Consider the following 230686-nt stretch of genomic DNA (forward strand, 5'->3'; position numbering starts at 1 on the left):
CTTTTGCCTTGATTATGCTCATCATTGTGGTTATCCACGTGGGCGTTTCGCTAGCATTTGGAAACAAATGGATATTCTGATGGAAGTATTGATAGAACAAATAGCCATATATGGGGTGGTTTTTTTATTGTGTGCCATCACTATATACCTCTATTTAAGAGCACAAAAAAAGAGTTCTTTGAAGATAGAACACAAGGTAGCGATTGCCAAAGAAGAAGGTTTGTTTGAGCCCATTTCGCTGCATCCTTTCATTGACCTCAATACCTGCATCGGCAGTGCTGCGTGTGTAACAGCTTGTCCCGAAAAAGACATATTGGGCATCATTGACGGAAAAGCAACGGTTATTCAAACTTCACATTGTGTAGGACATGGAGCCTGTTTTCATGCTTGTCCTGTGGAAGCGATTTCACTTCGTATAGGCACGGAAACGAGGGGCGTGGATTTGCCGCACCTCAACAAAAATTTCGAGACCAATATCCGAGGTATTTACATTGCAGGAGAGTTGGGAGGTATGGGATTGATTAGAAACAGCGTGGAGCAAGGAGAACAGGCGATTGGCTATATGGTCAAAAGCAACAAACCTTCAAAGCAAGGCATACTAGATGTGGTTATTATTGGCGCAGGCCCAGCAGGCATTTCCGCCACGCTTGCTGCAAAAAAACACGGATTGTCTGCCATTACTTTGGAGCAAGATTCTTTAGGGGGAACGGTTTACACTTTTCCAAGGGCAAAAATAGTCATGACTTCGCCTATGAATTTGCCGATGTATGGCAAGGTCAAATTATTCAATACTTCAAAGGATGAATTGCTGCAATTGTGGCACAAGGTGATTGCTGAATATGACTTGAAAATTCATGAAAAGACAAAGGTCGAGTCGGTTGTTCCTCAATCAGACGACACCTTCAAGGTCGTCACTGCAAATGGAGATATCTACTTAACTAACAATGTATTGCTTGCCATTGGACGTAGAGGTAGTCCTCGAAAGTTGAATGTCTCTGGCGAAGGACTGCAAAAAGTTGCCTATCGTTTGTTGGAGCCTGAAAGGATTGAAGGTAAAAAAGTGATAGTGGTTGGTGGAGGTGATTCTGCCATTGAATCGGCTCTTTTATTGAAGGATACAAATGAGGTGACACTTTCTTATAGAAAGGAGAAATTTTCGAGATTGAAGCCCAAGAACAGGGAGAATATATTGAAGGCGATTGAAGATGGTTCACTTGCTGTGATTTACAACTCCAATCTTATTTCTATTAGCGAACAGTCTGTGTTGATGGGCATTGGAGCGAATGGAGAGAGCCGACAATTGGCGAATGACTTGGTATATATTTTTGCAGGAGGAGAGTTGCCTACGGGTTTTCTGCAAAAAGCAGGTGTCGAAATCACCAAGCGGTTTGGATATATTGTAAAAAAATACAAATAAAATCATTTGACAAGGCATTTCTTACATATCACCCTCTTGTTGCTTTCCGCAAACTTAGCTTTTGCCCAGCTATCGCCAGGCGATTTGGCGCAAGGTCATGCCGAATTGGAGGGAATTACGAACTGTACGAAATGCCATGATTTGGGCAAATCCGTTTCGAGTGCAAAGTGTTTGGATTGCCATTCAGAGATTCAAAGTTTGATAGACCAACGAAAAGGCTATCATGCGAGCAGAGAGGTGAAATCCAAAGAATGTTTTGACTGTCATAGCGATCACCACGGTAGAAAGTTTGACATGGTTCGCTTCGATGAGGATAACTTCAATCACGACCTAACGGGCTACGAATTGGAGGGGCAACACGGAGTGATAGATTGTCGGGCTTGCCATACGCCAGATTACATTAAAGATAGAGAGATTAGACAGCGAAAAGATACTTTTCTCGGATTGAGTCAGGAATGTTTGGCTTGTCACGACGATTATCATCAAGGCACTTTGCCAAACGATTGTCGGTCTTGCCATGACATTGAAGCCTTTAGACCTGCGCCAAAGTTTGACCACAACGATGCGGATTATAAATTGAAGGGCAAACATATTGAAGTAGAGTGTAAAGAATGTCATCCGATTGCGACCAGAAACGGGGTGGAATTTCAAAAATTCACAGACATTCCCTTCAATGATTGCATTGCTTGTCACGATGACCCGCACGATGATAGAATTGAAGGAAAATGCAGTCAGTGCCATACCGAAAAGTCTTTTTCCATTTTCACAGGCACAAAGACCTTCAATCACAATACGACTGATTTTAGGCTGAAAGGTAGCCATCAATCGGTGGATTGCTTCAGTTGCCACGAAAATAAAAACGACCCAAAACTGATTTTTGCAGATAGAGAAGGAGTCACCGAAAATCAATGTGCAGTCTGTCACGAGGATGTGCATGAGGGAAAATTCGGAAACGACTGTGCCAAATGCCACGATGAATCCAGTTTTTTGTCGCTCAATATGAATTCTTTTGACCACAACCAAACCGACTATCCTCTTGAAGGAAAACACATTGGAGTGGATTGTAAGCAGTGTCATACGGGGCGGTATTCGGTAGCCATTGATTTTTCAGCCTGTAAAAACTGCCACGATGACTATCATAGAGGCGAATTTGCAGCAGAAAACCATGTGTCGCCTGATTGTGTGGACTGTCATTCATTGGAGCGGGGATTTGATTATAGTTTATACACCATCGAACGACACCAAGAAAGCTCGTTTCCGCTTGAAGGAGCGCACCTTGCAACGCCTTGTTTTGCGTGTCATGTCAGCGAGGAGGACAATAGGTGGAGATTTAGAGAGATTGGTTCGACCTGTGTGGATTGCCACCAAGACATTCACGAAGGCTATATCGGTGAAGAATATTATCCCGAAAACGATTGTGCGGTTTGCCACATCAACGATACTTGGGCAAGCGTTGATTTTGACCATAGCCTCACAGACTGGGCATTGGAGGGCAAACACATTGAAGTAGATTGTCGGGATTGTCATTTCAAAATGGCAGAAATAGAAGGTGAATTTGTCCAATCCTTCAATGACTTGAACAACGACTGTATCCAATGCCATGAGAATGTACACGATACGCAGTTTGAAATTGAAGGAGTGACGGACTGCAAAAGGTGCCATGATTCAGAGAGTTGGTTTCCTACGCTCTTCAATCACGATGAAACGGCGTTTGCCCTTGAAGGAAAACATGCCGAAATAGACTGCAAAGAATGTCACAAACCCATAGTAGTCAGTGGTGAAACCATCATTGAATACAAAATAGAAAAATTTGAGTGTATAGACTGTCATCAATAATAGGATTTGTACTGGTTTTCGTCCAAGTATTGGCTCAATCTCCTCACGGAGATTCGTTTCAGGTGAACTGTGCAACTTGTCATACACCTTCAACTTGGGCCATCAACATCGACACCTTCCAATTTGACCACGACACCACCAGTTTTGCATTGGAGGGCGTTCACCTTGTTATTGACTGCAAAACTTGCCATACTTCCTTGGTTTTTGACGAAGCTCCTTCCCAATGTATTGATTGCCATCAGGACATACACAGCATGTCTGTTGGAAACGATTGTGCCAGATGTCATACCGCTCAAAATTGGTTGGTTGACAACATTCCCGAAATACACGAAGAAAATGGATTCCCACTGATGGGCGCACACGGCAATCTAAGCTGTGTCGACTGTCATTTATCCGAGACCAATTTGAGGTTTGACCGAGTCGGCAATGACTGTATCAGTTGCCATCAGGAGGATTATGCCAATACAATAAGTCCCAACCATATCACTTCAAATTTTTCTACCAATTGCAGCGACTGTCACAATCCGCTTTACAACGGCTGGGAAACTGACAATATAGGCAGCCACGACTTTTTCCCACTTACCAAAGGACATGATATTCAAGATTGTACGCAATGCCACAACCCCAATGATTATTCAGACATTACATCGGATTGTGTGAGTTGTCATACAACGGATTATGAAAACACTGCAAACCCCAATCACCAAGCAGCCAATCTATCAACAGACTGTGTCAGTTGTCATACCACTGATTTGAATTGGCAACCTGCTTCCTATTTGGCGCATGACGAACAGCACTTTCCGATTTATTCGGGTACTCACAAAGGAGAATGGATGGACTGTATAGACTGCCACCTCAATCCAAGTGATTACAGTGAATTTACCTGTACGACTTGTCACGCCAATCCCGAAACAGACAATGTTCACAATGGAATAGGAGGATATTTGTATGTCGACAATGCTTGTTTGGCTTGTCACCCCAACGGAGATGCAGACATTGCAGTAGATCACGATGCCAACTTTTTCCCTATTTATTCGGGTACACATGAAGGGGAATGGAGCGCATGTATCGACTGCCATACCAATCCCAACAACTTTGCAGAATTCACCTGCGTCACTTGCCACGCCAATCCCGAAACAAACAATCAACATACAGGAATAACAGGCTATTCGTATGAAAGCAATGCCTGCCTTGCTTGCCATCCTACAGGAGATTCAGACGATACATTTGACCATGATTTGACCAATTTCCCCTTGACGGGCGAACACATTGGAGTCGACTGTTTGAAATGTCATGCAGACGGTTTTGCAGGTACTTCAACGGCTTGTGTGGATTGTCACCAAACCGATTTCAATGCTTCTGTCAATCCAAACCATATGGCATTAAACATTCCTACTGATTGCATCGCTTGCCACACCACTGAAGCCGATTGGAAACCCGCAAGTTTTGACATTCACAACAACTATCACCCTTTGAATGGTGCTCATGCTGCAATCGCCAATGACTGCGCTGTTTGCCACAATGGAGATTACAACAATACACCAAATACCTGTTTTGGTTGCCATCAATCAGATTACAACACTGCAACACCGAACCACAGTGCTTCGGGGTTTCCAACGGACTGCTTGCAGTGTCACAATGAATCAGCATGGGAACCCGCTACTTTCGACCACGATGATCAATATTTTCCGATTTATTCGGGCGAACATAAAAATGAATGGGATGCGTGTATAGACTGCCATACCAATCCAAATGACTATTCTGCGTTCAGTTGTATTAACTGCCACAAACACAGTAACAAAAACGAAGTAGATAAAGACCACGATGAGGAGAATAACTATCAATACATCAGCACAGAATGTTATAGGTGTCACCCTGATGGAAGAGAATAAGAATAAGCATATTTTTTCAAAAAAATAGACAGATATAGTATATTTTAATACCAAATCGGCAAAAATAGAGTGCATAGACTTGTGTTCATAATATGTATTGTATTTGGATTTGTCCAAATATATGCTCAATCTCCTCACGGTGAATCGTTTAAGGTGGACTGTGCGACTTGTCATAATCCCTCTACCTGGGCTATCAACATCGATACCTTCCGATTTGACCATGATACTACCCGTTTTGTCTTACAAGGCGTTCACCTCACTGTCGACTGCAAAACCTGCCATACCACACTTATTTTTGACGAAGCTCCCACCCAATGTATTGATTGCCATACGGATGTTCACAATATGTCAGGCGGCAATGATTGTGCAAGGTGTCACACCTCTCAAAATTGGCTGGTCGACAACATTCCCGAAATACATGAAGAAAATGGATTTCCTTTGATGGGAGCGCATGGCGGTCTAAGCTGCGTTGACTGCCATTCATCCGAAACCAATTTGAGATTTGGCAGAATCGGCAATGACTGTATCAGTTGCCATTTGGAAGACTATCTCAATACTACTGAACCCAACCATAAGGAAGTAGATTTTTCTACCAACTGCATTGATTGCCACAATCCTTTACAAAACGGCTGGGAAACAGACATTATCAGCAACCACAACTTTTTCCCGCTTACTCTCGCCCATGACATTCAAGACTGTAAACAATGCCATTTAACTGATAATTTTTCGGACACATCCCCTGATTGTGTGAGTTGCCACCAATTAGACTTCAATAAAACCGCTAATCCCAACCATACTGAACTGAATATCCCTACAGACTGTGCGAGTTGTCACACCACCGATTTGGAGTGGAAACCTGCAAGTTTTGACATCCATAACGAATACTACCCCTTGAATGGTGCTCATGCCGCCATCGCCAATGAATGTGCCACTTGCCATAACGGAGACTACAACAACACCCCCAATACCTGTGTCGGTTGTCACCAAACGGATTTTGACAATACCACCAATCCCAACCACAGTCAAGCAGGTTTTTCAACCGATTGTGCTTCTTGCCACAATGAAGAAAATTGGACATCTGCCACTTTCGACCATGACAGCCAATCGTTTCCGATTTATTCTGGGGCGCACGAAGGCGAATGGAGTGCGTGTATAGACTGTCACACCGACCCGAACAACTACTCAGAATTTACCTGTGTTACCTGTCATGCTAATCCCGAAACAGATAACCAGCATATAAATGTAGGAGGCTATACTTATGAAAGCACGGCTTGTTTGGCGTGTCACCCAGCAGGAGATGCAGATACAGCTTTTGACCACGACAATACTGATTTCCCACTAACAGGAGAACACATTGGAGTAGCTTGTTTAGACTGTCATACCAATGGTTTTGAAGGTACTTCAATGGTTTGTGCGAATTGCCATAAGATAGATTATTCCAATGCAGCCAACCCAAACCATATAAATTTAGACATTCCTGTTGATTGCAATGCTTGTCACACAACGGAAGCAGACTGGATGCCTGCAACTTTTGATATACATTACAAATACCATCCTTTACTCGGTGCACATGCTGCAATCGCCAACGAGTGTGCGACTTGCCACAACGGCGATTACAACAACACCCCCAATACATGTGTCGGTTGCCACCAAACCGACTTCGACAACACCACCAATCCCAACCACAACCAAGCAGGTTTCTCGACAGACTGCGCTTCTTGTCACAGCGAAAACACTTGGCAGCCAGCCACTTTCGACCATGACAGCCAATACTTCCCGATTTATTCAGGCGCACACGATGGCGAATGGAGTGAATGTATAGAATGTCATACAAATCCAAATGACTATGCAGATTTTACCTGTACCACTTGTCATACCAACGTTGAAACAGCCAACCAACACGTAGCGGTAGGAGGTTATATTTACAAAAGTACCGCTTGTTTGGCTTGCCATCCGACAGGGGATGCAAATGAATCATTTAACCACGACAACACCAATTTCCCATTGACGGGTGAACACATTGGAGTGGCTTGTTTGGACTGTCATGCAGATGGATTTGCAGGAACTTCCACGGCTTGTGTGGATTGTCACCAAATGGATTTTGATGGGGCAACGAATCCGAACCACACCGAGTTGAACCTTCCAACCGATTGTGTTTCATGTCATACGACAGATGCCGATTGGAAACCAGCAAGCTTTGACATCCACAACGAATACTATCCATTAAATGGCGCACATGCTGCAATTGCCAATGACTGTGCGACTTGTCACAATGGAGATTACAACAACACCCCCAATACCTGTGTGGGTTGTCATCAAACGGATTTTGACAACACGACCAATCCGAACCACAGTCAAGTAGGGTTTTCAACCGATTGCGCTTCGTGTCACAATGAACAGAACTGGTCAGAGGCAAACTTCGACCACGACAATCAATACTTCCCGATTTATTCTGGGGAACATGATGGGGAATGGTCGGATTGTGTGGATTGCCACACCAACCCCAATAATTTTGCAGAATTTACCTGCACAACTTGCCACACGAACCCCGAAACGGACAACGAACACACAGGCGTGGGAGGTTACACTTACGAAAGTACAGCCTGTTTGGCGTGTCACCCGACAGGGGATTCCGACACGGCATTTGACCACGACAACACGAATTTTCCATTGACGGGTGAACACATTGGAGTGGCTTGTTTGGATTGTCATGCAGATGGATTTGCAGGAACTTCCACGGCATGTGTGGATTGTCACCAAATGGACTTCAATGGTTCGGTAAATCCCAACCACACCGAGTTGAACCTTCCAACCGATTGTGTTTCATGTCATACGACAGATGCCGATTGGAAACCCGCAAGCTTTGACATCCACAACGAATACTATCCATTAAATGGCGCACATGCTGCAATCGCCAACGAGTGTACGACTTGCCACAACGGCGATTACAACAACACCCCCAATACCTGTGTAGGTTGCCATCAAACAGATTTTGACAACACGACCAATCCGAACCACAGTCAAGTAGGGTTTTCAACAGATTGTGCAACATGTCACAATGAAAACAGCTGGGGAACAGGTAATTTTGACCACGACAACACGAATTTCCCATTGGCGGGTGAACACATTGGCGTGGCGTGTTTGGACTGTCATGCAGATGGATTTGCAGGAACTTCCACGGCATGTGTGGATTGTCACCAAATGGACTTCAATGGTTCGGTAAATCCCAACCACACCGAGTTGAACCTTCCAACCGATTGTGTTTCATGTCATACGACAGATGCCGATTGGAAACCCGCAAGTTTTGACATTCACAACGAATACTATCCATTAAATGGCGCACATGCTGCAATTGCCAATGACTGTGCGACTTGTCACAATGTAGATTACAACAACACCCCCAATACCTGTGTGGGTTGTCATCAAACGGATTTTGACAACACGACCAATCCGAACCACAGTCAAGTAGGGTTTTCAACCGATTGCGCTTCGTGTCACAATGAACAGAACTGGTCAGAGGCAAACTTCGACCACGACAATCAATACTTCCCGATTTATTCTGGGGAACATGATGGGGAATGGTCGGATTGTGTGGACTGCCACACCAACCCCAATAATTTTGCAGAATTTACCTGCACAACTTGCCACACGAACCCCGAAACGGACAACGAACACACAGGCGTGGGAGGTTACACTTACGAAAGTACAGCCTGTTTGGCGTGTCACCCGACAGGGGATTCCGATACGGCATTTGACCACGACAACACGAATTTCCCATTGACGGGTGAACACATTGGAGTGGCTTGTTTGGATTGTCATGCGGATGGATTTGCAGGGACTTCAACGGCATGTGTGGATTGTCACCAAATGGACTTCAATGGTTCGGTGAATCCAAACCACACCGAGTTGAACCTTCCAACCGATTGTGTTTCATGTCATACGACAGATGCCAATTGGAAACCCGCAAGTTTTGACATTCACAACGAATACTATCCATTAAATGGCGCACATGCTGCAATTGCCAATGACTGTGCGACTTGTCACAATGGAGATTACAACAACACCCCCAATACCTGTGTGGGTTGTCATCAAACAGATTTTGACAACACGACCAATCCGAACCACAGTCAGGTAGGATTTTCAACAGATTGTGCAACATGTCACAATGAAAATAGTTGGGGAACAGGTAATTTTGACCACTACAACACGAATTTTCCATTGACGGGTGAACATATTGGAGTGGCTTGTTTGGACTGTCATGCAGATGGATTTGCAGGAACTTCCACGGCATGTGTGGATTGTCACCAAATGGACTTCAATGGTTCGGTGAATCCAAACCACACCGAGTTGAACCTTCCAACCGATTGTGCGACTTGCCACACCACCGAAGCAGACTGGAAGCCAGCAAGCTTTGACATCCACAACGAATACTATCCATTAAATGGCGTACATGCTGCAATTGCCAATGACTGTGCGACTTGTCACAATGGAGATTACAACAACACCCCCAATACCTGTGTAGGTTGCCATCAAACGGATTTTGACAACACGACCAATCCGAACCACAGTCAAGTAGGGTTTTCAACCGATTGCGCTTCGTGTCACAATGAACAGAACTGGTCAGAGGCAAACTTCGACCACGACAATCAATACTTCCCGATTTATTCTGGGGAACATGATGGGGAATGGTCGGATTGTGTGGACTGCCACACGAACCCGAACAACTTTGCAGAGTTTACCTGCACGACCTGTCACGCCAATCCCGAAACGAACAACGAACACAATGGAGTGAATGGGTATGTGTATGAAAGCACGGCTTGTTTGGCTTGCCATCCAACGGATTCCGATACGGCATTTGACCACGACAACACGAATTTTCCATTGACGGGTGAACATATTGGAGTGGCTTGTTTGGACTGTCATGCAGATGGATTTGCAGGAACTTCCACGGCATGTGTGGATTGTCACCAAATGGACTTCAATGGTTCGGTGAATCCAAACCACACCGAGTTGAACCTTCCAACCGATTGTGCGACTTGCCACACCACCGAAGCAGACTGGAAGCCAGCAAGCTTTGACATCCACAACGAATACTATCCATTAAATGGCGCACATGCTGCAATTGCCAATGACTGTGCGACTTGTCACAATGGAGATTACAACAACACCCCCAATACCTGTGTAGGTTGCCATCAAACGGATTTTGACAACACGACCAATCCGAACCACAGTCAGGTAGGATTTTCAACCGATTGCGCTTCGTGTCACAATGAAAAGAACTGGTCAGAGGCAAACTTCGACCACGACAATCAATACTTCCCGATTTATTCGGGCGAACATGATGGGGAATGGTCGGATTGTGTGGACTGCCACACGAACCCCAATAATTTTGCAGAGTTTACCTGCACGACCTGTCAACACAAACGAACAACGAACACAATGGAGTGAATGGGTAATGAAAGCACGGCTTGTTTGGCTTGCCATCCGACAGGGGATGCAAATGAATCATTTAACCACGACAACACGAATTTCCCATTGACGGGTGAACACATTGGAGTGGCTTGTTTGGACTGTCAATGTGTGGATTGTCACCAAATGGACTTTGATGGTTCGGCAACGAATCCGAACCACACCGAAACCTTGGCGGGTGAACACATTGTGGCCAACCGATTGTGTTTCATGTCATACACAGATGCCGATTGGAAACCCGCAAGTTTTGACATTCACAACGAATACTATCCATTAAATGGCGCGCATGCTGCAATCGCCAACGAGTGTAACTTGCCACAACGGCGATTACAACAACACCCCCAATACCTGTGTGGGTTGTGTCAAACAGATTTTGACAACACGACCAATCCGAACCACAGTCAAGTAGGGTTTTCAACAGATTGTGCAACATGTCACAATGAAAACAGCTGGGGAACAGGTAATTTTGACCACGACAACACGAATTTCCCATTGACGGGTGAACACATTGGAGTGGCTTGTTTGGATTGTCATGCAGATGGATTTGCAGGAACTTCCACGGCATGTGTGGATTGTCACCAAATGGATTTTGATGGTTCAACGAATCCGAACCACACCGAGTTGAACCTTCCAACCGATTGTGTTTCATGTCATACGACAGATGCCGATTGGAAACCCGCAAGTTTTGACATTCACAACGAATACTATCCATTAAATGGCGCACATGCTGCAATTGCCAACGACTGTGCGACTTGTCACAACGGAGATTACAACAACACCCCCAATACCTGTGTAGGTTGCCATCAAACAGATTTTGACAACACGACCAATCCGAACCACAGTCAAGTAGGGTTTTCAACAGATTGTGCTTCGTGTCACAATGAACAGAACTGGTCAGAGCGCAAACTGAACGACAATCAATACTTCCCGATTTATTCTGGGGAACATGATGGGGAATGGTCGGATTGTGTGGATTGCCACACGAACCCCAATAATTTTGCAGATTCCCGAAACGAACAACGAACACAATGGAGTGAATGGGTATGTGTATGAAAGCACGGCTTGTTTGGCTTGCCATCCAACGGGTGATTCCGATACGGCATTTGACCACGACAACACGAATTTCCCATTGACGGGTGAACACATTGGCGTGGCGTGTTTGGATTGTCATGCAGATGGATTTGCAGGAACTTCCACGGCATGTGTGGATTGTCACCAAATGGACTTCAATGGTTCGGTAAATCCCAACCACACCGAGTTGAACCTTCCAACCGATTGTGTTTCATGTCATACGACAGATGCCGATTGGAAACCCGCAAGTTTTGACATTCACAACGAATACTATCCATTAAATGGCGCACATGCTGCAATTGCCAATGACTGTGCAACGTGCCACAATGGAGATTACAACAACACCCCCAATACCTGTGTAGGTTGTCATCAAACAGATTTTGACAACACGACCAATCCGAACCACAGTCAAGTAGGATTTTCAACCGATTGCGCTTCGTGTCACAATGAACAGAACTGGTCAGAGGCAAACTTCGACCACGACAATCAATACTTCCCGATTTATTCGGGCGAACATGATGGGGAATGGTCGGATTGTGTGGACTGCCACACGAACCCCAATAATTTTGCAGAGTTTACCTGTACGACCTGTCACGCCAATCCCGAAACGAACAACGAACACAATGGAGTGAATGGGTATGTGTATGAAAGCACGGCTTGTTTGGCTTGCCATCCGACAGGGGATTCAAATACGGCATTTGACCACGACAACACCAATTTCCCATTGACGGGTGAACACATTGGCGTGGCTTGTTTGGACTGTCATGCAGATGGATTTGCAGGAACTTCCACGGCATTGTGGATTGTCACCAAATGGATTTTGATGGAACAGAATCCGAACCACACATTGGGACTTTCAACGGATTGTGCGACTTGTCACACCACAGATGCAGATTGGATGCCAGCAAGTTTTGCAGTGCATGATGATTTTTATCCATGAATGGAGCGCATGCTGCAATTGCCAATGATTGTGCCACAACGGCGATTACAACAATACACCAAATACTTGTGTGGGTTGTCACCAAACAGATTTTGACAGCACCACCGATCCTGACCACTCGGCAGCAGGATTCTCAACGGATTGTGCGACATGTCACAATGAAACGGCCCTTCAGGTATTTGACCACGATAATTTGAATTTCCCGATTTATTCAGGCGAACACGATGGCGAGTGGTCGGACATGGATGGATTGCCACACCACCCCAATAATTTTGCAGAGTTTCACTTGACTTCTTGCCACACGAACCCAAACGGACAACAACATACAGGCGTGGGAACACTTCCAAATTGTGTTTGGCATGTCATACGACAGATGCCAATTGGAAACCGACGCAAGTTTTGACATTCACAACGAATACTAATCCATTAAATGGTGAACACATTGGCGTGGCTGTGCGACTGTCACAATGGAGATTACAACAACTTCCCCATACCTGTGGGTTGTCATCAAACAGATTTTGACAACACGACCAATCCGAACCACAGTCATTAGGATTTTCAACCGATTGCGCTTCGTGTCACAATGAAAAGATGCAGATTGGTCAGAGCAAACTTTTGCACCACGACAATCAATTTTATGTTTATTCAGGGGCGCATGCTGCTAATGGTCGGATTGTGTGGACTGCCACACGAACCCCAATAATTTTGCAAGTTTACCTGTGACCTTGTCACGCCAATCCCGAAACGACCAATCCGAACACAATGGAGTGAATGGGTATTTTCAAAGCACGGCTTGTTTGGCATGTCACAATGAAAATAGTTGATTCCGATACGGCATTTGACCACGACAACACGAATTTTCCATTGACGGGTGAACACATTGGCGTGGCTTGTTTGGACTGTCATGCAGATGGATTTGCAGGAACTTCCACGGCATGTGTGGATTGTCACCAAATGGATTTTGATGGAACAGTCAATCCGAACCACACGACATTGGGACTTTCAACGGATTGTGCGACTTGTCACACCACAGATGCAGATTGGATGCCAGCGAGTTTTGCAGTGCATGATGATTTTTATGCCTTGAATGGAGCGCATGCTGCAATTGCGAATGATTGTGCAACATGTCACAACGGCGATTACAACAATACACCAAATACTTGTGTGGGTTGTCACCAAACAGACTTTGACAGCACCACCGACCCTGACCACTCGGCAGCAGGATTCTCAACGGATTGTGCGACATGCCACAGTGAAACGGCTTAACCTTCCACATTTGACCACGATAATTTGTACTTCCCGATTTATTCAGGCGAACACGATGGCGAGTGGTCGGACTGTGTGGATTGCCACACCAACCCCAATAATTTTGCAGAGTTTACTTGTACTTCTTGCCACACGAACCCCGAAACGGACAACGAACATACAGGCGTGGGAGGTTACACTTACGAAAGTACAGCCTGTTTGGCGTGTCACCCGACAGGGGATTCCGACACGGCATTTGACCACGACAACACCAATTTCCCATTGACGGGTGAACACATTGGCGTGGCTTGTTTGGACTGTCATGCAGATGGATTTGCAGGAACTTCCACGGCATGTGTGGATTGTCACCAAATGGATTTTGATGGGGCAATGAATCCGAACCACACGACATTGGGACTTTCAACGGATTGTGCGACTTGTCATACCACAGATGCAGATTGGATGCCAGCGACTTTTGCAATACACGATGATTTTTATGTTTTGGCAGGGCGCATGCTGCTATCGCCAATGATTGTGTGGATTGCCACAATGGAGATGCCCAATACCTGTGTCGGTTGTCATCAAACAGATTTTGACAACACGACCAATCCGAACCACAGTCAGGTAGGATTTTCAACAGATTGTGCAACATGTCACAATGAAAATAGTTGGGGAACAGGTAATTTTGACCACGACAACACGAATTTTCCATTGACGGGTGAACACATTGGAGTGGCTTGTTTGGACTTGTCATGCAGATGGATTTGCAGGAACTTCCACGGCATGTGTGGATTGTCACCAAATGGATTTTGATGGAACAGTCAATCCGAACCACACGACATTGGGACTTTCAACGGATTGTGCGACTTGTCACACCACAGATGCAGATTGGATGCCAGCGAGTTTTGCAGTGCATGATGATTTTTATGCCTTGAATGGAGCGCATGCTGCAATTGCGAATGATTGTGCAACATGCCACAATGGGACTACAACAATACGCCCAATGTGTGGGTTGTCATCAAACGGATTATGATGGTGCCAATGATCCTGACCACTCGGCAGCAGGATTCTCAACGGATTGTGCGACATGCCACAGTGAAACGGCTTGGGACACATTTGACCACGATAATTTGTACTTCCCGATTTATTCAGGCGAACACGATGGCGAGTGGTCGGACTGTGTGGATTGCCACACCAACCCCAATAATTTTGCAGAGTTTACTTGTACTTCTTGCCACACGAACCCCGAAACGGACAACGAACATACAGGCGTGGGAGGTTACACTTACGAAAGTACAGCCTGTTTGGCGTGTCACCCGACAGGGGATTCCGACACGGCATTTGACCACGACAACACCAATTTCCCATTGACGAACACATTGGCGTGGCGTGTTTGGACTGTCATGCAGATGGATTTGCAGGAACTTCCACGGCATGTGTGGATTGTCACCAAATGGATTTTGATGGGGCAATGAATCCGAACCACACGACATTGGGACTTTCAACGGATTGTGCGACTTGTCATACCACAGATGCAGATTGGATGCCAGCGACTTTTGCAATACACGATGATTTTTATGCCTTGAATGGAGCGCATGCTGCAATTGCGAATGATTGTGCAACATGTCACAACGGCGATTACAACAATACACCAAATACTTGTGTGGGTTGTCACCAAACAGACTTTGACAGCACCACCGACCCTGACCACTCGGCAGCAGGATTCTCAACGGATTGTGCGACATGCCACAGTGAAACGGCTTCAAGCACATTTGACCACGATAATTTGTACTTCCCGATTTATTCAGGCGAACACGATGGCGAGTGGTCGGACTGTGTGGATTGCCACACCAACCCCAATAATTTTGCAGAGTTTACTTGTACTTCTTGCCACACGAACCCCGAAACGGACATTGCCACACGAACCCCGAAACGACAACGAACATACAGGCGTGGGATTACCACGAAAGTACAGCCTGTTTGGCGTGTCACCCGACAAGTTCCGACATTTGACCACGACAACACCAATTTCCCATTGGCGGGTGAACACATTGGCGTGGCGTGTTTGGACTGTCATGCAGATGGATTTGCAGGAACTTCCACGGCATGTGTGGATTGTCACCAAATGGATTTTGATGGGGCAATGAATCCGAACCACACGACATTGGGACTTTCAACGGATTGTGCGACTTGTCATACCACAGATGCAGATTGGATGCCAGCGACTTTTGCAATTGATTTTTATGCCTTGAATGGGCGACAATTGCGAATGATTGTGCAACATGTCACAACGATATTACAACAATACACCAAATTTGTGACCAAACAGACTTTGACAGCACCACACCCTGACCACTCGGCAGCAGGATTCTCAACGGATTGTGCGACATGCCAGTGAAACGGCAGGAGCCTTCCACATTTGACCACGATAATTTGTACTTCCCGATTTATTCAGGCGAACACGATGGCGAGTGGTCGGACTGTGCATTGCCACACCAACCCCAATAATTTTGCAGAGTTTACTTGTACTTCTTGCCACACGAACCCCGAAACGGACAACGAACATACAGGCGTGGGAGGTTACAATTACAGCCTGTTTGGCGTGTCACCCGACAGGGGATTCCGACACGGCATTTGACCACGACAACACCAATTTTCCCATTAACACATTGGCGTGGCGTGTTTGGACTGTCATGCAGATGGATTTGCAGGAACTTCCACGGCATGTGTGGATTGTCACCAAATGGATTTTGATGGGGCAATGAATCCGAACCACACGACATTGGGACTTTCAACGGATTGTGCGACTTGTCATACCACAGATGCAGATTGGATGCCAGCGAGTTTTGCAGTACACGATGATTTTTATGCCTTGAATGGAGCGCATGCGGTGATTGCCAACGATTGTGTGGATTGCCACAATGGAGACTACAACAATACGCCCAATACTTGTGTGGGTTGTCATCAGGCGGATTATGATGGTGCGAATGATCCTGACCACTCGGCAGCAGGATTTCCTACCAATTGTACGGATTGTCATAGTCAAACGGCATGGGAACCAGCAACTTTTAACCATGATGCACAATATTTCCCTATCTATTCAGGTGAGCATGAAGATGAGTGGGATGCCTGTGTGGATTGTCACACGAACCCTAGCAATTATGCGATATTCAGTTGTTTGGGTTGTCATTTGCCGAACCAAACGAACAATGATCATGATGAGGTCAATGGATATCAGTATCAAAGCAATGCTTGTTTGGCTTGCCATCCTGATGGAGATGATTAGGAAAATGGGCTGTCTTTAGCAGTCAAATTTAAAACACAACACAATGAAATTCAAGATATTTGTTACATTATTGGTTTCGTTCTTATCTTTGGGATTAATGGCTCAGGATAAGGCGGAACAATTATCGGGTAAAGTTTCTTTTGTTACCTCCAACAGTATTTATGTCAAATTTAAAGATACACAACAAATTGCAGTGGGGGATACGCTGCAATTATTGAAGAATGGAGCGAATATGCCGTGTTTACTTGTCAAACAAAAGTCTTCTACTTCATGTGTTTGTGAGCCTGTGAATGAATGTGAGGTGAGCAAAGAAGATGCGGTTGTGTTTAATTATTTTTTGAAGGTAGAGACGGTGAAAGAAGTGGAGGAAGAAGTTGCTATTGCAGATATTGAAGAACAGGAAGCTCCTATTGAAGAAGTGCCGAGTGACAAAAAAACACTTTTTGAAGAAAAAATTAGGGGGCGGATTTCGGCGGCAAGTTATAGCAATATTTCTCCAACGAGTGAAAATAGGCATCGAATGATGTACCGTTTTTCTTTGAACGCAGCTAATATCAACAATTCAAAGTTTTCATTGGAGTCTTATATAAATTACCGCCAAAATTTTCTGCCGCAAGGAGATGTGAGTGGTCGTCAGACAAAGTTTTTTAGGGTGTATAATTTGGCTGTTCGATATGATATGAATCCTACCACGTCTTTGACGATTGGAAGGAAAATCAACAGCAATGCTTCTTCGATTGGTGCGATAGATGGATTGCAGGTGGAAAAACATTTTGGAAATTATTATGCGGGAATTCTTGCAGGTTTTCGCCCTGACATATTTGATTATGGCTTGAATACAAACCTTTTGCAGTATGGAGCGTATTTTGGGAATCAAATAAACAACCAAAATATCAGGGCAAAGACGACCTTGGGTTTTTTTGAACAAAGAAATGGAGGAGGAATAGATAGGCGATATGCTTACCTTCAACATTCGAGTACGATTCATCAGAAACTCAATTTGTTTGGTTCTTTTGAAGCGGATTTGTATCAAAGTATCAATGGTCAGGCAGTTCAAAATATTCGATTGAGTAATTTGTATGTATCTGCTCGGTATAGATTTAGTCGAAAATTTGATGTGAATCTTTCTTATGATGCCCGAAAGCGGATATTGTACTACGAAACCTTCAAAACCGAAATTGAGCAAATGCTTGAAGATGATATTTCACGCCAAGGGATTCGATTGAGGGCAAATGTGAAGCCATTGAAGTACATCAATTTAGGAGCTAGTTACAGCATGAGGTTTCAAAGCGATCAACAAAATAAGTCCAATAATATCAATGGTTTTATGAGTTTGTCTAGAGTTCCTTCTATTGGAGGTAGGTTGTCTGTCAACTTCAATAACAACCAGTCTAATTATCTGAATAGCAATATTTTGTCATTCAGGTACTCTTGCGCTTTGATAAAGAAAAAATTAGATGGAGATTTTTATGTTAGAACTGCTCAATACAATTATTTGAACAGCGAGCTTACGAGTACTCAGCAATATTATGGCGCAAATTTGTCTTATCGGTTGAGCAAGAAATTAACTTTCAGTATTTTGGGCGAGTTGGCTTCCTCTACTTCAAGAGATAATTATAGGGTGAATGCCAAGATTGTAAAAAGATTTGATAGCAAAAAAAAGAAACAATAAACAGATGAAATACAATAGTTTGAGATTAATATTAATGGTTACAGTGATTGTAGGAACTGCAATAGGCTGCCAGAACCAACCAAAAGTAATCGCTCCAGCCAATAATGCCACAGAGATGAGCGGACAACAAAGCACAGGTATTTTTTCGGAAGAAGAAAATGAAGCGAACACAGAAACACTCACTACTTCTGCCGATAATACCACACCTTCATCTTCTATTGGTAATGACATGCACACGGTATTTGTGGAAGAAGTGTTGCCAACCTCCAAATATGTGTATCTAAATGTGAGAGAGGGAGAAGAAAAATTTTGGATTGCAACGCTAAAACAAGAGGTGCAAGTGGGCGAAACCTATTTTTACCGAGGTGGTTTGCTGAAAACCAATTTTGAAAGTAAAGAATACAACCGAATCTTTGACAAGGTGTATTTGGTATCGAAGATTGTGCCTGCAAATCATGGAGGTGGTCAAAGCAATATGGAAAAAGGAACGATTGAAACACATAGCGTTGAAGAGTCTTTACCAAATGAAAATCCAAGTACCAAAAACGCTGCAATTGAAAACTCCAATCGGAACATCACCAAAGAAGGTTCAACCAAAATTGCGGAAATCGTGGCGAACCCTGCAAAATACGACGGGAAAATGGTGCAAATCAGTGGTGAATGTGTGAAGGTTAACCCCAACATTATGGGCCGCAATTGGATTCACCTCAAGGATGGCAGCAAGGATGAGTACGATTTTGTGGTGACTTCGATTCTGCAAGTACAAGAGGGACAAGTGGTAACGATGAAGGGCACGCTGAACTTGAATAGGGATTTTGGAGCAGGGTATCGGTATGACTTGATAGTGGAGGATGGAACGGTAGTGGAGTAAGGGAGAGGGGAAATGGTTATGACAAGTCCTCAACCAGATTTGCAGTCATTTTTGTTGATGCTAAGAATCCTCTTTGTCAATCCACAACCTCAAATCCAAATAACTAAAAACCCTTTTTTCGGTAGGATTCTGAAAGAGTTCATCCAATTCGTTTTTAAAATTGGAGATGAGTTGTTGCTTTTCTGCCTTATCGCTGTGGTTCAATAACTTTGTGAGGAATCGAACCACAGCCTTTTCGGATGTCATATTGCAAGACTTCGGGTTAGACCTTCCTCTGCAATGCTCCCAAAGATGACCACTGGAGAGTTCCATTATTTATGGATTATAATAGCTGCTTTGTATGGCGAAATCACCTTCAAAGAAAGGGAAGTAGAGCAGTATAATTTCCCACAATATGAAATGATTCGAATGAATCTATATTTAAATATCAATAAATTATGAATTAAAATATTTTGTTGAGTGTTATGGGAGAACCTAGCACCACTCTGCTACACCTGTCCTTACCAATGCGATTTTTGCCACAACATGTCAGCAGATTCGTGCATTGCCTTTGCAAAAGCAGGCTTATGCTTTTGTGTGATTATTTGTTGTGAATAGACAGCAAAAATTCTCTACGGATAGCGGGATCGTTAAATTTTCCATAATATTTAGAACTTACAGTGCTACTGTTCACATCTCCAATCCCTCTTGTGATAACGCAGGCGTGGTCTGCTTCTAACATTACTGCTACATCGTCAGTTTCCAAGGCTGTGCGTAGTTCATTGGCGATTTGTATGGTCAATCGTTCTTGAACCTGAGGGCGTTTGGCGAAATACTGGACAATTCGGTTGATTTTGGACAAGCCTATTACTTTATTACCAGGGATGTAGGCAACGTGGGCTTTTCCGATAATGGGTACAAAATGATGTTCACAGTTGGAGTGAAAAGTAATGTTTCTTTCTACCAACATTTCATCGTATTCGTACTTGTTTTCAAAAAGTGTATAAGCAGGTTTATTCGCAGGATTCAAACCACTAAATATTTCCTTGACATACATTTTGGCTACTCTTCTTGGTGTCCCCTTCAAGCTGTCATCTGTCAAATCTAAGCCGAGGATATTCATGATACTTTCAAAGTGCTCCGCTATTTGAGCAATTTTATTGGTATCGTCTAATTCAAAGGCATCGATGCGTAATGGAGTGTTTAAAGAAGTGAAAAAATGGCTATCTCCTATCAAATCAGATTCGTCGTCTTCATTGGAGGAATGAGCACATTCGCATTTATGTTGCCCATTTAAAGCCTTCATTCCTTCGATATTCTTTCCATTTAGAGGTAGGTGCTTCCCATTTTCACTAATAATTGAATTGCTTGATTTCATCTGTTGTAGGTATTTTTTTAGAATGAAAAAAATATAAAAAGGTGGTTCAATTACCTTCAATATTAATTAAACGTACTTGTGTTAATTGCAGCAGTGTGTAGTTTTGTAAATACTGGTTTGAAGAAAATTACACAATATTCTATGTGTGAATGACAACTTCTCTTTTTTTATACCTACCAAAAATATCCAAGACCAGAAATATAAAACCTATGATAGTCAATGTATGTGCAATCCAAGGAACATAGATAGACGATTTAAAATAAAGATTCTGGGGAGGAATTATCGCAAAATAAGCTACGGTGAACAATAGAAAATAAATTCTATTTTGGATAAATAATTTGGGGTGAAAAAAAGACACAATTAGCGGTAGTCCCAAGTGTAGAAAAGCTGTAGGAAGTGCCACTCCTCCATCAAAATTATAGACAAAAGAGCAATTCCAAAAACAATATGCCAACATCCATGCAAAAGATATATCATACTCAAGGTCTCTATACTTGGAATCTTCATTGATAATAAAAGCACTGGGTCTTTTTAAGCTCAACATTACGCCCGCTCCTAATATCGCATTGAAGTAATCGGCATCAATAAAATCGAAAAATACGGCTTCAAAAATATTGACGAACAAAATGATATACGCAAGTTTTTGGACCAAAGGATACCACTTGGGTGTGGTTAGCTTAAACCATTGGAGGCAAAGTAAACCAATACATACGGATACGAGTTTGAGCGCAACAAATGTACTCATTGACTGGAAAGAATAACAAAGACCATAAATAATTATGCTTGACAAAGCAACAAAAAAGAACAAAAGCCCTATTTTGGGAGGAAGCACTCGCAATAAATGTGCTAATCCAACAAATAGTGCAGTTAAAACCAATAGCCACATTAAAATTGTCATAAGTGATTATTTATTTTTTTTCAAAAAAGCAATATAATCATTAATGCCTCAGAATCGATCTTTGTAAACAAAGGTTGTATTATTGTTTACAAAAACCTTGCAAAAGATATTAACTGGTGTATTTATTGTGATGTATTTTCTATTCACCTCACAGCATTCTACCATTTAGCTATTATTTTCATAAAATATGAATACTTTAGAAGTACTTAGAAACATTCCTTATTTCAAAAATTTATCTTTGGAAGCCTTTGAGGAATTACATCAAAAAGCAGACATTATCAACCTTCAATGTGGGAAATCCCTGCTCAGTCAAGGAGATACAGGAGACGACATCTATGTATTATTAGATGGAAGACTTAGAGCCATTAGGGAAAGCAAAGGAAGTAAGGTCATATTGGGAGAAATTAGCAGGGGTGAAATTGTAGGAGAAATGGCGACATTGTTGGGAGAAAAACGAAACGCTACGATTATTGCTATTCGAAATTCGGTATTACTAAAACTGAAGGGGGCGGATTTTACTGCCTTACTCCAACAACAACAAACATCTATTAATCAGCTGATTCGCACAGTGGTAGATCGTACCAAAAAAACATTTGTTCCCAAACAAAAAATCATTTCTGTTGCAGTCGTACCTCTAGCAGATAATCTAAATTTGGAGCATTTTCTACCTCAACTGACCCAAGAACTACAAAAATATGCCTCAACCAAACTTGTATCAGATGCCAGTTTGCAGAAGACGCATCCTGATATTTTCAAAGATGAAAATAGGGTTTCCTCTTTGCTGGCGAAATATGAAGATGAATATGATTTTTTGCTTTATCAAACAGATAGCACTTGGAATGATTGGACGAAACACTGCGTTTCTCGGGCAGATAAGATACTCATTGTCGCAAATAGCAAACAATCTCCAGAAATAGGTGAATTCGAAGCAGAACTCTTGCAAACACTCCAAAAAACGAATCAAGCCAGTTGGGAATTGATTTTATTGCACGACTCTAAAGCACAAAAACCCAAGGATACACGGTTTTGGTTAGAAAAACGAAATATAGCACGGCATTACCACATTGTACCCAATGACTTAAAAGACATTCAAAGATTGTCTAGGTTTTTAACAGGAAACACCATTGGAGTTGCCCTGAGCGGAGGGGGTTTTCGGGCAGTTTCACAAGCAGGCATTCTCCATGCAATCATGGAATCGGGCATACCCATCGACATTATTGGAGGAAGTTCGGGCGGTGCTTTTATTGGAGGAGGATATGCTTGTGTGGATAAGCCTGAAGATATTCCCCAAATAATCCAAAAAGGAGATGCCCTATTTAAGGATTCAAAAGTGCTTACTTTCCCAATTGTTTCCTTGTTTTCGGGCAAGCATTTTACGAATGGTATGAAGGGTTTTTTCAAGGATTTTAGGATAGAAGATCTTTGGATTGATTATTTCTGCATCTCATTGAGTCTCGTTTCAGGGAAACTAATAATTCATGAAGAAGGGCCCTTATGGAAAACCGTTAGAGCAAGCACCTCAGTTATGGGTATTCTCCCTCCTGTGATTGAAAATGGCGAGTGTTTGGTAGATGGAGGCTTAATTAACTCTTGTCCTACCAATATCTTGGTACAAAAAGGAGCAGGCAAGGTCATTGTTATCAATGCTTCTACCCAGAGTGGCATCAAGGTAGATAATGAATTCCCTCCCACTATATCGGGATGGAGTTTGTTAGCAAGAAAACTAAATCCTTTCAATAAAAAGAAAATCGGACCGACTATCCTCACCAATATCACACAGTCTATGTATATGGCTTCTAATCACTTGCAAGACAGGGTGTATGCAGACTCCAATATAGATTTGTTTATTGTTCCTCCAATAAGCGAGGCGGATTCTATGACACTGGATGCTAGCGTCCAATTATACGAGGAAGGCTATCAATATGGTTTGTCACAAGTAGATAATTGGAAGCAACAATTGAATCTTTCTTAAAAGTCAACTCTAAAATCAATAATATGGAACAATTTCCCTTTAGTGAAATCAGCACTTGGCTATCAGAACCTAAAGATTTATGTCCTTCCCTTCAATCGGATATCAGAACCGATGTGGTCATTGTGGGAGGAGGCTATACTGGACTTTACACAGCTATCGGGCTTCGTGAAGCAGGCATTAATGTTGTCGTATTGGAGCAAGATTTTGTGGGCGCAGGAGGCAGTGGCCGCAATTCGGGCTATGTAGATGGTTTGATAGGAAAAGATTACCCTTCCTTGTTGAAAATCTACAAAAAGGAAAGAGCGAGAGAACTCTGCAATTTTGCAAAAGAAGGGGTATTGAAGGTAGAGGATTTTATCAAAAAACACAAGATTCCCTGTGATTATGAACCCAATGGAAACATCATGGCTGCCGTACATCCCAAGCAAATCAAAAAGCTAAAAACTGTTGTGGCAGCAGGAGAAGGTTTGGGATTGGATTTTACCTTTCTGAGTCAGGAAGAAATGGAGGAAAGAGGAATGCCTCAAGCCTTTATAGCAGGTTTGTTCGATCCTGTGGGCGGTTTTTTGAATCCTGGATTGTTGGTCAGCCATTTGCGGAGAATTGCCTTGGAAAAGGGAGTACAATTGTATGAAAAAACAGCAGTATTGGAATTGAGAGACTCCAGCCCTGTGGTGGCTCGCTGCAAAGGAGGAACCGTCACGGCAGACCAAGCAGTATTGGCAACCAACGTCTATACCCATGCTTTGGGTTGGAAAAAACGATTGATGTCCCCTGTTTGTGCAGGTATGTTTGAAACAGAACCGCTCTCTGATGAACAAATGGCAGCCATTGGAGGATGGGAAGGTCGTGAAGGCATTTACACAGCACACGAACAATTGGAGAATTACCGATTGACTGCTAATAACTCGCTTATTGTAGGAGGTAAACACATTAAAATTCCCTTTGGCAATCATTTGACCAATACCTACATTCCAGAAGTATTTACAGCGATTGAAGGGATGTTCAGAGAGCGTTTTCCAGAATTGGTGGGTTTGAAAGTCAAAACTTTTTGGGGAGGTTGGATTGGTATTGCCATGGATTTTATGCCTGATTTGGGGAAAGTCGGCAAGCATCAAAACATTCACTATGGTCTCGGTTTTTCAGGACATGGCATTCCGCATACCTGCTTGATGGGAGAGTTGCTCACCGAACAAATTCAAGGAAAAGAACACCCCTTGGCGAAAGTTTTGAAAAGGCGTGTGCTTCCCGTTCCTCCAGAACCTTTCAAATGGCTGGGGACCAAAGCTATATCTGGAATATTGAGTGGCATAGATGGAGTGACAGACAAGCAAGTAAGAAAAATGAATCGCACGTCCATTCATTGATTTGAAAAATATCATCTTATTCCTTTTATGGCGATATTTCGCTAAAAATTATCCCCATTCGTAGCCCATGAATTAATTCATGGGCTACGAATGGGGTTTATAATCAAGCAGTTATTCTGCTTTTAAAAATAGTGTTTTATCACCCAAAAGGGAATATCACTATAAAATCGACAACAATGAAAGTTAAGGAGGTTTTAAGGCAATTCTGGAAAGAAAATGGATTTGAAGAAGATGGAGGTACGAACAATAAATTTGACAAATTTACCGCACTTGGGATTGACTTCAAGTTTCCCAACCTTAGTTCATAAGGCTATTTATTGCACAATGTGAATCACCTTATTCATGGATATGGCACGACTTGGAAAGAGGGGTTTAGAGCATCCGCTTGGGAGTTGGGCGCAGAAGAGGTCAATGATTGAGATATTGGAATTCGGCTTCAAAAATCACCCAATCCCCCCAACCTTCCTCTTCCTCCAAAAAGCCAATCCACTCACTATCATCACCCCAACAACCACCCAATACACCCATTGCGGAATCGGAACAGGGTCGCCTGCCGCATAAGAGTGCAAACCAGAAAGGTAATAATTCACCCCGTAGTAGGTCATAATCACCGAAGCCCAACCAAAAATCGTTGCCAAATTGTAGGCATACAAGCCCGTCATTTTCGGGATGATACGCATGTGCAGAATAAAGGCATAAACCAAAATCACCACCAAAGCCCAAGTTTCTTTTGCATCCCAACCCCAATATCTACCCCAAGATTCATTCGCCCAAACACCCCCCAAATACGTACCAATACTGACCATAAACAATCCGCCAATCAAGGTCATTTCGCTGATATAAGACATTTCCCTCACGATGCGGAGAATGTTCTTTTTGTTGGTTTCGGTCAAGAAAATCATCAGAATCAAGTTGATTAGTCCAATAATCGCCCCCAACATCAAAAAGCCATAACTCCCAGCCTCCAAAGACACGTGAATCGTCAGCCAATACGACTTCAATACAGGCACTAGTGGGGTGATTTCGGGATCGAGGTAACTCAACATCGCCACCAACAAAATCACCGAGGCCAAAATCATCGTAGCCGCCAAAGCCCCAAAAGACTTTCGGGCGAATATCAAACCCGCCAAAGTAGAAGTCCAAGCTATGTAAATCATCGACTCATAACCATTGCTCCACGGCGCACGCTCCGACACATACCAACGAATCGCCAAACCCAATGTGTGGAATGCAAAACCCACAACTACCAACCCAAACAAGACCTTATAGACCTTGTCCATGTCGATTTCGGGCTTGAAAACAGACAAAAATAAGAAGAACAAAAACGCCAAACCCAACAGCAAATCATACACTGCCAAGCGGTCAAAAGGATTCATTTGGTTCAGTAAGATTTCAGATTTGATTTGAAGCGCAGAAGGCATCACCTCCGCCCCTTTCGACTTTTGGTAGCTATCCAGTTCTGTTATCAGTTGATTCACAAAACCGTAGTCATTATTTGCAGCCGCTTCTTGAAGACCGGGAATATAGGCAGCAAAAAATTTCTTTGCCACAGGAGAGTCCATTGTTTGTTGCCCATGATCCACCATTGCAGAAACCCATGTATTGTTTGGGTCATTTGGCACAGGAATAATTTTCAGCAAACGACCCGAAAAAACCATCCCTGCAATGTTTACCCTTTCGTCCAATTTCATCAACTCCTTTTCATACACCCCCCTATCTATGGGCTGCAAATTATAGGCCCTTCGAATCTCGTCCTTGAATTTGTAGCCTCCTGTTTCTTCAAAAAAATCACTGTATGCAGCCGTTTTGCCCATCACGCCGAGTTGTTCTTGGATTTTTTCGTGTTTCCCCAACTTTATCATCGGCACTTTGTACCAATCCTTATTATTCGACAACATTCCCAATACAATCTGATCGGCCGACAATCCATACAAACTCTCTTTCCCCGTCAATTTTCGCATCACCTCCCTCGACAAGGTATGCACAGGTTTCATCCTTCCCTTGTGGTCTTGTACCACCAATTTGCTGAATTGTTGGGCATGGGCCGCAGCCACTGTTTGCTGAATTGCAGCAGGGTCAATATTTTTTTGAGCCGATAAACCATTGGAAACAAACAACAAAGAGAGCAATACCATTGCAGCAGCAGCATTTTGTGGGTGCATTTTTTGCAGCTTCTGACGCACTTGATACAGCCTCGTTTTCTTGCTAAAAAAAGACATTACCATGCCCAAGGTCAATAAAAAATAGCCCAAATAGGAAATCCAAGTTCCCCAAAAATCGTGGTTTACACTCAAATAAGTGCCTTGTTCGTCCTTGTCAAAAGAAGACTGAAAAAATCGGTAGCCATCATGGTCTAAAATGTGGTTCATATAAATGCGGTGATTTTCCTTCAAATTAGTTCGGTCATCTATCAACTGCACCTCGCTTGCATAGGACGCGGCACTCTCTGTTCCTGGGTATTTCTCTAAAATAAAGTCGTATAGTTTGATTGCAAAAGGCAGTTTTACCTCTTTCGCTCCATACGAAACCGCCATGCTTACCCCATTGATGCTCGTCACCGTAGGATTTCCAGGCAGCCCTTTTTTGCCATACACATAGATTTCATCTGGCTTTCCATTCACCTTCACTTCCATCAACAAGGCGGTCATGCTTTCCCCTTTCACCTTCGGGCTTTCCGAAATAAGTTCTACCGTAGCTTGTGGGTGAAAATCTCCAAATACAAAATTGTTTACACCATCTGAATACAAAGAACGCAACATCAATATATTGTAATTTCCAGAAGGGTAAATTGTGTCCTTTTTTTGCGTTGCCATCACCGTTTGCTGCAATACACGATCCGCCTGAATCAGCAAGGAGTCATTTCGATAAGCCAAATTGATAGCATCGGTTATAGGAGGCTCATTGAAGTTGTACAGCACATTTCGTATTTTTTTAACTTCACCTTGACGCACAAAATACTCCTCTCTACCCGATAGTCCCGCTATAACAATCTTCAAAGTAGGCTTTCCTTCCGTATTTTCCTTCAATACCTGTTTGGGATTTGGAAGAAAGTCCTTTACCTCCGCTTCAATCAAATCACTGCCTATCAAATAGGATTCCTTCCAATTGTTGTTGCCCAAAGTCGCAAACAACACAGGTTCGTCAAACTCGTATTTGTTGCCTTTTTGCAGCACTTCAAATTTGAGGTAGGTATCCGCCGAAAGAAAGGTATTAGAAGCATCGTTTTCTCGAATGTGCATAATTCCTTCAAAACCAAAATACCTTGTCACTCCTGCTCCCAACAATATGACAATCATCGAAAGGTGAAACATCAGGATTGTCCACTTTTTTTGCTGTATCATCCTAAAGCGGAAAATATTGACGACTATCGAAATCCCAAACAAGACCAATAGCAACTCAAACCATCGAGATTTGAAGATGACTTTTTGGGCTGAGCTTGTTCCAAAATCGTTTTCCACAAAAGTCGCAATGCCTATTGCAGCCGCAAATAGCAGCATGTACAAGCCTGCTGCTCGGGTATTGAAAAGCGGAGAAAGTATCTTTTTTAGTTTAGCGGGGAAATTGTTCATTGGGAATACGGGGGTTAGTTTATACGCAAATTCGCCGACATCTGAAAGATTCGGCGATATTTAAAGACTACAATCGTTGACATTAATTTTCACGCTGCAAGAAAATTTCCTTAGCAGCGATTATCGGAATACTGATATATTTTTTTTCCAAATAGTTCACAATCAAGTCTAAAGTAGTGCGAGAAGCTTCATCCATTTGCTCAATTTCTTTCTGAAATACAGACTCCATTGCTCGCTTTTTAATGGCTTTGACCTTATGCGGAATGATGGAAGCCATTGCTTTTTCAATCTTTCGATTTTGAAGCATTGCAGTAAATTCCTCTGCTCGTTTAGATACAATCATTTCAGCCTTAGCGACTTCATTTTTTCTCAATTCAAGGTTTTGACCAGCCAAAAAACGCAGTTTTTCTACTTCAATATACTGCAAAGGAAACTGTCGAACAACATCAGGATGAATGTCATTAGGCACTGCCAAATCAATTACTATTTTAGGCTGCCCATCTCCTGCAAGTAAAGATTGGTACAGATTGGGTGTAATGATTGCATCTGTTGAGCCAGTACAACTAATCAGCACATCAAAACCCTCTCGGTACTCCTTCAATTGCTCCAAAGAATAGGCTTGTCCTCCTACTTTATGCGCCAATGCTTGGGCATTTTTGAAGGTGCGGTTGAAGATATGGAAGTTGTGATAGCCGTATTTGCGAAGGATTTTCAGGGCAGTGCTATTTGTTGTTCCTGCTCCAACAATCAAAAAGCGAGTATTTTTGGGGAGGTGATTTTTCAATAAGGCTTTCATTGCCAAAGCCACTACCGACACAGAATTTTCGCCAATTTTCGTATTTGTATATATCTCTTTGGCCACAGGAATAGCCATTTTTATCGCTAAGCGAATATGGTCGTCTGTGAGTTGGTGTTTTTTGCAAAAATCGTAGGCTTCTCTCAATTGTCGGGTGATTTCTCGTTCTCCCACCACAAGTGAATCCAAAGAAGCTGCAATCGAAAACAAATGCTGAATACCTGCAATGCCCTCATAGCGAGCAATGACATCCAATAAGCCTCCCAAACATACTTCGGGTATATCGGGGTGTAAGCGGGAGAAAAAATCTATGATAAAAAGGTCGTCCACCTCTTGTTCGGTGACAAAAAGGAAGGTCAGGCGATTGCAGGTAGCCAAATACAACAATTCGTCTATATTCAAAGCAGTTTTGACCTCCTTCAATATCTTCGCCAAAGCATCCTTATCATGGTTTGCAGTAGGAATGTATTGACCAATATGGTTGATATTGGCAGTCTTGTGTGTGATAGTTATCAGCTTGAATGTATTCACTCGGTATCGTCTTTGTTTGTGACAAAGGTATCAGAAATAACATTCAGTTGCCAACCAAAGTAGGTGAAAATCTTACGGCTTCAAAATGTATTTTTTACATTAAAAATAGATTGTTTATTCCTTGATTCCAACTCCGAAAGACATTCAGCATTTTCTATCCTGTTTTTATAAACAGAGCATAGTTTAAATTTTTTAATGCGACAAGATTTGGTATGTTTTTTGACATGACATTACTATTATACAAAAATACGTTTCATGGAAAATTCAAATGCACACACATTGGAAATAAATCCTATATCTAAAACGCTTAAAAGGACACAGAAAGAGTTCAAAGCTATTTTTGACCAATCCAATGATGGAATTATCATTGTTAGAGAAGGTGTATTTACAGACTGCAATCTTCGGATTTGTGAAATGTTCGGTTATCCAAAAGAACAATTCCTGCAAAACACTCCTCTTGATTTATCGCCAGAATATCAGCCATCTGGTAAAAAATCCTTAGATGGCATTGGTGCAAAAATTCAAGCTGCAATGGCAGGTGAAGTGCAAGAATTTTATTGGAAACATAAGAATAACAAAGGCGAACTTTTTGATACTGATGTAACCGTATGTCGTTTTAATATTGATGAAGATATTTATTTGCAAATCATTGTCAGAGATACTACTGAACTTAGACGTACCAAAGAAACGCTGGATAAACAAGTAAAAGAATTGGAGCGGTACATGGCTTCTAACAACGAACTCAAGCAGTTCGCCCTCGCTGCTGCACATGATCTAAAAGAACCTCTACGCAGCATTGGAAGTTTCACCAGTTTGTTGGAGAGACAATACCGTGATAAAATGGATGATGCTTCAAAAGAATACATGGATTTTATCACAAAAGGAGTTGCTACGATGACCCAACTCATTCAGGATTTATTGGATTATAGTAAATCCACTGCTTCTCAAGAAGGAAATTTTAAGTCTATTGACGTTAAAAACGCATTGGAGCTGATTGTCTTCCACAATCTTAAATCACAAGTTGAAGAAAGTCAAGCTAAAATCCATTTTGAAGATTTACCTGCAACGGTTACAGGCATTCCTGCAAAAATCACCCAGTTGTTTCAAAATCTCATAACCAATGCGATGAAATTTCGGGCAAAGGACACACCTTGTGACATTACCATAAAGGCCAAAGAGGTAGGAGATGTTTATCTCTTTGATATTTCGGACAATGGTATTGGCATTGCACAAGATGATTTGAACCGCATTTTTGAAGTATTTACCCGATTGCACTCCAAACAAGAATATGAAGGTTCTGGTATTGGTTTGGCTACTTGCAAGAAAATCGTACAACAACACGGTGGCAAAATATAGGCTACTTCTCAATTTGGAGAAGGCTCTACCTTTTCATTTACCTTGCCGAAGTAGCGCAAACTAAAGGCAACTTATAATCAAAACTGGTTTATAGTAAACAACGGATGCTTTTTTGAATAAAAAGCATCCGTTGTTTTTTTTTGAAAAAATGCTACAGGTATTTGAATAAAAATAAACATATAAAATAAATAAACATTTGGTTGCGAAAACATTGTATGTTCGATACTGTTTTGGTTAAATCATTAACACTTAATAATCTAAAATCTTTCGTCTTTAATCTTTTGTCTAAAGTCTAATAATACTACTTCACACAATAAATCATCTTCACCCTCTGCTCACCATTTCCCTGCAATCTGCAATAGTACGTACCATTATGCAAACCCTTTGAAGACAAAGTTAGCTCATGGTCGCCTGCTGCAAAAAACTCACTGGTAAGCACTTTTTCCAGTTGCCCCATTGCATTGAAGAGGCTGACAGTCACAACGCCTGCCTTTGCAGTGCTGAACACAATCGTTGTATTTGAAGTAAAAGGATTGGGATAGTTGTTATGGAATTGAATCGTAGAAGTGCCACTGACATAATCAGGGTTGTCAATCGCTGTTGCAGTAGATTTGAGGATGGGAATGTATTGAAAATCTTCAAACAAAATACTTTTCACCTCATCTTCGGTAATGCCAAACCAATCCATGAGAATCGAACCATAGACCGAGCGAAAATCAAACTGCATCGGCACACTGTCTTTCACATCTATTTCAGCAGGAATTTCGGGATTGTCACCAAAAACCTGCGAGTTGACCTGCGTACCAAACACCATCATGGGAGCTGCCGCCCCGTGATCTGTTCCAAAACTGCCATTGGATTGAATACGGCGACCAAATTCCGAAAAAGTCATCCCGACAACCCTATCCTCCAAGTCCATGCGCTTCAAATCATCTTGAAAAGCTGCAATGGCATCCGACAATAACCACAGCAAATCTGCATGAACGCCAACAGTTGTATCTTCTTCTTCAACTTGCGAAGCGTGTGTATCAAAACCTCCCAAATTGACCACATACACTTTGGTCTGCAAACCGCCCGAAATCAACTGAGCCACAATCTTCAATTGCTGTGCCAGTCGGTTTTCGTCTAAATACAAAGGCGAAAGGTTGGAGCCATTTTCGGCAGCTTGTTGGATGGTTTCGAGGTATTGATTGGTTTGAAGCATGGTCAATCGAAGGAATTCCAATTCGTGGCCATAAGGTGTGTCAGGTATTTCGCCTCCACCTTCTGTCAATAGTTGATTGAATTCTTCTAAAGTTTTGATTGCCATACTGAAATTGGCAACTGGACCTTGGCACGTATTCGATACAATCGAACCAATGCTAATCGCCAATGGATCAGGTGTGGTTTCGTTGGGATAATCGCTAGGATAGTTGGGATGGTTTAGATTGAAGTAGCGACCCAACCAACCTGTCGCCAAAAATTGATCGGCAGCAGACCCAGTTGTCCAGATATCGGTTGCCCGAAAGTGCGAAAAGTTGGGGTTGGGGTAGCCTACACTTTGCACAACTGCCAACTTTTCTTCTTCATAGAGTTGATGGAAACCTTCCATAATGGGATGCAAACCAGTTTCGTTGGTGAGTTTATAGACTTCGTTTTCGGGTAGCGCAATGTTTCCACGAGCTGCCATGAGATTGCTGTATTGGTCGAGGGGAATGACCATGTTCAATCCGTCATTTCCGCCATTGAGTTGTATGAGAATGAGAATTTTATCGTTATCTGCATTTTTTAGAATGGCCTCTAAAATAGGACTGCTCAATGCACTTACTGCCTGTCCGTTGAGGAATAGAGGCGTAGCAACAGCAGTAGTTATGGTATTTTTAAGGAATTGTCTGCGTTTCATTGTATAGATAGAATTGAGATTTTGAAATTTAAGAAAGCTGATACTCAGCCAAGGACAGCATGGTTTGCAATAGATTGCGTAGTTTGGTCAAAACCCCCAAACGCAATGCTTCATCGTCAGGATTCGCCAAATATTCATTGTATTCAACCGTCCATTCATAATCAGGAAGCCCTGGAATCAATACTTCTTTCAGGTAATCATATTGGTCATTGGTCAATTCTTTGGGGAATAAAATACGGGCGGCATCCTTTATTAATTCGTTGGGGTCTCCTGCCGATTCAAACTGAGCGATAAAATTGAAGGGATTGATGATGATTCTATTGTCACCTGCTCCAAGTCCTGTTTGTACCAACAAATCGGTATAGCTGATTCTGTCAGGAAGCGTAACGGAAGTAATCCAAGATTGGTAGTATTGTGGTGTTTGGTAGTAAGCAATCCAACCTGCCACACTTGGAGGATTTAGGATGGTCATTTGGAGGTTTTCGGAAGCGGCTGCGAGAGTTGTCCAGATACGATAGTTGGCAATCAAACCGCCCGCTTCCAAAGGAGGAAGCCCAATGTTGAAGTTTTTAAAGATGCCAATCAAAAAATCAAGGGGATTTTTGATGACGACTCCATAGTTGATGCTGTCAAAAAAGTGTTCGCTTGACAGCAATGCTTCCAATACGGGAGCTACTTCAAAACTATTTTCAATCAACATATCTGCCATTGGATCAATGATATTGGCATACGCTGCTTCGTCAATGACATAATACACAAACCAACGATACAATTTTTCGCTGAGATAGCGTGCCGTTTGTCGTTTGTTGAAAATCATAGTAATTAAATCCTTGTATTCTTCTGCGCCATTTTCTTCAATGATGTAGCTCTCAAAACGGTGTGAAAATTGTTTGTTGCCTTGGGTATGGCGATTTGGAATGAAGTTAACACCAGGGATTCCGTTGTCGGTAACGGCTCTATCTCTCCAGCCAGTCAGCACTTTAGCTGCTGCAATGACATCTTCTTCGGTATAGTAGGTATAATCTCCATTACCGACTAATGGGCCTTTGCCGATGGTAAACAATTCGAATAATTCTCTGGCATAGTTTTCATTGGGTGCGGCTTTTACATTCTCCCTGCCATTGAGGTACTGCAACATGGCTGGAGTAACGGTGATTTCTTCGGCAAGGGTTTTGAAGTTGCCGAGTGCATGGGTTCGCAACAAATCGAGGTAATAGTACCCATATTTAGCATCCAAAACTACCGATAGTTCTGTGACCAAATGGTTGTGCCAAAAAAGGGTCATTTTCTCACGTAGACTGACACCTTGATTCATCATCAGCCCAAACCACCAGTTTTGCAGCGAGCGGCGGCGGTAGTTGTTGACATTTGCAGTGATGGGAGCTGTCACCCAAGTTTCTCCGATAGGCACATTGGGATCGTCAGGGAATTGGTAATTGATAGGAGGAGGAGGTTTTTCTTGTTCTGCAAACAACATTTCGATGGTTTTCTGCAAACCTCTATTTACAGCGGCTTCAATCTCTGTCTTGTTGGTACCAAAAAGACATCTTCGCAGTAAATGTGCTGCTTGCTCATTCCCAAATTCCCCGCTATACGCCTCCAAACCTGCCATAGATCGAGCAGTATTGGGAAGTTGGCTATTGAAGTATTTGTTGTCAGGAGGTGCTACAACTTCTGTACTTTGGGAAGTGGGTATTTTTTCGGAGTGAAAACGCTCCTTTATTGTAGCAAAAGGTTTTGTGAGTAAGTTTCGTCTGTCCATAATGAAATGCTCTTTGTAGGTAATGTAAATTCAATTTGATTGAAGGCAAAGTTATGTTATGAATAAAATTAAACCGAAGAAACTGCTTTCTAATCAGGTGACTTGAAGTTTCAAATCGGGAGTGTACTTGTTGACTATTGGGTAGGTAGCGTAACTTTTCCTTTTTTTTATAGTCAAAATACAAAAAAAACTTTCTAAGTTTTATAGGGTTATTATATATGTTTACCCTAACATAGTTTTTAGACAAATTAATTTTATATTTTATTCCCTAAAAAAATGTTTTTTTTTACAAATTCCCCTACTTTGCTACACTTCAAATCAGCAACCATGAAAAATAAATTGTTATTTACCGCTGCATTGTTCGTTTGTTCATTTGGGTTGTATGCCCAAGATGCTACAACTCCTTCGGTATGGGTTTTTGAAGGTGTGATAAATAAGGACATCCCTATTACCATGATTTTGGAAAGGAGTGGAGAGGAGATTTTTGGCAATTATTACTACAATAAATATAAAAAACTTGTTGGACTTCAAGGAACTGTACGGAAAGATGGTAGTTTTGAGTTGCTGGAATCTATCAATGAAGACATGTCGGGAGAGGCAGGGTATGTATTTGACGAATGGAAGCAGTCGGGCATTTTTTCAGGAAGATATGTTGGAAGTACGAGACTGGTAGGTACTTGGCGAAACCGAATCAAGGTTGGAAATCAATTTAAGGATGGCTCAAAATCTTATCCTTTCTCTTTACAGCGCCGCAGTAAAATCCAATACAGTCCGATAGATTTGAAAAAAAAGCTTTTGTCTTTTGATTCCAATATCGAACTTCAGTTTTTTCTATTTGAACACCTTGATTTTTTGGATTGGGAGAATCTGTATTATGGTGATGATGTGATGACTTCTGCAAGTGAATTGAGCAGAGAAGCTATTAATGTGGATGTCTATTACAAAAATTTGTTTGGTAGTACCACAGAGGAAGCCGTTGTTCAGATTCGCTTTGATGATTGGGTGTATTACCTCACCACCTATTTTTTGAAGGACAAACGTTGGCAAAAACTGCCTGGGTATGTGCATTTTGCGAAATCTGCTACTGCCGAAGAGCCCTGTGCATGGGACAAACCTGGTAATGATTATTTTCACTTCTTTTTTGAAGAAGCACTCGCCCCCAACGAATTTGTAGTCGTCGGGCGAACTTATGGTGGTTATTGTGCGGGAGTTACTCGTGGAAATGACATCAATTTTTATATTTGGCAAATTACACCATCAGGGATAGAAGAATTGTATCAAGACACTGAAAATAGCTACTGGTACGAATCCCCTAGTCCTTATCCGAGTGAAATGCCTATTTACAACAACTTTGTTTTTGTAGAAGGAGAAGTCAAAACCTTTCCAAAACGTTTGCGAAAAATTGCCAGTGTATATGAAACAGGAAGAGAAGGTAGTGGCGAAGGGTATGAAACTTATGAAGTAGTAGATGAAAAAGTAGAGTATGTAGATTTGACTCATATAAAATAAAAAAAAAGACCATTTTCCTCAAAACAGAAAATGATCTTTTATACACAATTTGGCACTCTCTCGGGTTTCTCTCGAAACCAGAAATTTTTTCATGGCTTGTTAATTTCACAATTTCATTTTTCTCAGATAGTTTTTAGTGTTTTGTTGTAATGCTTGAAAATATTAATAGATTTTTATTGGATAAAAAAAAATATTTATTTCAAACTCTTTCATGAAAATAAATTTCCTTCAAATGGCTCAAAGTTTCTATGGGAAATAAATATTGTCTGTTTCACAATTCATTTTTTGTATTCTTAAGACAATAATGTAATTTCAAATATGATGCCAAGAAAAAGTAAAAACACTTTTGGGGAATCAAAAATGAAACCTACCACAAAAATTATCGTACAGAATTGGTTTAATACAAAAATGTCCATAGCTTATTGATAAGAAATAAATTAGATTCCTATTGCTTATTCAAAACAAGAGCGAAGGGTTATTGGTAAGTGCCTGAAAATCAGGATTAGCAAAAAAAATCTTGAATAAAATTTTAAATTTTTTAAAAAAAAAATAGCTTTCAAAGGAATAAAAGTGATTAATAAAGAGTCTAAAGGTCGTATATTGTAAAGGCATGAAGTTTCTACTTTATCCTATACCAAACATTTTAATCTTATTTTATACATTTAAACAATTAAATCGATGAAAATCAATCTTTTGAAATTAATGATGCTGTTTGCAGCAACTCTTCTATTCTCTGCAACTACGGTATCTGCTCAAAATGCTGTATCACAAAAACCAAAAGCAGCAAAAGTTTCTCAGGAACAATTGACTCCAGAACAAAAGGCGGCTAAAAAAACAAAGATGCTGACTGAAAAATTGGGGTTGAATGAAGAACAATCTACAGCCATCTCTGCCATCAGTTTAAAGTACATCAATGAAATGGATGCACTTCGTGCAGAACAATCTGAAGATCGTACGAAAAAAATGGAAGCGGTGAAGGCTCTTAAAAAACAAGAAAAAGAAGAAATCACCGCACAACTGACCGAAGAGCAAGCTGCAAAATTAGCTGAAATGGAAGCAAAACGTCAAGAACGTATGCAATCACGCAAAGGAGGTGCACAAAAAGGTGTAAAACGTGCTCCTGCAAAGAAAAACTAGTCCTTATCTAATATAACTAAATTTTGAAGAGCCTTCAAGAATCATACAAATTCTTGAAGGCTTTTTTTATCCCCCAAAAGGTCATCTAATTGGTATTTGTCAAAGATATTTTTCTTCGTCTTTTCACAGTAAATCATATTTTTGTAAATTGGCAATAAATTAAACATCAACCTTCAATTACTTCCTATGAAATCAAAATATACACTTCTCAGTATTTCATTCCTTTCCCTAACTGCAATCATTTATTACGCCCTCACAAACCCCATTCTTCAAAAAGAAAAACCTACACAAAGCATTGAAGAATTGTTTGCAGCAGGTTTGGCAAACAGCCTACCCGACCGCCCAAATGCACGGGCAGAATGGGAATTGAATCGTTTGAAAAGCCCTATTTCTGGTACAATTCCCTCAGATATGCGGGGGAGAGAACAAGGTTTTTTGAAGCAATTGAAGGCGAAACAAGCTGCAAAAACACAAAAAAGCTCCGTAGAAGATTTGGAGTGGGTGGCGAGAGGGCCCTTCAATATCAGTGGACGCACAAGGGCCTTTGCGATGGATGTGACTGATGAAAACATTCTTTTTGCAGGAAGCGTATCGGGAGGACTTTGGCGCAGTACCGACCAAGGTTTGACATGGACACAGATAGACATTGGCAACGCACCGCCCAATGTAAGCTGCATTATTCAGGACCCACGAGAAGGACAAGAACATGTATGGTATTTTGGCACTGGAGAAGGAGCAGGACAATCCCCTTCTGATGGAGGTGCATTTTATACAGGCAATGGTTTGTATAAATCTCAAGATAACGGAATGACTTGGCAATCAGTGGAATCAACAGCGAGCGAATCTCCCCAGGTTTTTGAAGACTACTGGGACATTACTTGGCGAATTGTCGTCAATCCCATGAATGGAGACATATTGGTCGCCACTTTTGGTGGTATCTATCGCAGTACAGATGGTGGCGCAACTTGGCGCAGTGAAATCGGACACAATGTAGGCAATGCGCCTGATGCAGAAATTGCCATGACCACAACAGGTGTTGCCTATGCTACGTTGCATCAAAACGACGGCGACCGTGGGATTTGGCGGTCAGAAGATGGCGACAATTGGACGAGAATCACTCCAGCTAATTTCCCCACCAACTATTCACGAATCGCCATTGGTATCAACCCCTCCAATGAAAACGAAGTGTATTTTTTGGCAGCCGATACCGATGGATTTGGGCATCAAGGCTTCAACTTTCGCAACGATGCAGAGTGGAGTAGTTTGTGGAAATATACCTATATCAGCGGCAATGGAACAGGAATCGGTGCACAATGGGAAGACCGTTCTGCCAATTTGCCGATTGGCCCGCATCCTTTCGATGATTTCATTTCTCAAAATGGCTATGACTTATATGTGCGGGTGAAACCAGACGATCCAAATGTTGTGTTCATTGGAGGAACCAACATTTACCGCTCCAATGATGCCTTCACTTCGCCCGACAATACAACTTTCGTGGCAGGCTACAAAGAAGATACCGAACTGCCTCTCTTTGAACTCTACAAAGGACACCATCCAGACCAACACGAAATGTTTTTCTTGCCCTCTAATCCCAACATTGCTTTCACGGGTTCAGATGGAGGCCTTCACCGCACTGATGATGTGATGGCAGAAACCGTGGTGTGGAATTCATTGAACAATGGTTATTTAGCAACCCAATTTTATACGGTAGCTTTTCCTCGACACAACACTAGCCCGATTTTGATTGGAGGTTTGCAGGATAATGGAACACACTTTACACCCAGCGCAGACCCCGAATATCCTTGGAAGATTTCCTTCAATTATGACGGTAGTTTTTGTGCCATTCCAGACAATGAGGATGTCTATTATATGGCAACGAATGGTGGTATGATTGTCAAATTGACGGTCGACGAAGTGGGGAATATGACAAGCTATTCACGCATTGACCCCATAGGCGCAGATAGAGATAATTATTTGTTCATCAACCCCTTCACAATGGACTTGGCCAACAATGATATTTTGTATATGCCAGAAGGCTCGTTTTTGTGGCGAAACGATGCCCTTTCAAGCCTTCCGCTTTTCGACCCTTCCTTGAACGTGTTTTTTCCGACAAACGTAGGGTGGACAAAATTTTCGGATGATTTGGTAGATGAAAATTTAATCATTACAGCACTTGCCACCAGTACAGAAAACCCTGCTCACCGATTGTATATTGGTACAAACCAGCGAAATGTCTATCGTTTGGATGATGCAAATACGGGTAATCCTGCAATGGTAAACATCACAGGTGCTAATTTTCCGAATGCAGCGGGTTATGCGAGTTGCATTGCAGTCGACCCAAGAGATGCAGACAAAGTATTTGTGGTTTTTTCCAACTATGAGATTTACAGTCTGTATTATTCCATCAATGGCGGCACAAGTTGGACAACCGTAGCGGGCAATTTGGAGGAAAACAACAATGGTTCGGGCAGTGGGCCATCGCTTCGATGGTTGAGTATTTTGCCTGTTGACGGACAAGCAGATAGCACAGCCTACTTTTTAGGAACAAGTGTTGGCTTGTTTCATACTTCCGAAATCAATGGTGTGGCGACTCAATGGGATTTTGTGGAAGGGGTTGGCAATGTGGTGATTGAAATGGTGGAAAGCCGAGAATTGGACAACATGGTGGCAGTTGCTACGCACGGCAATGGAATGTTTACCGCCAATACGCCCAAAGGTGGGGTGAACATTGAAGAAACGCCTTTTGAAGCCTTGGCCAACCTTCAAACCTATCCAAATCCTACCAGTGATTTCCTAACTATCCAGTTTGAACTGCAACAATCGGCTCTGACCAAATTGGCGATTTACGACCTTGCGGGTAAAAAACTGCAAACGGTTGTGAATGAGACGCTACAATTGGGCAAGCATCAGCAAAGAGTTGAAGTGGGTGACTTGCCTGCGGGAATGTATGTTTGTCGATTGAAGGTTGGAGGAGAGATGGTTTCAAAGACTTTTGTGGTCAAGTAGAACAAGTGAAAATAAAAAAGCCCCCAAATCAGATTATTTGGGGGCTTTTCTCAATAATTTTGACACTCAAAAGCGTTGAAATCATCAAATAATCATCCCCGCAGCTACGGTTTCATTCGTACCTTCATCAATTAAAATCAAACTACCTGTCATGCGATTTCGGCGATACGTATCGTAGAAAAGTGGTTTGGTGGTGCGAATTTGGATGCGGGCAATATCGTTCATGCCAATGTCTTTGATTTCTTCCATTCGGTGCAAGTTATTGATATTTAATTTGTAGCGAATATCTTTTACAATACATCGGACATCTCTTGTGGTGTGTTTGACGGCATATTTACCGTTTAGCGTCAATTTTTGTCGGCCCAACCAACAAATCATCAGTTCTATATCCTGCCCCACTTTCGGAATATTGTTGGGGCGAATAATCATATCGCCACGGCTAATATCTATATCGTCTGCAATCTGAATAGCCACAGACATGGGCGCATAGGCTTCCTCTATCGAGCCGTCAAGTGTATCAATCGAGGTAATGGTAGAGGTGAAACCCGAAGGCAAAACCATCACCTCATCACCTGGCTTCAATACGCCTCCTGCAACTCGTCCTGCATATCCTCGGTAATCGTGAAAATCGTCAGTATTGGGGCGAATCACATACTGCACTGGGAAACGAACATCTATCCGATTCCAGTCACTCGAAATATGCACATTCTCCAGCAAATACATCAAGGTAGGACCCTCGTACCACGGCATATTTTTGGAGCGTGTTACCACATTGTCTCCCAATAAAGCACTAATGGGTAAGTAGCTTACATCAGAAGTTTGCAACTTAGAGGTAAAGTCTTCAAACTGTTCTTTGATTTCTTCAAATTTCCCTTGCTCAAAATCCACTAAATCCATTTTGTTGATACACACTACAATGTGTGGGATTCGCAACAAAGAAGCAATAAACAGATGGCGGCGGCTTTGCTCAATCATGCCTTTTCGAGCATCCACCAACACGATTGCCAAATGAGAGGTAGAAGCACCTGTCACCATATTTCGGGTATATTGAATGTGACCAGGCGTATCGGCAATGATGAATTTTCGCTTTGGTGTAGAAAAATAGCGATAGGCGACATCAATGGTAATCCCTTGTTCCCGTTCTGCCTTCAATCCGTCAGTTAACAATGCCAAATTTACCCCTTCTTCTCCACGTCTTTGACTTGCTTGGGCAACGGCTTCCATTTGGTCTTCAAAGATGGATTTGCTATCATAGAGCAATCGCCCAATCAGTGTACTTTTTCCGTCATCTACGCTGCCTGCTGTGCTGAACCGCAGCAAGTCCATATCTAAGTATCCTTTGGAATTCATTTTCTATTGATTCTTTGGTTATTATTTTTTTGATGCTATTGATACGCTCAATTTTGTCGGTACATCAGATGAAAAGGTTCTCATTACCGCCTGATTATCTTCAAAGTGTCACTAAAAATACCCTTCTTTCTTCCTATCCTCCATTGAAGTTTCCGAGCGTTTATCGTCTGCACGTCCACCACGTTCAGTCATACGGGTAGCAGCTACTTCGTCAATGATTTTCTCCAATGTATCTGCATCCGAAAGACTTGCACCTGTACTCGTCATATCGCCAATTGTTCTAAAACGCACCCTCATATCCTTCACTTCTTCTCCTTCAATTTCAGGCAAAACATCTGATTTGTAGAGGATAATGCCATTTCTGACCACACAAGAACGGGTATGCGAAAAGTACAAAGAAGGAATGTCAATGTTTTCGTGGAGAATGTACTGCCAAATATCCATTTCTGTCCAGTTGCTTAACGGAAACACACGGAAATGTTCGCCCATACGTTTTCTGCCATTGAAAATATTCCAGAGTTCAGGGCGTTGATTTTTGGGGTCCCATTGTCCAAAATCATCTCGGTGAGAGAAAAAACGCTCTTTTGCTCTTGCTTTTTCCTCGTCACGTCTTGCACCGCCCAAAGCTGCATCAAACTGGTGTTTTTCGAGTGCTTCCAGTAAAGTTGTGGTTTGCAGGCGAATACGGCTGGCATTCACCCCTTTTTCCTCTACTGCTGTTCCTTCATTAATCGAGTCTTGTACGTGACCAACGATTAACCTCAGTCCCAATTTTTCGATTAATTCATCTCGAAAAGCAATGGTTTCAGGAAAATTGTGTCCTGTATCAACGTGTAATAAAGGGAAAGGTAATTTTGCAGGATAGAAGGCTTTGCGAGCGAGGTGTAGCATCGTAATCGAATCTTTACCGCCTGAAAACATCAATACAGGATTCTCAAACTGTGCTGCTACTTCTCGAATGACATAAATCCCTTCTGCTTCTAATTCTTTTAAGTGACTTAAATTATAGGAAATCATTGATTTATTGTTGGATTGTTAAATTGTTGAATAGCTATATTGTTGAACTGTTGGCATGTTTATTACAGCACAATCATGTAACCACGCATCAATTCAACCATTAATAGATATTTTATCTTGAATGTAATCAAAAACTTGCGTAACCGCTTCTTCAATGGTTGTTTGGTCTGTTCTTATTTCGAGCCCGTTTTCGGGGGCTTCAAATGGGGCATCAATTCCTGTGAAGTTTTTAATTTGCCCTGCTCTTGCTTTTTTGTAAAGCCCTTTGACATCTCTTTCCTCACAGACTGCCAAAGGAGCATTGATGTAAACCTCCAAAAAATCGGTTGATCCAACAATGTCTTTTGCCTGTTGACGAATCGCTTTGGTAGGGCTTACAAAACTGCAAATCGTAATGACCCCACACTCCAAAAACAACTTCGCAACCTCCCCAATTCGGCGAATATTTTCGGTTCTGTCTTCCTCCGAAAACCCCAAATTGTTGTTGATACCCATGCGAATATTGTCGCCATCCAGTACTTTGGTCAAATAGCCTTTTTGGTGCAAAAGCTGCTCTAAACCTTGAGCAATCGTACTTTTACCAGAACCCGAAAGTCCTGTCATCCACAGCACTATTGCTTTTTGCTTCAATAGATTTTCTTTATCACTGCGTTGAAGCAGTTGATCGAATATTGGGTGAATGTTCTCGTTTTTTTTCATGTAGGTTAAAATTGAAGCCGCAAAGATACACTGAATTCAATAAAACGGAAATTTGGTATATGGGTCATACTGCATCTTCAATAAAGGAATTGAGAAATGTTAGGTATCGTTTTACAGCCAACGATTTAAAATTTGAAAAGGTGGTAGGTTATTGAAGTGAATGGTATTGAGGATTTTAATCAGCTTTTATACCAAACTCACCAAAAGTTGCATGATATTTTGCATCCAAAATAATGCCTTAGTTGACCATTTCAATAGGGGAGAGGTATCTTGCTGCAAAGTTAGACTATTGTTGAGGTAGTTCGCATCCATTGCAGTCTTGTATTTGGGGTCAATATGTGCGGATATGATTTGCTTTGGACTGGTGTAAGTGAGTTGGTGAAAACGGGCTTCTCCATCCCACTGCTCCAAAATTTCGCTGCCATCGTCAAAGCGCACCAAAATTTCGGTAGGAAGGCGAATCTCTCCCAAACGGTACAAATTGACTGTGCTATAATATTGAAGAGGTTCATTTTGTAGCATTTGTTGTTGGTCGGCTTCATCGAAGTAGTTTTTCTGGCCATTTTCGCTATCAAACAAACCAATTGGAGGTTTGACCAAATTATTATGGATTGCAGCTACTTTGTAATCACACATATCGGAACCGTACAATACCTGCTCGAAAAACCAATCCATGCCATTCGGAAAATCGTTGGGATGGTTTTCACACACAATTTCATTGACTACTGCAATAAAATCTTTTCCGGATGGATGTCTAAATTTCCAACGGTTGAAGTAGGTTTTCATGATTTCAGTCATCGTCTGTTCTCCCACCATTCCCTCTAATGTTTGCAGCCAAGTGACGGGTTTGGAGTAGCTCAATTCTTTCACTTCATCCACAGGCGGAAACTGCCACGGTTTGACTGCTGTTTTCGAGATTTTTGGATTGTCCATGTTTAGATACCTCGCTCGGCTCATTTCCAAGTCGCCACTTCGATAGCCAAATAGGTTTACCACAGAGGTTTTGTCACCGTAAGTTGCATCCATGATTCGGCTTTCGTAGTACGATACCAAACCTTCATCCAACCATGCTTCTTCTGCTTCGTGTGATGCCACCATCTGCATAAAATATTGATGAACATATTCATGTACGGTCAAAATTTCGGGGGTGCGGATGCCTTCGGGTAAACCGTAAACCGAAGGAACGGTAATCAAGGTGGGGTATTCCATTGCAGAAGAACGCAAACCTTCAACAGGTGGGCAAACGATGGTGAGATTGGGATAGGGGTACAATCCTACGTTGTCATTCATGTAGGTAATTGCCGCTTTTGCAGCTTTCAAAAAGCGGTCTTTGTTGATAAGGTGTTCGGGTTGAAGCATTAAGCGAATGTCGACACCTTCCCATGTTTCGCTCGTTTCGGTGAAACAGGGGGAGGCTGTCCATGCAAAATCTATCACATCTTCGGCTCGGTAATAGACAGTTCGAGTGCCATCATCATTCATTTTTTCTTCCTGCAAAACACCTGATGCCCCTACCACCAGATCTTGTGGTGTGGTAATCTTGACATCATAGACTCCAAAATCGGCGTAAAATTCAGACCGTGCGTGAAATTGATGACAATTCCATTTTCCTTCTGTGGCATAGCGCATCCCTGTGGGTTCATACACGCCAAATTTTGGAAACCACTGAACTGCCAACAAATAGCCGTCTTTGCAATAACCCACTCGTGCCATGATTTTTGGCAGCTTGGCTTCAAACTTCAAGGTCGCTTCAATGGTGCTGTCGGGCAAAATGGGATAGGGTAGGGGAATCCGCAAAACGGTTTGGTCGTTTTTGTTCCCATCATCGAGTTGTATGTAGTCCATTTTGGGAGCAAGTTCGAGGCTGTCACCCATCAAAAAAGAGGGTACGTCCACCCATCCCCAGTATTCTTCTTTCACATCTTTGATGTTGTTTCCCAGTACATTGCCGCCTGCTTCAACCATAAAAGTGGAAGCTGTATTTTTGAAGGCATTGAGATAGGTGTGCATTTGCAGTTCTCTAATTGTATCCTTAGAGGTATTTTTCCAAGTGAGTTTTTCGATACCGTGTAGCATTTTGGTTTCGGTATCGAGTGTAACGTCTATGTCGTAGTTGGCAATGCGTGGACTCAATGGAGGGTCAAAAGTTGGTGTTTGGGCATTGAGCCAAATGGCAGAAAATAGGAGTAGGGTTATATATTGGAGGTGTTTCATTGAATACTGTTGATTAGGTCAAAAATACAACAATTCAAACAAAAGTTTAGTTGCCCACATCCAAGCCTCTAATTTGCCTTAGTAAAACTTGAACATTGTAATTCCACCGAGGCATAAAAATGCCATTACAGCCAAAATTCGCTGTTTTTGAGTCATGGTTACACAAGTTTAGTAAAAGGAAATATGTATGGTAGGTAAAATTATTTCTATATTTTTTAAACACAAATCGCTTATTTTTATTGTAGCAATGATACAATCAATGTGCTATTAATGCTATTACTGACTTTCCCTAACTTCAATATATACAGCACCTCTCTGCTTTTTTTGGTATTGCAGGGATTCCTATTTGCTTTTTTGCTACTCAGACGGTACGTTCAAAAACGACATTTGGCAGATTTATTCTTGGCTTTGTTGTTGATAATCACAGGTTATAGGCGAACTTCTTACATCATTGGATTCATGGAGTGGTACGATACTTTTCGCAACACCAAAATCAATTACCTGCTTTTTGATGTCACCTTTATCCTTGGGCCACTGATTTTTTTCTATGTCAAAAGTCTCACCAAAGTCCGTTTTAGTTTTCGGCGTGTAGATTGGATTCATTTTGTACCTGTCATCTTGTATGTTTGTTATGAAATTTGTATGTGGATATATGATGCCATGCAGCCCGATTTTCATCTCTCTCAAAACGGTTATTGGGTGGAAAATATAGATTCGGTATATGTTGCCCCTTTTGCAGTTTTGTTGGGTTTTGCTTCTCAATTGCTCTACTATGCCTTTGCAGTGCAAGCCTATTGGCACTATCGAGAGCGCATTAAGCAGCATTTTTCCAATACCTATCAAGTAGAACTCAATTGGATTCGGAATTTTTTAACCGCCTATATTGTATTATTTGCTTTCCAGTTTATCATTAATGTCATTGACCATCAGATTGTCGCTTTGCATTGGAAACAAAATTGGTGGGGACATTTGGCAGGAGCTTTGGTGATGTTGTATGTTGGTACCAAAGGATATTTCACGGACCTATCCAAACTTTACCAACTCACTTTTGGCATTAAAAAGGAGGAAATCATCGAAACAGACGCAGACTTTCAGAAATTGGAACAGCAAAAAACTGAACTGTTGGAATATCTCGAAACCGAAAAACCATACCTCAATCCTGAATTGACGTTGGCAGAATTGGCACGTAAAATGAAAACAACTACCTCCAATTTATCGAAAGTCATCAATACAGGTTTCGACAAAAACTTCAAAGATTTTATCAATGAATACCGAGTCGAAGCGGTCAAAGAAAGATTGAAAAATGGAGATACCGAACAGTTCACTCTTTTGGCAATTGCGTTTGATTCTGGCTTCAACAGCAAGGCGACTTTCAATCGGACATTTAAGAAATTTACGGATGTTACTCCAAGTCAGTATTTGGAAAACACGAGCAGTTAAATATTGTCAGGTGAACGAAAAAAAACATTTTGACTCCATATTACCCCAAAAATACCAGAATCATCTCCTATAATGAGGCTCAAAACATCGTTTTGATACGTATTACCTCGTTTTGCAGCGATTGAAGGACAGATTTGCAGCAGATTTGCAGCATGAATGGAAACAAGCCTATTTCCATTTTTGAATGCAAATTATATTTTTCAAATCAATAAAATCCTTTATCAAATGAAAATTTCTATTCTTTTGTCTTTCGTTTTTTTACTTCTATTTTCTCCTTTTTCGCTGCAAAGCCAAACAAAAATTGCAGCCAATGACCTTCAAAAAGATTTCCAAATTCTTGAGCAAGCCTTGAAGGAATTGCACCCTGGATTGTACCGCTACAATGACAAATCGACCATTGAAGGCTACTTCAATGATCTCCAAAAAGAACTGCAAACGGATAAAACATTGCAGGAATCGTACTTGATTTTCTCACAATTTTTGGCCAAAATTCAATGTGGACATACTTTTTGCAATTTTTGGAACCAACCGAAAGAGGTCAATGAGGCAATTTTTATGAAAGCTGACAAAGTGCCGTTTACTTTCCGATTGATTGATAGGAGAATGATAGTGGTGAAAGATGCAACAAAAACCGAACAACTGCCGATGGGTACAGAAATTTTGAAAATCAATAATATTGAAGTAGCTACAATCGTGGATAGTCTTTTGACAGTCGTGAAAACGGATGGCGACAATGTGGGCAGTCAATTGGAAAATATGCAATTGTCGGGTACTGGCGAATTTGAAGACTTTGATGTGTTTTTTTCGCTATTTTTCCCACCCCAAAACGGCAAATTTGAAGTAAAAGCAATGGATTTGCAGGCAAACAAGGCATTTGAATTAAGCTTAAATGCGGTGAGTCGAGGGCAGCGTTTTGAAGTTTTGGAGAAACGATATGGCAAACAGGCAAGTAGCTATGATGATATGTGGAGTTTTGAAATATGGAATAAACAAACTGCTTATTTACAGTTGGGTACGTTTGTGACGTGGAAAATGGAAATGAACTGGAAGCAGTTTTTGAAGGATGCTTTTGTAGAGATTCATGCCAAAAATATACCGAATTTGGTAATTGACATTCGTGGAAATGCGGGAGGAATGGACGATGTGACCCGTATGGTAGCAGATTTTTTGCTGACCAAAGACATTACCCTATCAGCGAGTCGTTCTCTACTGACATACGAAAAAGTGCCTGAAAACCTTAATGGTTATCTTTCTACTTGGGATGATAAATTTCGAGATAGAACGGGTAAGTTGAAGTCAGTAGAAGGAGGTTTTTATACTTTCAAAAAGGCAACAGGTGAACCTGAAACCATAAAAGCCAATAAAAATGCTTATGGTGGAAAAACCTACCTCATCGTCAATGCTGCCAATAGCTCTGCGACTTTTTTTATGGCTAAATACTTCAAACAGCACGGTTTGGCAACCTTGGTTGGTCAAGAAACGGGCGGTAATCGAAAAGGAACAACGGGCGGAAATATGTTCTTTTTGCAGTTGCCACACTCCAAAATTGAGATAGACATTCCTTTGATTGGTGATTATCCCTTAGGTGAGCAACCCAATGAAGGAATACAACCTGATGTATTGGTGCGGCCAAATGTGGAGGATGTGGTAAACGGTGTGGATACGGAATTGGAGGTAGTGAAAAAACTCATTGTAACAAATGGTTCTGAAACGGAGCTTAAGTCTAAAACTACTACTCAATACAAATTAAATGGAGATGAATTGGATGTTTTAGAGGGAAAATGGACTGGTAAACTGACCTACCTCAACTTCGGTGATGATAAAACTGTGGTGGATGTTCCCGGTACTTTTGAGGTAGAAAAGGTGAATGGCAAATTCAATACCCTTATTACTTATGATGAATTGGATAAGGAAGGTAAACCGATGATAGCAGAGAATGTTTTTGGCATCAAAAAAGGTGGTAAGGTATTGCAATTGAATGGTGAATGGAATATTGTAAAAATCGAAAAAACGGAAGGTGAATTGTTGATTGTAGGCGAAAGAAAAGGAAAAGACAACCTTAAAAAAGCAGACCTCCGATTGACGGTTCGACTTCAAAATGGGCAAAAGGCAAGTTGGAAAAAGGAGGCACGATATGTGGGAATGAAGGATTATTTTATGCGTAATATTTTTAGTTTTGAGCGGGTTGAATAAAAAAGAAGAATGATTTGGAATTTGGATGTATTAGGCTTTTGAAGCGATTCTTAGAAAATCAATTATCTGATAATTAATGTTTTATTAAAAAAGACCTTCAAAAGCCTTCAGCCTTTTCCTTCAAATGAATTTCTCCTACATTATCAATCCAGTAATTCCTCAAACTTTTGTGTTCAGTATCAACTATTTCAACCTCTAAATATTTGATCAATTTACCTCCAAAAAATTCGCTATCTCGGTTGCTCCACTTGGCAAATGTTACCTTTGAAATCAACTCTCCATTCAGTTTATGTGTTCTCCACTCAAATATATAATGCCTGTTCCAATTGCCATACTCCCTGATATTCAGTTCGAGTAGTACAAAATTTTCGGTTACAATTCGACCATAAGTGAAATATTCCTTCTGACAAATCAAATTATCCAAACCTGGTTCACAATAGTTATGGAGTAAATCTTTGAATTCTTCTTTTGGGAGTATTTTTTGAAGGCTTTCCCTTTCTATTGAAATGACATTGGTACTTTCAGTGAGGTGAAGGATTGAATTGTAGTTTCTTACATCGCTGCTTACATTTGTTTCTATTGGGAGTGTTTCGTGATTATCAAATAGTGAAATTTTAGGCGATGTAATATGATACAGGTCGGAAAAGTTTGAGGCAGCTGAATTTTGAATGGAAATAGGGCTTCCATTGCAACCTATGAGGATAATCATTACCAAAAATAGGAAATAGGTTTTCATGGATTACAGCATTTTATTCTAATGATTTAAAGGTTCTTTGACAAAATCTGTGATTTGAGACTTCGGAAGTTTGCTGATTTTTTAAGCAGCAAACTATTTCGCTAAAAATGAAACTTCTGAAGTCTTTAGTGCTCCCACAAAAATTGTCAAAGAACCGATTTAAAGTGTTCAAAATATCTAAAATTTAATAACTTGCCAAATTTTATGTACCCATTAAGTGTATATTGAAGCAATTACGTTTGATTTTCAGATTTCAATTGCTTATATTTGAAGGCAACCTACAAGGTTAAAAAACGCTTCATTTTCTGAAATAAACATATTGAGTAATGAAACTACGACCCTTAAAATACCTCCCTGTTTATACAGGTTTAGCAGCAACAGTTATTTCGTTTTCCTCCGAAGGTTGGTGGACTTATACGGCATTGATTTACACCTTTTTTCTGATTCCTATTTTAGATATGTTGATGCCTGCACCCGAAAAAAATATGACGGCAATGGAAGAAGAATTGGCACTCAAAGATCCTTTGTATGATTGGATGGTCTATCTCATGTTGCCAATTCAATACGGATTTTTAGTTTGGTTCTTGGTTATTATTGACGATCCAACGCTGACAACCTTTGAGATGTGGGGGCGCATCACTGCAATGGGAATTTTGTGTGGTAGTTTGGGCATCAATGTGGCGCATGAGTTGGGGCATCGCACCAAAAAATACGAGCAATGGATGTCAAAATCCCTACTGCTCACTTCCCTGTACATGCACTTTTTCATCGAGCACAACCGAGGGCATCACAAGCGAGTAGCTACGCCTGATGACCCTGCTTCGGCTCGATATGGTGAAAATATTTACTTTTTTTATGTACGTTCGGTGGTATTCAGTTATGTCTCTGCTTGGAAATTGGAGGCCAAAAAATTGCAGCAAAAACAGCTTGCTTTTTGGTCTATTCACAACGAAATGCTTCGTTTTCAATTTATCCAACTTGCTTTGTTGGTGGGCATTTACTTTGCCTTTGGATTATTGCCGATGTTGGCATTCATTGCAGCAGCAGCGATGGGTTTTCTGCAATTGGAAACTGTCAATTATATTGAACACTATGGATTGCAACGCCGACAAAGGGATAATGGGAATTATGAAAAAGTGCTTCCCATTCATTCTTGGAACTCTAATCATATTCTTGGACGATTGTTGTTATTTGAACTCACTAGACACAGCGACCATCACTTCAAGGCAAGCCGTAAGTATCAGATTCTCCGACACTTTGATGATGCTCCTCAAATGCCTACGGGTTATCCAGGAATGATGTTGTTGGCAACAATTCCACCTTTGTGGTTTGCAGTGATGCACCGACACATTGCGAAATGCAAGAAAGAATATGGAGGAGCTTGGGCGTAAGGAAATTCCAATTTAAAACTCAATCTCAAATTTGGGTTTCAACCTCAGGGCAGATTTGTATTTGAAATTTCTCAAGGAACTTCATGTCCCATAGATGCTTCCCAAAGTTCAAACCATTCTTCCTGTGTCAATTCTATTTGAAGTGCATCAACAGCTCTTTGAATTCGGTGTGCTTTTGAAGTGCCTAAAACAGGGATTATTTTAGCGGGATGTTTTAATAAAAATGCCAATAAAATTTGGTCTAAGCCATCTGCTTCATACTTCAATGCCAAATCATTGGCAACTTTTCTCACCCTACTTGCTTGACCTTGTTGGACATCTGTAAATACTTTTCCGCTACCCAATGGCGACCATGCCATTGGAGTAATTTTGTGCTGTAAACACTGATGAAGTGTGCCGTCTAAAAAGGGTTGTAAATGTAATACTGATGCTTCTATTTGATTGCTTTCTAATGGAAAACATTGATTCAGTATTTCAAACTGTTCTGTATTGAAGTTAGACACTCCAAAATGCAGTACCTTACCCGATTGCTGCAATTGATGAAAAGCTTCTGCAATTTCGTAGGGGTTCATTAGAGGGGAAGGGCGGTGTATGAGGAATAAATCAATAAAATCGGTTTGCAGTTCCTTCAAAGAGTTTTCTGCCGACCACAAAATATGCTGCTTACTTGTATCGTAGGATTTGATTTTGTGTTGCGGGCGATTTTCATTGACGAGTTTGATGCCACATTTTGTTACGATTTGCATACTTTTCCTAAGAGAAGGTTGCAATTTCAGGGCTTTGCCAAATGCCCCTTCTGTGGTATTGTGTCCATAAATGTCGGCATGGTCAAAGGTCGTAACTCCTGCTTCTATGGATTCGTTTATCAATGATAAAAAGCCTTGTGTAGAAAGATTTGCGCCCCAAACGCCCCACTTCATGCAGCCTGCTACGATTCTGGAAAGACTTAATTTGGTATGCTTCATGTAGTTTATTGTTTGTTTTGTTAATAATTAGCAATTACCTTAACCTAAAAAAGCCAGCATTTTTTCAATGCTGGCTTAAATCGTAGATTACTATGAAAACCTATAAATGATTACATCACAGTAGAAAAGTATCCGTTTTTATTTTACGGAATCCACTATTGCTTTGAAAGCAGTAGGATGGTTCATCGCTAAGTCAGCGAGGACTTTTCTATTGAGGTCAATACCTTTTTCTTGAGCAGCGTGTATAAAAGTGGAATAGCTCATTCCTTCTTGACGCACACCTGCATTGATACGTGTAATCCAAAGTCTTCTAAAAGCGCGTTTTTTGGCTCTCCTATCTCTATAAGCATATACTAAGCCTTTCTCAACAGCATTTTTGGCGACAGTAAATACGTTTTTCCTTCTGCCAAAATAGCCTTTCGCCATTTTGAGTATCTTCTTCCTTCTTGCTTTTGAAGCAACCGAGTTCACTGACCGTGGCATAATTCGATACTATTTAAATAATAAGAAAATAAAAATTAAATATTAGCTTACTAACATCTTATATGTTGAGTAGCAATTTGATGCGAGGGGTATCACTTTTGTGTACCAAACCAGATTTACCAAGATGTCTTTTACGCTTAGGCGATTTCTTGGTCAAAATGTGAGCTTTGTAAGCTTTTGCCCTCTTTATCTTGCCCGAACCAGTGACTTTGAAAGTTTTCTTAGCCCTGGAATGTGTCTTCATTTTTGGCATAATATGTTCCTTTTTTTTAAAGTTCCGCAAAGGTAGGTATTTGCTTTTGCTTATCCAAAGATTTGTCTAATTCTATACAACAAAAAACAAGGTATTGAGTGATTAATTATCAAACTCAATACCTTGCGTTGGTTTCTGTATGAAGTAATTTTGTGTATTTAGTTGCAAACAATTATATACACAAAATTTAGCTGTCATAAGATTGTTAATGTCTTATAGTTTATCAAAAATTACACGTATTCATAAACTGTGAGATTAGTTGCTCTTTCTCCCTTTTCTCCTTCTCGTAGTTCAAATTCTACAAAATCGCCTTTTTCGACGGTATCATAGCCTGAATTGTGAATGTCTCTGATATGTACAAAAATGTCTTTTTGTCTAGGTGTGTTTGACAATTTAATAAATCCAAATCCTCGGTCCTCATCGAACCATTTTACTGTTCCTTCTTGCATAAAAAATGAAGTTTTTTAAAAAAAATAAGTTAAAAAATAGGTAAGCATACTCACGGAGAGATAAAAAAATGATACACACTGCAATTAGGTAAGAATCTCACAAAACCTGTCCCTTTTAATTGAGGGAAATGAAGTTGAAAATACAAAACGTGGGATAAAACTTGTTACTCGATAATTTCTGTGCCTTATCAACTACTTACATACCTATAACGCCCTAAACCCTGAAAATGTTTTGCAATTTATCGATTTTTTTAGTTTACCCATATTTTGGTTTCGTGTAGGATATCTGTTCTATTCAACTTCATATTTTTTAGAAATACTGATAATTTATTTTAAATCAAAAAGTTATTATCGTTTCACCAATGTTTTTGGTGAGGTATTTCTGTATGATTTTATCAATGTATGGATTTGGAGGATAATAAACCAATCCATCTTTGACCACGTCAATTGTGGGCTCTACTTCTGGTTCAAAATAACCAAAACCTATAAATTGGTTATTTTCAATACACACAACTGATTTTTCTTGAATTGTCCGCCCTTCTCCTATAATCATAAAATTAGCGTGTTGGTATTCAAATAAGGATAAAGCCCTGTGAACACGATAGTTGTAACTCTTTGCATCTTCTTTGCCAACACATGCTCCTTTACACAATCGCTGCTTAACATACACACAAGGATGGTCTTTTTTGAGTTTAAGGGGTTCTAGCCCACACAGTTTTGCACACAATCTATACTGCTTTGCCACCTTTTCCAAAGCACTCTGTGCATGTATTTGTTTGCTAAATGCAATGGTTACTTTTTCCTCTTTTTGGATTTTTCGAATGCTTAGATTCAAATATCCTTGTTTATCATAGGCTTTAAAAACGCCATATTGATACACAGATGCACGCATATAACGGTTGTATCTGGGTTTTAGTCGCACAATTTCATAGGACTCTAAAATTTCTGCAATTAACTCACTACCCGTCACTTCTGAACTAATATCAAAAGTGTTTTGTATCATTGACCAGAGTTTACTATTAGGCGTTTTGTTCACAAAATGCTGGATAACCCTTCTGCGAATATCGTTGGTTCTGCCTATATAAATGACGTTTCCTTTGTCATCGTGAAAATAGTACACTCCAGTTTCCTCAGGTAAATCCTCCAAAAAATCCAAGGTCATCCCATTGGGCAGTAGGTCTTCAATGGTTTTCCGACTCAGTGAATGTTGGATATGTTCCTCTGAATCATTTTGGCGCAAGAGATTAAAAAGTTTGACCGTTGCAAAAGCGTCCCCTGAAGCTCTGTGCCGATTAGAGAGAGGAATCTCAAGTTGAGCACACAATTTTCCCAAACTATAGGAAGGGAGATCGGGAAAAATCTTTCGACTCAACTTTACCGTACAAAGTTTCTCTCGCCTAAATTCATAGCCCAATCGTTTGAATTCTGCCTTAACATAGGCATAATCAAACTGTACATTGTGGGCAACAAAAACGGCATCTTCTGTAATCGTTTGAATACGTGGGGCTACATCTTCAAAAGTTGGCGCATCAGATACCATATCATTAGAGATTCCTGTTAGCTTACGGATAAAGGGCGGAATTTCTGTTTCGGGGTTGATAAGCGAAATAAAAGAATCTACAACCTCCTGCCCATCGTATAAATAGATAGCTATCTCGGTGATTTTATCTCTCTTAGGACTTCCCCCAGTAGCTTCAATGTCTATAATCGCATACTTCATTTAATCGCTGCTTGCTATTGTCTTTCAAAAAAATCAATTCATTAAATTTATTAAGCTTGTGATGGTGGTCCTCCGAAATTTATGGGTGGCAAATCGTTGTTTGTTTTCGGTTCAACAATCCCTCCATGTGTTGCTTCATATTTCATAATGTTATCGTTCAATGCACGCAATAATTTTTTAGCGTGTTGTGGAGTCAATACAATCCTCGCTTTTACCTTTGCCTTTGGAACTCCCGGCATTACTTTTACAAAATCTATAACGAACTCTGAATTAGAATGTGTGATAATGGCAAGATTTGAGTACAATCCATCCGCAATATCTTCTGTTAGTTCTATATTTATTTGATTTTTTTTATTTTTTGGAGGAGGATTCATTAAGATATATGTTTAATAAAGAGAATAATTTGCAAGATACGATTTTATTTTCTTTCACTTTAATATCAAAAACAAATTGATTTGTTGTTCTGTTTAACAGCAAACATTTTATCTACTGATTGTAAATATTTTAAACTACGTTGCTCAATGAAAGGAGCTTTAAGAATAGGCAAACTATCGGGAATTGGGGTATTTATTCATTGGACATTTATATTTATCTTGCTTTACATTGCCTATAATGTGACGAAAGCAGGTGGAGATATATGGGCAATTTTGAGAGGGGAAATATTTTTGTTGCTTTTGTACGTTTGTGTTGTCCTTCACGAAATGGGGCATGCTCTTGCTGCTCGAAAATATGGTGTCCGTACTTTGCATATTGTATTGTATCCTATTGGTGGAATAGCTTCTTTGGAGCGAATTCCTGAGAAACCTTTTGAAGAATTTGTGGTAGCCATCGCAGGCCCAATGGTCAATGTAGGTATTGCAATGGGACTTGGACTTTACCTCTATTTATTTGCAGGGCCTACTTCTTTCGAAGAAAGTGGCTCTGCTACATTGGTTACTCTATTAGATACTTTCGACAAATTTATATTTACTCTTATGTGGATCAATATAGGCTTGGTTGGCTTCAATGCTATTCCCGCCTTTCCGATGGATGGAGGAAGGGTGTTACGTGCGTTGTTGGCAATGAAAATTGGAAGGGTCAAAGCCACTCAAATTGCCAGTGTTATTGGACAAGTATTTGCTATTTTGTTTGTAGCCTATGGGTTTTTAACAACGCCTTTTCAACCCTTCATAGTCCTGATTGGCATATTTGTATATATTGCAGCAATGGGTGAAAACCGCATGGTTTACACCGAATCAAAACTTTCAGGTTTCAAAGTCCGAGATGCAATGCGAACAAAATTTATCACCCTCAATGGCACTGATTCCTTGAACGAAGCAGTAAGAGTATTGTTGGCAAGTGCTGAAGATAGTTTCATTGTTTTGCAGGAGAACAAACCCATTGGCGTTTTATACCGTAAAAATTTGATGGAGGCTATCAAAAACGAAGAAACGACAACTATTGCAGATATTACCGTTCGTAAAATTCCTTTTTTGCAAGCAGAACAAGATATTCAGGAAGTTTTTCAATTCATGCAAAGGAGCAGAATACATATATTACCTGTTGTAGATCAATCTTCGCAGTTAGTGGGTGTACTGGATCGCCGCAATTTGGATGACTTTATTGCAGTTCAGGATGTGACAAAAACTCGTTAACATTTGTTAATATCTCAATTATATCTCATTTTTGATGTATCATTACCTATTACTTTGTCGTTTAACCATTGACCACCGCCCTTGAAGTTTGTCTCTTTTCTAAAATTCTTAAGATTATGCGTAATTCTATTCTATCTTTTTTGATATTCACCCTGTTTTTGCTCTCGGGTATTATTTACCTACAATTGAAGCCTGAAACAGATTCAACGCCTCTTGTTGATAAAAAACTTACCGCTACCAATTGGGACTCTTCGGTTGGCAATCAATTTGTTTCTACTCCATTAGTGGCTGAAACAACGACCAATAGTTCTATTACTACTTATCCAAATACGACTACAACAGTTGCTGGGCCAATGGTGGATTTCACTGCCGTTGCAGCTCATACAACCCCTTGCGTTGTCCACATCAAAACTACTTCCAATAACAACAATTCTTCGCTGGGTGAAATGTGGGGAGGTAGCAATGGCAGTGGCGGTTCGTCAGGTTCAGGTGTAATCATTTCAAAAGATGGTTATATCGTCACCAATTACCATGTCATTGAAGGAGCAGGTGCAATTGAAGTGATTCTAAACAACAGGCGAAATTTAGATGCTCAAGTAATTGGAACAGATCCTTCTACTGATTTGGCAGTCATTAGGGTAAGCGATTCCAATTTACAGAGTATTGACTTTGGCGATTCGGACAAATTGCAGGTAGGTGAATGGGTGATGGCTGTGGGAAATCCCTTCAATTTGGCTTCAACCGTGACCACAGGTATTGTAAGTGCTAAAGCACGGAATATCAATATTTTGGAGGACAACCTTGCGATTGAATCGTTTATTCAAACAGATGCTGCGGTCAATCCTGGCAATAGCGGTGGCGCATTGGTCAATCTAAGCGGACAATTGATTGGAGTAAATACTGCAATTGCTACTCCCACAGGCTATTATGCAGGTTATGCATTTGCCGTTCCTGTCAATATTGTTAGAAAAGTGGTGACGGATATCATTGAATTTGGCGAAGTAAAGCGTGGATTTTTAGGCGTTTCTATTCGAGGTATTGACGGTAAATTGGCGAAGAGGTACAAATTGGATGAAGTCGAGGGTGTATATGTGGCGAATGTGAACATCAACAGTGCAGCAGCCAATGCAGATATCAAAGAAGGAGATATTATTTTGGAAGTAGAAGGAGTGAAGGTAAACAGTGCGCCTGAACTGCAAGAACGGATCAGTTTGCACCGACCAGGGGCACATGTCTCACTTTTGATAAAAAGAGATAACAAGAATATACTCAAAGACGTTTTGTTGAAAGGAAGTTATTAATCAAAAACTACTTTTTAGTCAAGTAGTTCAGGTTGGACTTTTGAAGTTTGTACTGAAAATCAATATTCTTCAATAGAGTAAACTTCAAAAGTCTTCACCTCAAATGTGGCAAATTATTTTTTAGGCAATGCTATCAGACACTCCTAAGAAATAATCCCTGCAATGTTTTTCCACTTCAACAATCCAATTCCTAATGCGGCCACCAAACAGCTAAATATACCTATCACCATATTGATGCGCCAATCCAAACCTAAATTTGAAGCAATGTAAGCGATGGACCAACAGATGAGAAAGTAACATATAACTTTCAAAACCGCCTGCCACTTCACCTTCAATTCCACAATTCGGATGGCAAAAACGAGGCACAGAAATCCAACCAAGCCCTGCGTAACTAAAGTAGCAATGGTTGCACCAAAGGCTTGTTGTGTAGGAATCAGCCAACTATTTAAGCCAATATTCAACAACATTCCCGACAATGCAATTCCATTGAATACCTTCATACTACCATTGGCGGTTAGCAATGTACCGAAAGTGTAGGTTATTGAAATCGGGATGAAGGAAAGTATTAGGTAAGCAAAAATTTGTCCGTAATAGGGTGTGTATTCCACATACAACCACTGCATAACCCAATCACTAAACACAAAACAATGTATTGCACCTGCTGATCCAAAAGTATACAACACGGCACTGCTCAAACCTACTAAACTGTTCACATCTTCTTTTTGTGCCAACATTCGTGCAAACATCGGCAGCAAAACATTGGCAAACATGAGTGCAAACATATTGACGACATCCAACAACCGAAAAGCTGCCGCATAAATCCCCGTTTCTTTTGCCCCATTTTCTTTCAACATGAATTCCAACATCACCCCATCAACTCGGTAATAAATACTCATCAACAATACAGCAAGTGCATAGGGATAACTTTCTTTGAAAATGCTGCGAATCAATGAAATATCTAACTTAAATTGCAGATTAGTCGCTACGCCAAATACCATCCAAAAACTCCCCAAAGCAGCCAGAAAATAGGCAAGGGTTTGGGCATAAACAAACCATTCGATGCGAAAAGGACTCGGCGAAAAACTCGCCCAAAGTAAGATTCCACAAATTACAATCATCAGCCCTTTGTCCATGACCGACACAATGCTGTCTTTTTTGAAGAAATGAAGACCCGACAAGTTGGAGCGAAAATACAAGACAAAAGAAGCCATTATTTGATTGAAGCACAGCCAAAACAACAAGTGTATTTGAAAGGAATCGTATTGCAGCCAATAAGCTCCCGACACGCAAAGTATCAAGTAAATTGCTGACAATCCAATTTTTATAAGGAGAATGTTGGGGAGATATCTATTGAGTCTCTCGTGGTTTTGAGCTACCGCCCGATTGTTGAATTGGTTGATACCAAAGTCGAGCAAAATTTGAAACAGCAAGGTGAAGTTGAGCAAGGCAAAGTAAGTACCGTAATCCTCTGCTCCCACCGTATTTTGCACCGTTCGGTCAATGCCAAATACCCAAAATGGCTTGACAATGACATTCAAAAAAATGAGAAACGCTACATTGCTAATAAAATTTTTCGTTTTCATTTTAATTTCTTCCTTATCTTAACCACATGAAGCGGAAAGACAGCTTGTTTCGATTGATTAAAAGCCTCAGCAAGTCGGAGAAAAGATTCTTCAAAATCTATTCTTCCAGACATGTTATTGGCAATCAAAACAACTATGTCCAGCTATTCGATGCCATTGACGGGCAGCGAAGTTACCAAGAAGAAGCCATATTGAAAAAGTTTGAAGGAGAGAAATTTGTGAAACGATTGGCGGTTGCCAAAGCTTACCTCTACGACCTCATCCTCAAAAGCATGAATATCTATCATGCCCAAAATTCTATTGAAGCGCAACTTAGAGAGCTTTTGGGAAATATTGCCTTTTTGTACGATAAACGATTGCTCTATCAAGCACAAGGTCAAGTACTGAAAGCTCAAAAATTGGCGGAGGACTACGAAAAAAGAGCTTTGCTACCTGAAATCATTCGCTGGCAGAAAAAAATAGCGGAAGCCCAACTTTTTGAGGAGGTAAGCATTGAAGATATTCACCAACTATTTGAAAATGAACGAACCACGCTTCAACAGCTTCAAAACATCAACGACTATTGGCTGCTGCAAGCACGCCTTTATTTTCATCAAAACCGCAAAGGTGCGATTACGAATCCCAACGATTTAGCCAAAATTTCGGAAGTGCTGCAATCGCCTTTGATGCAAAAAGAGGAAGCAGATACTCCTCTCGAATCCAAACTGTTGCGCTACAAAGCCTATTCGACCTATTACTTTATGATCCGAGATTTTGCCAACTGCTACGATTACAGCAAAAAACTGATTGAACTCCTAGAGTCCCGCCCCGAACTGCTGCAATTGGATTCGATGCAATATGTGACTTCTATAAACAATCTACTGAACATGAGCAGTATATTGGGTAAAGAAGCCGAACGAAGCAGCTACTTATTGAAGCTCGAAGAAATGATTCACCATAAAAAATGGAAAAAACCCGAAAGCCTACAAATCAAACTTTTTGAAGCCTATTACTACCAAAGCATCCTCCATTGCATTGCCCAAGAAACCTATCAAGAGGGGCTGCCATTGCTGCAAAAAGTGGAGGAAGGATTGCAGCAATTCAAAGGGAAGGTGAATAAAATTGGAGAAGAAATGTTGTGTTTTTACAGTTTTCACATCGCTTTTGGCGCAAAATCGTATAAAAATGCCCGAAAATGGCTCGAAAAAATTACTCTCAATCCCGCCGAAAACCTTCGAGAAGACATCTATACTTTCTCCAAAATCTTGTCTTTGTTGGTGGCTTATGAACTGCAAAATCCACTCTATCTCAAAAAAACGATTCGCAGGGTCTATGCTTTTCTCTATCGCAAAACCCGCACCTATCAATTTGAAAACCATGTTCTTCAATTTTTGCGTGGACTGACGACTATCCAAACAGAAGCGGAATTGAAGGCTCATTTTCAAGAACTTCAAATCAAACTCACTGAATTATCGGCAGATAATTTTGAGCGAAAGGCATTTACTTATTTTGATTTTAGGGCGTGGTTAGCAAAAATGGATAGTGTATAGCCCCCAATTTTCATTACTTCATTTCCAATTTAATACCGCTCACTCATCGTCCTCGCCAAATCTCGCTTCGCATCCTTCTCACGAATCGTATCTTTTTTGTCATACGATTTTTTACCCTTCGCTAAAGCTACTTCCACTTTTATCAACTGGCGGTCATTGAAGAAAATCATGGTAGGAATGACCGTTAGTCCTTTTTCCTTCAATTTTGCCAACAATTTCTTCAACTCACGTTTTTTCAGCAACAACTTTCGATCACGTTTGGGGAAGTGATTGAAGTTACCCGCATTGCCATATTCTGCAATGTGGACATTTTTCAGCCAAAGTTCACCATCTTTGAAGTAGCAGTAGGCATCGCTCATACTGACTTTCCCTAAGCGAATAGACTTTACCTCCGTACCTGTTAGCACAACGCCAGCTTTGTATTTGTTAAGAAAAAAATATTCATAACTCGCTTTTTTATTGTTCACCACAATTTTAATTTCGCCTTCTTTCATGATATTGTTTGGTTAAATGGTTTAACATTTCAATATGAAAACTACAAAAACACGATACAAGTTCAATGGCATCCTGAATTTGTTTGGAAATAACTCTCTCTTTTGGTTAGCTACTTGTGTCTTTCGTTCAAAGTTATTGTAGCTTTGAGATTTCAATTAGCAAGTGAATTTTCATTTTTTATTGAAAATTCTGAAAACAAAGAAACTTTAATGCTTTCTTATTGGTTAAATCTCTATCAAACCAACACAATAAGATCATGCTACTTGAAGCTAATCTAAAAAAAGCAACTATGTCCCTTACCATCAAGGATATAAGGCAACCCATTGCAGCAGAATTAGATGCTTTTGAAAAAAAGTTTAGAGCATCCATGCAGACCAAAGTACCGCTATTGGACAAGATTATGTATTACATCGTCCAACGTAAAGGTAAGCAAATACGTCCGATGTTCGTATTTTTTGCAGCAAAATTGATGGGAGGAATCACCGAAGCAACCCATCGTGGAGCAGCTTTGGTCGAACTGTTGCACACTGCTACGCTGATTCACGATGATGTAGTAGATGACGCTTATGAGCGACGTGGGTTTTTTTCGGTCAATGCGCTTTGGAAAAACAAAATTGCCGTTTTGGTGGGTGATTATTTGTTTTCGAGAGGAATGTTGCTTTCTGTAGAAAATAATGATTTTGAATTACTTAGAATTGTTTCGAGGGCTGTCAAGGAAATGAGCGAGGGGGAGTTACTGCAAATCGAAAGAAGCCGAAGATTGAACTTGGACGAAGAAGTATATTACGAAATTATCCGCCAAAAAACAGCTTCTTTGATTGCCTCTTCTTGTTCGATTGGTTGTGCATCTGTCACAGAAGACAAGGAGACTCAAAAATTGGTGTGGGATATTGGTGAAAAAATTGGTATCGCTTTTCAGATTCGAGATGATTTGTTTGATTTTGGAGCAGACACAAAAATTGGGAAACCGACAGGCATTGACATCAAAGAAAAAAAGCTGACCCTTCCGCTTATTTATGCCATTCACCATGCCTCTAAAAAAGACAAAAAATACCTTATCAATACCATCAAAAAACACCATGACAACAAAAAGAAAGTCAAGGAAGTAATAGACTATGTTTGGGAAAGTGGTGGAATAGAATATGCTACCGAAGCCATGCAACAATACCGTGCGGAAGCAATGGAACTCCTTAAAAAATTTCCTGATAATGAAGGGCGTAGAGGCTTAGAACAGTTACTTTGGTTCACCACCGATCGCACGAAATAACACCTATATTCCCATTTATGCTTAAAAAATTCCCTTTCATCCCATTTCATTTTTCAGAGTTCATAACCTTCTCTATATTTGTATCATAAGAAAACCTAATAACCCCTAAAAACAACTAATTTTTTGGAAGCAATGAAATCGCCAAAACCCTTGTTTTTATCCTAAACCTGATAATACCCTAATAACTCTCATTACCCCTAATACCCTTTTATTGTACCCTATAAAAAATGCCTCACAATTTGTGGGGCATTTTTATTGGTCATCACTCAATCCTCACCATTCACTCCCAAATAATTCCCTTTCATCCCGTCTCATTTTTCAGTACCCATTTCTTAGTCTATCTTTGTGTCATAAGAAAACCTAATAACCCCTAAAAACAACTAATTTTTTGAAAGCAATGAAATCGCCAAAACCCTTGTTTTTATCCTAAACCTAATAATACCCTAATAACTCTCATTACCCCTAATACCCTTTTATTGTACCCTATAAAAAATGCCTCACAATTTGTGGGGCTTTTTTATTTTCCTTTATTGAACTATACCAAAGATTCATTCACTCCCCAAAAACTCCCTTTCATCCCATTTCATTTTTCAAAGTCCATGCCCCCCCTTATATTTGTAGCATAAGAAAACCTAAATAACCCCTAAAAACAACTAATTTTTGAAATAAAGAAATTCGCCAAAACCCTTGTTTTTATCCTAAACCTAATAATACCCTATCGCTTATTGAACCCTAATAACAGTTTCAGTTCAGTTTAATAAAAAAATGCCTCACAATTTGTGGGGCATTTTTTTGTTGGTTATCCCTCTACTCTGAATAGATACTGTCTTAACCAATTAAACAATAACCTCAAAGCCAAGCACAAGGGGATTTGGATTAAAATCCTTATAGTCCAAAAATTCAGTAATGACATCATTTTCCCTACAACTCAAAAGGCTTTTGGGGAGTTGATTTCGTTTTTAGAGCAGTGATTTTTATTATTTTGGTTCGGAATCTTTGTATATTTACCACATTCCGAACCAAAATAATTCAATACCATATAAAATGGCAACAAAATTAATTGGGCGAACCAAAGAAATTGCACGTTTACAGGAAGCATTGGCATCTGATGAAGCCGAGATGATTTCTGTTATTGGTCGGCGAAGAGTAGGTAAGACTTTTTTGATACAAGAGGTTTACAAAGAACACATTGTATTTGAAATATCGGGCATCCAAAATGCAGACAAAAACCAACAACTCCGAAACTTTATAGAACGACTGATTGAGTTTTTTCCAGATACCGAGGTTCAACAACCCAAAGACTGGTTAGATGCTTTTTTTGTATTGGTACGTTTGCTACGAGCGCAAAAGGCAAATAAAAAAAGGGTCGTATTTTTTGATGAAGTACCGTGGATAGCCACTCAAAAATCGGACTTTCTGAAAGGACTAAGCTACTTTTGGAATTCTTGGGCGGTTCGTCAAAATATCGTTGTCGTACTCTGTGGGTCAGCAGCTTCTTGGATGATTAAGAAGATTTTGAGAGACAAAGGAGGCTTACACAATCGAGTCACCCACCGCATTCGACTACAACCTTTTACGCTTTCCGAAACCGAAGCCTACCTCGAAAGTCGTGCTGTCTATTTCGACCATTACCAATTGCTCCAACTCTATATGGTGATGGGTGGGATTCCTCACTATTTGAAGGAACTCAAAAGCGGTAAAAGTGCCATTCAAAACATCAATCAAATTTGCTTTAGTGAGGATGGTTTATTAAGTGATGAGTTTCTAAGCCTTTACCCAGCTCTTTTTCACCGTTCTGATTACCATGTAGCCATCATTCGGGCATTGGCTACCAAACAAAGTGGTATGAACAGAGGTGAAATACTGGGGGCAGCAAAGTTACCTGATGGCGGTCGAGTCAGTCAAGTTCTGGATGAATTGTATCAATCAGGTTTTATTACCATGTACCCTCCTTTTGGAAAGAAGAAAAAAGGGCAAGTCTATCGTTTGATTGATGAGTATTCGCTGTTCTATTTGCGGTTTATCGAAAAAAACCTCCACAATCCTCCAAATTGGACAAGCCTTAGTCAAACACAGCCCTACAAAATTTGGTGTGGCTATGCCTATGAAAATGTTTGCCTGAAACACATTGCTTACATTAAGAAAGCATTGGAGGTCAATGGCATTTATTCCACTACTTCCTCTTTTTTAAAACAAGGTGATGAAAACACACAAGGTACTCAAATTGATTTGGTGATTGACCGCAACGACCACATTATCAATCTTTGTGAGGTCAAATTCTACAATGTTGAATTCACCGTCACGAAAGAGTATGCCCAAAAATTAAGAGAGAAAATTCGTGTTTTTCAAGAAACTACCAAAACCAAAAAACAAATACAATTGGTGCTGATTACCACCTTTGGCTTGAAGCACAACAAACATAGTTTGGGTTTGGTGAATGCTGATTTTGGGATGGAGGTGTTTTTTGGTTGAGTGTCAGAATTAAACAGCAAATTTATTGAGGTTGCTACTCTTCCTTTGTGCAATCAACCACCTCTAAATCACTATTCCACTTCTCTTTCACTTCCTCAAATACCTCTCTCAACTCCACTGCAATTTCAGCAGGAGGATAACCCGACAAACCAAAAGCAATCATGCGTTCTGCTTCTCTGTAGTCACTCGGATTAGGAGTAGGGAGATTCAACAACAAACAAGCAGCACTGCGAAACAAGACAGAACGACTTGGTTCTGTTTCATAGCTGTTTATCAACAACATAGCTGCCGCTTTTTCGTACTCAAAAGCAGCTTTGTATTTTGATTGAGCCGCTTCAAAATCTTCCTTTCTTTTGGCATGAAAGGCTTCATCGGCTAAGTGCATTGCCTTGTTGTGCAATTCATCAATAGGGTTTATTGTGCTTGTTTTTTGAGGTTCTGCTGCAATCATCGTTTTTTGATTTTTAAAGTTGGTCTGCTAAATTCTACAAAAAAATAAAGGTCTTTTTATTCCAACTCTATTATCCCTCTAATAAAATGAATCAGTTTTTGCACATTCTCGTCAGCATTTATTTTTGTATTCGTAATATATTTACAGTCTGTAATCATCACACTATTACTCTTTCCTGGTTTTTGAAGTTGTCCAGTTATACCAATCAGTGCCTTTTGACGGCTAAATTTCTTAGGTCTATTTCCTTCAAATTTATCCATGTATTCTTCTGCTGCTGAAAAAACTGCTTCATTATCCTTCCGCATAAGCGGAATCAAATGGTCTTCTAAAGCTCCAGAACCTTCTTCATTTGCAAATACAAAGACACCAATACTTGTGCATTCATCCACATTTTTGTACGTTTGAATTGCTTGGTCAATTTGAAGTTTGGTACAAAAATCAGGAAGTAATTCTTTGTAATGTTTTTGGATGGCTTCAATTCGATTGGAAATTGCCTCGTCTGCATCATAGAAAAACACAATCTGCAAGCTAAATTCTTCAGTTTCTTCAAATTCTGAATCAATAGCAACTAAAAAAGATTCGATACAGGGACGGGCTAAATCATAACGGCTTTCGCCTCCTAATTGCCATATCACGATGAAATGTTTATTCGGATTCGTTGGAGGTAATTTTTTTTGCAGGATATACCAAGGCAAAACGCCTATTCCCCTGTTCCAAGGGTCTGTATCGGATAAAGCAGAAGTCTTTGCCAATTCTGACACAATATATTTTCGTAAAACATCGGGGTAGTTATCTAAGGTTTGGTCTGTTTTATTGCTCCAACCATCTGCTTTCAACAACCTATAAATGTAAGGCGGTTCATCTTTGCCCTCACAAAAGAGTAAACTCAATGTCTTTGCCATAATTGATTAGCCTCTTAAATCCAGTGAAAAATTCTCAATTTGCAACTGCAGCTTTCTGCCTACTGCTTTTTTGTAGGTAACCTCTCCATTTTTTCGCTCTAATCTAAAGCCAGTTATTTGCTCATTTTTATAATCGTTCTCAAAAAATGCTTTTATGCACTCATTACTATGTGTAGAGACAAACAATTGAACATTAAAGCGTTCTGCCAATATTTGTAGGAATTTAGTGAATTTAACGAGCAAAGTATGGTGGATAGCATTTTCAATTTCATCTATACAAAGAACACCATTTTCCGCTGCGGCTACCATCATTGAAATATAAAAAATACGCTGTACCCCATCTCCAAATTCCGTTAAATCCATTGTTCTATCTGCCCGACTGCTATTTGAGTGTGTCACCAAAAATCTAAATTGTGAGCCTTCTCCTACTTTATCAATATCTTGTATATTATCATCAATATTGTTTCTAATAAATGCTATAATTTCGTTAAAAACACCTTTTTCGACTGCAATTTCATGGTAATGTTGAATTATTTGACGGTCCATTAATGAAAAAGGGTTTGACATTACTATTCTACAAATGCTTTTAGTTTTTTCATAATATAAAACAGCTTCTTTTCTATCATATAGATGTGTAGTCGTAGTTAAAACTTCCTCATTGAAGGTAGCAGATAATTTCACAGAACTTAAATAATCCGTTCTATCAAGAGTAGCATCATTATCTATGAATTTCTTTATTTCTATCGCACAATTTTTGTTGTCAAATACACCTGATAAGTTTAATTTTGAAGGAAGAATTTTACTAAACCATTCGGTAGGAATGCCTTGTAAGAATTTACCTCTTCGTTGATAAACATCATATAATCCATTCACATCATTCAAATGACACAATAAATTGATTGCTTCCAAAAAAGAAGTTTTACCTGTATTATTTTCTCCTGCAATGATGTTCACTTTATTAAAAGAACCGACTTCTAAATTGGGAGCAAAGTGTTTGTATTGTTTTAGTGATATAGATTCTAATTGACTAGAAGGGAAATCATAAATAACATCAATGGGCATTGAAGTTTCTGTAAGTAAACGGTTACTGTAATTAACAATTTGCGTTTTATTTAAATCTTTTATTACATCTGTAATTTTTTTCAAAAACACATTATAATTAGAGTTCACCCCTCTATCTTCAAACTCCAATTTTATATCTTTCGCCTTTTGCTTCACTAATGTAACTGGAACGTTTTCAAATATTTTTGGATTTAATTCTCCTATATCATAATCTTCATCTTTAAATTTTCTTTCCATGAATTTCAGTGCTGCAACATTCCTATTTCCTTTCAAGGTAAAATAATATCCATTATGCGTTTCCTTAACTTGAATTTGGTGAAATTCAACGTAGCCATTAACTTTGAAACTTTGCAATAAATTCTCAATATACTGATTTTTATCTCCACAAAGATAGCGAAATATACTATTTTGAATAACGTCTCCTTCAATCAGTTCATAGTTTACCTTCATGGATTGAGAGGTATCAGTAGATGGAGAATCATGAGAATGTAACAATAATTTATTAAGAGGAACTTTTATGCGTTCTTGATTTTTATTTTTAACAGACATATTGTTATTGAGTATTTTCAAATGTATATATCTAAAATTTCTTTTAAAGTTCTACAAATATAGCCTTTTTAGTGAACTTTCATTTAACCATCTATTTTCCGTAAATTTGAAATCCATCATCAAAAAATCAAAATGGAAAATCCTAAAATAGAAGACGGCAGAATTGCAAGAGTCTCTGATATACCCGAACAAATCGAGGAACTCAATAAAATGATAGCATTACACAAAGGAAAATTGGGCAGTTCTTCCATGTTGTCTCAATACGAATACATGAAAAGCGAGTTTACCCAAGAACTCCATATCATTCTTCAATCTTTTCAAATTACACTACAAGCGGCTTAGGCACAGAGCATAAATATGGGGCATTTTCTATGAACAAAAGAAAAGCCCTGCAACCAAAAGGTTACAAAGCTTCATTATACTGCGTATTATTGTTCTTCCGTCAATGAACAGGCACTGTCTCCTTGCGATTTACAGAAAAAGGAATTTTCTCCGTTGCGATTTCAATTCCTTCAATATTCATATTCGCTTTCATCTACTTCTGTTGCATTATTTTTTTTTTATTTAAAATAAAGTTTATTTTTTTCTCTCCTACTGTTAATGTTTTCCAAAAAAACGCAACTGTATATATAGAAGTACTTCCCAAACCTTTGTTAAGGGAAATACGAGTTCTTGATTAATCCAAATTTCATAATTTTTTAAAACATTTTCAATGAACAATTTCAACAAAATGGCGATTTTCAGCCCAACAACCCAACAACCCAACAACCCAACAACCCAACAGCCCAATCCTTAGTCTATTTTTCAAAACTTGTCTTATAGTATTGGCTTTGTGTCTTGGCAATGCTCCTATTATTGCCCAGCCAGATTCTTTTACAATCACAGGATGTACAAATTCTGGTGCTAACATGGATGGAACTTATACTCGGTCTGCTACAGATCTTGAGGGATGCCCTTGTTATGAAAGAATCACGGATAATAGAGCTATCGGTTATTACTCGATTGCGAATGAATGGGCTTATAGTATAAATCCTTGTGCCACCTTTGCTGCCGTATTGGCAGTATATGGATATACCGATTGTGATATTACAACGGCTACAACTAGTGCATGTGACCCTGCTACAACACTTACCGTAGCTGGTGGTGCAGATGTTCCCACCCTTTCCCAATGGGGTTTGATTGTTCTTGCCTTATTGCTGATGACCGCAGGGACATTGTATTTATTGCAGCCGAAGTTTAGAGGAGGTTTTGAACAAAAACGCTAGATGAAAAGGAACTAAAACCACAAATGAGTTCTTTTCCATCTATAAGTTTCCCGATTCTCGGGACAGGCTATGTTCAAAAAATAAGGGTGCATCCCAAATTGTCATGCTTTGAAAAATTATTTGGCAACTGGTGACGGTGCTACGCACCTTAAAAACTTTTTATCTTCCATGCTCTACAAACAGAGTCGGAGCTATGCTCCTAAGGAATTGCTTATCAGGAGCGTAGCTCTGACCATGTTTGTAGGACATTATTGGAGAAGTAAATAGAAAGTACAGCGTACCGATACCGTTCAGTTCCACCTTGCGACAATTTGAGATGCACCCAAAAATAATGCAAGCCCGACCTGTATTAGAATATACAGGTCGGGCTTTTTTTGTTCTATTGAAATCTAATGAAGTAGAATTTAAGAAACAGAAACCAGCCCCTCTTTCCTCTTATTTACAGAAATAACTCTTTTGGGTTCTACTTCTTCAATATTCGCCTTCTCCCTCTGCTCCTCCAATGCCCGCTTATAATCACCAGGCATCACCTTCACAAAACTCTTCACAGCCTCACTCCAATCCTCCAAAAGCTCTTTCGCCACCTCACTATCCGTATATTCCAAGTGACTACTCACCATTCCCTTCAAAACTTGAAAGTCATCCTCACCCATTTCATCAAAATCCGCATCATCATTGCAGTGAGCCTTAAAGGTATTGTTTGGATTGTAAACATAAGCAATACCACCACTCATTCCAGCAGCAAAATTGCGCCCAGTTTCACCCAAAATCACTACTCGTCCGCCAGTCATATACTCACAGCCATGATCGCCAATACCTTCAACAACAGCAGTTACACCCGAATTTCGCACACAAAAACGCTCACCAGCCTTGCCGCTAATATACGCCTCACCAGAAGTCGCTCCATAAAAAGCCACATTGCCGATAATCATGTTTTCAGAAGCCTTCAAAACCGCTTTTTTATCTGGATAAATCCTCAATTTTGCGCCCGACAAACCCTTACCAAAATAATCATTCGCTTCTCCCTCCAATTCAAACGTAATACCTTTGGCACTAAAAGCTGCAAAACTTTGTCCAGCCGAACCCTTGAATTTTAGATGAATCGTATCGTCAGGCAAATATTCACCGCCGTATTTTTTGGCAATTTCATTGGAGAGCATTGTCCCAACCGTTCTATCCGTGTTGATTACCTTCAATTCCGCATACACCTTTTCGCCTTTCTCCAAAGCAGGTTTTGCGAGTTCCAACAACTTCCAATCTATCACCTCCTCAATACCGTGGTCTTGTTCGATTTGTTTGTAAAGACCCGCTTCTTCTCCTTCTTTTTGATGGTGTAAAATGGGGGAAAGGTCAAGATATTCCGCTTTCCAATTCGGTAAATTTTCACGCACCTTCAATGTGTCCACCTGACCCACCATTTCATTGATGGTTCTAAAACCCAATTCTGCCATAATCTCACGAAGGTCTTGCGCCAAGAAAGTGAAGAAATTGATAAGATATTCCACTTTGCCATTGAAGCGAGCCCTCAGGTTTTCATCTTGAGTAGCTACGCCCACAGGACAGGTATTCAAATGGCATTTTCGCATCATAATGCAGCCTTCTACCACCAAAGCAGCCGTTGCAACACCCCATTCTTCTGCACCCAAAAGAGTTGCCACCGCCAAATCTCGACCTGTGCGAATTTGACCATCCGTTTGAAGCGTCACCCGATTCCGCAATTTGTTTTTCACCAAAGTTTGGTGTGCTTCCGACAAACCCAATTCCCACGGCAAACCTGCATGGCGAATAGAACTCAAAGGAGATGCCCCCGTTCCGCCATCGTGTCCTGCAATCAAAATCACATCTGCATGAGCCTTTGCTACTCCTGCTGCAACGACTCCAACACCTGCTTCAGACACCAGTTTTACATTGATTCTTGCGGCACGATTCGCATTTTTGAGGTCGTAAATCAACTGCGCCAAATCTTCAATGGAGTAAATATCGTGGTGAGGCGGTGGAGAAATCAAGCCAACACCTGGCGTAGAGTGTCGCACCTCACCAATCCACTCATTGACCTTATGACCAGGCAATTGTCCACCTTCTCCAGGTTTCGCACCCTGAGCCATTTTGATTTGCAGTTCATCGGCATTGGTCAAATATTCAGTCGTCACACCAAAACGCCCCGAAGCCACTTGTTTGATGGCAGAACGCATCGAATCTCCATTCTCCAAAGGTTGATAACGGCTCGCATCTTCACCCCCTTCTCCACTATTGCTTTTGCCTCCAATGCGGTTCATTGCAATCGCCAGCGTTGTATGCGCTTCATAAGAAATGGAACCAAAAGACATTGCACCTGTTGCAAAACGTTTGAAGATGTTTTCAATAGGCTCTACTTCTTCAATTGGAATAGATGGGCGATTTTTATTGAAGTCCATCAAGCCCCGAAGTGTACAGGCTTTCTTCAATTGGTCATTGATGATTTTGGCGTATTTTTGATAGGCGGTATAGTCGTTGAGGCGAGTCGAATATTGCAGTAAATGAATGGATTGCGGATTGAAAAGGTGAAATTCTCCACGTCTTTTCCATTGATACAGACCACCTACTTCGAGTCGAGGAGCAGGAATCGGAAACTCAGGGAAAGCCAGCTTGTGGCGAATCAATACTTCTTTAGCAATGCCATCAAAGTCCAAACCGCCAATGCGTGAAATCGTGCCTTTGAAGCATTTTTCTATCACTTTTTTGGAAAGCCCCAAGGCTTCAAAAATTTGTGCACCGCAATAAGAATGTAAAGTAGAAATGCCAATTTTGGAGAAAATCTTCAACAGTTCCTTGTTGACCGCTTTGATGTAGTTTTTCATCATTTTTTCTTGCGGAAAATCTTCTGGTACAAATTTGTATTCCTTCAATGTTGTCAGTGTTTCCAAGGCAAGGTAAGGATTCACCGCACTTGCTCCAAAACCAATCAAAGTCGCAAAATGATGGGTTTCACGTACATCACCTGCTTCTACTACAATTGAAGCCTTAGCACGCAAGCCTTTTTTGATGAGGTGGTGGTGAATCGCACCCGTAGCTAAGAGCGAAGGAATGGGTGCATAAAGTTCGGTAACAACCCTATCTGAGAGAATCAAAATATTGGCACCCAGCTTGATAGCTTCCTCCGCTTCAATACAAATTCGGTCTATTGCATACTCCAATCTATCTTTGCGTCCATCGGCTCTAAAGAAAATGTTGATTTTTCGTGCTTTGAAGTACGTATGTTGTACATAGAGTAGTTGTGCCAATTCTTCGTTGGTTAACACAGGCTGAGGAATGTGAATTTGGCGGCAATGGGCAGGTGTTTCCTCTAAAACATTGAGGTGTGTGCCGACTTGTGTGAAAAGCGACATCACCGAACGTTCTCTAATTGAATCAATTGGAGGGTTGGTCACTTGGGCAAACAACTGTTTGAAGTAGTGACTCAAATGTTGACTTTGGTCTGACAAAATCGCCAAAGGTGTATCAGAACCCATTGAGCCAAGCGGTGCATCTCCCTGTTTTACCATCGGTGCCAAAATAAACGTCAAGTCTTCTTTGGTATAACCAAATGCTTGCTGACGAAGAAACAACTCTTTGGAATCGTAGGCTTTATAGAGTTTGTGCGAAGCATCAATAGACTGCGGTAAATCTGCAATGGTGTGTTTTTCTTTCTTCAACCACTCTCGGTAGGGCTGACGGGTGCAGATGTCTTTCTTCAATTCTTCATCGCTGATAATGCGCCCTTGTTCGAGGTCTGCCACCAACATTTTGCCTGGCTGCAAACGCCCTTTATATACAATGTCTTCAGGCGGAATTGGCAATACGCCTACTTCGGAAGCCAATACCAAGTGTCCGTTTTTGGTGACGCAGTAGCGGGAAGGGCGGAGACCATTGCGGTCAAGCGTTGCGCCCACGATTTTACCGTCTGTAAAACAGATAGAAGCAGGACCGTCCCACGGTTCCATCAGCGATTTGTGGTATTCGTAGAAAGCTCGTTTGTCGTCGTCCATCAAGGTGTTTTCTTGCCATGCTTCTGGAATCATCATCATCATGACATGCGGCAAGGAGCGACCACAAAGTGTCAACAATTCCACCACATCGTCGAAAATGGCGGAATCGGATTGGGTTGGGTCACAAATCGGAAACAACATGGCGAACTCTTCTTGGGTGAACAAGTCCGATTTGAGCATAATTTCTTTGGTCTGCCACCAATTATAATTTCCTTTGATGGTGTTGATTTCGCCATTGTGGGCAATGTATCGAAACGGTTGTGCCAATCGCCATTTTGGGAAAGTGTTGGTCGAAAAACGGGAGTGAACCACTGCAATGGCTGATACTACTCTCGTATCTCGCAAGTCTGCAAAGTAGGGACGCAGTTGGTAAGTGGTCAATTGTCCTTTGTAAACCATGGTTTTGTAGGACAAAGAAGGCATGTAAAAATCTTTGGCTTCGAGTAATATATTGCGTACTTCACGGGTGATGTAGTTGCGGAAAATGAACAGCCGTCGCTCCAAATCCAAAAAAGTATATTTGTCGGAAGTAATGAAAATGTGTTCGCTATGTGGTTCTACTGCCAAAGCAGAATCTCCTACTCCTTCATTAGAAGTTGGTAGCTCACGGTAGCCCAAGACCTGCAAATGGAGTTGTTTGGCATACATCGCAATCAACTCTTTGGAGCGGTTTCTCAAATGTTCTTCTCTTGGGAAAAATACGATTCCTGCACCATAGTGTCCAAATTCGGGCAGTTCAAAACCCCATTGACCACATTCTTCTTTCAAAAAATCGTGTGGCATTTGAATCATAATACCCGATCCATCTCCTGTATTGGGTTCACAACCACACGCTCCACGATGCTCCATGTTTTCGAGCATCGTAATCGCCTGCTCAATCAATAGATGTGATTTTTGGTTTTTGAGGTTGGCTATCATGCCTATTCCACAGGCATCTTTCTCCATTTCGGGGATATACAGCCCTTCTACTTCTGAGGTTCTATCGTAGGCTTGTTGCACACAGCCACGCTGATAAGGTGGGTCGTCGTGAATGGAGTTTTGCATTGTATGATTGATTTTGATATGAAAATATTGTTTCTTTATTCAAAGAAAGTGTATTTTTTGATAAAAACAGAATTTTTGGAGATTATTTTGTGAATTTTGTATTGAAATAGTGTTTTTGTTGAGTTTTTTATAAAATCTTGTCTTCAAAATGATGGTTTTTGTTTTCAGTTTTTTCAAAAAATAACGCTTCAATACTTCATTTTTTGTGTATATTAGCAATTATCAATACTTCTATCATGCCGAAAAATACCTCCTGCCAATACTTAGTTCATTCTGGAGACATTGGAAGTTTTGAAAACTTTCGATGTCTTTATAAAACAACCTTTTTATGATGTACCAATTCTATTCATTGTTTGTATGGATGCTCATTCCCTTCCACATTTTTTCCCAAACCACCTTTTCTGTCACTATTGATAATAATCAGAACAGCGAAGAGGCTTGGTCTATTATTCAATTAGCCGATGGTAGTTTTGTCATTGCGAGTTTGTGTTTAATCAATCCAAGTTGGCAAGACTGTATGCAGTTACTCAAAACCGATTCTTTGGGCAATGTGATTTGGAACAAACAATACGACCATCGAAAACCAGGCTATCGAGGCACCTTGAATCCCACACAAGATGGTGGATTTACTTTGGGAACATGGTGGTATGCCGACAATGGCGTTCCCGATGTTTTTTTATTGAAGTTTGACAGCGAAGGCGATACCCTTTGGACCCGACAATTTGGAGGAGAGGGAAGGGATATTGGTTGGGACACTGCAGAATTGCCCGATGGTAGTTTGGTAGTTGTTGGTTCTACAGAAAGTTTTGGAAATGGAGGGGAGGATATTTATGTGGTCAAAACAGATGCTCAGGGCAATTTTCAATGGCAAAGGACTTTCGGGGGACCTGGTCGAGATGTTTCTGCAAATATAAGAATAGAAGGTTCTGGACAGATCTTAATAAGTGGACTCACTTCTGATACACCAACGGGACATTTTGCTACCATTTTTTTGAAGTTAGATGATATGGGAAATGAATTATTAAAAAAAATAATATTATACAGCCCTAATCAAGACAATTGTGGAGCATATATCATACCCTCTATCAAAAAAGGGTATATTATAAATGGCTGCATGGATACAATCATCAACGAAGGAAATGCTGAATACCCCTACTATGTAGGTAGGTTAGACGAGGAAGCCAATGTAGAATGGATGACCTACTTCAATGAAGACCGTGAGAAATATGTGGCGAGCATTTACGAATTAGAAGACGGGCATATCATGGTGCAAGGCATCAATAAAAACCATCCCGAATCAGAGATTTACAATACAGCTTGGTTGGCAAAAGTCTCTCCACAAGGGGAAATTCTTTGGGAACGAAATTATCAAGGAGAAGAAGGAGATTATTCTTGGCGTATTCAAGATATGTGTTTGACTTTAGATGGAGGCTTTGCTTTGGCAGGTGCTTATCGAAATATTCATAATATGGAAAACAATCCCGATGTATGGATATTAAAAGTAGATAACATGGGCTGTTTGGAGCCAGGTTGTGGAAGTGAGTTGATTCGAGTTACGCCGAATTATGTGTACACCGACATTGAAGAAGTTTCACTCCTCCCTCCTCAAAATAGGATCATTTATCCCAATCCTATTTCAGCCGACAGCAAACTATATTTGGGGAATCACCTTGCCGATTTGCTCCAAATCCACGATGTAACAGGCAGGTTGTTGGCGACTTATCCCATTGCAGCCAACACAAAAGAGGTGTCTTTGGGAGGTTTGGATTTGAAATTGAAGGAGGGGATGTATTTGGCTACTTTGTCTTTGAAGGGCAGAATCATTTTGCAAAACAAATTGGCGGTGGTTCGCTAAATGTTTGTACATAGAAAACGGAAGTTTTGAAAACTTCCGTTTTCTTGTTTTTGCAAAGGTCGTTTTGTTTGCTTCGATGGCAGCGAATTGAAGGCAATTGATTAAATTTGTAGCATGAGCAAATTTCAAAAATTACCAACTACGGAGTCGGGATTTGAAGCAATTCGAGAGCAGGGATTACTGTATGTCGACAAAACCAAACAAATGTTGCGGTTGCTGGATGAAGGCAGTTATTTGTTTTTGTCTCGTCCTCGGCGTTTTGGCAAGTCTATGTTGGTGAATACTTTAGAAGCGTTGTATCAAGGCAAAAAACACTTGTTTGAGGGGCTGTATGTGTATGATAAATGGGAGTGGAAGGAATATCCTGTGATTCGGTTGGATTTTTCGGGGATGCACTATAGCGATAATCAAGAGAATTTTGAAAGGAGTATCTATACCCGTTTAGAATGGATTGCTAAAAAATACAAGCTACAACTCAATAAGAAGAATTACAAAGACGCTTTAAGTGAATTACTTTATCTATTACATGAGAAAATAGGGGAAAAAGTAATAGTCCTGATTGACGAATACGATAAGCCTATAACCGACTTTATCAACAATCCCACCAAAGCAGGTGAAAATCGGAGAGTATTGAAGGAGTTTTACACCGACCTGAAAGCAGAACACCGTTTGTTGGAAAAAGTATTTATTACGGGGGTTTCTAAATTGGCGAAAGTTTCGGTTTTTTCGGGGATGAACAATGTGGATGATGTGAGTTTGATATCTGATTTGAATGATGTTGTAGGCTTGACACAAGAAGACGTAGAATCCAATTTTGCGGATTATTTGACGGCATTGGAGAAAAAATTCGATTTTGCATCTCACGAAGACTTGATGAAAGCGGTAAAACATTGGTACAATGGGTATTCTTGGGATGGCGTTGGTAAGATTTACAATCCCTATTCGATTGTTCACCTCTGCAATCGGCTGCAATTCAATAATTTTTGGTTCAAATCGGGAACGCCTACTTTACTGATTGACCTGATCATTCAAAAAGCAAGGATTTCTGACGAAGCACTCAAAAAAGAGCCGACAGAATATGAAAATGTGCAGGTGACAGAAAATGTATTTGATGCTGCGGAGTTGCAAAATTTAAGTGTAGAGGGTTTGTTGTTTCAAACAGGCTATTTGACCATTACGGGTATTCAGTATAAAAACCTCACCCCTTACTATACCCTCAACTATCCGAATCACGAAGTTCGTTGGTCGTTTGCCGCAAATATTTTGGAGAAATATGCAAAAATGCCGAGACATCAAATTCAAACAGGCGCATTGCAGATGTGGGATGCCTTACAAATGTTTGACAAAGCGATGTTTTTGAAGCTATTGCGGTCTTATTTTGCAGTGATTCCTTATCAACTAAGAGAAAGTGCAAATGAGGCGTATTATCATTCCCTTTTTCAGATGGTTTTTACCTTGATTGGCATCGAAATGTTGTCGGAGCGTTCTACAATTGACGGTCGAATTGATGGAGTAATAGAGTTTGATGATAAATTGTATATAGTTGAATTTAAGTTTGCTCGAAAGGGAACGATGGAAAAATTGGTGAAACGAGCTATGCAGCAAATTAAGGAAAAAGGATACGCTGATGGGTATGCAGCAAAAAACAAAACGGTTTATTTGTTGGGCGTTGGTTTTTTGGAGAAAAAAGAGAAGGGAATGGCGCATACTAAGTTGGAGATAGATTGTGTGATAGAAGAATGTATAAGTATGATTTAATTGACGATAATTTTAGCCGTTTTTATAATGCTTTGAAAGCTTGACACGTTTGATTAAATTTGTAGCATGAGCAAATTTCAAAAATTACCAACTACTGAATCTGGTTTTGAAGCAATTCGAGAAGATGGATTGTTGTATGTAGATAAAACGAAACAAATGCTGACTTTACTGAATACGGGTAGGTATTTGTTTTTATCTCGCCCTCGAAGATTTGGTAAGTCAATGTTGGTGAACACCTTGGAGGCTTTGTATCAAGGCAAAAAGCACTTATTTGAAGGTTTGTATGTGTATGACAAATGGGAGTGGAAAGAATATCCTGTGATTCGGTTGGATTTTTCGGGGATGCACTATAGCAATGACCAACAAACTTTTGAAGATAGTATTAATACACGATTAGAATGGAGTGCTAAAAAATACGACATAGAACTTAGTAAGAAGAATTATAAAGACGCTTTAAGTGAATTGCTACAACTATTGTATGGGAAAATAGGGCAAAAAGTAGTTGTATTGGTAGATGAATACGACAAGCCCATAACCGATTTTATCAACAACCCCATCAAAGCAGAAGAAAATCGGAGAGTATTGAAGGAGTTTTATACTTCTTTGAAGGCTGAACACAATTTTTTGGAGAAAGTATTCATCACAGGTGTTTCTAAACTGGCAAAGGTTTCGGTTTTTTCTGGTATGAACAATGTGGATGATTTGAGTTTGATGCCTGAGTTGAACGATGTGGTGGGTTTGACACAAGAAGATGTGGAAAACAGTTTTGCAGATTATTTGGGAGCATTGCAACAAAAATTCAATTTTTCTTCTCACGAAGACTTGATGAAAGCGGTCAAACATTGGTACAATGGTTATTCTTGGGATGGAATCAATAAGGTCTATAATCCTTATTCGATTGTGCATCTCTGCAATCGTTTGGAATTCAAGAATTATTGGTACAAATCTGGAACACCTACTTTGTTGATTGATTTGATTATTCAAAGGGCAAGAATGGAGGACAATGCACTCAAAAAAGAACCTACTGCTTATGAGAATGTAAAGGTAACGGAGGAAATATTTGATGCGGCTGAATTGGAGAATTTAAGTGTTGAGGGTTTGTTGTTTCAAACGGGTTATCTGACTATTACCGATATAGGTTACGAAGATTTGACATCCTATTATAGGCTTAATTATCCCAATCACGAGGTGCGTTGGTCTTTTGCAGCCCACATCATACAGGAGTATGCAAAGATGCCTCGTCACCAAATTCAAACAGGTGCTTTGATGATGCACAGGGCATTGCGAATGTTTGACAAAGCGATGTTTTTGAAGCTATTGCGGTCTTATTTTGCAGTGATTCCTTATCAACTACGAGAAAGTGCGAATGAGGCATACTATCATTCTCTTTTTCAGATGGTTTTCACCTTGATTGGCATAGAAATGTTGTCGGAGCGTTCTACAATTGACGGTCGAATTGATGGAGTGATAGAGTTTGATGATAAATTGTATATCGTTGAATTTAAGTTTGCTCGAAAGGGAACGATGGAAAAATTGATGAAACGAGCGATGCTGCAAATCAAGGAGAAAGGATATGCGGATGGGTATGCAGCAAAAAACAAAACGGTTTATTTGTTGGGCGTTGGTTTTTTGGAGAAAAAGGAGAAGGGAATGGCGCATACTAAGTTGGAGATAGATTGTGTGATAGAAGAGTGGAGGGAAATGGATAGCGTTAATGTTGTGTAAAAAAAAAGGAATTTTTCCCTAATTTCGCTGCCAAACAAAAAATAAATACCCTTATGAAATTCAACGATTTTGAGTACAGCCGTCCAGATATGCCTACTTTCAAGGCGAGTTTTGAAGCGGCGATACAAACTTTTAGTGCAGCGAGCGAATTGGATGCCCAAAGTGAGGCAATGATACAAATCAACAAATTGCGTTCGTCTTTTGACAGCATGAATCAAATTGCTGCAATTCGTTATACGCAAGATACAGCCAATGAGCAGTATGTTGCGGAGCAGCAGTTCTTTGACGAACAATCACCTGTTTTTCAAGAACTGGAATCCAAGTTTTACCAAGCATTGATTGATTCTCAATTCAGAGAAGCATTGCAAGAAAAATGGGGTAAGCAGTTGTTTGACATTGCAGCAGCTAAAATCAAAACGATTTCACCCGAAGTGGTAGAAGATTTGAAGCGAGAGAATCATTTGGCGAGTTCCTATACCAAATTGCTAGCTTCTGCAAAGATTTTGTTTGAAGGAAAAGAGCGCAATTTGCAGGAGTTAACTCCTTTTGAGCAAGACTTGGATAGGGATGTTCGCAAGCGTGCGAGTGAGGCTAAATGGGGCTTCTTTGAAAAAAACGGGGCGGAAATTGACCGCATTTTTGATGAGTTGGTGAAGGTTCGCCACCAAATTGCGACTAAATTGGGTTATGAAAACTATGTGCCGCTTGCCTACAATCGTTTGATGCGAACCGATTACGATGCCAAAATGGTGGCAAATTACCGTCAGCAGGTATTGGAGGAGGTGGTGCCTGTGGCTGCCGAACTGCGTGAAAGACAGGCCAAACGTTTGGGCTTGGATAAATTGAAGTATTACGATACTTCATTGACTTTCAACACTGGAAATCCTACTCCTAAGGGCAATCCCGATTGGATTGTAGAAAATGGAAAAAAAATGTATGCGGATCTTTCGCCTGAAACAAATGAGTTTTTCAACTTCATGTTGGACAACGATTTGATGGATTTGGTGAGCAGAAAAGGCAAGGCTACGGGCGGTTACTGCAATTATATCAGCAACCAAAAATCTCCTTTTATTTTCTCCAATTTCAATGGTACTTCGCACGACATCAATGTATTGACACATGAAGCGGGACATGCTTTTCAGGTGTATATGAGCCGCAATTATCAAGTGCCTGAATACAATTGGCCAACGTATGAGGCATGTGAGATTCATTCGATGAGCATGGAATTTTTTGCATGGCCCTGGATGGAGAGTTTCTTCAAAAACGATACCGAAAAGTTTAAATTTGAGCATTTGAATGACTCGGTGCTTTTTTTGCCTTATGGTGTATCAATTGACGAGTTTCAGCACTTCGTGTATGAAAATCCTGAAGCGAGTCCTAAAGAGCGAAAAGCGGCTTGGCGTAGCGTCGAAAAGAAATATTTGCCGTGGATGGATTATTCAGACAATGATTTTTTGGAGGAAGGGAGCTTTTGGCAGAAACAAGCGCACCTTTTCTTTACGCCTTTCTACTACATTGACTATACGCTTGCTCAAGTTTGTGCTTTTCAGTTTTGGAAGCGAGCGAATGAAAACCGTGAGGATGCTTTTGCGGATTATGTGAAACTCTGTAAAGCGGGTGGCAGTCAATCGTTTTTGAAATTGGTCGACTATGCCAACCTCAATTCTCCTTTTGAAGATGGCTGTATCAAAGATGCAATGGTGCCAATCAAGGAATATTTGGAAATGGTGGATGATATGGTGTTGTAATTGATAATGACTAAAGGAATGACTTTTAAGAACTTCGGAAGTTTTATCTCAAAAGATTTGACTATTGATAAAATAGCGGATGATTTTTTTGAAAAATAAAACTTCCGAAGTTTCCTTTCACCGCATTTCATTCTTGTATTTTTTGACTTTCTACCATTGTCTTCAAATTGGTCAATCCTTGCTCTAAATCGCTGGCAATCATGTTGTCCATCAACAGCCCGAAATACCTAAAAATGGGATTGTTCCCCAATTGTCCGCTTACCGTCCACAACACTTTGGTCTGGGTAGGTTCGGCAGCACGAAATACGATACTCCCTTTCATTTCTATATTTCCTTCGTTCATTTTCATCACATAATACACGCCATCTCCTATATTGCTTTCGGTTAGCATCAATTCGCCATCGCCCATTTTGTCGCCCTTCCATATTTGTTTTGCCCCTTGACCAGTTTCACTGCCCTCATAGCGCATCTGCAAACTTGGATCTTCTTTTTTGCTCCAAGCTGTCCAATCCTCCCATTTCTTCAAGTCGGACAAGTAAGGGTAAATATTTTCAAAGGAAGCGTCTATTATTATATCTCTTTGTACCTCATAGTGATTGGGCAGCAAAAAACCACTTACCAAAAAAAGAGAAAACGCAATGGAAAGGGCAATCAGAAATTTTACGGTTCGGGACATAAGTGAAAGTTCGAGTTCAAATTTCAAAAATAATAAAACCCCCAAGATTTATACAAATTTTGGAGGTTTTAGAGGCATATAGCCTGAGGTGTCTGTTCTTTTTTAAAAACTCTTATTATGCTAGTTAGCACTTACACTTGCTCCTGTAATTGGATCAACGGTGAAAGCCATTTTGTAGCTACACTTCAATTCAAAACGATTGTCTCGCAAATTGAGTTGGCGTGCTGCACTATAAGTGATTTTGATGGCAACGCCCATATCTTCTGCCAAATCAGGTAGTTTTCCAAGAACTTTTAACGTCAGTTGCTTTCCGTTCATTGGATTAGTTACTGTTATTTGTGTACCGACAGGTGCTGTTTTGTGCAGACAAAACATGTTTTGGCTGGAAGTAGAACCATCCATAAAGAAGTTACCCAATACCTTTTCGGTGATGGTTTTGTAAACCACTTGTGGTTTTGGAGGAGCAACTGGCTTGGGAGTTGGTTTTGGCGTAGGTTTTTTAGCCGTGTTTGCAGCTGTTTTGGTATCTTTTTTTGCAGGATTTGAAGGTGTTTTAGGTGTTTCTACCGTTTTGTTATCTTTATCTTTTGATTTGTTGGTATTTGCAGCCGTTTCGGTATCTTTTTTTGCAGGGCTTGAAGGTGTTTTCGTTGCAGATTTCTCTTCTTTTGCAGCAGCGATTTCCTCTTTTGTTTTAGGTTTTGCTACAAATTTTTTCTGCCCATTTTTAGGAGCATCTGTTGTTGCTGTTGCAGCTACTTCTTCCTCTACCTTTTCGATTTCTTTGTTTATGGCAGCTGCTTCTTTTTGAGCAGCTTTTTTGCTTTTGCTAGATTCACCTGCTTTGATGGCTTCTAATTGTGCTTCCAATATCGCCATACGTGCTTTCAAGCTATCCAAGCGCATGGTTTCAGAGCCAGATTCTTCATTTGTTTGACCTGCTACAAATTTTTTGTGTCCAGTATTGGCCGTAGGATAGACAGAACTGCTTGAAGTTGCCACCTTCTGACTGCTACAAGAGCTGAGAAGAAAAGCAAATAGAAATATATAGGCTGCGAGCGATTTTTTCATCGTACTACTGTTTTGGAGTTTTAAGGTAAAGTATTCCCAATTGTTATAGGCTTTAATCTATGGACATTTGGACTATACATTTATGGTGTGGTTTAAAAGTGAACTATTTCAAAAATGGCGAAATCTGTGCCAGTTTTTGCATTTTGATAGTCAAGGTGAAGAAATGAAAAAAGTGTGACAAAACTACATCAGTTGCATCCCAATCCTTATTTTGTCGTAGTTGTATTTTCCCTCCAATGCTTCAAAAACAGGCTTCAAACGCCCTTCTTCATTTTGTTTTTCGATGCTTTTTGCCATGTTTATAATTTCCTCCAATTCCTCCTCACCAATTAAGCGACTGAGATCCACTTTATAATCGTGTTTATAGAGTTTAATCAAGTGATTCAAAACAGTTGCTTGGCTTATATCTCGTTCTTTGGCAATCTCCTCAGGTGTTTTGCCCGCTTCAAAAAGTTCAAAGGTGGTGAGATAGGTCTCGCTGAGATTTTGCTTTTCGGATGCCACGAACTCTGTGATTTCCTTCATAAAATCCTCTCCATAAAACGCCATTTTTCGCAAACCCACACCCGAGATTTCTAGCATCGCCTCCCGATTCGTAGGTTTTTTTGCAGCCATCTGTTTGAGTGTTTCGTCATTGAAGACCACATAAGGTGGCACTTGTTGTTCGTCTGCCAAAATTTTGCGAAGTTTTCTAAGGCGTTGAAACAAAGCATCCGAGGCCTGTTCTGTTTTCGTTTTGGTAGGAATCGGTGTAGCTGCTACTTTGCTATCTGCCTGTACCAAATAGACTTTTTCTTTTTTATACAACACCTCGTTGGCTTTAGGAGTCAGTTTGAGTGCATTGTGTTGGTCATACGCAATCGTGAGGTAATTCTGATTGATGAGTTGGTGAAAATATTCTTGCCAATCAAAATAAGAAATATCTCTACCCACGCCAAACGTTTTGATGGTATGGTAGCCCTTTGAAGTAATGTGTTGAGCATGAGAACCTCTTAATACATCCACTGCGGTTTTAATGCCCACCTTTTGCTGCAAACGGTAAACTGCAGAAAAAGCCTTCTGGGCAATGATTGTAGCATCAAAGGTTTCACGAGGATTGCTGCATACATCACAATTCCCACAATCCTTATTCGATGACTCCGAAAAATAAGACAACAATACTTTTCTACGGCAGGTATTCGACTCTGCAAATTGCTGCAATCGCTCCAATTTCGCAACCTTCAATGCCTGCTTTTTGGATGCCTCTCCTTCAATGATTTTGCGGTGCATCATCACATCGGCATAGGTATAAAACAAAATTGTCTCGCTGTCCACACCGTCCCGACCTGCTCGACCAATCTCTTGGTAGTAACTTTCGATGTTTTTGGGCAAATTGTAGTGAATCACAAAACGCACATTTGATTTGTCAATGCCCATTCCAAACGCAATCGTAGCGCAGACAATCCGCACATCATCTCGCAAAAAATCCCGCAAAACTTGAGCTCGCTGGTTGTCTGGAAGTTTGGCGTGATAAGGAGCGGTATTAAAACCTTTCTTCCGCAATTTTTCGGCAAGTGACTCCGTACTCTTTCGGCTCAAACAATAAATGATGCCCGATTCTTCTTTGTGGTCTTCCAAAAACGATAGAATTTGTTTGATTCTATCTTGCCCCGGTCTTACCTCCAATCGAAGATTTGGGCGGTCAAATGAACTTACAAAAGATTGTGGGTTTTGTAGCTTGAGTTGTTCCAAAATGTCTTTGCGGGTCAATTCGTCTGCCGTTGCAGTAAGTGCAATCATCGGAATATCGGGAAATCGCAAACGCAATTCTCCTAACTGCCCATATTCAGGGCGAAAATCGTGTCCCCATGAAGAAATACAGTGTGCTTCGTCAATCGCTATCAAGTTGATATGCAGACTTCTCAAAAAATTCTGAAAACGTTCAGTGGTTACTTTTTCGGGGGAAATATACAGTAGTTTCACTGCCTGCCGCAAACATTGTTCGGCAATATACCGCTGTTCTGCTACTGTTTGCGTGCTATTGATAAAAGCGGCCGAAATCCCATTTTGCTTCAATGCCTCGACTTGATCTTGCATCAGTGAAATCAAAGGCGACACGACCAAACACAAACCTTCTTTGACCATTGCAGGAATTTGGTAACAAATGGACTTTCCCCCTCCCGTTGGCATCAGTACCAGAGTATCTTTTCCTTCTAATACGGTTTGTATAATCTCCTCTTGTTGATTGCGAAAGGCAGGATAGCCGAAGTATTCTTTGAGTATATTTAGTGGTTTTTTCATACGTACTGCAAGGTAAGGGTTTGAGAGGGGGAAATCAAAAATGCGGAACGAGCCTCTATTCGTTTTTTTACTTCAAAAATATCTCATTTTTTACATAACTGGCATTTAGCCAAAAACTATGTTTTGTATAGGTATCCCAACCAGTTAACTTATCTTTTACTGGCAGCGGATAAGTATCCATTACATTTCTTGCATGAGGTCTTACATGACAAATTCGATGTTCTGTTTTTTTAGGAAAATAGGTTCGTCTAATTCCTTTATCTGTAACTTCCCTAACAATCATTCCTCGTTTGATTTTCTCAATCATACTTTGCCAAACTGCTTTTGTTTCTTGAATATCGGCATAAGACATATTCCAAAACTTTACTTTTTTAAGAAAAAGCTCACTTCCTTTATACTCGTAAAAAACAAAGAAAAATTTTTGCTCCAATTTTTTTTTCAAAGCCGAATTATCCCAATTAGTTTTTATCAAACTTTTATATTTGAACGGGGGAAAAGAAATATTCTCTATAGGTAAACCACCTTCTTTGATTCTTATGGTTCGTACTATTATTTCTGCCTTTTCAAATTCTTCAATTTTATTTTCCAACTCAATTCCTAACATGACTTTTGTTAAATCAGCTAAAGAATTTTTTGCTCTTTTATTCAATTTTGGCTTGAAATCAGCTATAATTTCACTTAAGGACTTTCCATAATAAGGTCGAAACTTACTGATTACAATATCTTCTAAAGAGGGAATCTCGTCTAAAATTTTGGGTTGAATAATAATCTTTCCATAAGACCCATCTGTTTTTCCTGAAAGTATTGCAATTATATGATTTACATACCCTTGTTTGAGCGAATAAGCTCTTTGTTTGGCCTTGAGTGCACTAAAAGGTTGACTTCTCAAATTTCCCCCTTTACCACCTTTGGTACAAGCACCTAAATAGAATGTATCTCCTTCAGATAGTTCATGGGCTTTTCCTTCTTTTATTTTGTTGGTAATGGTTTCCCAATCTTTTTTGATAATCTTTAAATCTTCTTCTGGGTATGTCCAGTCATCTACTAATTTGATTAAATAATCCAATAAGTCTTTTTCCTGCTCATATAGATAAAAAACTAACAATAGGTGAGCATTTTTTTTCAAAAAAGAACTTTCCTCAAATCGTTCTTTATGTACTTCTAAATAGTTAATAATATTCAATACAAGACGTTCCTTGGAACGAAAAGCACCTTTATTTAATGTTTTTAATGGAGTAGTTTTCAGTTCTAAGCCCGCTTCCTTAAAATCAGGTTCAGAATTTGAATTAGGCTCATAACCAAAGTAAAATTTTTCAAGTATCTGACCAAAATTCCCTTTTCCTTTATAGTCATGTGTCTCAATTTCTTCCCCACAGATTTTTCTTAAAGTTTCTCCCTTCAATTTTTTCGCAAAATTAACGATAGCATTAGGCGAATTAATATCAAACTTCATTTTATCGGTTTATTTGATTGTAAAGTTCCTTCCCTATTCTTTCTACAACTCCTACTACCAAAGCATTACCCATAAAAAAAGCCCTTTTGGAGTCAGTGATCCCTTCAAGTTCAGTATGATTATCTGGAAACATATTGAGTCGCTCTAATTCTATGGGTGTTAAACGTCTTAATCCTCTATCTGACTGGACAACGTGTTTAAATCTTGAAGGGGATTTTCCTCCTTCACCAGTAATGATTGTCCTTGAAGCATTGTCCAAAGAATCGGGAAATACCATACCTCCTTCGCTGTAATTGTATTCAAATCCTTCTTTGGTTTTACGAACTTCCTTTTTTGATCCTTTTAAATATTCCCATCTAGGTAAGTCTTTTTCGTCAATAAAAAAGTCTTCTGTTACTTCGCCATTCTGAAGTACCTCGCCCAAAATTGTTTTTTTTCCATCGCATAAAGGATTTGTTTTTTTTGTATAAACCTTTCCCTCTATAGCTAAGCCTGTATTCAGAAAAGGTGATGCCCCGCCATTTTTATTGAAATTTTTGGTAATTTCTACTAAATTTTTTTGCAGTTCAAGTTCGCTTAAAAACATTTCATTCTGACTTTCAATAGGAAAAGCATTTGCAAGCGTTCCCTCTCTCATAATCCATTCTTCTTTTTTTGAATCTTTTATTCTTTGGTAAATAGCAGTCGATTGATGATAGCCCAAAAAGAAAACCCTCCTTCTTCTTTGTGGCATTCCGTATTCTGCTGCATTGATTACTCGCCATTCAACAGCATAGCCTAACTGATTAAGACTTTGAAGCATCACCGCAAAATCACGCCCTCTTTGTTTGGCAGGAGATTTCAGAAGACGATCTACATTCTCTAAAAAAAGGTAAGACGGTTTATTTTCTTTCTCTTGGAGGATTCGGTGAATCGACCACCAAAGAACCCCTTTTTTGCCTATCAAGCCTTTGGAATTTTGGAGGGTAGTAGCTACAGAATAATCTTGACAGGGGAAGCCGCCAACCAATAAATCGTGGTCGGGAATTTCTGATGTATCCACCTTTGCAATGTCTTGGTTTGAGTGGTTTTCTTTTCCAAATCGAGCCTCATACACCATTGAAGCGTGTTGTTTTTTAGTAGAAGGTTCCCATTGATTACTCCAAATAACTTTGTAATTACTTCTTTCAAGTCCAAGTCGAAATCCTCCAACCCCTGCAAAAAGCTCTACCACTCTAATGCTTTTTTTGTGATTTTCCATAATTCTGTAAAATCCTTTTATGCTTTTAACAAATTGTATTTACACGCATCTAATTATTTTAGCAAACTTAACCATTTTTTATCAAAAAAAAATCAACATCGTTTTATTTTTATCCACACTTATCCACTGTTTAAAGGCTTATTGTTAATAACATTGTGGATAAGTGGGTTGTTTTGAAGGTTTATTCACATTCTAATGTGAAAAGCATGTGGATTTAGTGTGGATAGATGATGTACCGAAAATCAAAAATACGCCAACAATTCCTTTGCGTTCGCCAATGCCATTTCCCCCGGATCATCTCCACTCAGCATTTTTGCAATTTCCGTCACACGCTCGCTATCACTCAGTTTTTTGATTTTCGACAAAGTGCGTTCAGGCGTATTGTATTTATACACAAAAAGATGAGCATCACCTTTGCTGGCGATTTGAGGAAGGTGGGTAATTGAAATCAATTGATGGTGCGTAGCCAAGTCCTGCAAAACTTTCCCTACCTTCAATGCCACCTCACCCGAAATTCCCGTGTCAATCTCATCAAAAATAAGGGTTGGCAGCGCAGTATTGGCTGCAATAAGTGATTGAATACAAAGCATCAAACGAGACAATTCTCCACCTGAAGCCACTTTTCGGAGTTCAGCATGACTGCTGCCTCGGTTGGCAGAAAATAGAATTTCGATTTCATCTCGACCATGAGCCGTTAATTGGTGTTCGGGTAAAATTTCGTGAACCGCTTTGACCGTTGCGTCCTTCATTCCTACGGAGGTCAACATATCGTTGATGCGTTGTTCAAAAACAGGAATTTGTTTCTTTCGGTCTTTTGTAATGTTTGCAGCAAAAGCAAGAAGTTGTTTGTGTTGTGCCGCAATTGTTTTTTCGAGATGGGCAATTTCACCCTCCAAATCGTCTGCCGATTGATTTTGAGAAGCCAAATCATCTCGAATTGCCATCAAATCGGATAATTCAGATACCTGATGCTTTTTTTGAAGACGGTAAATGATGTTTAAGCGGTCTGACACAAATTGCAGCCTTTCGGGATCCATGCTATCATCTTCCCCCATTCTGGTCAATTCATTATGAATATCTCTCAATTCGATATTCACACTCTCCAATCGGTCATTCAATTCTTCAAAAAGTGGGTGAAATCGGGCAATGCTGGAAAGATGCGATTTTACTGCAGCAAGTTGCTCTAAAATAGCCATTTCTCCATCATCTAATACATTGATACTTTCGGCAAGTGATTGTTGGATATGTTCTGTATTGTTGAGTTGATCCAATTCCTGCTCCAAATCTTCCTGTTCGCCTACATTAAACAAATTTGCCTCCTGCAATTCAGTCAGTTGAAACTGTATGTAGTCCAAATCTCGCTGCAATTGGGCAAACTCTGCCTTTCGTTTTTTGAGTCGGTTCTGATTGCGTTGGTAGTCTTTAAAAATTCCTTGATAGTTTTCCAACACGCCATTGTGGCTTGCCAAAGTATCTATGATAGACAATTGGTAATGCGCATCAAAAAGATGGAGAGTTTGGTGCTGGGCATGGAGATTCACCAGTTTTTCGCCAATCAACTTCAACACTTGCAGGTTGACAGGCGTATCGTTGATAAAAGCCCTGGATTTCCCAGACGGCATTACTTCTCGTCGGACGATGGTAACATCTTCATAATCCAACTCATTCTTTTCAAAAAAAGACTGTAATTGGTATGCACGTATATTGAATGTACCTTCAACCACACACTTTTTTTGTGTATTGGATAAAGCAGCCGTATTGACTCGATGTCCCAAAATGAGCGATAATGCGCCCAATAAAATGGACTTACCTGCGCCCGTTTCTCCAGTGATGATGGTGAGTTTGTCCGAGAAAGCCAACTCCACTTCTTCAATGAGGGCGTAGTTTTTGATGAATAGTTTCTGCAACATAAAATAATAAGTTGTTGTTACTGCAACTCAATAAAACCCTACAAAGTTAGCTTTTTTTCTACGATACAAAGATAGTTTTTTAGAATATTGCTATTTTTTATAGAAAGATTCTAAAAATAACATTTATCAGAATCAGATTTTGAAGTTTTATTTAGCAATGGTCAAAAATGGAATCTCAATTTAAAATTCCGAATCGCTTGATTAAGAAGTAGTATTTTCATTTGTTCCTTAGTATTGTCCTACCGACAACATCACCAATGTACAACCTTCAACGACTTCAATTTGATGTGCTCCTGCCATTTCCATCAGTTCTGGATTTTCACTACCAGGATTGAAAACAATGCGTTCGGGTTGTAGATTTTCTAAGATATATTCGTAGTATTCTACCTGATTTTTAGGATTCAAATACATGGTTACGGTATGCACGTTCTCCATTGCAGGTTGTCCGATAAGGATTTCTTTTCCTGCCACTATTCCATTTTCGATGCCGATAGGTACTATTTCATGTCCATAAGTTGCCAGTTTATACGCAGCTAGATAGGCATATCTCCATTCGTGTGTACTTGCGCCTAAAATTACTGTCTTTTTTGGTGTCATAATTTTTGCCTTTACATTGATTTTAACACACAACGATTTTGATTGTTTTGTCCAATCGAAAACAGTCCAAGAGTATTTACTATCAAATACTTTATGATAAAATAGAATTAACAGTTCATTAACACAAAAAAGTAGCACATTAAGCTTTTTTAAGAAACTTTTTTATTCAAGTTCTCGTTAAACAACACAGATTCCACATCACAATCGAAAGATTCAATTTTCCTACTTTTTGAGTAAAGGCGGTATAGTTCTTGTGTATAAAAAACAATAGACTATATTTCCCACCTTTATCTTATACTTCACATTTTTTCAATACGTCTTTATTTTTGGTTTTCTAAACTTTATCGGGGTTATTATGCAACCTTTTTGCATGGTGATGCGTCTTTAAATAGAGTGGATAATATTTTTTAATTCATTATATAAAATATTAATATTCTCCTTATGTCTTAAACAAACTCAAAAAGAAAGCATCTACTATTCATACACAAAGCCAAATTATTTTATCAACCTTTTTAAGCCACAAGAGCCATGGAAATATTATTACTATCAGCCATCTTGTTTATACTTCATCTTTTGAACATCAAAACCAGCAAAGGCGCAGACTCTGATGATACACGTATTTGGGAATGACTGAAATGTGGATAGACCAACCATTATTACAATCGTAGTATTCAGATTTTGTCGGTTGCCTTACTCTATTTTTGTTTCTTTTACTTCGGGTGCGCTCCATTGATGGTATCCATTTTTCGCAATCGAAACAATGCGGCAGCTCGGAGTTATGTCATTTCGATTTTTGAGACGCACATCATCCTGTTGAGTAGTTCCCACCCTCACCATTTCTGAGTTTGTTCTTGATTTATATACTTTTAGGAAGTCACAACTAAAAAAGCACTCACCCGTTCGGAAAGAAATGTACTCGCCATAAGTAAGCGGCTGAGAATCTTGCCATTGAATCAGCAATTTATTGTCAAGATAGGCTTCAATCAAACCAGATTTAGGATCATATACAATTTTGAAATCATAGTCCGTATCGGCATCCATATTGCAGGGCTGCACTGCTTTTCGGCTAAAGCGGTTGTTCGTTACTTTGTAGATTTCTATTTGTTTAGAATCCACTCGATAATACACAAAATAAGAATTACCTCGATTAACTGCGCTCGGGTCATCTGCAAAAAAATGCAAGCCGACCCGCCTATTATTGCCATCTCCTCCAATTTTCCCCCACCAATGGTACAAGTAACTGTGGTAATCTCGCTGCATCAAAGAAGCGTACAGGTTTGTATTGTTATGGTCTTGTAGCCCTTGGTACAAACGATTTCCATTTGCCGACCAAAGCCCTTCTGCGGGAGTCCAATGTGAGGCTAATTTAGCTCCTTCAAATTCATCATTGAAGAAGCCGTTGTAAAAATTTCCCTCCCAACTGTCTCCATTTTTCTCCAATACTTGATAGTACATACCCGACCAACCTGCCTCACATTTGTCATTGTCTTCAAATCGAATGGTAAAATCACCTTCATACGTATTTTCTACATCAAAAATATGCGTTGTAGGTTGGCAATCTTGATTCATCGTTTTTGAAGTGCTGCTGTAGTAGTCAAACAATGCTGGATTGTGGTCTTGACAATCCATGAATTTTTTTTCGAGCAAGTTCCATAATTCCTTGTACCCATTGTCATAACCTAATGCCCAGATTCCTACACCGCCCAATTGCTGTGCGTTGACAAAGTCGTATTTCTTTTCCAAACTCTCTTCATCATCGTACCAAAGTTGTCGGGTCGTCTTGCCTTTGGTGAAGGTAAAATATGGTGTTTTGCTCTGGTAATGCCAAGTGCGTTTCACCTTTTTTTCCAGCATCTTTTTGATCTGAGTATAAACCCTTGCAGTACCTTTGGTATTCGTTTGACGTTTGGATGGGATTTCACTACTATACGTTTTCCATTCATAACCATAATAAGGAATAGCCAAAATTAATTTGGAGGCAGCAATGTTTTTTCGCAAATAATTCGCAACACTCCGATTGATAGAAGTCGTGTACCATCGGGCATCATGATCTAAAGGAGCAACAGGCCCTGCAATCGCTGCCGATTTGTAGTGGTAATCGTAGCCCATAATGATAAAGGCATCAATGTAAGGGTCTAACTCTGCCAATAAAAACGCACCATTCCAATCCACTGCTGGAATCGCCATTGAAATGCTTGCTCCTTTGATGGAGCTTTTTAATCGACTGGAGAGATAGCTGCAAAATTTGACCAAATTCTTTGATTGGTTTTTCGGAACAGCTTCAAAATCAATGTTCACCCCATCTGCATTTCTCCATTGAAGGAGTTCAATCAAGTTGTTAGCGAGTTTTTCCCATGCCCTTGGATTGGAGAGAAAAAGACTGTGGTTGCTAAAGTTTTTTACACAAAGTTCTACTCTCGCCCCCGCTTTTTGCGCCAAAGTGATGGAAGGGTTTGTTTTCCATTGGTGAATACTTGTATAATCACCTGTTTTTGGATTCAAATCATAACAGAAATAAATAAACGTAGAGAGCAAAGAGTAGTCATAAGATTTGTAGTATTTGTCCATCCAATAAGGATGATAGCCGTAAACCTGTTTTTTCAATTGACAGCCTTCTGTGCGTACACCTTTGGCAATGTTTACTTCAGGTTCACCAAACAATACTTGATTTACGCTATCGAGGTCTTCAAACTGTTCAAAATAAGCAGTTTGATCAGCCGAAATGGAAGGTGAGGACTCCTCGGTATTTTGAGCAAAAACAAGGGAGAGGGTTGTAATAAAAAATAAAATAGAAACAAAAAGCGTTTTCATCATGGTTTTATAAGTAATCAAGAACAAAAGTTCGGTATTTTTTCAATTCCATCCACCTCAATTTCCATTGAATCCAAGCCTAAATGGTTTTTTTACAAAACTATGATACTTCTTCTGCAACAGAAGTTGTATTTTTCTGAACTCAGCACAATTATTGAAGCTCGAATACATCCATCTGGTTCAAAATTTATGAAACAACTCCTAACTGTCTGTTATTGTATATTACTCATGAGTAGTTCACTTTCTGCACAGCGATTTGCAGAAGAACAGTGGTCTGCAACGTTTAGCAATTATGTGCATAGCGATATAAAAAGTATGCTCAAAACGGCAGATAACAATTTTGTAGTTGTAGGTACTACGCAGTCACTGGCCATGAAAGGCCCTGATATTTGGATGGGTAAAATATCCGATAAGCCTCGATTGCAGTGGCACAAAACTTTTAGGGATGATAACGACTTTGTGGTGAATAAAATTGTTCAAACCACGGATGGCAATTATGCCATTTTGGTGTCTGTTTATGGGCAAGAAAAGGAGAGTTGTCAGTCTTATATCTTCAAGGTGGATCAATCAGGACGCTTATTGTGGGACAAAAACCATGCGACTCATCCGTGGGTAGAAGCAATGGATATGATTGTGACCACAGATGGCGGTTTCTTGATGGTCGGTTATGTCAAATCCAATCCCAATTCCCCTTTTTATTATGCTTGGATAGCCAAATTGGACGAAAAAGGCATCATGCAATGGAACACGCCCTTTGACCTATTTGATATGGCGAGTTTTGAATCGGTGATTGAAGTGAAAGACGGTTTTGTATTGCAGGGAAACATTGCAGTCCAAAACAAAATGAACAATACGGATGCTTGGTTGGTGAAAGTAACCCATGGAGGTGAGCCTATTTGGGAGAAAACTTTTGGTGATTTTGGCAAGGATGAAGCACATCAGGTCATTGCAACTAGAGATGGAGGGTATGCTTTTTGTGGTTATACAACTTCAACGGGGCAAGGCCAAAAAGATGCTTGGTTGGTGAAAACAGATGATAAAGGTGAACTTCAATGGGAAAAAACCTATGGTAGTTATGCGAATGAATTTGCTCAACGAATGGTACAATTGAGTAATCAAAACTTTGTGTTTATCGGTTCTGCTCAAGGTTCTTTCAACAACAATTTCGATGCATGGATGGTGTGGGTAGATGAAGAAGGAGAGAAGATGGGGGAACAAATGTATGGCGGTAGTGGCAATGATGGCGCATATGACCTTTTGACGATGGGAAAAGATGAATTGGTAATGGTGGGCTATTCTACTTCAAAAACTACCTATTACCATGAACCGTTTATTGCCAGCTACAAAATGAAATTTGGCATAAATGGAGTACAAGAGAACCTCAGCACACAAGAACCTTTGGCGGCTATGTATGCGCCTACTAGCACTGACTTCAAAAAAATAGCTGACCCTTCTCCTCCCTTGACCAAAACTGTGACCCCCAGTTTTCCGACTGCTGCTTCGGTTTATAATGCGACGGTTTCATCGCCACTTCCCGTTCCATCGAGTCCTGCTCTTACCTTTAGAGTTCCCGATTTACACATTCTTTCTATCGGTACCAATCCGCCTGACTTGGAATACACCGAAAAAGATGCGATGGATTTTGCAAATGCGTTTAAAAATCAAGGCAATCAATTGGGGGCTGGCAACAAGCTCTTCAACATGGTGCAAGCCGAAAAATTAACGGGTCAGCGAGCGGGCATCAAAAATATTGAAGCGGCCATTGAAGCCCTGCATCGCAAAGCATTGGAGGGATATATCAAACCAAATGATGTGTTGATTGTATTCATTTCGGCACATGGTTTTTTGTACCAAAATAGGTTGCGGATTCAGGCAAGCGACTATGATTACCGAAGTCCTCGCACCACATCTATTGACTACGACGAATTGTTAAAAGATTTGGATCTGATTGACTGCAAAAAAATCTTATTGATAGATGCTTGTCATAGTGCAAGTTCCAATGCTGGTTATGCTGCAAAAGCAAGCGTGAGTGTGGTGAACGATGCCATCCAAAAAATCTCTATGTCCAAGCGTGGCTTGGCAGTCATTACCTCAAGTGATGTTGAAGAACAATCGTATGAGGACCGCATTGCGAAAAATGGATTTTTCACCAAAGCCTTGTTGGAAGGATTGAAAGGTCATGCAGACTACAACAAAAACGACCTTGTGAGCTTAACCGAACTGTTCACTTTTGTTCAGCAGCGAGTACCTGCAATGGTGGGCATACACACCAAACAACGCCAAAACCCCAAAATGGTGCGAAATGATTTGGGAGATTTACCGATTTATGTGGTAAAATGAAGTCATTTGACCCTGCCATCATTTTAAAGTTCACAACTTTCGCACCAAATCCCCTTTCCGAATCATTCCACCTTGGATTACCTTCGCATTGATTCCCCTCAAATGAAGCTGTTTTCCCACTGGTGAATTGACAAACTTCACCGCATCTACTCCAAAACGTTCAGCAAATTTTTTGCAGCCATTGTGGGGAAGGGCAGTTACTTCAATGATGGCATCACCGATAGAGAGTTGTGTTCCTGCGGGCAAATTTTTGTCGCTTAGGTCGATGTCTATCAGCAATTGATCACCAGCCCACTGCCATCTGTCTTTATCGTCTGCCATCAGTGCAATGGCTCGTACATTCATGATATTTAGTTGCTTGTCGGGATGTGGTGAACCGTCAACTGTTCGGGAACTTGGGCGTACATGCCAATTGTCGCCAACTAATGCGTTTTCTATATCAAGTGTAGCTTCTTCCAATACTTTTCGTTTGTCGACATCGGGTCGAGCTACAATCATTTCCAAAATGCCTTTGTCTTTGGGAGATTGACGGATATGGTCCAATCCTGCTTGCAGTTCGGTCATCGTAAGGTGCCTTGCTTGAGTTGTAGGTGTTTGCATGGGAGCGGATGTTTTTGGTAAATAATTGGGAAACGTGGATTTGGGAGGGATTGTTTTTTTATTAAAAAACATTTTTATATTCATTTTTAATATAAATTATATCTGAATGGCAAATGATTTTTTATTTGAATGCTATTTTTGAATATTCAGAAAAAAATTATTTGTCTGATAAAAAGATTGGAGAAAGTATATTCTTTTTCTAAGAAAAAAGTATTTTTACTTGAACAATAAGAATCTATGCTGTGTTAGCTTTTTATTACTAGAAATAACTTTATTTTTTTTCACCATTAAATATTTAGTATTATGAAATCTAAAATTTTATCTTCTTCAAACCTTCAAACCTTCAAACCTTCAAACCTTCAAACCTTCAAACCTTCAAATTCGTAACTAAGGTTCTTTTTATCTTCTTTTCATTTTTATGTTTCTCTTTCTTATCCATATATGCACAGGAAGGTTGTAACGATGATTGCGACAATACTCCATGGAGTCCTGATGTACAAATCACTATATCTGCTCCTAATTTTCCCGGCTGTGATTTATTAATAATATATCGAACTAGAAATTGTGCAGGTAGCGAATTAATTGACATTGTACAATGGGGACCTATTGCAGGCAATTGTGATGCTTTTGTTGCTAATATTGTACCCTCTTGGCCTAATCCACCTTTTATTGTTGACCAAGGGGTTTTAGCCAATGTTTTTCGTGATGTTATCAGGGCAACAGGGCAACAAGCATTTTTAAATTTTTATAACAGTCTACCTAATGACCCAATGATTCGAGCGCAATTTGAGTGCCCAAGATTTGACCAAGTAGCTCAAAGAGATTTTGAGGTTAGAAGTTGTCTTTCTCTTTGTGTTGGTTTAGATAGGTTCAATCAAACGACAAGTGGACTTGTATTTGTTCATACTGAATGTATAACAGAAAATTGCTGTGTTATTGAATATTCATACTGCTTCAACGTACAAACTGGTCAGGTAGAAATCCAAGAAACTGCTACTGTTACTGGGAATCCTCCTTGTCAAAGTCCACGCCCAGTTTGCAATTTACCTGTTAATCATGACTTGATTGCACAGTCTGAGTGTGTTTTTATATGTGGAGAATAATTATTTTATAAAATATGTATTTAGTTTTCAACATTAAAAGCATCTATGTAATTACTCATTTTTTAAAAAAATAACAAAAATGAAAAAAATAACATTGTTTATATTATTTTATATATTTTCTACTTCATCTTATGCACAATCCTTTTTAGGAACTCCCATCAAATGGACAACCCTCATACAGAATGAAGCGGAGTCTTCTGAACCCAATGAATTGACTGCTACGGTATATGCCAATAATATTATTTCTGCTTTTACTTTAAACTTAGGAGAACAAGTTATTGTAGCACATATTCAGAATCTTAATGATGGGTGGGTATTAACAAGTATCAAAACTTCAACGGGTGAAATCAATTGGAAAAGTGTAGTTACTAAAACCACAGATGGTATTCGTTCTTTGCCTACCTACTTATACCAAAGTAGTTCGACTACAATAGACTTAATAGGTTATGAAATGACCTTGGACACCCCCAACTCTTTTGGAGAAATAGGCTATCTTTTTCGCAGTAAAATTTCTCTAATAGATGGGAGTATTTTGGAAACCGACCGCCCCAAAGAAGAAGATGGCGGAACGTTTTTATTGAATGCAAATGGAGTGCCTGCAAAAATGGTTCACCGCCCAGAGAATGATTCTTTTTTCTTAGCAGAACATTCAGCAAATTATTCCATCACGCCTACAGGTATGTGGAAACTAGTAGAAGCAGATTCAAATTGTTTGCAACTTAGCCCACCAGAATATTTAACTGCCACAAACACCTCAAATGATGCGTATCAATATCAAGCACTAGGGTTGTCTCGCACCGAAGATGATGGATATATGCTATTACTGAGAGAACTGAACGATTCTGGAGAAGATACGAACTACGTAGAACTGGTAAAGTTAAATGAAGAAAAGGAAGTGCAATGGAAAAAAAATATTGTAGAAGATATAGGAACAGAAGGGTTTTTAGTACCTTCTAATAGCTCAGGTTATATGATTTATGGTAACTTAAATGCAGGAACAAATCCTTCCGATTCTTATATCAGTAAATTTGATGAGAATGGCAATATCTTGTGGATAAAAACAATAGGTACTGAAAATAGGCTGCGCTATGGAACTGCATTAATCACTGAAGAAGGGTATTTATTGGGAGGAATCAGAGATAAACAAGAAGCCTTCTTATTGAAATGTGATGAGGAAGGCAATATTAACGAAGTAGCTAATTGGAAAGTAAGTGGAGAGGGTGACGAACAAAAAATGCGGTTTGAACGTGCCATAGAACTTCAAAATGGAGACCTTATGGCATTTATGTATGTTTATAGAGATACCATTATTAACATTGCATCGCCCTTTGGGGGAACTATAACAAGTGACATTGGCAAAAACTACATTGCCTTAATCGAAAAAGACGACTTAACTACCGACATTGAAGGAGTACAGGAATACGACACAGTATTACAGCTTTCCCCAAATCCGAGTAGTGACTTTGTGCAGTTATCCTTTCCTCAAACGGTAGAGGGAGTAGTGCGGTTTTACAATACACAAGGGCAGTTGTTGAAATCAGTAGCGATTCGCAAGGAACAAACAAAATCGGTGTCAATTGGTGATTTGACTGACGGCTTGTATTTTGTGCAATGGGAAGATGCAGATAAGACAATGACAACACAGTCTTTGTTGATACAAAGATGATTTGGATTTTCATTTTGAAGCACACAAAAAGCTCATTCCTTCATTGGAATGAGCTTTTTTATTACTTCAAGTTAGCATTTGTAACTTGGTTTTGTATTTCCATTCACTGCCCCGCCGCACTCTGACAAACCGCATACATTTCTTGTGTCATATTTTTGCCCCAATTTGGAGAAATAGGAGTAGCAGGTTGATAGGTTTCGTATTTTTGAATCGCTTCTTGAATGACAGGACAGGCAGTATTCAATCCGCCTAATGCTGATGACGAAAAATAAAGGTTTTGAGCCTTGAGGAAATAGATGCGAGGATTGTTGGCATCCATTTTTTGGGCTTCTGCAAGACTTGCCTTCACCAAAGAGGCAGCATTTGCAGCCGACATATTGATATTTGCATTGGCTCGACATTGATACAAGTAAGCCTGAAGGATGTGCAACTCGGCATTGTTGGTCAATTGTTTGGCTGCTTCAATATACGATTGTGCTTGGTCGAGGTAAATGGCTTTTTGAGCAGGGACACGTTCTTGGGCGCACATCGAAATGTAGCAATAAGCAGTGTAGTACATTGCTTCCCAATTGCTTTTGTGTGTGGTGGTCAATTGGGCAAATTCCTGAGCAGCATTTTGCAGTTCTTCAATATTGCTCGCATCTTCAATTGAAGCCATCAAGTTTTGGATAGAAGCCACATAATCAGGGCTGAGAGGCTGTTGTTTGTCAGAATGGGTAAAAGAGCATAAAGTCCAGCTAACCAAGCAAAAAACAATCATCAATAGTGTATTCGTTTTCATAATAACAATAATTTGTGTGTAAAAGCAATCTTTAACAAAATCTTTGGATGGACTGTATAGCTTGGATGATTCAAAAAAAAAGTGGTAAATTCAAGAATAAATAATCTAATTGAATTTACTTCAACAAGAATTGGGGATAGATTAGATTTGGTTGGATAGCTGCCTACAGAATTACTTTTCGGCATAATTCCTTAGACCACTAAGATAGCACTTAGTTTATTTTTTTTCATCAATATATCAAAAAAAGTGCCTAAAAAATGAAACATAAAATAACTGAAATCGTAGTCCGAAGTTTTCATCTTGATTTGTACCAACACGTCAATAATGCCCGCTACCTCGAATTTTTGGAGGAAGCGCGTTGGAACTATTATGCTAAGGTATATGAGGATGAATGGCTTCGGAAGGAAAATATCGCTTTTATTATCCACAATATCAACATCACTTACCGTTCTCCAGCAATCGTTGGCGATACCATTGTGATACACACAAGCCTCAAAGAACTGGGCAATGTAAAATTGACAGTTTTCCAAAAATTGGTACAAAAAAGCAATGGGAAGGTGATTGCAGAGGCAGATGTAAGTTTTGTGGCAGTGGATATGAACAAGAATCGTCCGATAGGATTGAAGGGGAAAATCCGAGAATTATTGATGATGCCTGAGCTGAATTAGCTTTGCAACCAAATTTGATTATCTCTGTTAACCAAAGACCAAACACAAAAAATCCAATAAAAAATGGAAAGACGTAAATTTATCAAAAAAAGTTCTGCAATTGTAGGACTTACGGCAGTTGGCGGTTCATTGGTCATCGGGTCAGGTATGTACGATGTCAAATCCAAGAGAAAAGTGTATAGAATTTTAAGTTCACATCGGGTCAATGTCGGCACATTACCCGTTATGAGAGCTTTTGCAGGAGATCAAAACGATTTTGTTTCTCCCTATGTATTGTTCGACGAATTTGGTCCTGTTAGCATCAATCCAGGAGCAGATGCCTTGAAAGTAGAAGCCCATCCTCATGCAGGTGTGACACCGACTTCCTATTTTTTGGAGGGAAGCGGACACCACAAAGACAGCCTCAACTATGATTTTCAGATTGGAAAGGGGGATTTTATGATGTTTAATTCTGGTCGGGGAGCGATACACATGGAAGAATCGGGGAAACAAGTAGTGGAAAATGGCGGTTTGGTTCATGGTTTTCAAGTATGGCTCAATACGCCCTCCAAATACAAGTTTATGGATCCATCTACAACAGTCAATAACCTGAATGACATGGGTTTAATTGAACACAAAGACTATACCATACGTGTGGTTTTGGGAGAATTGTTCGATACTAAATCACAGGTAGAAACCTTGACCCCCGCTTTTTATTACCACATCAAAATGAACGAAAACGCCCGCTTAGACATTCCGACTAATCCAACCGATAATGCCTTTGTGTATATGATCAAAGGAGAATTGGAATTGGAGGATGCAAAGTCATTGAAGAAAAATCAAGTGGCTCTCTACGAAAGAGGAGAAAGTTATATCAATCTTTATGCAAAAGAAGGGGCAGAATTTATGCTTTTAGGCGGTCAGCCTTTGGATGAAGTGGTGTATTCTTATGGGCCTTTTGTGATGAATACCGAACAACAAATCCGTCAGTGTATGCGAAACTACCAGATGGGGTTGATGGGTAATCCTGAATTGGTGAATAATTAGGAAGAAACAAAAGGCATACTAAAAAGAAAAAGCAAGGTGTAACATCTTATGAAGGTGTTCACCTTGCCATTTAATAGCCATTTATAGGCTATTTTTGCTTAATTTTTATTCTGCGTTATATTCTAAGCTTTGCTCAATAAGCTGCTAATCAAGGAAAATGCAAACAGTATCAAGAAAATGTAAAACACAATCTTAGCTATTCCTGCGGCTCCTGCTGCAATACCTCCAAAACCGAGGACTGCCGCTATCAATGCGATAATAAAAAATGAAATTGCTAAACGTAACATAATGATTTATTTAGAGTTAAAAAAATGGTTTTAGGTTGTTAGGATTAAATGGTTTTGTTATAAGAAAATTCTCTACAAATTACTATTGATGAAGTCCTTTACCTCTTGCTTCGTTTTTCCTACTTTTTGCTGGATTTTACCCAACATTTCATCTTCTTGCCCTTCTACATATAGTAGATCATCATCAGTCAAATCAGCATATTCTTGCTTTAATTTACCTTTGATTTCGTTCCAGTTACCTTTTATTTTATCAGAAAATGCACTCATGATTTTATTGTTTTTAGTTAAAAAATAATTATATTTTCAGCATACATAAATACTGAATTTGATTTATTAAAGACACGACATTGCGTATGGTTTTACACCAATTCACATAAGACTGATTGTGAAATTTATAGTAATCTCACATCCATTTTTAATAAACAATAACCAAGTAATTTATTTAGTCATTGTTTACATTTGCTATTAAGTAATGTATTTGATATTAAAACGAGCAAATAAAATAAATGTTCACTTCGCCCCCAAAAAAAATATATTTTTCCAAATCTCTCATTGAAGTTTATCAAGAGCTTCAACATAAGCAGCAAGTACGACAAAAGTACTTGTTGTAATCTTAATCCTTCAAAATAGTAATCTTGAAAATCTTAAAGGTAATTAAAATTGCCAGTGTTTTTAATTTTAAAGCATTGATTGTGAATTATTTTTATGCTAAATGTAAATTCAGACTACTATTTTTAACAAAAACATGGCTTTCAGACCATTGCTATCACCCTTATCTTTGTGGTGTAATCAATCAGAAATGGTTGCGATAAACATTAAAACCCAAAAAATAATAACAATGAGAACTTTAAGTAACATCATCACAACAATCCTTTTCACCCTTGTATTCACTTTTGCAGCACAAGCGCAAAACTTTACAAGCGTTAGCCAATTTGGAGGCACTTATTATGGAAAATTGGACGGACGCAATGCTGAATTAAAATTTGAATATTTGGCTTACAACCAAGCTTTTGCAGAATGGACAGTGACATTGAAGGACTTAGATAGAAATGTGGTCATGACAGGTTATGCGACTGAACTCCGCATTTCACAAGGCGGTGATCACATCATTCACAATGTTTCGCTTCAAACTGCAGACAAAAAAATTAAAAAGAAATTCGCCAAAATGTTGCTCCACACTTGGAATACTACTTATATGACCACTTTTACCGAGGATGGATACGGCTCAGTATTTGCCAAAGGAAACGCCAATAACCTACCTACGCCCAGTCCAGCAGCGGTTCACGGATTCAACAATGTCAGTCAGTTTTTCGGTAACTATGAAGGACGGATTGATGGACGAAATGCACGCTTAAACATTGCACGTACACCCGAAGGAAAGGTAGCCTATACTTTAGTGGATGTAGATAGAAATGTGACTTTCAAAGCTTTGACCAACTCCATTTCGGTAGATGATGCACGTCCTCACGTGATGAGAAGCCTTACGCTTCGCAGTGAAGATGGTCGTCATACCAAAACCATTGGCGGCTTGTACTTGCACACTTGGAACACCAATTACATCAGTGGATACGATGTTTGGAATGGCAAAGAATACGGAAATTTCTTTGTACGTCAAGCAGTTACCTTTGCTCCCAACATGATCAAAACTCCCATGAAAACACCTTTGAAGGTGAAAGATTTTTCTAACATTCGCAAAATCAAATAAACACATTGAAGTAAAAAATCAATTCTGGTTATTTAATCTTCAAAACCTGTAATCACTGCACTCAATTTATTTAAAAAACATTAAACCTCAAACTTTTAAACCTTTAATTAACATGAAAACTTCCATTTTTTCAACAGTAAAAGCAATCATCACTTTAAGCATTTTTTCCCTATTTGCGTTCGCAATCCCTGCAAACGCAGCCATCAATGGAACTTGGGAAAATGAAGACCCCAACACTCGAAGCATTACGAAAATAATCGTGACAGGCGGCAATACCATTCAGCTTTTTGGCTCTTGTAGTCCAACAGATTGTGATTGGGGAACAACTGCCCTTCAATACAGAAGCAATACCCGCATAGGCAAACAATACACCGCATCGTATGACCAAGGTTTCGCAAAACGAACATTGACCGTCTATGAGCAACCTTCAGGAAAATTGTACTTGCAAATGGCTTCAACTTATACAGATGGCCGACCTGCCCAAAAAAGTAGCGAATATTTTGTGAGAAAAACCTGTGGTGGATTTCAAGGAATGGTGGCAGAAAAAGACAATTACAGCAATAAAATTGCAGGGGTAGCCATCCAATTTACCAGCGAAGATGGCAGTCTTTCTCAAACGGTTACTTCAACAAATTCAGGAACTTACAAAATTGAATTGCCACAAGGTCGCTATAAAGTAACCACCACACATAGAAACTACGAAACATATACAACTGGTCAAGGATTCTTTGTAGTCACTTGTCAAGGAATACAAACTGGGAATATTTTCATGGAAAAGAAACCTGCCCCTCAACCCACTCTCAAAGAAGATTGTGTGAGCTTCAATCCTAAAAACTTGAGCGTAAAACCTTCTGGAAACCAATTTCTTTTGGTAGATGGTAGCCATTCTTTGAAGGCTTTCCCGACTAAAGCAGAGGCTTACCAAGCCATGAAAATCATTCAATACTACGGCATCAATCAATCTTGTTTTGTAGGTCGCCCCAATCCTTCTTTCACTTATCTACTCGTAAACGGAAAAGCACCGAGTGGTAATGTAAGCGGTGACGATTGTACCTCTTTCAATCCCAACACGATTGAATTGAAGGAAATCAACGGAAGTTGGAAAATTGTAGATGGAAGCCATTGGATGTTTGATTTTGGAGGCAATTATGCCGAAGCAAAACAAGCTTTTTTAATCATCAAAAAATACGGCTTCACCCAATCTTGTTTTGTGGGTCGCCCGAATCCCTCTCTTCAATACTTGATAAAATAAAATGATTGTTAGTTGATGTATTTAAGTTTTTTAGAAGGCTTCTGGGCGGTTTGCTTGGGAGCCTTTTTTGATTTTCTGAAAACTGAACGAAATTCCTTATATTGTTATTATTGAAGTCTAAGATATTTTGAAGAAAGTAATTTAAACATATTGGATTCAACCCATAAATGCGATAATTTGGGATGCACCCAAAGTTTTTGACTTGATAAACTCCAACAAAAAAAGCGTCCAACATACTTTGCAGCCGTTGAACGCTTTTGTAAAAAAAATAAGACCAAACTAAAATGATAAGACTGATTACGACTATTATTTTACTACCTGCAACCTCCTTGTTCCTACACCATCAGGTGTCTGGAAATGCACAAAATACACCCCTGTACTCCAATTGCTAACCTCCAAAGTGGTTTTGAGCGTATTCACTTCAAAAGACTGGTCGTACATCAATTGCCCCATCGCATTGAAAATCTGCAAAGATTGGACATTCAGACCACCAAAATTAAAATGAACTTGGTCGCTGCTTGGGTTGGGATAAAAATTCACCACCGACAAGTCAATTTCTTCAATAGCCGTCACCACACTTTCGGCAGGTTCTGTATTCAAGGCTTGAACAAATCCCTCATTGCTGACCATCAGCGCATTACTTGCCGAAATATTGAAGGGGATATCAGCAGACGATTTTTTGCCCGCCACATTGTCAATCACAAAAATGCTGAACGTAGCGATTTTACCATGGCCCGAAATACTCTGACCATTTGTTCGGCTATATCCAATATCTATTTTACCCTCTTCACCAAAATCTTTAAACAATCCAATATTGTCGCCTCCATCAAACCATCCATTTTCTTCAAAATCAATGCTAACCGAACCCAATTCCACCACGTCAGAATCATAGTTGATGGTGAATGCCAAACCATATACATCTTCAGCAGGCTGCTCATCACTCCCCAACAATACATCTACCGCAATCCAAGTATTGGCGGGAATTTGCTGTGGCAAAGAGAAGGTAATGGCAGGAGCATCTTCTGCCGCTTGAGTTTCTGCATTTTTGGCGTGCGTCAATCCATAATTTTGGCTAATAGCTTCAATATCTGAACCTTCTATGACTCCATTGCCATTGCAGTCAGCGTATTTTGAATTGACCGTAATCGAATCGAAAGTAATACTGCCATCGTTGGTAGTGAAGGTGCTAATGTCTTGCAGCCAATTAGCAGCAGGTTGTGGATACCAATTGTTGGACGCATTGAAGCGAGAAAGCCCTGTATTTCCAAAGCCCAAACCAACTGCCAAAATATCGAAATTGTTGGCTGTGCCGTCATTATTGGCATCACCTGGCCATACACAGCCCATGCTGCAATCTACACCTATGGTTAAATAAACCGTTGCCGTATCACACACACTCGCAAAGTTGTCGCAGATGATGTAGTCAAAACTGTCTGTTCCGATGAAGCCAGGATTGGCCTGATACAATGCAAAGCAAGGGATTGCAGCAGGATCACAGCCAACTGTTCCATGTTCGGGTTCGCTAAATTGGATAATTATGGATTGCTCTGCATGTAGGTCATTTTCCTGTAAAACAAGAAACTGTGGGCCGTAGTCTTCGACTGCAATGTAGTCATCTACAGCTTGTAGGCTACTCCCTACTTCAATATAGACCGTTGCCAAATCACAATCACCTGTCACAATATCACATAAAGTATAGGTGAATTGGTCTTGCCCTTCAAAACCCTCATTAGGCATATATGATATTTGCTCAGGCAAACTTTCTGCAATAGCAACTGTGCCATGAGTAGGCTCGCTTACATTGGCAAGTGTGTAGGTGTTGATATTAAAAAAATCATTGCTAAATATTTGAATGGTAATGTTCGTATTAACGGCTGTTGAAACATGGTCGTCCACCGCATTAATGGTAGGATTGCCGCCTACATTGATGTAAATCATAGCAGCATCACAGTCATCAATCGTATTGTCACAGATGATGTAAAAGAAGCTATCTTGTCCTACAAAATTTGGGTCATTGGGTGTGTAGAAAGGCGGCTCTTCGGGATTGAAGCCCCAAAAAATCTGTCCATGTTTCGGTTGCCCAAAATAAAACGCCTCTGTATTTTCGGTAATAATGTCATTCGCCAAAACCGTCAAAGGCAATCCAGCAATCGTACTGTCGTCTGTCACAAAAAAGTCATCCACTGCCTGTAAAGGCCCTTCGTTATTGTCTATCACATAGACCACTACATCTGCTTCGTCACAAGCCTCTGGTACACCGCTGTCGCAAATCATATAGCTGAATACAAACTCCCCAGTAAAGGTGGGATTGGGTGCAAAAACAATTGTATTGTTGGACAGCACATTCACCATTCCTTCAGGATATTCGCTTATCATAGGTTGAATCATCAATTCTGAATTAGACCCATCAGGGTCATGGTCATTTGCCAAAACGTCAATGGCTACAGGAATACCTTGCTTTGTATAAGTCAAGTCCACTTCTGCAACAGGAGGTGTATTTTGGGCAACAAATAGGTTTACAAATACTGTTGCTGTATCACAAACAGGAGCTTCTGGATTCGGTCCGCCACAGATGATGTAATTGAAGTAATCTTCGGGAGGGGCATTGGTCGTTAGTAAATTATAAGTAATTGTATTGTCCAAATTGAGTACTACGCTGCCATGAACAGCATTGCTGATTTCTACTACATCCAATTGTTGGCCAAAGTCGTTTGCCAAAACGTCAATGGTTATGGAAGCATTGAAGGGATAATCTACCAAATCATCTACGGCAAATATATCATTAGGAGGTGGCAAATCTAAAATCGAAATGGTAACAGTTGCTTGACTGCAATTACCTGTCGTAGCATCGCAGAGTTGATAGACAAAGTTGTCTTCTCCCATCACAAAATCTTCATGGGGTGTATAAATAATCAAACTAGATGAAACAGCTAATTTTGCTGTTCCTTGGCTGGGGGCTTCTACAATATTGACATACAGGGCTGAATTGGTAATCGAGAAATCATTTTGGGTGACATTCATAACAATGGGTGCAGGAACAGGCGTATAATAGTAGTCATCAATGGCAAGCGGTAGAACAGGGTCAAGGGGATTGATGGTGGTATTGATGGTGATAAAAGCTTGGTCGCAAGTTCCCACCAATTCGTCACAGATTTCATAGCACAAATTTTCAGTTCCTGGTGTAGTCGCAACATATTCTGCAAAAAAGGCAGATTGAGGAATATCATCTGTGCCGCCTATTTGGATGTCTCCAAACTGAGGTTCAGAGCAGAAGCTGATGGTTGTTGTTGGATTAAAGGTATCATTTTGCATAATTCCACTATTGCTGAGTACAAAATCTCCAATGCTGTAGAGTGAAAGACTTGGATGTGGGTTGCTATTACTGATTTCGAGATCATATACATCATTGACCGCATTGATAGGATTAGCACTTCCTTCCGCCACAACGACTGTCACCCAAGTAGTTGAAGCCAATTCAAATTCATTTTCAATCGTATAGGAGAATTGTTCTGTTCCTACATAATCATCAGCAGGGATATACAGAATTTTGTTGTTTTGAATACTCACTGTGCCATTTGCAGGTTGGTCAACACTCACCAAGGTTAACATAGAAGGCGGTACATTCATGTCCAAATCATTGATCAATGCGGCAATTTCAACAGGTACACCCATCATCGTGACGGCTGCATCTGGCATCGCATCAGGCCCTACAGGATCTACTCCAACAAGCACGAGGTCAATCATTACCGTAGCAGTATCACATTCAAACATCATCTGGTCGCATACCATATAGGTGAAACTCTCGGGAAATTCTCCAAGATTGACATCCAACTCATATGTGAATATTAAGTGGGGATCATTGGGAATCCAAACAGGAGTGGTGGGTAAAAATGGAGGCAGAGCAGGAGGAATAATCATCGATTCGCTTGGAGTCACTGTTCCAAAACTTGGCTCCGTTACCAAAGCCCAGATAATGGTATCATTTGTCCATAAAGTATCGTTCACCAACAGCTCCATTTCAAGGGATTGGTCGCTAGTGAACATTTGATAGTAGTCGTGACTGGTTGTAATATAGGGTTGCGCTTGGGCAATATGAAAAGTTGCCACGAGTAGTAAAGTCTTGAGAAGTACGGAAGAAAAGTGTTTTAAAGACATGGCATGTATATTTTTCATTTTTAAAAATTTATTGTTTTCGATTTGATATTTTTATATGATACAAATGTGCCACAATAAAAATGAAAAAAAAAGTACATTGAAAGTGATTTGTACGAAAATTTATTCTAATAATTGGTTTTTATTAAATGATAGTCAGTAAGTAATATTTTTTTTTGTGAAAAAATAAAAATGACTGTTTTGATAAATAATGACCATAAAAGTGAATGATTGCATCAATCAAGTATTGGTGCAATCATTCGATAAATTTTTATTCCTGTTCCTAAACTCGTCGAGCGAGTACCATAATATAAATCGCAAATCAAATATCGTTTATCATAAATCCACTTTTGGGGTGTATGAAATTTGAAGTTTGTTATTGGATTTTTTGAGAAAACATAAGAATTCAATAGATAATACATTAAGAAATTACGGGGTGAGGGTATTCCTCTGATCTATCCTGAAAAGACAAAATTTTGACATTTTGGATAACCCCCTCTTTAATTTCAATAGCCCTTCTAATGGTTTCGCTCGTTTCCCAACTTTCTTCTCCTCCCATAATGAGTGGCAAGTATGGCAAGAGACTATTGGAGATTTCCCATGAAGCCCCATTCCAAAGGTATGAAGGCGTATGATCTACGGCATAATAATCCACTTTACCAGCCTTAAACATCGGGTTGTCGAAGTTGGTTGGTTTGGCAAATGAAAAGCCCATACCCTCATCACAACTCACATCCACAATCAAACAACCTGGCTTGAGTGTTTCATTTTTGTCTTTTGGCACAAACATCAAAGGATTGTCGGTATCCTGTAAAATGCCGTTCACAATAATATCCGCATCTGCCAATTCTTCATAAAATGGGTGCGATTGTTGGTCAGGGCGTATAGATACCAAATCACCCGTTTCATCCTCTTCAAATTGGTAATAATTGACTCCCGCCATTTGGTCGGCCACCAAAAAATAATGTCTTTGGGTAAACACCGTAATGTCTTGTACTCCTCTTGCCTGCAATGCACGTATAGCACCACGACTAACTGAGCCAAAACTGATAACCACCGCCTTGAGGTTGGGCCCATAATTTCCATCAATTCCCACCAAATTCATGGCATGGTAAACCCCTGCATACCCTGCAATCTCATTGTTCTTATGAAAAATGTGCATTTGCCAATCTCCATTTCGGGACCAACGGTGCATGGCCTCCCATGCAATGAGGGTTAGTTTTTTATCAATAGCAGTTTGGGTAATCTCTTTTTGCTGAACACAATGAGGCCAGCCCCAGTGAATCGTTCCTTCCCTCATTTCATCAAAGTCTGCTTGTATTGGTTTTGCCAATAAAACAATATCCGATTCTTCAAAAAGTGCGGAACGACTTGCCACTCCTCCACTTAATGATGCCAACTCCTCATCGTCCATTCCAAACCTTAGGCCATATCCTTCTTCAAAAATGAGGTGTTTTCTGACTTCTTCGTCTATCCATTCCAATTGTTGGGGGTGAATAGGTACTCTTCTTTCTTGTTTTTTTCTTGAAGTTCCAAAAACGCCAACTGTAAGTAATGTCATTGATAATTATTTTGATTTATGAATTTGCTAATGATAACACTATCATTGCAGTAAAAAAAATATTACGCTACTTTATTTCTTCCTCCATCCAATTTGAAGATTAAAATTTGGTCAAAGAGACTTTTTGGCTTCCGCTCACTACTTCCTCTCCGTATTATTGTTAATTTGCGGACGATTTCAAACAACAAATACAAATCATACAACAATGAACGATTCAACATACAAAATCAATGACTTATTCTCCGTTGAAGGAAAAGTAGCCTTGGTGACAGGCGGTTCTCGCGGCATCGGATTGATGATTGCCCATGCTTATGTCAGCAATGGAATGAAGGTCTATATCTCTTCTCGCAAAGCCGAAGTATGTGATTCTGTTGCAGCAGAATTGTCCAAAATCGGTATCTGTATTTCCATTCCTGCCGACCTAACTACCGAAGAAGGGCGTACAACCTTGGTGAATGGAATCAAGGAAAGAGAAGAATCATTGGATGTATTGGTAAACAATGCTGGGGCATTGTGGGCGGCTCCGTTTGGAGAATTTCCCGAAGATGGTTATGATAGGACGATGGATATCAATGTGAAAGCAATTTTTCTATTGACCCGTGATTTGCTTCCTCTACTCGAAAAAAACGCTTCAACGACCGAACCTGCAAGGGTTATCAACATTGGCTCGATTGACGGAATCCGTGTTCCAGAAGTGGATAACTTCGCCTATGGTCCGAGCAAAGCGGCAGTGCATCACCTCACCAAAGTTTTGGCAGTTCGTTTGGCAGAAAAAGGCATTACCGTCAATGCGATTGCCCCAGGCCCTTTTGAAAGCAAAATGACAGAATGGATGCTCAACAATATGCGCCCTATGATTGAAGCAAAATGCCCTCTCAAGCGCATTGGCAATCCGACAGACATGGCAGGTTTGGCGATTTATTTGGCTTCAAAGGCCAGTAGTTATTTGAATGGGGTCATTATTCCTTTGGATGGAGGGATTTCGATAAAATAGTGAACTATTCGTACAACTTCTTGTCTGCAATTTTTTTCTGCAACAAATCAGAGCCTCCACCCAAGGCTTTGGCCTTTTCCCAATTAGTCACTGCGGCATCAATATTGCCGAGTTGATAAAGTGTATCGCCTAAATGCTCAAAGGTTGTAGCACTTTGACCACCAGAAGCTGAAAGTGATTTCTCCAACCATTTTTTAGCCTCCTCATAATTCCCTTTTTGATACATTATCCAGCCATAGGTATCCAGAAAAGAGGAGTTATTGGGTTCTAGTTCGTTTGATTTTTTGGACATCACCTCTGCCTCATCCAATTTTTCGTTTCGCACGGACAAAAAGTAAGCGTAATTATTCATCAATGTAGCATTGCTTGGACTCATTTCCAGCCCTTTTTCATAGTATTTGTCTGAATTTTCGTAGTCTTTCAGCGTATTGTAATTTTCTCCCAGAATTGCGTACATCTGGGCACGCATTTGCGGGTTTCCGACACTGATCATCGCACCTTTCTTCAATACCTTGATAGCTTGCTCATAATCCTTCAATTCGGTATGTGCCAAGCCATTAAAATAATAAGGCATCGGTTGATTGGGAAACAATTCCATGACGAATTTGCTGTCTTCGGTGAGATCTTTGTATTTGTGCATTTCAAATTGAAGTAACATCACCTGCTGCCAAACTTCTAAGCGTTTTTTATCCAATTCTGCCGATTGACGAAATGCTTCTAACGCTTTCTCCATTTGCTTGTCCGCATAATACAAATCTCCATACAAGGCATACGTCATGGGTTCTTTTGCATGAGCTTCCTTGATGATTTCCATAAGCCTAAACGCCTCCGCTTTCGATTCGTTTTTGGCATCCCCTTTTATTTCTTCAATGTAGGGATAGAAGATTTTGGCTTTCAAGTCAATCGGTAATTCAGGATTTCCAAACGCCAATTCTAAAGTTTCGAGATAGCGTTTTTCATCTCCTTCTTTCTTGTAATAATCTGCCATTGCCAACTGTGACAAAGGATTGTCAGGCGAGACTTCTCCCAATTTTTTATAAACTTCAATCGCTTTATCTCCATTTCCAGTTTGTTCATACAGTTCTGCCAATAGCTGATAATAGCGAGCCTCTTTCGGAAATTCAGTAATCAGTTTATTAAGTTCACCAATAGCTCCTTCTATATTCGCTGTTTGAATATACAGTCGTTGTTTCTGCAAACTCACATTTTCAGTCACACCAATCTTGGCTTCAATCTGGTCATACACCTTAATCGCTTCCTCCATTTTATTGGCCTTAATCAGCATATATCCCCAATCAAAATAATACTCATAGTTGCTATTGTCCTTCTTCACCATTTCTTCATACACCTTTGCAGCCTCATCAAACTGTTGATTCATTGCCAAGGTTTCGGCATGCAAAAACTGGTACCATTTGTTGCTTGCATCCAAATTTGCAGCCTGTTTTGCATAATTCAAGGCCTGGTCTTTGTCCTGAGCATCAAAATAAATTTTGGCAAGTTCATAAATCGCCGCATCATTTTTAGGATCTACCTTCAATACCTCCGAAAAAGCTGCTTTAGCTGCCTTGACATCATCCTTCAAAATTGCAGTCATGCCTTCAAAAAACAACTGCTGTGCCTGTACATTTTGTGTATCACTTATTTTGGATGCAGTCTGCGAATCTTTTTTTCCCTTGTTCTTTTTTGATTGAGCAAAGACGGGGTTAGCCATCGTGCAAAAAATGAATGTTGCCAAGAAGCAAAAAGTGAGAAGATTTATATGCTTATTTTTCATTACGATTGTGTTGAAAAGTCACCTACATTGAGTATTCTGGGGTGTCCATCAAGGCGCACCGAATTGCCAATCATAGAATCACTCAAAACCTGATGGCGAATGTAGGAAAGAGATTGAATAATGCTGTTCCGTACTATGGAATCTTCAATTGTCGTTTCTGCTTCAATGGATACAAATGGCCCAATCACCGAATTTTTGAGGGATACACCAAGTCCAATGTAGCAGGGTTCAATAATAGTCGTATTTTCTATAACAGTTGAAGGCGCAATCAGTTCTTCTACCTCTTTGTTTAACTCCAAAATACGCTCATTCGTATGTAGAAGTGCTGCTTTATTTCCACAGTCCAACCATTCTTCTGCAATTGCTACGCCAAATTGTGCGCCTTTTTGGTTCATCATCTCCAGCGCATCAGTTAGAAAGTACTGTCCACTGTCAGACAATTCATTGTCCAAAAGGTATTGCAGTTCATTTTTCAAAAACATCCCATCTTTGAAGTAATAAACGCCAATCATTGCCATATCCGATACATACTCATCGGGTTTTTCGGCAAATTGTGTAATGACATTGTCTCCATCCAATTTCACGACACCATATTCACTAGGATTTTCTACTTTACAAGTCCAGATAATGCCGTCCCATTCTCCTTCTATGTTCAGCTTTCCTTTGAAGAGGGTATCGGCAAAGGCAATCAGCACAGGCTGGTTCATCAAACCTTGAGCGCAAAGAATGGCATGGGCCGTCCCCATTTTTTCCTCTTGGTAAAAAATATGCCCTTCTGCTTCAACACTTCGAGCGATATTCTGCAATTGTGTTTCTACTTCTTTGCCGAAATTATCTATCACAAAACCAATTCTTTCGATAGGTTCTTCACACATTTCCACAATATTCTCTACCAAACGTTGAATAATGGGCTTGCCTGCAATGTGTATAAAAGGCTTCGGAGTTGTCAATGTATGTGGACGAAGCATTGCACCTCGTTCAGCCATGGGTATAATTAAATTCATTCACTTTCTATTTTTTGTAGTTGAGTTGTTTTTTTACGGCTGATGATAAACGGAGTATGTATTTTATATTGAAGGTTATATTCGTTTGCCGTCTATCGAGATCCGTCTGTTTTTCCTAAACGCCTGTACTGCCAAATCCTCCTTCTCCTCTTTCCGTTTCATCCAAAATTTCTACTTCTTTCCAAGTAACCTGTTCGTATTTGGCAAACACCAATTGTGCAATACGGTCGCCATTTTGAATCGTGTGCGTTTCTGTTGAAATATTTGCCAAAATAACATGAACATGACCTCGATAATCAGAATCTACCGTACCTGGCGCATTAGGCAAAATCAAGCCTTTTTTGTAGGCCAATCCACTTCTCGCACGAATCTGCATTTCGTAACCTACTGGCAGCGATACATACAAACCCGTAGGAATCAGCTTTCGTTCATGTGGAGCAATTGTCATATCTTCCTCCAAAAATGCCCGAACATCCATACCTGCCGAACCCGACGTTTCGTATTTCGGCAATGGATTATTGGATTTATTGACTATTTTTACTATCATAATTACAAAGATACACCATTGAAAATAAATCAAACTGAAAATGCGATTGAAAACCAATTAATTTTTTGATTATCAATGAACTATATTTTTAAAATCAATTATCAATTTTATACATGAGTGAATTATCCAAAATGAAAATCTTGCACCGAATCCAAGCTGCATTGAAACAATCTACCTCCAAACCGTATCCTGATTTTCAACGTCCTGCGTCTTTTTACCAAACACCCGAAGGGGATATACCCTTAGCTGTCATGTTTGCAGAAGAATTCACCAAAGTATCAGGGAAGTTTGTTTATTGCGAAAGTGAAGGCATTTTTTTGAACACCATCACCGAATTGGCTCATACAGAAGGGTGGACGTATTTGTATTGTTGGGAAGAAAACCTTCAGGAAATTTTTGAAGAAATGGACTTTCGCAATTGCAGAATCGGGCGAAATCTCGAAAAATCCCATGCAGGACTAACGCTTTGTGAATGTTTGATTGCCCGCACAGGCACGATTATTCTTTCATCCGCTCAAGCAAGCGGCCGTCAATTGAGCATTTTTCCGCCCATTCATTTAGTGGTAGCCTACACTTCACAATTGTGGTATGACATTGGCGAAGGTTTGACCTTGATTCAGCAAAAATATGGTCTCAATATGCCTTCTATGATTAGCTTGGCAACAGGGCCGAGTAGAACGGCAGATATCGAAAAAACGTTGGTCTTAGGAGCGCATGGACCAAAAGAAGTGTATCTGTTTTTGATTGAAGATGAAATCTAAAGTTTCACTACTTTCAAAACCTTCCTTTTGCCCTCCACTTCAATCCCCAAAAAATACACCCCGTTTTTCCAATCCTTTCCATCTATCTCCAACTGGTAAAAACCTCGATTGAAGGGGGTTTTTTGCTGCAAAACTTGAACCCGTTTGCCTTGAAGGTCAAAAACGTCAATACTCACTGTTGTATTTTTCTTCAACTGCAATTGCAGTAAAGTCTTGTTTCTGAGAATATTGGGGAACAATTTTGTATCAAAAATTGAAGATAGATGTTCTTCAATTGAAGTCGTCATATCCTCTCCCGTTGTTGTCAAAAAAATGGGTGTAGCTGTCAATTCCACCTTTTGACTCGATACCACTGAATAAGCCTCTGTCAAACCAAAATCCCATTCCATCTGCTTCAAATTGAGCAATTTCCATGATTCAGGAAAAGTGTAAGTGGCGCTTGCCGCCTCGCTTTGGTCGGTTTCTGTTGCAGCCCAAAGCGCATAGATATAGTCGCCATTTGCAGCCTCGAAAGCTCCACCTTTCACGTTTTCGGGCAGTTTCATATCAGTAGTTTTTGCAGCATCGTATTGACTGCCAAACAACAATTCAGAAGTCGTTTTGTAACCAATCGCAGAAGGGTACATTTTGGCTTGCGATACTGGCAGATTCGACAAAGGTTCGTAGAGACCCATGGCATTGAAGCCTGCATCGGTAGCCATCCATGGACCGCCTTCACTGAGGGCGTAAATATGGTATTGCAGAATGTTGTTTTGTTGGCAGAGGATGGGGGTTTTCATCAAAAAATTTCGCTGTGCCTCCATCGAACCAAGTGAGCCATTGAAGGACTCACGAGGGATGTTGGATTCGGTGATGATCCACAGTTTTTCGGGAAAAGTCGTGCCATTGTAGCCGTGTTGCAGCAGCGTTTCTTCAAAGCGTTTTTTGCGGTCTATCACCGATTTTGCAGCAGCGTCAGAATGTCGGGTGTAGCGAAAATTCATAATGGAATTGTCCCAATAATCCAAACTTCCATCGTGATGTGGATAGCTGTGGTAGCTCAACACATCAAAATACGCTCCCCCTTTGTTCGGAAAATCGGAATGCACATTGCCCTCATCAGGATTGTCGGTATTCCGCAAAATAACATCTAAAAAACTATATGTTCCTATTCCTCCAATCGCCACATAAGCCGTTGGGTCAATAGATTTGATGACTTCATAGCTGATTCTCAGCATCCGAATGTAATTATACACAGGTGCATGAAGCACAAAATCGCAAGGAGGCGGATCGTTCACCCACCAACTCCCTTCTTCGTTTGCAGGCTTAATGGCATCGTAGCCCCAATTGACATCTGGCTCGTTCCATATCTCCCAAAACTTCACCTGATTTTTGTAGCGAGGCACCATTTTGTAGAGATAGAGTGCGTAATAATTGTCCTCATTTATAGGCGTTCCATGCTCGCCATTGTCCCAAATTGGCTCATACAGATTGGCGAACAAATCGGTGGGTGCATCGGGGCAGTAAAGCGTTGTGTCTCGGTGTTCTTCGGTCGGAAAACCTACGAAAACAGTGTTGTCGTCAATACCGATGGATTGGTAATATTCAAAAACATCTTCTCGAATGTGGTAGCCCCAATATTCGAGAAAATGTTCAGGAAGCGTTGGGCGAAAGGCATTTACACCTATTCCTTCAATATCTAAGTCTGGATTGCCACTCGAAATATCGGCTAATTGCGTGTCAAGCCATCCTGGGTAAGCTCCTGTATTTACGCCATAACGAAATGCGCCATTGTAGGGGGTGATGAAATCATTGGCGGTGTAATTAGGGGTTTGGGAATGTATGAAATGAGGTAGCAAAAGGCATAGAAATAGCCTCGACCATTTTGTAAAAAGTTTTCGCACGGTGGAAAATTCTTTTTTGGTGAATTAAAAAATGACGGGCTTGGTGGACTTTGGATTGTGGTGGTAAAAAGGTAGGCTTCTAAGAAATGACAAATTGATGACTGCAAAGTTAGTTAAAAATTGAGGCCAATACAAACGAGATTTCTTTGACAAGGAATATTCCAAAAATATCTACTAATTTTGCCATCGTTACACTGTTCCAAAATCCCAAAACAATTTTGCAGGATGCTCAAACCTAAAAAAGAAGACAAATACCTCAAAAATTACATAGACGGTGATTTTCATGCTCCAATTTCTCAAAATTACTTAGACAATTATAGTCCTGCAATTGGACAAGTCTATTCCTATATTCCCGATTCCGATGAAAGGGATGTGGATTTGGCAGTGGAGGCAGCACAAAAGGCGTTTCCGATGTGGTCCAATACAACCTTGGAAACACGCTCACGGATATTGTTGCGGGTAGCGGATTTGATTGAACAAAATATTGAAGGTCTGGCTTTGGCTGAAACAGAGGACAATGGCAAACCTTTGTCGCTTTCTTCAACGGTGGATATACCGAGAGCAGCGTCTAATTTTCGGTTTTTTGCGACTGCCATTTTGCATTTTGCATCTGAATCTCATGCTATGGGTTCGGAAGCCATCAACTATACTTTGCGGAAGCCTCTGGGAGTTGTGGGTTGTATTTCGCCGTGGAATTTGCCATTGTATTTGTTCACTTGGAAAATTGCGCCTGCGTTGGCTGCTGGGAATACAGTAGTCGCTAAACCCTCGGAAGTGACTCCTCGCACTGCTTTTTTGTTTTCTGAGATTTGTCAAGAAGCAGGCCTACCAGAAGGGGTTTTGAATATTGTACATGGGGCAGGACAAAAGGCAGGTCGGGCGATTGTGATGCACCCAGACATTAAAGCGATTTCGTTTACGGGCAGCACAAGGGCAGGTAAGGAAATTGCTCAAACTGCAGCACCGATGTTCAAAAAGTTGTCTTTGGAGCTGGGGGGGAAAAACCCAAATATCATCTTTGCAGATTGTGATTTTCAGCAGATGCTCACAACTACTATTCGTTCTTCTTTCAGCAATCAAGGACAGATTTGTTTGTGCGGTTCTCGCATTTTTGTGCAAAGACCTATATACGAACGCTTCAAAACTGAGTTTACTGCCAAGACCTACTTATTGAAGGTAGGTGATCCGATGGAAGAAAACACGCATATTGGCGCATTGGTATCGAAGGGTCATATGGATAAGATACTGTATTATATAGATTTAGCAGAAAAAGAAGGTGGTACGATTTTGGTGGGAGGTAAGCAGGCTCACCCTAAAGGCCGTTGTAGTGAGGGCTGGTTTGTAGAACCAACGGTGATTGAAGGTTTGGCGCATGATTGCCGCACGAATCAAGAAGAAATTTTTGGCCCTGTGGTGACTATTATGCCTTTTGATACAGAAGATGAAGTGATTCGATATGCAAATAGTACGGAATATGGTTTGGCGGCAACGGTTTGGACTTCCAATTTGCAGAAGGCGCATCGGGTGGCAGATCGTTTGCAGAGTGGTATTGTGTGGGTAAATTGTTGGATGATACGAGATTTACGAACTCCTTTTGGGGGAGTGAAAAATTCGGGAGTCGGACGAGAAGGAGGATGGGAAGCCCTTCGGTTTTTTACCGAACCCAAGAATATTTGCGTCAAACTTTAAATTTTATGTTGCAACTACTTTTTTTAAATGTTACATAGTATAGTGCTTACACAGTGAAAGTTGATTTTTGATCCATATCTTAGGGTTTGATTATCAGGGAATATACCTTGTTATTTATATTGTCATAGTAAAGTCAAATAATAATAGTATGAAAATTTTAAATACAAGAATGTCAGTATATTATGAAAGTGTTTTTAACCTTAATAAAGTCAAGCAAATAGTCAAGATTTTAATTAGAGTGTTTGTTTTTCTGATTGAATAATTATTATATTTGCGCACCCTCCTAAAAACAAATAACCAACTTCTTTTACTACACCCATTTTCAGCACAATCCACTGTGTTTATTTTGTGATTGAAAAAGCAAAGAGTTTTTATTTCATTTTTTATAATCACTGAATTAAATAGTAGAAAATAATGTTCAATATATATCGTGCTTATCTTATTTATGCTTTATTAACGGTAAGTTTCTGTTTTGGAAACTCATTGTATGCAGAAAAAGAGGATAAGGATAAAAATAAAAAGACAGAACAATCAACCGAATCGAATACAAACAATAATGATAAAAACGAACAACCTTCTAAAGATAATACTCCAACTTCAACAACTGATACGAAAGACATTAGGATAGTAGATGGTAAATTGTGGATTGATGGGCAAGAAGTAAAAGATCCACAGGTGATTGCAAAGTATATGGGTACAAATAAAAGCATTTCTTTGCAGTCTTCCAACAATGGTGATGCGTCAGGGGATTTGGACGGTTTGATAGGTTTAAATTTGCTTGATTTTAAGATACAAGGAGATTGTGAAAAAGACCTGTCTGCCAATTCGCAAGGTTGTGATATCAAAATGATAGATGGAATTCTTTACAAAGACGGAGTTGTTGTTCCTGAATCACAATGGGATGAGGTTTTGCGAATCAATACAACCATGGGAGATTTGCTCGACCTGACCCCTAAATCTTTTGAAGAAAAAGATGGTGGTTTTTTGTCCGAACAGGAAGTCGGTAAATTAATTGAAGATCAATGGCGTGTGAGGGCAGTAAAAAATAATTTTAATGCACAAGCAGGGCTTAGTTTAGATGATGCTGTTTGGAACATGATGGACGGAGAACTGACCGAAAATCAATTGAACAACTTAGCTCGACAATATGAAGTAAGCCTTAGTGATGTGGAAAATCATGTTAGAGCATTGGAGGCTGCTAACCATATCAATACAACTGCTGATGCAGTAGGTGCTACCCAAATTGCAGACCCTCATGCTTGGGTAAACCACACTTTAGAATCGGTGAGAGAGGCAGAGACAGCAAAAGAAGTAGCTGTCGGAATTTCTGCCAATACGTATAGCAAGACAACGGATATTGTGCCGGTCAATCCTGCTATTTTAGCCGAAGGAAAAAAGATTCTGTTGAGTGATGTCTATGGAGAAGACATTCCTGCCTTCAATCATTACCACGGTGCTTGGGATACCCAAAAAATCCATAACTACAAGTACGACCTTTCGCAAATGAAAGACACAGTGGAGTTTTTTCTGTCACACGGATTAGGGGACGATTTCATCATGCCAACTATGGGCTATGTTACCTCTAATTTTGGCCCAAGACGCAGAAGATACCACAATGGAATAGACCTCAAATTGGAGAATGGCGACCCTGTTCAAAGTATGTTTGAAGGAAAAGTTCGGATTGCACAGTATTCTCGTTCTTATGGTTATGTGGTCGTTGTTCGACACTTCAATGGTTTGGAAACCTTGTATGCTCACCTCTCCAAATTGAAGGTGAAATCGGGCGACAATGTAGCGGCTGGCGGAATAGTAGGGTTGGGAGGAAGTACAGGACGTTCGACAGGAAATCACCTACATTTTGAAGTCCGCTACAAAGGGCATCCGATTGACCCCAACGAATTGATTGACTTCAATGCCAAAACCTTGAAACACCACACCTTTACTGTTGATAGAAGTTATTTTACTTCAACAGATCCTTATGAAAGCGCACATGCGGATAAAGATGTGGACGATGATGGCGTGGTCAGTGCAAGCAGTGCTAAATATTACAAGATTCGCAAGGGCGACACTTTGGGAAAAATTGCTCAGAGATATGGTACTTCCATCAGTAGGATTTGCAAATTAAATGGTATTTCTACTCGTACTACGTTGAATGTAGGTCGTTCACTTCGACTGAATTAACGGATTCTGATTTGATTGAGGTTTGTTTTCCCTATTCGTAGCCCATGAATTAATTCATGGGCTACGAATAGGATGGCATCAAGTAGTTGTGTTTTTGTTAAGAAAATGTTTGATCATCCAAAAGGTAATAAAACATTTCGGCTACCTTCTAAGATTGGACAATGCTGCTAAACAACAGTTTGCAATCTATAGCGTTTCATGCGATTTCAAAACCGTCTGCCGTTTACCGTCCAGCGTTAGCCGTGTAGCCAACATTTCTTTTGAAGTAAAACTTCAAAAATCAGCTAAATCTGCGCCATCTGCGCAATCCCCAAAATCTGCGATTTATTTTTTAGGAATCTTAATATCATAGGTCTTACCCGATTTGGCTCGCAAAAAAGTCTTTTGCAGCCATGGATTCAACATCTTGATACCTTTGTAATTCGTGCCAAAGTTCTTGGCGAAAGTCGCTATGTCTGGAATACTCTCGATGTTGACCGTTGTGTATTCATAAGGCGGATACATATCTTCTGGAGTTAAATTGAAGCCATATACACTTGGATTGGTCATCAGTTGTTTGTAGGCAACGATTCGGTAAATATAGCGCGCCGTTTCTTCATTGAGATACAAATCGTAGTAATCACTCGTTTGCTGATCTTCAATGTGTCCGTTCATACCCGCCATACCCCGATTGTAAGAGGCAGCGGCTGTTGTCCAACCATTGAATTTGCGGCGAGCTTCCTGCAAATATTTACACGCTGCTTCGGTAGATTTTTCGATGTTGTAGCGTTCTTCTACATCGTCGCTTACCTCCATGTTGTAGGATTTGGCGGTAGCCGACATGAACTGCCAAAAACCCTTTGCACCCGCAGGTGAAACCACATTTTCCAAGCTACTTTCTGCCACTGCCAAATATTTGAAGTCGTCGGGAATCCCATTTCTTTGCAAGATGGGTTCTAAGATTGGAAACCAACGATTGGCGAGTTTGAGAATGCGAACCGTACTCGAATGGCGAAAGGTGATGTTGGTCAATTCTCTATCCAATCGCTCACGGGCATCTTCTTCCTCCAATGGAACAGCCTCTCCTGCAAAGGTAATCGCTTCGGGAATGTGCACTTGCTGAATATTTTGTGAAGCCGTGGTGTTGATACCCAACTTAGAATGTACGCTGGTAATCGAATCGCTGCTGCTGCTAAATGCCAAATAAATGCAGCCTAAAACAGCTAGTAAGCCCACCGATGCGAGGATGTTTTTCATCATGAAAATGTGATTGTTGAAAGTTTGGTGAAGGTTGATTTGGGGAAATGTAGGATTCTTTTGGGTAAAACGCAAAACTTAGACCATATATTTTTTTAGACCCAAACGGCAAAAATATTTTTGCCGTTGTGGACAACAGCTTTTTTCTGCCAAGTTTTTTTCTTTCTTTCATCGAAAATCAACAAATATCCTTTCTCCAAACCTTCCTTGTCCAAATAATCTGCCAATTGATTTAAGCCCTCTTTGTGCGCCTTTGCCCCTCGCCAAATCTTCAATTCCAACACATATTTGTACTCAAAAAAGGTGACGACAATATCCAAACGGCGTTCTTCTGATATTTGAGGCTCTTTAAAATCATAGCCTTTGCCGTTGATGATGGGCTTCAAAAATGCCATGAACAATACCCGCCATTCTTTCTCCAAATAGTGTTCGAGTTTTTGGCTGTATTGCTCCTTCATAAACTGCTGAAACTTCACCAAAACCCCTTCAAGATTCAAAGATTTGTCCTCATTCACAAAAGCCGTTCCCAAGTAAAAATTTCGCTTCGTCAGATATTCTGTTTCTGTTTTGGAAATCAAATAGTTGTAAATGCGCTGTTCATAAATTCTATTGTGGATTTGCAGTTTATGGGTATTTTGTTTGAATATTCCATACAAAAATCCCTTGTGAATCAAAGGGTTACTGATATTATAACTTACTTCAATGCTGTTAACCAACAATTGATAAACCAAATCGTATAAGTCTGGATGTTGCTCCAAATTTTTAATCAGACTCTCAAAATTGGTATTGTTCTCCTGCAAAAGCATCTTAACAGACTCTTCCATATCTCTTACGAGCCAAGTTCGTTCCTCTTTTTGCGGAACGATTTTTTCTGCAATGGTTTTACACAGTTTGCTCACCAAAAAAGGATAGCCCGAAGTGTGGTAATACAAGCGCTTGGCAATCACAGAAACATCCATTTTTACCTTTTCAGCCTTGCTGTATGCCTCCAACATGGGAGCAATTTCTTTGGGGTTGAAACTCAACTCTACTTCAAAATCTGCTGCAATGTTCCACGGACTTTCATATTTGACATCTTCTGGATTTCGGATTTTGTACTTCAATGTTTTGATGTCGTGTACTCCTGCCAAGACGATGCTGTGAAAAGTAGCATGTTGGGGTGAGAAACGAGCCAAATATTTGGTTCGCAACATTCCCAAAAAACTCAAAAACGGTTCAAAATTGCTGCAAGCATCTACTTCGTCAATCAATAAAACCAGTTTCTTTTTGGATTGGTGCACAAGGCGTGTAATGAATCGTGACAAGCTATCCATATCCTCTACCTCTTCCTTTTTGGCTTCAATAAATTGATGCAAATCAGAATTTTGAAACTCAAAAAAACGGCTAATTTGGTGAACAAACATTTGTGAAAAAGCCGCATCCGATTCATGCCATTTGCTATCTACTCCTTGAAAATTCATGGAGATTTGGAGATACTCCTCCAATAAAATGCAACATCGTCGATTTGCCGTATTGCCTCGGACGATTGATGACAAAATAATCCCCCTTTTCCACTATTTCCATGATTTGACGCAGCTTTTCGCTTGTATCCATCAAGTAGTGAATGTGTGGGTAACATACGCCTGTGATGTTGAAGGATTTTTTCATTTGTGTTGCTTTTCCTACAAATATACTCATATTTGGATTTTCTTTGGAGCGTTTCTACAAATATTGTACCCCTACGGAGTGATCTCAACCAACAATCCACGGACTAAAAATAAAAAATCGAGCCTCGCTTCGCTCGGCGAGAAATGTGCACTTGACGTAAACCATTTCTGATGCTTTTGCTTGCTCGCTGTTGGCTGCTACCGCTTGCCAACGCTCACAAATGGACAACTCAAAATTGGAAGAAGCCAGAGGGACTGCCTTTAGAACTGTGGCAACGCAAGACGCAAGCCGATCCCTTCATCATCGCCCAGATCGTAGCCGCGATCAGCGACACGGCAATAGTAGGGATCGTCGTACCACGAACCGCCACGAACCACATGATGACTACCTCTCGGCTGGTTTATCCATGCACTTCCATCTTCAGGTGCCTTTTCGTAAGTGTCATGCCAATCGTCTTCACACCATTCAAAAACATTGCCACTCATATCGTACAAACCCAATTCATTTGCCTTCTTTTCTCCAACGGGATGTGTCCTCCCATTATTTTTTCGGATTGTATCCCAATCCCAATCTCCCGACAAAATGGTATCTCCACTGTTTTTCCAGTACCAAGCTAATTCCTCTATATTTTTGCTCCCCGAAAATTCAAAGCCTTTGCTTTTCTTCCCTCCTCTCGCCGCAAATTCCCATTCCGCTTCACTCGGCAGTCGAAATTTTTTCCCTGTCAGTTGGTTCAGCGTTTCGATAAACTTTTTTATATCGTTCCAACTCACCTGTTCTACAGGACATTCATCGCATCCTTTGAAGTAACTTGGATTCTTTCCCATCACGGCCTGCCATTGTGCTTGTGTGACGGGGTATTTTCCTATTTGAAAAGTGGGAACGCTTACTTTGTGGATAGGCTGTTCTCGTTTTTCCTTATCTGAACCCATCATAAAATTCCCTCCTTCTACCAATACCATGTCTTTGAGGAGTTTTTGAAGGGGCAAAGGAAGTTTGGCAAAACGCTCTTGTTCCTCTTTAGTTTTCGCCGTCCTCACCGAAATCACCACCCGATGCAATTCTTCCACCACATTGGTATAAGCCTCCGCATCATCACTCCAATGACTCAAAGGCACACCATCTTTGGGAAGGGCTTGCAGTTCACTCAATTCGTCAAACAAACGCCAAGTACAATGCCGCAAAATCACAGGAATTACTTTTGCCTCTCCCTTTTCGTGGCGGTGCAGGGCTTTTTGCATTTCTTCATTGTAGAAGTAGTCGGAACTGAGCAAATTGGCGGTAATCAGCAGTAAGATGATATCGGCAGCATGGAGACGTTGGTTGATTTCGGCAGCCCATTTGGTGCCAGGTTGGATTTCACCATCGTACCATATTTCGATGGTTCTCTTGCGATTGAGTGGACGGAGATATTTTTGCAGTTCCTTCAGGTAGTCTGCATCGAGCCGTGAATAGGCGATGAATATTTTGATGGGAGTAGTTTGTATTGTCATAACATGACAAATATAAAAAGATTTGGCAGATTCTTCTATCCTTCCATCGCTTGCTCCCGCTCCGCCTGACGGTTGTTCCACCACCAATAACCGCCCAAAATCATCGCAATGGTATAAGGAGTCAGAAAAAGGTACATAATGCCCGTATTCAGTCCAATACCCGCATCGCCACCACCTTCCAAGTTGCTTTCTCCCACGCCCTTGCACATCGCACACTGAGCCGTAGCGTCGTCTAAACCTACAAACAGAAATACACCAATGAAAAGCAGCAAAAGCAAATATTTAATTGACTTGTTCATGTTTCAACTATTTAAGAACCAAACAAAAAAAGGCGTGTTTGGTTCGTTTTGATTCTGCTGCAAAGGTACGGATTATTGGAGTGAAAGCCAGTAAAAATATCTTCCCTTGTGTTCAAACTATTGTCAAGGCTTGCCGCCGTTAACAAGGTTTCCACTTTTTGTTACTGTTTGCTCATTTTCTTTCGCCACTCCAAATAGCCCAATACTGCAATGACCGTATAAATCCCAAACAACAAACCCGATAAGTACCAACCTTTGTAGTACAACAAACCCACATAAATCGGGTCTGCAATTATCCATACCAGCCAGTTTTCCAGTTTTTTGCGGGCGGTCATCCACGTAGCGGTGAGGCTGAGGGCGGTAGTCAGCGCATCCCAAAAAGCAACATCGGTATCCGTCCATTTGTCCAAAACAAAGTACAATAAAATCGTGGCGAAAAGGGTAAAGGGAATGAGCGCAAGCCAAAGTTTTGGAGAGGTTGTGGTGATGGTCAAGGTGTTTTGTTGCTTGTTGTTTTTGCTGCCATAGACCCACTGCCACCAACCGTAAAGGGTCAAACCGAAATAAACAACCTGCAAACCCACATCAGAATACATCTGTGCATTGAAGGCAATCACAAAAAACAAGACCACATTCACCAGCCCCGCCAACCAACACCATACGTTTTCTTTTGCCGCCAAGGTGACGTAAAAAATGCCGCTGATGAGTGCGCCCAAGTCAATCCATGAAGAATTGAGCAAGGTATTCCATGCTTGTTGAAGAAAATCCATTTTCTAATTTTTCGTTAGTAACCATTGTCCACCACACGTTTTACGCCCAATATTGCCCCAAACTCCCAATGTCTGTGGTGTTGAGCATACGGTTTCATTATCAATGCCCAGCCATCTGCAAACGTTAATTCTGCTCCAAAACTCGCCATGCCTTTTATGTCTAACCATTTCATGTCGTTGCGCCGTTTGTTCTCCCCAAAAGGGCCTTCAATAACCGATTTAGTCTGAGGGTCGTTTTGCCAATATGCACCTTCCCATTTCTTGTTAACAAATACGTTGTAAATAAAACCCAGTTCTGCAAAAAATTGGATAGAACTGTATTTGTGGGTCGCAAAATAATACTTTATACCCGAAGCAATACCAACTTCATTTTGTACTTGATTGTACGAATAGTAGGATTTGGTTGGTAACTTGGTTGCGATTTCGCCCTCAATTAAATTGTAAACCCCACACTGCTGACATATATGTTTGCCCGAACTATGGGTATATCGAAAACCCATATACCAAACAAAACTATTTTCCAGACATTTATCTATGCCAATGTCGAGATTGAAGGCATCTATATAACTGGGTTGATTGAAATAAGGGATATTGCGATTTTCTGCCGATAGACTTAGAGACGCTCCACTTGTTTGGGCAAAAATCCCATTGAAGGAAAAAAGTGCTAAAAGGAAGAAGAAGTAGGTAATGATTCTCATAAACAATGATTTTTGTATGTTATAAACAACGTTTGTTTTCGTTGTTTTGGTTGCCTTTATGAAAATTTAAAAACCATTGAAAGTTGTATGTATAAATGCTCTCTATTACTTTTGTCTTTTACCCTTTGTCATTTGAAGGCATCTTGATTTTGCCTACTTTTGCAGCCATCAAATAACAAGTTCAATGACTAACTATTTAACAATAAATCCCAAAGAAATCCCAACGGCACAGCTTTTTGGCTACCTAACAGGAACCGTTGCGCCTCGTCCGATTGCCTTTGCGAGTACGGTGGATAAGGAGGGAAAAGTGAACCTCAGCCCGTTTAGTTTCTTCAATGTTTTTGGAGCGAATCCGCCTACAATGGTTTTTTCTCCTTCAAGGCGTGTGCGGGGAAATACGACCAAGGATACGCTCGACAATGTATTGGCAGTGCCAGAAGTGGTGATTAACATTGTGAATTACAGCATGGTACAGCAGATGTCCTTGAGTAGCACGGAATATCCAAAAGGGGTGAACGAGTTTGTGAAAGCTGGTTTTACGGAAGTCGTTTCCGAGAAAGTGAAACCGCCGAGAGTGGGCGAATCTCCTGCTGCTTTTGAGTGTATTGTGAAAGAGGTCATTGCTACGGGCGATGGGGGAGGAGCTGGAAATTTGGTGATTTGTGAGGTCGTTTTGGCACACTTCAAACCCGAAATTTTTGACGAAACAGGACAGGTAGATCCCTTCAAATTGGATGCTGTGGCTCGAATGGGCAGTAATTGGTATTGCAGAGCGAATGGTGAGATGGTTTTTGAAGTAGCTAAACCTCTGATGACCACGGGGATGGGTATTGACCAACTCCCCGATGTTATCCGCAACAGCCACATCTTGACGGGCAATGATTTGGGGCAATTGGGAAATGTAGAAAATCTTCCTTCAAAGGAATCCATTGCAGCTTTTGCAGTACAAAACCATGAGCTTCAATTATTGAGAGGAAAAAGTTTGAAAAAATCGGAATTTTTCCTTCAATTGCATCATTTGGCTCATACCTATTTGGAGCAAGGTAAGGTGGAGGAAGCATGGAAAATTTTGTTGCAGCCGATTCACTTTGAATAGTTTTTTATGCCAACAAGAGAAAACGGAAATTTTAGAAATTTCCGTTTTCAGTATTTTATACAGTTACCTCCTCCAAATTCTTCAATACAGCTTCTACGATTTGTGATGCGTACATTTTGGGCAAATCATGTCCCATACCTTCAATCCAAAGTGTTTTGGCATTGGGCATCATAGAAGCGGATTTTTCGCCATGTGGAAAAATTACCAAAGGATCGGATTTTCCGTGAACCACCAAAATCGGTATTTTTAGGTATTTTAATTCTTGAAGGCGAGAACCTGATGCTGCAATAGCTGCGCCATGTTGGTCTCTTACTTTGGCGTTAGAACCCCGTCTTTTGTGTCTTTCATAGAATGCTTTTTGGACGGCATTTTTGAGATCAATCTCATACGGCCCATCACCTCTCAATGCCAATCGTATCCCAACGCTGAATTTGGCTGCTTTTCGACTGTTGGGGCGGATAAGGTATTTGAGGGTCAATCTCACTAAATTGTGTCGAAAAGATTTGGGTACAGGCGGCAATTCAGGGTCGTTCATATAACCCGATGACATGATGGAAGTAAGTGTCAAAACCCTTTCGGAATGACTAATCGCCATTCTCTGGGCAATCATTCCGCCCATTGAAGCCCCAATGATGTGTGCTTTTTCGATTCCCAAAGTGTCCAAAATGGCAATGCCATCTTTTGCCATATCCTCTAAGGTGTAGGGGTTTTTCTTATCCCAATTTTTCATCCAATCCGACATTCCCAAACCTCGGTTGTCGTATCGAATGACATGATAACCAGCATCTACCAAGGGCTGGTAAAAGTGAGCAGGCCATCCCAACGCCGTTGTGCCATATCCCATCACCAGCAAAACCGCACCTTTGGGAGTGCCTTCAGGCACCATGGATTCGTACCAAATGTTGATGTCTCCAGATTTTGCAATCCCCGTTTTACCCGCCACAAACTTGGGTAATCCCTTTTCTTTCAACACTTCATCTATGATTTGGTCAGTTTCGGGTGGAATTTTGATGCCCGCATTGACATAGAACCATGTGCCAACAGTGGCCAATGCAGCAGGAACGAGAATAGGAAGCATAAATATATCGTTTAGTTTGGTGATGAATGTTGAATTTCGCTGCGGTATTTCACCGTAGAAGGAGCAATACCGAAATGTAAAGGTAATTGAATGTCTGGAGTTACCAATTGTAGTCCAATTTTGATGATGGCAAGGTGGTGAATGGTATGTTCGATGTTGTACAAAAGTTCTCTGTCAAAACAAGTCCTTACGGTCAATACATCATCCGTGTTGGGGTTGTAGGCTACATGAAGCTGCAAATTAGGATTCGGTTGACAAGTTGGTAGGGCTTCAATGATAGCATCAATGGCCTGAATTGCAGATGGAGGCTCTTGTTCTATTTCTTTGTTTCTCTGTCTTTTGTCATAATCAATAATTCCTTGCTCGCTTTGTGCTTGCTGTAACAAACACTGAAAAAATTCAATTAAATGGCGGCTATGTTGACCAATATTTGAATTGAACAATAAGGGAATTGTTTGACAATAGGCGGCAGCTGAAATTTGATTCAAATATATTTTTGCATCTTCGAGTAGTGCTATTGCAACCTTAGTTGGTGTCATTTGATATAAAAATTTGGTTTTCATAGTGCATAAACGGAACAAAATGCAGAATAAATGTTGTTTCAATTGTCAAATATAAAACAAAACTTCCATCTTATGCCTAATAAAATAAGCAGCACAATAGATTTTTTACACCACCAGTGGCTTCAATTATTTGACGAAAACACAGTAAACGAACCTGTTGTGAAAGAACAATGGCAAAATATACTGAAACATTACCAAGAATCCTCCCGATACTACCACAATTTAACACACCTTCAAGAATTGTTTGAATTACTACTTCCCTTCAAACAAAAATTGGAGCATCCCAAAGCGGTCTATTTTGCTATTTTTTACCACGACATCATTTACAGTTCACTCCGAAAAGACAACGAACTAAAAAGCGCCGAATATGCGGACAAAGTACTGCCTCTATTGAAGGTCGATACCACAACGATTCAATTGGCTTACAGCCTCATTTTAGCCACCAAAGACCATCATGCCCTCTTGCCCTCCAATGATTTTCACTATTTTTTGGATGCGGATTTGGCGATTTTGGGAGCAGATTGGGAAAAATATGAAGCCTATTCCAAGGCGATTCGCCAAGAATACCGACACGTTCCTTCAATCCTTTATAAACGTGGTCGCCGAAAAGTGCTGCAACACCTACTTCAAAAAGCGCCTTTGTACTATACGCCTGAATTTTTTGAACGCTTTGAAGCACAGGCGAGGGCGAATGTGCGGATGGAATTGAAGTTGTAGTAGGTGTTTAAACTTCGGTAGTTTCTGATTAAAACATGGGTGGGTTATGATAAAAGTACAATATTTTGAGTGCTGTAACTACCGAAGTTTTCTTCTTTATTTTTGCACATAAGACTTATCGCTGGCTAAAAGTGTTGATTTTACATAGATTTAGCCACTGATACGATTTTTATTAAAATATAACCGTCTTATTCCCATGGATAAACACCCTATCCTGAAAGACCAACTTCAATGCCCTTGACAAAACGATTTTCTCTATATCCCTACCCACCTTTACCATGTCTTGCCACGTTAAGCGGTGATTTACTTCAATGGAGATTTTTGTAGATTGGAAAAATCTATTCAACCCTCCAAAATCATCAAAGTAATTCCCGTTTTAGTAACGACTATCAATCTCGCTTCCTCCAATTTAGCTGTAATATCTTCCCAATAGTTTCTAAAAAACTGGTTGAGCAGCAAATCCCAAACATGCTAATATATCTGCCTCCTCCAAAAAAGGATAGGCTTCCAAAATATCCTGATGGCTATCTCCTGCCGCCAAATACTCCAAAATGGTTCGTACCGTAATTCGCATCTCTCTGATAATGGGTTTACCATTACAAATTGACTGATTCACTGTAATTCGATTCGCTACTAAGTTTTGCATGCATCTTGATTTTACAATAAAAGTAAACACTTAATGCCTATTCTACAAATAGGAGAGGGAAATGGTTTCCAAACAAATTCTAAAAAACACTTTACAATCTGATTCCCTTAGAAGGTTTGTTTCAGACGAATTAAAATATAACCGTCTTATTCCCATGGATAAACACCCTATCCTGAAAGACCAACTTCAATGCCCTTGACAAAACGATTTTCTCTACATCTCTCCCTGCTTTCGCCATGTCTTGCCACGTCAAGCGGTGATTCACTTCAATGACATTCTGCTCAATAATCGGTCCCTCGTCCAAATCGTCGTTCACAAAATGCGCCGTTGCACCAATGATTTTCACGCCTCGATTGAAGGCTTGTTTGTAGGGATTTGCGCCAATGAAAGCAGGAAGGAAAGAGTGGTGAATGTTGATGATGCGGTTGGAATAATGTTGGACAAAACTCCCATTGAGGATTCGCATATACTTCGCCAAAACCAAATATTCGGGGTTGTAAATCTTCAATGCCTTCAAAATCATCTCCTCGTGTTCTTCTCGTGTTTTGTGGAGGTGGTCAATGTAGTGAAACGGAATCCCAAACTTAGCGACCAAAGGCTGTAAAATGTTGTGGTTGCTAATAACCGCTAAAATATTGGCATCCAATTCGTCATAAGCATATCGAATCAACAAATCTCCCAAGCAATGGTGTTCTTTGGTGACTAAAAGCACGATGTCCTTTTTCTTTTGGGGATTGAGGCGAATGTTTGCCGTATCGGGCAATTCCTTTTGCAGTTTCTCCAAAACCTCATGGGAGTTGCCTTCTCCTGCAAACTCTGTTCGCATAAAGAAGTGATTACTGGAATTGTCGACATATTCATCGTTCTTCAATACATTGAAGTCGCTTTCGTAGAGTGTTTTGGTGATGCGATACACCAATCCTTTTTCGTCGGGGCAGTCGATTAGAAGTATGTGAGCTGTCATTTGTTTATTTGTTTTAAAAGAGTCTTACATTCAAGTCACAAATGCAAGCTTTAAAAGAAACCATCTGTTTCTGCACTAAAACACAAAAGTAGGAAAACTCTAAGCTTAAAAGCAGTGCTTCATCAAAAAATCGCTCAAATTGAAGATGCAGGTTGATGATGTTTTTGATGCACCATTGAAGGGCTTTAAAGAATATAGGTAGCAATCTCATTATTTCCTAAAACGAAAAAGAAAAAGCCGCTAAACGGGTAGGTGTTTAGCGGCTTTGGTTAGGGTTTAGTGTTTTTATTTAGGAAATGTCTACTCAGTTGTCGAGGCGGACTCCTGTTAGGTCGGCTCCTCTTAGGTTGACATCACTTGGGGCGACTCCTCTTAGGCTGGCGAAACTTAGGTTGGCGAAACTTAGGTCGGCTCTAAATAGGTCGGCTCCAATTAGGTTGGCGAAACTTAGGTTGGCTTTACTTAGGTTGGCTTCAATTAGCATGGCTTTCATTAGGTTGGCTTCTCTTAGGTTGGCTTCTCTTAGGTCGGCATCACTTAGGTTGGCACCACTTAGGTCGGTTTTCATTAGGTTGGCTTCTCTTAGGTTGGTTTCTCTTAGGTCTGCCCACATTAGGTTGGCTTCTCTTAGGTCTGCCCACATTAGGTTGGCTTTACTTAGGTTGGCACCACTTAGGTCAACTTCTTTAAAATCTCTTTGTCCTGCGGCATAGGCTGCCAATAATTCTTGTGCGGTCATGTTGTTTTGATTTTGTTGATGAATGAATTTGGTTTAGGAAAATAGAGTGTTGAATAATCGCCGCTCAACGGGTAGGTGTTTAGCGGCTTTGGTTAGGGTTTATTGTTTTTATTGAGGGGTGTAGCCTATTACGTTAGTTAGGATGGCATCCGTTAGGTCGGCTTTTAGGAAGGCTCCCGTTAGGTCGGCTCCACTTAGGTCGGCGTAACTTAGGTTGGCATCACTTAGGTAGGCTTCTCTTAGGTTGGCAGAACTTAGGTTAGCTCCACTTAGGTCGGCATGATTTAGGCTGGCATCACGTAGGTTGGCATCACGTAGGTCGGCTCCTCTTAGGTTGACATCACGTAGGATGGCATCTGTAAGATTGACTCTACCTAGTCCGGCTTCACTTAGGTCGGCATAACTTAGGTAGGCATCACTTAGGTCGGCTTCTCTTAGGTTGGCAGAACTTAGATTGGCTTCTCTTAGGTCGGCTCCTTTTAGGTTGGCTCGAAATAGGAGCGCTCCACTTAGGTTGACCCTAATTAGGATGGCTCCACTTAGGTCGGCTCCTCTTAGGTCGGCTCCTTGAAAACCTATTTGTCCTGCGGCATAGGCAGCCAATAATTCTTCTGCGGTCATTAAGAAAAATTTGGCATCACTTAGTTCGACTTCATATAGGTCGGCATTACTTAGATCGGCATTACTTAGGTCGGCACCACTTAAGTCGGCTTCTAGTAGGTTGGTACCATATAGGTAGGTATAAGCCAGGTTAGTCTGACTTAGCCCAGCTTTAGTTAGATTGGCATCTTTTAGGTGGGCATCAGTTAGGTTAGCTCCACTTAGATTAGCTCCACTTAGGTTGGCTTCATTGAAGAAAGTACAATGTAGATTAGCTCCACTTAGATTAGCTCCACTTAGGTTGGCTTTATCCAATTGGGTTTGCTTTAGGTCAGCCCCACTTAGGTCAGCCCCACTTAGGTCAACTCCAATTAGTTCGGCTCGAAATAGCTTGGCTCCTCTTAGGTCAGCTCCTTTAAAATCTCTTTGTCCTGCGGCATAAGCTGCCAATAATTCTTGTGCGGTCATGTTGTTTTGATTTTGTTGATGAATGAATTTGGTTTAGGAAAATAGAGTGTTGAATAATCGCCGCTAAACGGGTAGGTCTTTAGCGGCTTTGGTTAGGGTTTAGTGTTTTTATTGAGGGGTGTAGCCTATTACGTTAGTTAGGTTGGCTTCGCTTAGGAAGGCATTTCTTAGGTCGGCTCGAAATAGGTTGGCTCCACTTAGGTCGGCTCCACTTAGGTCGGCTTCCGTTAGGTTGGCTCTACTTAGGTCAGCTTCCGTTAGGTTGGCTCCACTTAGGTCGGCTCCACTTAGGTTGACTCCACTTAGGTTGATGCCTCTTAGGTCGGTTCTACTTAGGTTGGCTCTACTTAGGTTGGCTTCACGTAGGTCGGCATTACTTAGGTGGGCATCACGTAGGTCGGTTTGACTTAGGTCGGCTTCTCTTAGGTCAGCATCTGTAAGATTGACTCTACCTAGTCCGGCTCTTCTTAGGTTGGCTCCTCTTAGGTCGGTTTGACTTAGGTCGGCTCTTCTTAGGTTGGCAGAACTTAGATTGGCTTCTCTTAGGTTGGCTCCTTTTAGGTTGGCTCGAAATAGGAGCGCTCCACTTAGGTCGGCTTCTCTTAGCTTGGCTCCTCTTAGGTCGGCTCCTCTTAGGTCGGCTCCTTGAAAACCTATTTGTCTCGCGGCATAGGCAGCCAATAATTCTTCTGCGGTCATTAAGAAAAATTTGGCATCACTTAGTTCGACTTCATATAGGTCGGCATTACTTAGATCGGCATTACTTAGGTCGGCACCACTTAAGTCGGCTTCTAGTAGGTTGGTACCATATAGGTAGGTATTAGCCAGGTTAGCGTGACTTAGCCCAGCTTTAGTTAGATTGGCATCTTTTAGGTGGGCTAATGTTAGGTTAGCTCCACTTAGATTAGCTCCACTTAGGTTGGCTTCATTGAAGAAAGTATAATGTAGATTAGCTCCACTTAGATTAGCTCCACTTAGGTTGGCTTTATTCAAACCGGTTTGCTTTAGGTCAGCCCCACTTAGGTCAGCCCCACTTAGGTTGGCTTTATTCAACTCGGTTTGCTTTAGGTCAGCCCCACTTAGGTCAGCCCCCGTTAGGTCAACTCCAATTAGTTCGGCTCGAAATAGCTTGACTCCATGTAGGTCGGCTCCTTTAAAATCTCTTTGTCCTGCGGCATAGGCTGCCAATAATTCTTGTGCGGTCATGTTGTTTTGTTTTTTGTTTGATGAATGAATTTGGTTTAGGAAAATAGGGTGTTGAATAATCGCCGCTAAACGGGTAGGTGTTTAGCGGCTTTGGTTAGGGTTTAGTGTTTTTATTAAGGGGTGTAGCCTATTACGTCAGTTAGGATGGCATCCGTTAGGTTGGCTTTAGTTAGGTTGGCACCAGTTAAGTCGGCTCCACTTAGGTTGGCAAAAGTTAGGTTGGCTCCTCTTAGGTTGGCGTTTCTTAGGTTGGCGTTTCTTAGGCTGGCGTGACTTAGGTCGGCGTCGCTTAGGTTTGATTTGCTTAGATTGGCACCACTTAGGTCGGCATTTCTTAGTTTAGCCCCCTTTAAGTCGACTTTTGTAAAATCTCGTACTCCTGCGGCATAGGCTACCAATAATTGTTCTGTTGTCATCTTACGATAAAAGCCGATTACACCATTTAGGTTAACGGCAATTAGGTTGATTCCACTTAGGTTGGCTTCACTTAGGTCAGCACCACTTAGGTCAGCTCCACTTAGGTTGGCATCACTTAGGTTGGCTCTACTTAGGTCAGCGCCACTTAGGTTGGCTCTACTTAGGTCGGCTCCAATTAAGTCGGCTCCACTTAAGTCGGCTCCACTTAGATTGGCTTCACTTAGGTTGCTCCCATTTAGGTCGGCTCCACGTAGGTTAGCTCCACTTAGGTCGATGCCACTTAGGTCGGCTTCACTCAGGTTTACATAGTCATCTTCTTCGCTACTAACTACTTCGGCTTTAGTAAAACATCGTTTATATCCTCTGTAAGCATTCAATAATTCTTCTACTGTGATACTAATACTATATCCTATTATACTACTTAGATCGGTATCTTCTACGAAGGTATCCACTAGGTTGGCGTTAGCTAAGTTAGTGTTAGTTAGATTGGTTCTGTTTAGGTTAGCACCACTTAGGTTGGCGTTAGCTAAGTTAGCGTTAGTTAGGTTAGTGCTAGTTAAGTTAGCATAACTTAAGTTAGCGTTAGTTAACTTAGCGTTAGTTAGGTTAACACCATTTAAGAAAGCATCACTTAGGTCAACATCACTTAAGTCAGCATCACTTAGGTCGACACCATTTAGCTCTACGCCTATAAAATCTCTTTGTCCTGTGGCATAGGCTGCCAATAATTCTTGTACGGTCATGTTGTTTTGATTTTGTTGATGAATGAATTTGGTTTAGGAAAATAAGGTGTTGAATAATCGCCGCTAAACGGGTAGGTGTTTAGCGGCTTTGGTTAGGGTTTAGTGTTTTTATTGAGGGGTGTAGCCTATTACATCAGTTAGGTTGGCTTCCATTAGGTAGGCACCACTTAGTTCGGCTCCTCTTAGGTTAGCTCCTCTTAGGTCGGCACCACTTAGATTGGCTCTACTTAGGTTGGCTCCTCTTAGGTCGGCTCTACTTAGGTTGACACCACTTAGGTTGGCTCCCTTTAGGTAGGCTCCCGTTAGGTAGGCTTCACTTAGGTTGGCTTCACTTAGGTCGGCTCCACTTAGGGAGGCTTCACTTAGGTCAGATCCTCTTAGGTCGGCTCCTCTTAGGTAGGCACCACTTAGGTCGGCTTCTCTAAAATCTCTTTGTCCTGCGGCATAAGCTGCCAATAATTTTTGTACGGTCATGTTGTTTTGATTTTGTTGATGAATGAATTTGGTTTAGGAAAATAGAGTGTTGAATAATCGCCGCTCAACGGGTAGGTGTTTAGCGGCTTTGGTTAGGGTTTAGTGTTTTTATTAAGGGGTGTAGCCTATTACGTTAGTTAGGATGGCATCGCTTAGGTCAACTTTAGTTAAGTTGGCACCCGTTAGGTTAGCTCCACTTAAGTTGGCATTACCTATACAAGCATCCGTTAGATTGGCATCGGTTAGATTGGCACCACTTAGATTGGCTTCTTTTAGGTTAACATTAGTTAGGTTGGCACCACTTAGGTTGGTGCCACTTAGATTGGCATTAGTTAGCCAGATATCAGTTAGGTTGATACCACTTAGGTCAACACCCTCTAGCTCGACTGTCTCAAATAATGTTTGCCCTGCGGCACATGCGCTCACTAATTCGTCTCGAGACATTCTCCAAGTAAATTTTAATCCTATCGCTTTAGTAAAGTTAGTGCAAGTTAGGTCGGCACCAGTTAGGTCCACATTAGTTAAATCGGCATTATACAGGTCGGCGTAACTTAGGTTGGCACCACTTAGGTTAGCATCCTCTAGGTTAGCATTATATAGGGATGCCTTACTTAGGTTGGCACCACTTAGGTTGGCACTCTCTAGCTCGGCACTCTCTAGGTTGGCACCACTTAGGTCTGCGCCACTTAGGTTGGTATCAGATAGATTGGAATCCTTTAGATTGGCGTTACTTAGATTGGCGTTACTAAAGTTACTCTCATTTAGGTCACCTTCAGCTAGGGAAGCCCCACTTAGGTTGATACCACTTAGGCTAACTCCTTTTAGCTCGGCATACATCAGATAGAGTTTCGAAAAATCTCTTCGTCCTTGGACATAAGCTACAAATAATTCTTGTTCGGTCATGTTGTTTTGATTTTGTTGATGAATGAATTTGGTTTAGGAAAATAAGGTGTTGATAAATCGCCGCTAAACGGGTAGGTGTTTAGCGGCTTTGGTTAGGGTTTATTGTTTTTATTCAGGGGTGTAGCCTATTACGTTAGTTAGGTTGGCTTTAGTTAGGTTGGCACCAGTTAGGTTGGCTCCAGTTAAGTTGGCACCACTTAGGTAGGCTCTAGTTAGGTTCGCATTAGTTAGGTCGGCTCCACTTAAGTTGGCTCCACCTAGGTCGGCTCCACATAGGATTGTTCCACTTAGGTCGGCATTACTTAGGTCGGCTTTTCTTAGGTCTGCTCCACTTAAGTCGGCTCCACTTAGGTTGGCAAAAGTTAGGTCGGCTTCTATTAGGTAGGCTCGAAATAGGTAGGCTTTACTTAGGTCGGCTTCTCTTAGGTCGGCTTTTATTAGTTCGGCTTCTACTAGCTTGATGCCTCTTAGGTTGATGCCTCTTAGGTCGGTTCTACTTAGGTTGGCTCCAATTAGGTTGGCTCCACTTAGGTCGGCTCCACTTAGGTTGGCTCCAATTAGGTAGGCTCCTCTTAGGTCGGCTTCTCTTAGGTCAGCATCTGTAAGATTGACTCTACCTAGTCCGGCTCTTCTTAGGTAGGCATCACTTAGGTCGGCTCCACTTAGGTCGGCTCCACTTAGGTCGGCTCCACATAGGTTGACTCCACTTAGGTTGATGCCTCTTAGGTCGGCTCCACTTAGGTTGACTTGAAGTAGCTTGGCTTCTCTTAGGTCAGCTCCTTTAAAATCTCTTTGTCCTGTGGCATAAGCTGCCAATAATTCTTGTGCGGTCATGTTGTTTTGATTTTGTTGATGAATGAATTTGGTTTTAAAAAAAATGCTTGTACTGAAAATTGACTTGTTTTCAGTTGCTTTATTCCAATAGACGAATTGAGTGTATCGTTTTGAAGATTTTGTTTTATTTTTTTAAAAAAAAAATTTAACATGAAATGTCCTTGGGGACAAATGAAAATTAAAAATACACGTTGTAATCAATTATTTATGAAATGAACTTTGTAAAGTTATTTTTGAAGCGTTTCTTGGTTAATCCCTATACTGTTAAGGAGGTGAAAGGAAGTAGATAGAACACCTTTTTTCCTAAAACGGAAAAGAAAAAGCCGCTAAACGGGGAGTTGTTTAGCGGCTTTGGATTGAAGTTTGGTGAAAACTCGTTATCTTTATCTAATTATCCAATCTCTAATATCCAACTATGCCCGACCCTAAAAAAGACAAAAACGAACAAGAAGAACAAATTAGCTCCTTTCTCGGCAAATTTGCGGCGTATTTTGAGTCGGATAATACGGCTGAATACGATGAGTATGAAGGAGAACAAAGTGAGTTTGAACGCTTGACCATTGAAGACTATGTAGAGCCGTATATGCCCGAAAATGTGGCGGAGAGGATTCAGCGATTGCAGCAAATAGCGGCTTCAATTGAAGGAAAGGTAATTACGGATGTTGAAAACCACCAACTTCCAACGGATAAAGAATTTTCGATTGACTACAAAAACAGTTTGAATCCGAGTCAATTTTTGGCGGCAACGACATTGAAAGGCAGCATTTTGGTCATTGCAGGGGCAGGCAGTGGCAAGACCCGCACGATTACCTACCGATTGAGTTATATGATAGAAAGTGGAATTCCGCCCGAAAGCATTTTGCTGCTGACTTTCACCCGAAAAGCGGCACACGAAATGGTCAAACGGAGTTCGCAGCTTTTGCAGAACAAGGCGGTTGATAGGGTAATGCGGGGAACTTACCATGCTTTTTCGAATCACATCCTCCGCAAATACGCCAAAATCATCGGACTTTCTGCCAATTTCACCATCATTGATACTGTGGATTCGCAGGATATTATAGACTTGATTCGCAATGAGTTGAACTTCACCAAAAAGAGCCGAGCCTTCCCCCGCAAGAATCGGGTGCAAAACATCATCTCGAAATCCCGCAACTGCAATATCCCTATCAAAAGTGTTTTGGAGCGAGAATACACCGCTTTGTTGGAGTTTGAAGAAGAATTGGTATCTATTGCGAATGTGTATAAAAAGTACAAACGGGGAAACCAGATTTTGGACTACGATGATTTGATGGAGATTTTGCGGGATGCTTTGAGGGACAACCTTCAATTTAGGCGCAAGGTTCAGGCGGATTTTCAGTACATTATGGTCGACGAGTTTCAAGATACCAATGTGGTACAGAAAGAAATTGTGGATTTGATTGCGAAAAAGAACCGAAATTTGATGATTGTAGGCGATGATTCTCAAAGTATTTACGCTTTTCGTGGGGCGAATTTTGAAAATATTTTGACCTTCCCTGCTACCTATCCCGAATGTAAGGTCATCAAATTGGAGCAAAATTATCGAAGTACGCAAGATATTCTGAACTTTACGAATAACATCGTCAAAAATGCCAAAATTGGCTATCCCAAAAAGCTGTTTTCGACCAATGCCAATCAATGGAAGCCCATTATCTGCAAATTTTATGATCAAGAAGAAGAGGCGGATTTCATTGCAGATAAAATCATGGAACTGCGTGAAAAAGACATTTCACTCGACCAAGTAGCCGTTTTGTACCGCAATACTTTTCATGGAAATTTTATACAAGCGGCTTTGCTTCAACGTAATATCCCCTATGTGGTAGTGGGTGGAATCAAGTTTGTGGAGCGGCGACATGTCAAAGACATCATTGCTTACCTTCGGTTGATACTCAATCCATTGGATGCGGTGTCGTGGAATCGAATATTGAAGATGATTTCAGGCATTGGCAAGGTGACAGCGAGTAAAATCGTTGACGAAATCGCCAAAAACAAGGGCAAAATTGACTTTACCAATTTTGAAAAACGCAAATACGGTTCTGCGCTTACCGACCTGCAAGATGCCCTCAACAAGGCTGCAAATCCGAATATTCCGATTGCGTCGAAAATAGATATTTTGCGAAAATACTACACGCCTTTGTTGAAGCTAAAAGAGGACGATTACGAAACCCGACTGAAGGATGTGGAAGTGCTTTATACGCTTGCTTGCCGCTACGAAAACCTCGAAAAGTTTTTGTCCGATTTTGCGCTTGACCCGCCTTCTGCCAAGTTTCAAGACCAAGTGCGTCCACTGATTGACGAAAGTGAGGACAAACCTGTGACGCTTTCCACGATTCACTCTGCAAAAGGTTTGGAGTGGTACGCTGTTTTTGTGCCACATTTGATTGATGGCGTATTCCCGTCTTCTCGTTCATTGAGCAATATTGACGATATGGAGGAAGAACGGCGCTTGTTTTATGTGGCTTGCAGTCGGGCGAAGGAACAGTTGTATTTGACTTTGCCTTCTTATGTTTTTTCTTGGGATCAGACTTATACGATGCCTTCTCGGTTTTTGATTGAAGTGGAGAAGGAGTTGTATCGGGTGGAGGATGAGAGTTGAGTTTTTGAACAAGAACTGGCAGATGCAAAGGAACTTTGCTAAGTGAAACTTTGGCAACAGTTTCCAACTTTGCCAACAGTTGAACGACCCATTTTTGAATAAGAACGCTAGATGGAAATGAACTACTTGTATGATGAGTTCTATATTTAATTTCCCTTCAAATTCCCCTTACACCTTCTCCTTCATTGACATACCGACACAGCGGCGGATAATGAAAAATGATTGCTCGCCATAAGTAGCTCAAAAAACATACTTATGGCGAATAATAAAAAACTATTGGTCGCCGTAAGTGTTTAAGGAGAAAACATTTTCAGTGTATGGAGAATAGAATCATCGGTCGAAAAAAGGAAAGCGAAATCTTAAAACAGGCTTTAGATTCTCACGAAGCAGAGATGGTTTCGGTGATTGGTAGAAGGCGTATCGGCAAAACGTTCTTGGTGACTTCTACTTATCAAGATAAAATTGTGTTTGAACTAACTGGAATTCAAAATGCGTCCTTAAAAACACAGCTTACCAATTTTCGGGATGTACTGGAGGAATCTATGGATATACCCTTTCCTATGGAAGTTCCTAGTGATTGGACAACTGCTTTTCGATTGCTAAAAACTTATTTGAAGCCAAAGTTGGGCGACTACAAAAAAGTGATTTTTTTTGATGAATTGCCTTGGCTCGCAAGTCACAAGTCGGGCTTTTTACAGGCATTTGGGTACTTTTGGAATAGTTGGGCTTCGCGTCAAAACTTGGTAGTGGTCATTTGCGGTTCGGCAGCTTCTTGGATGATTCAAAAGGTGGTCAACAATAAAGGAGGGCTTCACAATAGAATCACGCAAAGGATTGAATTGAAGCCTTTTAATTTAAGCGAAACCAAACAATATCTGCAATCTCGAAACATATTTTTTGATCATTATCAGATTCTACAAATCTATATGGTTTTGGGAGGAGTTCCCCATTATTTGAAGGAAATCAGGCCTGGCAAAAGTGCTATTCAAAACATTGACGAAATTTGTTTTTCGGATACAGGATTGCTGAAAAATGAGTTTGTGAATCTGTATGCGGCTCTTTTTAAAAATGCAGACAAGCATACAGAAGTGATCAGAGCATTGGCAGGCATCAGGAGCGGAATGACCAGATTGGAAATTGGCGAACAACTCAAACTTCAAAGTGGAGGGGGCTTGACAACTATCTTGAATGAACTCGAACAATCTGGTTTCATAGCAAGTTACTTTCCGTTTGGGAAAAAGAAAAGAGCGAAATTGTACCGTTTGACAGACGAATATTCCTTATTTTATCTAAAATTTATGGAAACAAGGGTGCAAGGTGGACAAGGAACCTGGAAACACCTTAGTCAGACACAGACCTACAAATCGTGGAGTGGATATGCTTTTGAAAGCATCTGCCTCAAACATTTGGCACAAATCAAGAAGGCTTTGGGCATTTCGGGGGTATATGCTTTGTCTTCGACCTTTTACAAAAAGGGAAATTCTGCGGAAAAAGGGGCACAAATTGACTTGTTGTTGGATCGAAATGACCACGTAATCAACTTATTTGAAATTAAGTTTTACAACGATGAATGGAGTCTGACTAAAATGATGGCAGATGAATTGAAAACGAAAAAAAGTGTCTTTAAAAGATATACAAACACCAAAAAGCAAATTTTTTGGACACTCATCACTACTTTTGATTTGCAACACAATCAGCACAGTTTAGGCTTGATAGACAATATTTTGACAATGGATGTTTTGTTTGAAGCCTAAAACACGTATTTTCTACTCTGTGTAAAAACTTCTCACACACTCCAAGACCCTCATCTGCTCTGATTCCTTCAATTCAAAAAACAGTGGCAATCGCACCAAACAATCTGCAAAGCGCTCACAATTGGGCAATTCTCGACCATCGTGTTTGGAGGCATAAAAGGGACTTAGGTGGAGAGAGAGGTAGTGGAAAACAGCGTGAATGTCGTTTTTGCGGAGATGTTGAATCAAGGCAGTGCGCTCTGATAAGCTGTTGCAGGTGAGGTAAAAAAGGTGTCCATTGTTGGTGGCGAAATTGGGAATATAGGGTAATTGAAGTTTTCCTTCTTGTTGAAGGGGCTGCAATTCGTCAAAATACCTTTTCCAAATAGATTTTCTTTTCGCTTGAATTTGAGGCAGTTCTTCAATTTGAGCATACAAAAAAGCAGCGACAATTTCGGAGGGCAAAAAAGAAGACCCGACATCCATCCATCCGTATTTATCGACTTCTCCCCTAAAAAATGCCGAACGATTCGTACCTTTTTCCCAAATAACTTCTGCTCGCTTCGCAAATCGAGCATCGTTCACCGCCAACATTCCGCCCTCTCCTGCAATGATGTTTTTGGTCTCATGAAACGAAAAAGCTGCCAAATCTCCAATGCCTCCCAATGGTTTTCCTTTGTAAAAAGCATCTATGGCTTGCGCTGCATCTTCAATAATAGCCAAACCATGCTTGTCTGCAATCGCTTGTATGGCATTCATATCACAGGCAATTCCTGCATAATGCACTACGACAATGGCTTTGGTTTTGGAGGTAATCAAGGCTTCAATTTTAGAGGGGTCTATATTGGGATGATTCGGCAAACTATCTGTAAACACGATTTTTGCGCCCCGCAATACGAAGGCATTGGCGGTCGAAACGAAGGTGTAGGCAGGTATGATGACCTCATCTTCTGGCTGTATGTCCAATAAGATTGCAAACAATACCTTGTTCCAATCTTCGAAGAACTCCTTTTGAGTTTCTTACGAGCCATACTAAAAGTACTTTGCCACCAGTTCGTCTAATGCTCCGATTTGTGAAAAGAAATCTATTAGTTCCACAGACAAACTTCTCTTTAAACAATTTAGTATCAATAGTGTAACTTCTGAAAGTCAGCTTGCATTTACGAGTAAATGCACTATTGTGAACACAGTATTTTGATTTTTCATGTTCTGCTCTTCCATAAACTTTTTAACTCAGAGATAATCTGTAAATTTACTGCTCGCATTAGAGGATTTTTAGTGATTTTCAAGTAATTGTATGAATCTGTAAAATTACTATATTATCTCCTCTTGCTTTTTTTACCTTAATTGAATGACATTGGATCGAAATGACCACGTAATCAATTTATTTGAAATTAAGTTTTACAACGATGAATGGAGTTCCGACTAAAATGATGGCAGATGAATTGAAAACGAAAAAAGTGTCTTTAAAAGATATACAAACACCAAAAGCAAATTTTTTGGACACTCATCACTACTTTTGATTTGCAACACAATCAGCACAGTTTAGGCTTGATAGACAATATTTTGACAATGGATGTTTTGTTTGAAGCCTAAAACACGTATTTTCTACTCTGTGTAAAAACTTCTCACACACTCCAAGACCCTCATCTGCTCTGATTCCTTCAATTCAAAAACAGTGGCAATCGCACCAAACAATCTGCAAGCGCCACAATTGGGCAATTCTCGACCATCGTGTTTGGAGGCATAAAAGGGACTTAGGTGGAGAGAGAGGTAGGAAAACAGCGAATGTCGTTTTTGCGGAGATGTTGAATCAAGGCAGGGCGCTTCCGATAAGCTGTTGCAGGTGAGGTAAAAAAGGTGTCCATTGTTGGTGGCGAAATTGGGAATATAGTAATTGAAGTTTTCCTTCTTGTTGAAGGGGCTGCACTCCGTCAAAATACCTTTTCCAAATAGATTTTCTTTCGCTTGAATTTGAGGCAGTTCTTCAATTTGAGCATACAAAAAAGCAGCGACAATTTCGGAGGGCAAAAAAGAAGACCTCGACATCCATCCATCCGTATTTATCGACTTCTCCCCAAAAATGCCGAACGATTCGTACCTTTTTCCCGCAATAACTTCTGCTCGCTTCGCAAATCGAGCATCGTTCACCGCCAACATTCCGCCCTCTCCTGCAATGATGTTTTTGGTCTCATGAAACGAAAAAGCTGCCAAATCTCCAATGCCGCCCAATGGTTTTCCTTTGTAAAAAGCATCTATGGCTTGCGCTGCATCTTCAATAACATACAAACCATGCTTGTCTGCAATGGCTTGTATGGCATTCATATCACAGGCAATTCCTGCATAATGTACTACGACAATGGCTTTGGTTTTGGAGGTAATCAAGGCTTCAATTTTAGAGGGGTCTATGTTGGGATGGTTCGGCAAACTGTCTGCAAACACGATTTTTGCGCCCCGCAATACGAAGGCATTGGCGGTGGAAACAAAGGTGTAGGCAGGTATGATGACCTCATCTTCTGGCTGTATGTCCAATAAGATTGCAGACATTTCGAGGGCATCGGTGCAGGAGGTGGTGAGGAGTGTTTTTTTGAAGTGGTATTGGTTTTCAAAGAATTGCTGACATTTTTTGGTAAAATGCCCATTTCCTGAGATTTTTCCTGTTTGGATGGCTTCTTGAATGTATTGGAGTTCGTTGCCGATGATGAAGGGGCGGTTGAAGGGGATGTGGTTGGTCATTTGAGATTGGTTTTGGAGTAAAATTACGGAATAACTGGTAAATAGTGGTTCTGTTAGGAACTCTAACGGCTTATGCTTAATTTTGGCTGCTCTTTTCACCAAAAAGTAACCAAGTGAATTCTCAAGAAAATACGCAACAAAAACCCCTTCGTAAAAAGCGAAAGAAACAGGTGACTACACCTTTTGATAAATTGGTGGGGCAATACAGTATTTGGCTGTTATTGGGGCTGACAATGGTTTTGGGGTTTGTTATTTTTTGGGACTACCTGTCATTGCATAAAATCTTTTATTTCAAGGATATCGGTAGTGATTCGGTGAATCAGAACTTGGCGGATATTCTCAACAAGGCACTGTATGGTATTGGACATTTTGACTTATCCAATTGGAGCTTTTACCATGCCATGGGTATGCCTCATTCCGGTGGTAGCAATAATTTTCGGATTCCAAATTCTGTAAATATTCTTAGTGACATTTCTCAGTTTTTTCAGGGAAATTCAGCGGTATATGCTGTGTCTTACAAATTGTGGCTGAACTGGGGTATCTGTGCTATTTTGGGTTTTCTGTATTTGAGGGTATTGGGATTGAATCGTTTTACGGCTGTTGTAGGTGGACTTTTGGTAGCTTTTTGTGGTCAAAATGTGGCATCGAGTACTTGGCATTCCGAAATCTTCCATATCCATCGGTGTCTAATTATCCTTTTGTCCTTCGAACTGCTGTTGTCTCGCCGTATATGGTGGTTGTTACCGATTGCCTTATTTACTTTGTCTATTCCAGACTTGTATTTCTATACCGAATTTTTGGCGGTTTATGGACTTGTGCGAATTGTAGCAAAATTTGGCTGGAATTGGAAAAAGATTGGAATTGTTGGTCTGCAAACCGCAGGGTTGGGCTTGCTATCCATTGTTTTTCGTGCGCCCAACTTTTTAAGGAGTGTTCAGAAAGTGTTGGATTCACCTCGGGTAAGTGGCCCATCTTCTTATGCAGGACAACTGATGGATACACCCATTTTCGGTTTTGACAAGGCGATCAACTATGCAACAGCTATTTTGCGGACGTTTCACAATGATATCATGGGCATTGGAAGTAATTTTCAGGGATGGCACAACTACCTCGAAGCACCTACTTTTTATATTGGTATGCTTACCTTGTTGTTGGTTCCTCTGGCTTTTCCCTACTTCAATCGCCGACAAAAAATAGTCTATGGGAGTTTGTTGTTATTTTGGACTTTGATTATTACTTTTCCTTTTTTCCGATATGGGTTCTATAAATTTGCAGGGACGTACTACAAAAAAGCACTTTCTACCTTCATTCCCATTAGTTTGTGGCTTGTCGGAATGCAAGCACTTCATGTCATTACAAAAGGAAGGCAATTGAAATGGTGGTGGGTAGGAGGTTCTCTCTTAGCTTTGTTGGGAGTGTTGTATTTTCCTTATCCCATTGCTCAAAATGCCATTACACAATCTATTCGTCTAACGGTAACGGGGTTTATGATGGTTTATGCTCTGTTATTGCTGCTGTTATCGCACAAAAAGTACCGCCGTTTTGCATTTGCAGGCATATTGCTTGCCGTTATTGGTGAGGTCATTGTTTTCAACTATTCCACTCTCAACAAACGACCTGTCATCACGCAAGAGGAGATGAACAACAAAATGGGCTACAACGATTTCACTATTGACGCAGCCGACTATTTGAGAGAAACAGACACTACATTCTACCGAGTCACCAAAGATTATTCCTCTGGTTTGGCGCAACACAGTAGTATCAACGATGCACTGGCACAAGGCTATTACAGCACTCCTTCTTATCAGTCACACAATCCTAAACACTATATTGATTTTTTGACTGCAACAGGTACAATCGGTACCCATGACTTTGATACAAGGTGGTCCATGGGGGTTCGTGACCATCCGATTTTGTTGAGTTTGGTGGGAACCAAATATGCTTTTACCAAAAGTGGCGGGAAGAATTTTGTGGATCGAGGTTATACGAAACTTCATAAGGTGGGGGATGTAAATATTTTACACAATAGTTTTTACCTGCCACTTGGAGTGGGGTACAATCACTATTTGCTCTACGAAGATTTCCAAAAACTCAAACCACTCGAGAGGGAAATTAGTTTGCTAAAAGCGGTCGTTTTGACGAAAGAACAAGCTGCAAAATATCCACAACTGCAACAGCTTTCGCCCGATGGGATTAATGAAAACTACAGCAACCTGCAATATGAGGCTGATATTAATTTACTGAAGTCTGATTATATGCAAATCATTGCAGTAGATAAAAAAGCAAGTGAAATAAAAGGAACGATTTCACTCAGCCAACCAAAAATGTTGTTTTTTTCGATTCCCTATGATAGCGGTTGGGAGCTATCAGTAGATGGTCAGAAGGGAGACTTAGAAATTGTGGATGTTGGTTTGATGGGGGTGATGCTTCCTGCTGGTACGCATGAAGTTGTGCTACAATACAACTTACCCAACCGCACTTTGGGAATAGTGGTGATGTTGTTGGCTTTCGCTTTGTTTTTGTTTGCAATTGGGTGGCAGTATCGCCATAAGGTTATCCGTCCTTCATGGCTATATGCAGGTTTGGGAGTCATTTTTGGGTTGGTTCTTCTGCCGATTCCTTTGTCAAACCTTCTGATTGGGATTGTTTTTGTAGGAATGTTGATGTTGCTACCTAAAGCGAAGATTTCATCTTTGTTGTAATTGGATTATTTGGGTGTTTCGCATATTTCGTAATAAAAGGCCCTTGCAGGTTTCATCAATGTTTGATTTAGGTAGTCTCCTTGTATCATTTCTTTTTCTAAGGCGGGTTCCATTTTAGCAGTAAGACGGTATTCGTGCATCAATAAAAGAACATTCCAGCCAGGATAAGCAGCCAATGTACGGCAGAAATCTTTTTTCGTGCCAATCAAGGGAAGCCCCAGTGGGCCTACTATTGTGCCATCTGCCTGTTTTTGGTAAATCTGTTCTCCTCCATGCCTTGTTCTTTCTCCTAACGATACTGTACTATTAACGGGCATGGTATTGAGTGTATCGGGGTATTGTGAGAGTAAAAAAATGAGGTTGTTGTCCAATAAACTCAAAGAAAACAAAGCATGATTGCTGATGACCAAGGTGTTTTCTCGTTTAGCAATATCATGCACTTGCTCTTGATAGTTAGTGGTTAATCTGGGTACTATACTGAAATTGTAGTGCATGTCAGGTAAGTCGGTTAATGGCAATATGGAAAACACAAAAGGACTTGCTATCATGCTAAAAATCAGTACACGCTTTCCTGAAAATTGCTTTCTCACATTTTTGACCAAAAAACGATAGATTGCTGTAAGACACAAGGCTAAAAAGAGTAAATACTGAACATGAACGACGAAAAAGTAGCGGTTGTAACCTGAATAACCTGCATAATTGCTATCCAATAAAAACAGCAGCAGTACGAAACTAAATAGGGTTGAAGCCAAAGTGATTTTCCAAAAAAATATGCCTGATTTTTTTAAAATCGGCAGTTGCCAAGTTGCAAAACCTACAATGAATACGGTCGTTATTATTCCGAATATAGAAGTATTGAAGTTGAGTACGCCAAAGGCTTCAATTGCAGTAAAGGAGAAATCCACTTTTTGAATTCTACTTAAAAATGCTTGAATAGGGTTTCTGTTTCCAAAAGGCAGTACACTGTTTATAATCCCTGATGCCAACAATACTCCAATGATAAACAAACCTGCCAATACGATTAGGCTTCTTATTTTGTTTTTTTGACTGACATTTGGGGCGAGGAAGATGCGCTGCAAAATGACTGCGACGCTGAACATCGTCCAAAAGGCAGGCAATACATAGTTGGCGGTGTGAATCAATCCTCCTGGTATCCATGCGATGAGTAAAACAAGGGGAATTTTTTTCCACAAAGGTTGTTGCCACCTGAAGTAGCAATAACTGGCCAGTATATGGCAAACCAATACGAAAATCAGCGTGAAGCTGTAGTATCTAACATAGTGAAATGCACTGCTTGCCCAAACTGACGCACCAATAAGAATAAACAAGAAGGCAAAAGTAGGGAGCGGCAATAGGGTTCGTTTGAAGAAAACGTATAAAAAAAGCGGTAGAGAGGCAAATAGAAAAAAGTAAAATAAATTGGATAGATATTTCCATTCGACTCCCAATGTTTTAGCCACTTTATAGACAAAAGCTCGAAGGTAATACTCTACTGCATACTGCCTTACCTTGGTATATCCTTCTTCTGGGTAATTGGCATTGTAGGCGACTTGATGATTGGAGGGTTTTAACTGAGGCTCTCCTGTTTCGGCAGTTGCAATAGTTGCATTGACTACCCAAAGTTCATCAGAAACAGGGATTAGGTGTGACAATGAGCTTACTCTTTGTTGCAATAAAATACCCGCAGTAAACAATGCCATTGTAAAAATGACGATGTTTTGTAGGTAAATCTTTTTTTTAGTGGTCATGAATACTGTATGGTTTATTTTACTATCTTCAATACTGTCTTTTGAAAAGGAGACAAGATGCTTTTCCACTTATCATCATTTTTTTGCATCTTGAATCCATTTCTAAATTGGGTTGTCACTCCTGTATTCCCAGTGGTCACATGATAAGTTCTTTTTTTCAATTGTTCTACATAGTTGTCATAACTCACTCCCAAAAAATCTCCTATTTGATTCATGGTAGAAGAAGTGTTTTGGCTTAGTTCTGCATAATCAACCACTAAATAATCCATGTTGGAATGGTAGGATAAAAACCTTTTTACCAAAAAATGCTGCAATTTATAGATAAGCAATCCTTCCCAAAAACCTCGGTAGTTTCTTTTGGCAAATGATGCAACATTGGATTCTATATTCATATCAATATAAATTACCTTTAAATTTATGTTTTTGCAATTCATCAAATAAGCCAACCTCCATAGACTTTTGGAGGCATCCAACATATACATACCTTCTTCTTGTTTTTGGTCTTTCTGCATGTGGTGGAGTATTTTATGGTCTTGTGTATCAGACAATTGATTGGCTATCAAATCTCTTTTCAACAATATTTTCAATGCTATTTTGATTTTTCTCAGCAGACTTTCTTCAATGTAAGGAGTATATACATTTTCATATTTAGACCAAAAGGAACAATTGGGTATTTCCTGTCCACAAGTACACAAACGATTGGGATTTTTTTCTCTCTTTTCTTTTATCTGTTTCAATTCACCGAGATTGCATACTTGTTTGGAGGAGCCTATTAGATAGCTTAAGAGAGTAGAACCACTGTAACTCACGCCAAGTATGTATATTAAGTCTATCTTTTTCATTCAGTCTAAATATTTTGTGCAATATTAGTAGTTTCAGTTAATAAAAACAAAAAGGTGATGACTTTATAAAAAGTCATCACCTCAATATTTTCTAAATCAGCGAATTAGTATTTTATTTTACCTTTTTAGAAATTTGTTTTTTTAGCTGAGTATTTTCTTCTTTCAAGGCTTTTATTTGTTCGTTCATTTGGATCAAATACAGTTTGTTTTCTTCAATTTGACGCAATAAAATGGGGAACATCTTAGAAACATCAATACCTTGATTCGCTACTTGTTCAGCAGAAGGCACATTGGGAAGGTGTCCATATTGAGCAATGTGTGTTCTCACTTCCTCTAAACTCATTAGTTGATAACCGTTTTTGAAAACGTAATCCGCCCAATCTCCCGATCCTTCAATCGCTACTTTCAATCGTTCGGTCATGATGCCTTTTTCGACAAAAAGATTGTAATCGGTACTTGCAACATCTAAACTCACATCTCCAATCCAAACTTTGCCATCGCTGTAATGAATATCATTGCCTGATTGTGTCCAAACAGTAGAACCGCCACTGCCACCACAAGCATTCGGGCAGGAACCGCCACAGTCTATGCCTGTTTCGTCACCATTTTGGATGCCATCACTACAGGTTGCACAAGCATTCGGACAAGAACCTCCACAGTCTATACCTGTTTCATCACCATTTTGAATACCATCACTACAAGTAGCACAAGCATTCGGGCAAGAACCGCCACAGTCTATGCCTGTTTCGTCACCGTTTTGGATGCCATCGGTACAGGTAGGGCCTGTACTTGGAACATTAAAAGATGCTTTTGCACTTCCAATAGTTGCACCCACTTGATTCATTGATGCTACTCCATAAAGAATAGTATTGGCATTAATTCCTGTTGTAGAAAACAATTCATTTCCATTTTTTTGATAAGAGATAGTTGTTCCACTTCTTTGCACCCTTATTACGTCACCTACATTATAGGAAGAAAGATTAGAACCACTTTTCAACGACCCATTTTCATACACACGCAAAACACCGCTTCCTGTAAAAAACATCGCAAAATCAATAGTATTATAATTGGTATGACTACTTGAAATATCCAATCCAAAACCCTTGCCTTTGGTATTCTCTTGTACTGTCATTTCAATCCAACCATCGGTATTTGCAGCCAATTCGTTTTCTGATCCTGCGCCACCATTCCAACCATTACTACCTGTTTTAGTTAGGGTATTACCACTTGCATTACACCCAACAGTATTTGTCCAAATAAAATCAAAATTTTGAGAGGATAGCAACTGCGAAATACTTAACAATAATAGAAATGAGAAAAGATGTTTCATGATACTTTTATTTTGAGCTTTTAAATTTCTACAAATTTAGTATAATTAATCTAAATACACTACGCATGGTATGTCACCTACACGATTATTTTATAATTTTTACTTACAACTGAAAAATAGGGTTTCATTGTGATGTTACCAGACTAAAAATCATGAAAAAAGTGTTTTATAGACCTCCTCTATGCCTTCCTTTAAAAAAAAATCTTCTATAATTTGTCTATTTTTAATTTGATCTTCTTTGGTTATCTTCAAATCGAGGTTTATACTATTACCTTCAATAGAAAAAACCTTAACTCCAATTTTTTCTAAAAAACGGAAAGTAGTTATTTCAGGGTACATGAACACCGTTTTTCCCAAATACAAAAATATAATAATGTTTCCCATGCCTTGTGACCGCAAATGCCCCATCACACAAACATCTATTTGTTCTAAAAATGTGAAATAATCAGGGTAGTTATAATATTTTGTTATTCCATGAAAATTTTCTTTGTACAATGATGTTCCATTTTCTATGACAAGGTCTATATATTTTGAGTTCCCATAAGAAAGAGGAACCCATACCTCCAAATCATCCCTATTAGGTATCTTTTTAAACAGATCTAAGTGATTATTAGTTGGATCTCCAGAATTACCAATAAGAATATGGGTGTTATTGGGGTTTATCGAAAAGGGACTTTTACCAACTGTAGTGTTGTGTTTTAAATTCCAGTAAAATCTTGAGTAAAAGAATTTTTTAAATTTAGCTCCAGTCTGAAAATACGATTTCAGCAACTCGTAATCATATATATTATAATGATATATAAAATCTACTTTCCTCAGAGATTCTTGCCTTAGCCGTTTATCCCTCTTTATTAGAAAAGGTTTTGCTATTTCTAGCAAGTTTCTAAATGGAAATTTATTCAATAATTTTTTCTTATAGCCAGGATGTAGTAAAACAATTCTCTCTGACTCGGAATCATATAATGGGAAAACAATTCCTGAGTCGGTATAAAAATCTATTCCCCAAAAAATCCATGCAACTTTACAATGTGTTTTAGTCTTAATGAGCCATTTGGTAACGTCTCTTCGCATATTGTGGATAATAAGGGTGTCTTCTGCTGATAAACTTTCAATATTTTCCTTTAAAGTCTTACTCCATAACTTTGCTTCCACTACCATAGGTTCTTTTACATACTTAAATGGTTTAGAGCTTCTACATAAAAATATATTATTATTAATATCTCCAAATAAGTCAATAGTTTTTATAAAATCATCTGTAAACTTTTCATCTAAAACTAAGTGAACATTCATTTAATTATATTTATTTTTTTCATACAATGAATCAGCAATGAAATTAAAACATTGGAAAAAAGATTGAATGTCATATTAATTACCAATCAAATCTTGTTTGTATTAGCTCGTATAAATCCTCATTGTAAGGTGCATAAAAAGTTTTCAATTGTTTTTTAGTAGTTTCACTGATTTTTTCTCCATAGCTTCTCTGGTGAGAAGGTTTAAGAATTTTTGTATCCCATCCCCTAAATCCTTTCACATCTAAAAATACCTCTATTTTTTTAAATACTTCCACCATATTGTTTTTTAGTTCATTCATCTCTATTATAAGCAATTGAGACGAATGAAAAAACTTCAAATATTCTCTTATCTGTTTTGCATACAATCCCCTTCTCAAAAAATTATGCCCTTCAGAAAAATCATCAAATTTAGAATAGTTTAACTCTGTTTCAACAAAATATTCAAAAGATGGGAATGGGTGATGCTCGACAATATTTAAAATCATTTCTCGCTGCTTATCATTCGCAAAAACAGCATTTACCTCCAATAATCTTTTCCGTGAAGCATCATTTTCTACTTTCTGTTTAAACATATTCCAAGCAGAATAAGCCCTACTTACAGGATCTCGCAATACGATGATTAATTTAATAGAGGGAGAGTACTCGTAAATCCTTTTTGCTACATTTGGAAAGAACAAATATTCAGGAGTAGCTTCATAGCTTAGGCTTTGTTTGCTAAAACTTGGTATGAATTGCTTATTATACCAATTCCTTCCTTTTGCATACATTTTATCTCTATGGAAAAACCCAATTTCCTTTTCAAAAGATCTTGTTAATTGGGGGTGACAGCATAGGCTATCAAAAAGCGTGGAAGTTCCTGCTTTTTGCGCTCCAATAATAAGAAATGCTGCATTTTGATTTTGAATCAAATTTAATCGAGAAATCCCTTTGTATATTAAATTTTCTGTTTTTCGTACTATCATACTTAAATAGGATTTATGTGGCTTTGTAAGACAAAACAGTAACTTAATTTAAGTTAAAGAGATTTTGATTTCCATTTTGGAACTCCCGACAATTTCTCAGTAGAATTTTTCAGCCACCTTGCAGGTGTACCAACATAAACGCCTGATTTCTCCAATGTCCCAATAACAGTACTTCCTGCACCAATGATAATATCAGTTCCTTTTATTTTAGCACCAGGAGATAGAATAACGCCACAGCCTAAAAAAGTATAGTCTGCTATATAAACAGACCCACCTAGCTTAATACCATTAGCAAAATGGCAATGCTTACCAATATAACAACCATGTCCAATAAGCGTTCCATGTGCAATACAAGTTCCTTTATCAATAACAGTGGACTCGTTTGCAGAACCTCTAACAATTTCTATCAGCGATCCTATCCTACAATCTTCTGCAATGACTACATTACCCAATTGTTCAAGATAAACCTTTTCCCCTTTATTCCATACCCACATTACACCAGTTGAACCAATAACAGTTCCCGATTCAATAATCGTATTCTTGCCTATAATCGTTTCAGAATGTATCGTAATGTTCGCATGTATTTCTACATTATCTGCAATAGTACAATTGCCAATTACACATCCAGGCCCAATTTCTACATTTTGTCCTATCTTACATTCAACATGGATATATGACTTATACCTCTCGACATAAACCATTTTATCCGTTTCTAAATAATCCTTTTTGAACTGCTTAGATAGTTGATAAAATTCCAACTGCGGATTTTCAACGTGTATAAATTCAATGGTATCAGAGTGAGGAAGAGATGGTGTAAAACCAATTTGGCATATCAACGTACAATTTTTCAAGTGTGATATGTGAGAAGGGTCGTTACCCGAATAATAGGTAATCGCTCCTTCTTTTGCATTTTTTAATACAGAAAGATAATTACCCTTCATTCTTTTTGTAGAATTTTGCAGGTGATCCAAACCAAATTTCATTATCGCCAACATTGCTTCTTACCTGAGAGCACGCACCAATAATAGAATTATTACCTATACTAAAACCAGGCATCAAAGTTACATTTGCACCTATAAGGACATTGTCGCCTATACCTTTGACTACCTTAACATTATCCTCCTCTAAGTTAGGAGTATCTGTTAATACAAAACTATATTTTATTATTGTATTAGAACCTACAATAGCATTGGCAGATATTGTGCATCTACTTCCAAACTTAGTATTGTCCCCAATAACTACATTTTCTCTAATTTCGCAGTATGCTGTAAATTTGCAGTTTTTACCTATTACTGCTCCTGTTCTTACTATACAAAAAGGGCCTATTTTAGTATTGTCCCCTATAGTCACTCCATCTTCTATATAAGCTAAAGGATGAATACTTACATTTTTTCCAATCATTTGAATATAAATTTTAGATTTAATAAATTTTATTCTTTACAATTCATATATTGAATGAAATTCTTTAATAATTTGACAAATTCTTTCAGCATCCTTCATTTCCAAGTCAGGATACAAAGGAAGGCACAATATACGTGGTGCAATAGATTCAGATACAGGACATGCCACTTGCTTCGACAAATAGGATAAGGTATTTAAAGAAGGATAAAAATAACGTCTGGGATTGATATTATTTCTAAGCAATTCCTTCATTATAGATACTAACTCCTCCTCAGACCCGAACAATATAGGATAGTAAGAATAATTGTAAATAGTTTTTTGGGGAATCTTAGGGCGTTCTAAGTGCGTATTTACAACCAATTGCTCATCATAATAATCACAAATTATTTTTCTCTTTTGAATTAGTTCGGGAACTTTTGGTAGATTACACAAACCCATTGCCGCATGAAATTCAGAATTTTTACCATTTACACCTATCGTATAATAATCATCTCGAATGTGTCCAAAGCTGCGGTACAAACTCATCTGCTTTGCAATTTCCTCATTATTGGTAACAACAGCACCTCCTTCTACAGTATGAAAAAGTTTGGTAGCATGGAAACTCAAGGTACTTATATCTCCATAATTCAACAAAGATTGATTTTTATACTCAACTCCAAAAGCGTGTGCTCCATCATATATAACTTTTAAATTGTATTTTTTGGCAATTACTTCAATCGCCTCGACATCACAAGGCAAACCATATACATGGGTAGCCAATATTGCAGAAGTATCCGAAGTAATGGCAGCTTCGATTTTTGAAGCATCAATACAATAGGTATCAGGGTCAATATCCACAAAAACAGGTTTGCAATTTTCCCATAGTATAGCAGTCGTAGTAGCAACATAAGAAAAGGGCGTTGTGATAACTTCCCCCTTCAACTGCAATGCTTTAATCGCAATTTGCAGAGCAATTGTACCATTGTTTAAAAACAATAAATGCTCAACTCCAAGAAAATTAGATAAGTTCTCCTCAAGCTCTATAACAAGTGGTCCATTATTGGTTAGCCAACAGTTATCCCAAATTTTTTCTAAATATTGGACATATTCTGATAATGGAGGCAAATATGATTGAGTAACATTAATCATTTCTGAGAAAATTTACGGATACAATTGATGTTGCAAGTTACTAATTTCATTTTTGAAAAGCTTTAGCATACGGGGCTATAAGTTCTAAAAAGTTATAGAAAGCCTTCAATTTAAAAATATATGCTAATAGACCATAGGAAAATACTCCAGCAAAAACATCAATAGCTAAAATAACTATTTTTTTTAGTTCATTAAATTGTGATAGTTGTAAATTTACGCACCAAACCAATGCTCCCATTATCAGAGCGGTAAATAGTATTGGAAATAAGTTGGTTAGTTGTTTTACTACACTAAGATTAATTATCCCCCCCCCATAATACATAACAACAGGTAGATTGACCAATGCTGCTGCCAATAAACCTAAAGCAACTCCTTCTATGCCCCAGTTTAGGCCAATGACAACGCCTCCAATCAAGGTAAAACGCTCAAACAAACCAACCTTGAATAATAGATTACTATAACCCAATCCTAAGAAAATACTTTTAAATAATTCATTGATGGATGACACCAAACCAATACAGGAAAATATTTTGAGTATCGGAATAATCGAAATCCATTTGGGACCCAATAATGACCTTACAAAAGTATCTGAGCACACAAACATACCAACCATTAAAGGAAAAGTTACAAGAGCTGTTATTCTGTTAAGTTTCAAAAAAATATTTCTGACTAAATTTCTATCCTCCTGAATTTTTGCAAAGGTTGGAAACAATACTTGCATAATAACCTGACCAATTCTATTAATTGGGTTCAACACTACAACATACGCTTGCCTATATAAACCTAAAGCACTTCCAGATAAATATTTGCCTATCAAAACTTTGTCAATATTTCCCGTCCAATATTTTAATGATTGACTACCAAATAAGTTGATACTAAAGCCCCAAATATCTCGAATAGACTGCCAATCAAATATCATTTTAGGTTTCCACTCACTTAGATACCACAATAAAACACATGAAATAATAGCCATTGTCAAGGTCTGAAACACCAAACTCCAAACACCATACCCCCAATAAGCTAACAAAACAGAACTGAAACCTGAAACAATTGTAGCCATTATTTCAACCTTTGCAATAGACTTAAAATCAATTGCCTTAATGAAAATAATTCGTTGTACAACATTCAGTGAATAGATAAGAAAATTAAATGAAAGTACAATTGTAATAAACTGTAATTCAGGCTCATTATAAAACGATGCCACATAAGAAGCCGAAAACGCCACGATGAAGGTAGTAATAAGTCCCAAGCCTGCGTTAAACCAAAAAACCGTAGATAGATCTTTTTCAGTAATCCCCTGTTTCTGAATAAGTGCTTGTCCAAAACCAAAACTCACTATTATCCGAGCAAATTCTATGATAATGTTTACCATTGCAATTAAACCAAAATCTTCTGGCTCAAGCAATCGTGCCAAGATTATACTAGTGATTATAGCAGAAGTAAACATCCCAAACTGATTTGCCCCACTCCAAAAGACACCTGAGATAGTCCTATTTCTCAATGTTTTACCATTCAATAGATTGTGATTTTAAGGGAAAAATGATAATTCAAGATGGAATATTTTAAGGTAAGGCAATCTCAATTTGGCTTTTACCAATTTAAGCATAGTTTTCACCTCTATTTTGCCTTCAATTTGGAAGAAGATTCAATAAATCCCAGTATATTCTCAGCTCTTTTTTCCCAACTATACAATTGTGCTTGAGAATAATTATTATTTATTAGTTGCTGTCTCAAAGTTTCATCCTCCAAAAGTTGATCTATCTTCTTAGCGAGATCTTTTTCATTTTCAGGCTCAAAAAACAGACAATTTTCTCCGTTTTTTAACAATTGACGCATTGAATACAAATTTGAGGCAATGATTGGCAAGCCCATCGCCATGTATTCATAAGTCTTCAACGGAGAAGTATATTTTTTACCTTCACCCATTTCGTTATTTGGAATAGTAGCTATAGTCACATTATTCAAGACACCAATCAATTCTTTTTGTGGTAAAAAACCTTCAATCAAAATTTCGTTCTTAAGCCCTTCTTTTTGTATCAGTTCTTCAATCACTTTTCTATCTTCTCCTATTCCTCCTACTAATAAAAACTTAACATTGGAGGACTTCAAAAACTTATAGGATTTCACAAGCGTATCTACTCCTTTCCAATCTCCAAAAGTACCCGTATAGGCAACAATTTTATAGCCTCGAAGACTTGGATATTTTTCCAAAAACCCTTCTGCTTCAGTGTCTTTCTGTAAACTAAAATTATGGATATTCACAGCATTGGGCTGCACAAACATTTTACTTTCATCTATATTGAAAACATGAATTAAGTCTTCTTTTGAGCCATTGGTAGTTGGAATGAAAATATCCGCCATCGCAATTCCAGCCTTTTCTTGTTGAATATTGATTTTAGGCGAGACAACATGAAGTATATTATGAGGTTCATAGACCACTTTTTGCTTGGGTCTCATAAATTTCGGAATCATAGATAAAAAATACACAAAAGAAAAATCTCTCGTATAGATGATATCATACCTATGTAGTCGGATGTATAGAAGGGCAAAAAGGCAGTAAAACCCTCTGGCTAATTTTTCTAAAAAAAGCGTGCTGGTAACCAATTGTACAGGAATCCGAACCAAATGAAAATTGGGCTGTAAGAAATAGAATTCAAATATCTCCTGAAATTTCTTTTTAGAACCCCAATGCGAAAAATAGGTAATCTCTGCATGTTGGGCAAAAGCATTCACCATATTTAGTGTTTGATTGGCATCAGCAGGAACCCTACTACCTATTAATTTTGTTAAATATAAATATGCAATTTTCATTCATTTATTTTTACTCCAAAAAAACTGAATATAGTTAGTTGTTCTTTTGCAAAAGGTTTTTTAGTGCTTGATTGTATAAAGCAACAATATTATCCCACTTATACTCTTTCCGAAAGCCATTCACCTTCTCTTGATTCGGCAAATGCCCCTTCAAAAACTTATTTTTGTAATAGTCTTCGAGTCGTTCTGCCAGCCCCTCTACGTCACCATAATCAAAAAATCCTCCATTCTCTCCTTCCACCACCACATCAGGATTTCCACTTACAGGAGTTGTCAGCACATACAATCCAGCAGACAAAGACTCCAGAGCTGCAATACTCATCCCTTCAAACAAAGAAGAAATCACCTGTAAATTTGCAGATTGATACTCTTCCAATATTTCCGTTTTACTGACCCATCCTTTCATTTTCACCCATTTGTCAAGGTCGTTTTGCTGAATAAAAGCCTCCATTTTTTTCCTAAGCGGCCCATCTCCCAATATGTGTACGGTAAATTCAATTCCCTTAGCACTAAATATTTTTATGGCCTTCAAAAAAGTAAATGGATCTTTTTGGTCCACCAATCTACCTACCCAAACTATTTTAAACTTTTTGGACTTAATGGCATAATTGGGTTGAAAATAGTCGCTATTGCAGCCATTGGGTACTCTATAATTTTTAGAAGCTAATTTTTCGCCAATAAACTTATCCGACCGATCTTTCATTTCTTGGGATTGAACAAAAAATGTAGTGGCATTTTTGAGGATTTGCTTCAACCAAAAATAGGTCAATGCGTGAAACTTTAGCATTTGCTTAGGGAAGGCAAAAGGAACATCATGTCCATGAGAAACAACGGTATAGGGGATGTTAAATTTTCGCTTTAAGTACCAACTCACATTCCCCGCAGGTAGCAGATAATGGGCTATAGAAACATCAAAAGAATGTTCTTGGCAATATTGTTTCAAAAAAGACATCGCCTTAAACATCCACGACAACATTTCTACAGGATTCGATTCATATACTACTTTTCGTTTTGACTTCAATTTAATCACCGTCAAATTCTCTGTTTCCAATCTTTCTGCTTCTCCTTCAATCCATGCTGTCACTACGGTCACTTTATGCCCAAGTTTTGCCAAACCTTCTGCTTGATAGCGGCTAATCACTCCCGCACCTCCTCCCAATGGAGGATATTCATTATTCAATATGAGAATATTCATCAATATTTACCTTTTCATGAACAATATAAAGCGGACGATTTCGCACTTCATCATAAATCCTGCCGACATATTCCCCTAATATCCAGAGTAATATAAAAAAAGCACCCATAAACATAAACAAAATAACTACCAAAAATTTGTACAAGTGATAATAGACATCATTGATAAGAGCATCAAATATCATATAAGTCAAAAACCCGCACCCCATCAAAATAGTGATGATTCCCAACACAAAACCTATCTTCAAAGGCAAAAAAGAAAACCCCATCAAGCCACTCATTCCCAATTGAACCAGTTTGGTAAGGGTATAACCCGATTCTCCTTCCTCTCGGTCAGGGCGGTAATAGTCGACATAGGCATGTTTGAAGCCCGTCCAAGCTACCATGCCTCTAAAATAGGGAGATTTACCCCGCATTTTGTTGAGTTCTCGTTGTACTTTCATGTCCACCAATCGGAAATCTCCCACATTTCGGGGAATACTCACTTCCGAGAATTTGTCCAACAGACTGTAGTAAAACTTTGAAGCATATCGTTTTATAAAGTTATCCTTTCGATAGTTCAACCGTCTTGCATACACAATCGCAAAACCTTGTTTCCATTTGTCAATCATTTCTGCCACCACTTCAGGAGGGTCTTGTAGGTCGCAATCCATCGAAATAATCGCTTCTCCACCGGCATAACTTAGTCCAGCACCCAAAGCTGCCTGATGTCCAAAATTTCGACTGAGATTGATACATTTCACTCGTGCATCCAACTTTGAATGATTCAGCAATACATCCCATGTTCCATCTCGACTACCATCATTGACGAAAATGAGTTCCCAATTTTGATCATTGAGGGAATCCATCAATGACAGCACTTTCTGATAAAGCATCGGAATGTTTTTTTCCTCATTATAGGCAGGTACCACAAAAGAATACTTTATCATTGTAAATAAACTTATTTAATAGTTATATTTTTTATACTATAATAGCTATTCTTATTATCCTTGTAATAGTTCTTTACCATAATATCCGCCAAAATTCCTCCAACAAACATGTTCAAACCACTCAAAAATAATAAAATGGTCAGAATAGGCCAAGAAGTATCAGATATGTCCTGTCCTTTGAAAAACAAGACTGTAGTAACTCCCATACAGACAATACTCATTAACAAAAGAATGAGGCCAATCCCTCCCAGTAAGTGAAGTGGCCGCATAGCATATTTATTCCAAAACCAAACGGCAATCATGTCAATAAACCCTTTGACAGTGCGCCGCCAATTGTATTTGGTCACACCTGCTGTTCTTGCACGATGGTTTACCACTACTTCTCCTATTTTGAAGCCTTTTATCTTCAACAATGCTGGGATGAAACGGTGCATTTCTCCATACAATGAAACCCCTTCAAAACATTCTCTCTTATAAATTTTTAAAGAACAACCGCTATCGTGAATTCCATCATTGATCAACACTTTCCGCAAAAAATTGGCTCCTCTCGACACAAATCGCTTCATGAATGTATCTTTTCGGTTTTTTCGCCAACCAGAAACCACATCTAACTCATTCATTATGATATAGTCAATCAATTTTGGAATATCCGTAGGATCGTTTTGTCTATCCCCATCCATGGTAATGACATAATCATATTGAGCTGCCTTAATTCCGGCATCCATTGCAGCTGTTTGTCCGAAATTCTTTCGGAATTCAATGATTTTTAGAGGAGCGAGTGTTTTAGCAATTTTTACTGTGTCGTCATTAGAGCCATCATCTACTAAAATAATTTCATAAGTATAGTTATTATTTTCGCATACTGCTACAATTTCTTCATGCAATGCTGCAACATTGCCTTCTTCATTGTAAAGTGGTATGACTATCGATAGTTGGTGCATAGATTAAATAAGTTTTTTTGTACATTGAGGTGTTGCCCTTTCCCATGAGTTTTTTAAATTCTGATTCTGTAGTAATAGTCAGATCCATTAACTTATGAGGAGCTTCGTTTGGTTTTGAAGTACCGAATTGTAGATTTTTTATTGAATCTAAGTATATCTTGATTTTTGCAATAGCATAGATAAGGTGAGGGAGGATAAAAAGTCGTTTTTTCGGTTTGAAGAACTTCTTGTACCAAATCAATGCTTTTTCACCATCAAACCTATTTACTACTATTTATCTATTTCATAAGCATTAGACAAATTCAGCCAACTTATAATATTCTTTATACCAATCAATAAATTTCCCAATCCCATAATCTACAGATGTTTTAGGTAGATAGTCTAAATCTCTGATTAAATCATTTACATCTGCCCAGTTCATGGGAACATCTCCTGGCTGCATTTCCATAAAATTCTTTTTTGCGTCCATTCCCAAAGCTTTTTCAATAGCCTTGATAAAATCCATTAATAACACAGGATCACTATTTCCAATATTGTAAATTTTATAAGGAGATTTAGCCGTACTTGGGTCAGGATTCATTGCAGACCAATCGGGATTTCCTTTTGGAGGATTGTCTATCACCCGCATGACTCCTTCTACAATATCGTCAATATAGGTGAAATCACGCTGCATATTGCCATGGTTGAAAATATTGATAGGTTTGTCTTCCAAAATAGCTTTTGTAAACAAGAACAAAGCCATGTCGGGTCTTCCCCAAGGACCATACACCGTAAAGAATCGGAGTCCAGTCGTTGGAAGGTTGAACAAATGGCTATAAGAATGAGCCATCAATTCATTGGATTTTTTGGTTGCAGCATACAGGCTGATGGGATGGTCAATATTGTCGGAAGTAGAAAAAGGCATTTTTTCATTCAGTCCATAAACACTTGAACTACTTGCATATACAAAGTGTTTTATTTTTTGATGACGACAGCCTTCCAATACATTCACAAAGCCAACAATGTTGCTATCTATATAGGCATGGGGATTCTCCAAACTGTATCTAACCCCTGCTTGGGCAGCCAAATGGCAAACTTTATCAAACTGTTGTTCTTCAAAAAGTTGTGCAACATTTTCTTTGTCTTCCAGTTGGAGTTGGATGAACTGATAATTGGGGTGTATTTCACTTTGCACTAAGCGGTTATACGCAATAGCTTCACGGGTTATTCCCGTTTCTGCCAACCGATTATATTTCAAATTAACATCGTAATAATCGTTAATGCTGTCTAAACCAATCACTTCGTCTCCACGGTCAATCAATTGTTTTGCCAAATGAAAACCGATGAAGCCTGCTGTGCCTGTTACCAAAATTCGCATGAGAGTCACTTTAGTTAAAATAGAACTGCAAGGCAGATGCAAAGCTAACAGATTGCAGCCTAATTTGAAGGATAAATAGTGATTTTTTGAAGTCTTGCAACTAAAAAACTTGCTGCAAGCTAAAATATAGGCTATTTTTGTGACAGTTTTTTATCATTTTTTCAATTTATTTTTCCTTATGAACATTTATGTCGGTAATCTTGATTACCAAATTACTGAGGATGATTTGCGCGATATATTTGAAGAGTACGGCGCAGTTACATCCGTAAAACTCGTGATAGATAGAGAAACGAATCGGTCAAAAGGTTTTGGCTTTGTTGAAATGCAAAATCAAGAAGAAGGACAAAAAGCAATTGACGAGCTCGAAGGCGCAGAGTTGGAAGGTCGAACCATGCGTGTGAACATTGCCCGTGAACGAACGGAAAAAAGAGGCGGCGGCGGACGTGGCGGCAATAGAAGGGGGGGTAATAGAGGTGGCTACCGTTCTGAAAACAAATCTGACAACAGCGACAACAACAATCGTTGGTAACTTTCCTTAGTAATGGCTCAAAATTAATTCTCCGATTTAAAATTCCAAACCATCTGATTAAGAAGTGGTTTTCATTTTAATTCTTATTTTAATTTTCATTCATTGCTTACCTTTCTTTCAGAACCTTTCGGCGATGCTGTGCTTTCTGTATAGCATCGCTTTTTGTTTTTTCTCCATTACTAAAATGATTACACAAACATCTTTCATGAAAAAATACAACTTTAGTTCTGGCCCTGCGGTATTGCCTCAATCTCTGTTTGAACAAGCTGCAAAGGCAACATTAGACTATCAAGATTCTGGTTTATCCATTCTTGAGATTTCTCATCGCAGTGATGCTTTTGTTGAAATCCTTGAAGGATCGCAACGTTTGGTTATAGAGCTTTTGGATTTAGACGACGATTTTGAAGTATTGTTTCTATCAGGTGGAGCTAGTATGCAGTTTTGCCAAGTTCCTTTCAATTTGTTGCCTTCAAATGGCTTGGCGGCTTACTTAGATACAGGCACTTGGTCGGAAAATGCAATCAAAGAAGCGAAATTGTTCGGAAATATCGAAGTTGTAGCCTCTTCTAAGTCAAGCACCTTCAACCATATTCCCAAAAGCTATACTATCCCTAATCAAGCGGATTATTTTCACATTACCACCAACAATACCATTTACGGCACCCAAATTCACGAGATTCCTAAGAGTGAAGTACCCATTGTAGCGGATATGTCGTCCGATATTTTCTCCAAACAAATAGACATGAATCAATTTGGGTTGGTGTATGCAGGAGCGCAAAAAAACTTAGGTCCAGCAGGTACGACTTTGATAATTGTCCGCAAAAGCTTATTGGGAAAAACCAATAGAGCCATTCCAAGTATGTTGGATTATCAAGTGCACATCGCCAAAAATTCGTCCTTCAATACGCCGCCTGTTTTCCCGATTTACTGCTGCTATTTAGGACTGCAATGGATCAAAGAGAAAGGAATAGCACAAATAGAAAAAGACAACCGATTGAAGGCAAGGTTGATGTATGACGAAATTGACCGCAACTCTCTTTTTGAAGGACATTCGGTGGTAGAAGACCGTTCGATGATGAACGCTACTTTTGTCCTCAAAAACGCTGAATTGGAGTCCTCTTTTTTGGATATGGCAACTCAAGCCAATTGTCTGACAATTCAAGGGCATCGCTCGGTTGGCGGATTTAGAGCCTCTATTTACAATACTATGCCGATTGAAGGAGTGCAAACTTTGGTATCGGTGATGCAAGAGATGGAACGCAAGTTTGGATAGCAGACACCTCAATTTGCTGTTTTGAAGCAGTTCAAAATTTTATTCAACTACAACAGCATCTCACGGTGGATTACCAATAAAATAAAATTCTGGTGTGGACTTTTGAAGTTTTCCTTTTAAAAAGTAAGTACTTATTTCATAGTTTTTCAATTCTTTAGCTCTAAACTTCAAAAGTCTCATTCCACTAACTAAAATCTTCGATGAACCGTCTTTTCCTCTGACCAAGTAAAATTGTCATAGGATTCATTTTTTTAAAAAGGCAAAGGGGTGCTATCGTTATCATCGCTATTTGCAGTATGTTCATCTTCATATTCCTTGCTCATTTCCTCATTGATTTCCCAAAGTCTTTTTTCCCATGCCTCTTTTGAATCATGGTGTATTTTGCGCCTCAAAGCCGCCATTTTGATAGCTGCAATGGCAGTTTCTACACCTTTGTTACCGTGTTTTCCACCAGCCCTATCTTTGGCTTGTTGATGTGTTTGAGGAGTAAGTACGCCAAAAATTACGGGGCAATCAGCATTGCTACCCTCATCGTGTTCACGAAGGTTGAGCTGCATAATTCCCTGTGCAACTGCTTGATTGATGTATTCATCGTGACGGGTTTCGCCTGTAATCACACAACCCAAACAAATAATCGCCTGAACACCAGGATATTGAACCTCTTGCATCAAACGGGCAGCGTAAGGTAACTCATACGTACCAGGAACATGATGCACTTCAATGTCTTCGGCAAGCACTCCGTGTTCCAATAGCGCATTTTGAGCACCTTCGAGTAGAGCAAAGGTAATATCGGTGTGATAATCAGTGACTATAATGCCAAAACGATACCCTTTTGCATTCGGGACAGCATTGTAGTCATATTCGGAAAGACCTTTGAGTTCACTTGCCATAATAGGAGGGAATTAATTCTTTAACTACGCAGAAATACAAAAAAATAGGAAATAAATAGAAGTGCAGCCAAGTAATTACTCGCCATTATTTCTACTTATTTCCTATCACTTATTTTAGAATGGAATTACATCTTCGCATCTACGCGAGCGATGTATTTGTCAATGCTTTGACCTACTAATGAAGTCGGATATTCTTTTTTGATAACTTCGTAAGCAGCTTTTGCTCCACTATTGTCGCCTTCATGTTCCATTGCTTGACCTGCACGCAACCAATAAGTAGTAGCCGTAAATTCATTGTCGCTATTAGCAGCCGCTTTTTTGTAGTAACTGATAGCATTGGACATATCGCCCAATTCAGAATAGGCATCACCCAATGCTCCCAAAGCCATGGTACTAACAACCTCATCATCACCGTCAAATTTTTTGAGGTAAGTAACAGCATTGTTGAAGTCGCCCAAGTTCAAGTAACTGATACCAGCATAGTAGTTTGCCAAATTTGTAGCATCTGTCATGCCACTATATTTGTCAATGATATCGAGGAATCCAAGAGAATTACCATCTCCATTCAATGCCAACTGAAACGAATCTTGCTTAAAATAACGCTCCGCAACATACATTTCTGACTGAGCTTCTTGTTCTTGACCTGGTAAATAAAGATTGTTAAATGCTAAGAAGGCCAAAATCAATAACGCAATACCTGCCACAATACCCAATACGATTTTGCTATTGTCTTCAATAAACTTTTCAGCTTTACCATACGTTTCCTGCAATTGTATTTCCTGCTCAAGTATGTCTCCTTTAAGTTGGGTATCTTTTACTTTTTTTCCCTTGTTGTACGTTGCCATCTTTTTATTCTAAAACGTTTAATGTAAAAAGGTGAAGATTGAAGCCTCAAAAAATCGGCTCTCTTTTTTTGGAGGGCAAAGATAGTGAATTTACAAATTTTGTTCACTATATCTTTTTTTATTCTTACTTTTCTAGGGAAATTCCTTAGTTTAAGACCCCAAAACTTCTACTTCGTCCCCTATTTTCACTTCAAAGTGCTGTTTTCCCTTCAATTTGAAATACCGCCCAAACAAAATTCTTTGCCCTTCTTTTCGGTAAGTTGCCAAAGTACGCAAAGGTTCTTTTCCGACCTCTGCGGTTTCTTGGTTAGTTGTTATCACTTGACAGCGACCGCAATTCTTAATGGCCTCAAATTCAGCTTCTCCAATTTTGAAGGTCTGCCAATTGTCTTCAATATGTGGACTTCCCCCTTCAAAAATAACATTGGCTCGAAACCGATTGATAGGAATTTTTTGCTCCAACTGACCATTGAGATAATCCAAAGCCGTCTGGCTCAAAAACAAATAAGGTGCTGCATCGGGAAAGTTAATTTCCGCATCAGGATGATTATGAACCACTCTACGTTCCCCATCGGGAATGAATACCAAATATACCTCAAAACCCATCAATTTTGAAAACCAATCATTGATTTCCTCACTTTCGACCACCGCATTGACCACATCATCCCAAATAACGACTTTCATTCGTCGGTCTTTGGCATCGGCAGAACGTGCGGGTACAAACAAATCCTTATCCGAGTTTTTGTGAGAAACCACAATACCATTTTGGGCAAGAGCAGTTTTGAAAAACACCAAACTGGGCATATTTCTTTGGGTGATAAACTGACCATTGGAGTCCGTCAACAGCCATCGTCGGTCGTATTCCAAACCTTTAGGAGTCAACTTAGAAGTTTGCAGGCTAATGCCTCCAAGTGATTTAATGGGATAAACATACAGTTCAGTTATTTTGAAAGTCATTTCGTGATGTTTAAAATTTTAGCAATTTTTGAGTATTGAATTGTGACTATTTTTCAAAACTATTAGTCCTTTTGGGGTGATAAAATACTATTTTTAAAAGTAGAATAACCGCTTGATTATAAACTCCATTCTTAGCAAAATATCGTCATAAGCTACCATGTAATTACATAGTTTTCAACGTCCACCGTCCAGCTTCAATTCGGCACTACAAAACCCAATGCCTTTGCCCTTTGCATATCCTGTTGGGCTTGTCCATCCTTTCCCAAGGCAGCATTTGCCTTTCCACGATTGAAGAAATATTCACCAACTGTAGGTTTGAGTTTTATCGCCTTATTGAAGTCCGTCAATGCTTTGTCAAAATTTTGAAGCTGCAGATAAGAAATGCCTCGCCAATTGTAGGCCCTATCATCCTCCGTTTTTTTCTTCAAATACTGCGTATAATCTTTTACCGCCGCCGCATGATTGTTGGAAATGCTGTACAAAATAGCCCGATTGAGGTAAGCCTGATAATACGAAGGATCTACTTCAATCAACAAATTGACATCATTAAAGCCCCTTTCTATGTCCTGCAATTCAAAGTAAACTCCCGCCCTTTCGTTCAAAGCATGGGGATCATTGGGATGGTACTTCAATGCCTCATTGAAGTATTGAAGTGCTTTGTCTATCAATTGCCTATTTGTTCGACTTTTTTTGTACTCCTCAATATAATAAACGCCCATATTGACCAATCCCTTTTCACCCTTTGGTTTTTGCTGCACCTGATAGCCCCAAAGTGTTTCCCCACTTTTCCAGACTTTTAGGTGCTGAAAACTATACACTCCCAACAGCAACAGCCATACCCCCAACACACCATTGATAATTTGTTTGTGAGAAGGATAACAACTGATCCACCGTTTCCACCAATACGCCAATATCAAACCCAAACCAATGTAAGGCATGTAGGTATATCGCTCTGCAACAACTGCTCCTCCAATTGTCACCAACTGCAAAACCAACAACAAGTTGAGCAAATAAAACGCCATGCCAAATACCATCACCTTGCTCCGCCTCCACACCACAAAAATCGTGGCCCATATACCGAGCAGCACCAAAGGAGAAAGCCAATAAACAATGGGCAGCCCCATATTGGGAGTAGGATGTGCATAAAAAGGCAGCAAAGGATAGGGAACAAAAAACTTGAGGAGGTAAAAATTGAAGCCATAAGCTGCAAAAAGAATGCGTTCTATGAAACTGTATTGTGAGATAGAAGCAACAGCATCCAAGTTGTTTTGAATCTTTACGGTATAAAGTCCGATGCCAAAAGCCAAGATCAAAAAAGGAAGTTTTTCTACCAACAACTTCACCGACCATCTGCGCTTGTACCAAAAATCAAAGGCAAACAACACTATCGGAAAAATGACCGCAGCGGGTTTTGACAACAAGGACAAAACGAACAAAACCAAAGTAGCTACATAAAAACCCATTTGTCGGGTCTTGATATAGCGGATATAGGTCAGCAGTGCGGGCAGAAAAAATAGGGTGTAAAGCAAGTCTTTGCGCTCCGAAACCCATGCTACGGATTCAATGTGCATCGGGTGAATCCCAAACAGTAGGGCTGCAATGAAAGCAATGAAGACATTTCGTTTGGTCAGTGTGTATAATAGCCAAAAAACCAGCAAAGTATTTAGTAGGTGTAGCAGTAGATTGGTGAAATGATACCCAAATGGTTCAAATCCCGAAACCGCATAATTGGCTGCCAATGAAAGCATGGTCAAAGGATGGTAATTGTGCGCCATGGGTTCGGTAAGCATGGTAGCGACATCCATATTGATGAGATGTTCGTTTTCATAGACGTAGGTGTTGTCGTCCCAGGTCACAAAACCATTTTGCAGCGATGGCAAATACACCAAAAAAGTAATGAGTAACAAAATACCCACCGCCCATTTTCTTTCTTTAGAATGTTGGGCAATGGTTTTCTTTTTGGATGGTATATTGTGTGATTTTTTGGAGTTTTTCATAAAAGAAAAAGCTGTCATTTGAAGCTTAAAAGTACACATTTAGCCCATTATATTCAAAATTCAATTTTTTGGGACTTAAACTTTCTATTTTTAAATAATTATAAAAAATGCGCTCAAAAACAGATTTGTTTTTGAGCGCATTGCAAAAATAAGACGGCTATTGAAGCTGATACAACTAATCCGCTATCGCCAACAAATGTCCATAACTCCTTCCTTCCAATTTCGCATATTCAATCGCCCTTTCGGCGGTTTTTCGTGCTTTGCGGTTTTTTCCCGCTTTGTCGTAGAACTTCGCCAATGATTCGAGGTTGTAGAATTGAGGGTTGAGGTCCACCGATGTTTCGAGCCAATCAATGGCTTTCAATAAGTCGTTTTTGTCGTCAGAATGATCGGTGATTTCATACGCTTTTCGGTGGTAAATTGCAGGATCTTTGCCCTTGTAACGTTTCATAAATTGACGGTTTACCTTCACAAAATTCTTGTCGTCACCAATTCCTTCAAAGTACCTTGACTGCAATTCTATCTTCAAAAAGTCTGATTCAGGCAAATCCGATTTCTTCACTACCTTCAATATTTCTTTGTATAAGTCTTCGTTTTGGTCGCCCGTAGCAATCGCCAATTTGGTGTACAATATGTTTTTGATGTGTTGATTCACAGTTGTTTCACCGTAGCGGTTGATATAATGTTCTTTTTGGCGTAACAAAATGTTCATCGCCTTGCTGTCAAAATTTTCGGCATTGTGGTACACCCATTCCATATTTTCGGGTTTCTTGATACTGCCCGTCAAACGCATCAAAAAGAGTTTGAAACCTGATTTTTGCTCGTATAAATTCCTTGAATTGTTGTCTGTTATTACAGGAACATTTGGCTCAATAAGGACATTTCCCTTGCGAGGTTTGGGATGTTTTTTAAGGATTTTGTTGCCGAGCGTCAATATTTCTTGTTCGCTTTTGAAGCCACCTTCTCGCAGCATCAAACGACCATTGGAGTCAAAAAAGAAAGATTCGGGAACGGTCATCGCATCATAAGTTCTTTTCAATTCAATGCCATCAAACGACTCTGCATCCAACTTGATGTTGATAAAATTCTGGTTGTAAAAATTACCCACAGAAGACAATGGAAAAACATATTCTTCCATTTGACGGCATGGCAAACACCAGTCAGCAGAAAGTTGTACAAATACAGGTTTTTGTTCTTGTGCTGCAATCGCTTGTGCTTCCGATAGACTTCCTTCAAAAAACTCAATTCCTTGGTCGTTGGAAGAAAAAACAAGGTTGGAAACCAATAATAATGAGAAGCAAAATGCTGTGAAAAAACGGCTGGTTTTGAATTGTGTAGGGAACATTTGCACTATTTTTTAGGGTGTGTGTAATAGTCAAGGTGGCTGCGAATTTTGTGCCAAAATATAATGATTAGATAGGCAAGCTGCTATGAATGTTTAAAAGTTGACAAAAAAAAGGCTATTGAAGTTCTTTGCGTAAAGCCAAAAACTTCAATAGCCTTTTTATACCAAAAGATAATTTTGTAATTGATTTGCTATAATTAAACTTGAAAATCAACCACTAACTACCCTTCAAATGATGATTATATCATCCTGCATGGAACCCAATCGGACGATTGTTTGGGTACTTTTGCTTCAAAATATCATCGTAATAATCGCCATAATTGCCAATACGGGTAATCGTTGCAAATGCTTCATTTGCATCCAATCCTTCACATTCACGAATGGCTTTGAGGCAAACGTGTTCGTTGTAAACCGTAAAAGCTGCGCCATACAATTGATGGTTAATAGCCAGTAATTCCAAAGCTAAATTATCACGGTTAGAAACAGGAAGCTGCATAATAGGAGCTAATACTTGAAAATAATGCCTCGCTTCTTTCTCAATATACATGACATCAATATATACCTTCACCGAACCTTTCGTCAAATTCCACTGTCCTTCTTTCTGCCCTCTAGTGCTTTCAGCCTCTATACCCAGTTTTTTGATACAATCTTCAACAATCGCATAGTATTGTTTGCCATCATTTACATCACTCATAATGCTTAAATTTTAGTGTTTAAAGGAATTAAAAAGAGTAGCAATATACCCATTTTTTTCGACATAGCTAAAAATATAGTGGTGAACAGTACAAAAAAATTAGAAACTTTTAGAAGACGAAACGCCCATAGCAGCATCTCCGACTTTCTCACGGCATTTCATTTCTCCTTCAATCACACCGTTCTCAAAATTATCCAAACCCGATTCCAAAAACTCCTGAAAATCTTCTTTTGAAGTATAACCCCTGCCCTCAGCCTTCAATAGTTGAGCATCGGCATCCATCAACACATAATAAGGTTGAGAATTTCTATCGAAGCAACTTTCCTGAAAGTGCTGCCATTTTTCACCCACACTGGTCACTTTCACTATTTGTCCTTTGCTGTTTTCATATTCAAATTGTTCAGACAAAGGTAAAGGCAAATTTTCATCTACATATAGTGATGCAATCACAAAATCATTTTGCAGTTTTTCGATTACCCCCGTTTGGTTCCAAACCGTTTCCTCCATTCTTCTGCAACTAGCACACGCCCAACCTGTAAAGTCCAGCAAAAGTGGTTTGTTCTCTTGTTTCGCAATCTCCAGAGCCTCCTCATAACTGTGTTCACAAGCCAACTCATGCGGGCAGTGACTCCCTTGATTGCCACAAGCATAACTGTACGTAATCGGTGGCGGAAATCCGCTGACCAAGTCCAAAGGCTGACAAAACATACCTGGCACCAAATAAGCTGCAAAAGCAAAACAGGCTATTGCCGTTCCGATTCTACGAAAAGACAGTTTTTGAAGCGGGCTATCGTGTGGAAATTTGATTTTGCCGAGTAGGTAAAACCCCATCAAAACAGCGGTCACAATCCAAACCAACAAAAAAGTTTCCCGCTTCAATAAGCCCCATTGCTCTACCAAATCTGCATTCGACAAGAATTTGAATGCCAAAGCAATCTCCAAAAAACCCAACAACACCTTCACCGTATTCAGCCATCCGCCCGAACGGGGCAAAGAATTGAGCCATCCAGGAAAAGCGGCAAACAAAGCAAAAGGCAGAGCCAAAGCGACTGCAAAACCCGTCATGCCCAACACGGGTCCAATCGTACTGCCTCCTATAGCGGCTTCAACAAGCAAAGTGCCGATAATCGGCCCTGTGCAAGAAAAAGACACCAAAGAAAGTGTGAAAGCCATGAAAAAAATGCCCAACAATCCACCTTTGTCGCTTGCTTGATCCGATTGATTGATGAGCCAACTCGGTAGGCGCAACTCATAAAAACCAAAAAAGGAGAAGGCAAACAGTACAAAAATGACAAAAAAACCAATGTTCACCCACGGGTCGGTCGAAAGGCTGTGCAAAATGGCGGGCCCAAACAAAATCGTCACCAAAAACCCCAAACCCACGTAAATAACGATGATGGACAAGGCATAAATCAGCGCATTGATGATGCCCTTTGCACGGGTTTTGCTTTGTTTGGTGAAAAAACTCACCGTCAGCGGAATCATCGGAAACACACATGGAGTCAACAAAGCCAACAATCCACCCAAAAATCCTGCAATGAAAATGCCCCACGGCGTTGCTCCACGGTCTTCATCACCGCTATTTGGTGCAGCATTGAAGGCAAATTCCACATCTTTGGGCGGCAAGCAAGATTCGTCGTTGCAGGTCATAAACCGCACATGCCCCACCACAGGCGTATTCGGTGCGTCCAATCGAATGTTTTGCTGGAAAACCACTTCATTGCCGTATTTCACCAAGTCCATTTCAAAAAACGGATCAAAACCTTCTTTTTTGTAATCGCCAATCTCTCTCGGCTGTGCGTCAATCAATTCGATGCCATCCATGGACTCAAAGTGAAAAGAGGTCGGCACTGGGCCGCCTTCTTCAATGAACTGCGAATAAATCACCCAACCTACTTCCATCTGTGCGGTAAAGTTGAGTTGGTAGTCGCCATTGTCTAATTTTGTTTGCTCAAAAGACCACGATACAGGGTCTAAAATCTGAGCATTTGCAGAGGTGCAAGCAAAGCACACCAATAGCAATAGGAGGAGTCTTTTCATTGGAAAATATTTTTTGGGGTGAACTATTTTATAGTTGAAAACCAGTTACAAATATAATGCTTTTCGGGATAAGCGGTTTTTCGGGAAAATGACAATTGTGGGGTTATTGGCTTAGTAACGAAAGAAATAAGTAAATCGTGTGATTGGGAATGAGAAAATAGCTTAGGAATGCTTCAAAAATAACTTTACATAGTTCATTTCAAACCAAGATTTTAGAAAGTTCAGTTTTCTACTCGTTTGAAACTGCCTAAAATAATATGTTTTGTAGAACAAAATGAAAGTTTATATTTTGAAAAAAAAACAGTATATTTAGTTCAATTTATGTTATTTATGTTTGTGTGACGCGTTGCACAAACTCAAACACCACCTATTTTTCCTCATTTTCCTCCATATCTAAAATCTCTTGCACCCTTTCTTGAAGCAGTGCTTTATCGGGTAGATAAGTTTGGTATTTTGAGACAAAAACCTTGTTGGAAAGCCCTCCAGTGGCGTATTCAATCATAATTTCGTCTTTGGCGGCTGCCAATATAATGCCGATAGGAGGATTGTCATCGGTCATGTTTTCTTCCTTTTTGAAGTAGTTGAGATACATATTCATTTGCCCTACATCTTGGTGTTTGGCTTCACCAATTTTCAAATCAATCAACACAAAGCATTTCAAGATTCGGTGGTAAAATACCAAATCTACATAAAAATGATTGTTGTTTAGGGTAATTCTGTATTGATTGGCAATGAACGCAAATCCCTTTCCCAACTCCAAAAGAAAGTGTTGAAGGTTGTCAATAATTCTTGCTTCAAGTTCCCTTTCGCTGTAACGAGTTTTTTCTGGAATGTTCAAAAACTCCAAAATCAAAGGGTCTTTTTTGATGTCTTCCTCGTTTCGCAATATCTGCCCCTCTCTTGCCAAAGCCAAAATACCTTCCTTATCTCGACTGAGAGCCAATCTTTGAAACAATGCACTGTTTCTTTGTCGCCTCAATTCTCTCACTGACCATTTATCATTGATGGTCTGATTTTCATAAAATCCCCTTTCCAATTCATCGTCAATCTTCAACAACTCAATGTAGTGCGACCAACTCAAATAACTGGAAGCACTGATTCCATCGGGATATTTGAGATACAATTGCCGCATATAGGTCAAGCTACTTCTCGTGAAACCCTTCCCGAGAAATATGGTTAGTTTTTGGGCGAGTTCGGTAATCACATCAATCGTTTGGTTGGAATCATCTTTTTCTTTTTTGTGAATCAGATTGCCTATTTCCCAATAACTTGTCAACATTTCTTCATTGATGTTGCTAACAATATTTTTCTTGGCAGATTGGACGATATGTGAAATTTTTTCAATCAATATTTGAAGTTCGTTTTCATGTTTTTTGATAGCCATGTAGGTACTATTTATTGTTTTCTTAACAATCAATGCTTCTTACTTGTTCCTTTGTCCATAAAATCCCTGCCTTATTTCACCACCACTTTCTCCGTCCAAGTTCCATTCTCCGTTTTCACCTCCAACAAATACACCCCAACGGCAAAATCCTTGGTATCAATCACTTCTTGAAACTTGCCTTTCTTCATTTTTCGCTCATAGAGCAGTTCCCCCTTCAAATTGTACAATCGAATCATGGCACTCAGGTTTTTGGGCAATTCCGCCTCCACTCGAAAAAATTGGCGGTTGGGGTTGGGAAAAATGTGGATATTTTCGGCCCAAGTAGGGGGTGCTTCAATGTCGGTTTTGATGGGTTGCGTATAAACTCCATTGAAGTCCGTACCCATATAGGCACCCCATGCGATGTGTTCGGGAGTCGTTGCAGAGAGGTTTTTGCGGCGGAGGAAAAAACCTTTGTCGGGTTTGACCGCACTGCTGTTGCTGTGTTGTGAATACACAAAATCCAGTAAACCATCGTTTTCCAAGTCACCTATCCAAGCCGTAGAGCCGAGGTTGGTACCAGATTGAAGGGAAGTGAGGTCGCTGACCGTTGAAGTTTGGAAATCCCACATTTTCCATTGACTTTGAAAAGGTGCGCCTTGTGCAAAGTTTTTGTTGACACAAAACACCGCTTCGTCTTTGCCGTCACCATTGAAGTCCACCGCCAAAGGTGAAATGATGCTCCAACCCGCCAGCGTATCTTGCTCCAAAATTTCACCCGTTTTGCCGTCTATCATTAAGGCAATGAAGCGCAAAAATACGGGCGCAATTCCTTCTCCTACAATGGTAAAAATATCGGGAATGGTATCGTTGGTGAATTGACCCATTGCAGGGGAGGCAACGGTTTCGGTTTTGTCAATGCCATTTTCCCACAAAATGCTGTTGTCTTTGCCACTGATTGCGGTTATTTTTTCGCCATAACCTGCCACGATAATGTCGTGAACACCGTCGCCATTCATATCTGCTAAACTTGGCGGCGGAATGTAGCCTTTGCGGTTGTTGCTGACCAAGGCTACGGCATTGCTCAAATCTTCATTCAGCACATCCGCCAAAGACACCCGCCAAAGTGAACCTTCAATGGTTTCGCCTCCCGAACCAAAAATCACCTCCAAATTGCCATTGCCGAGAAAGTCATGCACTAAAGGGGAGAGGTAGGTTTCTTTGCCATCTGGAACGGGAACTTTGGCTATTTGTGAGCCATCTAATCCACTGACGACCATGATGTTTCCAGTTGGACGGTCTAAATCCAAAGGTGTGGCAAATTTGTCGCCTCCATTGGCGGTGAGCAGGTCACGAATGCCATCGTTGTTTTGGTCGGGAATCCATTGACAGGTGTAAAAATTGTAGAGTCCTGCTTCGGCTGCACTTTCGGTGTCGCCTTGAGGAAAGAACTCCCAAATCACCTCGCCCGTTGCGCCATTGACTGCAATGAGTTCTGCATCTCGTCCTGCAATGAATACATCATCGACTTCATCGCCTGTGATGTCGCCAAACAAAGCACTTCCAAACATTTGATTGCGTGCGCTGACCCGCCAAAGAACATTACCTGTTTTGCCATCAAATGCGCTGACGCTTTGGCTGCGTGCAAAATCCTCTAATCCTCCACCTACTACAATGTCCAATACCCCGTCTTTATTTAGGTCGGTGGCTCTTGGAGACGAAAAATTGTTGGTGGAGTCGGTGAAGGCTGTCCATTCGGTTTGGGCGGAGAGTGGGGTAGTTTTGAATAGGAATAGAGTATAAAAAAGAATTATCCACAAATAAAGACCCAAATGCCCGTTCAAGTTTCCAAACTTGAGCGAAAACCTTGTAGAAAGTCTCCAGACTTTTGCTACTGTTACGTGGAGAGTGTGGACACTCTCAGTAAGGGTGTTGTTCAAGTCTGGAGACTTGAACAGGTGGAAGCTGATTTTTTTCATATTGGGGGATTTATTTAGATGCGTTAGATTTTCAGAAATCTAACAGATGTACTTGTCTTTTTACTTAACTTTGCATGTATGAAAACAGTTCAATCTCTCATCATTACAGGCTTTGGCATCAACTGCGAAGAAGAGTTGGCTGCCGCTTATAAGTTGGCGGGTGCCGAAGCGACTATTGTTCATCTCAATGATATTTTAATCAAGGGCTTCAATATTCATGATTTTGACATTGTGAATTTCCCTGGAGGTTTTTCGTTTGGTGACGACATTTCTTCTGGCAAAGTCTTGGCTAACAAAATTAAGTATAAAAAGTTGGATTCTGGCAATACGTTGTTGGATGAATTGAAACGTTTTTTGGCGAATGGTAAGTATGTCATGGGTATCTGCAATGGGTTTCAGGTCTTGGTCAAAATGGGTTTGTTGCCCAACATTGCAGGGGAGGTCGAGCAGGAAGTGACTTTGACGCACAACAATTCGGGTAAATACGAAGACCGATGGGTGCATTGCAGGGTTAGCGAGAACACACATACGCCTTTTTTGAAGGGCATCAAGCAGTTTGCAGTACCTGTGCGACATGGGGAAGGTAAGTTGATTTTGAAGGACAAAGCTGTTGAAAAGCAGATTTTGGAGCAAGGTTTGAATTGTTTGACCTACTGTGACGCAGAAGGGAATCCTACCAACGAATATCCTTTGAATCCCAATGGTGCTGCCTTGAATTGTGCGGGTTTGACCGATTCAAGTGGGCAAGTTTTTGGCTTGATGCCGCATCCCGAAGCGTTTTTGAGTTTTTACAATCATCCTGATTGGGGCAGATTGAAGCGAGAGAATCCTGATGTGTCGGAGGATGGAGAAGGATTGCAGATTTTTAGGAATATTGTGGAGCATATTGAGCAAGTTCAAATTTCAAATTCAAAATGAGATACACTGAAGTTGGAGTATTGTACTTCTTGCATTCAGGTAATGTACGACTTGGAAGTTTCATTTTATAAGGGATTAATTTTTGGCGTAATTATTTCTTGATTTTTTAAGCGACAAACTTCCGAAGCCTCAAGTCGTAGATTTTTCAAAGAATCTATTTTCTTTCAAAATTCACTATTGAGATTGACCATGGAAAGAGATGTGCGACTTATTAGAAATGCGTTGTTTATCCTAGTAGCTATCATTGGTGTTTACATCGTGAAAGAGTTGGCAAGTTTGTTGATTCCCTTGGTGTTGGCTTTATTTCTTGGCATTTTACTGCGTCCTTCTTTGGTGTGGCTACAGGAAAGAAGGATTCCTTTTAGCCTGAGTGTTGTTGTGGTGATGTTGTTTTTGGGGTTTCTTTTTACTATGGTTGGTCAGATTATTTACCAAACAGGTTGGGCGATTATTGCAGAACAAGATAGGTTGTTGGTGCAGTTGGAGGTAAAACTACATCCGATTCTTCATGATATTGAAGAAATGACTGGTTTTGAAACGGGGATACATTCGGGTGGCGTTGTGGTGGCACTTCAAAAATTCATTTCTTTAGATTGGTTGATTCGTTCTTCTGGTACTTTTGCGACCATTATTGGTGATTTTACCAGCCTGTTGTTCATGACTTTGTTGTATTTGTTGATGATATTGGGTGGGATTCTCAATTACAAGCCCTACATTCTTTACCTCGAAAAAGACAGTCAGTTTGAGGGTACTTTGTTGAGAGCTTACGAAGATGTTCAGGCATCTATCACTACTTATATGAAGGTCAAATTTTGGGTAAGTCTTGGAACGGGTTTGGGTTATTGGCTGCTTTGCTTGATTTTTGGGGTTGACTTTGCCATTTTCTGGGGATTTTTGGCGTTCATTCTCAATTTTGTTCCAACGGTCGGTTCAATTGTTGCGACTGCTCCACCTTTATTGTTGGGCTGGATTCAGATTGAAGCATATGAAGCATTGATTTTATTTGGATTTCTGCTCATCGCCATTCAGTTTGTATTAGGCAATGTGGTAGACCCACTTTTGATGGGCAATAGTCTATCTATCAATACTGTGGTTATCATCTTGGGCTTGGTGTTTTGGGGCTATCTTTGGGGAATTACGGGCATGATTTTGTCAGTTCCGCTGTTGGTATTGATAAAGGTAATTTTTCAGCAAATTCCCGATGCCCGTTTTTTAGTACGGTTGATGGATAGTTCACCATAGATGTCTTACAACTGCCTTCGCAATCGAGCAACTGGGATATTCAGTTGTTCTCGGTATTTGGCAACAGTTCTACGTGCAATATTGTATCCTAACAAAACTAGCTCTTCGGTTAGTTTTTGGTCAGAAAGTGGCTTGCGTTTGTTTTCGTTGTCAATGAAATCTTGGAGGATTTTCTTTACCTCTCTAGTTGATACCTCCTCTCCGCTATCTGTCTGCAGAGATTCCGAAAAGAAAGATTTAAGTTTGAACGTACCAAATTCTGTTTGGACATATTTGCTGTTTGACACCCTAGAAATGGTCGAAATATCCAAGGCTGTAATTTCAGCTATGTCTTTCAAAATCATTGGGCGAAGCTTTGTTTCATCACCTGTTAAGAAATACTCATATTGGTAATCCAAGATGGTTTGCATGGTTTTGAGCATCGTTTGTTGTCGTTGTCGGATGGCATCAATGAACCATTTTGCAGCATCTATTTTTTGCTTGATGAACAAAACTGCATCTTTCTGTTTCTTGCTTTTTTTCTTTGTTTTAGAATAAGATTTTAGCATATCTTTGTAGCTATCGCTGATTCTCAAATCGGGTGCATTCCGAGAATTAAGGCGTAGTAAAAGATCGCCATTGTCATTGTTGATGATAAAATCTGGAATAATGTAGTTTTCAGGTTTTGCACTATTAGAGTATGTCCCTCCTGGTTTGGGATTGAGCTTCAATATTTCTTCTACTGCCTCTTTCAAATCGTTGTTGGTAATAGAAAGACTTTTAATCAATTTTGGATAATGTTTTTTAGCAAATTCCTCAAAGTGATTTTCTAATACATCCTCTGCAATTTCTAAGTATTTATTATCATTCTGTTTACTTTTTCGACGAATTTGAATCAATAGACACTCCTGTAAATCTCTCGCACACACACCTGCTGGCTCAAAATTTTGGATAACCTTAATAATTTTTTCTACCTCATCTTCCTGTGCTTCAATGTTCTGAGAAAAAGATAAATCGTCAACAATCGCTTCCAATTCACGACGCAGATACCCGTCATCATCTATGCTTCCAATGATTTGATTCGCAATTGTAAATCCCCTCTCGTCTAGTGTCACCATTCCCAATTGCTTTGTCAAGTGTTCGTGAAAGGTGCTGATTACAGGAATGGGGATACTTTTATTTTCTTCATCGAGATCCGAACCATAGCTTTCATCTCGCAGTTTGTAGGATGCTACATCATCGTCGGTCAAATAATCACTCAAATCCACGTCTTCCATTGGATCGTAATCTTCCTCCTCTTCCTTTTTTTCGTCCTTTGCAGATTCGCCCCCCATCAGCTTATCCATGTCATCTTCTTCTTCAAAGTCGTTTTCTTCCAACGCTGGATTGATTTCCAACTCTTCTTTGATACGTTGCTCCAAAGATGCAGTAGGAACCTGCAACAATTTCATCAATTGAATTTGTTGAGGCGACAATTTTTGTTGCAGCGATTGGTTTAGTTTCTGTTTTAACATAGGGGTAGAGAATTTTTATATTTATAGCATCTTTGAAAAAAAATGAATGAAAATACAACAAAAATGTTGTTTAAATGCAAGTTAATGTTTTTTCTCAATAAAAAAAAGAATAAGTTGAAGAAAAAACAAAGAACCTAAAAATAATGTAATCAATTGTTTTTTAGGAGATTGTATTAATTGTCTCTTGCACATTCTATTATAATATCAAAAAGTGCGCCTGTTTTTATAAATGTAAGACTATTTAGAGTAAGATTTTTTTCATTAGGTCTTCAAAACTTAAAACCTTTGTCCATTTTCTGTCATTATACACATTGCATACAAATTTAATTTGGATAGATTTTTCATTGTGTAATAAATGCTCAATCAAAACATTTCCATACTGTTGGTCGGCCAATCCAGTTTGTTCATCAAACGAAAATCGAGGCTTCAAATAATGTCTTTCGATTGTTTCTACGTGTGTTTTTCGTACGAAGTTTTTCACATCCGACATATATTTCACATAGTTGAGTTGTAGGGTTTGCTCTTTCAAATAATCGAACAAATGGCGGAAGGCTTCAAAACTCGTATGGTCTTCCACAGTTTTGTACTTCAAAATAAACCCTTGACTTTTAGGACTATTCAGTTTCAACAAAATACTTTGGTCTGAAGATTTCATTTGTGTCGCCAAAAAATCTAATAGGTGATCCTTTTGATCTTCGAGCTTCCAATATTGATAAGCGGCTTGCTCTTCATCGCTTCGCACAATGATTTCTTGGACGAAAGGAACATTGGAAGTTTCCTGTTTTTTAAATAACTGCTGTATGAAATTAAACATGCCCTTAAAACATTTGGTTTCTATCCAAAGTTTATAAGTAAATATATTTTTATTGAAGATGGATGTAGAATGGATCAAAATTGCAGGAATCCCGAAGGATAACAAGCCCTTTGTTGCAGAAAATAGCATTGCAGAAATAAGCATTGATGGCAAACGTTTGTATTTGACCTACTTCAAAGGCAGTTATTATGCAGGAGAGCAAAGATGTCCTCATGCGGGGGCATTGCTCACGCAAGGTTGGCTCAATGGGGATGGAGATATTGTGTGTCCTTACCACCGATTTTGTTTTGACTTGGAGACAGGTAAAAATACTGATGGAGAAGGTTTTTATGTGCAGACCTATCCTGTTGAAGTGCGAGAAAATGGGATTTTTATGGGGATGCCTAAAAAGAAGTGGTGGCAGTTTTGGTAGGAAGAATAGGTTGGCTATTCCTTTTATGATGATATTTCGCTACGAATGGGGTTTATAATCAAGCGGTTATTCTGCTTTTAAAAATAGTGTTTTATCACCAAAAAGGGAATAGGAGATTGGTTTCTCAGCACAATTAGGAAGACTTCAAAGATAACTCTACAAAATTATTTCCATAAAGAACTGATTTTCCATATGTTCTATTCATTCAAAAGCGTCCCAGGTGTTTGTCCATATTTTTCTCTAAAACATTTCACAAAATAAGCGGTACTACCAAAGCCTGTTTCGAAGGCAACCTCAGATACATTACCCTCTTGCTGTTGGAGCATTTTCATTGCTTTTTGAAGGCGAAAAGAACGAATAAATTTGTTGGCAGTTTCGTCGGTAAGTGCTTTTAGTTTGCGGTTGAGGTGTACTCGGCTCATGTTGACAGAGGAGGCAAGCACTTCCGCCCCAAATTGTTCATCGCCCAAATGGGCTTCAACAATTGAACATACTTTTTCGAGGAATGCTTTATCGACCGAGTTGGTTTGTATGGCTTCTGGTTCGATGGTAGGAGCTTCCGAAAAACGCTTTCGCAGTATATGTCGCAATTCTATTAGGTTGCGAACCCTTACTTCGAGTTCTTTGGTGTCAAATGGCTTGACTAGATAATCGTCTGCCCCTGTTTCCAATCCCTGCAATTTTTCTTCCTGAGCAGCTTTTGCAGTTAATAAAATCACTGGAATGTGACTGGTGCGTTCATTGGTTTTCAAGGTGCGACACACTTCGTAGCCATTTTTTTTGGGCATCATCACATCACTGATGACCAAATCGGGCAGATGTTCTAAGGCTTTGTCAATTCCCTCTTGTCCATTGACGGCTTCTAAAACCTGAAAAGATGCCACCAAGTATTGTCTAATGTAGGCTCTGACATCGGGATTGTCTTCAATCACCAATACAATAGGCAATTTTTTTGACTTTTTGTTGCTGTCTTTTGAATATGGTTGAAGCGTGATATTAGAGTCTTGAAGTATTTCAATGGAAGTCAAAACATTGGCTTCCATTGAAGTAGAGCCAGCTTCATCTATATCACTTTCTTTTAAGTGGGCTTTTCCTTTGGGAAATTGAAGGGTGAAAGTAGTTCCTTCGCCTTCTTCGCTTTGGACTTCAATTTTACCCTTGTGCAATTGAACCAATTCTTTGACGAGTGCCAAGCCAATTCCTGTTCCTTCTTGTTCACGGGTTTCGGAGCTATCTACTTGAAAAAAACGGTTGAAAATAAAAGGCAATCTTGAAGCTGAAATACCAATGCCATTGTCTTTTATTGAGATTTCTAAATGATTTTTTTGTTCTGCAATCGCTACTGTTATTTCTCCTTGTTCTGGCGTGAATTTGAAGGCATTGGATAAGAGGTTGTAAAAGATTTTTTCTACCTTGTCTTTGTCCAAATATAAAAAGGATGTTGCTCCTTGGTTGATAAAATGAAGTTGGATGTTTTTTCGGACGGCCAAAGACTCAAAAGACATGGTGATTCCTTTCAATAATTTTACAAAGTTCAAGGGTTTTGCCTTCAATTCCATCTTTCCTGCCTCTAATTTGGACAAATCAAGGAGTTGATTGATGAGCTGCAATAGGCGTTGGGCATTGTGGTGTGCTACATTCAGTAAGTTTTTGTCTGTTTCATTTTGTTGCTTGTCAAGTACTTGCTGAATCGGTCCCATGACCAGAGTAAGTGGCGTTCTGAATTCGTGGCTGATATTGGCAAAAAAGCGAGATTTCAAATGGTCAAGTTCTTCAAAATGCATTTTCTCGGATTTGATAGTGGTGATTCTATCAAACAAAGCATAGAATAAGATACCTGAAAACAAAATAAGTCCGATTTGAATGCCATACCTGACAATCCATATATCTGGTAGTATTCTCATTGCTCCTAAGAGGCTGATGATACTACCCAAAAAGAGAATAGCTATGGAAATCAGTAAAATACGTGCCTGTGGATATTGTTTCAAACTGAAACGAATAATGGGAATGATGCCTAAAATAGACCAAATAAGTATTGTGAGGTTTGTGATTTGCACAGCCAAAAGAGAGTCCGCAATGAGCCATCTACAAATGTGAGGACAGACCACAGTTAGACCCGTATAGATAGCGAATAAAGTGTGGTAGCTTGTCCAACGTTTTTTTAAATCAATGAAATGAGTAATGAACAAAAATAGAGATAGTACAATGCTCGAAATAATGATGTGTTTGTGTAAAACAAAGTCATTCAGCAAAGGATGGCTTAAAAATACTTCTACTACATCATTCATTCGAGGAAAATATACTCCAAACGAAAACATCAACATAGCAAAATAGAGAAAAATGCTTTCACGAAAAATGAAAAATAGAAAGGTGCTTACCAGACAAAAAAGCAACATAATACCTGCATAAAAAGAATGCCATGTATAGCGTTCTGTGATGATGTGTAAGGTTTCTTTTGTAGGGTGAATGAAAACATGGGTTTGGTGTACGGGGGCTATCCATTTATTGAAGCGTATTTTGCAGTAATAGGTTTTTGTCTTGCCTTTGTCCAAACTGATGAAGAGGTAGTTTTTGGGGGAGGGTAGTTCTTTTGCATAAGGCTTTAAGACTGCGCCTGTAAAATCTTCATCGATGATGTGTCCACTTTCAAATGTGTAAACCCAGACAGAATCCGCATTGTTGCAAAAATCGAGATAGGCATTCCACGTTTTTGAGCTTTTATTTTGTAGTTGGAAGGACGACCATAGAATAAGGGGAAAGGTATTTTCGTCTTCAAAATCGGGCTTGGTAAATGCCGAAGGGGGCATTTGTAGGATTTCATCAATGTTGTATTTTCCTTCATGGTCATACAATACAGAGAGCGAATCCGCAAAGGAAATAACTTTATCTGTAGGTTTTAGGTAGGTGAAGGTAAAGTTTGCCTCTGAGCCAAAAGTCGAACAGAAAGAAGGTAATCCAAAAAGTAGTAAGAGTAAAAATCGCATTCTGTAAAATTTTCCAATGTTGAAGTGAAACTCAAGAACAGGGTTATGCTTTCAAATATACAGTTGTTTGAAGAGATTTTTTTGGTATTGTGAAGATTTGACAAATTTCCTTCAATTGCTCATTTTAAACTTAAAATCAGTGCTATGTTGCTCCAACAATGTATTTTATATTGCATTAAACAGGCGTTTTGTGAAAAATAACACCCATTGTTCATGAATACAGCACAAAAAAATCCTACATTTGGGGAAAATAGAAATATAAATGAGCGGAATCAAATTTGACCAGCAACAAGATGCAGGTTTTTACAAGACACTAAATAGAAGGGTAAACGATTATTTTAAAGAGAATCAAAAGAGTAAGCATGCAAACGCTTTCATGGTTTTCAAATCTATCTTTTTTATCAGCGGAATGGTCATCCTTTATGGCTTGTTCATTTCCGATTGGTTCACTTTTTGGCAGTTGATTCCAATTGCTGCATTACTTGGCTTGTTCAAAGCACTAACTGGGGTAAATATCGGTCACGATGCCATACATGGTGCTTATAGCACTTCCAAAACAATGAATGGTGTGTTGGGACGTGTGTTTGACTTTTTGGGACTGAATGCCTATGCTTGGCACATCACCCACAATGTCGTACACCACACTTACACCAACATTCCCGAACACGATTTTGATATTGAAGTCTCACCAAAACTATTGCGGCTTTCTCCTCAAGGGCCACATGCGCCTCAGATGCGTTTTCAGCAGTATTACGCCTTCTTTTTGTATGGCTTATCGGCTTTGATTCGCGGTTACAAACAGGAATACAAAAACTTCTTTAGTAGAGATTTTGGAGATCATATAACACCTCCACCGCCACCAAAATCTGAATATTTCCATCTTTTCTTTTGGCGTTCTTTCTTTTATGTGGTTTTCTTGTTCCTCCCTATATGGTTGCTGTCGTTACCTTGGTGGCAAGTATTTGGCTTGTTCATTGTTAGCATGTTTATAGAAGGTTTGTTTTTGGGAGTTATCTTTCAGATGGCACACATTGTCGAAAAAGTGGATTTTCCCGCACCAGACGAAACGGGGCATTTAACACACGCTTGGTCCGTTCATCAGATGCTTACAACTGCCAACTTTGCTTCACATAATTGGATGGCAAACTTCCTTTGTGGAGGGTTGAATACGCAAGTAGAACACCATCTGTTTCCTAATATTTGCCACATTCACTATCCAAATCTTGTACCGATTGTAGCAAAAACGGCTGCCGAATTCAATCTGCCTTACCATCAATATCCTACCTTTGTGGCCGCATTGAAGTCGCATTTTGTACACTTGAGAGAGTTGGGCAAATTAGACCAAGAGGTAGAAATGGAAGTCGAGAAAGAAATGAAAGTAGCATAAGGGTTTTGACGAAAACCAAAATGCAAATCCACTAAATTTTTGCTCAAATAAAAAGAGCGTTTCATGTCAAATGAAACGCTCTTTTTTACTTCTTCAATGAGTCAATAGACTTGAAAAGTTTGTCACTCAGGCGAACAGCAATTGTAATCCATAATTTCACCCCGAATTCTGACAGTCGCACTTTCCACATAAAAAACAGCATTGGGAGTAGTAGTGTAAATGATGATTTCGTTTGCAGGAGAAACCGCATTTGTCACCATGATTCTTTCCCATCTTCCCGTGTTTTCAAGCACCATACTTATGTGCGTATTGCCACCGTCACCTACGCCAACACCTACTTTGCCACTCTCTACCAGAATCCATACACAAGCCTCAACCAATTGAGGTCCTTCGTGGAGTTTCCCAAAAACTTGCACCAAACCATTCCCGGCACCATTTGTAGTCACTTTCATCATTTTGCTACGCCTATTAAGCGTTGAAGGAAGAAGTTGCGTAGTGAGATTGCCGTAGGTATTTGTCCAAACCGTCCAGTGCCTTGCAGCAGAATACCATCCTTTGCTACCACCATTGATGCTTGGACCAGTTGTTAGGTTGGTGCTTTCTCCATAATCTCCGATTTCATTGAAACTGCTGTTTTTTAATAAGTTTTGACTATCAGGCAATTGAATTTTTTCGATGGTAGTACGAGAAGAATGTCGCTCGTTGATACTCGGCTGAGGATTGGGCTGAAAGATTTGAGCAGATAGAGTAAAACTACTGCTTATGAGTACAGTACATGCCAAAAAAGAGAAAAATCTTTTGAACGTTTTCATGATAATGAGGTTTTAAACGTAACGAAATAAGGTCATTTCGCTGTTTAATACCTCTTAGCAGAAAAAGGTATGCTTGAGAATGAAAATTATTCTCAGCAGAACTATTCGATAAATGATTCTTTGAAAACCCAGTCAATAATTTACTAATCACTGTATTAGATTGTTTCTTTGTCGGGCATTAAATCAATCAAATTTTCGATAAAGGGTTGTTTTTTAATCAGCTCTGCTAAATCCATTGCAGGTTTAACCGCATTGGGCTTTTTAGATTCTGCGGCAGGTTTAGAAGGAGCAGGTGCTTCAATGGCAACTACTGTGAAGCTATGTGACATGATTTGAAAACGCATGTTTCGCTTCAATTCGCACTGTTTGATTGCCTGTGCGTGCATCCATGTACCGTTTGTACTGCTATCTATCAATAAAGGGACATCATTTTCTAAATGAATAAAAGCATGTCGGCGTGAAACACCTTTGTCATTCAATACAATAGTGTTGTTTAAACTGCGCCCAATGGTCAAAGTGGCATCTAAATCAAAAGTTTGTGTATTGGTTTTTTGCGTATGGAGTTCTCTCCAAGTTAATGTTATGGTCATGGCTTGACTTGTTCTTCAGTGAAAAATGGTGGGAATGGGCGATGGGATTACCTCATTATAAATCAAATTTGATGCCATGATTTTAGGAGAAAACTTAAAAACAAAAAGCAAATTCTGGGTAGTTCAGTGAGTAGCTAATTTACTAACTGGCTAATGGGTTTTTCAACACAATTAAATTGAGGTTTTGAATGCCTTGTGAAAGTTGACTTTGCTTCTTGAATTTGATTTTATTAGATATTGATTGTCCCCTCAAAATAAGTCACCGCCTTCCCACTAATCGCCACTCTATCATTTTCCAACAACTCACACCACAATTCTCCGCCACGTTCCGAAATTTGCAGCGCATGGAGAGGATTTCTATTCAAGCGTTCTGCCCAAAAAGGAGTCAAAATGGTATGTGCTGAACCTGTGACAGGGTCTTCATTGATGCCCTTGTCAGGCGCAAAAAAGCGGGAAACAAAGTCGGCCCTTTCACTCGGAGCAGTAACAATCATGCAGTTCATTTTTGCCAATTTCACAAAATCTGGCTTCAATTGTAGAACATCTTCCTCTGATTCAAAGACCGCCATTTGATAAAAGGACTCATAGACTTCAATGGGTTTCTTACCCAAGGCTTCAATGATTTCAGCCGTAACTATGGAGGGTTTTGGAGGATTTGCAGGAAAATTGAGGGTTAACATATCGTCCGTTTTGCTAACCATTAGCAAGCCACTATTGGAATTGAAGGAAATAACCGATTTAGGATAATTCAAATGGTTGAAAATGACATGAGCTGCCGCCAAAGTAGCGTGCCCACACAAGTCCACCTCTGTTGTAGGGGTGAACCACTTCAAATCAAAACCATTACCATAAGGAATAAAAAAAGCGGTTTCGGATAGGTTATTTTCTGCGGCAATTGCCTGCATTGTAGCCTTATCCAACCATCGTTCTAAAGGACATATTGCAGCAGGATTTCCACCAAACAATTGATTGCTAAAAGCATCAACTTGATACATCTGAATTTTCATACACATACATTTTGTGGTATTAATAAATTTGATTACTCTTTTCCCGCTTTCTTCTGGATTACTAAATTTAAGTACACCGAAAACCTCTTTTTAGTTCAGTCATGCAGTGTAATAAAATTTGGCCATAGATTTTCCAATGTCTCACCTCTTTGTTCTCGATTCCCTTGTCTAAAGTTTAATGGTCTTGCTCTCCCTACTTATTTGTGTAGTGTTTATCCGCATAAGAAACGTCTAACTTTGTTTATTCATGCTTTTTTGTGGGTATGAAAGTTAAAATTTCTTAATTTTTGAAATTCTGCAACGATTCATAATTGCAATAAAAAATGATAATCAGCAACTTAAAGAATAGTTGTTTAAAACTATTTCTCAAAAATTTAAAAACCATTAAAAATAATGCAACGAAAATTTACAGTTATTCATCTTTGAAGTATAGTATGCGTTTTTAAATTAAATTCTAAAAATAATATTTTTTATTGTTACTCCATCATTTTTTTGTCTTCCATCAATATATTATAACAGACTAACTATAGTCTAATTTCCATCAACATACTAATCATCAATTTTTTGAATAGTCAAAATTGACTAATAGGGATAGGTGTATATTGTTTCATGCAATGATTGCCTTCTCAATAGAAGGTTTATGTCTAAAAATACAGGAAAATAAAATCTGTATATTATAATATATTTAGTTTATCCAAAAAGTAGAAGTATGAAAAAATTTTATGTAATTGCCGTGTTGATCATGGCTCTGTGGGGGCAGTATGCCTCTGCTCAAGACAGAGTCATCACAGGTACTGTTGTGGATGCCATTGATAGTCAGCCTATTATTGGAGCAACTGTTGTGGTGCCAGGTTCTACCATTGGTACTGTCACCGATTTAGATGGAAAATACAGTTTGAAAGTTCCACAAAGTTACAAAGCCATCCTTATCAGCTTTATAGGTTACAAGCCCTTTAAGGTGGAGTTGGGGGCGACAACTGTCATTGATGTTGAATTAGAAGAAGATGTGATTGGATTGGAGCAAGTTGTAGTTACAGCTATTGGTATTGCGAAGGACAAAAAAGCACTGGGTTATTCGGTGCAAGAAGTACAAGGAGATGACTTGACACGAGGAGGTGATGTGAACCTCGTAAGTGCGCTTTCGGGTAAAGTTGCGGGTGTACAGATTACCCAGTCAAGTGGCTTACCAGGAGCCTCTTCTCACATCCGCATACGTGGCTCGAACTCCTTTACTTGGAGCAGTAACAATCAACCTCTTTTTGTGATTGATGGTGTGCCAATGAGCAACGACTACAAAGAAGCTGGAAATCCTGGTAATTTGCAAAACAATTTCTTGGATGGCGTAGATGTTTCCAATCGAGCAATTGACATCAATCCCGCTGACATAGCTTCTATGTCTGTATTAAAAGGGCCTGCGGCTGCGGCACTCTATGGTTTGCGGGCTTCAAATGGTGCAGTAATTATTACCACCAAAAGTGGTAAAGAATCTGGTAAACGATTCAGAATTGATATCAATACAGGGGTTTCTTTTCAAGAGGCAAATATACTACCTGATGTTCAACAAAAATTCTCGCAAGGATCGAATGGAAATTATGGTCCAGGAAGTTCGCTTTCTTGGGGAGCATTGGTCGATACACTTCGATTAGATAGTGAAGGTAGAATTGTGGGACAAAGCAACCCTACTGCAACCAGTATTCCTGTCCCCATTTTTGACAATATAACCCCTTTCTTCCAAACAGGGCATACCATTAAAAATTCAGTGAGTATTTCTGGAAACAGTGATATTGCAGATTATTATCTTTCTTACTCCAATCTAAATCAAGATGGTATTTTGCCCAATTCTTCATTTGATCGAAATACAATCAAAATGTCAGGTAAGTTGAAAATCAATGAAAAACTGAGTTTTGGCAGTAGCGTCAATTATGTTAGTTCAGGAGGAGACCGAATACAAAAAGGTAGCAACTTAAGTAATCCGCTATTCACTGTTTATCCTGCTCCCATTACCTACGATTTACATGGACTTCCTTATGCCAGAGAAGACGATCCTTATGCACAATTGCACTATCGCTCTGCCTTCGACAATCCGCTTTGGGCTACAGAAAACAATTCATTTACCGACCGGGTGGATAGGATATTTGGCAATATGAGTGTTGATTTTCTGCCATTGGATTGGTTGACTATTTCCTACAAATTGGGAACAGACGTTTATACTGATCGTCGAAAAAGTGTGTTGGAATTGGGCTCTGGTGAAACAGGGGGACGAGGTACAAACCCTCCAAGTGGTGGACAAATCTACGAGGACACACACATCAACCGAGAAGTGAACTCCGATTTATTGATAAAAGCCAATAGAACATTTGGTGAAAAATTGGATGTAAGCGTGGTGATAGGAAACAACATCAACGATCAATACTACAACCGTGTTTACACAGAAGGAAATGGTTTTAGTATTGGCGGATTTCACAACATCTCAAATACCAGCACCGTAGCCACAACCGAACAAACCAACAGAAAAAGAATCATTGGTTTATTCGGAGATGTTCAGTTGGCCTACAACCGTACCTTGTATTTAGGGCTTACAGGTAGAAATGACTGGTCCTCAACATTGCCAGCCTCCAATCCTTCTTTTTTCTATCCAGCCGTCAATTTGGGATGGGTATTCACCGAAACGTTAGGTTTGACTGATAATGCCGTTTTGCCTTATGGAAAACTGCGGGCAAGTTGGGCGCAAGTTGGGCAAGACGCACCCATTTATTCTACTCAAACAACCTATGTAAGTTCTGCTCCAGGAAGTGGTTTTACTTCTGATGGCATTGTTTTTCCGCAAAATGGAGTCAATGCTTTTGAGTTTGGCAATGTGATTGGAAATCCTGAAATCAAGCCTCAAAACGAAACTTCCTACGAACTGGGAGCAGACTTACGTTTCTTTAGAAATCGCTTGGGTTTAGACATCACTTATTATGATGCAGTTGCAAAAGATCAAATTTTTTCTGTGCCTGTTTCGGCGACTTCTGGCGCAAGGAGTCTGATTCTCAATGCAGGAGAAATTACCAATAAAGGAGTGGAATTGGTACTGACAGCTACACCTATAGAAACCAAAGTTTTTTCGTGGGACATCACGTTTAACTACTCCAAAAATGAAAGTAAAGTGGTGAAATTGGCGGAAGGTGTGGATGCTATCACCATTGGTGGATTCACTGCCCCACAAGTTCGTTTGGTACAAGGACAGCCTTATGCAACACTGTGGGGGTCAAGATATTTGCGTGATGATAATGGAAATATTGTCTATGACGATGCCAACCCCAATAGTGCCAGTTATGGTATGCCATTGCAGGATCCAAATACAGGTATTATCGGTAATACGCAGCCCAATTGGATTGGAGGCATGATTAATACTTTTATGTATAAAAATTTTAGCCTAACTATTCAATTTGACACCAGACAAGGAGGGCAAATTTATGCAGGAAATACCCGATTACTCCGTTTGTATGGTATGACCAAAGAAACCGAAAATCGTGGAGATAGAACTGTATTACCTGGTGTGAAAGGACACTTAGATCAAAGCGGTAATTTGATAGTGGGCGGTGTGAATGATATTGAAATTACTACGGGCGAAGCCTATTGGAGAGTTTATCAAGATGCCATTGACGAGTCAAATGTATTTGACGGAAGTTTTGTAAGGTTGAGAGAAGTTACTTTGGCCTATCGTCTGGGTTCTCAACTACTCAAAAAGACTCCTTTCTCTGGTTTGGAAATCTATTTCAGTGGGCAGAATTTAGCATTGTTTACCGACTATCCCAACTTCGATCCCGAAACCAGTTTGGGGGGAGCATCCAATTTGCAGGGCTTTGAATACCTAAGCATGCCGAATGCGAGAAGCTTGGGCGGAGGCCTGAAAATATCATTCTAATAACACATAAAAATATATAATAATGAGACATATAAATAAATTATTTATTTTCCTTTTTTCGCTGCTGATTTTCAGCACCTATTCTTGCGAAGAAACTTTCGAGGAACTCAATACAGATCCAGATAATCCAGTAGTAGTACCCAACAAGCTTTTGTTACCAAGTGCCGAAACCTTTACCGCTTTTGGTGTAGCGGGGGCAGATTTGGCTTGGTACACTTCGGTTTGGGTACAACATACGGCAGGTGTTTGGAATCAAATGGAAAATGCCGATAAATTGACGGATATCAACAGTCAATTAGCCAACAATGTATGGCGGTTTCAACTATACAGTGGTTCGATGATGGACTTGAAACAGTTGATTGACCAAGCTACCGAGCAAGGTGCAGACTCTTATGTAGGGATTTCTAAAATATTGATGGCATACAATTTAGGCCTTGCGACCGACGCATGGGGACGAATTCCTTATTCAGACGCATTGCAGGGAACAGCCAATATTAAACCTGTTTTTGATTCACAAGAAAGTATTTACCAAAACATTCAAACCCTTTTGGATGAAGGAATCAGCACACTGCAATCTGCCACAGATGCTCCTTCGTCTGATGATGTCATTTATGGCGGAGATTTAAGCGCATGGATAAAAGCGGCTTACGCATTGAAGGCACGTTACTACAATCATCTCAGCAATAGAGATGCAAACGGCTCTGCTCAAAATGCCTTGACTGCTCTTCAAAACGCCTTTGATAGCAGCAGTGATGATTTCTCTTATGCAGCCTTCAATACCAATGCAACAGGAGAAAACCCTTGGTATCAGTTTCAGAATGATAGAGATCAACACTGTGTGAGTGAGTCATTTGTAGCCTTATTAAAAAGTTTGAACGACCCACGTTTGCCGATTTATGCGCTACCTGTACCAGGGTTAGGTACAATTGTAGGTGGCCCCAATGCTCAATCAACCGATCAAGGAGGTATTTTGTACTCTAAATGGGGTAGTAGCTTAGTAACAGCAGCCAAACCATTGCCAATGATGACTTTCGTGGAGCAAAAATTCATTGAAGCAGAAGCAGAATTGCGCTTGGGTAATGCTTCAAATGCAAAAGTGGCTTACGAAACTGCAATAGGTGAAGCGATGAGAAAAGTAGGTGTAAGTGAAGAGAATATTGCTACTTACATTGCTCAAGCAAGTGTGTCGCCTGCAACTTTGACATTGAAGGATATCATCACCCAAAAGTACATTTCACAATTTGTGATGGAATCTATGGAAGCCTACAATGACTGGCGTAGAACAGATGTGATGACCCTAACCAATCCCGCAGGCCCTATTCCTGTGCGTTTCCCATATCCGACTTCAGAATATGACTATAATTTAGACAATGTGCCGGGTGCAACGGTCAATGATGGCGTATGGTGGGATGATGGTTCAGAGGATTGAGATACAATTCATTTTTTATAAGGAATTATTGATGGAACGTTTATATTGATGGTATAAACATTGGGAGGCTGTCGGGAGATAGCCTCCTTTTTTTTGTTTACTTTTGAATGAGAAATAAATCTGTCAAATCTCTTCAATATTTGATTCATGAAAACTCTATTTTTCTTGGCCAGTTGCTTAGCTTTGTTAAGCTCCTGCAATTCCACTTCAAAAGAAACAGTAGCTCATTCTATTTCAAAACCAAAGCCTTGTAATACAATGATTTTCAATATACCCAATACTCCTTCAACACCTTACATTGCTGTTTTAGGCATTGCCCAAGATGCGGGTTATCCACAGGCTGGATGCCAAAAAGCCTGCTGCAAAAAAGCCGTCGAACAACCCGAAAATAAACGTTTGGTATCTTGTTTGGCATTGATAGATCCAATTAGTCAACAGCGTTGGTTGTTTGACGCAACTCCCGATTTTAGAGAGCAATTGCAGCGATTGGATAGCTTGCAGGTCGGTGCAAAAGAGGATTACCTATCAGGTATTTTTCTCACCCACGCACACATAGGGCATTACACAGGCTTGATGCACTTGGGAAAAGAGGTCATGGGAACGAAAAATGCGAAAATTTATGCCATGCCTCGAATGAGAAGTTTTTTGGCAGAAAATGCACCTTGGAGTCAGTTAGTTAAATTTGAGAACATTGCCTTCGAGCATCTGGAAAATGAACAAACCGTTGTATTAAATGAGCGATTGAAGGTAACACCCTATCGAGTTCCGCATCGAGATGAATTTTCTGAAACAGTTTGCTTTAAGATTGAAGGGGCTTCAAAATCTGCTTTGTTTATCCCCGACATTGACAAATGGCATCAATGGAATCGGAACATTTTGAAGGAAATCGAAGCGGTGGATTATGCCTTTTTGGATGCCACCTTTTATGCCAATGGTGAAATTGTAGGGCGAGACATGAGCCAAATTCCCCACCCTTTTATGGAGGAAAGCCTAACTTTGTTTAAGGCTTTGTCTGCAAAAGACAAGGCTAAAGTGTATTTCATTCACTTCAACCACACCAACCCTGTATTGGATGAAAGTAGCGAAGCCTATAAAACGGTAGTAGAAAAGGGCTTTAATTTGGCAAATGAGATGGCGGTGATGGGACTGTGACAGTTGAAGTGGCTTGATTTTTAATTTTCATTATATAACTTTTATTTCTGCATGATTATTCCTGCAATAGACATCATCAATGGTCAATGCGTTAGACTGACACAAGGCGATTATGAACAAAAAAAGGTTTACAACGCCAATCCCTTAGAGGTAGCCGAACAATTTGAAGCTGCGGGAATTACCCGTCTGCACTTGGTCGACTTAGATGGTGCAAAAGCCCAACATATTGTCAATCACAAAGTTTTGGAGCAAATTGCTACCCACACCAAGCTGCAAATTGACTTTGGCGGCGGACTGAAAAGCCATGAAGATGTGCGAATTGCCTTTGAATCGGGTGCTTCACAAATCACAGGAGGAACGATTGCGGTCAAAAACCAATCGATATTTTTGGAGTGGTTGGAAGAATATGGCAGCGAAAAAATCATTTTGGGTGCAGATGTTCGCAATGCCCAAATTGCAGTAGGTGGCTGGCAAGAACAAACGAATTTAGACTTGTTTGATTTTCTTCAATTTTTTACAGACAAAGGGATTCAATATGTAATTTGTACCGACATCAGCAAAGACGGAATGATGGAAGGGCCTGCCTTCAAATTGTACCAACAAATTTTGGCGCAATTCCCTCAATTGAAGTTGATTGCAAGTGGTGGGGTATCGAATCAAGAAGATATTGACCGATTGGAGAAAATGAATTTGTATGGAATTATTGTAGGAAAAGCTATTTATGAAGGGAAAGTGGAGCTTGGGTAATGCATAAAAAGTAATGACAACCAAAAACTTAACACAACCAAAAACATGCTCGCAAAAAGAATCATCCCCTGCCTCGACATCAAAGACGGACGTACCGTCAAAGGAATCAATTTTGTAAACCTGCGAGATGCGGGCGACCCCGTAGAGTTGGGGCAACGATACAGCGAAGAAGGGGCGGACGAGTTGGTGTTTTTGGACATCACCGCTACCCACGAAAAGCGCAAAACCCTTGCAGCTTTGGCCAAATCTATTGCCCAACACCTCAACATTCCTTTTACAATAGGTGGAGGAATAGGCTCAGTCGAAGATGTGGATGCACTATTAGCCGTTGGAGCTGACAAAATTTCGGTCAATTCAGCAGCCTTTCGCCGTCCTGATTTGATTGACGATTTGGCAAAAAACTTTGGAAATCAGTGCATTGTGGTGGCCATTGACGCAAAAGAAGTGGAAGATGAATGGATGGTGTATTTGAGTGGTGGACGGGTCGCTACGGATAAAAAACTCTTGGACTGGGCGAAGGAAGCGGAGAGTCGAGGAGCGGGTGAAATCCTATTTACCTCCATGAATCACGATGGCACGAAGCAGGGTTTTGCCAATGATGCCCTGCGAATGTTGTCCGAAAATCTATCCATTCCCATCATTGCATCTGGTGGCGCAGGCACGATGGAGCATTTTTATGATACCTTCACCGAAGGAAAAGCCGATGCAGCTTTAGCGGCAAGTATTTTTCACTTTAGAGAGATTCCGATTGTAGGATTGAAGGAATATTTGAAGGAGAGGGGGATTGCAGTGAGGTTGTAGCTTTGATGGTGAACAGACCTCATTTTACTTTCTGATTAAAGGCTTATTGTTTGTTTTGGGTTGGGTGTTTCTTCAAAAGAATGTATCTTTGGAAGAAGCTAAATATTTTGAAGGATGCGAATATTTGATTTGAAAATGAAAGGTGTTGGTCCTTTTAAGGAAGAGTACCTACAATTTATTGGTGAACAAGACAATCCAGAGAAACCTCCTGTAGTGATTATTACGGGAGAAAACGGAACAGGAAAAACGATTGTTTTGGATGCGATTCGAGGGCTTTTGTTTGGAGCTTATCAATATGTGGGCAGAGATATTTTTAATGGAGTAGAAATTATACTATCTTCCAAAATTGCTATTGATAATCAAGAAGAACAAGTTAGTTTCACCGGAATACATTCTCATAACAGGGATAATCGATTTTTTACTAATGCACAAACGCTAAATAAAAGTTTTGCAGATAATCAAGCTCCATTTGTAAATGTAGTAGTGAACTATTGGCTTTCAAATTTGGCAACAGATAGTTTTGACATAAAAAATATTGTTGCACCTGATATCAAAACGTATTTGACAGGTGCTTTAAGTGGTCATCATAAAAATATTTCCGTCACTCAATTGATTTGCTATTTCGACTATTTGAGAGGAAGTGAAGCAAAAACGGAAAAAAGATTAGGCGAATTTTTGTACCAAAAATTGAAGGAAATCATAAGACTTAGCTTGAACAACGGCAAGTTGGCGTATGTCTCTCGCTCTGATTTAATGCCCATTATTGAACAAAATGGAAAAGAAGTTGCTTTAGACAAACTAAGCAGTGGCAATTTATATCTCATCCAACGAATGGTTGCACTTTTGGGGCAAATGCACGCTGTCAATAGATTAAGCAACTTACCAATCGAAACACTTTGTGAAACACCAGGTCTTTTACTCATTGACGAAGCTGAAAACCACCTTCACCCCAAATGGCAAAAAACCTTTATCCGCAATATCTTAGAAATTTTCCCAAACCTTCAAATCATCCTAACAACACACTCTCCTTTTATTGTTTCTTCGGTCGAAAATGCCAAAGTCTTTGTGTGTGAGGCAAGGCACGACCATTGTGTAATCGAAGATGCAACAGAAGAATATGCCAACAAACCTGTTGAAGAAATTCTTTTGTCAGCACTATTTGGTGAAACTTTACCCTTCAATGAAACCATTTCTGAACTTTTAGATAAGCGCAAAAAAGCGATTGGAGCGGGAAACCACTCATTAAGGAAAAAAATTGAAAGCCAATTGCAAAGCATCAATCCTCAATACTTTGCCTATTTTGATGTGGATAATTTATTGGAGCAATTAACTACCAAAAACTAAGAAATGAGATACATCAAACGACTTAAAAAGCCAGATAATTTGGAGAAGAAGGAAAAAGAGTGGACAGATAAATTTATAGTAAGTGGAAAGGATCGTCCCGATAGTTCAAAATATGCGCATCGAAAAATAAGGGATATTTTGCTAGCAATGAGTCACTCAAAATGTTTTTACTGTGAGCAAAAATTGAAGGGTCGCAGAAAAGAAGTTGACCACTATATTGAGGTGGTAGAAAGAAAAGACTTGGCATTTAACTGGGAAAATTTGTATTTGACTTGTGATCACTGCAATGGAAAAATACCAAACAAAAGTATTTCTGCGATAGAAACATTGAATCCATGTGGTGATTTGGATGAGGTGATACAGAAACATCTTGGTTTTGAGGATGAAATTATTTTAGCTAAAAATAATTCTACCAAAGGCAATAAAACTATTCAAAAATACCGATTGAGTGCAGAAAGATTGGATTTATTGCGAGCCAAAGAACTACAAAAGTTTTCCAACGTTTTGATTCACATCTTGAAGCAGCAGATAATTGAAGGTAGAGAGTCAATGACAGAAGCAGAAATAAACCTTCTTAAACGATTCGCCCAAAATGACCATTCTTTTTCCTTGATGTTCAAAACATTGTTAGAAAAATACGATATTAAGTAACTTATTATTCAACTCCTATGACCATCTCTTTCTCATTCATTCTCCTACTACTAATGGCAGCCTTCTACATTTATGCAGGAGTCAGTCACTTTCGGCATCCCAAGTTTTTCCTCCGAATCATGCCTCCTTACATCCCCTCACCCGAAAAGGTGAATTTGTTGGTCGGAGCCATTGAAGTGATTTTGGGAGTTATGCTGCTCATTCCAGCGACTACTTCTCTCGCTGCTTGGGGAGTCATCGCCTTACTGATTGCCGTTTTTCCCGCCAATATTTACCACCACCAAAAAGCCCGAGCCAAGGGCAAACACGTTACCGCTACTTTGATTCGATTGCCGATTCAAGCCCTGTTGGTTTTCTGGGCCTATTGCTACACCTAATTTTGCAACACTGTTGCAGAAATGAAAAGGATGGTTTATATTTGCAACACTGTTGCATAAAGTAAACCCATGAAAAAACACCTTTTTTTACCCTATTTTCTAACCTTTCTGCTATTCGCCCACTCTAATAATATGGATGGGCAAGTACAAAAGATTCCCTGCAATTATTCCCTTTCAGGCAATGTTAGCGATGAACACGACCGCCAACCGCTTCCTTTTGCAGCGATTTATGTGGAAGAACTCCAAACAGGTGTTGTCAGTGATAGTTTGGGCAATTACCGCATGGAAGGACTTTGTGAAGGCATTTACACCGTCACTGCAAGTCACATCGGCTGCGAATCCGTCACCAAAAAAATCAATCTCCAAAACCACACCGTCCAAAATTTTGTCACTGAACACCACGAAGAAATTCTTGAAACTATAAAGGTGACAGGCAAAAAGAATCAACATGCAGCAACCATGACCCAAAGTCATCTCAAAGACAGGGAGTTAGAGCAAGTAGCGGGTAAATCATTAGGGGAAGCCTTGATGAAAATTGCAGGGGTGAATTCTCTTCAAACAGGTCCAACGATTTCAAAACCAATTATTCACGGTTTACACAGTAATCGGATTTTGATGCTCAATAACGGTGTTCGGCAAGAAGGGCAACAATGGGGCGCAGAACACGCTCCCGAAATGGATCCTTTTATTGCAGCTGAATTATCGGTGGTCAAAGGTGCAGCAAGCGTTCAGTATGGTTCAGATGCTATTGGGGGTGTTGTTTTGGTCGAACCTGCTCCTTTACCAATTACCAACAGCTTCAAAGGCAAAATCAACTTGGTCGGCATGAGCAATGGGCGACAAGGTATTGCATCAGCGCAGTTGGAAGGTGGTCATTCAAAGCGGAAAGGGTTTGGGTGGCGATTGCAGGGGACGCTCAAAAAAGCGGGTGATTTTCACACCCCCAATTACAGCCTCACCAATACTGCCATGCATGAGAACAATGCTTCGGCTGCTTTGGGCTTCAAAAAATACCGCTATGGACTGGAAGTTTTTTACAGCTACTTCCATACCGAATTGGGAATTTTGAGAGGTTCACACATTGGAAATTTAACTGATTTGGAGGAGGCATTGCAGCGAGAAATCCCTCTTTTTACCGAAGAATTCAGCTACGATATTCTCAACCCCAAACAAAAAGTCGGCCACCATTTAGCCAAACTACAGACCTATTGGCGTAGTGAAAAATTGGGGAAACTTCATCTGCAATATGCCTTTCAATTGGATAATAGACAAGAATTTGATATCCGTAGAGGCAACCGCTCCGAAATACCTTCACTGCACTTGAACCTTCAATCTCATCAATTGGACTTGAACTTGGAGCATAGAAAATGGGGGAAATTAGAAGGACGTTTGGGGCTGAATGGCATTTACAAACGCAATCGAAATCAACCCGATACAGGTGTACGCCCACTAATTCCTTACTACGATCAGTACGGTACTGGTATTTTTTGGATAGAACAATGGAAGCAGGAAAAATGGGAATCGGAGGTAGGAATCCGCTACGATTTTCAACATTTGTTGGTCAAAAAGTTTACTTCAAACAACGAACTGCTCAAAACTACTTTCGACTTTCACAATTTTTCGGCAAGCGTAGGCGGTGCTTTTTACTTCAATGAACGGCTATCGTTTCGCAGCAATTTGGGAACGGCTTTTCGCCCGCCGAGCGTAAATGAGTTGTTCAGTGAAGGCTTGCATCACGGGGCGGCAGCGATTGAAGAGGGGGATGCGACTTTGCAGACCGAAAAATCGTGGAAATGGGTGAATACGTTGCAATTTCAAAAAGAAAATCAACTGCAATGGGAGGTCAGTGCTTACGCTCATTTTATCCAAGATTTCATTTACTTAGAACCAACAGGTGAACCCGTTTTGACCATTCGTGGGGCGTTTCCCGTATTTCGATACACACAGACCGATGCATGTTTGTTGGGAGTAGATGCGGTCGGTCAGTGGACATTTTCACCCCATTTTTCTTGGCAAACCAAAGCGTCTGTTTTGTGGGCGAAAGATGTAACGAATGACGACTTTCTAATTTCGATACCTGCCAATCGTTGGGAAAATAGTGGGGTATTTTTGAAGAAAAAATGGGGAAACATACATGATATTGAAGTAAAATTAACCCACGTTTTTGTAGCCAAACAAAGCCGCTTTCCTGCAAGTGTGGAATGGGTAGTACCGCCTAATGGGTATCAATTGGTTCATTTTGAAGTGGGGGGAAATTTGCCATTGAAGAACAATAAAAATGATTTAGGAATCCATTTTGAAGTTCAAAACGTTTTGAATACAAGTTATCGAGATTATTTGAATCGGTTGCGCTATTATGCGGATGAAACTGGGAGGAATGTGGTGATTAGATTGAAGTATGGTTTTTGAATCGCAGATTTCGCAGAACACCAATCAAGATTCAAATAATTGTTTGTAAACAAGCCAATTAACTTTATTAACTAACCAATTTAATATTTTAGCCTGCCTAGCTAAAACATCAAAACATTAACACATTAAAAGACATGAAACATTTATTTATTTTTTTAGGACTTACTTTAGCCATGTTTTCTTTTTCGAGTTGCGACAAAGACGATCCAACGCCTCCAAACGAGGAAGAATTGATTACCACTTTGACGCTTACCATGACTCCAGAAGGTGGTGGTAATGCTGTTGTATTTCGGTTTCGAGACACAGACGGAGATGGCGGAAACGACCCTGTCATTACCAGCGGAACATTGGCAGCAAACACCACTTACAATGCCACACTTGAACTGCTAAATGAATCTGTTTCACCTGCCACAAACATCACCAACGAAGTTAGGACAGAAGGGCAAGATCATCAGTTTTTCTTTGCTACAACAGCGGGGGTGAATTTGAGTTTTGCTTACGATGACATGGATGCAGACGATAATCCAATTGGTCTAAAAGTGCTTTTTCAAACAGGGGATGCAAGTTCGGGGCAGTTTCAGGTGATACTTCGCCATGAACTGAACAAAAGTGCATCAAACGTCTCACTCGGCGACATCACTAATGCGGGTGGAGAAACAGATATTGAAGTGATTTTTGATATTGAAATACAGTAGTGTTTACTGCAATTGAATGCGGGTCACAAGCATATCAGAGGTCATATACAATACCGATTCATCCGTATTGAGCGCACAGTTTGAAGTCGCTTGACCTGTCGAAATTGTACCTAAATGTTTGCCTTCGGGAGAAAAAACATATACGCCACCAGGACCAGTTGCGAATACAATACCTTTTTTATTGACTTTCAATCCATCTGGCAAACCTTTATTATTAGGAACCATTGTCGTAGCATCGAAGAAAACCTTACCGTTTGTAAAGTTTTTGTTTGCATCTATTTCATACACCATCCAAAGGGCTTTTCCATGATCAGAATTGGCAACATAACATTTCTTGAAGTCGGGACTTAATGCAATACCATTGGGACGAGTCAGTTCTTTGGTCATCAAAAACACTTTTCCGTCAGGAGCAACTCTGTACACTCCTTGAAAAGGAGTTTCTTTAGCGGGATCTTCGTGTTGTTTTTCTAAACCATAAGGCGGGTCTGTGAAATACAAATTTCCGTCTTGACCATAAGCTGCATCATTGGGGCTATTGAATCGCTGTCCATCGTATTGGGTTGCAATGGTTTCAAAATCAGCTTTTGGTGCAGAAAGTGGAGCATTCATTTTTGCCATTTGCCTATCCCCATGTTGACAAAGCACCAATTCGTTTTTACTGTTGAGTAGCAAACCATTGGAGCCAGGTTCCCCTCCTCTTTCTTTATCACTTGTATAACCCGAAGGCTGCAAATAAACTTTCGCTGCTTCTCCTTCTTTCCAACTGTAAATGGTGTTTTTAGGTACATCTGACCATATCAACATTTGCTCACTTTCGAGCCAAAGCGGTCCTTCCGACCATTCATAGCCTTCCGCCAAAACTTCAATTTTAGCATCTGCTTTCACAATTTCTGCAAATCGAGGGTCAAGTGATTGCAGTTCTCCAATGGTTTTGTAGGTATTGGAAGAAGGTTTTGATTCCTTTATTTGTGTGTCTAAAATGGGTTTCTCTTTTGTTGCAGATTGCTTACAACTGAATAAAATCAAGGTGAGAAGTAGGGAAAAAGTGATTGCTTTCATATTGAATGATTTTTCCCTAAATATACAGACAAAAAATTGGAGTTCTTAAAACTTTTGAAGTTTGAAGAAAATTCGTCTGATTCTGACCTGTATTACAAAAAGTATTTTGGAAATTCCTTCCAAAATTTTGCAGAATTCCCAAATTAGTGACTCAATTTAATTTGGCATTTTTATTTGGGTCATAACAATTGGATATTCAGTATTTAGTTAGGATTTGCGTGTGCAAAAAGCCTGTCGTTCATTTTTTTAGTATGTATTAGCAATAAATCAAACAGATTCTATCAGTTCTTGTAAGAGGGTTCTTTCAATATTCAGGGCTTTGGTCTGAAATTGGAGCTTGTGAAAACTCCAATTTTTTAGTTTCCTTTTTCGATTACAGAACTTACGGTACAATTGGACACTAATGCCTTTTAGAAAAAACAATAATGCTTTTTTTAGAAACCCTTGTACATCACTCGAAATAGATAATTGTATTTTGAGTGTGTTTTTAATCAATCTAAAAAATTGTTCGATATAAGTTCTTTGAAACCATCTACGTCTTAGTGTTTTGGCTTTCATTTCAGTATGTGTAGTATAAATTACACTCACTTTTTGACTTCCGTTGAGTCTAAAGAATAGAAGCGTAACCTCTTTATCTTGGGCATGATAGTGTGCTCTAACTCTGAGGCAAAAAGGCTCAATCTCTTTTTAGGATTTCCAATTGCTTGATTTTGTTTCTGTTGCGAAGCCATATATTCAGCTTCTTTAGGAAGAAAAACGTCTCTAATATACTGTTTGGCATTGAACTTCTTTTTACCTACATAAAAAATATGTGTCTCTTTGGGTACACATATAAAATGAATTATTACTAACCTCTATGGCATCGTCTTTTTTTCCTGACAAGTCAAAATAAATAGGATAAAATACATCTTTTATGCTGATTCCCAACAAAGTAAGTTAAAAGCCATAGACACTTGTGTTGAATTGGCCACTGAAAAATTTAGCGAATTTATCCCCAATCGGAAAATTCTTTAACCATTGTTTGAAAACACTATGGTCTATCACAATGGTCAGACGAGAACGAGATTGTTGGCTATTACTTCCCTTACCCAAAGGAATAAATGCATCTAAAAAATATTTAACCAATAACTTGTTGATTAATTCAATTAGCTTTGAGTAGGTAAACTTTTCCCATACTTTGTATAATTTTGTACTATTTATGCCTTGTGCTTGAAGTATTTGATGAAGATTGTGTAAGCCATAAAGTTCTCCAACTAAAAAAATCAGCAATATTTTACGTAACTTATATGCTTCATCTGCTGTCAATTCAGTATCTTGCAACTCCGCCACTAAATTCATGGCAGGCTCTAAATGTCCTTTGAGGTAAAGTTTCAAGCAGTCTAATAACGTGGTTCTAACTTTTTATTCATGATATAATTCAATTATGTATTAATAGTCTTTTTTTACTGCAAAAGTCGATAACATTTTGCAGTTTATTTATGCCGCAACTGATTTTTTTTCAAATCGTTGCGGCATTTTGAAAAATGCCAATTTAAGTGTAGATATTTTTTTACTTACCACATTTCCTAAAAAATATGACCTCAAGAGTATTGCACGACTGGAACTTAACGCCAAAAGAAGCCATTGAAGTTCAACAAGAATTGAGAGGGAAAGTAAGAATTGAACCAATGTCAAAGCCGCTGGAATACATTGCAGGAGCAGATATTTCCTTCAATAGAGGTGAAGATACCGTGTATGTAGGGATGGTGGTTTTGACCTATCCTGGACTTATTGAAGTCGATAGAGAGGTATTGACAGACGAGGCTACCTTTCCATACATTCCTGGCTTGTTGTCATTTAGAGAATCTCCTTTGCTGATAAAGGCATGGCAAAAACTCACCATAAAACCCAACTTGATTGTGGCAGATGGACATGGGATTGCACATGTTAGGCGTTTTGGGATTGCCTGTCATTTGGGTTTGCTTACCGATACGCCAACTATTGGGTGTGCCAAAAAAATATTTGTGGGAACGCACGAAGATTTGGGGGAAGAACAGGGCAGTGTGGCGGATATTCACTACAAAGGCGAAATTGTTGGAGCTGCATTGCGAACCCGCAAAAATGTGAAGCCTGTTTATATTTCGGCAGGACATAAAATCACCTTAGCAGAGGCCATTGAAGTGATGAAAAACTGTGCTTTGAATTATCGAATTCCCGAACCTACCCGGCAAGCGCATTTGATGGTCAATGAATTGAGGAGAGGGGAGATTTAAGGAGGTTCAAATTTTTCGTCCAAAGTCTAAAAAAATTCATTGCTCCAAAAAATACGCCCTCACTTCCTGCCAAGTGTGAACTCTGTGAAAACCTGTTTCATCTTGATTGTGATGGGCATCAAACAACAATCCTGTGCCTGAAAAAGCTTTCAATTGGTAAGGACTGTCATCAATCAAATAATCGGCGTGAATAATACTTTTGTTACCACAAAACACGATGTTTTTCCACGGAATGAACGGAAAATACTGCATTAGCCAATCGTATTTGTCTTCAAAAGAAGATCGAAACTGCATGGCTGCTGTGGCAATAAAAATCTCATATCCATTGTCCATCAATTCTTTGACTACTTCTTGACTTCCTTCAATAATGGGTAAATCGGCAAAAAAACCTTTGGTGTACAAATACCGTTTGACCGTTTCTCTATGCTCGTTGGGTATCATATCGGTAAACATTTTACTTGCCAATCTTGGGTAGGAAATTCGCTCACCAAAATCTCGAAAATACCATTCTTCAAATCTGGAAATGGGGTCAGCCATTACCTCGTCCATATCTATTGCAATGCGTTTGTTCATGTTGTTGAAAGTGGGGCTTGTGGTGAATAAATAGACTTAGAATCTGGGACAACCCGTAATATAGCGTCCTTGTCGTTTGTCCATAAACACTGCAATATTAGTATTTTTGGTTTCGATTTCTTCAATTTTTGTCCATTCATAACGATATTTACCAAAAGAAATTCCAAACTTATTGCCCAATAATTTCTTCTCTACCTCAATGATGAAATCTCCTTTTTCATCCGTAATATACTCTCCTATCTTCAGCCCTTCTTCGGAATACAATGTTATATTTGCTTCCTCCAATTTTCTCCAACCAATTTTATTCTTACCCTTCACTACTCCACTGATGATTATTGTTGAAGATTTGGTCACAACTTGTGTGATTTGGTAAGATTCATCTGTTTTGGTGTTTTGAGCAACTACCTGCTGCCCTCCCAAAAGTCCCCAAAAAATGAACCCCATTGTAGCAGCTTTAGCCAGTATCTTTGACCAATGCTGATACATTGAAGGCTGAGAGACTTTGATGCAGATTTCCCCTTCATTTGCAGTAGCCAATTGTTTGATGGCTTTGAAGTCCATTGCCGAAACATCGGTCACATTTTTTTGACAAATTTGACAGAACTTTACTGTTCCACAAGTACCTACTATATCCATTTGCTCCCAATCTTGAGGGCAAGGATTTTGGATTTTCTGTTTTAAGTATTGGTATTTCATTGAATAACAATTTTTAAATAAAAAAAATCAGAATATCTATTCCTTCTTTTCTTCCTCCAAACGGCGTTCTTCATACACCTCTCCCTTTTCCAATAATTCAGCATACAAAGCCTCCAAGTTATCATCGGTCAATTCGTTATAATTTATCTCTGTGAAATCCAATGAAGTAACACTCAGTTCCTTTTTGTCCCACGGAAACAATCCACTGATACCCAAATACCACGTTGCGCTTTCACCATGCTCAGGTTTTTCCAGTTGGATTTTGTACGGATATACCCAATACTTGCTGCCCTTGTAGGTGTAGCTTCTTGGTTTTAGAGGGAGAATCGTACTTTCATCTGTGTCCCATTCATAGTTAAGGTAAGTAGTGATGTTACTCTCTGCTAAAGCAGCTTGATTTTTGTAGTTTGCAGGAAACAAATCCGTCTTTTTCGTTTCCTCCATAAGGGAATACAACCTTTCCCTCGTACGCACATTTTCAGCCAATTGCTCCAAAATTTTAGTAGAAACTGATTCATTCCTCTTCCACAAAACTTCTACGACTTCCAATTGCAAACTTTCAGAAGGCAACTGCAATATTTTCTGGAAAAGAGAAAGCGTTTTTTCCTTGTTCTCCAATTGCTCCAATAAAGTGATGTAATATGGTGTTTTTTCCCAAACTAGGTAAGCCCCTTCGTCTTCTTCTGCTACCACACTTGCATTGTCAATAGTAGCTTCAATATGGGTGAGTAGCATTTCTTCATAAGGGGCTAAATGTTGGGGTTGTAGGCGTTCTTTGACGACCATTGCGTATATCAATCGCAAGACGCTGTTTTCATAATCTTTGTTGGAAATCAATTGTAAGATGTCTGGAAACAGTCTTTCTGCAAGTTGCAGGGTATCACCTTCAAATACAAAATTAGCCAACATACCATCTACATAATATTCTGCCTCGCTTACCAAAGGTGTCTGCTCAATCAATATTTCTTTGAGGTAGTCAATGGTAGCGGGTTGTTGCATTTCCAACAATATTGCAGCTGCTGATATTTGGCAGCTATTGGTGTCCGCCCATTCACTGTAATGGTTTTTGATAAAGTCAAATGTAGCCAAACTATCCACATCATACATTTGCCAAAGCAGTGTTTTTTTCGCTGCATATTCGTTCTCCTTTTCATCGGGGTAGTTTTTTTGAAATGCCTTTTCTAAACGCTCAAAGGAAGTATCTTCAAAATCATAGTAGTCCAAAGTTTCTAAGGCCAATTCTTGGATCTTCTCATCCTCCGATAATAAATCACTCAACAATAATTCGCTCTTATCACTAAACAAATCAAAGGGTTTGGGGTGTTTTTCAAAACTGATTTCTTCAAAAAAGCGATTGTTGATAGGTGAATAGAGCTGTTCTTGAGGTAAAAATGTCTGAAATTCATACATGTAACCATCCTTTACCACCGTTTTTTCACGCTTAAAGGTATGTGCTTTTGGAGATTTGGTAACGACCTCCAGTGACGAATATCCAGAGATATCCTCTCTTTTAGAGCTAACCAAACTATCTGCACCCACCGAAAGCTGCAACATACTCTCCATGAGTGAATCCATGTTTTGATATTGTGTGTAAGGAGTAAATTGATAGACTGTTGTTGTATAGTTGGTCCCCGTATTTTTATCCAGCGAATAATAGAATTTGACCGAATCTATATTGGAACTTGCTCTTTGGTAAACAGAAATTTCCTCATCTTCAATTTTAGGTTCGTGAAAAACCAAAAAAGAAACAGGGTAAGAAGGGCTTTTGTATAGTTGCTGCTCAGAAACTTCTTCCTTCAATAACTCAAAAGATTCGAAGAATTGATTCTCTTTACCATTTTGTTCTCCCTCTACCACAGCCATCAACATATATACCCGATTACCTCGGATAATCAATTGCAGACGTACTTTTCCTGTTGCATCACTGATTATCGAAAACCTACTCGGATGCCCCTGCACAATTGTATCTTTTACAGGAGTTTCCATCCCTATTTGCTTGGAAATTCGCTCAAATACCGATTCAAATATTTCGTTTTCATCTTCAATCCTCCATTCTGGCGCATAATCTTGATAGCTAATCAAGTAAGTGGTTTTTGTTTTTGTAGTAGATTCTGCACACTCAAAAATGTGCATTTCAGCTTGAAGATTTCCTTGTTCATCCGCCAAAGGATTGACCACCTCTTTCACTTCCTTAGGTAGCTCTATTTTGAATGCCCCTTTTTTTGAAGTGATGGTTTTCCATTCGGAAGCAGTAAAAGCGTTGATTTTGAAGGAACTCAAAAAACGCTCTGCATTTTCTCCTTCAATTAATTCCTTTTGAGTACTTGTCAATCCATTGATGTATATGGTTTTATCACGAATAAACATCTGATAACGCCCATATTGTGTGTTGTTTTCAAGAATAGTTATATCATATCCTCGATAGTCATTCAATGTAATTTCCTTTTGGCTTATTATCTTGGCATTTTTTCCTTTTACCATATTTTCAGGATAGCCCACAAATGTCTGCTCAACCGCCTCCGAATCCGTATGGATTGGAAAAGCAAGGGTTACAACTGCATAATTGAGTCCCTCTCCCAAATCTGGATACGCATAACTCTGAAAAAAATCAGGCATACCTGACAGTTTTAGGTGATAAGGCATAGTAGGCAAGTCAATTTGGGCAGCAACATCTGGTATCTCAAATGTTTCCCACGGCATTTCCTTCGTAGATTTTTTTACTTCGTATTCTTTCGCCAAACCGCTGAAAACAGCAGTAACAGGGCGAAGGGTATAACCCTTTTGCCGCAATAAATCAATCATACTCCCTTTACCCGCCAAATGCGCTGCTCCAACAGCAGTGAAAAGGGTATAAGATTTTAGATACACTTCCATTTGATTGGTCATCTTGACATTGCGCTCTAACAAATGTGTCTTTGCCAAATTGAAGTCATCCGAATCGTATTTTTGGATGTAATCATCTATTTTTTCCAAATCCCCACTGAGGTAAATATCCAATAGCGTATTTGTTTTTTTCTTCGAAGCCGTTTTTTCTCCACTCTCCATTTCCATATAACGCTCTATCTCTGCTACATGCTGCTCAACACTCACATCCTTTTGTATCATTAATTGATCTTCAATATCTTCTAATCCCAAGACCTTTTTTGCCTGCACCTTGGCAAGTTGATAAAGATACGCATCCAAAAAAGTAGCTTTGACTCCCTTTTCAGGTGTCGAATGATTGGGAGATTTCAGTAGAAAAGAAAGTGCCCATGAATAATCCATGCTAATATCTGCCAAAGAAAAACCTATTTCAGACGTTACCAACGTATTCAAGTTGTTGTATCTTTCCTCTCCAATCGCCTCTTTCCAATTTTGTTCATTTTCAGGACTATAATTCATTATTTCTTCAAACATAAATCGCATAATGTCATTTGGAAGTACCTCCATCGCAAAAGCATCTACACTTTCTAACTTCAACAAAACAGAGTCACTGAACTCAAACGCCCTTTTGTCAGCCAAATGAATCGTGCCATAGAGGTAAGAAGGTTCTTCCAAACTATTGCCAGATATTTCCCACAATAACTGATGTTTCTTATCAATTCTTTGAGCAAAAACATTGGAAACGAAAACAAAACATAAAAAAACAAAAAATATGTGTTTTATTTGAAAAAAGGCTTTCATGAATACTGGTTTTATGGATAGATAATTTGACGGTAATATAGTGTAAAATGCTGATATACTGCATAAAAAAAGCTCAATTAAAGCGAACTTCAAAGTTCACTCTAATTGAGCCAATCAAAAACAGATACAAATACGGCAGTCTAACAACCTATTTTGAAACCTGTTCTATTTTTTTAAATCACACATTTTTGTTCGCATCAAATCGGAGTTGTATCTACAACCATTGGGTTTGTAGGATCTTGCACCACTATATTACTTCTTTTTTTACGCATGGCCATGCTAAAAAATAACATCACTACACCTATGAGTTCCAAATAATTGAACAGATTAAAAGCTTCTTTGCCAGAAGTAGTAGGTGAGGGTGGTGCAATCGTTCCTAGAGCAGAGGCACGATTGATTACTACATTTGGAGCATCTTCTTCCATTGGCGTACGATCCAAAGGAATCATACTCACTAATCTGCCTAGGCAGTATAAGCCGAATATAAAATTGAGGATTAGTTTCATTTCACTGAATTTTTAGTTTGTTAGCGAATATTTTGATTTATCCGATTTAAACGACAATAAGTAGGAGATGTTTACTAAGGATTGGATTTTTTGAGGTATAATTATTACAGATTGCAAACAATCCCCTATCAAAACGGTTTACCTAGCTTCTAAACCTCAATCAAGTAAAACAACAACAATAAAATGACCTTCAATTACAATTTGCGCCTGCAATGGCTGCTAATCGTTGTCTTATTAGGCACTCCTTCAATGATTTTTGCCCAAACAGGAATCATTCAAGGAAAAGTATTCGACCCCATCAATAACGAAGCGATTCCCTTTGCGAATGTGGTGATTCAGGGTACAACAACAGGCACAACAACTGATATAGACGGACGCTATGAAATCACCAACTTGAAGCCTGACCTTTACAATATTGAGGCGAGTTTTGTGGGTTACAAAAGCAAAGTAGTGTATGAAATTCAGGTGTTTAACTCCAAACCCGCAGAAATAGACATTCCACTCGAACCTGCAACAGAAGAATTGGATGAAGTAGTGGTGAAAGCCGACCCTTTTGTTCAAAAGGAAGAAAGTCCGCTTTCACTGCAAAGCATTGGCGTGAACGAAATCCAACGAAATCCTGGTGGAAACCGAGACATCTCCAAAGCCATTCAGTCCCTTCCTGGCGTGGCTTCATCGGTTTCTTTCCGCAACGACATCATCATCCGTGGAGGTGGGCCGAATGAAAACCGCTTTTACATAGACGGGATTGAAGTACCAAATATCAATCACTTTGCTACACAAGGCTCAACAGGTGGGCCAGTAGGTTTATTGAATGTCAATTTTATCAAAAACGTGGATTTTTATACTGGTGCGTTTCCTGCAAATCGGGGCAATGCCCTGAGTTCGGTCATGGAAATCCAACAGCGAGAAGGACGGACTGACCGTTTGGGCTTCAATTTTACACTTGGATCGAGTGATGCAGGTTTGACTGCCGAGGGGCCTTTGGGCAAAAAAGGAACTTTCATTGCCTCTTTTCGGCGGTCGTATTTGCAGCTATTGTTTGAAGCCTTAGAACTACCTTTCTTACCAACCTACAATGATTTTCAATTCAAAACCAAATTTCAACTCAATGAAAACAATCAATTGACGGTGATAGGTTTGGGGGCAATCGACAATGCTGTACTCAACTTGTCTGCCAATGAAACCGAAGATCAAAAGTTTCTATTGGGCAATTTGCCTGAACAAGACCAATGGAGTTATACGGTTGGGGCAAATTACAAAAATTTCCGCAAGAATGGCTACACTACTTTGGTTATCAGCCGCAATCACCTAAGCAACTCAAGTATTAAATACCAAGACAACATTGAAGTCGCAGATGGTTTGATTCTGGATTATGTGTCGGAAGAAATCGAAAATAAACTTCGTTTGGAAAACACCAATCGCATGAATGGCTGGAAATTAAACTATGGATTGGGCTTTGAAACTGCCCAATATACCAATAGTACCTTCAATCGGGTAGAAGTGAATGGGGAGGTGCAAATCGTAGATTATGATTCGGAGTTGAACTTCAATAAATACAGTCTTTTTGCTCAAGCGAGTAAAACACTTTTGAAGGATAAATTGACCGCTTCATTGGGCTTTCGGATGGATGCAAATAGCTATTCGGACGATATGAACAATCCTTTGGAGCAATTTTCACCCAGATTGTCTTTGTCTTACGCACTCTCTCCCAAATTTAGCCTCAACTTCAATACAGGAATTTTCTACCAATTACCAGCCTACACTGTCTTGGGCTATCGAGACAATACGGGCAACTTGGTCAATGCGGACAACGGAGTTCGTTATATTCAAAACACACATCTCGTAGGCGGAGTGTCCTACCAAACGGATCAAAACTCCAAGTTTAGTGTAGAAGGATTCTACAAAAAATACAACGACTATCCTTTCCTTTTGCGTGATTCCATTTCACTCGCCAATTTGGGAGCAGATTTTGGAGTGATTGGAGATGCGCCTGTTTCGCCTGATTCACAAGGAAAAGCTTTTGGTTTGGAATTTTTGTTTCAACAAAAACTGTTCAAAGGTTTTTACGGGATTGCCGCCTATACTTTTGTGCGGTCAGAATTTACGAACAAAAACCCCACTGACTACGCTCCTGCAAGTTGGGACAACCGGCATTTGGTGAGTATGACAGCAGGTAAAAAATTCAAGAAGAACTGGGAGTTGGGTCTGCGATGGAGATACATCGGAGGAACGCCCTACACGCCTTATGATGTAGCAACCTCCTCGCTTCAAAGCGTTTGGGATGTGTCGAATACAGGCATCTTTGACTTCAATCGCATCAACACCGAACGCCTACCTGCTTACCATCAACTGGATGTGCGTCTGGATAAAAAGTGGTTTTACAACAAGTTTGCCCTCAACCTCTATTTGGATATCGAAAACATCTATAGTTATTCGATTGAAGGAATTCCCAACTTGACCGTACAAACTGACGAAAACGATGTGCCTTTAGTGGATCCCAATGACTCAAGTCGTTACCAAACCAAATTTATTCAAAATGAATTGGGGAATCTGTTGCCGAGTATTGGAGTGGTGGTGGAGTGGTAATAGTTCATATTATTTGAAAAACTCTCTGCAATGAGTATCTTTGGAGACCATGCAAAATAAACAACCCTCTATATTTCTATTTGCCGCCCTCTTTGGGTTAGGAGTGAGTCTAACGATTCATATAATTAGCTATTTTTCTCCTCAAAGTATCGGAAATTTTTCCTTTTCTTATGTCTTACATTTCTTTGCATTGTTGATGGTTATTCCTGCAATTGGCGCATTGGATCGCATCAATCAAACCGATAATTGGCGGCTGATGTGGAAAAGCTTGCAGCAAAAAGTTCCAAAAATGTTGCAATGGTTGGCAGTTGCATTGTTGGCGTATGCACTCTTCAATTTTTTCTACAATTTTATGGTACTCAATCAGGGAGGACAAGTTTGCATTGCAGAAGGAGAATATGTGTTGTCAGGCAAAGAAGGTATATTGAAGAAGTTAAGTACTGAAGAGTATTTTGTTCACAAAGCCTATTCTACAAGAACCGACTCTGCATATTGGATTCTATTTTTTTACCTCCAAAGCGTCATTCTCTACACTGGTCTGCAAATGTATAACAAGGGGTGAGTGATCAACTTCAAGTGCGAGTTTAATTTTTATGCTCATTTTAATTTTTATTTAATTCCATGAAAGTAAGTGGCTTTACCTTTGTCCGAAATGCTATCCTATATGGTTATCCCATTGAAGCTGCCATTCAGTCCATTCTACCTATTTGCGATGAGGTAGTAGTGTGCGTGGGCAAATCCGAAGACGGTACACTTTCTTTAATTCAAAATATTCCTTCCGACAAAATCAAAATTGTGCATAGTGTGTGGGATGACAGCCTGAGAGAAGGAGGACGGGTACTGGCAGCCGAAACCGATAAGGCTTTTGCCGCAGTAGCAGAGGAGAGTGATTGGGCTTTTTATATTCAAGGCGATGAAGTTGTACATGAAAAGTATTTAGATACTATTCAAACTGCCATGCGTCAAAACTTGGATAACCCAGAAGTAGAAGGGTTGTTGTTCAAATACTTACACTTTTATGGAACATACGGTTATGTGGGGGATTCTCGCCGATGGTACCGCCGAGAAGTGCGGGTAATTCGCAATGACAAGGCGATATATTCTTACAAAGATGCACAGGGTTTTAAGAAAGAGGAGAGGAGTTTGAGAGTGAAAGAAGTAGATGCCTACATCTATCACTACGGCTGGGTCAAACATCCTACAACAATGAAAGCCAAAGAAAAAAACTTTCACAAACTTTGGCATTCGGATGAATGGATTCAACAAAACATCGAACAAACCGAACAATTTGATTACAGTAAAATTGACTCGCTCCAACACTTCAATGGCACACATCCCAAAGCCATTCTGCCTTTTGTCGAAAAAATGAATTGGAATTTGGACTTAAATACCAATCATAAATCCTTCAAATGGACAGACCGTTTGTTGTATTGGTGGGAGCAAAAAACGGGAAAACGTTTGTTTGAATATCGAAATTATCAATTGTTGAAGTAGACGCAAATACCCTTCACCTGTCCTTTTGTACAGTTTTTTACCTGCCCTTTTCTCCCTCTCAAAACCGTTCCAATGCCTGATGCATAGGGGCTTATTCTACCTTATTTTTGCAGTATTAAATGATTGAAAATCTTACACAAAGCTTTTCAATTATGATAACTCAAAAAATAAGCAAATATGAATACTTCCCACAAAAAAACAGCACTCATCACAGGTGCTTCAAAAGGTTTGGGTTATGAGTTGGCACATTCATTGGCTCAAAGAGGTTGGCGATTGATCATCAATGCCCGGCATGCGGACAAACTTTTTGAAGTACAAAAAACATTGCGGCAATACACCGAAGTAGAGGCTATTGCAGGAGATGTAATAGACGAAATTCATCTACTTCAATTTCCCGATAGAATCGCCAAATGGGGTAATTTGGATTTGGTAATCAACAATGCAAGTACGCTCGGAATGTCTCCGCAACCTCATTTATTGGACTACCCCATTGAAGTTATCCACACAGTTTTCCACACCAACGTTATCGCACCTTTGTCATTGCTTCAAAAAGTGAAAAAATACCTAAAATCTAACGCTAAGATAATCAATATCAGTAGTGATGCAGGTGTAGAGGCTTATGCAGGTTGGGGAGCTTATGGTGCGAGTAAAGCGGCCTTAGAACACCTTTCCCACATACTTGCTGTGGAAAACTCTCAATGGAATGTGTACTGGGTAGATCCTGGAGATATGCGCACGGATATGCATCAAGCAGCATTTCCTGGAGAAGACATCAGCGACCGCCCCTTGCCCCAAGAAAGTGTTCAGGGTTTCCTGCAACTCATTGAAGGAAATTTACCAAGTGGGCGTTATGTTAGCCAGCAATTGATGACGGAACTGTTAAATTATTGATTATCAAATAAATAAAAAATATTCTTATGACCAATCAAATGATTGAACTCCCGACTTCAAAAGTAAACTCGTTCTCCTTCAATTTTAACCTACCTGACCAACTGCAATGTGCCAAACCCACTGAAGTACGTGGCATAGCAAGAGATCAGGTGCGCTTGATGGTTTCTAACAAAACGACCAACAACATTGAACATACCATTTTCCGAAACATTCACCATTATTTGCAGGAAGGAGATGTATTGGTAGTCAATACGAGTGGCACATTGAAGGCAGCATTGGAGGCTTATCGTTCGGATGGAACTTTGCTACGGGTGCATTTTTCTACTAAACTGTCAGAAAAACAGTGGATTGTAGAGTTAAGGCAGGTTGTTGGAAACCATACAGAGCGTTTCAGAAATGGACTACAAGGAGAAACACTGCAATTGACAAATGGCGGAACGATGTTCTTGAAAACACCTTATTATTCTTCGGAATTGCTTCAACAGGAACATTTGCAGTTGTGGGAAGTGGACATTCAAATAAACGACAGTGTAGAAAATTATTTGGATAGTTATGGAATGCCGATTCGCTACAACTATGTGAAAGACCAGTATCCTCAATCTTATTACCAAACCATCTTTGCCAAACAAATGGGCAGTACTGAAATGCCCTCAGCAGGTCGGGGATTCACTGCTCAATTGCTCACTCAATTGATTATCAATGGTGTTCAAATTTTACCCATTGTTTTGCATACAGGCGTGGCAAGTTTGGAAATCAACGAGCGACCCTATCAAGAATATTATCAAGTACCGCAGCCCACTGCATCTGCTCTCAACTTAGCTCGCCAACAAAATAGGCGAATCATAGCAGTGGGAACGACTGTTGTACGAGCATTGGAAACGGTGACAGACTGCCAAGGATTTACGCAAGGTGGCACAGGCTGGACAGACGAATTCATTACACCCGAACGGGGTATTTTTGCAGTAAATGGGTTGTTGACAGGTTTTCACGAGCCCAAAGCATCACATTTACTGATGCTGGAAACCTTGGCAGGTCGTGAACACATTGAAGTAGCCTACCAAGCAGCTATTGAAGAAACCTATCAATGGCACGAATTTGGCGATTTGCATTTGATAATTGATTAGTTTATTGCGGTTTATATCAACGTTTTCATGATTTTTTGAAACGGGCCTGCCTCACTCATGGTGTAGAAGTGAAGACACGGCACACCAAAATCAAGGAGTTCTCTGCATTGTTGTACCGTCCACTCAATGCCAATTTCTCTCACTTTTTCTCTGTCATCGTATTTCTGAATTTCTGTCACCAAATCTTCGGGCAGCGAAATATTGAAGATACCCGGTAATCTATCCACTTGTGATTGACTGGTAATAGGTTTGAGTCCAGGGATGATGGGAACGTTGATTCCTACTGCTCGGCAATTTCTTACAAAATCAAAGTATTTTTGATTGTCGAAAAACATTTGTGTCACGATGTAATCTGCTCCTGCATCTATTTTTTGCTTCAAATACTTCAAATCGGAAGCTGTGTTGGGAGCTTCCTGGTGTTTTTCGGGATACCCTGCTACGCCAATACAAAAATCTGTTTTTACAGGATTGCGGAGATCTTCTTCTAGGTAAATGCCGTTGTTCATATTCACGACTTGCTCCACCAATTCAACCGCATTTTTATTCCCATTGGTTTCGGGCATAAAACTGCGCTCACCTTTCACCGCATCACCACGTAGCAATAATACATTATTGACTCCCAAATAATTGAGATCCACCAAGGCATCTTCCGTTTCGTTTTTATTGAAGCCTCCACACACCAAATGCGGTACTGCATCTACGCCATATTTGTATTGAATTGCAGCGCAAATACCGACAGTACCAGGTCGTTTTCGGGTATATACTTTTTCGTAAAGCCCATTTTCCAATAGTTTAAATTTGTATTCCGCACGGTGATAAGTAACATTGATAAAAGGTGGTTGAAATTCCATCAACAAATCCAAAATGCGGTACATACTTTGGATACTTTTTCCCTTCAATGGGGGTAGTATTTCAAAGGAAATCAGTGCTTTATCAGTTTGGTTAAACTGTTCGATAACTTTCATGGACTAAATAGTTGTTTGTGATTTCCAAAACAAAGGAGAATAGAATAGGTAGGCATGAAGCGGTGTTGAACCCAGATAGTGGGCTAATAATAAATAGGATTCTTTATACTTACTCATCTATCTCCTCATGGCTTTAAATAGCGCAAAAGAGCAGGAATTAGCACCTTATCTAAACTAAACATGACAGGTTGCTAAGGTTTCGTCGAGCCTAATCTCTCTACCTTTCTTGATAAGTTGGAAATCTTAATTATAAGAACTGCTGGCAAATATAGTTCTTTGACCTAAAAAAATGATTTTGTGGTAAAGATTTTTTTTGAAGGTGCAGCGTTTTGGCTTCAAAATGTGTCTATAGAATATTAGCAGCCGTGTTAAAATCAAAAACTAAGGAACTTGTCTGGTTTTTTCATAAAAAACAAGTTTTAGAGAATACTGATATTCAACACAAAACACACATCCAATACCATTCTTGCCTTAAAAAGAAAGCAAATAAATTGTCGGAAAAACTACAAAAATGTCCTTTTTTTTGTCAAAAATCTGACGGATATTTGTAATAGTGTATGAAACAACCCAACCTTCTTAATAGTAAAGCATTAAATACTATACTCTGTTTCAACTCTACTCACCGCCTGATTTAGCAATATTCAAAAAACTAATCAAAAATAAGATTGGCCTTATTTATTGAAAAGACAATCAAATAAGTGTCCTATTGGGAATATCACAAGCTATTAGAGATTCAATCCAATGTGGCACCTATATTTTATACTTTAATCAAAATGATTCAAATATGAACACACCAACAGCTACAGATGGAGAAGTTTTAGAGTTGCAAGAAGTGACTATAGAATCAATGTTGCCACTGCTGACCAACGACGGAGGTTATACGCCTCCTCCTAGGAAAGTACGTAAAGGTGATTTTGTGTACCTGCCCAACGACATCAGCAATAAAGTCTATGTAGTCAAATCAGGGCGTATAAAAGTAGGCACTTACTCTGGAAGGGGGAAAGAAATGGTGAAAGCCATCCTCAGAAAAGGAGAGATTTTTGGTGAACTGCGATTGATCAACAAACACCAAAACAATGAATTTGCTCAGGCAATTGACAATGTGGAAGTGTATGTGATTCCTTTGGTTCGAATGCGAGATTTGATGCACCGAAACTTGGATTTTTCTTTCAAAGTAATGGAAATCATTGCAGATAGACTAAACGATACTCAGAGAAGGCTAGAACTTCAATTGTTTAAAGACACCAAATCAAGAGTCATTCAGTTTATGCTGGATTTGGCAGAGGAAAGAGGCGTTAGAGTAGGCTACGAAATTGCCGTAAGGGAGTTTTTTACCCACCAAGAAATCGCCAATATCACAGGTACTTCCCGTCAAACGGTGACAAGTATCTTAAACGAACTTCGTGTGGAAAATCTTATTTACTGCAATCATAAACGATTACTTATCAGGAATAAAGAACGGTTGGAGGAATTGATGGGGTGATTTTATACACCTTATTTTTTACCTTCAATTAGTTTTTGAAATGTCCAATATGTCTGTAGGAAGCATATTGGACATTTTTTTTGAAGTAGGTCAATTCCTATTATTCCTTTAATGAATGTCGCAAAGTTTAAATTTTTCACTTTCATTTGTACCTTTATTCTTCATCACCCCTCAATCAGTTTCAAAAATGGAATTCAGCAATAAAACTATCCTAATCACAGGTGCAGGTTCAGGCATTGGAAGAGTTACAGCACATGCCTTTGCCAAAGAAGGCGGAACCGTAGTCGTTTCAGATATCAACGAAACAGGCGGAAATGAAACCGTAGAACAAATTACCGCAGCAGGAGGAAAGGCTATTTTCATCAAAGCCAATGTAGTCAAATTTGAAGAAGTCGAAAACCTCATCAATAGCACCATTGCCCAATTCGGAAAATTGGACATTGCCATCAACAATGCAGGCATTGGAGGATTGCCCGCCAAAACAGCAGAAACGCCTTTGGATACTTGGGACAAAGTAATGGGAGTCAATGCAACAGGCGTTTTTTACTGTATGAAATTGGAACTGCATCAAATGATGAAACAAGGTAGCGGCGTGATTGTCAATACGGCTTCCATTGCAGGTCTGAGAGGATTGCCCAACAATTTGCCCTATGTCGCCAGCAAACATGCAGTAGTCGGGATGACCAAAACCGCAGCGATGGAATATGCTCGATACAACATCCGCATCAACGCTATATGTCCCGTTTTCACGATTACCCCCATGTTCAATCCCGAAATGATGGAACAGTTTTCGGCAGGCTTGACCGACAAACTGAAGGCCAATCTTCCGATGAAACGTTTTGCAGAACCAATTGAAATGGCCAATACAATGTTGTGGCTGTGTTCGGATAGGGCGAGTTTTGTGACGGGTCATGCGATGCCTGTGGATGGAGGGTTGATGGCATAAATTGAAGTAAAATATTAACAACCCACAATTGACCATCAATATGACCATATTTATAAATGTCGCTCACATCATTATCACCATAGGAATCAGTGCATACTTCTATACTTGGCTAGCGACTTTCAAAGAACTATCAGAGTTTTCAGATAAAGATTGGGATGAAACAGTAGGTGAGATAAACCAATCAGGTAGAAAGATTGAACAGATGAGTGCATCTCAAAAGAATGTCATGAAATATGTTAATAAGGCGGTATTCATCATTGTAGGGTGCTTGGTTTGGGTATTTATGGTGGTTACGATAGGTAAAATCGCTTCGAGTCTAACTGAACACTATATCGCCAAGTGGTTGGTTTATATTGGAATGTATTTTCTTTTTTTACGCATTCCTTTTGGAGTAATTAATAGGGTGGTTCACTCAATACATGAATTCAAGGAGTTTCCCGAAAAAGTTTTATTTTCTATTCTTATGATTGGTTTCTAAATTCTATCTATTTACTGCTATCCTGCCCTTCCGAGTTTTTTGAAGTGGCATTTGGTTTTCTTAGGGTGAATTTTTGAAGCAAAATCTATTGATTATGAGTCCAGTATTGATTGAAGACGAACACATTGAAGGAAAAAACTTTACAGAACAGACGTTGGCGAAGGGCGAATATGAAAATTGCCATTTCGTGAGGTGTAATTTCTCCAATGTGTATTTATCGCAGATTACCTTTGCAGAATGTGTGTTTGAGCATTGCGATTTCAGTATGTGCAATATGGCGAATACGACACTCAGAGATGTACGCTTCAAAGATTGCAAAATGTTGGGCATACATTTTGAAAGCTGCAACCCGTTTTTGTTGGCGATGGGTTTTGAAGCTTGTCAATTGAATTTGTCCTCTTTTTACAAACTGAATTTGAAGCAAACCGTCTTCAAAGATTGCAGACTACGAGAAGTGGATTTTTCAGAGGCGAATTTAAGTGGTTCAACGTTTGATGATTGTGATTTTTTGGGAGCGATATTTGACCAAACAGTATTGGAAAAAACAGATTTTCGGACGGCCTTCAACTATTCGATTGACCCCGAAAACAACCGCATCAAAAAGGCAAAATTTTCGGCTGTTGGAATTGCGGGTTTGTTGGACAAATATGATATTGAAGTGAGCTAATTTGTGAATGAAAATTAAAAGTGAAAATAGAAATTAAAGGCATATCTTACAATCAAACCTTTCACAAATCACCCTGCCTTCAATTTTTCATCATCATTAATTCAATAAATAAATGGCAACACTACACACATTAATTCCTTCAAACAAAAAATTAGGCTTGTTTTTGATGCACCTAATTGTTTCTGTATTAACCTCTTGCGATCCTATGCAAAGCATTGTGATTGAAAACAAAACGAATGAGAATGCCAGCATTAAGTTTGTTTTCAAAAAAGGCAGTGAATATCTCAAGACGGATGAATTTGCGATTTCGGATACTTTGAGGGTCAATTTGGATGCAACTGAAAACAACAGGGTCAAAGAATACGATTTTGGGATTGGAACATGGAGGGTAGAAAGTAGTTTTGATAGTTTGGTGTTGATGACCAAACGTATAGAAATAAGCACTTCAAAATCAAAACAAATCATTGAAGGAGAAGAGGCTATAAGGGCATTTTTTAAAAAGAGAATCGTAGGGAGTCAGAATGAGAGGATTGAAATTGAGCTTGAGTAAAAGAACAATCCAATTTAAGGTGTAATTTTGCGGCTCTAAAACGCAAAATCAATCGTAATAAATGAGTACAGAAACAGAATTACAGGCACGAAGTGAGTCGAAGTGTGAATTGTGCGGTGTAATAAATGAACTGAGCGTATATGAAGTACCTCCAACTTCAAATGGTACTGCTGAGGAGTGTATTTTGGTGTGCAGCACTTGTGCAGATCAAATTGAGAATCCAGAGAATGTGGATGTAAATCACTGGCGATGTCTAAATGATAGTATGTGGAGTGCCATTCCCGCAGTACAAGTAGTCGTTTGGCGAATGTTAAATCGTTTGCGCTCAGAAGGTTGGCCTTTGGAGTTGCTGGATATGCTTTATTTGGATGACGAAACGCTGGCTTGGGCGAAAGCTACTGGAGAGGCTGGAAATCAAGAGGCGGTAGTTCAGCACGTGGATAGCAATGGTGCAGTTTTGCAAGCAGGTGATACAGTCGTGCTTATCAAAACCCTCAATGTGAAAGGTTCAAGCCTGACTGCCAAACGTGGTACAGCAGTGCGAAAAATCTCGCTGGTGGCAGATAATCCTGAGCAGATTGAAGGTCGTGTGGACGGACAGCAGATTGTGATTTTGACGAAGTTTGTGAAAAAATCAAGTTAGTTTTGAGAAAAAGCGTGAGATAAAAGAGTTATTGCATCAAAAAAGGCGCAACACCAAATGAGTAACTCATTGAGTGTTGCGCCTTTTATGTGATTTATCTTTGAAGAAAAATCAACGGATTTCTACAAAGACCTCGCCCCAAAAGTATCTCCTTGGTTCAAATCTCCTGTATCAAATCCTTTTTTAAACCATCTCACACGCTGCTCAGAAGTACCGTGTGTAAAAGCATCAGGAACTACATATCCTTGTGTTTTCTTTTGGATATTGTCATCCCCAATCGCATGGGCCGCATTCAAGGCTTCTTCAATATCTCCTTCCTCCAAAATATTGTTCATTTCCTGTGCATAATGCGCCCACACACCCGCCAAAAAATCGGCTTGCAGTTCCAATTTTACAGACAATTCATTGTACTCCGTTTGGCTGATACGCCCTCGTTGAGCACTCACTTGATCGCTGATACCCAGCAGATTTTGAACGTGGTGAGCCACTTCATGCGCTACCACATAAGCCATCGCAAAATCGCCCGAAACCTTGAACTGCTGCTTCAATTGCTGATAAAAGCCCAAATCAATGTAGAGTTTGTAATCGGCAGGGCAATAAAAAGGCCCCGTTGCAGCACTCGCATTTCCGCATGCGGATTGCACTGCTCCTGTAAAAAGCACCAAATTGGGTTCTTGATACTGTTTCCCAATTTGTTCTTTGAACAAACGTTGCCAAACATCCTCTGTTTGCTTCAAAACCACTGATACAAATTCGGCCAACTCGTCTTCCTCTGCACTTCTGGGTTCGTTTGTGGTTTGCGTTTGAGTCTGTGTTTGCGCTTGCTGTTGAAAAACTTGCATCAAAACACTTCCCAAATCTTGCCCCGATAGCAAGGCAAGACCAATCATGATGATGGTAGAAATCCCGATGCCTCCACCAACTCGTCGCATAGTCTGACCTCTACGGTCTTCTACATTTTTACTTTTTTCTTTTCCTTGCCAACGCATAGTCGTCTTTTTTTTGTGTTAAAAGTGTTGGGGTGTTTATGTAATTCCACTAGTCTAAAAATTGAAGATATTAAAACATCCACACACCTTAAAGACCGCAGGAAATACCTTTCGTCACTGCAAAATAGCTAATTTGAGGTTCTTCTAAAAATTAAATGGCAGTTTTCAAGATTTGATTAAGATAATTGAAAAGACGCAAGCTCCAAAACCGAAATATCAGTACACTGTTTCATTTGCCCAATCTGCAATCAGCGTTTCGTCAATCAATTCCATACAAGCAAAATGTTTTTTTGGGCATTTAGGGTAGCCAATTTTGGAACAAGGGCGGCAGTTCAAATCCTTCATTTCAAAAATTTTATATGCCTGATTACTGGATTCAGAAAGGTAAGGATACATTCCCAGTTCAGGAATGGTATTGCCCCAAATAGAAGCAATGTTTTGGTTGAAAGCTGCTGCAATGTGCATTAAACCTGTATCGTGGGAAATGACTTTTTCGGCTTGTCGAACGATTGAAGCAGACTGGTGTAGGGTGAATTTTCCACAAGCATTGAAGACGTGGTTTCCAGATTTGGATGCAATTTCTTCCCCTATTTCGGCATCTTCTGGGCCGCCTAAGACAATAACGGGTTTTTCGATTAACTCACACAAGTTCATCCATTTATGTTTCGGCATTTGCTTAGTAGCGTGTTTTGCACCGATTACTGCTGCAATATAAGTACCCGTTTTTACTTCGGGAAAATGTGCTTCAATATTTACCTCCTCTTTTGCAGGAATAAAATAATCTAGGCCTTCTCCATCGTTTTTCACGCCCAAATCTGCCACTGTTTCCAGGTATCGGTCCACGATGTGGCTTTTTGGCAAACGATTCCACTTCAAATTGACCATTAGCCATTTTTCGAGGTTGATTTTATTGAAGGAAAAGGTGCGGGTTTTCAGAGCCTTTTTGATGAGCCAAGTACGTTGGTTGTTATGTAAATCAATCACATAGTGAAAATTTTCTGCTTTCAAGGCTTCAATGATAGGCTTCAATTCATTATCCAAAGTGTGAAGTCGGTCAATATAGGGGTTGGATTGCAGTAAGTTGGCAAAACTTTTTTTGGTCAAAAAATGCAGTTCAATGTCTGGGCGTTGTTTTTTGAGACAGCGAATGACAGGCGTTGTCAATACGATGTCGCCAATAGAACTGAATCGAATGAGAAGAGCCTTTTCCATATTTATTTTGCGTTCAGCCAATCTATCTCCTTCTTCAAGCACTGCAAAGTGTCGGCTTCTCGGCTATTGGGAACGGGTTGGTAATCATACACCCATTTGGCAAGAGGCGGCAAACTCATCAAAATGGATTCGGTGCGGCCGTTGGTATAAAGACCAAACTTGGTGCCTCTATCGTAAACCAAGTTAAATTCCACGTACCTACTTCGCCGCAAAAGTTGCCAATTTTGCTCGGCTTCACCGTATTTCACATTGCGGTACTTTTCTGCAAAATAAGTGTAAACAGGTACAAAACACTGCCCTACTTGCTTCACAAATTCAAATAATTGTTCTTTGCTGTGTGTTTCGTCTTCCTTCAATCTATCAAAGAAAATTCCTCCAATGCCCCTCGTTTCGTTTCGGTGAGGAATAAAGAAGTAGTCATCAGCCCATTTTTTGAAGTCAGGGTAATAGTTTTCATCAAATTGGTCGCATATTCCCTTCAAATGTTGGTGGAAAAACTGAGCATCTTTGGGGGTGATATAGTGAGGTGTTACGTCTATTCCTCCTCCAAACCAATACACACCGCTATCCAATTCAAAGTAGCGTACATTCATGTGAATAATCGGCATCATCGGACTGATAGGGTGCAAAACAATGGATACTCCTGTGGCAAAAAACTGTTTCCCCTCTTTGATCTCCAAGGCTTTCAGCATATTTGAGCTGAGTTCACCATGTACTGCCGAAAAATTAACCCCTCCTTTTTCGAGTAAATTTCCATTTTCGATTACCCTTGACTTACCTCCACCACCTTCTGCTCTTTCCCATTTATCTTGGTGAAAAGTAGCCTTGCCATCCAATGCCTCCAATCCTGCACAGATTTGATTTTGAAGGTCTTCAAACCATTTGCTGATAGTTAATTTATCCACTGAATATTAAAATTTCAAATCAGGAAGTTAATTTTTGAATAGTTTTTATTTTTCGTCTTCTTCCTCGTCATCATAGTCCTCATCTTCGCTATCGCCGCCCAAACCGCCTAACAATTCTCCAATGTCAAAATTGGGAGGTAAAAAACCTGTAGCCATTTTTTGCATTTCTGCTTGTGAATGATGGTCAGCTACTTTCATCGCCCGATTCACCGCCACCACAATCAAATCTTCCAATTCTTCCAAATCAAAATTCTCCTTTTCCACTAATGAAGGATTTATGGAGATATTATATAATTTCTTACTGGCAGTTGCTTCAACTTTTACCAAGCCGTCACCAGCTTCTGCTTCAACAATAATCTTGTCCAGATTCTTTTGAAGATCATCAAACATTCCTAGTCCGTTAAACATCTTTAATCTGTTTTATTTTTTTTTAAGAATCATAAAAAAAGAACGCATCTTCAATGTGCTTCAATGCTGTCTTTTGAGGTGCAATACTAATGGCCACAATATCAAATCTCATTTCACCATTCAGTTCGTTTTCATACATATACGCTTCCGCCGCCTTTGCTAGTTGCTTTTGTTGGGCAAGCGTTACAAACTCTTCGGGATATCCAAAATAATCGCTGCTTCGGGTTTTGACTTCTACAAAAATGGTAATTTCAAGTACTTCATCCTGACATACAATGTCAATTTCAGAACGCTTATGTCGCCAGTTAGTCGCTAGTATTTTGTAGCCTTTATCGAGCAGATGTTTTGCAGCCATTTGCTCCCCTTTTTTTCCCAAATCATGATTGTCTGCCATGCACTATTCAAGTTATTCGGTGATTACTACTCAATTTTGCCCAATTTCACCATGTTTGTCTTTCCTTTGAGATTCATAGGCATACTGCTGGTGTTCACGACCACATCTCCCCGTTTCACATAACCTGCTTCTTTTAGTCTTCGCCTCACTTCAATGGTTCCTTTATCTGTATTTTTAAATACGGGGGCGAAAAAAGTCCTAACTCCCCATACCAGGCTGAGTGTGTTGATTAGTGTTTCGTTGTCTGTAAAGGCGTAAATATTGGCTTTGGGGCGAAAACTGGACAATAACAAAGCAGTATATCCAGAGTGGGTCAAGCCTACAATTGCCTTTGCATTGGTTTGTTCTGAGATGATACAAGCATTGTAGCAAATAACATCGGTGTAGTAAAATTTAGATTTTTTACTTGGCAAATGTCCCCTATTGTAAATGACATCTTGTTTTTCAACTTCTTCAATGATTTTACCAAACACTTCAATTGCTCGCACAGGGTATTTACCTGATGCCGTTTCACCGCTGAGCATGATGGCATCTGCACCGTCAAAAATAGCATTTGCTGCATCTGCCGTTTCTGCCCTTGTTGGAGTGGGATTGAAAATCATACTCTCCAAAATCTGTGTAGCAATGATAACAGGTTTTGCCGCTTCATTGCATTTTTTTACAATAGACTTTTGGGCAATCGGCACTTGCTCCAATGGAATCTCTACTCCCAAGTCACCACGAGCTACCATGACTGCATCCGATACTTCAATGATGCTATCAATGTTTTGAAGGGCTTCTGGTTTTTCAATCTTTGAGATGATTTTTGCAGGATGTTTTCCAAACTTAATAATCCCTTGAAGCTGAGTAATTTCATCTGCTGTTCTTACAAAAGATAAGGCAATCCAATTCACAGGTTGGGTAAGAATAAATTCAAGGTCACGAATATCTTTTGGAGTGATGGATGGAATACTAATGCTGGTATCAGGCAGGTTCACCCCTTTTTTGGGTTTGATGGGACCTCCATAAATGACTTTGGCTGTGACCTTATCTTCACCATTGGTATTGAGTACCTTTAGCTCGATTTTTCCATCATCTATCAAAACCCTATCACCTACTTTGGCATCCCTTGCAAAATCCTCATAAGTGAGATACAGTTCTTGACTGGTAGACACCATTTCATTGGTGGTCAGAGTCAATGTTTGGCCATCTTCAATAAATACTTCCCCATTTTCAACCTCTCCTAATCGAATTTTGGGGCCTTGTAAGTCGGCCAAAATTCCTACATGGGTGTTCAATTCTGCATTTATTTCCTGAATCAATTTAATTACGTCTGCATGGCCGTCATGTGTGCCATGCGAAAAATTCAATCTAAAAACATCTACGCCTGCTTTCACAAGGGCTATCAATGTCTCC

At 39.7% G+C, this 230686-nt stretch carries 187 protein-coding genes and 1 riboswitch (2 of these 188 running past the window's edge); of the genes, 82 read left to right on the plus strand and 105 right to left on the minus strand.

Annotated features, from left to right (window positions below; genetic code table 11):
• The 18 genes from R3E32_20170 to R3E32_20255 form a co-directional block, all read left to right on the plus strand.
• A protein-coding gene (locus tag R3E32_20170) for a hypothetical protein (protein ID MEZ4887057.1) crosses the window boundary here: on the plus strand, positions 1–80 show its final stretch. 793 nt of this gene lie to the left of the window's left edge; 80 of the gene's 873 nt are visible here — the last part of the coding sequence; its start codon lies beyond the left edge, outside the window; its stop codon occupies positions 78–80.
• Positions 80–1417: an NAD(P)-binding domain-containing protein gene (locus tag R3E32_20175; GenBank protein MEZ4887058.1), complete on the plus strand. Its 1338-nt coding sequence runs from the start codon at positions 80–82 to the stop codon at positions 1415–1417. The genes R3E32_20170 and R3E32_20175 overlap by 1 nt, the downstream gene beginning before the upstream one ends.
• Before the next feature lie 6 nt (positions 1418–1423).
• Complete coding sequence (locus R3E32_20180; GenBank protein MEZ4887059.1) at positions 1424–3253, plus strand: hypothetical protein; 1830 nt, start codon at positions 1424–1426, stop codon at positions 3251–3253.
• Positions 3232–5145, plus strand: coding sequence for a cytochrome c3 family protein (locus R3E32_20185; protein ID MEZ4887060.1), 1914 nt, complete (start codon positions 3232–3234; stop codon positions 5143–5145). The genes R3E32_20180 and R3E32_20185 overlap by 22 nt, the downstream gene beginning before the upstream one ends.
• 81 nt (positions 5146–5226) lie before the next feature.
• The gene (locus R3E32_20190) at positions 5227–10593 is read left to right on the plus strand and encodes a cytochrome c3 family protein (protein MEZ4887061.1); all 5367 of its coding nucleotides are present in this window, start codon (positions 5227–5229) and stop codon (positions 10591–10593) included.
• On the plus strand, positions 10594–11667 hold the full coding sequence (locus R3E32_20195) for a cytochrome c3 family protein (GenBank protein ID MEZ4887062.1): 1074 nt from the start codon (positions 10594–10596) through the stop codon (positions 11665–11667).
• Positions 11612–12625, plus strand: coding sequence for a cytochrome c3 family protein (locus R3E32_20200; protein MEZ4887063.1), 1014 nt, complete (start codon positions 11612–11614; stop codon positions 12623–12625). Before R3E32_20195 ends, R3E32_20200 begins: the two co-directional genes overlap by 56 nt.
• A gap of 28 nt (positions 12626–12653) precedes the next feature.
• Positions 12654–13028, plus strand: a complete 375-nt coding sequence (locus R3E32_20205) for a hypothetical protein (GenBank protein MEZ4887064.1) — start codon at positions 12654–12656, stop codon at positions 13026–13028.
• Between the two features lie 27 nt (positions 13029–13055).
• Complete coding sequence (locus tag R3E32_20210; protein MEZ4887065.1) at positions 13056–13178, plus strand: hypothetical protein; 123 nt, start codon at positions 13056–13058, stop codon at positions 13176–13178.
• Between the two features lie 218 nt (positions 13179–13396).
• A complete protein-coding gene (locus R3E32_20215) occupies positions 13397–13891 on the plus strand; it encodes a hypothetical protein (GenBank protein MEZ4887066.1) in 495 nt (164 codons plus the stop codon).
• Between the two features lie 24 nt (positions 13892–13915).
• The gene (locus R3E32_20220; protein ID MEZ4887067.1) at positions 13916–14683 is read left to right on the plus strand and encodes a hypothetical protein; all 768 of its coding nucleotides are present in this window, start codon (positions 13916–13918) and stop codon (positions 14681–14683) included.
• On the plus strand, positions 14658–14903 hold the full coding sequence (locus tag R3E32_20225) for a hypothetical protein (GenBank protein MEZ4887068.1): 246 nt from the start codon (positions 14658–14660) through the stop codon (positions 14901–14903). The genes R3E32_20220 and R3E32_20225 overlap by 26 nt, the downstream gene beginning before the upstream one ends.
• Positions 14851–15345 carry a cytochrome c3 family protein gene (locus tag R3E32_20230; protein MEZ4887069.1) on the plus strand — a complete coding sequence of 165 codons (495 nt, stop codon included), beginning with the start codon at positions 14851–14853 and terminating at the stop codon, positions 15343–15345. The genes R3E32_20225 and R3E32_20230 overlap by 53 nt, the downstream gene beginning before the upstream one ends.
• Positions 15255–16268, plus strand: a complete 1014-nt coding sequence (locus tag R3E32_20235) for a cytochrome c3 family protein (GenBank protein ID MEZ4887070.1) — start codon at positions 15255–15257, stop codon at positions 16266–16268. The genes R3E32_20230 and R3E32_20235 overlap by 91 nt, the downstream gene beginning before the upstream one ends.
• Positions 16269–16289: 21 nt before the next feature.
• Complete coding sequence (locus R3E32_20240) at positions 16290–16508, plus strand: hypothetical protein (GenBank protein MEZ4887071.1); 219 nt, start codon at positions 16290–16292, stop codon at positions 16506–16508.
• Between the two features lie 36 nt (positions 16509–16544).
• A complete protein-coding gene (locus R3E32_20245; protein ID MEZ4887072.1) occupies positions 16545–17156 on the plus strand; it encodes a cytochrome c3 family protein in 612 nt (203 codons plus the stop codon).
• Between the two features lie 43 nt (positions 17157–17199).
• Positions 17200–18828: a hypothetical protein gene (locus R3E32_20250; GenBank protein ID MEZ4887073.1), complete on the plus strand. Its 1629-nt coding sequence runs from the start codon at positions 17200–17202 to the stop codon at positions 18826–18828.
• A gap of 4 nt (positions 18829–18832) precedes the next feature.
• The gene (locus tag R3E32_20255) at positions 18833–19699 is read left to right on the plus strand and encodes a GW dipeptide domain-containing protein (GenBank protein ID MEZ4887074.1); all 867 of its coding nucleotides are present in this window, start codon (positions 18833–18835) and stop codon (positions 19697–19699) included.
• Positions 19700–19759: 60 nt separating this feature from the next.
• On the opposite strand, the gene R3E32_20260 is transcribed toward R3E32_20255, so the two are convergent.
• The 3 genes from R3E32_20260 to R3E32_20270 form a co-directional block, all read right to left on the minus strand.
• The gene (locus tag R3E32_20260) at positions 19760–20011 is read right to left on the minus strand and encodes a hypothetical protein (protein ID MEZ4887075.1); all 252 of its coding nucleotides are present in this window, start codon (positions 20009–20011) and stop codon (positions 19760–19762) included.
• Positions 20012–20279: 268 nt separating this feature from the next.
• The gene (gene folE, locus R3E32_20265; GenBank protein ID MEZ4887076.1) at positions 20280–21056 is read right to left on the minus strand and encodes a GTP cyclohydrolase I FolE; all 777 of its coding nucleotides are present in this window, start codon (positions 21054–21056) and stop codon (positions 20280–20282) included.
• Between the two features lie 139 nt (positions 21057–21195).
• Positions 21196–21708 carry a hypothetical protein gene (locus tag R3E32_20270; GenBank protein ID MEZ4887077.1) on the minus strand — a complete coding sequence of 171 codons (513 nt, stop codon included), beginning with the start codon at positions 21706–21708 and terminating at the stop codon, positions 21196–21198.
• A gap of 433 nt (positions 21709–22141) precedes the next feature.
• Between R3E32_20270 and R3E32_20275 the strand changes: the two genes are divergently transcribed.
• The 3 genes from R3E32_20275 to R3E32_20285 all read left to right on the plus strand — a co-directional run bounded on the left by R3E32_20275 (position 22142) and on the right by R3E32_20285 (position 25601).
• On the plus strand, positions 22142–23926 hold the full coding sequence (locus R3E32_20275; GenBank protein ID MEZ4887078.1) for a patatin-like phospholipase family protein: 1785 nt from the start codon (positions 22142–22144) through the stop codon (positions 23924–23926).
• Positions 23927–23949: 23 nt separating this feature from the next.
• Positions 23950–25293, plus strand: a complete 1344-nt coding sequence (locus R3E32_20280) for an FAD-dependent oxidoreductase (GenBank protein ID MEZ4887079.1) — start codon at positions 23950–23952, stop codon at positions 25291–25293.
• Positions 25294–25469: 176 nt separating this feature from the next.
• The gene (locus R3E32_20285; GenBank protein MEZ4887080.1) at positions 25470–25601 is read left to right on the plus strand and encodes a hypothetical protein; all 132 of its coding nucleotides are present in this window, start codon (positions 25470–25472) and stop codon (positions 25599–25601) included.
• Positions 25602–25736: 135 nt separating this feature from the next.
• Here the strand turns inward: R3E32_20285 and ccsA are convergent, their stop codons facing one another.
• Together ccsA and hemA are read right to left on the minus strand one after the other, a co-directional pair.
• On the minus strand, positions 25737–28862 hold the full coding sequence (ccsA, locus tag R3E32_20290; GenBank protein MEZ4887081.1) for a cytochrome c biogenesis protein CcsA: 3126 nt from the start codon (positions 28860–28862) through the stop codon (positions 25737–25739).
• Positions 28863–28944: 82 nt separating this feature from the next.
• Positions 28945–30189, minus strand: a complete 1245-nt coding sequence (gene hemA, locus R3E32_20295) for a glutamyl-tRNA reductase (GenBank protein MEZ4887082.1) — start codon at positions 30187–30189, stop codon at positions 28945–28947.
• A 255-nt stretch (positions 30190–30444) separates the two neighbouring features.
• On the opposite strand from hemA, the gene R3E32_20300 reads away from it, so the two are divergent.
• Positions 30445–31545: an ATP-binding protein gene (locus tag R3E32_20300; GenBank protein ID MEZ4887083.1), complete on the plus strand. Its 1101-nt coding sequence runs from the start codon at positions 30445–30447 to the stop codon at positions 31543–31545.
• 301 nt (positions 31546–31846) lie between these two features.
• Here R3E32_20300 and R3E32_20305 read toward each other — a convergent pair whose 3' ends face one another.
• A complete protein-coding gene (locus R3E32_20305; protein MEZ4887084.1) occupies positions 31847–33427 on the minus strand; it encodes a DUF1501 domain-containing protein in 1581 nt (526 codons plus the stop codon).
• A gap of 28 nt (positions 33428–33455) precedes the next feature.
• A complete protein-coding gene (locus R3E32_20310; GenBank protein ID MEZ4887085.1) occupies positions 33456–35189 on the minus strand; it encodes a DUF1800 domain-containing protein in 1734 nt (577 codons plus the stop codon).
• A gap of 327 nt (positions 35190–35516) precedes the next feature.
• Between R3E32_20310 and R3E32_20315 the strand changes: the two genes are divergently transcribed.
• The 3 genes from R3E32_20315 (at position 35517) to R3E32_20325 (ending at position 40841) form a co-directional block, all read left to right on the plus strand.
• Positions 35517–36698, plus strand: coding sequence for a hypothetical protein (locus tag R3E32_20315; protein ID MEZ4887086.1), 1182 nt, complete (start codon positions 35517–35519; stop codon positions 36696–36698).
• A 678-nt stretch (positions 36699–37376) separates the two neighbouring features.
• The gene (locus R3E32_20320; GenBank protein ID MEZ4887087.1) at positions 37377–37835 is read left to right on the plus strand and encodes a hypothetical protein; all 459 of its coding nucleotides are present in this window, start codon (positions 37377–37379) and stop codon (positions 37833–37835) included.
• A 186-nt stretch (positions 37836–38021) separates the two neighbouring features.
• Complete coding sequence (locus R3E32_20325; GenBank protein ID MEZ4887088.1) at positions 38022–40841, plus strand: T9SS type A sorting domain-containing protein; 2820 nt, start codon at positions 38022–38024, stop codon at positions 40839–40841.
• A gap of 84 nt (positions 40842–40925) precedes the next feature.
• On the opposite strand, the gene R3E32_20330 is transcribed toward R3E32_20325, so the two are convergent.
• The 4 genes from R3E32_20330 to R3E32_20345 form a co-directional block, all read right to left on the minus strand.
• Complete coding sequence (locus tag R3E32_20330; GenBank protein ID MEZ4887089.1) at positions 40926–42191, minus strand: GTP-binding protein; 1266 nt, start codon at positions 42189–42191, stop codon at positions 40926–40928.
• A gap of 111 nt (positions 42192–42302) precedes the next feature.
• Entirely contained in the window at positions 42303–43208 is a 906-nt protein-coding gene (gene cysD, locus R3E32_20335) for a sulfate adenylyltransferase subunit CysD (GenBank protein MEZ4887090.1), read from the minus strand.
• Positions 43209–43301: 93 nt separating this feature from the next.
• The gene (gene cysC, locus R3E32_20340; protein ID MEZ4887091.1) at positions 43302–43907 is read right to left on the minus strand and encodes an adenylyl-sulfate kinase; all 606 of its coding nucleotides are present in this window, start codon (positions 43905–43907) and stop codon (positions 43302–43304) included.
• Positions 43908–44093: 186 nt separating this feature from the next.
• Positions 44094–46121 carry a M1 family metallopeptidase gene (locus R3E32_20345; GenBank protein MEZ4887092.1) on the minus strand — a complete coding sequence of 676 codons (2028 nt, stop codon included), beginning with the start codon at positions 46119–46121 and terminating at the stop codon, positions 44094–44096.
• Between the two features lie 270 nt (positions 46122–46391).
• Between R3E32_20345 and R3E32_20350 the strand changes: the two genes are divergently transcribed.
• A complete protein-coding gene (locus tag R3E32_20350; protein MEZ4887093.1) occupies positions 46392–47561 on the plus strand; it encodes a helix-turn-helix transcriptional regulator in 1170 nt (389 codons plus the stop codon).
• Between the two features lie 225 nt (positions 47562–47786).
• Positions 47787–49754 (plus strand): S41 family peptidase, encoded by a 1968-nt coding sequence (locus R3E32_20355; GenBank protein MEZ4887094.1) that lies wholly within the window; start codon positions 47787–47789, stop codon positions 49752–49754.
• A 97-nt stretch (positions 49755–49851) separates the two neighbouring features.
• Here R3E32_20355 and R3E32_20360 read toward each other — a convergent pair whose 3' ends face one another.
• Entirely contained in the window at positions 49852–50490 is a 639-nt protein-coding gene (locus R3E32_20360) for a hypothetical protein (GenBank protein MEZ4887095.1), read from the minus strand.
• Positions 50491–50816: 326 nt separating this feature from the next.
• On the opposite strand from R3E32_20360, the gene R3E32_20365 reads away from it, so the two are divergent.
• Positions 50817–51881 (plus strand): alkane 1-monooxygenase, encoded by a 1065-nt coding sequence (locus R3E32_20365; GenBank protein ID MEZ4887096.1) that lies wholly within the window; start codon positions 50817–50819, stop codon positions 51879–51881.
• 71 nt (positions 51882–51952) lie between these two features.
• On the opposite strand, the gene R3E32_20370 is transcribed toward R3E32_20365, so the two are convergent.
• The 6 genes from R3E32_20370 to R3E32_20395 form a co-directional block, all read right to left on the minus strand.
• Complete coding sequence (locus R3E32_20370) at positions 51953–52846, minus strand: aldo/keto reductase (protein MEZ4887097.1); 894 nt, start codon at positions 52844–52846, stop codon at positions 51953–51955.
• 138 nt (positions 52847–52984) lie between these two features.
• Positions 52985–53329, minus strand: coding sequence for a 50S ribosomal protein L20 (rplT, locus tag R3E32_20375; GenBank protein MEZ4887098.1), 345 nt, complete (start codon positions 53327–53329; stop codon positions 52985–52987).
• 58 nt (positions 53330–53387) lie between these two features.
• Positions 53388–53582: a 50S ribosomal protein L35 gene (rpmI, locus tag R3E32_20380; GenBank protein MEZ4887099.1), complete on the minus strand. Its 195-nt coding sequence runs from the start codon at positions 53580–53582 to the stop codon at positions 53388–53390.
• Between the two features lie 230 nt (positions 53583–53812).
• Positions 53813–54031, minus strand: a complete 219-nt coding sequence (locus tag R3E32_20385; GenBank protein MEZ4887100.1) for a cold shock domain-containing protein — start codon at positions 54029–54031, stop codon at positions 53813–53815.
• Positions 54032–54368: 337 nt separating this feature from the next.
• Positions 54369–55751, minus strand: a complete 1383-nt coding sequence (locus R3E32_20390; protein MEZ4887101.1) for an exonuclease domain-containing protein — start codon at positions 55749–55751, stop codon at positions 54369–54371.
• A gap of 50 nt (positions 55752–55801) precedes the next feature.
• The gene (locus tag R3E32_20395; GenBank protein MEZ4887102.1) at positions 55802–56125 is read right to left on the minus strand and encodes a DUF3467 domain-containing protein; all 324 of its coding nucleotides are present in this window, start codon (positions 56123–56125) and stop codon (positions 55802–55804) included.
• A 147-nt stretch (positions 56126–56272) separates the two neighbouring features.
• On the opposite strand from R3E32_20395, the gene R3E32_20400 reads away from it, so the two are divergent.
• Positions 56273–57385, plus strand: a complete 1113-nt coding sequence (locus tag R3E32_20400) for a site-2 protease family protein (GenBank protein ID MEZ4887103.1) — start codon at positions 56273–56275, stop codon at positions 57383–57385.
• A 116-nt stretch (positions 57386–57501) separates the two neighbouring features.
• Positions 57502–58686 (plus strand): trypsin-like peptidase domain-containing protein, encoded by a 1185-nt coding sequence (locus R3E32_20405; GenBank protein ID MEZ4887104.1) that lies wholly within the window; start codon positions 57502–57504, stop codon positions 58684–58686.
• Between the two features lie 143 nt (positions 58687–58829).
• On the opposite strand, the gene R3E32_20410 is transcribed toward R3E32_20405, so the two are convergent.
• Positions 58830–60269, minus strand: coding sequence for an oligosaccharide flippase family protein (locus tag R3E32_20410; protein ID MEZ4887105.1), 1440 nt, complete (start codon positions 60267–60269; stop codon positions 58830–58832).
• A 26-nt stretch (positions 60270–60295) separates the two neighbouring features.
• On the opposite strand from R3E32_20410, the gene R3E32_20415 reads away from it, so the two are divergent.
• Entirely contained in the window at positions 60296–61798 is a 1503-nt protein-coding gene (locus R3E32_20415; protein MEZ4887106.1) for a hypothetical protein, read from the plus strand.
• A gap of 29 nt (positions 61799–61827) precedes the next feature.
• Here R3E32_20415 and smpB read toward each other — a convergent pair whose 3' ends face one another.
• Positions 61828–62292 (minus strand): SsrA-binding protein SmpB, encoded by a 465-nt coding sequence (gene smpB, locus R3E32_20420; protein ID MEZ4887107.1) that lies wholly within the window; start codon positions 62290–62292, stop codon positions 61828–61830.
• 290 nt (positions 62293–62582) lie between these two features.
• Between smpB and R3E32_20425 the strand changes: the two genes are divergently transcribed.
• Positions 62583–63560, plus strand: coding sequence for a polyprenyl synthetase family protein (locus tag R3E32_20425; GenBank protein MEZ4887108.1), 978 nt, complete (start codon positions 62583–62585; stop codon positions 63558–63560).
• A 1044-nt stretch (positions 63561–64604) separates the two neighbouring features.
• Complete coding sequence (locus R3E32_20430; protein MEZ4887109.1) at positions 64605–66032, plus strand: ATP-binding protein; 1428 nt, start codon at positions 64605–64607, stop codon at positions 66030–66032.
• Between the two features lie 34 nt (positions 66033–66066).
• Here the strand turns inward: R3E32_20430 and R3E32_20435 are convergent, their stop codons facing one another.
• The 3 genes from R3E32_20435 to R3E32_20445 are packed head-to-tail and all read right to left on the minus strand — an operon-like array spanning position 66067 to position 68996.
• Complete coding sequence (locus tag R3E32_20435; GenBank protein ID MEZ4887110.1) at positions 66067–66483, minus strand: hypothetical protein; 417 nt, start codon at positions 66481–66483, stop codon at positions 66067–66069.
• 56 nt (positions 66484–66539) lie between these two features.
• Entirely contained in the window at positions 66540–67385 is an 846-nt protein-coding gene (locus R3E32_20440) for a DUF3226 domain-containing protein (GenBank protein ID MEZ4887111.1), read from the minus strand.
• 6 nt (positions 67386–67391) lie between these two features.
• Positions 67392–68996, minus strand: coding sequence for an ATP-binding protein (locus tag R3E32_20445; GenBank protein MEZ4887112.1), 1605 nt, complete (start codon positions 68994–68996; stop codon positions 67392–67394).
• A 132-nt stretch (positions 68997–69128) separates the two neighbouring features.
• Here R3E32_20445 and R3E32_20450 point away from each other — a divergent pair, with 132 nt between their 5' ends.
• Positions 69129–69338 (plus strand): hypothetical protein, encoded by a 210-nt coding sequence (locus R3E32_20450; GenBank protein ID MEZ4887113.1) that lies wholly within the window; start codon positions 69129–69131, stop codon positions 69336–69338.
• A 482-nt stretch (positions 69339–69820) separates the two neighbouring features.
• Entirely contained in the window at positions 69821–70261 is a 441-nt protein-coding gene (locus tag R3E32_20455; protein ID MEZ4887114.1) for an IPTL-CTERM sorting domain-containing protein, read from the plus strand.
• Positions 70262–70665: 404 nt separating this feature from the next.
• Here the strand turns inward: R3E32_20455 and gltB are convergent, their stop codons facing one another.
• The gene (gene gltB / locus R3E32_20460; GenBank protein ID MEZ4887115.1) at positions 70666–75309 is read right to left on the minus strand and encodes a glutamate synthase large subunit; all 4644 of its coding nucleotides are present in this window, start codon (positions 75307–75309) and stop codon (positions 70666–70668) included.
• 328 nt (positions 75310–75637) lie between these two features.
• Here gltB and R3E32_20465 point away from each other — a divergent pair, with 328 nt between their 5' ends.
• The 4 genes from R3E32_20465 (at position 75638) to R3E32_20480 (ending at position 82395) form a co-directional block, all read left to right on the plus strand.
• Positions 75638–77164, plus strand: a complete 1527-nt coding sequence (locus R3E32_20465) for a T9SS type A sorting domain-containing protein (GenBank protein MEZ4887116.1) — start codon at positions 75638–75640, stop codon at positions 77162–77164.
• Positions 77165–77278: 114 nt separating this feature from the next.
• Positions 77279–78922, plus strand: a complete 1644-nt coding sequence (locus tag R3E32_20470) for an AAA family ATPase (GenBank protein ID MEZ4887117.1) — start codon at positions 77279–77281, stop codon at positions 78920–78922.
• A 66-nt stretch (positions 78923–78988) separates the two neighbouring features.
• On the plus strand, positions 78989–80647 hold the full coding sequence (locus tag R3E32_20475; protein ID MEZ4887118.1) for an AAA family ATPase: 1659 nt from the start codon (positions 78989–78991) through the stop codon (positions 80645–80647).
• Between the two features lie 53 nt (positions 80648–80700).
• On the plus strand, positions 80701–82395 hold the full coding sequence (locus tag R3E32_20480; protein ID MEZ4887119.1) for a M3 family oligoendopeptidase: 1695 nt from the start codon (positions 80701–80703) through the stop codon (positions 82393–82395).
• A gap of 127 nt (positions 82396–82522) precedes the next feature.
• Here R3E32_20480 and R3E32_20485 read toward each other — a convergent pair whose 3' ends face one another.
• The 8 genes from R3E32_20485 to R3E32_20520 form a co-directional block, all read right to left on the minus strand.
• Complete coding sequence (locus tag R3E32_20485; protein ID MEZ4887120.1) at positions 82523–83071, minus strand: SRPBCC family protein; 549 nt, start codon at positions 83069–83071, stop codon at positions 82523–82525.
• A gap of 120 nt (positions 83072–83191) precedes the next feature.
• The gene (locus R3E32_20490) at positions 83192–84142 is read right to left on the minus strand and encodes a hypothetical protein (protein MEZ4887121.1); all 951 of its coding nucleotides are present in this window, start codon (positions 84140–84142) and stop codon (positions 83192–83194) included.
• 183 nt (positions 84143–84325) lie between these two features.
• A complete protein-coding gene (gene recQ, locus R3E32_20495) occupies positions 84326–86422 on the minus strand; it encodes a DNA helicase RecQ (GenBank protein ID MEZ4887122.1) in 2097 nt (698 codons plus the stop codon).
• A gap of 67 nt (positions 86423–86489) precedes the next feature.
• Positions 86490–87875 carry a Sau3AI family type II restriction endonuclease gene (locus R3E32_20500; GenBank protein ID MEZ4887123.1) on the minus strand — a complete coding sequence of 462 codons (1386 nt, stop codon included), beginning with the start codon at positions 87873–87875 and terminating at the stop codon, positions 86490–86492.
• Between the two features lies 1 nt (position 87876).
• Entirely contained in the window at positions 87877–89115 is a 1239-nt protein-coding gene (gene dcm, locus R3E32_20505; protein ID MEZ4887124.1) for a DNA (cytosine-5-)-methyltransferase, read from the minus strand.
• Between the two features lie 242 nt (positions 89116–89357).
• Entirely contained in the window at positions 89358–91025 is a 1668-nt protein-coding gene (gene recN / locus R3E32_20510) for a DNA repair protein RecN (protein MEZ4887125.1), read from the minus strand.
• Between the two features lie 228 nt (positions 91026–91253).
• The gene (locus R3E32_20515) at positions 91254–91622 is read right to left on the minus strand and encodes a CoA-binding protein (protein ID MEZ4887126.1); all 369 of its coding nucleotides are present in this window, start codon (positions 91620–91622) and stop codon (positions 91254–91256) included.
• 690 nt (positions 91623–92312) lie between these two features.
• Positions 92313–94436 (minus strand): glycosyl hydrolase family 18 protein, encoded by a 2124-nt coding sequence (locus R3E32_20520; protein MEZ4887127.1) that lies wholly within the window; start codon positions 94434–94436, stop codon positions 92313–92315.
• Between the two features lie 186 nt (positions 94437–94622).
• Between R3E32_20520 and R3E32_20525 the strand changes: the two genes are divergently transcribed.
• A complete protein-coding gene (locus R3E32_20525; GenBank protein ID MEZ4887128.1) occupies positions 94623–96773 on the plus strand; it encodes a caspase family protein in 2151 nt (716 codons plus the stop codon).
• Positions 96774–96803: 30 nt separating this feature from the next.
• Here the strand turns inward: R3E32_20525 and R3E32_20530 are convergent, their stop codons facing one another.
• Together R3E32_20530 and R3E32_20535 are read right to left on the minus strand one after the other, a co-directional pair.
• Complete coding sequence (locus R3E32_20530; GenBank protein ID MEZ4887129.1) at positions 96804–97373, minus strand: hypothetical protein; 570 nt, start codon at positions 97371–97373, stop codon at positions 96804–96806.
• A gap of 367 nt (positions 97374–97740) precedes the next feature.
• Complete coding sequence (locus tag R3E32_20535) at positions 97741–98067, minus strand: hypothetical protein (GenBank protein ID MEZ4887130.1); 327 nt, start codon at positions 98065–98067, stop codon at positions 97741–97743.
• A 488-nt stretch (positions 98068–98555) separates the two neighbouring features.
• Here R3E32_20535 and R3E32_20540 point away from each other — a divergent pair, with 488 nt between their 5' ends.
• Complete coding sequence (locus R3E32_20540) at positions 98556–100142, plus strand: T9SS type A sorting domain-containing protein (protein ID MEZ4887131.1); 1587 nt, start codon at positions 98556–98558, stop codon at positions 100140–100142.
• A gap of 103 nt (positions 100143–100245) precedes the next feature.
• On the opposite strand, the gene R3E32_20545 is transcribed toward R3E32_20540, so the two are convergent.
• Positions 100246–100923 (minus strand): hypothetical protein, encoded by a 678-nt coding sequence (locus R3E32_20545; protein MEZ4887132.1) that lies wholly within the window; start codon positions 100921–100923, stop codon positions 100246–100248.
• Between the two features lie 257 nt (positions 100924–101180).
• On the opposite strand from R3E32_20545, the gene R3E32_20550 reads away from it, so the two are divergent.
• Together R3E32_20550 and R3E32_20555 are read left to right on the plus strand one after the other, a co-directional pair.
• Positions 101181–101591 carry a thioesterase family protein gene (locus R3E32_20550; protein ID MEZ4887133.1) on the plus strand — a complete coding sequence of 137 codons (411 nt, stop codon included), beginning with the start codon at positions 101181–101183 and terminating at the stop codon, positions 101589–101591.
• A gap of 63 nt (positions 101592–101654) precedes the next feature.
• Positions 101655–102617 (plus strand): pirin-like C-terminal cupin domain-containing protein, encoded by a 963-nt coding sequence (locus R3E32_20555; protein MEZ4887134.1) that lies wholly within the window; start codon positions 101655–101657, stop codon positions 102615–102617.
• Between the two features lie 122 nt (positions 102618–102739).
• On the opposite strand, the gene R3E32_20560 is transcribed toward R3E32_20555, so the two are convergent.
• Together R3E32_20560 and R3E32_20565 are read right to left on the minus strand one after the other, a co-directional pair.
• On the minus strand, positions 102740–102904 hold the full coding sequence (locus R3E32_20560; protein MEZ4887135.1) for a DUF1328 family protein: 165 nt from the start codon (positions 102902–102904) through the stop codon (positions 102740–102742).
• Positions 102905–102976: 72 nt separating this feature from the next.
• Positions 102977–103171 (minus strand): CsbD family protein, encoded by a 195-nt coding sequence (locus R3E32_20565; GenBank protein ID MEZ4887136.1) that lies wholly within the window; start codon positions 103169–103171, stop codon positions 102977–102979.
• 571 nt (positions 103172–103742) lie between these two features.
• Between R3E32_20565 and R3E32_20570 the strand changes: the two genes are divergently transcribed.
• Positions 103743–104609, plus strand: a complete 867-nt coding sequence (locus R3E32_20570) for a hypothetical protein (protein MEZ4887137.1) — start codon at positions 103743–103745, stop codon at positions 104607–104609.
• Between the two features lie 112 nt (positions 104610–104721).
• The gene (locus tag R3E32_20575) at positions 104722–105861 is read left to right on the plus strand and encodes a carboxypeptidase-like regulatory domain-containing protein (protein MEZ4887138.1); all 1140 of its coding nucleotides are present in this window, start codon (positions 104722–104724) and stop codon (positions 105859–105861) included.
• A 306-nt stretch (positions 105862–106167) separates the two neighbouring features.
• On the opposite strand, the gene R3E32_20580 is transcribed toward R3E32_20575, so the two are convergent.
• Positions 106168–110016, minus strand: a complete 3849-nt coding sequence (locus tag R3E32_20580) for an Ig-like domain-containing protein (protein ID MEZ4887139.1) — start codon at positions 110014–110016, stop codon at positions 106168–106170.
• A 418-nt stretch (positions 110017–110434) separates the two neighbouring features.
• Positions 110435–111574 carry a N(5)-(carboxyethyl)ornithine synthase gene (locus tag R3E32_20585; GenBank protein ID MEZ4887140.1) on the minus strand — a complete coding sequence of 380 codons (1140 nt, stop codon included), beginning with the start codon at positions 111572–111574 and terminating at the stop codon, positions 110435–110437.
• 205 nt (positions 111575–111779) lie between these two features.
• Between R3E32_20585 and R3E32_20590 the strand changes: the two genes are divergently transcribed.
• Positions 111780–112568, plus strand: coding sequence for an SDR family oxidoreductase (locus R3E32_20590; protein MEZ4887141.1), 789 nt, complete (start codon positions 111780–111782; stop codon positions 112566–112568).
• 4 nt (positions 112569–112572) lie between these two features.
• Here R3E32_20590 and R3E32_20595 read toward each other — a convergent pair whose 3' ends face one another.
• The 3 genes from R3E32_20595 to dut all read right to left on the minus strand — a co-directional run bounded on the left by R3E32_20595 (position 112573) and on the right by dut (position 115893).
• Positions 112573–114279, minus strand: a complete 1707-nt coding sequence (locus R3E32_20595) for a tetratricopeptide repeat protein (protein ID MEZ4887142.1) — start codon at positions 114277–114279, stop codon at positions 112573–112575.
• Positions 114280–114341: 62 nt separating this feature from the next.
• Positions 114342–115346, minus strand: coding sequence for a sugar phosphate nucleotidyltransferase (locus R3E32_20600; protein ID MEZ4887143.1), 1005 nt, complete (start codon positions 115344–115346; stop codon positions 114342–114344).
• A gap of 115 nt (positions 115347–115461) precedes the next feature.
• Positions 115462–115893, minus strand: a complete 432-nt coding sequence (gene dut / locus R3E32_20605; protein ID MEZ4887144.1) for a dUTP diphosphatase — start codon at positions 115891–115893, stop codon at positions 115462–115464.
• Positions 115894–116006: 113 nt separating this feature from the next.
• Here dut and R3E32_20610 point away from each other — a divergent pair, with 113 nt between their 5' ends.
• The gene (locus tag R3E32_20610; GenBank protein ID MEZ4887145.1) at positions 116007–116654 is read left to right on the plus strand and encodes an LUD domain-containing protein; all 648 of its coding nucleotides are present in this window, start codon (positions 116007–116009) and stop codon (positions 116652–116654) included.
• Here R3E32_20610 and R3E32_20615 read toward each other — a convergent pair.
• On the minus strand, positions 116651–118537 hold the full coding sequence (locus tag R3E32_20615; protein ID MEZ4887146.1) for a T9SS type A sorting domain-containing protein: 1887 nt from the start codon (positions 118535–118537) through the stop codon (positions 116651–116653). The genes R3E32_20610 and R3E32_20615 overlap by 4 nt on opposite strands.
• 225 nt (positions 118538–118762) lie before the next feature.
• On the opposite strand from R3E32_20615, the gene R3E32_20620 reads away from it, so the two are divergent.
• Together R3E32_20620 and R3E32_20625 are read left to right on the plus strand one after the other, a co-directional pair.
• A complete protein-coding gene (locus tag R3E32_20620; GenBank protein MEZ4887147.1) occupies positions 118763–120226 on the plus strand; it encodes an aldehyde dehydrogenase in 1464 nt (487 codons plus the stop codon).
• Between the two features lie 414 nt (positions 120227–120640).
• Complete coding sequence (locus R3E32_20625; protein ID MEZ4887148.1) at positions 120641–122407, plus strand: M23 family metallopeptidase; 1767 nt, start codon at positions 120641–120643, stop codon at positions 122405–122407.
• Positions 122408–122731: 324 nt separating this feature from the next.
• Here R3E32_20625 and R3E32_20630 read toward each other — a convergent pair whose 3' ends face one another.
• From R3E32_20630 to R3E32_20660, 7 genes are all read right to left on the minus strand, one after another.
• Positions 122732–123646: a lytic transglycosylase domain-containing protein gene (locus R3E32_20630; GenBank protein MEZ4887149.1), complete on the minus strand. Its 915-nt coding sequence runs from the start codon at positions 123644–123646 to the stop codon at positions 122732–122734.
• A 92-nt stretch (positions 123647–123738) separates the two neighbouring features.
• Positions 123739–125103, minus strand: a complete 1365-nt coding sequence (locus R3E32_20635) for a GxxExxY protein (GenBank protein MEZ4887150.1) — start codon at positions 125101–125103, stop codon at positions 123739–123741.
• Entirely contained in the window at positions 125081–125320 is a 240-nt protein-coding gene (locus R3E32_20640) for a hypothetical protein (GenBank protein MEZ4887151.1), read from the minus strand. Before R3E32_20640 ends, R3E32_20635 begins: the two co-directional genes overlap by 23 nt.
• Before the next feature lie 230 nt (positions 125321–125550).
• Positions 125551–126783 carry an SUMF1/EgtB/PvdO family nonheme iron enzyme gene (locus R3E32_20645; GenBank protein MEZ4887152.1) on the minus strand — a complete coding sequence of 411 codons (1233 nt, stop codon included), beginning with the start codon at positions 126781–126783 and terminating at the stop codon, positions 125551–125553.
• Between the two features lie 35 nt (positions 126784–126818).
• Positions 126819–127082, minus strand: coding sequence for a hypothetical protein (locus tag R3E32_20650; GenBank protein MEZ4887153.1), 264 nt, complete (start codon positions 127080–127082; stop codon positions 126819–126821).
• Positions 127083–127243: 161 nt separating this feature from the next.
• Positions 127244–127852, minus strand: a complete 609-nt coding sequence (pnuC, locus tag R3E32_20655; protein ID MEZ4887154.1) for a nicotinamide riboside transporter PnuC — start codon at positions 127850–127852, stop codon at positions 127244–127246.
• Between the two features lie 14 nt (positions 127853–127866).
• The gene (locus tag R3E32_20660) at positions 127867–128550 is read right to left on the minus strand and encodes a hypothetical protein (GenBank protein ID MEZ4887155.1); all 684 of its coding nucleotides are present in this window, start codon (positions 128548–128550) and stop codon (positions 127867–127869) included.
• A 184-nt stretch (positions 128551–128734) separates the two neighbouring features.
• Between R3E32_20660 and R3E32_20665 the strand changes: the two genes are divergently transcribed.
• Entirely contained in the window at positions 128735–129646 is a 912-nt protein-coding gene (locus R3E32_20665; protein ID MEZ4887156.1) for a flavin reductase family protein, read from the plus strand.
• A 55-nt stretch (positions 129647–129701) separates the two neighbouring features.
• On the opposite strand, the gene R3E32_20670 is transcribed toward R3E32_20665, so the two are convergent.
• Positions 129702–130724, minus strand: coding sequence for an alpha/beta hydrolase (locus R3E32_20670; GenBank protein ID MEZ4887157.1), 1023 nt, complete (start codon positions 130722–130724; stop codon positions 129702–129704).
• Positions 130725–130735: 11 nt separating this feature from the next.
• A complete protein-coding gene (locus R3E32_20675; protein MEZ4887158.1) occupies positions 130736–131263 on the minus strand; it encodes a hypothetical protein in 528 nt (175 codons plus the stop codon).
• Positions 131264–131359: 96 nt separating this feature from the next.
• On the opposite strand from R3E32_20675, the gene R3E32_20680 reads away from it, so the two are divergent.
• Positions 131360–132004, plus strand: coding sequence for a hypothetical protein (locus R3E32_20680; GenBank protein MEZ4887159.1), 645 nt, complete (start codon positions 131360–131362; stop codon positions 132002–132004).
• Positions 132005–132440: 436 nt separating this feature from the next.
• Here R3E32_20680 and R3E32_20685 read toward each other — a convergent pair whose 3' ends face one another.
• The 9 genes from R3E32_20685 to R3E32_20725 all read right to left on the minus strand — a co-directional run bounded on the left by R3E32_20685 (position 132441) and on the right by R3E32_20725 (position 139998).
• The gene (locus tag R3E32_20685; GenBank protein MEZ4887160.1) at positions 132441–132650 is read right to left on the minus strand and encodes a DUF433 domain-containing protein; all 210 of its coding nucleotides are present in this window, start codon (positions 132648–132650) and stop codon (positions 132441–132443) included.
• A gap of 130 nt (positions 132651–132780) precedes the next feature.
• Positions 132781–133614, minus strand: coding sequence for a formyltetrahydrofolate deformylase (gene purU / locus R3E32_20690; GenBank protein MEZ4887161.1), 834 nt, complete (start codon positions 133612–133614; stop codon positions 132781–132783).
• 304 nt (positions 133615–133918) lie between these two features.
• Entirely contained in the window at positions 133919–134353 is a 435-nt protein-coding gene (locus R3E32_20695) for a pentapeptide repeat-containing protein (protein ID MEZ4887162.1), read from the minus strand.
• A gap of 108 nt (positions 134354–134461) precedes the next feature.
• Complete coding sequence (locus tag R3E32_20700; GenBank protein MEZ4887163.1) at positions 134462–135421, minus strand: pentapeptide repeat-containing protein; 960 nt, start codon at positions 135419–135421, stop codon at positions 134462–134464.
• Between the two features lie 108 nt (positions 135422–135529).
• Positions 135530–136627 (minus strand): pentapeptide repeat-containing protein, encoded by a 1098-nt coding sequence (locus tag R3E32_20705; protein MEZ4887164.1) that lies wholly within the window; start codon positions 136625–136627, stop codon positions 135530–135532.
• 113 nt (positions 136628–136740) lie between these two features.
• Positions 136741–137787 (minus strand): pentapeptide repeat-containing protein, encoded by a 1047-nt coding sequence (locus tag R3E32_20710; protein MEZ4887165.1) that lies wholly within the window; start codon positions 137785–137787, stop codon positions 136741–136743.
• Positions 137788–137895: 108 nt separating this feature from the next.
• Positions 137896–138261 carry a pentapeptide repeat-containing protein gene (locus R3E32_20715; GenBank protein ID MEZ4887166.1) on the minus strand — a complete coding sequence of 122 codons (366 nt, stop codon included), beginning with the start codon at positions 138259–138261 and terminating at the stop codon, positions 137896–137898.
• Positions 138262–138372: 111 nt separating this feature from the next.
• A complete protein-coding gene (locus R3E32_20720; protein MEZ4887167.1) occupies positions 138373–138705 on the minus strand; it encodes a pentapeptide repeat-containing protein in 333 nt (110 codons plus the stop codon).
• Between the two features lie 567 nt (positions 138706–139272).
• Positions 139273–139998: a pentapeptide repeat-containing protein gene (locus tag R3E32_20725; protein ID MEZ4887168.1), complete on the minus strand. Its 726-nt coding sequence runs from the start codon at positions 139996–139998 to the stop codon at positions 139273–139275.
• Between the two features lie 415 nt (positions 139999–140413).
• On the opposite strand from R3E32_20725, the gene R3E32_20730 reads away from it, so the two are divergent.
• A complete protein-coding gene (locus R3E32_20730) occupies positions 140414–142612 on the plus strand; it encodes an ATP-dependent helicase (GenBank protein MEZ4887169.1) in 2199 nt (732 codons plus the stop codon).
• Positions 142613–142929: 317 nt separating this feature from the next.
• Positions 142930–144366, plus strand: a complete 1437-nt coding sequence (locus tag R3E32_20735) for an ATP-binding protein (protein MEZ4887170.1) — start codon at positions 142930–142932, stop codon at positions 144364–144366.
• Positions 144367–144378: 12 nt separating this feature from the next.
• Here the strand turns inward: R3E32_20735 and rffA (R3E32_20740) are convergent, their stop codons facing one another.
• Both rffA (R3E32_20740) and rffA (R3E32_20745) read right to left on the minus strand, forming a co-directional pair.
• Positions 144379–145326 carry a dTDP-4-amino-4,6-dideoxygalactose transaminase gene (rffA, locus tag R3E32_20740; GenBank protein ID MEZ4887171.1) on the minus strand — a complete coding sequence of 316 codons (948 nt, stop codon included), beginning with the start codon at positions 145324–145326 and terminating at the stop codon, positions 144379–144381.
• A 627-nt stretch (positions 145327–145953) separates the two neighbouring features.
• A complete protein-coding gene (gene rffA / locus R3E32_20745) occupies positions 145954–147081 on the minus strand; it encodes a dTDP-4-amino-4,6-dideoxygalactose transaminase (protein MEZ4887172.1) in 1128 nt (375 codons plus the stop codon).
• 113 nt (positions 147082–147194) lie between these two features.
• On the opposite strand from rffA (R3E32_20745), the gene R3E32_20750 reads away from it, so the two are divergent.
• Positions 147195–149783, plus strand: coding sequence for a YfhO family protein (locus R3E32_20750; GenBank protein MEZ4887173.1), 2589 nt, complete (start codon positions 147195–147197; stop codon positions 149781–149783).
• Between the two features lie 5 nt (positions 149784–149788).
• On the opposite strand, the gene R3E32_20755 is transcribed toward R3E32_20750, so the two are convergent.
• From R3E32_20755 to R3E32_20820, 14 genes are all read right to left on the minus strand, one after another.
• Positions 149789–151531: a hypothetical protein gene (locus R3E32_20755; protein MEZ4887174.1), complete on the minus strand. Its 1743-nt coding sequence runs from the start codon at positions 151529–151531 to the stop codon at positions 149789–149791.
• Between the two features lie 14 nt (positions 151532–151545).
• A complete protein-coding gene (locus R3E32_20760) occupies positions 151546–152373 on the minus strand; it encodes a sulfotransferase domain-containing protein (GenBank protein MEZ4887175.1) in 828 nt (275 codons plus the stop codon).
• A 112-nt stretch (positions 152374–152485) separates the two neighbouring features.
• Positions 152486–153703, minus strand: a complete 1218-nt coding sequence (locus R3E32_20765) for a hypothetical protein (protein ID MEZ4887176.1) — start codon at positions 153701–153703, stop codon at positions 152486–152488.
• Positions 153704–153853: 150 nt separating this feature from the next.
• Positions 153854–154993, minus strand: coding sequence for a TDP-N-acetylfucosamine:lipid II N-acetylfucosaminyltransferase (locus R3E32_20770; protein ID MEZ4887177.1), 1140 nt, complete (start codon positions 154991–154993; stop codon positions 153854–153856).
• A 79-nt stretch (positions 154994–155072) separates the two neighbouring features.
• Positions 155073–155957 (minus strand): sulfotransferase domain-containing protein, encoded by an 885-nt coding sequence (locus R3E32_20775; GenBank protein ID MEZ4887178.1) that lies wholly within the window; start codon positions 155955–155957, stop codon positions 155073–155075.
• Positions 155958–156010: 53 nt separating this feature from the next.
• Positions 156011–156898, minus strand: coding sequence for a hypothetical protein (locus R3E32_20780; GenBank protein MEZ4887179.1), 888 nt, complete (start codon positions 156896–156898; stop codon positions 156011–156013).
• Positions 156888–157358: a DapH/DapD/GlmU-related protein gene (locus tag R3E32_20785; GenBank protein MEZ4887180.1), complete on the minus strand. Its 471-nt coding sequence runs from the start codon at positions 157356–157358 to the stop codon at positions 156888–156890. The genes R3E32_20780 and R3E32_20785 overlap by 11 nt, the downstream gene beginning before the upstream one ends.
• Positions 157359–157394: 36 nt before the next feature.
• Positions 157395–158486, minus strand: coding sequence for a DegT/DnrJ/EryC1/StrS family aminotransferase (locus R3E32_20790; GenBank protein ID MEZ4887181.1), 1092 nt, complete (start codon positions 158484–158486; stop codon positions 157395–157397).
• Between the two features lie 46 nt (positions 158487–158532).
• On the minus strand, positions 158533–160002 hold the full coding sequence (locus tag R3E32_20795) for an MOP flippase family protein (GenBank protein ID MEZ4887182.1): 1470 nt from the start codon (positions 160000–160002) through the stop codon (positions 158533–158535).
• A 101-nt stretch (positions 160003–160103) separates the two neighbouring features.
• Entirely contained in the window at positions 160104–161297 is a 1194-nt protein-coding gene (locus R3E32_20800; protein MEZ4887183.1) for a glycosyltransferase family 4 protein, read from the minus strand.
• Positions 161298–161331: 34 nt separating this feature from the next.
• The gene (locus tag R3E32_20805) at positions 161332–162492 is read right to left on the minus strand and encodes a glycosyltransferase family 4 protein (GenBank protein MEZ4887184.1); all 1161 of its coding nucleotides are present in this window, start codon (positions 162490–162492) and stop codon (positions 161332–161334) included.
• Positions 162470–163420 carry a glycosyltransferase family 2 protein gene (locus R3E32_20810; protein MEZ4887185.1) on the minus strand — a complete coding sequence of 317 codons (951 nt, stop codon included), beginning with the start codon at positions 163418–163420 and terminating at the stop codon, positions 162470–162472. Before R3E32_20810 ends, R3E32_20805 begins: the two co-directional genes overlap by 23 nt.
• A gap of 11 nt (positions 163421–163431) precedes the next feature.
• The gene (locus R3E32_20815) at positions 163432–164361 is read right to left on the minus strand and encodes a glycosyltransferase family 2 protein (protein ID MEZ4887186.1); all 930 of its coding nucleotides are present in this window, start codon (positions 164359–164361) and stop codon (positions 163432–163434) included.
• 292 nt (positions 164362–164653) lie between these two features.
• A complete protein-coding gene (locus R3E32_20820; protein ID MEZ4887187.1) occupies positions 164654–165718 on the minus strand; it encodes an NAD-dependent epimerase in 1065 nt (354 codons plus the stop codon).
• A 178-nt stretch (positions 165719–165896) separates the two neighbouring features.
• Here R3E32_20820 and R3E32_20825 point away from each other — a divergent pair, with 178 nt between their 5' ends.
• Positions 165897–166247 carry an RNA-binding protein gene (locus tag R3E32_20825; GenBank protein ID MEZ4887188.1) on the plus strand — a complete coding sequence of 117 codons (351 nt, stop codon included), beginning with the start codon at positions 165897–165899 and terminating at the stop codon, positions 166245–166247.
• Between the two features lie 205 nt (positions 166248–166452).
• Positions 166453–167520 (plus strand): 3-phosphoserine/phosphohydroxythreonine transaminase, encoded by a 1068-nt coding sequence (serC, locus tag R3E32_20830; GenBank protein MEZ4887189.1) that lies wholly within the window; start codon positions 166453–166455, stop codon positions 167518–167520.
• Positions 167521–167771: 251 nt separating this feature from the next.
• Here the strand turns inward: serC and ribH are convergent, their stop codons facing one another.
• From ribH to R3E32_20875, 9 genes are all read right to left on the minus strand, one after another.
• Positions 167772–168410: a 6,7-dimethyl-8-ribityllumazine synthase gene (ribH, locus tag R3E32_20835; GenBank protein ID MEZ4887190.1), complete on the minus strand. Its 639-nt coding sequence runs from the start codon at positions 168408–168410 to the stop codon at positions 167772–167774.
• 125 nt (positions 168411–168535) lie between these two features.
• Positions 168536–169255: a tetratricopeptide repeat protein gene (locus R3E32_20840; GenBank protein MEZ4887191.1), complete on the minus strand. Its 720-nt coding sequence runs from the start codon at positions 169253–169255 to the stop codon at positions 168536–168538.
• Between the two features lie 150 nt (positions 169256–169405).
• Entirely contained in the window at positions 169406–170212 is an 807-nt protein-coding gene (locus R3E32_20845) for an MOSC domain-containing protein (GenBank protein ID MEZ4887192.1), read from the minus strand.
• A gap of 194 nt (positions 170213–170406) precedes the next feature.
• Positions 170407–172209 (minus strand): tetratricopeptide repeat protein, encoded by a 1803-nt coding sequence (locus tag R3E32_20850; protein MEZ4887193.1) that lies wholly within the window; start codon positions 172207–172209, stop codon positions 170407–170409.
• Positions 172210–172384: 175 nt separating this feature from the next.
• A complete protein-coding gene (locus R3E32_20855) occupies positions 172385–173554 on the minus strand; it encodes a thioredoxin family protein (GenBank protein MEZ4887194.1) in 1170 nt (389 codons plus the stop codon).
• 244 nt (positions 173555–173798) lie between these two features.
• Complete coding sequence (locus R3E32_20860; GenBank protein ID MEZ4887195.1) at positions 173799–174248, minus strand: YbjN domain-containing protein; 450 nt, start codon at positions 174246–174248, stop codon at positions 173799–173801.
• Between the two features lie 99 nt (positions 174249–174347).
• Entirely contained in the window at positions 174348–176288 is a 1941-nt protein-coding gene (locus R3E32_20865; GenBank protein ID MEZ4887196.1) for a cytochrome c biogenesis protein CcdA, read from the minus strand.
• A gap of 367 nt (positions 176289–176655) precedes the next feature.
• Positions 176656–177672 (minus strand): PDDEXK nuclease domain-containing protein, encoded by a 1017-nt coding sequence (locus R3E32_20870; protein MEZ4887197.1) that lies wholly within the window; start codon positions 177670–177672, stop codon positions 176656–176658.
• Positions 177673–177743: 71 nt separating this feature from the next.
• Positions 177744–179630 carry a T9SS type A sorting domain-containing protein gene (locus R3E32_20875; protein MEZ4887198.1) on the minus strand — a complete coding sequence of 629 codons (1887 nt, stop codon included), beginning with the start codon at positions 179628–179630 and terminating at the stop codon, positions 177744–177746.
• Between the two features lie 78 nt (positions 179631–179708).
• Here R3E32_20875 and R3E32_20880 point away from each other — a divergent pair, with 78 nt between their 5' ends.
• Complete coding sequence (locus R3E32_20880) at positions 179709–180548, plus strand: phosphoribosylformylglycinamidine synthase subunit PurQ (GenBank protein MEZ4887199.1); 840 nt, start codon at positions 179709–179711, stop codon at positions 180546–180548.
• A 189-nt stretch (positions 180549–180737) separates the two neighbouring features.
• On the plus strand, positions 180738–181790 hold the full coding sequence (locus R3E32_20885) for an AI-2E family transporter (GenBank protein MEZ4887200.1): 1053 nt from the start codon (positions 180738–180740) through the stop codon (positions 181788–181790).
• Positions 181791–181795: 5 nt separating this feature from the next.
• On the opposite strand, the gene rpoN is transcribed toward R3E32_20885, so the two are convergent.
• Together rpoN and R3E32_20895 are read right to left on the minus strand one after the other, a co-directional pair.
• Complete coding sequence (rpoN, locus tag R3E32_20890) at positions 181796–183283, minus strand: RNA polymerase factor sigma-54 (GenBank protein MEZ4887201.1); 1488 nt, start codon at positions 183281–183283, stop codon at positions 181796–181798.
• 241 nt (positions 183284–183524) lie between these two features.
• Positions 183525–184097, minus strand: coding sequence for a hypothetical protein (locus R3E32_20895; GenBank protein ID MEZ4887202.1), 573 nt, complete (start codon positions 184095–184097; stop codon positions 183525–183527).
• 58 nt (positions 184098–184155) lie between these two features.
• Here R3E32_20895 and R3E32_20900 point away from each other — a divergent pair, with 58 nt between their 5' ends.
• A complete protein-coding gene (locus R3E32_20900; protein MEZ4887203.1) occupies positions 184156–184509 on the plus strand; it encodes a Rieske 2Fe-2S domain-containing protein in 354 nt (117 codons plus the stop codon).
• Between the two features lie 197 nt (positions 184510–184706).
• Here R3E32_20900 and R3E32_20905 read toward each other — a convergent pair whose 3' ends face one another.
• Positions 184707–187493 (minus strand): ATP-binding protein, encoded by a 2787-nt coding sequence (locus R3E32_20905; GenBank protein MEZ4887204.1) that lies wholly within the window; start codon positions 187491–187493, stop codon positions 184707–184709.
• A 262-nt stretch (positions 187494–187755) separates the two neighbouring features.
• On the opposite strand from R3E32_20905, the gene R3E32_20910 reads away from it, so the two are divergent.
• Positions 187756–188880 (plus strand): acyl-CoA desaturase, encoded by a 1125-nt coding sequence (locus tag R3E32_20910; GenBank protein ID MEZ4887205.1) that lies wholly within the window; start codon positions 187756–187758, stop codon positions 188878–188880.
• 122 nt (positions 188881–189002) lie between these two features.
• Here R3E32_20910 and R3E32_20915 read toward each other — a convergent pair whose 3' ends face one another.
• From R3E32_20915 to R3E32_20925, 3 genes are all read right to left on the minus strand, one after another.
• Positions 189003–189692: a hypothetical protein gene (locus tag R3E32_20915; protein ID MEZ4887206.1), complete on the minus strand. Its 690-nt coding sequence runs from the start codon at positions 189690–189692 to the stop codon at positions 189003–189005.
• Positions 189693–189847: 155 nt separating this feature from the next.
• On the minus strand, positions 189848–190282 hold the full coding sequence (locus R3E32_20920) for an FHA domain-containing protein (protein ID MEZ4887207.1): 435 nt from the start codon (positions 190280–190282) through the stop codon (positions 189848–189850).
• Positions 190283–190512: 230 nt separating this feature from the next.
• A complete protein-coding gene (locus R3E32_20925) occupies positions 190513–191289 on the minus strand; it encodes a PhzF family phenazine biosynthesis protein (GenBank protein ID MEZ4887208.1) in 777 nt (258 codons plus the stop codon).
• A 709-nt stretch (positions 191290–191998) separates the two neighbouring features.
• On the opposite strand from R3E32_20925, the gene R3E32_20930 reads away from it, so the two are divergent.
• The 10 genes from R3E32_20930 to R3E32_20975 all read left to right on the plus strand — a co-directional run bounded on the left by R3E32_20930 (position 191999) and on the right by R3E32_20975 (position 204804).
• Complete coding sequence (locus R3E32_20930; GenBank protein MEZ4887209.1) at positions 191999–195199, plus strand: SusC/RagA family TonB-linked outer membrane protein; 3201 nt, start codon at positions 191999–192001, stop codon at positions 195197–195199.
• A gap of 22 nt (positions 195200–195221) precedes the next feature.
• On the plus strand, positions 195222–196628 hold the full coding sequence (locus R3E32_20935; GenBank protein MEZ4887210.1) for a SusD/RagB family nutrient-binding outer membrane lipoprotein: 1407 nt from the start codon (positions 195222–195224) through the stop codon (positions 196626–196628).
• Between the two features lie 258 nt (positions 196629–196886).
• Complete coding sequence (locus R3E32_20940) at positions 196887–197780, plus strand: MBL fold metallo-hydrolase (GenBank protein MEZ4887211.1); 894 nt, start codon at positions 196887–196889, stop codon at positions 197778–197780.
• Between the two features lie 51 nt (positions 197781–197831).
• Entirely contained in the window at positions 197832–198527 is a 696-nt protein-coding gene (gene hisA, locus R3E32_20945; GenBank protein ID MEZ4887212.1) for a 1-(5-phosphoribosyl)-5-[(5-phosphoribosylamino)methylideneamino]imidazole-4-carboxamide isomerase, read from the plus strand.
• Between the two features lie 45 nt (positions 198528–198572).
• Complete coding sequence (gene hisF / locus R3E32_20950; protein ID MEZ4887213.1) at positions 198573–199328, plus strand: imidazole glycerol phosphate synthase subunit HisF; 756 nt, start codon at positions 198573–198575, stop codon at positions 199326–199328.
• Positions 199329–199442: 114 nt separating this feature from the next.
• Entirely contained in the window at positions 199443–200672 is a 1230-nt protein-coding gene (locus tag R3E32_20955; protein MEZ4887214.1) for an AAA family ATPase, read from the plus strand.
• 3 nt (positions 200673–200675) lie between these two features.
• Complete coding sequence (locus R3E32_20960; GenBank protein MEZ4887215.1) at positions 200676–201323, plus strand: HNH endonuclease; 648 nt, start codon at positions 200676–200678, stop codon at positions 201321–201323.
• Between the two features lie 17 nt (positions 201324–201340).
• Positions 201341–201700 (plus strand): DoxX family protein, encoded by a 360-nt coding sequence (locus R3E32_20965; protein MEZ4887216.1) that lies wholly within the window; start codon positions 201341–201343, stop codon positions 201698–201700.
• A 69-nt stretch (positions 201701–201769) separates the two neighbouring features.
• The gene (locus R3E32_20970) at positions 201770–204109 is read left to right on the plus strand and encodes a TonB-dependent receptor (protein MEZ4887217.1); all 2340 of its coding nucleotides are present in this window, start codon (positions 201770–201772) and stop codon (positions 204107–204109) included.
• Positions 204110–204243: 134 nt separating this feature from the next.
• Positions 204244–204804, plus strand: coding sequence for a hypothetical protein (locus tag R3E32_20975; GenBank protein MEZ4887218.1), 561 nt, complete (start codon positions 204244–204246; stop codon positions 204802–204804).
• A gap of 3 nt (positions 204805–204807) precedes the next feature.
• On the opposite strand, the gene R3E32_20980 is transcribed toward R3E32_20975, so the two are convergent.
• Together R3E32_20980 and R3E32_20985 are read right to left on the minus strand one after the other, a co-directional pair.
• A complete protein-coding gene (locus tag R3E32_20980; GenBank protein MEZ4887219.1) occupies positions 204808–205863 on the minus strand; it encodes an SMP-30/gluconolactonase/LRE family protein in 1056 nt (351 codons plus the stop codon).
• 936 nt (positions 205864–206799) lie between these two features.
• Positions 206800–207237 carry a hypothetical protein gene (locus R3E32_20985; GenBank protein MEZ4887220.1) on the minus strand — a complete coding sequence of 146 codons (438 nt, stop codon included), beginning with the start codon at positions 207235–207237 and terminating at the stop codon, positions 206800–206802.
• A 200-nt stretch (positions 207238–207437) separates the two neighbouring features.
• Between R3E32_20985 and nfi the strand changes: the two genes are divergently transcribed.
• Complete coding sequence (gene nfi / locus R3E32_20990) at positions 207438–208115, plus strand: deoxyribonuclease V (GenBank protein MEZ4887221.1); 678 nt, start codon at positions 207438–207440, stop codon at positions 208113–208115.
• Positions 208116–208151: 36 nt separating this feature from the next.
• Here the strand turns inward: nfi and R3E32_20995 are convergent, their stop codons facing one another.
• The 4 genes from R3E32_20995 to R3E32_21010 all read right to left on the minus strand — a co-directional run bounded on the left by R3E32_20995 (position 208152) and on the right by R3E32_21010 (position 213553).
• The gene (locus tag R3E32_20995) at positions 208152–208688 is read right to left on the minus strand and encodes a 5'(3')-deoxyribonucleotidase (protein MEZ4887222.1); all 537 of its coding nucleotides are present in this window, start codon (positions 208686–208688) and stop codon (positions 208152–208154) included.
• Positions 208689–208724: 36 nt separating this feature from the next.
• Positions 208725–209384: a hypothetical protein gene (locus R3E32_21000; protein MEZ4887223.1), complete on the minus strand. Its 660-nt coding sequence runs from the start codon at positions 209382–209384 to the stop codon at positions 208725–208727.
• Positions 209385–209420: 36 nt separating this feature from the next.
• Positions 209421–212945 carry a TraB/GumN family protein gene (locus tag R3E32_21005; protein MEZ4887224.1) on the minus strand — a complete coding sequence of 1175 codons (3525 nt, stop codon included), beginning with the start codon at positions 212943–212945 and terminating at the stop codon, positions 209421–209423.
• Between the two features lie 299 nt (positions 212946–213244).
• Complete coding sequence (locus R3E32_21010) at positions 213245–213553, minus strand: hypothetical protein (GenBank protein ID MEZ4887225.1); 309 nt, start codon at positions 213551–213553, stop codon at positions 213245–213247.
• A 183-nt stretch (positions 213554–213736) separates the two neighbouring features.
• On the opposite strand from R3E32_21010, the gene R3E32_21015 reads away from it, so the two are divergent.
• From R3E32_21015 to R3E32_21035, 5 genes are all read left to right on the plus strand, one after another.
• Positions 213737–216142, plus strand: a complete 2406-nt coding sequence (locus R3E32_21015) for a TonB-dependent receptor (GenBank protein MEZ4887226.1) — start codon at positions 213737–213739, stop codon at positions 216140–216142.
• Between the two features lie 49 nt (positions 216143–216191).
• The gene (locus R3E32_21020; GenBank protein ID MEZ4887227.1) at positions 216192–216704 is read left to right on the plus strand and encodes a hypothetical protein; all 513 of its coding nucleotides are present in this window, start codon (positions 216192–216194) and stop codon (positions 216702–216704) included.
• A 59-nt stretch (positions 216705–216763) separates the two neighbouring features.
• A complete protein-coding gene (locus R3E32_21025; protein ID MEZ4887228.1) occupies positions 216764–217636 on the plus strand; it encodes a glycosyltransferase family 2 protein in 873 nt (290 codons plus the stop codon).
• A 177-nt stretch (positions 217637–217813) separates the two neighbouring features.
• Positions 217814–218527 (plus strand): SDR family oxidoreductase, encoded by a 714-nt coding sequence (locus tag R3E32_21030; GenBank protein ID MEZ4887229.1) that lies wholly within the window; start codon positions 217814–217816, stop codon positions 218525–218527.
• Positions 218528–218553: 26 nt separating this feature from the next.
• Positions 218554–219651, plus strand: coding sequence for an S-adenosylmethionine:tRNA ribosyltransferase-isomerase (locus R3E32_21035; protein MEZ4887230.1), 1098 nt, complete (start codon positions 218554–218556; stop codon positions 219649–219651).
• A gap of 11 nt (positions 219652–219662) precedes the next feature.
• Here R3E32_21035 and metF read toward each other — a convergent pair whose 3' ends face one another.
• On the minus strand, positions 219663–220616 hold the full coding sequence (metF, locus tag R3E32_21040; GenBank protein MEZ4887231.1) for a methylenetetrahydrofolate reductase [NAD(P)H]: 954 nt from the start codon (positions 220614–220616) through the stop codon (positions 219663–219665).
• 110 nt (positions 220617–220726) lie between these two features.
• Positions 220727–220852: riboswitch (SAM riboswitch) on the minus strand.
• A 548-nt stretch (positions 220853–221400) separates the two neighbouring features.
• On the opposite strand from metF, the gene R3E32_21045 reads away from it, so the two are divergent.
• The 6 genes from R3E32_21045 (at position 221401) to R3E32_21070 (ending at position 225383) form a co-directional block, all read left to right on the plus strand.
• A complete protein-coding gene (locus R3E32_21045) occupies positions 221401–222099 on the plus strand; it encodes a Crp/Fnr family transcriptional regulator (protein ID MEZ4887232.1) in 699 nt (232 codons plus the stop codon).
• Positions 222100–222286: 187 nt separating this feature from the next.
• The gene (locus tag R3E32_21050; protein ID MEZ4887233.1) at positions 222287–223045 is read left to right on the plus strand and encodes a glucose 1-dehydrogenase; all 759 of its coding nucleotides are present in this window, start codon (positions 222287–222289) and stop codon (positions 223043–223045) included.
• Between the two features lie 40 nt (positions 223046–223085).
• Positions 223086–223523, plus strand: a complete 438-nt coding sequence (locus tag R3E32_21055; GenBank protein MEZ4887234.1) for a hypothetical protein — start codon at positions 223086–223088, stop codon at positions 223521–223523.
• A 94-nt stretch (positions 223524–223617) separates the two neighbouring features.
• Complete coding sequence (locus R3E32_21060) at positions 223618–224190, plus strand: pentapeptide repeat-containing protein (GenBank protein MEZ4887235.1); 573 nt, start codon at positions 223618–223620, stop codon at positions 224188–224190.
• A 112-nt stretch (positions 224191–224302) separates the two neighbouring features.
• Entirely contained in the window at positions 224303–224740 is a 438-nt protein-coding gene (locus R3E32_21065; GenBank protein MEZ4887236.1) for a hypothetical protein, read from the plus strand.
• Between the two features lie 61 nt (positions 224741–224801).
• Entirely contained in the window at positions 224802–225383 is a 582-nt protein-coding gene (locus tag R3E32_21070; protein ID MEZ4887237.1) for a PhnA domain-containing protein, read from the plus strand.
• Positions 225384–225505: 122 nt separating this feature from the next.
• On the opposite strand, the gene R3E32_21075 is transcribed toward R3E32_21070, so the two are convergent.
• From R3E32_21075 to pyk, 6 genes are all read right to left on the minus strand, one after another.
• On the minus strand, positions 225506–226372 hold the full coding sequence (locus R3E32_21075) for a neutral zinc metallopeptidase (GenBank protein ID MEZ4887238.1): 867 nt from the start codon (positions 226370–226372) through the stop codon (positions 225506–225508).
• A gap of 216 nt (positions 226373–226588) precedes the next feature.
• Entirely contained in the window at positions 226589–227584 is a 996-nt protein-coding gene (locus tag R3E32_21080) for a glycosyltransferase family 9 protein (GenBank protein ID MEZ4887239.1), read from the minus strand.
• A 2-nt stretch (positions 227585–227586) separates the two neighbouring features.
• The gene (gene hemF, locus R3E32_21085) at positions 227587–228489 is read right to left on the minus strand and encodes an oxygen-dependent coproporphyrinogen oxidase (protein MEZ4887240.1); all 903 of its coding nucleotides are present in this window, start codon (positions 228487–228489) and stop codon (positions 227587–227589) included.
• A gap of 45 nt (positions 228490–228534) precedes the next feature.
• Entirely contained in the window at positions 228535–228897 is a 363-nt protein-coding gene (locus R3E32_21090) for a YbaB/EbfC family nucleoid-associated protein (protein MEZ4887241.1), read from the minus strand.
• A gap of 22 nt (positions 228898–228919) precedes the next feature.
• Positions 228920–229291, minus strand: a complete 372-nt coding sequence (locus R3E32_21095) for a YraN family protein (protein ID MEZ4887242.1) — start codon at positions 229289–229291, stop codon at positions 228920–228922.
• Positions 229292–229317: 26 nt separating this feature from the next.
• On the minus strand, positions 229318–230686 hold the 3' portion of the coding sequence (pyk, locus tag R3E32_21100) for a pyruvate kinase (GenBank protein MEZ4887243.1). It continues 59 nt past the right edge of the window; the window shows 1369 of its 1428 coding nt (coding positions 60–1428); its start codon lies beyond the right edge, outside the window; its stop codon occupies positions 229318–229320.

This window comes from Chitinophagales bacterium, from assembly GCA_041392475.1.
Lineage (GTDB): Bacteria > Bacteroidota > Bacteroidia > Chitinophagales > UBA2359 > JAUHXA01.

Coding starts and splice junctions, on each gene's coding strand:
- R3E32_21010 (MEZ4887225.1), bottom strand. CDS start 213,553: ATGAAACTAATCCTCAATTTTATATTCGGCTTATACTGCCTAGGCAGA.
- R3E32_20300 (MEZ4887083.1), top strand. CDS start 30,445: ATGGAAAATTCAAATGCACACACATTGGAAATAAATCCTATATCTAAA.
- R3E32_21035 (MEZ4887230.1), top strand. CDS start 218,554: ATGACCAATCAAATGATTGAACTCCCGACTTCAAAAGTAAACTCGTTC.
- R3E32_20215 (MEZ4887066.1), top strand. CDS start 13,397: ATGGGTATTTTCAAAGCACGGCTTGTTTGGCATGTCACAATGAAAATA.
- R3E32_20770 (MEZ4887177.1), bottom strand. CDS start 154,993: ATGAATGTTCACTTAGTTTTAGATGAAAAGTTTACAGATGATTTTATA.
- R3E32_20755 (MEZ4887174.1), bottom strand. CDS start 151,531: ATGACCACTAAAAAAAAGATTTACCTACAAAACATCGTCATTTTTACA.
- R3E32_20520 (MEZ4887127.1), bottom strand. CDS start 94,436: ATGATGAAAACGCTTTTTGTTTCTATTTTATTTTTTATTACAACCCTC.
- R3E32_20395 (MEZ4887102.1), bottom strand. CDS start 56,125: ATGAATCCTCCTCCAAAAAATAAAAAAAATCAAATAAATATAGAACTA.
- R3E32_21090 (MEZ4887241.1), bottom strand. CDS start 228,897: ATGTTTAACGGACTAGGAATGTTTGATGATCTTCAAAAGAATCTGGAC.
- R3E32_20805 (MEZ4887184.1), bottom strand. CDS start 162,492: ATGAATATTCTCATATTGAATAATGAATATCCTCCATTGGGAGGAGGT.
- R3E32_20515 (MEZ4887126.1), bottom strand. CDS start 91,622: ATGACACCAAAAAAGACAGTAATTTTAGGCGCAAGTACACACGAATGG.
- R3E32_20575 (MEZ4887138.1), top strand. CDS start 104,722: ATGAAAACTTCCATTTTTTCAACAGTAAAAGCAATCATCACTTTAAGC.
- cysD (MEZ4887090.1), bottom strand. CDS start 43,208: ATGATTTCCTATAATTTAAGTCACTTAAAAGAATTAGAAGCAGAAGGG.
- R3E32_21075 (MEZ4887238.1), bottom strand. CDS start 226,372: ATGCGTTGGCAAGGAAAAGAAAAAAGTAAAAATGTAGAAGACCGTAGA.
- R3E32_20530 (MEZ4887129.1), bottom strand. CDS start 97,373: ATGCAAACACCTACAACTCAAGCAAGGCACCTTACGATGACCGAACTG.
- R3E32_20895 (MEZ4887202.1), bottom strand. CDS start 184,097: ATGTTTAATTTCATACAGCAGTTATTTAAAAAACAGGAAACTTCCAAT.
- R3E32_20915 (MEZ4887206.1), bottom strand. CDS start 189,692: ATGAAAACGTTCAAAAGATTTTTCTCTTTTTTGGCATGTACTGTACTC.
- R3E32_20720 (MEZ4887167.1), bottom strand. CDS start 138,705: ATGTCTCGAGACGAATTAGTGAGCGCATGTGCCGCAGGGCAAACATTA.
- R3E32_20905 (MEZ4887204.1), bottom strand. CDS start 187,493: ATGCGATTTTTACTCTTACTACTTTTTGGATTACCTTCTTTCTGTTCG.
- R3E32_20955 (MEZ4887214.1), top strand. CDS start 199,443: ATGCGAATATTTGATTTGAAAATGAAAGGTGTTGGTCCTTTTAAGGAA.
- R3E32_20870 (MEZ4887197.1), bottom strand. CDS start 177,672: ATGGCTATCAAAAAACATGAAAACGAACTTCAAATATTGATTGAAAAA.
- R3E32_20360 (MEZ4887095.1), bottom strand. CDS start 50,490: ATGAAAACCTATTTCCTATTTTTGGTAATGATTATCCTCATAGGTTGC.
- R3E32_21025 (MEZ4887228.1), top strand. CDS start 216,764: ATGAAAGTAAGTGGCTTTACCTTTGTCCGAAATGCTATCCTATATGGT.
- R3E32_20930 (MEZ4887209.1), top strand. CDS start 191,999: ATGAAAAAATTTTATGTAATTGCCGTGTTGATCATGGCTCTGTGGGGG.
- R3E32_20485 (MEZ4887120.1), bottom strand. CDS start 83,071: ATGTCCCGAACCGTAAAATTTCTGATTGCCCTTTCCATTGCGTTTTCT.
- R3E32_20675 (MEZ4887158.1), bottom strand. CDS start 131,263: ATGACACCAACTAAGGTTGCAATAGCACTACTCGAAGATGCAAAAATA.
- R3E32_20345 (MEZ4887092.1), bottom strand. CDS start 46,121: ATGAAACACCTCCAATATATAACCCTACTCCTATTTTCTGCCATTTGG.
- R3E32_20645 (MEZ4887152.1), bottom strand. CDS start 126,783: ATGACAATACAAACTACTCCCATCAAAATATTCATCGCCTATTCACGG.
- R3E32_20650 (MEZ4887153.1), bottom strand. CDS start 127,082: ATGAACAAGTCAATTAAATATTTGCTTTTGCTGCTTTTCATTGGTGTA.
- R3E32_20885 (MEZ4887200.1), top strand. CDS start 180,738: ATGGAAAGAGATGTGCGACTTATTAGAAATGCGTTGTTTATCCTAGTA.
- R3E32_20440 (MEZ4887111.1), bottom strand. CDS start 67,385: ATGGCAAAGACATTGAGTTTACTCTTTTGTGAGGGCAAAGATGAACCG.
- R3E32_20855 (MEZ4887194.1), bottom strand. CDS start 173,554: ATGTTCCCTACACAATTCAAAACCAGCCGTTTTTTCACAGCATTTTGC.
- R3E32_20545 (MEZ4887132.1), bottom strand. CDS start 100,923: ATGAAAACGAATACACTATTGATGATTGTTTTTTGCTTGGTTAGCTGG.
- R3E32_20305 (MEZ4887084.1), bottom strand. CDS start 33,427: ATGAAACGCAGACAATTCCTTAAAAATACCATAACTACTGCTGTTGCT.
- rpmI (MEZ4887099.1), bottom strand. CDS start 53,582: ATGCCAAAAATGAAGACACATTCCAGGGCTAAGAAAACTTTCAAAGTC.
- R3E32_20875 (MEZ4887198.1), bottom strand. CDS start 179,630: ATGAAAAAAATCAGCTTCCACCTGTTCAAGTCTCCAGACTTGAACAAC.
- rffA (MEZ4887172.1), bottom strand. CDS start 147,081: ATGACCAACCACATCCCCTTCAACCGCCCCTTCATCATCGGCAACGAA.
- recN (MEZ4887125.1), bottom strand. CDS start 91,025: ATGTTGCAGAAACTATTCATCAAAAACTACGCCCTCATTGAAGAAGTG.
- R3E32_20810 (MEZ4887185.1), bottom strand. CDS start 163,420: ATGATAAAGTATTCTTTTGTGGTACCTGCCTATAATGAGGAAAAAAAC.
- R3E32_20865 (MEZ4887196.1), bottom strand. CDS start 176,288: ATGAAAAGACTCCTCCTATTGCTATTGGTGTGCTTTGCTTGCACCTCT.
- R3E32_20730 (MEZ4887169.1), top strand. CDS start 140,414: ATGCCCGACCCTAAAAAAGACAAAAACGAACAAGAAGAACAAATTAGC.
- metF (MEZ4887231.1), bottom strand. CDS start 220,616: ATGAAAGTTATCGAACAGTTTAACCAAACTGATAAAGCACTGATTTCC.
- R3E32_21050 (MEZ4887233.1), top strand. CDS start 222,287: ATGGAATTCAGCAATAAAACTATCCTAATCACAGGTGCAGGTTCAGGC.
- R3E32_21070 (MEZ4887237.1), top strand. CDS start 224,802: ATGAGTACAGAAACAGAATTACAGGCACGAAGTGAGTCGAAGTGTGAA.
- R3E32_20550 (MEZ4887133.1), top strand. CDS start 101,181: ATGAAACATAAAATAACTGAAATCGTAGTCCGAAGTTTTCATCTTGAT.
- R3E32_20410 (MEZ4887105.1), bottom strand. CDS start 60,269: ATGAAAACGAAAAATTTTATTAGCAATGTAGCGTTTCTCATTTTTTTG.
- R3E32_20760 (MEZ4887175.1), bottom strand. CDS start 152,373: ATGAAAAAGATAGACTTAATATACATACTTGGCGTGAGTTACAGTGGT.
- R3E32_20775 (MEZ4887178.1), bottom strand. CDS start 155,957: ATGATAGTACGAAAAACAGAAAATTTAATATACAAAGGGATTTCTCGA.
- R3E32_21020 (MEZ4887227.1), top strand. CDS start 216,192: ATGCAAAATAAACAACCCTCTATATTTCTATTTGCCGCCCTCTTTGGG.
- R3E32_20465 (MEZ4887116.1), top strand. CDS start 75,638: ATGATGTACCAATTCTATTCATTGTTTGTATGGATGCTCATTCCCTTC.
- R3E32_20470 (MEZ4887117.1), top strand. CDS start 77,279: ATGAGCAAATTTCAAAAATTACCAACTACGGAGTCGGGATTTGAAGCA.
- R3E32_21080 (MEZ4887239.1), bottom strand. CDS start 227,584: ATGGAAAAGGCTCTTCTCATTCGATTCAGTTCTATTGGCGACATCGTA.
- R3E32_20680 (MEZ4887159.1), top strand. CDS start 131,360: ATGCCTAATAAAATAAGCAGCACAATAGATTTTTTACACCACCAGTGG.
- R3E32_20625 (MEZ4887148.1), top strand. CDS start 120,641: ATGTTCAATATATATCGTGCTTATCTTATTTATGCTTTATTAACGGTA.
- R3E32_20315 (MEZ4887086.1), top strand. CDS start 35,517: ATGAAAAATAAATTGTTATTTACCGCTGCATTGTTCGTTTGTTCATTT.
- R3E32_20475 (MEZ4887118.1), top strand. CDS start 78,989: ATGAGCAAATTTCAAAAATTACCAACTACTGAATCTGGTTTTGAAGCA.
- dcm (MEZ4887124.1), bottom strand. CDS start 89,115: ATGGAAAATCACAAAAAAAGCATTAGAGTGGTAGAGCTTTTTGCAGGG.
- R3E32_21015 (MEZ4887226.1), top strand. CDS start 213,737: ATGACCTTCAATTACAATTTGCGCCTGCAATGGCTGCTAATCGTTGTC.
- R3E32_20370 (MEZ4887097.1), bottom strand. CDS start 52,846: ATGAAGCATACCAAATTAAGTCTTTCCAGAATCGTAGCAGGCTGCATG.
- R3E32_20825 (MEZ4887188.1), top strand. CDS start 165,897: ATGAACATTTATGTCGGTAATCTTGATTACCAAATTACTGAGGATGAT.
- R3E32_20735 (MEZ4887170.1), top strand. CDS start 142,930: ATGGAGAATAGAATCATCGGTCGAAAAAAGGAAAGCGAAATCTTAAAA.
- R3E32_20385 (MEZ4887100.1), bottom strand. CDS start 54,031: ATGCAAGAAGGAACAGTAAAATGGTTCGATGAGGACCGAGGATTTGGA.
- R3E32_20350 (MEZ4887093.1), top strand. CDS start 46,392: ATGCTATTACTGACTTTCCCTAACTTCAATATATACAGCACCTCTCTG.
- R3E32_20255 (MEZ4887074.1), top strand. CDS start 18,833: ATGAAATACAATAGTTTGAGATTAATATTAATGGTTACAGTGATTGTA.
- R3E32_20560 (MEZ4887135.1), bottom strand. CDS start 102,904: ATGTTACGTTTAGCAATTTCATTTTTTATTATCGCATTGATAGCGGCA.
- R3E32_20285 (MEZ4887080.1), top strand. CDS start 25,470: ATGAAAGTTAAGGAGGTTTTAAGGCAATTCTGGAAAGAAAATGGATTT.
- R3E32_20565 (MEZ4887136.1), bottom strand. CDS start 103,171: ATGAGTGCATTTTCTGATAAAATAAAAGGTAACTGGAACGAAATCAAA.
- ribH (MEZ4887190.1), bottom strand. CDS start 168,410: ATGGCAAGTGAACTCAAAGGTCTTTCCGAATATGACTACAATGCTGTC.
- R3E32_20850 (MEZ4887193.1), bottom strand. CDS start 172,209: ATGAAAAACTCCAAAAAATCACACAATATACCATCCAAAAAGAAAACC.
- gltB (MEZ4887115.1), bottom strand. CDS start 75,309: ATGCAAAACTCCATTCACGACGACCCACCTTATCAGCGTGGCTGTGTG.
- hisA (MEZ4887212.1), top strand. CDS start 197,832: ATGATTATTCCTGCAATAGACATCATCAATGGTCAATGCGTTAGACTG.
- R3E32_20570 (MEZ4887137.1), top strand. CDS start 103,743: ATGAGAACTTTAAGTAACATCATCACAACAATCCTTTTCACCCTTGTA.
- R3E32_20635 (MEZ4887150.1), bottom strand. CDS start 125,103: ATGAATTTTCAAGGAGTAGATAGCAAATGGCATGAATCGGATGCGGCT.
- R3E32_20405 (MEZ4887104.1), top strand. CDS start 57,502: ATGCGTAATTCTATTCTATCTTTTTTGATATTCACCCTGTTTTTGCTC.
- R3E32_20820 (MEZ4887187.1), bottom strand. CDS start 165,718: ATGCGAATTTTGGTAACAGGCACAGCAGGCTTCATCGGTTTTCATTTG.
- R3E32_20965 (MEZ4887216.1), top strand. CDS start 201,341: ATGACCATCTCTTTCTCATTCATTCTCCTACTACTAATGGCAGCCTTC.
- R3E32_20500 (MEZ4887123.1), bottom strand. CDS start 87,875: ATGAAGTTTGATATTAATTCGCCTAATGCTATCGTTAATTTTGCGAAA.
- R3E32_20280 (MEZ4887079.1), top strand. CDS start 23,950: ATGGAACAATTTCCCTTTAGTGAAATCAGCACTTGGCTATCAGAACCT.
- R3E32_20700 (MEZ4887163.1), bottom strand. CDS start 135,421: ATGACCGCACAAGAATTATTGGCAGCTTATGCCGCAGGACAAAGAGAT.
- R3E32_20725 (MEZ4887168.1), bottom strand. CDS start 139,998: ATGACCGCACAAGAATTATTGGCAGCTTATGCCACAGGACAAAGAGAT.
- R3E32_20210 (MEZ4887065.1), top strand. CDS start 13,056: ATGGTGAACACATTGGCGTGGCTGTGCGACTGTCACAATGGAGATTAC.
- R3E32_20320 (MEZ4887087.1), top strand. CDS start 37,377: ATGAAAATCAATCTTTTGAAATTAATGATGCTGTTTGCAGCAACTCTT.
- R3E32_20610 (MEZ4887145.1), top strand. CDS start 116,007: ATGAGTGAATTATCCAAAATGAAAATCTTGCACCGAATCCAAGCTGCA.
- R3E32_20175 (MEZ4887058.1), top strand. CDS start 80: ATGGAAGTATTGATAGAACAAATAGCCATATATGGGGTGGTTTTTTTA.
- R3E32_20640 (MEZ4887151.1), bottom strand. CDS start 125,320: ATGAGTATATTTGTAGGAAAAGCAACACAAATGAAAAAATCCTTCAAC.
- R3E32_20600 (MEZ4887143.1), bottom strand. CDS start 115,346: ATGAATTTAATTATACCCATGGCTGAACGAGGTGCAATGCTTCGTCCA.
- smpB (MEZ4887107.1), bottom strand. CDS start 62,292: ATGAAAGAAGGCGAAATTAAAATTGTGGTGAACAATAAAAAAGCGAGT.
- R3E32_20490 (MEZ4887121.1), bottom strand. CDS start 84,142: ATGAAAAAATCGCTCGCAGCCTATATATTTCTATTTGCTTTTCTTCTC.
- serC (MEZ4887189.1), top strand. CDS start 166,453: ATGAAAAAATACAACTTTAGTTCTGGCCCTGCGGTATTGCCTCAATCT.
- pnuC (MEZ4887154.1), bottom strand. CDS start 127,852: ATGGATTTTCTTCAACAAGCATGGAATACCTTGCTCAATTCTTCATGG.
- R3E32_20450 (MEZ4887113.1), top strand. CDS start 69,129: ATGGAAAATCCTAAAATAGAAGACGGCAGAATTGCAAGAGTCTCTGAT.
- R3E32_20860 (MEZ4887195.1), bottom strand. CDS start 174,248: ATGAGTGATGTAAATGATGGCAAACAATACTATGCGATTGTTGAAGAT.
- R3E32_21065 (MEZ4887236.1), top strand. CDS start 224,303: ATGGCAACACTACACACATTAATTCCTTCAAACAAAAAATTAGGCTTG.
- dut (MEZ4887144.1), bottom strand. CDS start 115,893: ATGATAGTAAAAATAGTCAATAAATCCAATAATCCATTGCCGAAATAC.
- R3E32_20660 (MEZ4887155.1), bottom strand. CDS start 128,550: ATGAGAATCATTACCTACTTCTTCTTCCTTTTAGCACTTTTTTCCTTC.
- R3E32_20970 (MEZ4887217.1), top strand. CDS start 201,770: ATGAAAAAACACCTTTTTTTACCCTATTTTCTAACCTTTCTGCTATTC.
- R3E32_20695 (MEZ4887162.1), bottom strand. CDS start 134,353: ATGACCGCACAAGAATTATTGGCAGCCTATGCCGCAGGACAAAGAGAT.
- R3E32_20840 (MEZ4887191.1), bottom strand. CDS start 169,255: ATGGCAACGTACAACAAGGGAAAAAAAGTAAAAGATACCCAACTTAAA.
- R3E32_21030 (MEZ4887229.1), top strand. CDS start 217,814: ATGAATACTTCCCACAAAAAAACAGCACTCATCACAGGTGCTTCAAAA.
- R3E32_20665 (MEZ4887156.1), top strand. CDS start 128,735: ATGACTAACTATTTAACAATAAATCCCAAAGAAATCCCAACGGCACAG.
- R3E32_20900 (MEZ4887203.1), top strand. CDS start 184,156: ATGGATGTAGAATGGATCAAAATTGCAGGAATCCCGAAGGATAACAAG.
- R3E32_20595 (MEZ4887142.1), bottom strand. CDS start 114,279: ATGGCTAACCCCGTCTTTGCTCAATCAAAAAAGAACAAGGGAAAAAAA.
- R3E32_20940 (MEZ4887211.1), top strand. CDS start 196,887: ATGATTTTCAATATACCCAATACTCCTTCAACACCTTACATTGCTGTT.
- R3E32_20415 (MEZ4887106.1), top strand. CDS start 60,296: ATGAAGCGGAAAGACAGCTTGTTTCGATTGATTAAAAGCCTCAGCAAG.
- R3E32_20445 (MEZ4887112.1), bottom strand. CDS start 68,996: ATGTCTGTTAAAAATAAAAATCAAGAACGCATAAAAGTTCCTCTTAAT.
- purU (MEZ4887161.1), bottom strand. CDS start 133,614: ATGACAGCTCACATACTTCTAATCGACTGCCCCGACGAAAAAGGATTG.
- R3E32_20250 (MEZ4887073.1), top strand. CDS start 17,200: ATGAAATTCAAGATATTTGTTACATTATTGGTTTCGTTCTTATCTTTG.
- R3E32_20525 (MEZ4887128.1), top strand. CDS start 94,623: ATGAAACAACTCCTAACTGTCTGTTATTGTATATTACTCATGAGTAGT.
- recQ (MEZ4887122.1), bottom strand. CDS start 86,422: ATGAAAAAACCACTAAATATACTCAAAGAATACTTCGGCTATCCTGCC.
- R3E32_20310 (MEZ4887085.1), bottom strand. CDS start 35,189: ATGGACAGACGAAACTTACTCACAAAACCTTTTGCTACAATAAAGGAG.
- R3E32_20910 (MEZ4887205.1), top strand. CDS start 187,756: ATGAGCGGAATCAAATTTGACCAGCAACAAGATGCAGGTTTTTACAAG.
- R3E32_20430 (MEZ4887109.1), top strand. CDS start 64,605: ATGGCAACAAAATTAATTGGGCGAACCAAAGAAATTGCACGTTTACAG.
- R3E32_20765 (MEZ4887176.1), bottom strand. CDS start 153,703: ATGAAACATCTTTTCTCATTTCTATTATTGTTAAGTATTTCGCAGTTG.
- R3E32_20400 (MEZ4887103.1), top strand. CDS start 56,273: ATGAAAGGAGCTTTAAGAATAGGCAAACTATCGGGAATTGGGGTATTT.
- R3E32_20630 (MEZ4887149.1), bottom strand. CDS start 123,646: ATGATGAAAAACATCCTCGCATCGGTGGGCTTACTAGCTGTTTTAGGC.
- folE (MEZ4887076.1), bottom strand. CDS start 21,056: ATGAAATCAAGCAATTCAATTATTAGTGAAAATGGGAAGCACCTACCT.
- nfi (MEZ4887221.1), top strand. CDS start 207,438: ATGACCTCAAGAGTATTGCACGACTGGAACTTAACGCCAAAAGAAGCC.
- R3E32_20540 (MEZ4887131.1), top strand. CDS start 98,556: ATGAAAAAAATAACATTGTTTATATTATTTTATATATTTTCTACTTCA.
- R3E32_20275 (MEZ4887078.1), top strand. CDS start 22,142: ATGAATACTTTAGAAGTACTTAGAAACATTCCTTATTTCAAAAATTTA.
- cysC (MEZ4887091.1), bottom strand. CDS start 43,907: ATGAAAAAAAACGAGAACATTCACCCAATATTCGATCAACTGCTTCAA.
- R3E32_20800 (MEZ4887183.1), bottom strand. CDS start 161,297: ATGAAAATTGCATATTTATATTTAACAAAATTAATAGGTAGTAGGGTT.
- R3E32_20480 (MEZ4887119.1), top strand. CDS start 80,701: ATGAAATTCAACGATTTTGAGTACAGCCGTCCAGATATGCCTACTTTC.
- rplT (MEZ4887098.1), bottom strand. CDS start 53,329: ATGCCACGGTCAGTGAACTCGGTTGCTTCAAAAGCAAGAAGGAAGAAG.
- R3E32_21000 (MEZ4887223.1), bottom strand. CDS start 209,384: ATGAAATACCAATACTTAAAACAGAAAATCCAAAATCCTTGCCCTCAA.
- hisF (MEZ4887213.1), top strand. CDS start 198,573: ATGCTCGCAAAAAGAATCATCCCCTGCCTCGACATCAAAGACGGACGT.
- R3E32_20590 (MEZ4887141.1), top strand. CDS start 111,780: ATGAACGATTCAACATACAAAATCAATGACTTATTCTCCGTTGAAGGA.
- R3E32_21060 (MEZ4887235.1), top strand. CDS start 223,618: ATGAGTCCAGTATTGATTGAAGACGAACACATTGAAGGAAAAAACTTT.
- R3E32_20845 (MEZ4887192.1), bottom strand. CDS start 170,212: ATGACTTTCAAAATAACTGAACTGTATGTTTATCCCATTAAATCACTT.
- R3E32_21045 (MEZ4887232.1), top strand. CDS start 221,401: ATGAACACACCAACAGCTACAGATGGAGAAGTTTTAGAGTTGCAAGAA.
- R3E32_21095 (MEZ4887242.1), bottom strand. CDS start 229,291: ATGGCAGACAATCATGATTTGGGAAAAAAAGGGGAGCAAATGGCTGCA.
- rpoN (MEZ4887201.1), bottom strand. CDS start 183,283: ATGTTAAAACAGAAACTAAACCAATCGCTGCAACAAAAATTGTCGCCT.
- R3E32_20815 (MEZ4887186.1), bottom strand. CDS start 164,361: ATGCACCAACTATCGATAGTCATACCACTTTACAATGAAGAAGGCAAT.
- R3E32_20995 (MEZ4887222.1), bottom strand. CDS start 208,688: ATGAACAAACGCATTGCAATAGATATGGACGAGGTAATGGCTGACCCC.
- R3E32_20975 (MEZ4887218.1), top strand. CDS start 204,244: ATGAAACATTTATTTATTTTTTTAGGACTTACTTTAGCCATGTTTTCT.
- R3E32_20715 (MEZ4887166.1), bottom strand. CDS start 138,261: ATGACCGTACAAAAATTATTGGCAGCTTATGCCGCAGGACAAAGAGAT.
- R3E32_20585 (MEZ4887140.1), bottom strand. CDS start 111,574: ATGACATTACTTACAGTTGGCGTTTTTGGAACTTCAAGAAAAAAACAA.
- R3E32_20425 (MEZ4887108.1), top strand. CDS start 62,583: ATGTCCCTTACCATCAAGGATATAAGGCAACCCATTGCAGCAGAATTA.
- R3E32_20230 (MEZ4887069.1), top strand. CDS start 14,851: ATGGGACTACAACAATACGCCCAATGTGTGGGTTGTCATCAAACGGAT.
- R3E32_20620 (MEZ4887147.1), top strand. CDS start 118,763: ATGCTCAAACCTAAAAAAGAAGACAAATACCTCAAAAATTACATAGAC.
- R3E32_20980 (MEZ4887219.1), bottom strand. CDS start 205,863: ATGAAAGCAATCACTTTTTCCCTACTTCTCACCTTGATTTTATTCAGT.
- R3E32_20925 (MEZ4887208.1), bottom strand. CDS start 191,289: ATGAAAATTCAGATGTATCAAGTTGATGCTTTTAGCAATCAATTGTTT.
- R3E32_20330 (MEZ4887089.1), bottom strand. CDS start 42,191: ATGAATTCCAAAGGATACTTAGATATGGACTTGCTGCGGTTCAGCACA.
- R3E32_20670 (MEZ4887157.1), bottom strand. CDS start 130,724: ATGCTTCCTATTCTCGTTCCTGCTGCATTGGCCACTGTTGGCACATGG.
- R3E32_20785 (MEZ4887180.1), bottom strand. CDS start 157,358: ATGATTGGAAAAAATGTAAGTATTCATCCTTTAGCTTATATAGAAGAT.
- R3E32_20390 (MEZ4887101.1), bottom strand. CDS start 55,751: ATGAAGTATGCGATTATAGACATTGAAGCTACTGGGGGAAGTCCTAAG.
- R3E32_20685 (MEZ4887160.1), bottom strand. CDS start 132,650: ATGCAAAACTTAGTAGCGAATCGAATTACAGTGAATCAGTCAATTTGT.
- R3E32_20935 (MEZ4887210.1), top strand. CDS start 195,222: ATGAGACATATAAATAAATTATTTATTTTCCTTTTTTCGCTGCTGATT.
- R3E32_20580 (MEZ4887139.1), bottom strand. CDS start 110,016: ATGTCTTTAAAACACTTTTCTTCCGTACTTCTCAAGACTTTACTACTC.
- R3E32_20435 (MEZ4887110.1), bottom strand. CDS start 66,483: ATGATTGCAGCAGAACCTCAAAAAACAAGCACAATAAACCCTATTGAT.
- R3E32_20705 (MEZ4887164.1), bottom strand. CDS start 136,627: ATGACCGCACAAGAATTATTGGCAGCCTATGCCGCAGGACAAAGAGAT.
- R3E32_20780 (MEZ4887179.1), bottom strand. CDS start 156,898: ATGAAGGGTAATTATCTTTCTGTATTAAAAAATGCAAAAGAAGGAGCG.
- R3E32_20920 (MEZ4887207.1), bottom strand. CDS start 190,282: ATGACCATAACATTAACTTGGAGAGAACTCCATACGCAAAAAACCAAT.
- R3E32_20960 (MEZ4887215.1), top strand. CDS start 200,676: ATGAGATACATCAAACGACTTAAAAAGCCAGATAATTTGGAGAAGAAG.
- R3E32_20365 (MEZ4887096.1), top strand. CDS start 50,817: ATGAAACTACGACCCTTAAAATACCTCCCTGTTTATACAGGTTTAGCA.
- R3E32_20260 (MEZ4887075.1), bottom strand. CDS start 20,011: ATGGAACTCTCCAGTGGTCATCTTTGGGAGCATTGCAGAGGAAGGTCT.
- R3E32_20325 (MEZ4887088.1), top strand. CDS start 38,022: ATGAAATCAAAATATACACTTCTCAGTATTTCATTCCTTTCCCTAACT.
- R3E32_20710 (MEZ4887165.1), bottom strand. CDS start 137,787: ATGACCGTACAAGAATTATTGGCAGCCTATGCCACAGGACAAAGAGAT.
- R3E32_20355 (MEZ4887094.1), top strand. CDS start 47,787: ATGAAAATTTCTATTCTTTTGTCTTTCGTTTTTTTACTTCTATTTTCT.
- R3E32_21055 (MEZ4887234.1), top strand. CDS start 223,086: ATGACCATATTTATAAATGTCGCTCACATCATTATCACCATAGGAATC.
- ccsA (MEZ4887081.1), bottom strand. CDS start 28,862: ATGAACAATTTCCCCGCTAAACTAAAAAAGATACTTTCTCCGCTTTTC.
- R3E32_20555 (MEZ4887134.1), top strand. CDS start 101,655: ATGGAAAGACGTAAATTTATCAAAAAAAGTTCTGCAATTGTAGGACTT.
- R3E32_20195 (MEZ4887062.1), top strand. CDS start 10,594: ATGGGTAATGAAAGCACGGCTTGTTTGGCTTGCCATCCGACAGGGGAT.
- R3E32_20880 (MEZ4887199.1), top strand. CDS start 179,709: ATGAAAACAGTTCAATCTCTCATCATTACAGGCTTTGGCATCAACTGC.
- R3E32_20790 (MEZ4887181.1), bottom strand. CDS start 158,486: ATGATTAATGTTACTCAATCATATTTGCCTCCATTATCAGAATATGTC.